A 220,601-nucleotide genomic window follows, 5' to 3' on the forward strand; every position below is an offset into this window, starting at 1 on the left:
AGGGCTAAAGCCCTGCGGACCGGCACGGCCCCGCATCGAAGCCTTTAGGTCCGTCTCGGGGCTGGTTCACCGTATGAAATTCCAAGGGCGCTCGGAGAAGAAGCGAACCGGGGGACGACGACGACCCATCCGCAAGAAGCGCAAACACCAGCTCGGTCGGCAGGCGACCGAGACGCGCGTCGGCGAACCGAAGCTGAAGGCCGTCGAGTCGTGGGGCGGCAACACGAAGACCCGCGCCATCCAGACCGACTCCGCGAACGTCGCCACGGACGACGGCGTCGTGCAGGCGACCATCGAGACGGTCGCCGAGAACGGCGCGAACCCGAACTACGCACGCCGGAACATCATCACGCGCGGCGCGCTCATCGAGACGTCCGAGGGGACCGCCCGCGTCACCTCCCGCCCCGGTCAGGACGGGCAGGTCAACGCCGTCCTCGAAGAGTAACCACGCTGGCAGCTCGTTTCTCCCGTACTCGCAGCCGTGAGCGGCAGCGACGTCGCTCGGCGACTGGAGCGAACGTTGAGAACTGGTCGAGAACTGGTGAGGTGACCGGAGCAGTTACGGTTTCGGTGCGGCCTTCTGCAGCGCCGTCTCGGCGATGTTGCCGCCGTAGTCGGAGGCCCGTGAGAGTGAGTCGACGACCAGACCCAGTAGCTGGGCCTGCTGTGGGTCGAGTTCGCGGACGCGGTTGTCGACCTCGCGGGAGTAGTCGTCGATGTCGTCGACCTCCCGACGAGCGGCGTTCGCGTTGCGGTTGGCGACCTCGCTCTCCTCTTCGAGCAGCGCGTCCATCGACGTCTCGATGACCTCGTTGGCACGGGAGAGCAGCTCTTCGAGCCCGTTGGCGGCCTCCTCCGGAATCTCGTCGAGGTCGAGTGCGAGTTCGGCGATCTTCGTCGCGTGGTCGGCGACGCGCTCTAGCTGTCGCGCGCTGGTGTGGTAGTCGAAACAGACCTCGCGACCGAGACCGACCTCCGTGGCGGTCGAGGGGTCCCGGAGCACGCCACGGAACACCCGCGAGGTCATGTACCAGAGGCGGTCGACGTCGTCGTCTCGCTCGATGACGTCGCTTGCGAGGTCGTCGTCGTCCTCGACGAGCGCCGTGATGGAGTCGGTGAGCATCGACAGGGCGACCAGCCGCATCCGCGTGATGGCGTTGACGATGGAGAGCTCCGAGGAGTCGAGCAGGTCCTGCAGGATGACCGTCTCGCCCGTCTCGCCGATGACCTCCAGGCCGACGAGGCGCTGGGCGGCCTCGCGGATGGCCCGGCGCTGGCTGGCGGTGACACGCGACGTCTCCAGATTGATGATGTCGAAGCCGCTGACGTACATCGTCACGACGGCGCGCATCAGCTGCTCGCCTTCGAGTTCGGTGATGTCCAGCGTCCCTTCGGTGCGGTCCTCCTCGCCCTGCGGGGTCAGCAACAGCGCGTCCTCCTCCGGATAGAACTCGACGACGCTCCCGGCGCTGATACCGTTGTCCGTCGCCCACGTCTTCGGCAGCGATACGGTGTACGTCGACCCGCCGGTCACCTGCACCTTCCGGGTTTCCATACTGGTGGTTCTCCCGTCCTACCATATAAATCGAACTATCTCTATATACATCGCGTGAGCACCACGGTCCACGCTCGTCTTCTCCCGAAGCTACGTGACACCGGTGCAATTTTTGGAATCTTCCGACCGCCGTTCGAGGACTCCCGGTTCGGACTCCCTGGAGCCGGTGTGCGGCTGCTTGTTAGTTATATATAGCTATAGTGTGATAGAAATTCGCATAGTGTTGGCAGGGGACAGCTATTTTAGCATCGACCGTCAACGGGCGTCCATGAAGCAGTGCCACTCACAGCAGGTGACCGCCTGATGGCCCGGCAGACCTTCCAGGCGAGTCTCGACGACCTCGAAGAGAACGTGCTCTACATGAGCGAACTCGTCTCCGAACGCCTCCGGATGGGACTGAGTGCGCTCGAGCAGAAGGACCGCGACCTCGCGATGGACGTCATCGAGGGCGACGACGAGATCAACCAGCTGTACCTCGACCTCGAGGGCGACTGCATCGACCTGCTGGCGCTCCAGCAGCCCGTCGCGGGCGACCTTCGCTTCGTCGCCTCCTCGTTCAAGATCATCACCGACCTCGAACGCATCGGTGACCTCGCCACGAACCTCGGCACGTACACGCTCGACGCCGAGCGCGACGTCTTCCCGGACGTCGACGTCCAGTCCATCGGCGACATGACGCTCTCGATGGTCGAGGAGGCGATGAACGCCTACGAGCAGCGGGACGCCGACGCCTGTTTCGACATCGCCGAACGCGACAACGAACTCGACCACATGTGCGAACGCGCCTCCGAAATCGTCGTCCGCGACCTCATCGAGACGGAGATCGCCGAGGGCGAGGACATCGAGTCGCTGATGACCGACGTCTCGCGACTCCTGCTGACGATCCGCGACCTCGAACGCGTCGGCGACCACGCGGTCAACATCGCCGCACGGACGCTCTACATGACCGAGAACAGCGACGAACTGATCTACTGACTCCCCCTTCGCGAGACACCCACTGACCGCGCGTCCTGCATCGAAGCGTGGCCCGGCGACGCCGCGGTGAACGCGCTCCCGTCTCAGTCGTCGAGGCCGAGCATCGACTTCAGCTTCGACCCCTTCGAGAGGCCCTCGAGTTCGCGGAGCGCCGACTTCTCCTCCGAGAGGTTGTCCTCGAGCGGGTCGGTGACGTCGTCGTCGAGGTCGAGTTCCTTCGCCAGCACGAGCAACCCCTCGTAGCTGGTGATCTCGAAGCGTTCGGTCTTCATCCCGGCCTGCATGTCGAACAGGTCGTGGAGGTGCGGGTCCGACGACTCCTCGACGAACTCATCGTGTTCGGTGCGGAGTGCGTCGAGCACGTGGCTCTGGCTCTCCTCGGGTTCGTGACCGAGTGCCCGGAACGCGTCTTCGAGGCGCTGGACCTGCTCGTGGGTCTCGTCGCGGTGCTCGGCGAACCCGCGCTGGAGTTTGTCGTTGTCGGCCTCCCGGGACATCTCCTCGAGCGTGTCGACGAGTCGCTTCTCGGTGTAGTACATCTGTTCGAGCTGGTGGCGGAACATGTCCTCCACGTCGGTTATCGTCATGGTGTAATCCCGTCTGGAGGGTGGAGTGGTAGCTGAATAAGTAGCGGCTCGGCGTACGCAGGCGGGTCTGGAGTGGTCCTCGCCGAGCGAGGCCCGGTTCGTCGCTACCGCGAGACGAGCGTCTCGGCGAGTGGGACGCGAGAACGAAGTCCGAGCGGCCCCCGAGACCGCTCGCCGCTGTGTGGTCCGTCGAGCGTTACTGGAAGCCGATGCGGCCGGTCGAGGACTGCTCCGGGCCGCGCGTGCCGCCGCGGAACTGGTCGGCGATCTCCTCGTAGTACGCTCGGATGTCGTCGTTGATGGTCGGCCGGACCGACTCCATCGCGGTCCGGAAGTGACGCATCTCGACCTCCTCGGCGTCGTGGTCCTCGCGCAGGGCCTCGATGGCCGCCTCGCGGGCGATGGACTCGATGTCCGACCCGACGTAGCCCGCCGTCAGTTCGGCGAGCTCACGGAGGCTCACGTCCGGCGCGAGCGGCGAGTCGTCGGTGTGGATGCGGAGGATCTGCTCGCGGCCCTCGAGTTCGGGTTCGCCGATGAACACGAGGCGGTCGAACCGACCCGAGCGGATGAGCGCGGGGTCGATCATGTCCGGCCGGTTGGTCGCGCCGATGACCATCACGTTCTCCATCTCCTCCAGCCCGTCGAGTTCGGTCAGGAGCTGGTTGACGACGCGCTCGGAGACGTTCGACCCGATGTCGCCGCCACGGCCGGGCGCGAGCGAGTCGAGTTCGTCGAAGAAGATGACCGTCGGGGCCACCTGTCGGGCCTTCCGGAACGTCTGCCGGATGGCCTTCTCGGACTCACCGACCCACTTCGACAGCAGCTGCGGGCCGCGCACCGAGATGAAGTTCGCGTTCGTCTCGTTGGCGACGGCCTTCGCCATCAGCGTCTTCCCGGTGCCCGGCGGGCCGTAGAGCAGGACGCCCGACGGCGGGCTGACGCCCATCCGCTCGAAGCGCTCGGGGGAGTTCATCGGCCACTCGACGGACTCCTGGACCTGCTGTTTGGCGTCGTCGAGCCCGCCGACGTGGTCCCACGTTATCTTCGGGAGTTCGACGAGCACCTCGCGCATCGCCGACGGATCGACCTCCGAGAGCGCCCCGCGGAAGTCGTTCCGTTTGATGATCATCTTGTCGATGAGGCTCGGCGGGATGTCCTCCTGATCGAGGTCGATCTCGGGGAGGTACCGCCGGAGGGCCTTCATCGCGGCCTCCTTCGTCAGGGACTCGATGTCCGCGCCGACGAAGCCGTGGGTCTCGTCGGCGAGGTGGTCGAGGCTCACGTCGTCCGAGAGCGGCATGCCCCGCGTGTGGATCTGGAGGATCTCCTTGCGACCCACCTCGTCGGGGACGCCGATCTCGATCTCGCGGTCGAACCGACCTGGACGCCGGAGTGCCGGGTCGACGCTGTCGACGCGGTTGGTCGCCGCGATGACGATGACCTGGCCGCGCGATTCGAGGCCGTCCATCATCGTCAGCAACTGGGCGACGACGCGGCGTTCGACCTCGCCGGTGACGTCCTCGCGTTTCGGCGCGATGGAGTCGAGTTCGTCGATGAAGATGATGGAGGGCGACTCCTCGCTGGCGTCCTCGAATATCTCGCGTAACTGCTGTTCGGACTCGCCGTAGTACTTCGAGATGATCTCCGGGCCGGCGATGGAGAAGAAACTCGCAGACGTCTCGTTGGCGACGGCCTTCGCCAGCAGCGTCTTCCCGGTGCCGGGCGGACCGTGGAGAAGCACCCCCTGTGGCGGCTCGATGCCGAGTTTCTTGAATATCTGGGGGTGTTTCATCGGCAGTTCGACCATCTCGCGGACGCGCTGAATCTCGCCCTGGAGGCCGCCGATGTCCTCGTAGGTGATGCCGCCGCCGGTCTTCTCGAAGCCCGATATCGGCTCCTCGCGGAGTTCGACCTCGGTGTCCTCGGTGATGAGACAGACGCCCTCCGGGTCGGTCTCGACGGCGATGAGCGGAATCGCCTGACCGGGCGAGCGCATGAACGGGTGGTTCGTGGAGGACATCACCGGCACGATGTCGCGCTCGACGACGGGTCGCTTGAGAATCTGGCGTTTGACCATGCCCGCGGCGTCGGACCCGAACTGGACCGACGCCTCCTCGGGTGGCGCGAGGGTGAGCTTCTCGGCCTTCGTCGCGTCGGCCTTCCGAATCGTGACGCGTTCGCCGATGCCCACGTCGGCGTTCTGCCGCGTGAACCCGTCGATGCGGACGGTGTCGGTGTTCCAGTCCTGGCGGTCCGCGCGCCAGACCTTGGCGGCGGTGCGCTCGCCGCCCTCGATCTCGATGATGTCTCCTGGACTCAGCTTCAGGTGCAACAGCGTATCCGGGTCGAGGCGTGCGATGCCGCGGCCCGAGTCGTTCGGGTACGCCTTCGCCACCTCCAGTTGGACTTCGTTCATTACGGGGTTGTGTGGTGGGGTCCGGTTTCGCCGGACATATCCCTTTTGCTCATGTGTCACACACGTACTGCGTGCGACTGACGATACGTGGCAGAGGACCGTCTCCAGCCTTGTAATACGGTCGCTACTGCCAGGAACGTTTCGCGGGTGGTCGCCCGCGCTGACCACGCGCGCTCTCACGGACTCTCACGAGCGGCCTGTCAACACGGTTCGTGAGTGGTAATGACACGCTACCGGGCCGAAACGCTCGCGTTCGTCTCCCGGCCGACACTCGTTCCGCCGTGTGTCGCGTAGCTTTACCCCCTCCACTCCGGAGACCACACCATGCGCACGCTCGCCTTCGACGGTCGGATGGGTGCCAGCGGCGACATGCTCCTCGGCGCACTCCTCGCCGCGGGTGCCGACCGGAGCGTCCTCGACCCGGTCGAAGACGCCCTGCCGGTCCGCTACGATGTCGACGAGACCGAGAAGAACGGTATCGTCGCGACCCGCGTCGTCGTCCGCCTGACCGACCAGGCCGACGAGGACGGACCGACCGACGACTCCCCCCACGACGAGGGCGGGGGAGACGGCCACGACCATCACCACCACGACGACCACGAACACGGAGCGTCACAGCACCACGGGCGCGACCACGACGGTTCTCACAGCGATGGCAGCCACGACTCCCACCACGGCGACCCCTCGGACACCCACGACCACGAGGACCACCATCACGACCACGCAGAGGGAGCGGGGCGACTCCGGACGTACCCGGAGGTCGTCGAACTGGTCGAGGGGATGGGACTGCCCCCCGAGGTCGAACGGGACGCGCTTGCCGTCTTCGAACTGCTCGGCGAGGCCGAGGCGCGGGTCCACGGCACCGATCTCGACGAGACGCACTTCCACGAGGTCGGCGCGGACGACGCCGTCGCGGACGTCGTCGGGGTCTGTCTCCTCCTCTCGGACCTCGGCGTCGACCGCGTCGTGACGACGCCGCTCGCGACCGGTGGCGGCGAGGTGTCGATGAGCCACGGCACCTACCCCGTGCCGACGCCCGCGACGCTCAACCTCGCCCAGGACGCGTCGTGGTCGCTGCGCGGCGGTCCCGTCGAGATGGAACTGCTCACGCCGACCGGCGCGGCGTTGCTCGCACACCTCGCGGAGGGGGTCGAGCACCTCCCGCCCATCGACGTCGCGTCGTCGGGCTACGGCGCGGGCGGCTACGACGTGCCCGAGTACCCGAACGTCCTCCGGGCCGTCGTCGGCGAGACGCGCGACGGCCTCCGCCGCGAGTCGACTCGACTGCTGGAGACGAACGTCGACGACGTGGCTCCCGAGGTGCTCGGGAGCCTCCACGACACGCTCGCGGAGGTCGGCGCACGCGACGTGTCGGTACTCCCGACGACGATGAAGAAGTCCCGACCGGGCCACCTCGTCAAGGTCGTCGTGAGTGCCGAGGACGCCGCGCGGGTCGCCCGGCGACTCGCCGAGGAGACGGGGACGCTCGGCGTACGCGAGACGGGCGTCCGTCACCGGTTCGTCGCCGACCGGTCGTTCGAGACCGTGACGCTGCAGGTCGAGGGCGAGTCCTACGAGGTGTCCGTGAAGGTCGCCAGCGCGGGCGACGAGCGGTTCGACGTGAGCGCGGAGTTCGACGACGCGCGAGCGGTCGCCCGCGAGACGGGTCTCCCCGTCCGTGAAGTTCTCCGCCGTGCAGAGCAGGCGTTCGAGACGGAGTAGGTGAACCTACCCCTCGTCCGTCGTCGTGTCGCGCCCGTCCCCCCGGTGTTCGTCTAGCGCCTCCTCCATCGTCAGGTCGCCGCGAGCGACGCGCCGGGCGAGGCCCTCGGTGATGGTCCGGTCGCCCTCGCTCCGCTCGCGGGAGCGCCGTTTGATGACCTGTATCTCCCCCTTCGTCGGCGTGATGTCGCGGCCCTCGATGCGCTCGCCCGAACGTCGGGCGATGTTGACGGCGGCGAGGACGTCGCCCATACCGCGCGCACCCGTCCCGAGGTAGGGCGTCGTCCCCGTCTCGTCGACGAGTTCCAGCGGCACGTCGGCCAGGTCGTCGACGATGCGCGACCCGTTCAACCGCGCACCGTCGCCGATTCGCACGGTCGGGTCGACGGCGTCCTCCAGTTCGCGTTCGACTACCGTCCCGACCTCGGAGACGGGCACCTGGAACGCGGCGACGACGGTGTCGCCCACGAGGACGGCGACGCCCGGCCTGTCGCCGGGGTCGATGCCGACGACCATCCGTTCGTCGCCACCGCGGATGAGCGCGAGCGCCTCCTCGACGGCGCGTCGCGGGTCCTCCGGGTCCGCGCGGACCACGTCGACCGACACCTGCTCGGGGTAGACGTCGTCGTCGGGGCCGGTGACGAGCAGCGTCGTCGCCTCGGGCAGCTCCTCGTCCGGTTCCTGCGTGGTGAACTCGACGCTCCGCTCGCGCAACTCGTTGACGACGCCGTGGTACACCTCGAAGTCCGTCGTGGCGACGACTATCACGGGCGACGTTGCCACCGCGAGCTAAAAAGTCTCTCCTGTCCCCGGGTCGGTCGTGACGCGACGGTTCGTACCCGCTCAGGGCTCTTCTGCCCCGACGAGTCCGTCGTCGGTGATGCGGAACCGTGCGTTCCCGCCTGCCTGTTTCGAGCGGTGCTTCTCCAGCGTCGCACGGCGGTTCCCGCCGCGGAACCGTTCCAGTCGGAGGACCACCGCCGACCAGTGACTGAGCGTGTGCCCACCCAGCCCGCGCGACCGGTCGCTGTCGGGGTCGGTGAACACCTGGTTCGTGATGAGCACCGCGATGTCGTGGCGACGGGCGAGGCTCAGCAGGTGGGTGATCTGTCGGACGACCTGCCGGAGCACCGCACCCTCGTCGTCGTTGTCGCGTTCGAGGCGGTAGAACCCCGTCGCGCTGTCGAGGACGATGAGGTCGACCTGCGACGCGAAGTCCGCCGCGTCCTTGACGGCCTCCTCCTGTTCGGCGAAGTCCAGCGCCTCGCTGATGATGACCCGCGAGGCGAGGTCGTCGACCGACTCCTCGTCGCCCACCGCCCGCGCCAGTTGCTCGAATCGGTCCGGCGAGATTCCCTCCGTGTCGATGTAGAGCGCGCTCGACCCCGACGCCGCGACGCCGACGGCCGCCGAGAGGGCGATGTTCGTCTTCCCGGCCGCGGGTGCGCCGTACACCTGCGTCACCGCGCCGCGTTCGAGGCCGCCGCCCAGCAGGTCGTCGACGGGACCACAGCCGGTCGAGATGTAGTCGCTCACTGCCAGCGGGTTCGTAACCGGCCAGTAAAACCTCCCCGGTCCGGCGCGTCGAGCGCTGCTCAGCGAGCGCCCCGCCGCTCCGGACGCCACGGCTTTGGTGGTGCCGCGCCCCTCCTCGGCATGGACCCCCGACGAACGCTCGCCCAGCAGATGGCCGGCGAGGTGGTGATGAGCGACGACCCCGGCGGGACGCTCCGGAAGTGGCGCTCTGACTTCGGCGTCGCGCAGACCGACCTCGCCGACCGGCTCGACGTCTCGCCGTCGGTCGTCTCGGACTACGAGTCGGGTCGTCGACAGAACCCCGGTATCGGCGTCGTCCGACGACTCGTCGACGGCTTACTGGACATCGACGAGGCCCGCGGCGGCGGCCGCATCCGCCAGCACGCTCGCGTCCTCTCGGCCGGCTTCGACAGCGACGCGGTGCTCGACCTGCGCGAGTACCCCACCGCGGTCCAGCTCTCGCGGTTCTACGACGCCATCGACGCGACCGAACTCGTCGACGGTCGGTCGGCGACCATTGCCGGCCACACCGTCATCGACTCCATCGAGGCCATCACGCGGCTCTCCTCCGAGGAGTTCTACCGCCTGTACGGCCAGTCGACGAACCGCGCGCTCGTGTTCACGAACGTCACGCGAGGCGAGTCGCCGCTCGTCGCGCTGCGAGTCGTGACGCCGACGCCGACGGCGGTGGTCCTCCACGGTATCGACCCGGAAGACCTCTGGGAGCACGCGCCTGCGCTCGCACGCGCGGAGGGCTACTCGCTGGCGGTGACCGGACTGGAGAACGCCGAGATGCTGGACGCGTTGCGTGACGTCGCCTGATTCGTGCCCCCGGTAGCTCCGCTGACAGCTGAGAATTCCGAGACGACGACCGACAGGTCAGAGCGAGGGGGGCGTCGTCTCGTCCACTGCGAGTCGCAGGCCCTCCTCGGTGGCGCGGACGTACCCCTCGTGGACGAGTTTCGGGAGGTGAGCGTGGTGCAGCGCGATTGCGACCGGTTTCCGTTCCGACTCGTCGAGTGAATCCGGGGCACATCCGTTCTCGGCGGCCGCAACCGCGACGACTACCTCGTCGAACGAGACCGGTCCGTCGCTCTCCGCGAGGTAGGCGACGACCCGTCGACGCCGCTCGTCGGTGAACACGTCGAGGCGGCCACCCGACTGGAGGTCGTCGTGCGGTCGGTCGTCGAACGTCGCCGTGGACCGGGCCTGTTTCTCTGTCTCCGACATCACGAGCAATGATTACGAGCAGACCGACGTGAACTGAAGGGCTAGACAGTTAATCCTCGCCAGCCGACAGGTCGGGACGTTCGAGGAGTTGCTCCAGGATGCGCTGGTGTGCGCGCCTGAGGTGCTTGTGCGTCGTCGGCGAGGAGACGCCCAACGAGTCGGCGACGTCCTCGGCGGTCGAGTCCCGCGGCCACTCGAAGTACCCCGCGTAGTACGCGACCTCCAGCGCGGCCTGTTGCCGGTCGCTCAGGGTGTCTTCGAGGGAGATGCGCGCCCGGTCAGGGTGGTCCGACCGGGGTACGGTTCGCTGGGCGACGAGTTCGATGTCGCTGTTGCTGTCACCGAGCGCTTCGACGAGTCCCCGAACGTCCGCGTCGTCCGGCAGCTCCGCCACGATGCGGAACGCCCCGTCCTCGACGACGGCCGACCGGATTCGACCGCCCAGCGAGTAGAGCTGGGAGGTGAGGTCCAGGTGGGTCGCCCGCAGTTCGTACACCGCGGGGTCGGCGTCGCGGACGCGGCGGAACTCCCGGCACCACTCGTAGCCGTCGAGTAGCTCCTCGAACCGCTCGGTCGACACGTTCTCGACGCGCACGTACTGCAGGTGGTCGTTCGTCGTGGGAATCGTGCGCTCGAACGTCACGCGCCCCTCCTCGCCCACCTCCTCGATGAGGGTCGGGACGTGGTCGGTCGTTCGCAACTCCACTTCGAGGAGGCTGTCGCCCATCAGTGCTACCTTCCGTTCGAGCGCGTTCAGCGCGTGCCCGAGCGCACCGCCGAGGTCCGAGAGGACGGCGCACTCCCGCGCGTCGAACCCGGCCACCTCGTCGGAGTACACCGTGAGGACACCGAACCGACGCCCGTCGTGGACGATGGGTATCGCCGCACAGGAGCGGAACCCCTCCGCGAGGGCGTCCGTCCGCCAGTCGTCCTCGTCGGTCGCCGTCGCCTCCAGGTCCTCGACAACCTCGACCGACCGGGTCGTCAGCGCGCGCCGTATCGGGCAGTCCAGGTCCGCGTCGAGTTCGAGGACGGTGTCGCCGTCGACGAACCCGCCACCGTCTCCCGCGTGGGCGCGTGCGGGGAGGACCGACCGACCCGGCGCGAGTTCACCCATCCAGGCGAAGACGTACGGTTCGGCGTCGACGAGGCGCTCACAGACGGTCTGTTCGACCTCGTCGCGCGTCTCCGCGTCGACCAGCGCCTGGACGATCTCCCGGATGACCTTGTTGACGCGGTTGAGACGAGCCAGTTCGTCGCGGTGTGCGGCGAGTTCGCGCTGGCGACGGTTCCGCTCGCTGACGTCCCTGAAGATACCCTGGACGACGCTCCCGCTGGGGAGGTCCGTCACGCCCGCTCGTATCTCGACCGGGACTCGTGTGCCGTCGCGTCGAACGACCTCTCGAATCTGCTCTTCTTCGAGGACGCCACCGATCTCGGCGTGTTCGTCGAATATCTCCCGGTACCGGTCGGCCTCCTCTGGTGGGTGGAGGTCCGTCTGGGGGCGGCCGACGAGGTCCTCGTAGGGTCGGTCGAACAGGTCGACTGCCGCCTCGTTCACGTCCAGAATCTCGCCGGTCTCGGCGTCGGCGGCCACGATGGCGTCCGGCGCGGCGTCGACCAGTCGACGGTAGCGCTCCCGCGACGCCCGCAGTTCGGCGTCCTGGTCGTCCGTCGTCGTCTCCGTCCGCGTCTCGGTTTCGAGTTCCCCCGACCCGTCGTCCGGAGATCCGCTGCCGGTTCGACGGAGCGTCACCACCGTCAGACGATGCCCCGCCTGCTCGACGTCCCTCGCGACGACGCGGACCGCTGCTCCCTCCTCGACGCGTGCAGTCGCGTCACACTCCCGGTCGCCGTCACCAGCGGCTGTCGACGGCAGCACACCTCCCTCGACGAACGCCTCGTACGGTTCGCCTCGCACCGATTCGGGGGGCCGGTCGAACAGTTCACCGAACTGGTCGTTGGCGAAGACGACGGTTCGGTCGCAGTCGAGGACGGCCAGCGGGTCGCTCGTCGTCGCCGCGACCGCTCGGAACAGTGTCGCCTCGTCGAGCAACGGAGCGGTCGAGTCGCCGTCCGTGGTATCGTCGTACGCCGGCGGCTCACGGCTCACGCCCGCCAGTTGGACCGAGTGGAATTAAAGACGTTGGCCGGCCGATTTGCTATCGCAGCATATCGTTTACGAGGTATGGTCGGCAGCACAGCCGCTCGGCGGCCAGCGTCTCGGAAAACGCGTGTTCGGCGGCGTTTCAGTCGATCTGCTCCGCGTACGCGTCGGCGCCGAGCAGTGCGTCGAGTTCGTCCTCGTCGACGTCGGTCAGTTCGAGCATCCAGCCGTCGCCGTAGGGGTCCTCGTTGACGAGTTCTGGTTCGTCGAACAGGTTCTCGTTGACGGCGCTGACGGTCCCCGACAGCGGCGAGTAGAGGTCGGAGACGGCCTTGATGGACTCGACGACGCCGAACTCGGCGTCCTGTTCGACCGAGTCTCCCTCCTCCGGGAGTTCGACGAAGACGACGTCGCCCAGTTCGTCCTGTGCGAAGTCGGAGATGCCGATTCGAGCGGTGTGGTCGTCGTAACGTGCCCACTCGTGCGTTTCCAGGTATCGAAGGTCGTCGGGTGTCTCGAAGCTCATTGGAAGGGTGTGTCCGCGATGCGTGCCTGCTTGTGTTGCCCGCGAACCACGACCTGCACGCTCGTGTCGGGGTCCGCGTACTCGCTCGGGACGTACCCGAGGCCGATCGGTCGGTCGAGGGTGGGACTCATCGTCCCGCTGGTGAGGTGGCCGACGACCTCTCCGTCCTCGTTCGCGACCTCGTAGCCGTGCCGGGGGACGCCCCGGTCGAGCAGTTCGACGCCGACGAACCGGACCGCCGGGTCACGCGCGTCCGCGAGTGCGTCGCGACCGACGAACGACGGTTCGGCGTCGAGTTTCACGACGAACCCCACGCCCGCCTCGTAGGGCGTCCGGGGTTCGTCGTCGGGGTCGAAGTCCTGTCCCGAGAGGAGGAAGCCGTGTTCGATGCGGAGCGTGTCGCGCGCGCCGAGGCCGCAGGGCTGGCAGTCGAACTCGCGCCAGACCGTCTCGGCGTCGTCGCTGGGACAGAGCAGTTCGAAGCCGTCCTCGCCGGTGTAGCCGGTGCGGGCCGCCAGCACCGGTACGCCCGCGACCGACGTTTCTGCGATCTCGAACCGGCCGACCTCGCGGACCGCCTCTCCGGCGGCCTCGGCGACGAGGTCCTCGCTCCCCGGCCCCTGGACCGCGAACATGGCGTACGCGTCGGTCGCGTTCTCGACCTCGCAGTCGAGCCCCCACTCGTCGCGGTGGGTCGTCCACCGGTCGTACGTCTGCTCGTCGTGTCCCGCGTTCGGGACGAACAGGTAGCCCGACTCGTCGGGCAGGTCGTAGACGACGGTGTCGTCTAGCATGACCCCACGCTCGTCGACGATGGCCGAGTACTGGCCCTCGCCCGGCGAGAGTCGCGACACGTCGTTGGTCGTCAGCCGTTGCATCAGGTCGAACGCGTCGGGGCCGGTCACTCGAATCTCGCCCATGTGCGAGACGTCGAAGATGCCCGCGCCCTCCCGGACGGCGGTGTGTTCGGTCCGGATGGAGTCGAACTCCACCGGCATATCCCACCCGCCGAACTCCGTGAACGACGCGCCGCGCTCGGCGTGAACCTCGCGCAACGGCGGTGTTCGAAGGGCCATATCGCCCACCTCGGGGCGAGTGACGTAATGATTTGGTAATCGAGGTCGCGACAGTGATGAATCGTATGTTGCGATATAGAACAGTCGCCGTTTCGTCATGAGATATCGTGCGTGGAAGTCGCTGAACGCCCGTCGGGGTGGATATCCCGTCAGATTCGGTACTCGACTGGCTGTCCCCCACGTCCGGTCGCGACGGCGGACTCATGAACGTCCATGATAATCCTTATCCTCCGAGCCCTGCTTGGTGGGACTGATGGACGATGTCTTCGTCGGGAGCGTGATGTCCTCTCCCGTACACACGGTGCGCGCCGACACGGCGCTCGGGACCGCTGGTGAACTGATGCTCGAACACGGAATCGGGTCGGTCATCGTCGTCGACGAGGACGACAAACTGGAGGGAATCCTGACCGCGACCGACTTCGTTCGGGTCGTCGCGGAGGCCGAGACGGACTCGAGTGCCCCGGTCTCCACCGAGATGAGTACCGATATCACGACGACGACAGCCGACCAATCCATCCAGAGTGTCGCGAACGTGATGCTGGACCACGAGTTCCACCACGTGCCGGTCGTCGACGACGGGACCGTCATCGGTGTCGTGACGACGACCGACCTGACGGCGTACCTCTCCACCCGAGAAGCGCCGACGCCGGCCTGAGTACGAGCGAACCCGACCGTGTGGGTCGTTCTCTCGAATGCCCACGCGTCGCTATCCTGTGGTGTCTCCGACCGCTCGTCGTTCGGGTCAAGCCGCGCCGTCGCTCGGCGCTCAGCTCTGCGAAAAACTGGTGTAGTACCGGTCGCCACCGCGGCGCGGTGGCCGTCGGTGGTCTTACGTTCGGACGACGTTCGTCGCGCGCGGGCCCTTGGGGGCCTGTTCGATGTCGAACTCGATGTCCGTCCCCTCGGTGAGGTCCTCGCCGCCGACGTCCTCCATGTGGAAGAACACGTCGTCGTCAGCATCCTCGGTGGAAATGAAACCGTAGCCGCCCGTGTCGTTGAAGAAATCAACCGTACCGTTTGCCATTACGAACAACCGTCGACGCCACCCACGGATAGCGCTTGCGAGGGTCGCGCTACCACGACTGCCGGCGCCCGGCAGTCCGAGCCTCGCTCCATCGGGTCATCACTGCTCGGCCGCTGTTCAGCTCTCGAACGGTTCGTCGTCGCGGTGGTTGTCGACGTTCTCCTGTTCGGCGGCCTCCTCCTCGCGGACCTCCGACTTGCGCTCGACCTCCTCCTCTATCTCCTCGTTGCGCTGTTCGCGGGCGGCCTCCTTGGCCTCCGCTTCGGCCTCGTCGACGTCCTCGGCGTCCTCCTCCTCTTTCTCCTTGGCCATCGTCCGGTCTCGTTCGTGCTCGTCGGACATAGCTCGCGGTTCGAAGGGCGACGGCATATGTCTGGGGGCGGCCACGGCAAGTCCGTCCGGTACTCCCTCCGGTCGCCCGCCTGATCGTCGGTTCGAGCGGTCACCGGGGGTCGGTACTCAGTCGCCGAGGCGCGTCTCGCCCTCCGGTTCCACGTCGAGACCGAACTCGTGGGCTCGGGTACGCCAGAACTCGGCGAACCCCTCTTCACCGGTCTCGACGGTCGACTCGCCGCTGTGGACCTGATCGAGTTTCAGGTCGACCTCGTCCATCAGGCGGTCGCCCACGTCGTCGGTGATGACCCCCGACCGGACGGCGTCGAGGACGGCGCTCTTCTCCTGCTGGAGGACCTGTCGCTCCCCGACCAGCAGTCGCTCGCGGCGGAGTTCGGGGTTCTTCGACAGCAGCGACGCGATGGTCTCCTGAAGCTCCTGCTGTTCGCGTTCGTACTCGTTGGTGAAGTCCTGATACACCTCTCGGGGCAGGTCGCCGTTCCGCTTGAGGCGCTCGGCGGCGTCGAGCGCCGCGTTCACCGCCCGTCGCCGCCCGACGAGGAGTTCGTAGAGCTCCTCCGCGTCCGAGCGGGTGATGACGCCGAGTCCGTCGAGCAGGCGCTCCATCGAGAGCCCCTGGACGACCAGCGAGAACGCGGCGACGCCGAACACCATCGCCCGGAGTTCCTCGCGGAAGGGGAACGGCCCACCGGACTCGACGGTGGCCGGCAACCCGAGGACGAGCGCGATGGGAATCGAGCCGTGGAGGCCGCCCCACAGCATCACGTGCTGGTACGAGCGCGAGATGGTCGGTTCCTGGACGCGGTTCGCGATGGCGGTGATGGGGTAGACGACCGCCGCACGCGCGAGGAGGACGAGCGGGATGGCGACGAGGATGAGCCATCCGTGTTGAACCACCTGATTGATGGGCGTCGTGAGGCCGATCATCAGGAAGATGAAGGTGTTGACGAGGAAGGCGAGCGTCTCCAGCGAGTTGAACACGGATATCTTCGTCCGGGGGCTCATCGCGTACTCCGCGCCGCGGTTCCCGATGAACAGGCCCGCGACGACGGTGGCGATGACGCCCGAGACGTGGAGGTAGTGCTCGGCGACGAGGAACGACCCGTACGCGAGGATGAGCGTCAGGACGATCTCGGTCATGTGGTCGTCGAGATTGTACATCACGCTGTACACCGCGTAGCCGAGCACCAGCCCGACGACGAGCCCGCCGATGCTCACGAGGACGACGTCGACGAGCAGCCCTCCCATGCCACTCGGGGTGAACAGGTCCTCGGCAGAGGAGTCACTCGCGACGAGCGCGAGGAGCGCCGAGAACAGCACGACGCCGACGCCGTCGTTGACGAGGCTCTCCCCCTCGACGAGGACGGCGAGCCGGTCGGGCGCGCCGAGTTCCTTGAACAGCGCCAGCACGCTCACGGGATCGGTGGGGAGGATCATCGCCGCGAACAGCAGCGAGACGAGCAACGGGAACCCGAAGGCGTACACGCCGGCGGCTCCCAGCAGCGCGACCGAGACGAGGAGGCCGACGACCGCCAGTGCGAGTACCGGGCCGAGGTTCCGCCGGAGGCGTTCGAAGTCGGTCGTCGCCGCCCCCTCGAACAGGAGCGGTGGCAGGAGGACGAGCAGGATGAGGTCGTGTGAGAGGCCGAACGGGACGTGGAACGCGTCGGTCGCGTACCGGACGATAGAGAGTCCGATACCGGCCATCAGGAGGGCGACGGTGTAGGGGAAGCGGCCGACCTTGGCGACGAACACACCGACTGCCGCGGCGATGAGCGCTATCGGCAGCAGGTCGATGAGGATCTCCTCGATGGTCGGTGCCTGCTCCCCCGCCTGGAGGAGCAGCGGAGCGACCACCGATGCGAATCCGAGTTCCATATCCGTCTCCACTCGGGCATCGTTCATAAGCGACGGGCTGTCGTGCTGGGAAATGCGCCGACAGCTGTCGGTCGGGTGGCACGAATCCGGCGCGAAAAAGCGCCTCGGGAACCGACTGCGCGACTACTGGAACTCGGTGATGGTCACCGTGTACGAGCCGCCGCCGCTGTAGGAGTCGACCAGGACGGTGAGGTCCGTCGACGTGTCCGGGTCGTCGATGGTGATACTCTCCTGGCTGTTCGCGGTCCACGACCGGTAGTCGTAGCTCGACGTGGTCGGGCAGCTCCCCGACCCCTCGCTGGCGTAGAGGTCGAAGTCCGCGCTCGACGGCCCGGACAGTTCGAGGACGACCTGGCTCGGCGAGGAGTACTCGAACCCGTAGCTGTAACACTGGCTGTCGTAGGAACTCGACAGCGACCCGCTGGCGCTGGAGGAGGTGGAGTCGCCGCTCCCACCGTCGTCACCGCCGTCGTCCCCGCCGCCGCCACTGCCCGGCGTCGTGGTGACGGCGTTCCCGGCGTCGACGCGACCGCTCCCCTGTTCGTCCGAGGAGAGGCCCACGTCGACGGCCGTCGCCTTCAGGTGACTGCGCAGTTCCGCGTTCGTCAGGTCGTGGGCGGCGAGCGTGAGGCCCGCGACGCCCGCCACCACGGGCGTCGCCATCGAGGTGCCCGATATCTTCTCGTAGCCGTCGTCGGTCCACGTCGAGAGGACGTTCGTCCCCGGCGCGGCGAGCTCTATCTCGGAGCCGACGTTCGAGTAGTTCGCGAGGCTCTCGTCGGGGTCGAGCGCGGAGACGGCGAGACACTCGGAGTACGCGGCCGGGTACGACACCGGCTGTCCGTAGTCGTTGCCGGCCGCGGCGACGACGAGCGACCCCTGGTTGGTCGCGTAGCTGACGGCGTTCTGCATCGTGGACGTCGAGCCGCCACCGCCCAGCGAGAGGTTGATGACGTCCGCGCCCTGGTCGGCCGCCCACTGGATGGCGTCGGCGATGTCGGCCGTGGACCCGGACCCGGTCTCCGAGAGCGCCCGCCCGGAGATGATGGTCGAGTTGCCGATGCCGGAGACGCCCTCGCCGTTGTCCACCTCGGCGGCCGCGATGCCCGCCACGTGGGTGCCGTGGATCTCGGCCTCGCCGTCGCCGTTCTGGTCGGTCAGTTCGTCGGGGTACGGGTCGGAGTCGCCGTCGACGAAGTCGTAGCCGGGGTTCGACGCCATATTACCGTCGAGGTCCGGGTGGTCGTACTTCACGCCCTGGTCGACGACGGCGATGGTGACGCCCGAGTCGCCGAACGTCGTGTCCCACGCCTCTGGGGCGTTGACCTGCTGGTCGGCGTACTGGTCGCCGAACCGCGGGTCGTTGGGGACCTGCAGCGACTGGTAGGTCGCGTTCCGTTCGACGTACTTCACCTTGTCCTGCTTCTCCAGTCGCTTCTTCAGCTTCCGCCGGTTCTTCTCGGAGGCCTCGCTGGTGTCGAACGCGACGTACCGGAGTTCCTCGTTGTGGTGGCGCAGGTCCACCTCGATGTTCGTCTTCTTCTCTATCTTGCGCTTGATCTTCTGGGCGCGCTTCTCGACGTGTTTCCCGTCGGCGGAGATGCCGACGAGCAGTTCGTCCTCCTTCGGTCCCGGCGACCGACCGGGGGTCGCGCTCGCTACACCTGTCAGACCCACAGCCCCTGCCAGCCCGGAGAGACGCAGGAACGTGCGACGGTCGAACATGTTATCTTCTCCCATGCGAGAGGACCCAGTACGAGATACTATTTCAAACTTATCATCTCGGAATTAATCCAAAATATTATACTAGTATCTATATGATTCAAGGTGTTAGACAGTGGGTTCTAGACTCCGAATCAGTACGCTTTCGAACGTGGCCGTCCACCAGCGGGCATGAGCGGGCTTCGAGACTGGTTTTCGTCGGGCACGCGTGGCGGTGGACGGTCGGTCGGCCTGTTCGTCGACGGCCCGAACGTGTTCCGCGAGGAGTTCGACGTCGACCTGACGGACCTCAGGGGCGTCGCAGAGGAGCGTGGCCGGGTCGCCGTCGCCCGACTGTACGTCAACGAGCAGGCCCCCGCCGGACTCATCCAGGCCGCCGAGGCCCACGGCTACGAGGTGGTGACGACGAGCGGCGACGTGGACGTGAAGCTGGCCGTCGACGCCGTCGAGGGAACCGTCTCGGGCCAGTTCGACGTGCTCGCCGTCGCCTCCCGCGACATGGACTTCAAACCCGCCCTCGAAACCGCCGCCCGCCACGGCGTCACGACGCTCGCAATCGCCCCCGGTACGCACGGTCGGTCGGACGCACTCCAGCGAACTGCGCACGAGGCGGTCACGCTCGGGGACTGACGGCGCGACCGTCGGGAGGTCGTCCTCGCGTCGTGCGGTATCACCCTCCACGGTTCCTCAAGACACTTGTTCCAGGGCACGAACCGTCCGGCCATGCCCGGTCCCGTCTTCCTCGAAGGGGACGCCGTCGCGCTCCGTCCGCCCGAACGCGAGGACGTCGAGTTCCTCCAGCGCTGCATGAACGACCCTCGCGTCTGGCGGCCCGCCCTCGACGTGAACCCGATGAACCGTGAACTGGGGACGGAGTTCTTCGAGGACGTCCTCTCGTCGGAGGAGGGCGTCCACTGTCTCGCGTGTGCGGACGCGGAACCGCTCGGCATCGTCTCGCTCACCGGGTCGCAGTACGGCCCGAGCGAGACATCGCGCGCCCGTTCGATGGAACTCGCCTACTGGTTCGCCCCCGAGCACCACGGGCAGGGCTACGGCTCGGACGCCGCCGCACGGCTGGTCCAGTACGCCTTCGAGGACCGGAACCTGCGGCGGGTGAGCGCGCGCGTCGGCGGGTTCAACGACGCCTCGGTGGGCCTGCTCGAATCGCTCGGCTTCGAACACGAGGGGACCCAGCGCGAGGCGGCGTGGTTCCGCGGCGAGTACCACGACATGCTGTGGTACGGTCTGCTCCGTAGGGAGTGGGAGCCGAGCCCGGAGTGACGACGGTCGGTCGATACCGACGGCGAACCGCCCTCGTTTTGGCCCGCGCGCTCGCAGTCGGTCCCATGAGCGACACCGACCCCGTCCTCGACGACCACCTCCACCTCGACCCGGTGAACGGCCGTGGCGTCGAGGCGGCCGAGGAGTTCGCCGACAACGGCGGGACGCACCTGCTCGTGCTCAACAAGCCCTCGTGGCACTACGACGTGCAGGTGAGCGACGCCGAGGACTTCCGGGTCGCCTACGACCACACGCTCGACGTGGTCGGGGACTCGAACGACGTGTTGCCTGGGAGCGCGTGGCCCGTCCTCGGCGTCCACCCGGCGCTCGTCTCGCAACTGGTGGACCGCGGGTTCGCGCCCGAGGAGGCGCGCGACCTGATGCAGACCGGCCTCGACGTGGCGGCGGAGTACGTCGCGTCGGGAGACGCGCTCGCCATCAAGTCCGGGCGACCGCACTACGACGTCGACGAGGCGGTGTGGGACGCCTCGAACGAGGTGATGCGCCACGCGTTCGCGCTCGGCGCGCGCGAGGACTGCGCCGTCCAGTTGCACACGGAGGGCGGCGAGGACTTCGAGGACGTGGCGCAGTGGGCCGAGGCGGAGGGGATGGACCGCGAACACGTCGTGAAACACTACTCGACGGGCGGCGTCGAGGGACCGACGCCGAGCGTCCTCGCGGACAAGGACGAACTGGTGCGTGCCATCGACCGGGACGTCCCGTTCATGATGGAGACGGACTTCATCGACGACTCCGACCGGCCGGGGGCGGTCCTGGGGCCGAAGACGGTCCCGCGCCGAACGCGGTGGCTCCGCGAGGAGGGGTACGACGCGGCGCTGGAGCGTGCGCACGTCGAGACGCCGCGTCTGGTGTACGATATCGACACACGGGAGACGCTCGACTGAGCCGTCCCGTGGCGACCCCATTCGAGCAACGAAAAGGCCTATCACCAGTCGCTCGTACGGGAGAGGTATGAGCACCCCCGAGGGCGAGTTCTACACCGACGAACGGTGGCAGAACTGGCTCGACAGACTCGACGAGGAGGGCGTTGACCTCGAAGACGAGGACTCCGCACGCCTGCGACTGAACATGCAGGACGACGTCGTCATCGCCGTCGCCAAGATCGTCTCCGCGTACGACGAGGGCGACCTCCCCCAGGAGGAGGCGATGGGCGAACTGGAGGACGTGAGCGCCATCGTCCTCACCGAGGTCGACCGATTCGACGACGAGGACACGCTGATGCTCGTCGACGCCGTCCAGACCGCGATGGTCTGCGTGTTCCACGCCGCCCAGGAGTTCGTCGCCGCCGGCCCCGCCGACGAGGGTGGCATCGAGGGACACGTCGACGCGGCCCGCGCGGCCGAGGCCGAGGAGGACCTGGACACCGCCCACGTCCACTGCGTGAAGGCGGGCACGCTCATTCTGGACGGCGAGGAGTTCGACATGGACAACCTCGAAGAGATGGACTACGGCCTCGTCGCGGAGTGGGTCAACGGCCTCGACAGCCTCTACGAGGCGATGCGCGACCCCGAGGTCATCGAGGAAGAAGACGAGTAGCGCGGTTCGCCGTGGGCGAGACAAACGAGAACGACGGATTCCGAACGGCCACCGAGAGCCGTTCGGTGCCGAACTCTCGGGAGTCGCCCGAAACCGCTGGAAGTCACCGACGAGACGCAGCGCATCCTCCGAGCGCCGATGAAGACCGAGGGCGGACGATTTTCTTCGGTCGCTGAACGACGGACCGCCGACGGGCACGACCGACCCGTGGATTTCGACAGTTGACGAACTCGTCGTCGTCAAACACTTATACCAGAGAGTCAACCCGTCAGTAATGACAGCCGTCGGCATCGACGCAATCGAGATTCACGCGGGCAAGCTCAAACTCGACCTGGCCGAGACGTTCGCACCGGCCAAGAACGAGTCGCCGGAGAAGTACACGAAGGGACTGGGCCTCGCGGCCTCCTCGTTCCCGGACACCTACGAGGACATCGTCACGATGGGCGCGAACGCCGCCCACCGACTGATGGAACGACGGGGCCTGACCCCGCAGGACATCGGCCGCATCGACGTGGCGACGGAGTCGTCGTTCGACAACTCCAAACCCGTCTCGACGTACATCGCGGGCTGCCTCGAACAGGTGTACGACGGCGACTTCCACCACGCCAACAAGGGCGAGCGGAAGTTCGCGTGCATCTCGGGCACCCAGAGCCTCGACGACGCGTACAACTGGATTCGGGCGGGTCGCAACCGCGGGCGCTCGGCGCTCGTAGTCGCCACGGACACGGCGCTGTACGCCCGCGGCGACGCTGGTGAAGCGACGCAGGGCGCTGGCGCGGTCGCCATGCTCATCAGCGAGAACCCGCGCCTGCTCGAACTCTCGACGGAGCAGGGTTACGGGAGCGCCGACGAGACGGACTTCCTCAAGCCCAACCAGCAGTTCCCGAGCGTCGACGGCAAGCGCTCGGTGCAGGTCTACCTCGCACGCATGCGCGAGGCGCTGGAGGACTTCGAGTCCGTCGCGGGCGACACCCACCCCGACGACTTCGTCCTCGGTCCGTTCCACACGCCGTTCCCCGGCATGGTCCGGAAGGCGGCGCTGCTCGCCTACCGGCACATGATCCGTGACACGGAGATCGAGGAGCGACTCGCCGACGAGGTGGGTCGCCAGCCCCGCCCCGAGGCGTTCGACAGCGACGAGGAGTACGTCGAGGCGATGGGCGACTACACCGACCTCCTGAAGGAGACCAGCGACTACCAGAACTGGTACGACGCCACCATCGCGCCGACGCTGGAGATCTCGCGCGAGGTCGGCAACTGGTACACCGGGTCGGTCCACATCGCCCGAGCCAGCGGCCTGAAACACGCGCTCGAAGAGGGCATGGACCTCACCGGCGAGCGACTCCTCGTCGGGTCGTACGGGTCGGGCGCGCAGGCCGAGATTCACGCCGAGACCCTCCAGGACGAGTGGGAGGAGGAGATAGCCGCGCTCACCATCGACGAGCAGATCGCGTCCCGACGCGACATCACCTACGAGGAGTACGAGCACGTCCACGACGTCCACAACCACGACAAGCAGGCGGACGACGTCGAGGAGTTCACCACCCCCGACGCCGAGTTCGTCTTCGAGGGCTGGGGCCGGATGGGCGAGCGGAAGTACCGCTACGTCGAGTAAAACCGTCAGCGACCACCGATTCTGCAGCGAGATGCCCACGTTCGTGCATCGTTTCGTCGCCCTCGGGCGGTAATCGAGGGTATGATATGCATCCCTTCGGTAGCGTGACGTAGCCGATGTCTCGTCGACGGACCCCCACTTCTCCCCACCATGAGCAGTAACGACAGCCGGGGCAGCCCGTACGCCCCACACACCACAGCCGAGACGGCCGCGATGCTCGACGCAGTGGGCGTCGACAGCGAGGAGGACCTGTTCGACATCCCGGACGCCGTCAGGTTCGACGGTGCGTTCGGAATCCCCGAACGGAGCGAGCGCGAGACGCGCCGCCACCTCGAGGCGATGCTCTCGCGCAACGAGAGCGTCGTCGAGTTCCTCGGTCGCGGCCACTACGACCACTACGTCCCGTCGCTGGTCGACGCGCTCTCGCTGCGCTCGGAGTTCCTCACCAGCTACACGCAGTACCAGCCCGAAGTCGCACAGGGCTTCCTCCAGGCGCTGTTCGAGTACCAGTCGATGCTCGTCGAGTTGACGGGACTCGACGTCGCCAACTGCTCGATGTACGACGCCGCGACGGCGCTGGGCGAGGCGGCGACGCTCGCCGCCCGCGTCCGGAGCGTCTCCGGGTCGGTCGTGCTCGTCCCCGAACTCCTCCACGAGCGACGCCGGAGCACGCTGGAGAACTACGTCGCCGGGACCGACCTCACCGTCGAGTCGTACCCGATGGCCGACGCGAACGCCGACATCGACGCCCTGAGCGACCGGATGGCCGACGACGTCGTGATGGTGTACGCCGAGAACCCGACCGTCCGCGGGACCGTCGAGGAGCGCCTCGCCGATATCGGTGCCCTCGCGGACGACCACGACGCGCTGTTCTGTCTCGGGACGGACGTCGTCCCGCTCGCCCTCCTGCAGGAACCCGCGAGCGTCGGCGCGGACGTGGTCGTCGGCGAGGCCGCCTCGCTCGGGATGGGCTACGCCGACGGGATGGGGATGGGGCTGTTCGCCTGCGACGAGTCGTTCCTCCGGCAGGTGCCCGGTCGCCTCGTCGGCGCGAGCGAGGACTCCGCGGGCAAGCGCGCCTACACGCTGACGCTCCAGACCCGCGAACAGCACATCCGCCGCGAGCGAGCCACGTCGAACATCTGTACGAACCAGGCGTGGGTCGCGCTCCGGACCGCCATCCACGCCGCCTCGCTCGGCCCCGACGGCCTCGTCGACCTCGCGAACGACTGCGTGACCGGTGCGCGTGACCTCGCCGACCGCGTCGACTCGATACAGGGCATCCGCGCGCCGGTCCACGACCGTCACCACGTCCGGGAGTTCGTCGCCCACACCGACCAGCCAGCGCAGGCGGTCGCGTCGGACCTCGCCGGCGAGGGGTTCGCGGTCCACGTCGTCGGCGAGCACGAGATTCAGCTCTGCACGACGGAACGGAACGAGACGAGACGAGACGCGCTGGTGGAGGCGCTGGAGGGAGTCGCATGAGCCGCGCGGGACCAGCGGTCCCGCTGGAAACCGGCGACCGTGTCGCCGGTGACGAGTATCACGAGCGAGTGAGATCACGCGAGCGACCGCAGGGAGCGAGTGTGAAACCGGAGGGTTCGGCATGAAGTACGAACAAGCGCGCTGGACCGACGACTCCGAGGAGCTGTACGAACCGCTGCTCTCGGAGAAGAACAGCCGGGAGGTCGAGGTGGAGTCGGACCTGCCCGACGACCTGACCCGCGACTCGCTCGAACTCCCCGACCTCTCGGAACCGGAACTCGCGCGCCACTACACGCGCCTGTCGCAGATGAACTACGGCGTCGAGTCGGGGCCGTTCCCGCTCGGGTCGTGCACGATGAAGTACAACCCGAAGTTCACCGACGACGTGGCCGCCCACCCGAAGGCGGCGACCCACCCCGACCGCCCCACCGCGGCGCGGCAGGGGACGCTCGAACTCAGGTATCAGTTACAGGACGTGCTCGGGCGCATCGGCGGGATGGACGCGGTGACGCTCCAGCCCCCCGCGGGTGCGGCCGGCGAGTTCACGGGTATCCTCGTCGCGAAGGCGTACCACGAGTCCCGCGGCGACGAGCGCTCTGAGGTGATCGTCCCGGACTCCGCGCACGGGACGAACTTCGCTACCGCGGCGATGGCGGGCTACGACGTGGTCGAACTGCCCGCCGACGAGGACGGCCGCGTCGACGTCGAGGCGCTGGAGGCGGCCGTGAGCGAGGAGACGGCCGCGTTGATGCTGACCAACCCCAACACGCTCGGCCTGTTCGAGCGCGACATCGAGCACATCGCCGACCTCGTCCACGACGCGGGCGGGTTGCTCTACTACGACGGTGCCAACCTGAACGCGCTGCTCGGACGCGCGCGTCCCGGCGACATGGGGTTCGACGTGATGCACTACAACGTCCACAAGACGTTCGCGACGCCCCACGGCGGCGGCGGCCCCGGCGCGGGGCCGGTCGGCGTCACCGAGGACCTCGCCGAGTTCCTCCCGGACCCGCACGTCCGCAAGACGAACGGCGGGTTCGAGGAGTACACCCCGGAGCGGTCCATCGGGACCGTCCACGGCTTCGGCGGGAACTGGCAGGTGCTCGTCCGCGCGTACGCGTACATCGCGCGACTGGGCGACGCGGGCCTCGCCGACGCCTCGGCGAAGGCCGTGCTCAACGCGAACTACCTCGCCTCGCAGATCGACTACGACATCCCGTTCGGGCCGTTCCACCACGAGTTCGTCGCGAGCGCCGACGAGGACGCCGCCGACGTGGCGAAGCGGATGCTCGACTACGGCGTCCACCCGCCGACGACGAAGTGGCCCGAGGCGGTCCCGGAGGCGCTGATGACCGAACCGACCGAGGTGGAGAACCGACGGTCGCTCGACCAGCTCGCGACCGCGTTCGACGCCGTCGCGGGCGAGGACGTCGACACCATCGAGCGCGCCCCCGAGAACACCGCCGCACGCCGCATCGACCAGGTGTCGGCCGCACGCTCGCCACGACTGTCGTGGCAGGCGCTGGACGCTGATAGCGAGTAGCGAGCGACCGCCCGTGCGCCTCTGCGGCAGCTCCCGAACGGTCGGCTGAATCCGATGCAACCGACGAAACGGTCGGAACCCGAGCGCGACGGTGTTCACTCGTTATCTCGGTCTGACCTGTACGGGGAGGTGACCATGGGGATACTCAGTCGCGTCATGGGTGGTGCGGAATCGGCACCGAAGTACCAGTGCTCGGCCTGTCGCGAGGTGTTCGAGGCGGACACCGAGGCGAACAGCGTACTCACCTGCCCGGTGTGTGGCGACCGGAACGTCAACCCGCTCTGAATCTGCTCTCCAGCCCCGTCCTCTCCAGGGTACTGCGGTGTAGCGTCGCTCCGACGGTCGTGCGTGGACGCCCACTGGCCGCAGTCAGCGCGCGCTCCGCACGTACACCTATCGGCCTCGCGTTCGTGGAGGGACCATGTTCGACGCCGACCTGGGTGCGGTCACCTTCGACTCGTACAGCACGCTCGTCGACGTCGATTCGGTCGAGCGGGCGCTCGCCGACCGTGTCGACGACCCGGAACCCGTCTCCCGACTCTGGCGGTCGCGCTCCCTGGAGTACACGATGGTCGCCAACCACACCGACAGCTACCAGCCGTTCTACGAGATGAACCGCGACGCGTTGACGTACGCGCTCGCTGTCCACGACGCCGACGTGAGCGACGAAGAGCGAGACGAGATTCTCGCCACCTACCACGAACTCGACGTGTTCGACGACGTGCGCCGGAGCATCGAACGCCTCGGCGACGCGGGCTACCCGTGCTACGTCGTCTCGAACGGCGACCCCGAGATGCTCGACTCGATGGTCGACCACGCCGACATCGGCGACCTGCTCGACGGCGTGGTGAGCGCCGACGAGGTCGAGCAGTTCAAACCCGACGCCGAACTGTACCACCACGCCGCGGAGCGAATCGGCGAACCGCCCGAGGACCTCGCCCACGTGAGCGCACTGTGGCTGGACGTGCAGGGTGCCCAGCACGCCGGACTCCAGGGCGTGTGGTTGAACCGAGACGACGACCCCTGGGAACCGTTCGGAGCGGAACCGGACCTCGAAGTAGCCTCTATCGACGGGTTCGTCGACGAACTCCTCGACTGACGTACCGGTCGCTACGCAGCCTGTGTGGGTCGAGGGGTCGATGGCCCACCTCAGGGTGTCAGTGGACCAGTCCGACGTCCCGGACGTGCCTGTCGCGGGCGGCCTCGCTCTCGAACGTTCGCTCGCACGCGACACAGACGAACTCGGCGTTCTCCGTGTGGTCGTCGCTATCTCCGGTGTGCTCCCCACCCATATTTGTGTCTACGCATCCGACGGATATAACGGCTGTCCCGTCAGTCACGTTGCCCTGAAAAAGGTTCTTGTCGGCCCGCACCTCGCACCCCTAGTGAGGACAGAATGGGAGCTACCAGCGAACGTGAGCGGCGCATCGAACTGTACGTTCGGTCGCTCGCCCCCGGCGGGACGCATCGCCAGCAAGACACCGTCGTCCGGCGTCTCGACGACCTCCTCCGAGAGAGCGCCATCGACGACTACGACGTTCGCGTCTGGGGCGACCGCATCTGTCACGCCTCGGCGAGCGCCCGGACGGCCGACGGGCGGCACGTCCAGGACCGACTCGCGCGCATCGAGCGCTGGGCCGACGAGGAAGGGCGGTCGCTCGACGGCGTCTACCGCGAGGTCCACTGCGACTCCGCCATCACCGAGGAGTCGTGGACCGAGGTCCGGTTCCCGGAGATAGCGCTCGCGGAGTTCGTCGACGACCAACTGGTCCACCTCGCTCCTTCCCACGACGAGGACGCCGACGAACTCGTCCGCGTCACCGACCGCCTCGCGGACCTCGCCGACGAGACGCCGGTCGATGTCTCAGGGACGACGGCGCGCGAGGACGAAGCGAGCGACGGCGGCGGGGACTCCCCCGACGACCAGGAGCGAAGGCGTATCGAGGCCGGGCACGTCGACCACTGACGACAGACGACAGACCGACGACACGCCGACCGCTCCGTCCGGCAGTCACTCGTCGCTGGCGTCGAGTTCTTCCTTCGCCGCCCGGAACAGGCCGTCGAGGATCTCGGGCGTCGTCGGGTGGTAGGCCCGGTCGGGGATCGCCCGAACGTCCATCCCACCTTCCACGACCACCTGCATCGTCTTCGCCATCGTGTCCGCCTGGTAGTGGAGTCCCTGATAGCCGAGGACGGTGCCGTCGGTGCCGACGACCAGTCGGGCCAGCCCCCTCGCGGCGTCCTTCGTCGCGAAGACACCGTCCTGATCGGCCTCGCGCGTGACGCTGACGTAGTCGAGACCCGCCTCCTCGGCGGCCGCTTCGGAGTGGCCGACGCGGGCGTACGGGTAGACCCCGAGTCCGGAGAAGACGACGTGGTGGTGCGTGTTGTGGTACTCGGCGAGCGACTCGCCGTCGCGGTGGCGCAGGACGTTCTCAGCGGCGACCTGCGCCTGCTCCTTGGCGACGTGGAGGATGGGTTCGCGTCCGTTGGCGTCGCCGACGACGAACACTCGCTCGTCGTCGCGGGCCTGCATCGACGGGCCGACCCACTCGTCGTCGGTGTCGATACCGCGCGCGTCCAGACCGAGGCCGTCGAGCGCCGGGCGTCGCCCGGTGAACAGGAAGAGGTCGTCGGCCTCGACCTGTCGGTCTTCGCCGTCCTGCTCGTACGTGAGTCGGACGCCGTCGTGTTCGCCGTCGGCCCCGACCGGTGCGACCGACTGCTCGTGGGCGTTCGTCAGCACCTCCACGTCGAACTCCTCGCGGTACATGTCGAGTATCTCGTCGCCGAACGGGGTGTCGGCCTCGTCGAGCGGCCGGTCGTCGTGTTCGACGACGGTGACGTCCATCCCGCCAGCCTCAGAGAGGTACGGGACCATCTCCAGGCCGATGTAGCCGAAGCCCATGACGACGGCCGAGTCGCCGAAGGAGGTGGCGTCGAGCACGTCCGCGCTGGTCAGGTACTCCACCGAGTCGAGTCCCGGCACGTCGGGGAGGTTCGCGGTGGACCCCGTCGCGACGACGACGTAGTCCGCGTCGACTCGCTCGTCGCCGACCTGGACCGAGCCGTCGTCTTCGAGCGTCGCCGTCTCGTGGTGGAAGGTGACGTTCTCCCGCTCGGCGAGCTCCTCGACCGCCGCGCGGCGGTGGGCCGCGAAGTTCGAGACGTGCTCGTCCTTCGTGGCGACGACGCGTTCGAGGTCCAGGTCGGGGACCTCGCCGGGCAGTCGGTCGTCGACGCGTGTCTGGTAGTGGTGAGCGGCGGCGGAGTAGACGTCCTTCGATGGCATACAGCCCCGGAGGATACAGAGACCGCCACCCGGGTCGCCGTTGTCCGCGAGGACGAGTTCGACGTCCGGTTCGTCGGCGAGGGCGTCAGCGACGGCGACGCCCGCGCTCCCGTAGGCTCCGATGACGACGACGCGTAGCATACGACAGTACCCGTCGGGCACCCGCTTAGCGCTTCGGCTCTCTGTAGCGGTTCCGCACACCGGAGTGCTTCGACGCTCCCCCCACGACGCCGTGAGTCCGAGCAGGGGTGAGCGGGGTGACCGAGCGGTCGCTCGTCGTCACGTGGGGGCCGTCGAAAATTCTGGAGGAAGTGGGGCGGGAACCGTCAGGCGTCCTGCTGGCTCTCGCGTTCGATGGGATAGGCGACGTCGGACTGGATCCACGCCCCGTTCCCCTCGGGGTCGTAGAGGATGACCTGTCCGTCCTCCAGTTCGAGGGCGACGCAGTCCGGTTCCGTCGTCGATTCCGTCTCCGACTCGTCGTACGTCCGTGTGCTCATTGTTGGGTTCGTTCTCCGTGGTCGTACCGTTCGACAATCGATGGCATGACATGGAGTAGCATAAGTCTTCTACACGCTTGCGAACGGCGTACACACGACCGAAATAGCTTCACACGCCGAGCTACAGGCCGGAGACAGTTCTACCGGGCCAGAGGAGTTCGGTCACGCCACGGCGACCTCTCTCGGAGAGCGTGGTCAGGAGAGCAGGTGCGTCGGTCGGTCAGTTCTCGGCTGCTGAGGTGCTGCAGTCGGCCGTTCAGGCCTGTACGTCCGCGTCGCTCTCGATACCGTCGATGCGGACGAAGCCGTAGTCGCACTCGCTACACTGCCACTTCGTCTTCTCGCCCAGGTGGACGAGCGTGCTCGCCGTCCGCCAGAACGTCTGCTCGCCACCGCAGTCGGGACAGTAGTGCTGGGTCTCGAGGCTCATAGCTCCGACTCTACCCGCCGTCCACTTCACGCTTCGCTTTCGGGGGAGCGTTGCACCGCCGTCACCAACACGCGACCGGCTATAAGTCGCTGGCCGCCGGACGGCCCGGTGTGAAGATCTACACCGGTCGTGGCGACGAGGGGATGACCGACCTGCGGAACATGGACCGCGTCTCCAAGACGGACGCCCGTATCGAGGCCTACGGGACCGTGGACGAGGCGAACGCGCTCGTCGGCGTCATCCGACCGTCGGGACACGACGACATCGACGACCACCTGCGGGCCGTCCAGAACCACCTCCACGTCGTCCAGGCGGACTTCGCCGACCCGGAGGACGACAGCGACGTTCCCCGCATCGACGAGTCCGACGTCGAGCAGCTGGAGTCGTGGATGGACGCCTACGACGAGGAACTCGACCCGCTGCAGTCGTTCATCCTCCCCAGCGGGAGCGAACCGGGGGCTAAACTCCACCACGCCCGCGCGGTGGTCCGCCGGGCCGAGCGGCGGGCGGTGGACCTGGCGAACGAGGAACCGGTCAACGCCGAGGCTATCGCGTACCTGAACCGCCTCTCGGACGCGCTGTTCGTGTTCGGTCGCGTCGTCAACAAGCGCGAAGGCGTCCCCGAGGAGTCACCGACGTACTGAGTGTCGAACGGGTCACCCGACAAGGGAATCGTTAAGTCCCGCGACCGATTTTCTGGAGGTGCGGGTTGGTGATCTAGGCCGGTTATGATACCTCCTTCACACGGAGGAAGTCGGCGGTTCAAATCCGCCCCAACCCACTTCTGATTCCTCGCACCGACGAGAGGTCACGAGGAGTCCGTGAAATCGAAATGGAATCGGAAGGATTTGAACCAGGGAGCGAGCGTAGCGAGCGACCGCGATTCACAGTCCGCTACAGCCCACTTCTGCTGGCGCACTGCGACGAACTCGTGGAAACGGACGACAGCTACGACGCGGTCGACACGGTCGTCTCGCTCGGACCTGCAGCGAGCGACTGAGTCGGGATTCCACTGAATCCTCTCGCGCTGCCGCCTCCGTCAGCCGGTCTCGTGGCTCGGCGTCCCACCACGATATCGAGGACACTCTGGTTTGATATAGCGACAGTCACTACATCGACACACTGTCCGCTGGTCGATTTCCCCTCGCCCTTGCTCCTTTCCGCCGTTTGAAACCGGGTCTCCCCGTTGATTCTGTAGATGGTCGCGTTCTCGGGTCGGCTCCGGTCCATCTGGCGGCAGACGTTCGACCTGGGCTGGCCCATCGCCGTTCAGCAGACGCTCACGACGCTGATGCGGACGGTGGACATCGTCGTCACCGGGCTGTTCTCACCAGCCGCGGTGGCCGCCATCGGGCTCGCCGACCTCTACGCCCAGTTCCCGCTCCGCATCGGACTCGGGTTCGGTGCCGGTGCCATCGCGCTCTCCAGTCAGGATACGGGCCGTGGGGCGGCGGCGACGCGTGACCGGGCGGTGACGCAGGCACTGGTCCTGGGGGCGCTCTGTGGCGTCCCGCTCGTCGCGGTCGGACTCCTGTTCAGCGAGACGCTGATTCGACTGCTGGGCGCGGACCCGGGGGTGGTTCGACTCGGGGGTGCGTACCTGCTCCTCGTGTTCGCCGCAGCGCCGTTCCGTATCGTCGGACTGGTCGGCGCCCGCTCGTTGCAGGGTGCGGGAGACACACGTACGCCGATGCTCGTCAACGGCGGTACGAACCTCCTCAACGTCGGGTTGACGGTGGCGCTGGGGCTGGGTGTCGGCGTCGCGCCACGACTCGGCATCGTCGGCGTTGGAATCGCCACGGCGGTCAGCCGACTGGTCGAGTCCGGAGCGATACTGAGCGCGATGGTGAGCGACCGGACGTCAGTCTCGCTCGCTCGGCCCCGTGACCTCGCGATAACCCGGCAACTGGTGGCCGTGAGCGTGCCGACGTTCGCCGAGGGGATGAGCAACTCGCTGGCGAACTTCCCGTTCAACGCGTTGCTCGTGACGTTCGGTACCGAGGTCGCCGCGGCGTACCACATCGGACGCCGAATCTACCAGCAGCTCAGCGGGCCACTGTACCGCTCATTCAGTACCGTCACGAGCATCGTCGTCGGGCAGCGGTTGGGCGACGGCGACCCCGAGGAGGCCCGGTTCGCCGCGACGGCGATCCTCGGACTCAGCGTCGTCGCCCTGACCACCGCCGGTGGCGTCCTGGTCTTCGGTGCCGGGCCGCTGGCATCGGTGTTCACCGACGACGCAGCCACGCTCGCGTACGCGGTGGAGTTCACTCGGGTGTTCGGCGTCTCGATGGTCTTCTTCGGCGTCTTCTTCCCGCTCTCCGGTGCACTGCGCGGGGCGGGAGAGACGCGAATCCCGTTCTACGCTCGGCTGCTCGGGTCGTTCGCGTTCATGGTCGGCCTCTCGTACCTCCTCGGCGTGACGCTGGGGTACGGCCTCCAGGGAATCTACGTCGGACTGGCGCTCTCGTACGCCTGCTGGGCGGTCGTCGTCAGCGTCGGCTTCGTCTGGGGCGACTGGGCGGAGACGGCCGCGTCCATGATGGCCGAGCGAGCGGAGCGGGAGTCGGCGGTTCAGCAGTGAGCGCGTGGCCGAAGCCATCGACTGTCGTGAAGAGGCCATAAACACCGTTTTCAGCACCCCTACCGAGTTATCCGCCGTTTCGTGTCTGATGCCGATGTAGCGTCCGACGCTATACAGAACCCGAACGCACTGTCCCGCAGCGACGTGGCCCGAAGCGACCGACCGCTCGTCGGTGACGGCGTTCGAGAGGACAGACCGCGAGGTGAGGGGCCAGGGCTGGTGTCTGCGTGATCGTGCGGTCCCCCGCTCAGAGGTTCGACCGCGACGCCCCACCGTCCACCATCACCGCCTCGCCGGTGATGAACGAGGCCCGGTCAGAACAGAGGAAGGCGACGACGTTACCGAACTCGCCGGGATCGCCGAGTTCGCCGGTCGGGATGTCATCGGCCCAGGCCGCTTTCCCGGCCTCGTAGGAGTCGTACTCGCCGCGCTCGACGCCCTGTTCGACGAGGTCGACCATCCGGTCGGTCTCGTGGGACCCCGGCATGACGGCGTTGACGCGAACGTCCGGTGCGAGTTCGCGCGAGAGGGTCTTCTCCAGTCCGACGACGCTCATGCGAACCGAGTTCGAGAGCACGAGGCCGTCGATGGCCTCCTTGACGCTCTTGGACGTCGAGGTGACGATGCTGCCGCCGCCGTCGCGGAGGTGTGGAATCGCCTCCCGGACGAGGCGGACCGTGCTCATCACGAGCAGGTCGTACGCCTCGTACCACTCCTCGTCGGTCGTCTCCTCGAACGACTTGCTCGGAGGACCGCCCGCGTTCGTCACGAGGTGGTCGAGGTCGCCGAACTCCTCGACCGCCCGCTGGACCAGGCCCTCTGCCTCCGCCTTCTCCGTGAGGTCCGCGGCGTGGCCGACGACCTCACCGTCCGCCACCTCGCGGATGTCCGCGACGGCGGCGTCGAGTCGGTCCTCGTCCCTCCCGTTGACGACGACGTCCGCGCCCTCGCGTGCCAGCGCCGTCGCGGCCGCCTTTCCGAGGCCACTACTCGATGCCGCCACGACCGCCGCGTCGCCCGAGAGTCCGAGATTCATATGTTGGCCTCTCGGCAGTCCACATTAAATCGTTCCCACCGGCACCGTCGATCGACGGCTCGACCAGCACCTGACCGCCTCGAATCGCTGACGCAGACGGAGTGGTCGCGTCGAATCGCTACGCCCTGCCCGCGCTACTACCGAACGTCTCGATGTCGTCGAAAAGAGTCTCGAAGCGGTCGACGCTGTGAGCGCGTGATTACCGTCTGAACCGGGCGAACAGGGTCGCTGCGACGAGAGCGACCAGGGCAGCGACGACGCCGAATCCGGGGCCACTGCCGCCGGAGTCGTCGGTAGTGCTGCCGCCACTGACGACGGCATCGCTACCGTTCGTCGAGTTGTTCACCGGGGCTGCGGGTCCAGCGGCCACCTCGGTGCCACCGTCGGTGGTCTCGACGACGGTGACCTCCTCGGTCGTCGTCTCACCGGCGGAGTCGGTGGTGGTCGCGCCGTCGGTCGACGGTGCTGGCGTGTCGGTCGGAGCGGTCGTGGTGGTGTCCGAGGACTCGTCGATACCGCCGTCGTCGGCGGTGTCGTCCGAGCTATCGTCGTCTCCAGTGCTCGCGCCGTCGGAGTCACTCGACGTGTCGGAGTCGGTGTCGTCCGAGTCGCTCGACGTGTCGGAGCCATCCGAACCGTCGTCCGTCGCGTCGTCGCCGCTCGAATCGGAGTCGTCGGTCGAGTCCGAGGTGTCGTCGGAGTCGCCCTGGTCGGAGCTACTCTGGTCCGAGTCCGGGGAGCCGATGGTCTCGTCCGGGGTCTCTGTCGAGTCGTCGGACTCGTCGGTCGTGTCGTCGGTCCCGCTATCGTCCGTCGAATCGGACGTGTCGTCCGAGGACCCGGAATCGTCGGAGTCGCCCTGGTCGGAGTCCGGTGCTTCCGTCGTGTCGTCGGGCGAATCGGTCTCGTCGGGCGTCTCGGTGCTTTCGTCCGGGGTCTCGGTGTCGTCGGGTGCTTCGGTCGTGTCGTCAGGGGTTTCGGTGCTTTCGTCCGGGGACTCCGTCGTCTCGGTGTCGTCGGGCGTCTCGGTGTCCTGTGTCGGTGCCTCCGAGTCGACTGAGAGCGAGTAGTCGCTGTACCCGGTGATGCCGCCGGTCACCAGGACGTAGTACTCACCGTCCTCGGGTGCGGTCACCGAGAGGTCCTCGGGGTCACAGAACGTGCCGGGGGTACAGCGTGCGCTGGATTCGGCGAGGACGTTCCCGCCGTCGTCGAGCACCTGCAGGGTGAACGCGTTCGTGATGACGCTCGGTTTGTCGATGCTCGCGGCGATGGTCGACCCTTCGGCGGCGGAGACGACGTAGTAGTCGTCGTCGCCCTCACCGAGGACGGCGTCGGCCGACCCGGACGAGAGCGACGTCGCCGCTCCGGGGTCGTCGTTCGACTCGTACTGGTCGGGGGAGGCGACGTTGACCGTGAAGTCGTAGTCTTCGGGGTCGTCGCTGGGTCGGTCACCGCTGTAGGTGAACTCGACGCGGTACTCTCCGCTCTCGGGGGCCTGTCCCCCGACGAGCACCGTCTCCACGTAGCCGTCGGCGGAGTCGATGGCGTCACCCGAGGGGCCGTAGAGCGTCGCCTCGACGGTGTCCGGACTCCCGACCTGGAAGTCCGTACGGATGTAGTCGCCCTGCTCGGCGTCGAAGGTGAACGCGTCCGTCGAGTCACTCGTGTCGAGTGTCTCGGTGTACTCCGTACCGGTCTCGACGGGGCGCGGGTCGCCGTCGCCGTCCTGCCCCGACTGCTGGGAGGGCGACTGGAAGTCCGTCGTCAGCGAGTAGTCGTTGAACCCGGTGATGCCACCGGTCACGTGGACGTAGTACTCGCCGTCCTCGGGCGCAGTCGCCGAGAGGTCGGCGGGACCGCAAGTCGTGCCGGGGGTACAGCGCGCGCTGGACTCCGCGAGGACGTTCCCGTCGCCGTCGAGTATCTCGAGCGCGAATCCGTTGGTGATGACGTTCGGTTTGTCGATGCTCGCGGCGATGGTCGCGCCCTCGGCGGCCGAGATGGCGTAGTAGTCGTCGTCGCTACCGCCGAGCGTGGCGTCGACCGTACCGGGCTCCGAGAGGCCCGCGGCACTGTCGATCCCGTCGTTGGATTCGTAGCTATCCGGGGCCGAGCGCTGGACGGAGAAGGTGTACTCCAGCGGGTCGCTACTCGGCCGCGTCCCGCTGTAGGTGAACTCGACGCTGTACTGACCGTCCTCGGGGGCCTGGCCCCCGAGCAACACCGTATCCGGACCGCCCGCTGCCGAGTCGAGTTCGGCTCCGGACGGACCGTAGAGTGTCGCGCCGGTCACGTCGGGGGTCCCTGCGAGGAAGTCGACGCGGACGTAGTCACCCTGTTCGACGTCGAACGTGAACACGTCTATCGAGTCGTCGACGTCGAGCGTGTCGGTGACCTCGGACCCGAGTTCGACGCTCTGTGGGTCCTCGTCGCCGGACTCCTGGAGGGTGGGACTCGCGGCGACGCTGGCAGCACCGACCGCACTCCCGGTGACCACGACGAGAGCGAAGACGAGGGCAGCGATGCGGGGAAGGGCAGTACGTACGCGGGGACTGTCCGGCCTGTCGGCCGGTCTCCTTGAACGCATAGTCGCGGGTTCATTACCAAACCGTATATATGTTGACAAAAAATCATATTATAAAGAGTTTCACGAGTGTATGTATGTGTCCCACTCGAACCAGAGCGTGGCCGTTCCGTCGGACGGTTAGCGAGGTTCGTTCCACTCCCGATTCTACGTCGGAGAACTGACCCGGTGACGTTTCAGATTTCACTCACGTTACGACGATGCGGGCAGTGAGGGAGGAGGATTCGTCGGGTGCGACGAGGTTCGCTACGACTCGTCGTGACTCCGACCGCCCCACACGGCCTTCTCGGGGGTGCGGACGCGCGCGTCCCGGGTCACCGTCAGCTGGCACGAGAGACGGGGGTAGCCGAAACGGGCGGCGAGGCGGTCGTGCCAATGTTCGGGCGCACGGGGTGTCAGCAGTCGCACGCCACAGGTCGCACACAGCCCGCGCCCGCCGCAGTTCGCCCGTTCGGTGAGTGCGGTGTACGGCGAGATACCGGCGTTGAGCAACGCTTTTCGGAGATTCGTGCCGGGGGGAACCGACAGCACGGACGTCCCCTCGCCGTGTTCGACGGTGAGTTCCACCCGCTCCGGGTCGTCGTCCTCGGCTCCCTCCTCCCCCACGCCGGACTCGTCGGTCGCCATCGGTCACGGTACGTGCCGCGGACGGGTATCCGTTCGCCGAGTGGAGCGGTTCGGCAGTGCCGACCGGACGGCATTTCCTCGGACGGGTCGAACCACCAGGTGATGACCGACGAGCGTGACGACGGCCGGGTCGTGGTCGCGACGACCGACGCACAGCGAGCGGACGCACTCGCCGTCCGCCGGGCCGTCTTCGTCGAGGAGCAGGACGTCCCCGAGTCCCTCGAACTGGACGACCACGACGAGGACCCGACGACCGACCACCTGGTCGCGTACGACGGCGACGACGCAGTCGGGGCGGCGCGACTTCGCCCCTACGACGAGGGGTCGTCGTCGGAGTCGGTCGGGAAGGTACAGCGGGTCGCCGTGGTGGCCGACCGCCGGGGCGAGGATTGGGGACGGCGGCTGATGACCAGCGTCGAGGAACTCGCCCGCGAGCGCGGATACGAACGGCTCGTCCTCGACGTGCAGACCCACGCTCGGGGGTTCTACGAAGCCCTTGGCTACGTCGTGGTGGACGAGACGGAGTTCCTCGACGCCGGGATACCCCACGTCGGGATGGAGAAACGACTGCAGTCGTGAGTACGGGCGCGGTGGCCCGCGCCGACTCAGCGCTCGGTGCGGATGCGGTACTCGTCGCGGGCCGACTGGAGCGCGGCCGCGAAGATGGCGAGGTAGTCGACGAGGTCGAGGTCGTCGAACCGCCCGCCGACGCCGCTCCCGCTCGACGTCTTCACCTCGAGGCTCTTGTCGCTCGACGACTCGTCGTCATCGTCGTCCGAGTCCTTCGTCGACACGGTGTCGATGCCTCGCTCGTCGTCCTCGTCGACGCGCTCGACGGAACTCGACGACTCCCCGTCGGACGACCCGCCTCGGCCGCGCAGTTTGAGCACGACGAAGAGGACGGCGAGTACGCCCAGCGCCGCGGCGACGCGCTTGATCTTCCCGCCGCCGGCTTCGACCTCCTCGATGTCGACTTCTTCGGCGATGTCTGAATCGGACATTGTCGAGTGGGAATTTCGCCAGCCGCGTATTTAGTCACTGAACTGCCGGAGATATTGACCTCATGTGGTCGCCGTTCGACCGGTTCAGGTGCGTTCGTGGAGGACGACCTCGACGGGGTCGCGGGGGTGCATCGTCAGCGACGGCCGGAGGTCGAGGTCGGCGTCCGACGCGAGTTCCGGCGAGAAGCGACGGAGCGCGATGCTCAGGATGATCTTCGCCTCGACGAGCGAGAACTGGCGGCCGATACACGAGCGCGGTCCCGCGCCGAACGGGAAGTACGCGTAGGGGTGGCGCTGCCGGACGCGCTCTGGCGTCCAACGGTCGGGGTCGAATCGCTCCGGCTCCTCCCAGTAGTCGGGGTGGCGGTGGAGCACCCACTGGGGGACCATCAGCAGCGAGTCCGCGGGGACGCGGTAGCCGCTCAGTCGCACGTCCACGTTCGGCTGGCGGAACATCGTGTACACGGGCGGCAGCACCCGCATCGTCTCCTTCAGCACGCGTTCGGTGTACTCCAGTTCCCGGAGGTCGGTCATCCCCGGCCGCTCGCCGGGGTCGAGGACGGCGTCGACCTCCTCGTGGAGGCGCTCCAGCACTTCGGGGTGCTGTCCGATCTGGTGGAACGCGTAGGTGAGCGTCAGCGCCGTCGTGTCGTGGCCCGCCAGCAGCATCGTCATCATCTCGTTGCGGACCTGCTCGCTCGTCTGGTCGCCGGCGGCCTCCGCGCGGAGCAGGCGCGAGAGGAAGTCCTCCGCGTCCGTGTCCACGCCGCGGCGTCTGTCCACGAGGTCCGCGACGATGCCCTCCAGCGTCTCCAGCGCCTCGCTGTACTTCTGGTTCCCGCGAGTGGGCACCCACTGGGGCGTCAGGAAGCGGATGGGGTCGGGTTCGAACCGCTCGCCCAGCGGTTCGAGGTTGTCCTGTACCTCGTACACCGTCTCCTCGTCGGGGTCGACGCCGAACATCGCGTTGACGATGACGTCCACGGTCAGCCTCGCCAGCGGTAGCTGGACGTCGAACGGCTCACCGACCGGGAACTGGTCGAGGGCGCGTTCGGTCTTCTCTCCCATCGTGTCGACCAGTCCGGCGATGCGACCCATGTTGAACGCAGGCTGGGCGATGGCGCGCTGCTGTTCCCAGTAGTCGCCCGTGCTCAGGAGCAGGCCGTCGCCGAGCAGTCCGGTGAGGGCGTCGTCCTGGAAGTCGGCCTTCCGGAACTCGGCCTCGTCGTTCATCAGCACCGTCTCCACGTCGTCGGGGTTCATCACGACGTACGTGTCCAGCGGCCCGAGCTGGAATTTCGCGATGTCGCGGTACGCCCGCCGGACGGCGTCCATGAACCGGAACGGGTCGCGGGCGTAGTCGAACGTGCTGCCGACGACCGGCGGTTCGGGCGGTCCGGGGGGCTGCTGGCGCATGAAATAGGTAGGGGCTGGCGTTCGATAAGGGTTGGTTCTATCGGCGTTCGGTCGTGTGGTTTCGGGAACGACGGTGATTCCGCCTTCGTCACTCGTCGTCGGTCGGTCGTCACTTTCGAGATGGGTCTCGTCGACGTGGACGAAGCGTTCCGGCGAGTACAGGGGTCAGCGATGTCGAGAGGATGGTAACGCTCGACCGACGGCCTCGGCTCGGGAGAAGAACTGCGGGGTGGCTCGGGTTCTTACAGCAGGTCTTCGACGTTGTCGGCGACCTCCTCGGGGGTGTCGCCGACGGGGACGCCCGCGTCCTGCAGTGCCGAAATCTTCGACTCCGCGGTACCGGTCCCGCTGCCGGAGACGATAGCGCCCGCGTGGCCCATGCGCTTTCCGGGCGGCGCGGTGCGGCCCGCGATGAAGCCCGCGACGGGCGTGTCCATGTGCTCGCCGATGAACGCGGCGGCCTCCTCCTCGTCCTCGCCGCCGATCTCGCCGCACATCACGACCGCGTCGGTGTCGGGGTCGGACTCGAACAGGTCCAGCGCGCCGACGAAGTCCGTCCCGATGATGGGGTCGCCGCCGATGCCGACCGCGGTGGTCTGGCCGATGCCACGCTGGGTGAGGCTGTCGACGACCTGGTAGGTGAGGGTGCCCGACCGGGAGACGAGACCGACGTTCCCCGACGAGAAGATGTTGCCCGGCAGGATGCCGAGTTTCGCCTCGCCCGGCGTGATGAGGCCGGGACAGTTGGGACCGACGAGGTGCGTGTCGGTCTCCGAGAGGCGCTTGTAGACGCGCGCCATGTCCTGCTGGGGGACGCCCTCGGTGATGGCCACGACGAGGTCGAGGTCCGTGTCGAGCGCCTCGAACATCGCGTCGCCCGCGAACGCGGGCGGGACGAACACGACGCTCGCGTCGGCGTCCTCCTCCTCGACGGCCTGCGAGACGGTGTCGTAGACGGGGATGCCCTCGACCTCGTCACCGCCCTTGCCGGGGACCGCACCCGCGACCACGTTCGTGCCGTAGTCGACCATCTGCTGGGTGTGGAACTTCCCCTCGCCACCCGTGATGCCCTGTACCACTACGCGCGTGTCGTCGTCGACTAGTATGCTCATTGGCTCGCCTCCGTGTCCGCGTACTCGACGGCACGCTGGACGGCGTCCTCCAGCGTCCCCTCGACCGTCACGAGGTCGGTGTTCAGAATCTCCATCCCCTCCTCGGCGTTCGTCCCCGCGAGGCGGACGACGACCGGTTTGGGAATCTCGTCGAACGATTCGAGCGCCTCGTTGATACCCTTCGCCACCTCGTCACCGCGGGTGATGCCGCCGAAGATGTTGAACACGACGCTGTCGACGTTCTCGTCGGAGAACACCATGTCCAGCGCGTTCGAGACGCGTTCCGCCTTCGCGCCCCCGCCGATGTCGAGGAAGTTGGCGGGCGACCCGCCGTAGTGGTCGACGAGGTCCAGCGTCGTCATGACGAGGCCCGCGCCGTTGCCGATGATGCCGACGTTGCCCGAGAGGCGGACGTAGTCGAAGCCGTACTCGTCGGCCTTCGCCTCCAGGTCGTCCCCCGCGACGCCGCCCTCCTCCTCCATCTCCTGGAGGTCCGAGTGGCGGAACAGCGCGTCGTCGTCGATGTTCATCACGGCGTCCGCGCAGACGACCTCGCGGTCGCTCGTGATCATGACCGGGTTGACCTCGATGTCGGTCGAGTCCTTCTCGTCCCAGAGGTCGTACAGCGTCGTCAGGACGTTCGCGACGTCCATCGCCACGTCACGCTCGACGCCCGCGTCGTAGACCGCCTTGCGGGCCTGGAACGGGTGCATCCCGAACGACGGGTCGACGTGGACCCGCGAGATGGCCTCCGGCGTCTCCTCGGCGACCGACTCGATGTCGACACCACCCTTCGTGGAGACCATCGCGACGGGCTTGCCCTCCCCGCGGTCCATCGTGACGCCGACGTACAGTTCGTTGACGAAGTCGACGGCCGCCTCGACGAGCACCCGGTCGACGTGCAGTCCCTTCAGGTCCATCCCGAGGATGTTGTCGGCCGCCTCGCGGGCCTCCTCCTCGTCCTCGACGAGTTCGATGCCGCCCGCCTTGCCACGCCCCCCGACCTGTACCTGGGCCTTGATGGCGACCGGGTAGCCGACCCGCTCGGCGGCCTCGACGACCTCGTCGACGCTCGCGGCGAGTTCCGAATCGGGTACCGGAAGCCCCGCGTCGGCGAAGACCTGCTTCGCCTGATACTCGTGGAGTTTCATCGCCTGTAGCCGCGTCCGGGCCGCGCTTAAATCCCGCCGGTTCCGGTATCGTTCGCCCCCTCGGCCGGCGACGGGAATCGTCCGTGTCGGCGTGTGGCTCACCGACTCGCTACGCGGTCGGTCATCCGGTCGGCGAGCTGGTCGGAGACGCCCGCGAGTCGCGACGCACCGAACGTCGCCACGACGAGACCGCCCAACGTGTTGTAGAACAGGTCGAAGACGGTGTCGTCCAGGCCGTACTGGGTGAGCACGTCGCCGGTGCCGAGGAGCTGTGCGGAGACTCCGATGTAGAACTCGACGAGTTCCCAGACGACGCCGAACGCCATCACGAACAGCAGGATGGTGACGAACATGAACCGGGGCGGGAGTCTGACGGCCGCGGAGTACTGCTGGAGCGCCAGCAGCGTCGCGAACGCGGCCCCCGCGACCAGCGACGAGGACATCGCGTGGGTCAGGTGGTCCCACCACCACGTGCCGGAGTAGAGCGAGACGTCGAGGCCGGGTATCGGGAGGGTCCCGAGCGCGTGGAGGAACATCGCCGTCGTTATCCAGAGGACGAGGCCGACGTTCAGCGTCACCGCGAACCGTCGGGAGAGCAGGTTCGGCAGGAACGTGACGAGCAGTCCGACGCCCGCGTTGACCGCGACCCCGCCGTTGCCCGCGAGGATGCCAGCGGCGAACACGACGCCGATGGCGACCTGGAGGGCGCGAACCAGCGCGCGCTCTCGGCCCGGCGTCAGCCGCCGGTTCGAGGCGACTGACTCCTGGGACTGTGTGTCCTGGACGCGGGTTCGTTCGCCAGCGCTCATGCCGTGACCCCCTCCACTCCGGTCGCCTCGCGTGCCGCGCGAAGCTTCCGCCGGAAGTACCAGCGGAAGACGCCACCGGCGAGGACTCCGCCGAGGAGTGCCGCGGTGAACACGACCATCAACTGGTCGTTGGTCTCGAGGAACGACGTTCCGAGGTACCGTGCGGAGGCGGCCGACCCGAGCGCCCAGAACCCCGCCGTGGCGAGCGTCGTGAGCACCACGAACACGACGGCGACGTCGGGCGTCATCCGGAGGTCGGTCGTCAGCTGCAACGCGGCGACGGCGAGCAACGCGAGCGTGGCGATGCCGACGCCGTTCGCGACGTCGTCGAGGAACGACGGTCCGTACGCGCCCGCCCCGACGGGAATCGCGGCGACGAACAGCAACAGCCACGGGACCGTCCGTCTCCACGACCGGTAGACGACCGGCGGCACGAGCGAAACGGCCGCCGCGGCGACCGCGAGCGCCGTGTCGACGAGCAACCCCTCGAGGAGGTAGCCGACCGCGCCGAGGACGAGCATCAGTGTGAAGAACCACGCGACGACGGCGTTCACTCGACGGTCCCTGACGAACCACGCTTCCGGTAACTGCTGTTGACTCATGACTGCCTCTCCGGAGCGCGACCTCCCGCGAGTTCCGACCGCAGCGCTCTGCGCGCTCCGAACGGTGAAGATTCGGTACCGACCGTCAATAACCTGTCGTCAGAGTGACTCGAACCCCGACTGGTCGGGGTTCGGGGTCGTCAGTCGTCGACGTCCGCGTACAGCAGCACCCTGGCGCACTCCGGACAGACGTACGGCCGAATCAGGTGTTTCTCCTTCATGCCGAGACTGCCGAGCAGGCCCTCGCGGTTCTCGTCGGAGATGGCGCGGACCTTGTGTCCGCCGTCGGTCTGGAGTGCCATCGCTTCGAGCGTCACGCCACAGTCGGGGCAGCGTCGGTTGCTCGGTTCGGTGTCCATGGCAGCCCGTATCGAGCGAGTCGCCTTCAGCGTGCTGGATACGTCACTTCGTCGCGGGCGGCCGTCGCCACCTACGCTTTTGGCGTCGGCCGACCACCCACGGGTATGCGAGCCGTACGCTATCACGAGACGGGTGGGCCGGACGTGCTGCAGGTAGACGACGTCGAACCGCCGGAGCCCGGTCACGGCGAGGTGGTCGTCGACGTCCACGCCGCTGGCGTCAACCCGGTCGACACGTACTTCAGGACCGGCGAGTACCCGGTTCCCGAGTTCCCGTGGGTTCCGGGGTCGGACCTCGCGGGCGTCGTCGGCGCGGTCGGTCCCGACGTCGACGAGTTCGCGGTCGGCGACCGGGTGTTCGGGACGGGTCTCGGTCGGACCGTGTCGGGCACCCACGCCGAGCAGGTCACCGCGCCGGTCGACCTGCTCGCGCGACTCCCCGACGACGCGTCGTTCCTCGAAGGCGCGGCCGTCGCCCTCGTCGGCGTGACGGCGTGGCAGGCGCTGGTGGGCTACGCGGACCTCGAACCCGCCGAGACCTGCCTCGTCCACGGCGGCAGCGGCGGCGTCGGCCACGTCGCGGTGCAGCTCGCCGAGGCGACCGGTGCGACGGTGGTGACCACCGCGAGCGAGCAGTACCACGACCACCTGCGCGACCTCGGGGCGGACGTGGTGCTCGACTACCGCCGCGACGACCTGGAGACCGCCATCGTCGACGCGGGACGGCCGGACGTCGTCCTCGACACGTTCATGAACGAGTACTTCCCGCTCGACGCTCGCGTCGCCGCTCCCGGCGGGCGCATCGTCGGCATCGGGAACACGGCCGACGAGGCGCGCGTGCCGCTCGGCCCGGCGAAGTCGAAGGACCTGCGCTATCAGGTGATGTCGATGTTCAACGTCGAGGAGTACGGGCCGGTTCTCGACCGCCTGGGCCGACTCGTCGTCAAGGGCGAGGTGGTGCCCGAGGTCGCGCGGACCTTCCCGCTGGAGGAGACGGCCGACGCTCACCGGACGGTGCTGGAGGAGTCGTTCCTCGGCAAGGTCGTCGTCGAGCCCTGACCGAGTCCGACTGGACGTTCAGTCGCAAATTGACGGACAGTTTACTCCACTGGCCGTCGTAATCCTGTTCGTACCCCGATAGTTGTGTGATTCCGAGGCGACAACTATCAGTGTGTTTATTGTCGGGGGGAGAGTCGGCTCAGCGCACACATGGTAGAACGTGAGACGTGGGCGACGCGTGTGGGGTTCATCCTCGCGGCCATCGGGAGCGCCGTCGGACTGGGGAACATCTGGCGGTTCCCGTTCCAGACGGCGACCAACGGTGGGTCGGCGTTTCTGGTGGTGTACCTCGTCGCGGTGCTGGTCATCGGCATCCCGGCGCTGCTCGGCGAGTTCGTCATCGGTCGGCGCGCGAACATCAACGCCATCGAGGCGTTCAACAAGCTCGGTCGTCCGCAGTGGGCGTTCATCGGCGCTATCGGCGTCATCGGGAGCTTCTGGACGCTCTCGTACTACAGCGTCGTCGGCGGCTGGGTCATCCGCTTCGTCTACGGGTTCGGGTCGGGCGTCGTCCTGGAGCAGCCACAGACGTACTTCACCGAGGTCGCCGCGACGGGGCCGGACGCGGTCGCACTCCACGCCGTGTTCATGCTCATCACGGTCGGAATCGTCGCGCTCGGAATCGAGGACGGCATCGAACTGGCGACGAAGTTCATGGTCCCCAGCATCGTCGTGCTCCTGGTCGCCCTCGCGGTGTACGCGGCCACCCTCTCCGGGGCGGGCGCGGGCTACGAGTTCTACCTCACGCCCGACTTCGGGACCGTCGCCGACAACGCGGCGAGCGTCGTCCCGGCCGCGGCAGGACAGGCGCTGTTCAGCCTCTCCGTCGGGTTCAGCGTGATGATAACGTACGCCTCCTACCTCGGGAAGGACGACAGCCTCGCCGCCGACGGCCTCACAATCGCCGTGTCGAACACGTTCGTCGGCGTGCTGGCCGGTCTCGTCGTCATCCCGCTGCTGTTCGCCGCGAACATCGAGATCGGCGGTGAACTCGTCGGGAGCGAAGGCGGGGCTGGGGCGGTGTTCGTCGGTGTGACGTCGGCGCTCACGAACCTCCCCGGCGGTGCTGCGCGGGTCGTCGGCGTCATCTTCTTCGGCACCGTCCTCATCGCGGCGCTCTCCTCCTCGATCAGCCTGCTGGAGGCGGTCGTCTCCTACCTCGTGGACAACTACTCGCTGTCGCGCGCGCCGACCGCGGCCGGTCTCGGGTCGGTCGTCTTCCTGCTCGGCGTCCCGTCGGCGTTGAGTCTGGAGTGGCTCGACTGGTTCGACGGCATCGGCGTCACCCTGTTCCTCCCGCTGGCCGTGCTGTTCGTCGTCCTGTTCGTCGGCTGGGTGCTCGGACAGGAAGCCGTCGACGAACTCAGGCAGGGCACCAGCGGCGGGGCGACGCTCTCGATGGTCTGGCTCTGGAGCCTCCGGACCGTCGTCCTGCTGGCCATCCTCGTCGTCGTCGGCCTGAACTTCTACGACCTGTTCCTGACGCCCGACTCCGGCTACTACATCGTCCCGCCGGGGTTCTGACCACCAGCAACCGGTCACCCTGTCCCCGTTCCTCGCGGTCTGTCGTCGTTCGTCACGACCGGCCCTGCCGGGGCCGAGCGACCTAAATTCACGACCGACCTAACCCGGCCGAGATGAATCCCGCTAGCTCCCGGTATCGCGCGTCAGGAGACGACCCGCCGCCGACACGGCCGACGTCGTACCGCCCCGGCGTCTGCAACATCGGACGGACCGAGCAGCGCAGACGGTACCGGTACGCGAGCGTCGGTCTGGTCGCTACCGCCGTCTACCTCGCGGCGGTGGTGACTGCCAGCGCTCCCACGGCGCTCGTCCTCGGGGCGTTCCCGCCGCTGGCACTCGCCGTCGAGTTCTTCGTGCAGGCGCGGACGCGGTTCTGCGTGAAGTTCGCCCTCCTCGGCCGGTACGACTTCTCCGCCTCGGGTGGCGAAGCCGGACCGGTCACCGACGCGGCCTCGAGGCGGGCCGACGCCACCTTCGCGCTCCGAATCACCGTCGTCTCCCTCGTCACCGCGGCCGTCACGACGGGACTGCTGTACGCCGTCGTCCGCTTCGTCTGACCCCGGCCTCCGCTCGTCGCGATGCACGTCGAGCAGGGCGACGGGACACTTCGAAACGGTCGACAGTCAGCGTTCGTCTAGCGTCGTTTCGGCCTGGTATGCCAAGATAAAAAGTCAAGACCAGCTAGCCACCAGTTGACGGTGGACACGCTCGCCCCGTTCTCGCGACACGGGGACTGGAACCGAAGGTGGAAGCGTTCCGACATGCTCCGGGCGAGCGGGTCCGGCCACGCGACGACGCACCTGGCCTCTGACAGCCTCGAAACCCGTCGCGTGGCCCTCCTCTCTATCAGACGGCTCGTGACGCACTGCGTGGCTTCGAGTCCCGTGACTCGCCCGCACAGCACGTTCCGTACGACACGTCTGGTGCAGCACGACCTGCGTAGAAGCCCTTGTGCGCTGCGCTTCAGTGAGGGTACACGGACACGCTCCGTTCTCGGGGGCCGTCGCACTCGACGAGCAACACCGACTGCCACGTCCCGAGGTCCGTCGTCCCCTCGCGGACGGGAACCGTCACGTCGCGCCCGAGGAGCATCGAGCGCAGGTGTGCGTCGGCGTTCCCGTCGAGTTCGTCGTGCGCCCAGTCCTTCTCGGGAGCGAGCGCCTCCACGAACCGCTCGACGTCGCGGACGAGTCGCGGTTCGAACTCGTTGAGCGTCACGCCCGCCGTCGTGTGGCGGACGAACACCGTCGCGAGGCCGTCGTAGCCCGTCGGGAGTGCCTCGTCGACGCGGTCGGTCACGTCCCGTACGTCGATGCGGTCGCCGGTCTGGACGGTGAACTCGGTGTGGGCGGGGCTCATAGGGGCACGTTCGCACGCGCGGGAGAAATCGTCGTCGCCGGCGGGGCGTCGTTCCCCGCCCGCTCGGTGTCGCTCGCGTCTCCGACCTACCGGACGCGGTAGGTCTCCCCGCCGGGGAGGAACCGACCCAGGTCGACCTCGCGGCGGAAGTCCGTCGACTGGAGCGCCCGGAGCGCCTGCACGAGTCGCTGGTGGTCGCTCTCCTCCCACTCGCTCGGGTCGCGGATGGGGTAGACGAGGAAGCCGCTGCCGCGTAGCTCCGTCCCGTGGAGCGCGGCCATGTCGTACTCCACCTTCTCGGCCCGTGCGGTGTACTCCGCGACGACGTGGCGGGTCGCTCGCTCGCCGACCGGCAGGAGGACGTGGGCGGCGATGGCGCGCAGTTCGGCGTCGAAGTAGCGCTCCATCTCGTCGTACTCGCGGTCGGTCGGCGTCCCGTCGACGACGCACATGTGCAGGTACGAGAGGAACGTCCGGGGGACCTGCGGGCGCAGTCCCGGGTCGTCCAGCAGACCGCCCTCGGCCAGCGCACGCTGGAGTCGGAGTCCCGACTCGTTCGTGAACGGCACCCCGACGCCGTCGAGGTCGGTCGCGTCCGCGTCGACCCCGTGCTCCGCGGCGACGCCGCCGTCCGCGGTCGGTGCCCCGCCGTGGACGCCCGGGTGGTCGCCGACGACGTGGAACACGGCGTTGGCGTCACCGTACCCGGGGACGTACTGGTCGCAGGGCGGGCGCATGCCGAACGGGTTGTTCGTCCGGTCGGTGACGTTCTCCACGGAGGACCGAGGTCGCCACGGGCAAAAGGCGATACGGTTCGAACGGGACGCGTTCGGCGTGGTCGGGCACAGGCGTTCGAGGCGGTCGGTCGAGGGTGGTCGCGGGTCGGCTCTGGTCGCCCCGATTCCTCGACCGACACCGTCGCCTCTGCAGTCGTTACACCGTCCGGTCCCGGGCGACGATGAAAGCCGAGACTCTTTGCCATCGCTGTACGACAGTCCAGTATGGCTGTAGTCGTGGTCGGGCGCGTCCCCGTCGAGGAGTTCGCACTCGAGCAGACGCTCTCGACGGTCCCGAACGTGGATTTCAGCGGTGGACGTATCGTTCAGTCCTCCGAGGACGAGGTGGTACCCATCATCTGGGCGCGGGGCAACGAGCGTGACACCATCCACGAGGCGCTCACCGACGACCCGACGACCGAAGAGGCGACCATCCTCGCGGACCTCGACGACGAGTGGCTCTACCGGATGCGCTGGATCGACCGGGTCACCCTCGTCGTCCAGATGCTCCTCGACTCGCAGGCGACGCTCCTCGACGCCGAGGCGGCCGCGGAGAAGTCGACGTGGTCGCTGCGCGTCCTCTACCCCACCCGAGACGCCCTCTCGAAGACGTACGACTTCTGCGACGAGAACGACGTGACGTTCGACATCAGGAAGGTCCACGAACTGGACACCGAACCGGCCGGCCAGTACGGCATCACGGAGAACCAGTACGCCGCGCTCCGCGCGGCCTGCGAGGGCGGCTACTTCAAGATTCCACGCGAGACGAACCTCGACGTGGTCGGCGAGGAACTGGGTCTCTCCCACCAGGCCGTCTCCGAGCGCATCCGTCGCGGGACGGACCAGCTCATCAGCGAGACGCTCCTCATCGGGAACTCGCGGGACCGCTGAGCGGTCCCCGGCCGCGTCCGTTCTCTCCTCCCCTCACGACACGCCGTACCGACGCGTCAGGACCCGCCGGCGTTCTCGCGAGTGGAGCGGTCGCCGTCCTCGTTCCGCCCGCGGCCCCTGTCGTCGTCTGTCGCGGCCGCCTCGCGCCGGTCGCGTTCGAGCGTGTCCGGCTCGGGCTCGTCGCCAGCGACCGTTCGTGGGTCGTCGGCGTCGACGGCGCTCACGGCGTAGTAGGCGGCGTCGTCCGGGACGAAGACGGTGAGCGACACGTCGCGCTTCTCGCCCGCGTCGAGGTCGTAGGCGCGGCTCTCTACCGTCCGCGAGACGGTGCCGTCGTCGTCGTGGAACGCCGTCAGCACCGTCGCGGCGCGCGACTCGCCCTGGTTGACGAGGACGCCCTCCACGTCGACCGTCTCGCCTCGCTGCCGTTCGAGGTCGACGGCCGTCCCGTTGCGGGCGAGTCGAGGGTCGGCGATGTCGACCGTGTCGCTCGCGCTCTGCCGGGAGGTGCGGTACTGGCGGATGCGGTTCTCGACCGCTTCGGCGTACATGTCGGCGTCGCCGGAGAGGCGTTCGCGTAGCGCGAGGACGTCGTCCTCGACGTCGCTCACGACGGAGTCGCTCGCCTCGTCGTGCTCCGCGAGCCGGTCGAGGTCCGCGCGGATGGCGTCGACGTCGTCGCTCACGTCGGCGTCCGCCTCGCGTTCGATGTCGTCGAGCGCGTCGCGCACGTCGAGAAGCGGTGGCAACTGCCCCTCGTCCTCGCTGGCGTTGGACATGGACCACGCTACTCGCGTGCGTCGGTTAGGCGTTTACCTTACCTCCCGTCGTGTACCGACCGTACCCCTTGATGTGGTACGGTACCGCACCTCTCGGTCGTGGTGCCGGCCGACCGGGTGAACTCCTCGTGCGCTCCCGGTACCCTTTTGCTCCGAGTGAGAGAACCCCCGACAATCAATGACGATGGAGGAGCGCATCGAGGAGTTGCGCGAGCGGAAACAGCGTGCCGAACTCGGCGGCGGCGAAGACCGCATCGAGTCCCAGCACGACAAGGGCAAGATGACCGCTCGCGAGCGTATCGACTACTTCCTCGACGACGGTACCTTCGAGGAGATGGACCAACTGCGGACCCACCGCGCGAAGAAGTTCGGGCTGGAGGACCGCCAGATACCGGGTGACGGCATCGTCACGGGGTACGGCGAGGTGGACGGCCGGACCGTCTTCGTGTTCGCTCACGACTTCACCGTCTTCGGCGGGTCGCTCGGCGAGGTGTTCGCCGAGAAGCAGTGCAAGGTGATGGACAAGGCGATGGAGGTGGGCGCACCCCTCGTCGGGCTGAACGACTCGGCGGGCGCGCGCATCCAGGAGGGCGTCGCCGCCCTCGGCGGCTACGCCGACGTCTTCCACCGCAACCAGCAGGCCAGCGGCGTCGTCCCGCAGATATCGTCGGTCATGGGTCCCTGCGCGGGCGGGTCGGTGTACTCCCCCGCCATCACGGACTTCATCTTCATGGTGCAGGACACCAGCCACATGTTCATCACCGGTCCGGACGTCATCGAGACGGTCACCGGTGAGGAGGTCGGCTTCGACGAACTCGGCGGCGCGCAGACCCACACCGCGAAGTCCGGCGTGGCACACTTCTCGGAGGCGAACGAGGAGGAGGCGCTCGACGACATCCGCCACCTCCTGTCGTACCTGCCGTCGAACAACGTCGAGGACCCGCCGCGCGTCGACCCGTGGGACGACCCCGACCGGGCCGACGAGCACCTGAACGAGATCGTCCCCGACAGCCCGCAGAAACCGTACGACATGCACGAGGTCATCGACGGCGTCCTCGACGAGGGCTCCTTCTTCGGGGTCCAGGAGGAGTACGCCCGGAACATGGTCGTCGGCTTCGCCCGACTCGACGGGCACTCCGTCGGCGTCGTCGGCAACCAGCCACGGGCGAACGCCGGGACGCTGGACATCGACGCGTCGCTGAAGGGCGCGCGGTTCGTCCGGTTCTGCGACGCGTTCAATATCCCCATCGTGACGTTCGTCGACGTGCCCGGCTTCATGCCCGGCACCGACCAGGAACACGGCGGCATCATCAAACACGGCGCGAAACTACTGTACGCCTTCTCGGAGGCGACCGTCCCGCTCATGACCGTCATCACCCGGAAAGCCTACGGCGGCGCCTACTGCGTGATGGCCTCGAAGCACATCGGCGCGGACGTCAACTACGCCTGGCCCACCGCCGAAATCGCCGTCGTCGGACCGCAGGGCGCGGTGAACATCCTCTACCGCGGCGAGTTGAACGAGGCAGACGACCCCGACGAGCGCCGACAGGAACTCATCGACGAGTACCGCGAGGAGTTCGCCAACCCCTACACCGCCGCCGACCGCGGCTACGTGGACGACGTCGTCGAACCGCCGAAGACGCGCCAGCGCCTCATCCGGGACCTGGAGATGCTGCGGAGCAAGCGCGTCGACGCCCCCTCGCGCAAACACGGCAACATCCCGCTGTGAGGTACCGATGACAGACCACCTCACCGGACTCGACGACGCCGCGGACGACGAGGCGGCCGCCATCGTCGCCGCCGTGCGCGCACATCTCCGAGCGCAGGCCGCCGCCCGCGCCGCCGACGAGGAGACAGAGGAGACGTGGGACGGCGAGCGATGGGCGTTCGCCGGCCGACTCGACGGAACGGGGATGCGCGGCGTGCGCCGTCGCGTCCCGCTCGACGCGCCTCGCGACGCGTGGGCCGCGTCGGGTCGCTCGGACCGCTTCTGACCGCTCCGCGTCGTCGTCCGACGCGACCGCGGTCGTCCGCGGTTCGTTGCTTACCGGCCCGTCGACCGAATCAGAGCGGCGTCACCGGGTCGCCGCGGCCGACCGCTCCCGACTCGACGACGCGCGCCCGGATGCCGCCGCGGTGGACCAGCGCCTCGCGGACGCCCCGTTTCTCCAACAACCCCTCCAGGTACGAGCACGGTTCGCAGCGTTCGACGCCCTCGAAAACGGCGCTCCCGACGCGGAACCGGTCGCCGACGAGGTGGTCGAGCGCGACCCCTTCGACGGTGAGGTTCCGACGGTGCTCGCCCGGTTCGAGGACGACGCCGTACTCCTCCGCGACGGCGTCGAGACTCTCCCGTTCGACGAGCGTGACGTCTCGTGGCGTCTCGCTCGCCGACGCGGAGAACGTTCCCTCGTCGGCGAAGTACCGGTCACCTCTGAGCCCCCGACCTGCCACAGCCTCGACCCGGTCGCGCGACTCGACGGGCGCGCCCGACTCGGGTGCGACGTGGATGGCGACGACGGTCCGCGTCTCGGCGACGCCCGCCTCGGGCGCGTCCCCGTCGTCCGCGTTCACTCCGTCCATTACGTAGCCTTCGAGGAGCAGGAGATAATCCTTCGGAAGCCGACACGCCCACCGGCCGTCCCAGGCGACCTCAGACGACCGCCCAGTCGTCGACGATGAGGCCGTCGACCCCTGCCTGCCGGAGTCGCCGGGCGGTTCGCGCGCGCTTGACCGTCCAGACGTTGACCGCGAACCCCTCCTCCTGCGCGTCGAGGATGCGCTCCGGTTCGTCGGTCGCGAGGCCGACCGACGGGTGGAGCGCCGCGCAGTCGTACCGACGGCCGATGGCGAGGCCGTGTCGCCAGTCGCGCCCGAGCCGTCGCAGTTCCTGGTGGAACAGGTACGCCAGCGGGAGGTCGGAGACGTCGTACAGTTCCCGGAGCACGTCGGCCTCGAACGACGAGACCAGCACGTCGTTCGGCACGTCGTCGAGGACGGCGAGGAGGTCCGTCGCCATCCCGGCGTGTTTCAGTTCGACGTTGACCGCCACGTCGTCGGGGACGTCCGCGAGGAGGGCGGCGAGGAGCGGGACGGGTTCGCCGCTGTCGAGGACGCGGAGTGCCCGGAGCGTGCGGTAGGGGGTCTCCGAGACCCGGCCGCCAGACCCCGTGAGTCGCCGCAGGCGGTCGTCGTGGACGACGACGAGTTCGCCCGACCCGCAGCGTCGCACGTCGACCTCGACGGCGTCGACGTGCGGGGCGGCGCGCCGGACCGCGAGGCGGGTGTTCTCGGGGCCTCGGTCGGCACATCCCCGGTGCCCGATGACCTGCATGGGCCGTTCGACGCGGGGGGCGGACAAATAGCTCCGTCTACCGTGGGTTCCGACAGGTGACCTGCACGCTCATCGAAGGGCACGATAGACCGATAGAAACAGGTAGCCGTTGGGAATAGTGGGCGCCAAGAATGTTCGACAAGGTACTCGTCGCGAACCGAGGGGAGATCGCGGTGCGCGTGATGCGCGCCTGCGAGGAACTCGACGTCGGGACGGTCGCTATCTACTCCAAGGCGGACAAGAACGCCGGGCACGTTCGCTACGCGGACGAAGCGTACAACGTCGGTCCTGCGCGCGCGGCCGACTCCTACCTGGACCAGGAGGCCATCGTCGAAGCGGCACAGCAGGCTGGCGCGGACGCCATCCACCCCGGCTACGGTTTCCTCGCGGAGAACGCCGACTTCGCCGCGCGCGTCGAAGAAGCGGAGGGCATCACGTGGGTCGGGCCGACGAGCGACTCGATGGAGCAGATGGGCGAGAAGACCAACGCCCGGAAGGTCATGCAGGCCGCGGACGTCCCCATCGTCCCCGGGACGACCGACCCCGCCGAGTCCGCGCAGGAGGTCAAGGACTTCGGGAACGAGCACGGTTACCCGGTCGCGATCAAGGCGGAGGGCGGTGGCGGTGGCCGCGGGATGAAGGTCGTCTGGGACGAGAGCGAGGCCGAGGAGCAGTTCGAGACGGCCAAGCGCGAGGGCGAGGCGTACTTCGACAACGACTCGGTCTACCTCGAACGCTACCTCGACCACCCGCGGCACATCGAGGTGCAGGTCATCGCCGACCACCACGGCAACGCCCGGCACCTCGGCGAACGCGACTGCTCGCTCCAGCGCCGCCACCAGAAGGTAATCGAGGAGGGGCCATCGCCCGCCCTCGACGAGGACCTGGCCGAGGAGATCCGCGAGTCCGCCCGCCGCGGCGTCGCGGAGGCGGACTACCGCAACGCCGGGACCGTCGAGTTCCTCGTCAGCGACGGCGAGTTCTACTTCCTGGAGGTCAACACCCGCATCCAGGTCGAGCACACCGTCACCGAGGAGATTACGGGCATCGACATCGTGAAGTGGCAACTGCGCGTCGCCGCCGGCGAGGAACTCGGCTTCTCGCAGGACGAGGTGGAGATAGAGGGCCACGCGATGGAGTTCCGCATCAACGCCGAGAACGCGGCGAACGACTTCGCGCCCGCGACCGGGAAGCTCTCGACGTACGACCCGCCCGGCGGCATCGGCGTCCGCATGGACGACGCGCTCCGGACCGGCGACACCATCGGCGGGGACTACGACTCGATGATAGCGAAGCTCGTCGTCTACGCGAGCGACCGCGAGGAGTGCATCGCGCGCTCGAAGCGCGCGCTCGCCGAGTACGACATCGAGGGCGTCACGACCATCATCCCGTTCCACCGGCTGATGCTCACCGACGAGAAGTTCGTCGGCGGGACGCACACCACCGACTACCTCGACGAGGAACTGGACACCTCGCGCATCGACGAGGCCCAGGAGAAGTGGGGGAAGGAGACGGACGCGAGCGAAGAGGACGAGCAGGTCGTCGAGCGCGAGTTCACCGTCGAGGTCAACGGCAAGCGCTTCGAGGTGTCGCTCGAAGAGCGCGGCGAACTCGCCGTCGCTGCCGGCGGCGACTCCGGCGGCGGGAGCCGTCCGCAGAAGCGCTCGGGTGGCTCCGGTGGCGGTGGTGGTGGCTCCTCGGGCGACTCCGACGCCACCAGCGCCGCCGGCGACACGGTCACCGCAGAGATGCAGGGCACCATCCTCTCGGTCGGCGTCGCGGAGGGCGACGAGGTCGAGGCGGGCGACGTGCTCTGCGTCCTCGAAGCGATGAAGATGGAGAACGACATCGTCGCCGAGCGCGGCGGCACCGTCACCGAGGTCGCCATCGGCGAGGGCGAGTCGGTGAACATGGGCGACGTGCTGGTCGTCATCGACTGAACGCAGTCTCCCGCTCGTTCGTTCGCTACACGCTCTCGCTCGCGGTACAGTACGACGATTCGCTCACCGCTCAGCATCGCTCGCAGCGCAGCGCCGAACGACCCCACCGACTGCGGGGCTCCCCGACCGTGGACGCTAAACCGCTTCGGCTCCTGTCACGAAACAATGAGCACCGACGGCCAGACGGTCGACGAGAACGACCTGCGCGAACGAATCTCGACGTTCCTGATGCGCAACTTCCCGCAGATCAAGGGTCACGGCGGGAGCCACGAGATCCTCGACCTCGACGCCGAGGAGGGGTCGGTCACCATCGCGCTCGGCGGAGCGTGTGAGGGCTGTGGCGTCTCGCCGATGACCATCCAGGCGCTGGAGACGCGACTCCCCCGCGAGATACCGGAGATTCGAACGGTGCGCGCGGAGACGGGCGACTCGTTCGCGGAGGGCGGCCGCGGCTTCGACCCCGACGACGTGCCCTTCTGACCGTCGAATCGACGGAACGCTTTTCTCTCGGCTTTCCCGACTGTTCGGTATGCGAACATGGGCCGCACTGCTCGTCGTCGCGCTGGTCGTCCTGGCCGGCTGTGGGAGCAGTTCGGCGGTGGACTCGGGCGACGGCGTCGCCGACATCACGCCGGCGTCGGTACCCACCGACCACCCGATGGACGACCGACCGCCGGGCGTCGGGCGGAGCGGGCTCAGCGACCCCATCGCGCTGGCCGACGCCCACGCCGAGTCGCTCGTCAAGCGGAACTTCACGGTACGGACCCGCTCGGTGATTCGGGACTCGAACGGGACGGCCCTGCGGGAGGTGACCCGCGTCGCTCGGTACGACCCGCCGGTCACCACCGAGACGTGGTCGTACGGGGAGACGACGTCGTCGCTCGGCCCCTCCTCCGGAAAAACGGTCGAACGGTGGGCGAACGGTTCGACGGGCGTCGTTCGACTCGTCGGGGAGCAGTCGGTCCGATACAGCGCGTCTTCGACAGTCGGGGCACCGACGCTCCGGGACGAACTGTACGGAACCCTGCCGGCGCTGCGAGACGGGCAGACGACGCTGGACGGGTCGGCGTATCGCGTCGAGACGACCGAGCCGCCGATGCTGTACGGTCCGTACACCGGCGTCCTCTCCGCCGTCGAGTCGTGGAACCAGACACTCGTCGTGGAGCCGGACGGCCGGATTCGGTGGCTCCACATCGAGTTCGCCGGCGAGGCGTCGACGCCGTCGGGGACGGTCCCCGTCACCGGGAGCTACGACGTGCAGTTCAGTGGCATCGGGAGCACGTCGGTCGAACGCCCGGACTGGGTGTCGGTCGCCCTGGAAGCGACCGACCAGTAGCGGACGAACAGCCTCATACTCCCTCCAGCGCAAGCGAGCGCATGAACGAGACGCGCCTGCGGGTGCTCTCCGCGCTCGCCGACGGCCCGGTGTCGGGGCCGGCGCTCGCCGACGAACTCGACGTCTCACGCGCCGCCGTGTGGAAGCACGTCGAGGCGCTCCGTGAGGCCGGCTTCGAGGTGGTGAGCGACGACGGCGGCTACGCGCTCGGTGCGATGCCACCCCTCCACGAACTCGCCATCGCCCTCCACCTGGATGCGCCGTTCGCCGTCGAGTCCCACGACAGCATCGACTCGACGAACCGCCGCGGCCGCGAACTCGCCGAGTCCGGCGCGTCGGACGTGGCCGTCGTCGCGGACGAACAGACCGGCGGTCGCGGCCGACTCGACCGCGCCTGGTCGTCGCCCTCGGGCGGGGTCTACCTGAGCCTCGTCGTCCGGCCGGACGTGCCGATGCGCGACGCGCCCCTGTTCACCCTCGCGGCCGCGGTAGCGGCGGCCCGTGCCGCCCGCGAGCAGGGTGTCGACGCACGCATCAAGTGGCCGAACGACGTGGTGGTTCCCCGCGACGGGACCAGCTACGACAAGCTCTCGGGCATCCTCACGGAGATGCAGGGCGAGGCCGACCGCATCGGGTGGCTCGTCGTCGGCGTCGGGACGAACGCCGAGGCGACCGCGGACGAGTTACCCGAGGGGGCGACCAGCGTCCGCGCAGAGACTGGCGGGGTGGACCGACGTGCGTTCGCCCAGCGCCTCCTGGCCGAGTTCGACGCGCTCCGGTCGGACCTCGATTCGGTCGTCCCCGCGTGGCGAGACCTGGCGCTCACGCTCGGCCAGCGGGTGCGCGTGGAGACGACCGACGGCGACGTCGTCGGCGAGGCCGTCGACGTGGACCGACCGGGGACGCTCGTCGTCCGGCGCGACGACGGCGAGGCGGTCCGGGTGAGCGCGGGCGACTGCGAACACCTCCGACCGGTCGAGTGAGCGGCCGAGTCCCGTCTACGGCAGTACGACCTGCTCGACGTCGCTCGTCCCCGCTCGCCTGACGACCGCTCGGACCACGTCCTGCGCTCCCGCGAGGTTGTCGGAGTCGCCGTCGAGGACCAGCAGTCGGGCCTCTCGTCCCGGTTCGACGACGCCGCAGTTCAGGCCCGCCGCGTCCGCTCCGGCGTGAGTCGCCATCCCCAGCACCTCGCTCGCGGAGCAGTCGTACAGTTTCGCCGCGAACTCCATCTCGCGGAACATCGAGGGGGCGTTGAGGAACACGTTGTCCGTCCCGAGCGCGACGGTGGTGTGCTCGCGCAGTTCTTCGACTGGCGGCAGACCGACGTCCGTGACGAGGTTCGAACGCGGGCAGACCGCGACCGGTATCCCCTCGTCCTCGACGCGTCGCAGGTGCTCGTCGTCGGCGTGGACCATGTGGACGAGCAGGTCCGGGTCGAGTTCGAGTGCGGGGTCGATGTCGCTCGCGTCCACCTCGCCCGCGTGGATGGCGAACGGCTTGCCGGCGTCCCGTGCTGCGGCCCGCTCCTCGGTGAAGTCGGTGTCGTTCGCACCGCTCGCGCCGTAGCCGTCGGCGACGTCGAGGACGCTCGCGTCACCCCGACCGTACACCGTCGGGTCGATGGCGAGGCCGTCGAGCGCTCGACGGAGCTGGTCGACGCCCTCAACGCCGCCCTCGCGGAACTCGAGGAACGCGCCCGTCCCCGAGCGCTCCATGTACCGGAGCGACCGGACCATCCCGGCGACGAGTTCGGGGTCGTCTGCCGCCCGGAGCAGGCGGTGCTTCAGGCCGTCGGGCGGCGCGACGAGTTCCTCCAGCGAGAGGCCGCCGCCGGCCTCCTTGGCGATGGAGTCGCCGATGTGGGTGTGGGCGTTGACGAACGCCGGGAGGACGACGGCGTCGGAGTCGACGCGCTCCTCCTCGACGGCGACGACGTCGCCGTCTTCGACGACGACCCGTCCCTCGACGGGGTCGAACTCCCGGCCCCGGAGTATCGTCCCCGCTATCGTCGTCTCGCCGTCGGTCGTCTCGCGGTCGGTCCTCACCGCGTCGGGGTCGCCGGTCGGTGTCGTCCCGTCCGAAGCCCGGTCGTCCTCACTCATCGCGCGCCTCCTCGAACTCGTCGAGCGTGGCGGTCCGCGAGCCACGGATGTCGCTGACCAGTGCGTCCAGGTCGAGGCCGAGGACGGACTCGGCGGCGTGGCCGACCTGTTCGGTCACGTCCCGGGGAGCGTAGACGCCCAGTCGCCACTGGTCCTTCTGGACGCGCATGACCGCCTTGACGAGCGTCGACTGGTCGCGCAGGCGGCGTACCTGCCCGTTGACGACGACGCGACTGGTCGACTCGGGGATGTCGGGGCGCGACGGGACGTCGAGGACGACCTGTTCGGCGTCGACGCCGGCCTCCGCGGCCACCTCCCGTTCGTACTCGCGGATGGTGTCGTGGTCGGCGTCGATGAGTTCGTCGTCCACGACGTCGTACTCGGCCCAGACCGCCCGTTTGTAGAGGTCGCGGGTGTCGAGACGGCGGGCGTACTCGGCGGTCTCACCGCACTGTCGCAACGCGACCCTGAGGTCGTCGTCGTCCATCCGCCGGAGCTCCCAGGCGTCGGTCGCGTCGGCTCGCAGGAGGCCCTCTGCGGCCCGCCGGAGCATCGCCTTCGAGATGCGGGCGACGTGGTGGCTGTAGACGGTCGGGTTCATCAGCGCCCGCGCGAGCAGGAGCGACTCGCCGGTCTGGACGTTCCCCTCGCCCAGCACGAGTTCACCCTCCGTGAAGTCGAGTTCGCGGACGAGACGACCGGTGTCGATGGTGCCGTAGGGGACGCCGGTGTGGTGGGCGTCGCGCACGAGGTAGTCCATCCGGTCGACGTCCAGTTCCCCCGAGACGAGCTGGCCGTACTTCCCGTCGCCGCGGACGAGGTCCGCGACGGCCGAGGGCGAGAGGCCATGGTCCCGGAGCACGTCGGCCACCTCGCCCTCCGTGAGCAGGTCGTCTATCTCGTCGTGGTAGCGACCGGTCTGCCGGTAGACGAGGTCCTCCAGATTGTGGGAGTACGGACCGTGGCCGGTGTCGTGGAGGAGCGCCGCGGCGCGGATGCGGGCGGCGTTCGTCCCCTCGATACCGAGGTTCGACAGCGCCCGGTCGGCGAGGTGGTAGACGCCGAGGGAGTGCTCGAAGCGCGTGTGGTTCGCCGACGGGTAGACGTACGAGACGGTCCCCAGCTGGCGGATGCGCCTGAGGCGCTGGACGATGGGGGTGTCGAGGAGCGCCTCGGCCACACCGTCGACCTCGATGTGGTCGTGGACGCTGTCCTTGATGGAAATCATGGCGGCGCTTGGGTCGCGTTCGCTTAAAAACCGTCGCCCGCTACCGCCCGTGTTCGGGTGTGAGCGGGGGTTCTCTCCGACTGGTCAGGGCGGCGTGGCCGTACCGTGTTGCTGGTCGAACGTCTCACCGAGTTTCGAGAGGGTCCCGAGCGCCTGCTGTTCCTCCCGAAGGGTCTCCTCGAGGAGGTCGGCGACGTCGTCCATCCCGAGGTCGGACGCGAGGGGGACGAGGTTGCCGTACACCGCTATCTCGTAGTGTTCGGCCTTCTGGGCGGTGGTGACGTTGTAGCGGTCGAGCGCCATCTGGTCGGGCGACGAGGCCAGGAACGCCTCGTGGTCCGCCAGCAGCCCGCTGACGGCGCGGTCCTCTCGCTCCTCGACGGAGATGCCGAGCGTGTTGAACAGCTCCTCGAGACGGAGTATGTGGACCCTCGTCTCCTCGCGGTGCGCCGAGAACGTCTCGGCGAGCCGCTCGTCGCTGGAAGAATCCGCGAGTCGTTCGAGCGCGTCGTAGAACTGGTGTTCCGCGTAGAAGGTCTCGCGGATGGCGTCGGCGAACATGTCTTCGGTCGTGGTTGGGCACATCGTCGTTCTCCGCCGGTACGAGCGCTACCGACTGGCGTAAGCTCGCTCCTTGTAAGGGACGGGCGGGTCGCCGGGACTGTCCGCCCGATGCGACGGTCCGCTCGACGCTCGGTGGTGGGAGCGGTCGAGAGCGGCGTCTCAGTTCGACGCGTCGTCGATTCCCAGCACCGACCGCGCCGCGCGCGAGACGTCGTCGACGTGTTCGTCGGGCGTGTAGACGCCGAGTCGCCAGCGAGCGCGTTCGCCCGCGCGAAGTGCGCCGACCAGTTCCGAGGCGTGTTCCAGTCGCTGGACGCTGCCACCGACGACGACGCGGGCGTTCGCCTCGCGCATCGAAGGCAGGGAGGGGACGTCGAGCAACACCTCGTCGTCGGGGACGCCCGCCCGGGCGGCGATGTCCGTCTCGGCCTCCCGGATGGCCTCGCGTGGGAACTGCGCGACGGCCGCGGGAATCGTCTCCTGGCCGACCCACAGCGCACGCTTGAACAGGTCGCGCTCCTCGATGCGCCGACCGAGGTCCGGAGCGTGGCTCCGGAGTCCGACCAGCAGGTCGTGGTCGGCGAACCGGCGGAAGTGCTCGATGGAGACGCCGCCGTCGACGATGCGTTCGGCCCCCCGTTCGAGCATCGTCCCCGCGATGCGCGAGACGTGGTGTCGGTAGACGATGCCGTTCATGAGCGAGCGAGCGAGCAGCATCGACTCGGCGGTCTGGACGTTCCCCGCCGCCAGCACCAGTTCGCCGTCGCGGACCCGCAACTGTCGGACGAGGCGGCCGGTGTCGATGGTGCCGTAGGGGACGCCGGTGTGGTGGGCGTCGCGCACGAGGTAGTCCATCCGGTCGACGTCCAGTTCCCCCGAGACGAGCTGGCCGAGTTCCCCGTGGCCCGCGACGAGGTCCGCCACCCGCTCCGGCGAGCAGTCGTGGTCGCGCAGGACTTCGGCGGCTTCGGTCCCGCCGAGCAGGTCGTGAATCTCGTCGTGGTGTTCTCCCGCGTGGCGCATGATGACGCCCTCGGTCTGGTGGCCGTACGGACCGTGGCCGATGTCGTGGAGGAGCGCCGCGGCGCGGACGTGGGCTGCCCGCTCGCCGGTGACGCCCAGCGAGTCGAGGGCCTGCCGGGCGAGGTGGTAGACGCCGAGGGAGTGTTCGAAGCGCGTGTGGTTCGCCGACGGGTAGACGAGTCTGACCGTCGAGAGCTGTTTGATGTGTCGGAGTCGCTGGACGATGGGTGTGTCGACCAGCGCCTCGGCGACCGGGTCGAGCGCGATGTGGTCGTGGACGGCGTCCTTGACCGTGTTCATGTCCCCTCGCTGGTGATGGGGGGAGAAAGGTGCCTCGCTACGGCTCCGAGCGCGTGTCGAGCGTCGCACCGTCGAGCGAGAACAGGCCACCGTCGTCACCGTCGTCGCTCCCGCCGTCACTGCTCGTGCTGGTGTCGTCGCCGTCGTCGCCGGTGAGGTTGCCGACCGCGTCACCCGTCTCATCGACGACCGTCTCGACGGTGTCGCCCGTCTCCTCGACCGGCCCCGAGGTCTCGGTGCTCGTCTCCGTCGTCTCGGTCTCGGATGTCTCGGTCTCGGTCGGTTCGGCCGTCTCGGTCTCGGTCGGCGCACTCGTGGTCGACGACGCCGTACTCTCGGTCGTCTCCGTCTCGGTGGCCGTCGCGGTCACCGTCTCGGTCGACGTCTCCTCGTCGTCGCCGAGGAGGCCGTCGGTGGTGTTCGTCACCCCGTCGGTCACCTCGTCTGTGGTGTCGTCGACGGCTCCCGTCGCGGTGTTCACCGTGTCGTTCGTCTCGTCGACGACGGTGTCCGCGGTGTCCTCGACGGTCTCGCCCGTCTCGTCGGTGACGTTCTCGGTCGTGTCGACGGTGTCGTCGACCGCGTCCGTGGTGTCGTCGACCGTGTCGCCAGCCTCGGTGTCGTCGGTCGCGTCGTCGACGGCTCCGGTCACCCCGTCGGTGGTGTTCTCGACCGCGTCCGTCGTGTCGTCGACGGTCCCGCTCGTCTCGTTGGTCAGGTCGTCCGTGGCGTCCTCCGCCGTGTCACTCGTTTCGTCGACCGCGTCGGTGGAGTCGTCGACCGTGTCGTCGACGGTCTCACCCGTGTCGTTGACGAGGTCCTGGGTCTCCTCGTCGGCATCCTCGGGGTTCGAGAGCGTGTCGTTGACGGCGTCGGTGGAGTCGTCGACGGTGTCGCCGACGTTCCCGGTGGTGTCGTTGACGAGGTCACCCGTCGTCTCGCCGGTCTCCTCGACGGTGTCGCCGACGGTTCCGGTCGTGTTGTTCACCGTGTCACCGGCCGTTCCGGTCGTCTCCTCGACGGTGTCGCCGGCGGTGTCGGCGGTGTCGTTGACCGCGTCGCCGACGGGTCCGGTGGCGTTGGTGTCGACCGCGTCACCCACGCCGTCGGTGGTGTTGTCGACCGTCTCTCCGACGGTGCCCGTGGTGTCGTCGACGGTGTCGCCGACGTTCCCGGTCGTGTCGTTGACGGCACCGCCGACGCGGCTGGACGTGTTGTCCGCGATATCACCGACGGTCCCGGTCGTGTCGTTCACCGTGTCACCGACGGTCCCCGTGGTGTTGCCGACCACGTCGGTCGTGTTGTCGACGACATCGGTCGTATTGTTCACCACGTCGCCGACGGTGTCCGTCGTGTTGTTCACCACGTCGCCGACCGCGTCCGTGGTGTTGTCGACCGGCCCGGACGAGTTGCTGCCGGGCACCGGCAGTTGCGGCAGCAGGTGCCGGAGCGTCGAGGCGGACACCCACAGTTCCAGTCGGTCGGCGTGGGCCTTCTGGAACGCGAGGTCCAGTTTGCCCCCGCGGATGGAGCCGTCGGTGATGTCCACGTCGTCCATCACGAGCCGGAACCCGCGGTGTTCGTCGACCGGCGAGCGGATGCAGAGCTTGCCGACGTCGATGCGCGACGCTTGGATGGTGAACGGCCCCGTGTGACTGTCCTCTCTCGTGCCGGCGGCCAGTTTGAGAATCTCGAGCCGCGTGGTCTCCTGCCGGTAGGCGTCGATAGCGGTGTCCTTCAGGGTGAGCGGGAGGGGGAGACAGCCGATGTCGCTCAACTCCTCGTCGGTGTACTCGGCCGATTCGTTCCCTTCGCTCTCGGTCTCGGTGCCTGCGGCGTCCTCGTCGTCCTCGCTCTCGCTCGGTGTCGACGTGTTCACCGTCGACCCGTTCTCTTGGACCGCGGCGAACGCTCCACCGTCCGCCGCCGCTCCGCCCGAGCCCGCAGCGCCGTCCGCGTCGACGCCCAGCGCCGCGCCGACCGGGGCTGCGGTCCCGACCACGAGACAGCAGACGACTGCGACCGCGACTGTCTGACGGACGGTAGTGATACTCACGCTTGTGCATCGTGACGATATCAGACGACATGTGGATTGACCGGGGTATGGCCGGTCGTTTAAACCGGAACTTCCACACCTTACTACTTAGCCGGAACAACCTTACAGGACGGTAAGTATCTTGACTGGTAATGCGTTACGTGACCATCGCCATCCACCCCCCGAACGGGAGCATCCACCCGGTGGGCGCGTCGATCGCGGAGACGCCCGGCGTCGAGCGCGAGGCGCTGCTCTACGTCGACGCGCTGTTCGATGGGAACGGGTTGCTGTTCTACCGCCTCCACGGCGACATCTCGCCGCTGGGGGGGCGCCTCGACGCGCAGGAGGAGGTCATCGACTACGAGGTGCTCGACGTCACCGGCGACACGTCGTACATCTACGTCTACGTCGAGTCGGGCCAGCCCGCGGGGCTGCTGATGTACCTCGCCCAGAAGTACGCGCTCGTCGTCGAGACGCCCATCGAGTTCGGTCCCGACGGCGCGGTGGTCATCACCGTCGCGGGGACACAGGAGAACCTCCAGGAGGCGTTCCACGAGTTCCCGGCGGACATCGCCGTCCACGTCGAGAGCGCGGGGGAGTACACGCCCGGTCACGGCCAACTACTGACCTCGCTGACCGACCGCCAGCGCGAGGTGCTGGAGACGGCGTTCAAACTGGGGTACTACGACGTCCCGCGCGACGCCACCCACGAGTGTATCGCCGCGGAACTCGACGTCGCCACCTCCACCATCGACGAACACCTGCGGAAGGCCGAGTCGCGACTGTTCGGGTCGCTGCTCGGGTGAGCGGGCGGCCACGCGGCGTTACTGATTCTCCAGGCACTCGCGTCGGACGTATCGTCGCGAAAAGGAACGGCGAGTAGTCAGGCGGCGAGCGAGGGACCGCTCAGTCGGTCGTCTCCGCCGCCGTGGTGTCCGCGGACTGCTCCGTCGTCTCGCTCGCCTGCTCGTCCGGGCCGACCCAGGCGATGCAGAGCGACCCGCCCAGGATGCCAAGCACGGTTCCGACCACGAACCCACCGAGCGCCCCGAATATCGAGATGATGCTGATGAGCATCCCCGCCGCGCCGAAGAACTCGGCGAGCGGTGGCTTCGCCAGGGCGAACAGGCCACACAGCACCACGAAGATGGCGAAGATGAGGCCCACGAACGCGAACTCGGTCGGGATGAGCGCGAACTTCATCGCCAGGTCCATCGGGATGATACCGATGACGAGACCCGACAGCGTCAGCAGGAGGCCCCCCCAGAACGGCCGTGCGCGCTTCCACGTCTGGAAGCGCGACCGGTATCCGGCGGCCGTCCGGACGGGTCTGGACTGCTTGACCGACGAGATTGCGCTCATGAGCCGTTAGGTGCGGCGCAGGCGGTCTTGGGCGTGTCGGCCGTCTCGTTCGGGTTGATGGTCGTGTGGACCTGCGTCCCCGGCAGCGTGATGGAGTTGACGAACTGCGCCTGGGACTTGATGGTCGCGTCCTCGATGACCACTGCGGGTGCCGACAGGCCGATCTGGTTCTGCACGTCGGACGACGGCGCACCGGCCTTGATGGTCTGGCCCTCGTCGAACGTCAGGTCGGCGTTGAGGTACGTCGCCTTCTGGGTCAGACCGCTGAACTCCGCCGTCTGGTCCGACTTGATGGACATCCGCATGGTGTCGTCGGTCATCGGCACCTCGATGTCCTTGTACAGGTTGAGACCCTCGATGGTCCCGCTATCTATCTGCGCGACGAACGACGGGTACGCCGCGCACTCGGAGTTGTTCTCGACACTCGCGTACTGCTGGAACCCCTGTCCCTGCAGTTCGTCGAACTCGACGGTGAACCCTCCGACCCCTGCCGTCGGAACTGCCACTGCGACGCCACCCATCACGATGGAGGCGCCGACGCCCAGCAGCAGGATGTTCCCGACAGCGAACACGACCGCGAATCGCCGTTTGTCAATCGCCATGGTCTATCACGACACACTACACGTCCCACCCTAACCCTTGTATGGGTTATTCCCGGTCGTTTAAGTCGCCCCCAGGAAAACGAAAAGAAAGGGAGACAGTCACGAAATGATGTAAACTATTCTGCCGGCGTGAGCTTCCAGTCGCTATCCGCGACGCGCTCGGTCAACAGGCGCTCGTCGGTGTCGCCGAGGACGCGGACTTCGAACGCGCCGTCCTGTCGCTGGACGTCGAGGGAGACGGTCCGCACGTCGGCGGTGGTCTCGCGTTCGATGGCGTCGGGGCGGTCCTCGCCGTCGACGGTCTCCAGACCGAGGTCGCCGTACGGGAGGCGGTCCGAGGCGGCGAGCAGGTCGTCCTCATCGTAGAGGTCGATGGTCACGCCGTCCGTCGCGTTCGTCTCGTCGATGACGAGCCGGTAGGTCTGGAGCGTCATGGTCCACGGCACTCGTGGAGGGTCCGTATGTGTGGTGGCCGGGAGACGCAAGCAGGGCCGCGTGACAGTCAGATACAAGCCCGCAACCGCACAACACCGCCCCATGACGACGTTTCTCGCGGGCGGGACGGGGACGCCCAAGCTGCTGTCGGGAGCCGACGCCGTGTTCCCGCCGTCGGAGACGACGGCCGTCGGGAACACCGGGGACGACGTGGAGATCGCGGGCCACCTCGTCTCGCCGGACCTCGACACGATGCTCTTCCTCGACGGCGACGTCCTCGACCGGGACACCTGGTGGGGTATCGCGGACGACGCCGGGACGACCCACGAGTGCCTGCACGACCTCGCGGAGCGCGCCGACCTCGACACGGAACCGCGCTACCTCCCGACGGAGGCACAGACCGCTGGCCGAGCCATCGCCCGCTGGCGACGCTTCTCGGGCGTGGCGGAGTTCATGTACATCGGCGACTACGACCGGGCCGTCCACCTCACGCGGACGGGCCTCCTCGACGAGGGCCACACCCTCACCGAGGCGACCCGCATCCTCTGCGACGCCTTCGACGTCGACCGCACGCTCCTGCCGATGAGCGACGACCCGGTCGCCACCATCGTCCACACGCCCGACGGACCGATGCACTTCCAGGAGTGGTGGGTCGCGCGCGGCGGCGACCCGACCGTCGAGGACGTGGAGTTCCGGGGGGCCGAGGGGGCGAGCGTCACGCCCGCCGTCCGGGAGGCGCTGGACGCGCCGGTCGTCGTCGGTCCCTCCAACCCCGTCACGAGCATCGGCCCGATGCTCGCACTCGACGAGTTCCGGGCGGCGCTCGACTCGACGCCGGTCGTCGCCGTCTCGCCGTTCGTCGGCGAACGGGTGTTCTCGGGACCCGCGGCGGACCTGATGGCCGCGACGGGTCGGGAGCCATCGACCGGGGGCGTCGCCGATGCCTACCCGTTCGCCGACGCGTTCGTGCTGGACGACGACGACCCGACCGACCTCGACCGGCCTGTCGTCCACACCGACACGACGCTCGACTCGCCCGCCGACAGCGAGCGCGTCGCCCGCGCGGTCCGGGAGGCGCTCGACGAGGTGGCCTGATGGCTGGAGGTGAGCAGTCCTCGAACGCCTCGCTATCCGCACCGGTCGACCCCTTCGAGCCGCGCGTCGCGCTCGCCAGCCTCTCCGGGGCAGCGGACGCGGAGTGGGCGCGAGCGGCGAGCGAGTTCGCGGGATGTGCGTTCCTCGGCGGTATCGCACTCGACGAGGCGACCCGCGACGCCGCCCGCGACCTCGTCGCCCGCGACCGCGAGGAGTTCCTGCCCGACGACCCGGTCGCGTTCGTCGACGCGCAGTTGACCGCCCTCGCCGACACACCGATTCGTGCCGCGATGAACGTCAGGAGCGCGACGCTCGACCCGATTCGGGAGGTCGCCGGGGTCTGTGCCGACCACGACGCGCTCCTCGAACTGAACGCCCACTGCCGGCAGGCCGAGATGTGCGCCGCGGGCGCGGGCGAAACGCTACTGCGCGACCCGGAACGCCTCCGCGAACAGGTTCGGGTCGCGACGGAGGCGGGCGCGACGGTGAGCGTCAAGGTCCGTACGGAGGTCGACGACGTGGACCTCCCGACGCTCGCGCCGCGAGTGGTCGACGCGGGCGCGAGCGTCCTCCACGTGGACGCGATGGACTCCGAGTCCGTGGTCGGCGATGTCGTCGACTCCTGCGACGCGTTCGTGGTGGCGAACAACGGCGTCCGGGACCGGGAGACGGTCGAGGAGTACCTCGACCTCGGCGCGGACGCGGTGAGCGTCGGGCGACCGAGCGACGACCCCCGCGTCCTGCGTCGGGTCCGGCGAGCGACCGACGACTGGTTCGCCCGGCGAGCGTCGAACGACGCCGACCGCTCGACCCGACCGGACGCACGGGCGACGGAGGGGCGATGAGCGACCGCAGTTCGACCGACGAGGCCACCGTCCCGCGGCGCGACGCGGCCCGGAACGCGGAACTCGCCCTGCTCCTCGAAGTCGCGGGGACGCCGAAGCCGGGGAACGTCGACCGACTGCGCGACCACCCGGACCTCCACTTCGACCACTTCCTCGCGGGGGCCGTCGGCGCGGCTCCCGGCCTCCGTCTCGCGGCCGGGTCGGGACCGCTGGGCGAGGCGTTCGAGCGGGCGGTCGCGGGGATGACCGAACAGCGGGGCGGCAACACCCAGTTCGGCGCGCTGCTGGCGCTCTGCCCGCTCGTCCGGGCGGCGAGTCGCGACGACCTCTCGTCCGAGGGCGTTCGACGGGTCGTCGCCGAGACGACCGTCGAGGACGCCTGCTCGTTCTACCGGGCGTTCGACCACGTCGGCGTCGCCGTCGACGACCCGCCCGAGGGGATGGCCGACCTCGACGTCCGCCGGGGGAGCGACGCGATTCCGATGGTCCGGGAGCGTGACCTGACGCTCGCCGACCTCATGGAGCGAAGCGGCGACGGTGACGGCGTCGCCCGCGAGTGGACCGACGGGTTCCCCCGGACGTTCGAGGCCGCAGAACGCGTCGTCGCCGACGACGGACCGGTCTCCGAACGCGGTGCGCGAGCGTTCCTCCACCTGCTCGCCGACGAGGTGGACACGTTCGTCGCGACGACCAGCGACGAGGCCGCCGCGCGCGAGGCGACCGAGCGCGCACAGGCGGTGCTGGCGGGCGAGGAGGACGCTGCATCGCTCGCCGAGGAGTTCGTCGAGCGCGGTATCAACCCCGGCACGACGGCCGACCTCGTCGCGGCCGCGCTGTTCGTCGCGCTGGAACGAGGGGTCGAGGTGTGACCGACTCGGACGGTGGCGAGAGTGAGGGAGACGCCACCGCGGGCGTGCCCGCCGACTGGCCGGTCAGGTGGGACGGCGTGCGGGAGTCCGTCGTCACGACGCGCGGGCCGAACGAGCGCTGGAACGTCGCGGCGCTGGGACTGTTCGCCCCCGAAGACGAGGACGAGGGCGTGGTCGACGCGCCGGTGACCGCACGAACGTGGGGCCGGACGCGGACCTGGCGGAACTTCCGGGAGCGCGGCGAGGGGTACGTCCAGTTCACGCGCCACCCCGTCGACTTCGTGGAGGCGGCGTGTACGGTCCGCGAGGAGGCCGACCCCGTTCTGGAGAGCGCCGACGCGTGGGTGCGCGTCGAGGTGGAGGAGCGAGCGGACGGCGAGCGCGATGGGACCCAGTGGGTCGAGTGGACGCTGACCCCTATCGAGAGTGTGGTCGAACGCCGCGTCGTCCCGACGACGAACCGGGCGCACGCGGCCGTCGTCGAGGCGACCGTCGCAGCCTCGCGACTGGGCGTCCCCGGGTACGACGACGAGACGCTCCGCGAGCGCATCCGCTACTTCGCGTCCGTCGTCGAGTCGTGCGGCGGTCGCCGCGAGAGAGAAGCGTGGGAACGGTTCGAGACGACGCTCGACACGTCTCCGGACTGAGACCGACTACAGTTCGGATTCGCCGGTGTCGCCGCGGTGGAGTCGCTGGATGCGGCGGTACGCCTCGAACTGGCCGCTCTCGTCGAGGTCTATCTCGTACCGGCCGAGGATGTCCTGCGTGTCGGGAATCGACTTGCGCTCGACGACCTCGACGACGGCGATCCACCCCTCTGGGTCGCCGTCCTCGTCGCGCCGTCGACCGACCTCGATGAGCGCGTCGAACGGGTGGCCGATGAGTTGACCCGCGTTCGACCGGACGGTGTTGCGGACGTCGATTAGGCCGACGTCGCCGTCACCGTTCGTGCCACCGTCGGTGGCGTCGTCGCCACTCTCGGTGTCGCTCATGCCGCCCCCCGTCGAGTCCTGCTGTTCGTCGTCGCTCGCTTCGTCCGTCGTGTCGTCGTGTTCCTCGTCATCGATGGTCGGGTCGTCGTCGTCGTGCTGGTGACAGAAACCGTCGTCCTGTGCTTGACGGGTGCACCGCTCCCCCGCACCGGTGAGCGCCCGACACTGTTCGGACTCGGCCTCGGCCATCGGTCAGGGCGCTACTGTTCCTCGACCTCGATAGCGCGGGGCTCGATTGCGCCCACGCCGGTCTCGAGGTCCTGCATGTCTTCCAGTTCGCCGGACTGGCTCGCCTGTTCTATCATCGATATCTGTTGTGCGTAGTGGATGAACGTGTCCACGGAGGCGACCACGACGCGCGCTTCGACGGTCAGGATCTCGATACCGACTACCGAGACGCGTGCCCACACGTCGATGACCATCCCCTTGTCCAGGATTCGGTCGAGGACTTCGGCGAGACTCGACGCATTCGGTGATTGAGTTGCCATCGCTTATCGAGAGTCGAACTGGTCGGTAGTCCCTGTTGCCTGCACAGGCCGGTACCGGTTTCCATTCGAAGGTGGTGAGCCGGGCCTTTCACTCGCAGGCACCGTCTTTTGGTTCGGCTCCGTCGAAGCCGCGCACGATAGCGGATGAGCGACAATCTTTACGCGTACGGCGTCACTCCCGACGACGGCGACATCGAACTGGACGTGACCGGTGTCGAGGGTGCCGACCACGTCTACACCGTCTCGCACGGGCCACTCGCAGCCGTCGTCTCGGACATCGGCGATATGGAGCCCGAGCGGACCGACGAGAACGTCCGCGCTCACGACGACGTCCTCCGTGCGGTGATGGTCGACGCCGAACGTACCGTCGTCCCGATGCAGTTCGGGATGGTGTTCAAGGGGAAGCGCCCCCTCAAGAACATCCTCAGGACGGGCCGACCGACGTTCTCCCGGTCGCTGAGCGACATCGAGGGGACGATGGAACTCGGCGTCAAGTTCGTCGCCGACGAGGACGCCCACTACGACCGCGAGGAGATGGGCCAGGTGGTCGACGACCGACTCGAACCGGTGAGCGTCGGCACCATCGTCAACGACCTGTTCTCGGACCGACTCGTGGTGAACCGGTCGTACCTCGTCGAGCGCGAGGAGCGGGAGGCGTTCGACGAGGCCGTGACCGAACTCGACGAGGAGTACGACGACCTGACGCTCCAGTACACGGGGCCGTGGGCACCGTACAACTTCGTCGACATCGCAATCGAGGCACAATGACGTTCATCGTCGACGACCTGCTCGTCCGACCGTTCTTCGGCCTCCTCAACGTCATCCACGCGATGGCCATCGAGGGGATGTACGACACCGAAGCGCTCCAGGACGAACTGAAGGAGAACCGCCTGCTGTTCGAACTCGGGGAGCTCTCCGAAGCGGAGTACGAGGAACGACGCGCGGACATCGAGCAGCGACTCGACGTCGCCGAACAGGCCCGCGAACAGCTGAGCGGCCGCATCGAGGTGCGCCAATGACACCCGATGACACCCCCGCCGACGACACTCCTGCCGACGACGGCGACAGTAGCGCTGACGACGATATCGACCTCGCCGACCGGGCGCGCGAGGACCTGCTGCAGATCGTCACGTCGCTGGCGTCCGGGTCGGCCGAGGACGCGCTGGCGGCGCTGGACGACCTCGAAGCCGTGGCGACGGAGGCCGACGAACTCGCCTCGACCGTCGACGGCGACGACCTGCCCGACGCCGTCGACCTGCGCGAACTGCCCGACGCTATCGACGTCGAGTCCATCGCGAGGGCCATCGTCTCGGGCGACGCGGGCGACGCCGTCGACAAGTCGGAGCTGCTCGACGTCCTCGAACTCGGCGACCTGTGGGACGCCGTCGACGTCCGGGAGTTCTGGCGCAACGCCGAGGAACTGGAGGCGGCCATCGAGGACGCCCTCGGGGAAGAGGCCCTCGCGGAGTGGAAGGGGTACGTCGGCGAGCAGATGGACGACGCGGACGACGGCGACGACGACCTGGAGGTGGAGTGGGACGACTTCGCGGACGCCGCGGAGTCGGACTCGATGCAGACGGTCATCCAGATGCAGATGCGCGACGCCGTCGACGAGTTCCGGGAGGGCGTCCTCGACGCCCGGAAACAGCTGGTGAAACGCCGCGAGGAACTCGGCCAGAAGACGTCGAGCGTCGGACAGCCGGACTCGCGCAACCCGACGGCGTTCTCGACGATGGCCGCCTCCCGGTCGGACATCGGGGAGGCCGCGAAGCACTCGACGGTTCCGATGGAGACGCGCTACTCGTCGGCTCCGAACCGCAAACGCATCTACGGGAGCCGCTTCGAGGACCCGGCGGAGGACACGGAGGGTGACGATGCCTGAGGACGACGACACGACCCGACCGAACCGCAAGACCCGCACGCCCGGCCCGACCCGCGAGGGCGACAGCCTCGCGGACGTCGTCGAACTGCTACTCGACAAGGGCGTCGTCATCAACGCCGACATCGCGGTGTCGGTCGGCGAGACGGAACTGCTCGGCATCCACATCCGGGCGGCGCTCGCCTCCTTCGAGACGGCCGCGAAGTACGGTCTGCAGTTCCCCGACGGCACCGACGCCAAGCGCATCGAGGAGGCGTCGGGCCGGAAACCCATCGAGGAGGGCGAGGAGGTCGACGGCGACGGCGCACCCATCTCGGTCCGCAGTCCGAGTCGAGGGGGCGTGAGCGGACGACCGCGAGCGGACGAGGACGAGGAGGACCCCGACTCGGCCGCCGAAGCGGTCGAGGAGGTGGCGGAGACGGTCGCCGACGAGACGGCCGGGGACGGCGACGAATCCTCGGACGAGACCGACGCCGCCGAGAGCGAGACGACAGAGAACGAGTCGGCGGAGGGCGCCCCCGCCGAGAACGACGCCGACAGCGAGGACGAATCGGGCGACGAAGCGGAGACCGAATCGCCGGAGGCGGATGACGCAGATTGACATCGACGGCGAGGCGGCGGGTGACGGCATCGTCGCCCTCGTCGTTACGGTGGTCGAACTGGTAGTGGAGGCCATGGAACGCGAGGCCATCCGGCGCATGGAGTCGGGGTCGCTCTCAGACGAGGAGATAGAGCGGGTCGGCCAGCAGCTCGCGGCGCTGGAAGACGAGGTGGAACGCCTGAAGGAGCTCCACGACATCGAGGACTCGGTCGACGAGTTGCGCGGCGACCTCGACGGCCTCGTCCGGGACGCGATGCTGCAGGTGGACCGATGACCGACGCCACCGACGCGACGGACGATGCTGGCGAGGACGCCGACGAGGCGGACGCGGCGGCCACCGCCGAGACGGACGCGGCGGCCTCCACCGAGAGCGACGAGGCGCGATACTGCTACTGCGCCGTCGCGGTCGAGGAGGGGAGCGACGACCGCTCGCTGGACCTGCTCGGCGTCGACGACGAACCGGTCCGACTGCTCGCCGAGGGTGACGTCGGCCTCCTCGTCCACGACTGCGCCGGCCTCTACGACTCCGAGGACCCGACCGAGGTGCAGGGGTGGCTGCTCTCACACCAGGCTATCGTCGACGCGGCCACCGAGGAGTTCGGGACGCCCGTCCCGTTCCGTTTCGACACCATCGTGCAGGGCGACGACGGGACGGTCCGGTCGTGGCTGACCGAGCGAGGTGACCGACTCGCGGACATCCTCGGCGACCTGGCGGGCTGTGCGGAGTACCGTATCGAGGTGCTCGTCGACGAGGAGACGCTCGACGAGCACCTCGCGGAGACGGACGACCGCCTGCAGGAACTCGCCGACCAGCGCGACGACTCGGAGGAGGGGACGGCGTTCCTCGTCGACAAGCAGTACGACCAGCGCCTGACGGAACTCCGACGCGAGCGCCGGGCGGCCCGGACCGAGTCGCTGGCCGAGGACGTCGCCGCCCACGCACGCGAGGTGCAGGAACTCGACGACCCGACGACGACGCTCGGCGACACGCCCGACCGCGAGGGGACCGTACAGGCTCGGTTGACGCTGCTCGCGGACGACGAGGGCGTCGACGCCGTCGGGGCCATCCTCGACGACGTGGCGGCCGAGGAGGGCGTCTCGGTGCGCTTCACCGGTCCGTGGCCGCCGTACTCGTTCGTCCCGGAGGTCGACGATGAAACCGCGTAGGGGCGACGACGCCGTCGTCGACCTGCTGGACGTCATCCTGCGCGACGGCGTCGTCCTGCAGGCGGACGTCATCATCAGCGTCGCGGAGATACCGCTGGTGGGACTGCAACTCAGGGCGGCGCTCGCCGGGATGGACACGATGACGGAGTACGGTCTGCTGACCGACTGGGACGAGGAGACGCGAACGCGAGCGGTCGAGCGGGAGTCGGGCCAGCCGACCAGAATCGAGTGACCGACGGTCGCGCCCGGACGACAGGCTCCCCGTCCCACTCTCCGGTGTGTGGCCCCGTCACGGGCCCACGGCGAAGACGAACTCTTTTAGCCGCGCCGACGAGACGGACGGGTATGGCCATCAAACCCGCCTACGTGAAGAAGACGGCGACGACGCTGCTTGAGAAGTACGACGAAGCGTTCGGGAACGACTTCGAACACAACAAGGACGCCGTCACCGACCTCACGAACATCGACTCGAAGGAGGTTCGCAACCGGGTCGCGGGCTACATCACCCGCAAGAAGGGCGGCTCCGTCGAGTAACTCCGTTCTCTCGCCTGCACCGACCGTAGTTACGCCGTCGAGCGACGCGTCTCTTCGTCGCAGGGTACACGTCGAGGGCTGCCGACGCACCTACAGCGGCGGGTCCGCCGCCGGAGTCGAAACGTATTACCGGCGGGCTGACTAACCGTTCAGTCAGCAACCGATGTACGTGCAACCGTCGCTCCGACAGCGGGTGGTGCGGTGAGTCTGCGAGAACGGCTCTCGCGAGCCTTCGGCGGACAGGAGGAGGTGAATCTGACCGAGGGTGGTATCGGGTGGCCGCTGTTCTTCCTCTCGCTGCCCATCGTCGTGACGAACCTGCTCCAGACGGCGTACAACCTCGCGGACACGTTCTGGCTCGGGCAGTTCTCGACGACGGCGCTCGCGGCCATCACGTTCGCGTTCCCGATGGTGTTCCTGCTCATCTCGCTGGGGATGGGCGTCTCCGTCGCGGGGAGCATCCTCGTGGCGCAGAACACGGGGAAGGGCGACACGCGCGCAGCGGAGTACGCCGCCTCGCAGACGGTGACGTTCTCGCTGGCCGTGAGCACCGTCGCCGGCGTGGCCGGCTTCTTCTTCGTAGAGGACTTCCTCAGGCTGCTCGGCGCGTCCGCGGAGACGCTCCCCGCGGCGACGAGCTACATGCAGGTCATCGCGCTGGGGCTGCCGTTCATGTTCGGCTTCTTCATCTTCATCTCGCTGATGCGCGGCGCGGGCGACACCGTCACGCCCATGCTCGTCATGCTCGGGACGGTCGTGCTCAACATCCTCATCGACCCGGTGCTCATCTTCGGGTTCGACGGCAACCCGCTGTTCAGTATCCTGGGGCTGGAGGGCCTGGAGTCGTCGCTGCTCGCGTCGACCGACTTCACCGGGTGGGGTATCGCCGGTGCAGCCGTCGCCACCATCGTCTCGCGCGCGCTGGCTATGGTCGTCGGTCTGTCCATCATGTTCCGCGGGACGCGCGGGATCAAGATCCACCTCACCGACATGGCCCCCGACCTGGAGTACGCCCGGCGTATCGTCGCGCTCGGCGTCCCGGCGTCCATCGAGGGAACCGGTCGCGCGCTCTCGGTGAACCTGTTTCTGGTCATCGTGAGCCTGTTCCCCCAGTACGTCGTCGCCGCGTTCGGCATCGGCGTCCGGGTGTTCTCGGTCATCTTCCTCCCGGCCATCGCGGTCGGTCGCGGCGTCGAGACGATGGCCGGGCAGAACATCGGCGCGGGGAAACCGGACCGCGCCGAGCGGTCGGCCGCGCTCGCGTCGGGCGCGATGTTCGTCGCGCTCTCGACGATGGGCGTCGTCGTCTTCCTGTTCCCCGAACCCATCGTCAACGCGTTCACCGACGACGCGCAGGTCGTCGAGGTCGGGGCGGAGTTCCTGCGCTGGGTCGCCCCGTCGTTCGGCTTCATCGGCGTCCTCCGTGCCTACACCGGCGCGTTCCGCGGGGCGGGCAAGACGCTCGTCGCGGCGGTCATCTCCATCGCGACGCTGGCGGTCATCCGCCTGCCGTTCGCGTGGGTCGCCTCGCAGTACGTCCCCGGCGTGTTCGAACTTCCGCGCCAGGGTGTCTGGGCGGCGTTCCTCGTCTCGAACGCGCTGGGCGCGCTCATCGCGTTCTCGTGGTACCGGACGGGGTCGTGGCGCGACGCGGACGCGACGACCGGGGCACGCGGCGCGCCGACCGACGACGACTGACCCGTCGGTCGCGGCCGCGCGGGTCTGACAACTGACGAACCCTTGCACCGTCCGTTTTCGCCCGCATCACAACCGTTTTCAGTCGCTCGGCCCGAGCCACGGCAATGTCTCACACTGCTGGAATCCTCGGCGCGACCGGGGCCGTCGGCCAGCGACTCGTACAGCTCCTCGACCCGCACTCCGAGTTCGACATCGTCGCACTCACCGCGAGCGAGGACAGCGCGGGCCGGACCTACCGCGACGCCGCGAAGTGGCGACTCGACGTCCCCATCCCGGACGAGGTCGCCGAGCAGACCGTGGTCGCCACCGACCCCGACGCCATCCCGGACGACGTCGACCTCCTGTTCTCCTCGCTCCCGTCCTCGGTCGGCGAACGGGTCGAACCCGACCTCTGCGAGGCGGGCTACGTCGTCTCCTCGAACTCCTCGAACGACCGGAACGCCGACGACGTGCCGCTCGTCATCCCCGAGGTCAACGCCGACCACCTCGACCTCCTCGAAGTACAGCGCGACGAGCGCGGCTGGGACGGCGCACTCGTGAAGAACCCGAACTGCTCGACCATTACGATGGTGCCGACCCTCGCCGCGCTCGACCGCGCGTTCGGCATCGACGCGGTCCGGGTCTCGACGCTCCAGGCCGTCTCCGGTGCGGGCTACGACGGCGTCACCTCGATGGAGATCATCGACAACGCCATCCCGCACATCGGCGGCGAGGAGCAGAAGATGGAGTCCGAGGCACGCAAACTGCTCGGCTCGTTCGACGGGGCGACGGTGTCGTGGCACGACGCCGACGTCGCCGCCTCCTGTAACCGCATCCCGACGCTCGACGGCCACCTGGAGAACGTCTGGGCCGACCTGAGCGAGGACGCGAGCGACGACGAGGCCGCCGACGCGATGCGCGAGTTCCCGAGTCTCGACCTGCCCTCTTCGCCCGACCCCCTCATCCACGTCTTCGAGGAGCCCGAACGTCCACAGCCCCGCCTCGACCGGATGCACGGCGACGGGATGGCCGTCACCGCGGGCGGGTTCCGCGAGACGTCCGGCGGCGTCCAGTACAACTGCCTCGCCCACAACACCATCCGCGGCGCGGCGGGCGCGAGCGTCCTCAACGGCGAACTGCTCGCGGACAGCGGCTACATCTAGGGCACCGTTTTCTTCGTCGGGTGTCCTCGCTCGCTCCACTCGCTCCGGCCACCACTCCTCGAAAACCCTGCACGAAAAATTCGACTGCTCACTCGCGTTCGCTCGCACGGACGCTGACATCTCTGACCAGTCTACACCGGGGTGGAGCCACCGGGACACGTCGCCCTGACCTTTCGTTTTATCGTCTCTCCGTGTGCGGAATGCGCATGGACGCGATACACGTCAGACTGTTCGTCACCGACGCGGACGCGAGCGCCGACTGGTACGTCGAGCAGTTCGGGTTCGAGGAGTCCTGGGAGTTCGAGGCGGGGGACCAGCGTCACGTTTACGTCGCGGACGGGAACGGCTTCGAACTGCAGTTGACCGAGACAGACGGCGAGGAGGCCATCGCAGACGCGGACACGTTCGACCACCTCGCGCTGGGCGTCGAGGACGTCGACGCGGCGTTCGAGGACATCGAGAACCACGGCGTCGTGAAGGAGCCGGGCGACCAGCCAGAGGCGGGCGCGCGCACCGCGTTCGTCGAGGACCCGGACGGCAACGTCGTGGAACTCGTTCAGCCCCTCGACTGAGACGAGGCGGCAGAAGCGACCTTCTCAGCGGCCGACTCGCCCGACCAGCCCCGCGACCGCACCCGCGAGCGACCGCTCACTGTCGCGTCCCGCTTCGACCCCCGACGAGGTACCGGAGTCCGTCAGCGCCTCGGCGACGAGTTCGACGGGGTGTGGCGGCATCGTCTCGCCCGGCCGGTCGCCGAGTTGCGAGCGACACGACGCGCCGGGCGCGCAGACGCGGTCGCCGGGCGACGCCTCGACCTGCTCGAACAGGCGGGCGCCGATGGCCTTCGAGAGGCCGTAGTGTTCGGCCTCGTAGCCGAAACTCCCGGCCATGCCACAGCACGTCGTGTCGAGGCGGTCGACGTCGTAGCCCGCCGCGAGCAGGACGTTCATCGCGTAGTGGTCGGTGTTCGTCGCCTTCTGGTTGCAGTGGCCGTGGTATGAGACCGCGCCCGAGTCGTCGGGGAACGCCAGTTCGTCTGCGAGGCCCGTCTCGTCGAGGTACGTACAGACGCCGTACGTCGACTCGGCGAGCGTCTCGACGTCCTCGCCGGCCAGCAGGTCGCGGTACTCGTCCTGGAACATCACGGCGTCGGAGGGTTCGACGAACAGCACGTCCCAGCCCTCGCGAGCGCGGGGAGCGAGCGCGTCGACGTTCGCCGCTGCCCGGTCGCGCGCCAGGTCGAGGAAGCCCTTGGAGTACGCGGCGCGGCCGGTCGGTCCCGCGTGCTCGGGCAGGGCGACGTGACAGCCTGCGGCTTCGAGCACCCGAACCGCCGCCTTCCCCGGTTCGGGGTAGGAGTAGTTCGTGTACGTGTCGGGCACCAGCAGGACGCGGTGGTCGGCCTCGTGGTACGGAACCCGCGACCCGCCGCGCTCGTCGAACCAGTCTACGAACGTGTGGCGGGTGAACGTCGGCAGTTCGCGGTCGGCGGCGATTCCCAGGGTGCGCTCCATCGCGGCGCGTGCGCCCGGCACCTGTGGCGCGACGTTCGAGAGCGGCGCGAGAGCGCTCCCGACCCGCGACAGGGTGTCGATGTTGGCGAACACCTGCTCGCGGAGCCCCGAGCCCTCCTCCTCGTGGTACTGGTGTTTGACCTCGGCCTTGAGTTTCGCGAGGTCCACGCCCGTCGGGCAGTCGCTCGAACAGCCCTTGCAGCCGACACAGAGGTCCAGCACCTCCTGCTGGAACCGGTCGGAGTACAGCTCTTCTTCGGGCAGGTCACCCGAGATGGCCGCCCGGAGCATGTTCGCCCGGCCGCGAGTCGTCTGGACCTCCTCCTTGGAGGCGCGGTAGGTGGGGCACATCACCTCCGAGTCGGTCTGTCGGCAGGTGCCACAGCCGTTACACAGTTCGACGAGGTGGGAGAAGCCGCCCTCCTCGGAGAAGTCGAGCGTCGTCTGCGGTTCGAGCGACTGGTAGCTCGCGCCGTACCGGAGGTGTTCGCGGTTGTCGGCTCCGACCCCACGCTCCGAATCCGGACCCACGTCGTCGGGGCCGTCGCGGTAGACGACGTTGCCGGGGTGGAACTGCCAGTCGGGGTCGAACGCCGTCTTCAGCTCCTTGAACGCGCTCCAGAGCTCCGGCCCGTACATCTTCGGGCTGAACTCGGTGCGGGCCATGCCGTCGCCGTGTTCGCCCGAGAACGCGCCGTGGTACTCCAGCACGAGGTCGGTGACGTCGTCGGTGATGGAGTGCATCTTCTCTATGCCCTCCTCCTGCTTGAGGTTGAGGATGGGCCGGATGTGGAGCGTCCCGCTCCCGGCGTGAGCGAAGTACGCCGCCGAAGTGTCGTGGTTCTGGAGTACCTCCTTGAACTCCTGAACGTACGCCGCGAGGTTGTCCGGCGGCACGGTGGCGTCCTCGATGAACGGGTACGGTTTCGGGTCGCCCTCCAGGCTCATCAGGAGCGGAATCGCGGCCTTCCGGAGCTTCCACATGTCGGCCTGGGCCTCCTCCGTGTACGCCTCGACGACGTCGAACGCGTCGCCATCGCCGGACTGCGTCCGGCTGCCGGAGACACTCCGTGTCTCCCAGTCCTCGACGAAGTGCGCGTTCGTCTCGCCGATGGCTGCCTCGAACGCGACGCGCTGGGCGTCGACGGCGTCGTCTCCCGTCTCCCCGTCGACCGTCTCTTCGTCTGCCGTCTCGCCCTCACCGTCGGTAGTGTCGGTGGCCTCCTCGGCCGGGACGAGTTCGGAGTCGAACTCCAGCATCAGGGCCGCCTCGGTGCCCTCCGGTATCTGCTCGACGTACTGCGAGTAGCCCTCGGACTCGGCGGCCAGCCGGAACACCTCGTCGTCCATCAGTTCGACGGCGCTCACGTCGTACCGCAGGGCCTCCGGGACCGCCTCCATCGCGGCGACCAGGTCGTCGAAGCAGTACAGCGCCAGCGCCGTCTCCTCGGGCACCGAGACGAGCGAGACGGTCGCCTCCGCGACGACGCCGAGCGTCCCCTCCGCGCCCACGAACAGTTTCGAGAGGTTGACGACCCGTTCGCCGTCGTCGGTCTCCCGGATGACCTTGTGGAGGTTGTAGCCCGAGACGGAGCGCTTGAGAGTGGGGTAGCGCGAGGCGATCTCCTCGTCGTGCTCGTCGACCAGTGCGCGGACCGTCTCGTAGATGTGCGCTTCGAGCGTGTCCCGTGAGACGATGTCCTCGTACTCCTCGGAGTCGAGCACCACGTCCCGCGTTCTGACGAGCGACCCGTCGGAGAGCACGACCTTCAACTCCTCCGTGTAGGCGTCGGTGATACCGTAGCGCACCGAGTGTGCGCCCGTCGAGTTGTTGCCGATACCGCCGCCGACGGTCGCCCGGTTCGAGGAGGCGGGGTCGGGGGCGAACTTCAGCCCGTGCGGTTCGAGCGCTGCGTCGAGGTGGTCCTGCACGACCCCCGGCTGGATCGTCGCGCGCTGGGCGTCGGGGTCGATGTCGACGACGTCGTCCATGTACCGCGTCATGTCGAGGACGACGCAGCCCGGACCGACGGCCTGCCCCGCGAGCGACGACCCGGCCCCACGCGGGACGACCGGGACGTCGTAGTCGGCGGCCACGCGGACCGCGGCCTGCACGTCCGCGGTGTCGCGCGGGCAGACGACGCCCGCGGGTCGGGCCTTGTAGATACTCCCGTCCGTCGCGTACAGCACCTGTGCGTACTCGTCGAACGCTACCTCGCCCTTCACGACGCGCCGCAGCGCGTTCGCGAGTTGTCGATACTCTTCCACGTCACTGCGGTCGAGGTCCAGCGTCCGCGACGACGCGGCTGGCACCCCGCCCTGCAGCGGTTCGTCCTCGGCGGCCATACTCGTCGCTCGCCCCACGGGCTGTTAAACCTGTGGCGAGTGTTGACATCCGTCGGCAGGTCAGTGCACGAAAGTGACATATCCCCCCCGTGCGGAGGGCTGGCCATGACTGCGCGCGAGCAGGTCGCGTTCCTCGTCGGGTCCGAACACCGCGTCGCTACGATGGAGGCGCTCCGGGACGGGTCGGCCCGACCGTGCGAACTGGAAGAGAGTCTGTCGGCGTCGCGGGCGACCGTCCAGCGAGCACTGAGCGGCCTCGACGAGCGGGACTGGGTCGACAAACACGACGGGAAGTATCGCCTCACGGGAGCCGGGACGTTCGTCCTCCGGGCCTACCACGACCTCGCGGACGTGGTCGAGACGGCCGACGAGGTGGGAGAGCCACTGTCGTTGCTCGACACGGCGACCGACGACCTCCCCATCGCCGCCCTCCGGTCGGCGACAGCCACCACGGCGACTGCCACGACCCCGCACGCACCTATCGAGCGGTACGCGTCGCTCCTGGAGCGAACCGATATCGACGAGCTTCGAGGCATCTGTCCCGTGTTGAGCCCGGTGTTCAACGAGGTCCATCGACCCCTGTTCGAGGCGGGCGTGCCCATCGAACTCGTCATCGACGAGGAGACGCTGGCCGCCGCGGAGGAACTGACGCCGGAGAACCACACCGTGGCGCTGGAGTCCGACTCGTTCACGCTCTACGTCGCCGACGAGGCACTCGACTTCGGCGCGTCGCTGTTCGGCGACTCCGCGATGGTCGCCGCGTACGACGACCAGGGGCGGTTCAGAGCATCGCTCGACTCGACTGACGACGCGCTGGTGGACTGGACGGCGGACCTCTTCGAGGGGTATCGCGACCGGGCGCACGTCCTCGAAACCGCCTGACTGCGCGGGCGGTGTCTCACACCCTGCGACAGTCGACAGACAGTGCATATAACTAGTCTCGCTCCCGAGCGTCGTCTGCGTCCACACACCGGTCCCCTCTGGCGTTTCGGTCCCCCGTTCGCGGCTCACGGCCGCGTGAGCCACCCTCCCCCTCTCGATTCTCTCACCTTCGCTCCTCTCATCCTCCTCTCTTCCCCCGCTCTGTCCCCGCTGTCTCCCTTCGCTCTACCCCCGCTCCGCTCGCTCCCGTTCGTAGACGAGACACGCCAGCAGCGTCACCAGCACTCCGTACAGGTGGACGCTCGCGAGCGTGAGCGGCCCGTCGAGCAGCGTCAGTAGCACCTGCGCCCCGTCCCCGAGCAGGCCGGGCCCGTACTCGCGGAGGTGGCTCAGTTCGAGCGGGACGTTCGTCACCGCGACGCCGACGAGGAACAGCGTCCTCGCCCGACCGGTCAGCAGGTAACAGAGCGCGACCTGCGGGAAGAACGTGTAGACGTAGTAGATGGGGTAGGCGGGGACGACGAGCAGCATCCCGACGAACGTGACGTAGACGGCGACGAGTCGGTCCAGACGCGTCTCCAGTCGTCGGTAGGTGACGGCGACGACGGGCGCGACGAGGAGGAGGGCGAGGACGCTCATCAGCGCCGGGTCGAGCGACGGGACGAGCACGGAGACGGGGCGCAGGAGCGTCGTGTACGCCGCGTCGGGGCCGATACCGCCGACGAACGCGGCGCTCCGGGTCTGGCCGAGCAGCACCTCGTCGACGTACTCGCGGGTCGTGTCGGCGCCGAACGCGAGCAGTCCGAGTCCGAACCCGGCGAGCGCCGTCGCGACGGCGGCGACGACGCCACGCCACGCCCGGCGACGGAGCAGCCAGACGCCGACCAGCGCCGGGAACACCTTCAGGAAGGCGGCGAGCGCGAACGCGGTGCCGCTCGCCCACCCCCGGTCGTGTTCCAGCCAGACGACGCCGAGCGCCAGCGCGGCCGTGATGTGGACGTTGACCTGTCCGTAGAGCAGCGACGGCATCGCGTGGACCGAACAGAGGACGTACCCGGCGACGAGGGCGCCGTCGAGCGCGGTCGGTCGGGCGGCGTCGGTAGCTGGCGTCGACCCACCGTCCGAGTCCTCGCCTCCCTGCCTCGGACTCCCGTCGACGTACCGCACGACGAGCCACGCGAGGGCGACGCCGACGGCGACTGTCCCGGCGGTGTGGAGCAGGTACCCCCCGAGTTCGCCGAGCGAGGAGAGGGCGGCGAACCCGACGACGGTTATCGGCGGGTAGAGGTAGTGGAACGAGTCGACGGCGGAGTAGCCGACGCCGTACATCGGCTGACCGTCGAGGACGGCACGCGCGGTGTAGTGGTAGACGCGGTAGTTGTAGCCGAAGCGCCACGGTTCGAGGAAGAGGGCGCGAGCGAACGGAACCAGACCGACGAGGATGCCCAGCGCCAGCACGAGTCGAGGGGCGGTCCGGCGGTCCATGCACCGACTGGCGGCGCGGGGGTCTTGGTTCGTCCGTCTTCTCCGTGGCCTTCCTCGCGCCCTCTCACCGCCACCCGACCACCGCTCACGCGACCTGGTTGCGGAGGTCCTCGTAGCGGCCCGTCTCCTCGACGCGCTGGAGGTTCTCCGCGACGATATCCGCGAGTCTATTGAAGTAGTTCGGCGTGTGGCCCGAGTTGTGCGGCGTGACGAGGACGTTCGAGAGCCCCCACAGCGGGTGGTCGGCGGGGAGCGGTTCGGGGTCGGTCACGTCCAGTGCCGCGCCGCGAATCTCGTTGGAGCGCAGCGCCGAGACGAGGGCGTCGGTGTCCACGACGGCCCCGCGCGCGACGTTGACGAGGACGGCCTCGGGCGGCAGCGTCCCGAACGCCTCGCTGTCGACGAGACCGCGCGTCTCGTCGGTGAGCGGGCACGCCAGCACGAGGTAGTCGGTGCGGGCCAGCGCGTCGTGGAGCGCGTCGGGGCCGACCACCTCGTCGGTCGGCCCGCCGTCGTCGGGGTGGCGACGGACACCGATGGTCGTCACGTCGAACCCCTTCAGGCGCTGGACGACGCCCTGCCCGATGGCACCCAGGCCGACGACGGTGACCGTGGACCCGGCGAGTTCGTGGCCCTGGAAGTGTCGCCACTCGTGGTCGCGCTGGCGGTCGAACGCCGTCGGGAACTCCCGGACGAACGCGAGGACGGATGCGACGGCGTGCTCGGCGACGTTCGGCCCGTGGACGCCCGAGGCGGTCGTGACCGCGACGTCCCGCTCCCGAAGGGTGTCCATCGGGAGGTGACCGTAGCCGGCGTACATCCCGGCGAACAGGCGGAGGTCCTCGGCGCGGTCCAGCAGCGACTCGTCGATGTCCGTGCCGGTCACCGCCGTCGCGTCGACGATACCCTCCCGCTCCTCCTCGGGGGTCCGAGCCAGTCGAACATCGTGCTCCGGGAGTCGGTCGCGCAGTTCCTCGACGTACGACTCCACGGGCATCCCGTGGACGCTGTGGCGGCGGACGAGCAGGTCGGTCATACCGACCGTTCGACCGGCGGGGGTATGTCGGTACCGACCACCGTCCCGCCCGGTGGAAAGCCACGCCGCTTAAGTCCTCACGCCCGCCGACAGGTGGTATGCAACAGGTGGACGTAGCCATCGTCGGCGGTGGCCCCGCTGGCACGGCGGCGGCGCACGCCGCGGCCACAGAGGGGGCCGAGGCGGTGGTGTTCGAGAAGGGCGTCCCCCGCGCGGACCGTCAGGAACTCGGTCCCGACTCGACGGACGCGGCGGGTATCCTCGACTACTGGGTCGACATGATGGACCTCGGCGAACCGATTCCGGACTGGGTGAAGGCCCGCGAACTCGACGCCGCGGAGTTCATCGGCCCGAACGAGACGGTGACGCTGCGCTCGACCGGCGTGTCGTCGTCGTACCCCAACTTCGGGTTCACGATGCACCGTTCGAAGTTCGACGACTGGATGCGCGAGCGCTGTGAGGACGCCGGCGCGGAGTACCGCGTCGGCACGAGCGTCCGCGAGGTCGAGACCGACTTCGGCGACCCCTCCCACACCGTCGTCCTCCGGGACGGCACCGAGGTCAAGGCCGACCACCTCGTCCTCGCCGACGGCCCCCAGCGCACGGTGACGAACCGGGTGCTCGACCCGCTCCTGCCCGACGGGAGCGTGGACAAACTCGCCTCGACGAAGGCCAACCACATCGCCTACCAGGAGTTCCGGGAGTTCCCCGAGGAGGCGTTCGAGGAGGACCGCATCAAGTTCTGGTGGGGCCTCATGCCCGGCCACACGGCGTACCCGTGGGTGTTCCCGAACGACGGCACGGTCGCTCGCGTCGGCCTGACGATGCCCATCGGGATGGACCTCTCGACGGTCCCGAACCGCGACCAGTACAGACTGCTCCGGGCGGAGGACACCCGCATCCCGCAGGGGAAGGTGTACCTCGAACGCCTGCTGGAACTGGCCTACCCCGAGTACGACCTGGAGGACTTCCCGCTGGTCACCGACCGAGGGAAACAGAACGGGACGGAGACGTACCCCATCTCCTCGACCCAGCCCATCGAGTCCCCGACCGCGGTGAACATCGCGGTCGTCGGCGGCGCGATGGGGGCGACGAGCGCGTTCCACGAAGGTGGCGACCACGTCGCGGTCCGCACGGGCGCGATAGCGGGTCGGATGGCCGCCAACGACACGATGCGGGCGTACAACAGCGAGTGGCAGCACGCCATCGGCGACGAGGTGGTCCGGAGCCTCTCGTTCGCGGAACTCGCGCGCGGCCTCGGCCCGGACGACTGGGACCGCGAGTTCGCGGCGGCGCGGCGCATCGTCGAGCACGGCCAGGAGTTCAACCTCGGGAACTCGATACGCGCGGGCGTCTCCGGCGCGAGCCTGTTCGCCCGCTACTGGCGACACCGCCGCCGGTTCCGCAAGGGGTACGTCCAGATACGCGAGGACGACTACGCGGTCTGACCCGTGGACTAGACAGGCTTTTCCCCGCGACTCGTCAACTCGGTGTGCGTGCCTCTAGTCCTCGCCCCGAGACCCCCGTCGGGGGACCGTGACGGCGCGACGAACCCGGGCACGCGACACGGGTCGCGACCGACCGCGCGGCTGGCCGGCGTTACCGGCTCGAATCGAGAGTCCGATGGACTCTCGCGACTGGCAGCACGTCACGCGCCACAACTGATTCGAGGTTTCTTCGAAACCTCGCGCCTCGCCGGTTCACACCGGCTCGGCAATTGGTCTCGCATTGCGAGACCCGCCCGGCACGAGGGTTTTCCGACCGACGCGGCACGCCGCCACGGGATGAGGTCGGACGTTAGTGTTCCGGGCGACACCCACGACACGCGGAGCGACTGCGACGGCTCGATACGGACGTAGCGTCGGTTCGCACCGACGCGGGCGTCGGTCACCCGCTCGATACCGCCACCCACAGCCCTAATCCGGTCGTGACCGAACGGTCCGGCATGCGCGCCGCAGCCTTCACCGACCTCGTCGGCCCCGACGGCGTCTCGGTTATCGAACAGCCCGACCCCGAACCAGCGCCCGGAGAGGCGGTCGTCTCGGTCGAAGCCTGCTCCATCAACCGCCACGACCTCTGGATCCTGGAGGGCGACTCCGCGATGGTGGACGCGGACGACCTGCCGTTCGTCAGCGGCCTCGACGTCGCCGGAACCGTCGAGCGAATCGGCGAGGACGTCACCGGCGTCGCACCGGGGGACCGCGTCGTGCTCTGTCCCAACCGGACCTGTGGCACCTGCCAGTTCTGTCGGGAGGGTCCCGAGAACCTCTGCGAGACCTTCTCGCTCTACCACGGGGGGCTCGCCGAGGAAGCCCGCGTGCGGGCGGACCGCCTCGTACCGCTCCCGGACGACGTCGGTGCGGTCGAGGCGGCGGCCCTTCCGACGGCCTACGTGACCGCGTACCACATGCTCCGCCGTATCGAGGCCGGTCCGAGCGACCTCGTCTTCGTCCCCGGAGCGACCGGGGGCGTCGGCGTCGCCGGGGTGCAACTCGCGGCCACGCTCGGGGCGCGGAGCGTGGGGACCTCCTCCTCGCGTGCGAAACTCGACCGCCTCGAATCGCTCGGCCTCGACCACGCCGTCGAGAGCACCGACCCGGACGAGATTCGGGACGCGGTGACCGACGTCGGCACGGTCGACGGCGTCCTGAACCACCTCGGCGGGGCGTACACCCAGCTCGGGCTGGACGTCGTCCGGCGCGGCGGCCGGATGGCGGTCTGCGGCCGGACGGCCGGCGGCACCTCCGAGATAGACATCACCGACCTCTTCCTCGGGCACAAACGGGTCATCGGGAGTACGATGGGGACGCAGGGCGACCTGGAGACGCTCGTCGGCCTCGTCGCCGAGGGGGCGCTGACTCCCGAGATAGACGGGACGTACGCGCTCGACGAGACGGGCGCGGCGTTCGAGGCGATGCAGGAGCGCGAGAGCGTCGGAAAGATCGTCGTGACGCCGTAGGACGACGCACGCAGTCGACGACGGACTGCCCTTACCGGCCCGCGACGCCGTGAACCCACTCCGCGAGGTCCGCGGCCACGACCGGTGCGACGTTCCCGCCGAAGTAGAGGCCGAGCGGGGACCACGGGGCATACCCGGACTGGAAGAAGTGGTCGAGGCCCTCGTAGAACTCGACTCGGCTGCCGTTCGGCAGGGGTGCGTCCCGCCATTTCCCGACCTCGCGTCGGAACCACGCGGCGAGTTCCGGTTGCAGGTCCTCGTCCGCGCGACCGGTCTTGGCGACGAAGGACGGGCAGTCGAGACCGCTCGCGGTAGCGGCGGGGTCGTAGTCGAGGACGCTGCGATGCCAGGTGCCCGGTCTGCCCCAGAGGGTCTCGTCGTCCTCGAACTCCCCCTCGCGGATGCGTCGGGCCGTCTCGCGGTCCTCGTCGAGTTGGGCTTCCTGCTCTTCGCTGAGGTCGCCGTCCGGTTCGAACTCGTACCGCATGAACGCCAGGTCGTCCGGGTCGAGCGTGGACTCGGCGCGACCGTCGAGGACGACGACTCCGGCGATATCACCGTGTCGGGCGGCGATTCGCGGGGCGCACATCCCGCCCTGGCTGTGGCCCGCGACGACGACGCTCCCGTCGGCCACCTCGTCGGTGGCCACCAGTTCCTCCACCGCCGCGACGGCGTCGTCCGTGACGACCCGGTCGAGCGTGCGGTCCTCGTCGTCGACGTCGTGGTCGGCGAGCCGGTTCTCGTACAGGAGCGTTGCGATGCCTTCGCTGGCGAGGCCCCACGCGACGTCCTTCAGAATCTTCGACGCGCCGGCGGTCCCGTCCGGGTCGTGGATACCCGCGCCGTGGACGAGCAGGACGGCCGGGAACGGTCCGGCCCCGTCGGGAACAGCGAGGAGCGCGTCGAGCGAGACGTCGCCAGCGTCGACGGTTACGGTCCGCTCGGTGAACGCGCTCTCGTCGACGTAGTCCGGAACGTCGTACTCCGGTGTGAACGAGAGTGTCGTAACCCCGCCGTCGGTGACACCGAGGGCGACGTGCGCGGACCCGTCGCCGAACCGGAGTTCGACGGTCGCCTCGTCCCCGTCGACGCTCACCCCGCCGACGGCCTCGAACTCGCCGTACTGGGAATGCAGCCCACGCCGATACTGCAGGAGCGCCTCCTCGGCGTCCATCGGGCCGTCCGCGAACTCGTCCGGGAACGAGTCGACGACCGACGCGACACCGTCCTCGGTGAGGAGGGCCACCGCGTCGTCGACTGTCTCGTCTCCGACGAACCGCGTCGCGAACGCCCGGCCCGTCGCTTCGGTGTCGCTGGTGGGGGGCATCGTTCGTGTCGTGATAGCTGTCCGGCACGTTGATAGCTTCCCTGGTGTGACCGTACCGTCCGAAGACGTCCGAGTCGATACGGCCGCCTCGACGGAGGCTCGCCGTGCGACGGTCACGGGCGAATTCGACAGGATTAGGCTGGCCGAAAAATCGCAACGACTTTGTTTCTTTAGGTTGGCCTAAATCATATGGCAGGAGACGGGAGCGGCCACGACGGCCCCACACGACGCGACCTCGTCAAGTACGGCAGTGCGGTCGTCGCGGGGGGGTTCCTCGCCGGTTGTACTGGGGGGAGCGACGGCGATTCGACCAGTACCGAGACGGAGAACGGTGCGGTGCCGTCAGATTCGACGCCCTCCGACTCGTCGACGACGATGTCAGAGGCGACGAGCACCGACGGCGAGGGGACGACCACGGAGGGGTCGTACTCGGTCACGATGGAACCGGTCGGGACGGTCGAGTTCGACGCCGTCCCGGAGACGTGGGTCCCGTTCACGGGTGACTACGCCGACATGGGTGTCGCGCTCGGTCAGGCCGACGGACTCGCCGCTATCGGTGTCAAAGCGCGGTTCGGGTCGCACCTGTACGAGGAGCTGCCCGGTGTCTCGGTGGACGAGGGTCGTCTCACGGCGCTCTACGAGGGCGGGACCGGGAAGGAGGTGTTCTACGAACTCGACGCCGACGTCCACGTCGTCGACCCGAACTTCATGGTCGAACGGCTCCAGTGGAGTCAGAGCGACGTCGACGAGATACGCGAGAACGTCGCGCCGTTCGTCGGGAACACCACCTTCACCCGCGTCTACGACTGGCACGACTACGACTACTACACGATGTACGAGGCGTTCGAGAAGCTGGCCCAGCTGTTCCAGCAACGGGAGCGCTACGAGGCGTTCTCGCGGCTTCACGACGAGGTACTCTCCGACGTCCGGTCGCGTCTGCCCGAGGAGACGCCCGATATCGCCATCCTCTACCCCGCCGACGTCCCGCCGAACGCGTTCTACCCGTACCTCGTCGGCGAGGGGACCGCCTCGAAGCACTGGCGGGACCTGCGGGTCGGCGACGCGCTGGCGGCGAACGGTATCACGGACGCTCAGGCGGGCGGGTCCACGGTCGACTACGAGACCCTGCTGGAGGTCGACCCGGACGCCATCGCCGTCCGCCTCCAGGGGGAGGTGACGCAGGAGTACGTCGACGAGAACGTCGTCTCGTACATGGAGGACCACGACGTCGCCAGCGACCTCCGGGCCGTCCAGGACGACCGCGTCGTCTACGGCGGTCTGACCTATCAGGGACCCATCGTCCACCTGTTCCAGCTCGAGATGGCCGCACAGGGGCTCTACACCGACGAGTTCGGCGACGAGGAGCTGTTCGACCGACAGCGCGTCGCGGACATCGTCACCGGCGCGACCCTGGGATGAGTGGTATCGCTCCCTCGACTGGCGTCGATAGCGGGACCAGAACCGAGCCATGAGCAGACGACCCCAGTGCAGACGCGCGACGCTCTCGGTCTGGGTGTACCGGCAGGTGTTCGGCAGCGAGGCGGCGTCCGCCGAGGGCGGCGACGACGAGGGCGGAGAGGACGAGTCGAACGGTCGGGAGTGAGAACGCTCGGCAGTCGCGTCGTCGGTCACCGTACCACCGACTCGCCCCGAAACGCACTGCTGATTACTCGGGGCGCCGTGGAGCACACGTGCGCCACCAGACCTACGGCAAACTCGCCGCGCTCGCGTTCGGCCTGATACTGGTGAGCTTCGTCGTCCTCGGGACGACCCGCGGGTTCGTCGGATTCCGGACGGCGCGACTGCTCGCCGCGCCGACGACGTTCCTCGCGGCGGCGCTCGTCGTCTTCCTGTTCGTCCGCGGACTGCTCGCGTGGACGGGGCTCGCGGAACTCGATTAAAGACGGTCTTAACTGGCGAGCCACTGCCGGCGAAAGCATCAAAACCCGGTTTGAGCCTTGGGAAGGAGTTTAGTTACATCAACAGTAGGTGCGAGCAATGAGTCTACTGCCGCTTCGCGGCGAGTCCAGCGCCGACCCGGACGAGCCGCGGGTGGTCGGTCTCGCGGGCGAGGAGGCCGACGAGACGTTCGAGGTGCTCTCGTCGGGGACGACGCGTGAGGTGCTGGCCGCACTGTACGAGGAGGCGTCGACACCGTCGGAGATTCGCGACCACATCGGCACGTCACTCCAGAACGTCCACTACCACCTCGGCAAGCTGGAGGACGCCGACCTCATCGAACCGGCGGGAGTCGGCTACTCCGAGAAGGGCACCGAGATGACCGTCTACGCGCCGACGAGCGAGGCGGTGGTCCTGTTCGCCGGTCGGCGCGACGACCGCTCGCGACTCCGCTCGATGCTCTCGCGCGTGTTCGGCGTCGTCGTCGCGCTCGGTGCCGGGACCGCCGCCCTCCGGTGGTTCCTCCAGGAGCAGACGAATCGGGCACTCGGCGGTGACGACTCCGCCTCGCAGAGCGCCGAGTACGGTGACGGCGGTACGGGCGGCGGCGCAGCGAGCGGCGGGAGTGGCGCGGACGCGAGCGGTGCTGGCGACGCAGCGACGACCAGAGTGGCCGAGAGCACCCAACAGGCGACCAGTGGCGGTGGCGGCGGTGGCGTCTCCATCGCGTCGAACGACGGCGCGGCGACCACGGGCGCTCCGGAGGCCACCGGCGGGACCGCCGACGGTGGCGCAGCGACGACGAGTCCCGATACCGTCACCGAGACGCTCCAGCGGACGACGGAGGTCGCCGCCGGCCAGGACGCGACGACGGTCCCCCAGCAGGTCGCCCACACCCTCGCATCAGAGCCGGCGCTCGCGTTCCTCCTCGGCGGCGTGTTCGTGCTCTGTCTCGTCGGCGCGGTCTGGTACACGACGCGGTGAGTGTGGCACCGACGGCGTGTCCCGACGGACGGTCGTCGTTCGTCCGGGGCCGCGACACGCCGCGCCGCGGTGTGGAAACGCTCTTTCGTCTCTCTACCGAACCGGGAGCATGGACGTACGCGACATCGCGACGCTCGGTCCCGACGAGCGACGCGCGCTGTTCGAACGGGACTCGGGAGTCGGCGACGCCGGCGAGGTCGCACGGGAGGTCGTCGAACGGGTGAGGACGGAGGGTGACGTCGCCCTCCGGGAGTACGCCCGCGAGTTCGACGACGTCGAGGTCGGCAACCTGGACGTGACCGACGAGACCGAGCGCGCCTACGAGGAACTCGACGAGGACCTGCGCGACCGTATCGAGACGGCCGCCGCCAACGTCCGCGAGTTCCACGAGGCACAGCTCCCCGAGGACTGGCGCACGGAGTTCTCTCCCGGACGCGAACTCGGCCGCCGGTTCCGGCCCATCGAGCGCGTCGGGGCGTACGTCCCCGGTGGCGGGGCCGCCTACCCCTCCAGTGCGCTGATGACCGTCCTCCCGGCGAAGGTGGCGGGCGTGCCACACGTCGCGGTCTGTACGCCGCCGGCAGCGGACCTGAACCAGGCCACGCTCGCGGCCCTCCACGTCGCCGGAGCCGACGCCGTCTACCAGTCCGGCGGTGCGCAGGCCGTCGCGGCGCTCGCCTACGGCACGGAGACGGTGTCGGCCGTCGAGAAGGTCGTCGGCCCCGGTAACCGGTTCGTCACCGCGGCGAAGGCCGCGGTCCGCGGTGACGTCGCTATCGACTTCCTCGCCGGCCCGTCCGAGGTGGCCGTCGTCGCGGATTCGAGCGCCGACCCGGCGCTCGTGGCCGCCGAGATGGTCGCGCAGGCCGAACACGACCCGAACGCCGCCGTCGTCGCCGCCACCGACGACCCGGACCTCGCCGAAGCCATCTGCGAGGCGTGTGACGCGCAGGCAGCCGAGCGAGAGCGGGCGGACACCGTCCGCGAGGCGCTCTCGAACGAGGCCAGCGGCGTCTTCTGCGGGCGGTCGATGCCCGAGGCCGTGCTGTTCGTCGAGGAGTACGCCGCCGAACACCTCGCCATTCACGCCGAGGACGACGAGGCGTTGCTGGAGCGCATCACGAACGCCGGGAGCGTGTTCCTCGGCCCCGACACGCCCGTCGCGGCCGGCGACTACGCCAGCGGCACGAACCACGTCCTCCCGACGGGCGGCGGCGCTCGGGTGACCGGCGGCCTCTCCGTGGAGACGTTCCTCCGCTCGACGACCGTCCAGCGGCTCTCGCACGACGCGCTCGCCGACCTGCGCGATACTGTGACGGGACTCGCCCGTGCGGAGGGGCTGGAGGCGCACGCCGAGAGCGTCGAGAAGCGGTTCGACGACGAGGAGTAGCGCGACCCGCCTCCCACAGCGGACGAGTTCACAGCCGGCGTTCGTAGACGCTCCCCCACTCCTCGTACCCCTGGTCCTCGTAGAAGAGGCGGGCGATGTCCCGGTCGACACCGGTCGCCAGCGCTACTGCCTCGCAGTCTCGCTCGCGGCCCCAGCGTTCGACGTGGTCGAGCAGCGTCTTGCCGTGGCCCTCGCCCCGGCGTTCCTCGGTGACGACGAGGTCGTGGACCCAGACGTGGCGCTCGTGGTGCATCACGCGCTGGACGGAGACGCCGGCGAGGGCGACGGGCGCGTCGTCCTCGTGGAGGGCGAACAGGTGGTAGTCGTCGTCCTCGAAGAACCCGCGGAACCGGTCGGCGTCGAGCGTGGGAAACAGCTCCCGCATCACCGAGAGTGCACGGTCGCGTTCGTCGTCCTCGGTCAGTTCGACGAGTCGGGGCATACGCGGTACACTCACCGGGAGTGTATCGTTCTCTCGGTGGCGCGTGCGTGGTGTTCGGGGAGCCGGCTACCGTCCGACTGGCTCCGCCGTCTTCGGCGTCAGGCTTACCACCGTCGCGCCGATACTATCGTGTATGAGTAGTACGTCCGTCGACGGCGGAACCGTGGTGGTGACCGAGTCGGCCGCCGACAAGGCCATCGACCTCCTCTCGGGCGAGGGGCTCGACACCGACGTCGCGGGGCTGCGACTGTTCGTCCAGCAGGGTGGCTGCGCGGGGCTCTCCTACGGGATGCGCTTCGACGACGAACCGGAGGACGGCGACAACGTCACCGAACACCACGGTCTGCGCGTGTTCGTCGACGAGGCGAGCGAACGCTACGTCGAGGGGTCGACACTCGACTTCGAGGACGGCCTCCAGGGGGCCGGGTTCCACGTCGAGAACCCCAACGCGGAGAGCGAGTGTGGCTGTGGCGAGTCGTTCCGCACCTGACGAGTCGACGACGTTTTTTGCCGATGCGGTCCTGACCTGCTCGTATGTTCGAGGAGATACTGCTCGCGCTCGACGGCAGCGACTGCGCGGAGACGGCTGCCGCTGCCGCCCTCACGCTCGCAGAACGGTCCGGTGGACGAATCCACGCGGTCGGCGTCGTCGAGGTGTACGAACTCTCGACGACCCGGGAACGAGACGCCCGCGAACAGGAGGCCAAGGAGCGACTCTCGGCGTTCGCCGACCGGGCCGCCGAGGCGGGCGTCGACTGCGAGACCGACCTCCGGAGTGGCTTCGCGGACGAGGAACTGCTCGGAGCTATCGACGACCACGGCGCGGACCTCGTCGTGCTGGGGACACACGGGAGAACCGGTGCTAGGAGGTTCCTCGTCGGGAGCGTCGCCGCTCGGGTCGCGCGCCGGTCGCCGGTCCCCGTGCTCACGACGCCAGCGACCGACGACGCGTGGTCGGTCGAGACGGTGCTCCTCCCGACCGACGGGAGTGAACACGCGGCCGCCGCCACGCACGTCGGTATCGAGGCGGCCGCCGACCTCGGTGGAAGTGTCCACGTGCTGAGCGCCGTCGAGGACGACGCGCTGGGTCTGGACGTCCGTTCGTCGAAGGTGCTCGAAGCGCAGACGCGGGTCGCGGAGTCGGCCGTGGACGAGGCCGTCGCCAGCGCCGAGTCGAGCGGCGTCGAGGCGACGAGCGAGGTCGTCTCGGGTCGCCCGCATCGCACGATTCTCGACGCCGTCGAGGCCCACGACGCGGACCTGGTGGTCATGGGGACGCACGGTCGCTCGGGCGTCAGCCGCATCCTCCTCGGGAGCGTCGCCGAGAAGGTCGTCCGGGGCGCGTCGGTCCCCGTGTTGACGGTTCCTGTCGGCGAGTGAAGGACGTCGCGGCCGCCCGCTCGGTGTAGAACGGTGGTTCGACGAGTCGGTACTACTGGTCGAGCTGGAACGCGACCTCGACCTCGACCTGGTACTCCCGGTCGTCCACGGAGGCGAGTTCGACCCCCATCTCCTCGACCTCTACCCAGTGGACGTTGCTGAGCGTCTCCTCGGCCCGGTCGACGGCGTCGTCGACGGCCGCGTCGAAGCTCTCTCCGCTCGACCCGATGAGTGTAATCTTCTTGTAGACCATCGCGGCCTGGGGTACTCGCGGCCGCGAGTTAAAGCTACGCGCCGCGGCACGCCGTCGGCGGGGGCCGCTGTCTGCATCTCGCCGCTCTTACTCCGCCGCTACTGTCTGCCGCCCCGACCGCCTCCCGTCACCCGCCGACGCCGAACCGCTGGCCGAGCGCCTCCGCCACGTCGTTGAGGTGGGCGGTCCCCCAGACGCCGACCACGACGCCGCCCACGGTGTCGAACACCAGGTCGAGCATCGTGTCCGAGAGGCCGTACTGGGTGAGGACCGTCCCCACTCCGAAGACCACCGCAGCCTCGCCGATCGCGAACTCGATGACCTCCCAGAGGACGCCGAAGGCGATGACGAACAGCAGGATGTAGACGAACATGAACCGCGGTGGGAAGTGGACGCCGCTGGCGTACTCGTCGAGCGCGCGGGCGGTTGCGTAGCCGACGCCCGCGACGACCGACGCCGAGAACCCGTGAGTGAGGTGGTCCCACCAGCCGTCCGAGGAGTAGAGCGTGCTGTAGGCCGCGTCCTCGGGGGCGCTGCCGACGACCTCGACGAGACTCGCCGGGAGCGGTATCGTCCCGAGCGCGTGGAGGAAGACGGCGGTCGTGATCCAGAGCGTGAGCCCGAGGTCCATCGGGATGCCGTAGTCGCGCTGGAGAATCGGGGGGAGCTGAGCGACGAGCAGGGCGATGCCGCAGTTGACGATGATACCCGTGTGCCCGAGGTAGAGCCCGACGAGGAACATCCCGGCGAGGCCGACCTCCATCAGCCAGACGAGCGCGTGCTGGACGCGCTCGGAGAGGCCGACGCGTTCGCGGAGCTTCATCCGCCGCCTGCCCCCGGAGGCGTCCGGGTCGGACCTTGGGCGACGCTCCTCACAGGTCGGCCTCCAGTCGCTCGCGGCCGCGGGCGAACCGGCGGAAGTACAGTTCGAAGACGACGCCGGCACCGACGCCCGCGACGGTGGACGCGACGAACTCCAGCATCAGCGCCCGTTCGTCGACGACGAACCCGGTGCCGAGGTAGATGTCGGCGACCCAGCGGACGACGGCCCAGATGCCCGCGGCGGCCATCGTCGTCACGACGACGAAGAAGACGGCGAAGCTGTAGCTCATCTCGACGGCCGTGAACACGTCGAGTTCGACGGCGACGAGCAGCGCGAGCGCGGCGACGGCGATGTAGGTGGTCACGTCGCTGACGGTTCCGTCTCCGACCGACCGCACGACGAGCGGGAGGGCGGCCAGCCCCAGCACCTCCCACGGCGGCATCGCCCGGAGCGAGCGCCGTGCGAGCGCCGGGAACGCGCCCACCGTCGCGACGCCGAGCGCGAACAGCGCCCACAGTCGCTCGCCGACGGCGACGTTCCCGACGGCGACGGCGGCCGCTCCGGCGACGAGCAGCCACGCCAGGAGGGCGTTCGTGCCCGCGTCGCGGAGCATCCGACTGACCTCCGACTGGTCCATACGTGCTGTAGTCGGCAGGCGATACAAAAACCTACTCAGCGGCGGCGGGGTCGTGGCCGTTCTGGCCGGGGCGCTCTCGTGACGACAGGTGTCTCCTCGACGTGTCTCTCGTGTGGATTCAGACGGCGAGATACGCGGCGAGATAGACGAGAACGGCGACGGTGACGGTCGCGAGCGCCGTCAGGGCCATCGCCAGCGTCCGGTGTCGGTCGCGCGAGCGGAGGTGGTCGATGCCGCCGACCCCGACGCCACACGCGACGCCGAGTCCCAGCACGGTGAACACGAACGGGTAGGACAGCGAGAGCGTCGGCGCGGGAACCGCCAGGGCAGCCCCGCCGGACGGCAGCCCCAGCGCCGCCGTCGGGTCGAGGTAGTCGGCGAGCCGCTGGTCGGTGAGGTGGAGGTAGACGACCGCCGCCAGCCAGAACGTCCCGAGTTCGACGAGCATCGCGCCGACGAGGTGGAGCGTCGGGTCGGGACTGAGCGCGATACGTTCGGTCAGCAGCGTCGCCTCGAACGGGTAGAGCAGTCGCGGGGGCGTACCGGTGAACAGGTCGCCGAACGGGTGGGTCGTCAGGCCGACGAGCGCCGTGAGGAGGACGCTCCTCGGCGACACGTCGAACCGACCCGCGAGCGTCGCGACGCCCGCCCCACCGACCGCGAACGCCCCGACCACCAGCGCCCCGAGGACGCCGCTGGCGAGTCCCGACCAGGCGACCAGCGCCCCGAGGGTACACCCGCCGACGACGCGGGGCCACCCCGCCCGCGACACGGCGGCGAACGCGGGCGCGGCGACCACGGCGACGACGAGCGAGTGGGTCGCGGCGCGGTGGACGACGCTGCTCGCGCCCCAGAACCCCTTGGCGAGCGCCAGGGGGCCGCCGTCGGCCCAGAGGAGGCCGACCGGAGCGTAGAGCATGTCGACGTCGGGGAGGGTCGCGAACGCGCCCGCGAGGAGGCCGAGGGCGAGCGCTCGGTCGCGGCCCGTGTACCGGGCCGCGACGGCGGCGACGAGGGCGAACGCCAGCAGTCCGTGACCGACGAACACGCTCTCGCTAGCGCGTCAGCGCGCAAAAACAGTGCGGTGGGTCGTGCTACCCCAGTACTCGGTAGGTCGTCGGCGACGACCCCTACGAGGGGAGTCCCTCGCTCGCCGTCGGGTGGAGCACCTCGTAGTCGCCGTCGCCGTCGACGCGCATCACCGCCCAGTCGTAGTCCGGTTCGAGTCCCAGCAGTTCCTCGCGGAGCTCCGACGCCCGGTCGGGGTCGGCGACGAAACAGCGCAGGTCCGCCTCGTCGCGTACCTCAGTCGGCGTCTGCTCCGAGATATAGACGATACGCCACTTGCGTTCCGCTCTGAGTTCGTCTCCGACGGACTCCACCTCGTAGCCGAGGTCCGTGAAGATCGTGCGCGCTTCGTCGATCAAGGGTGTGCTAAGGACCCCCATTCGTACGGAGGTTGTGTGTCTCTGCACATAACCTTTGGCACGTACTGACATGACACATCGACTCGGCGACCCTTCCGAGAAATCGGGACACTGCGGGGCCGTCCGGGAGTCCGCCGCACTCACTCGTGTGCGGCGTCCCACTCCTCGGCCTTGTGGAGGTTCGAACAGCCGTTGCACTGGATGCGACCCATCGAGTCGACGGCGGTGTCGAGCGTCTCACAGTTCGAACAGAAGTACCCCCAGCGCCGACTCCTGTCCTCGGTGACGTAGACGACGAAGAAGGGGGCTTTCGAACCGCGCTCCGCCTCGTCGCGGGCGACGTACAGCGTTCCGTCTCCGTGGTCGCGGGCCTCGAGGCTCATACGCGCTACTGGTCGTTCGTCGGTAAATGCTCCGCGGTCGATGCGTTGATACGAGCGTGGGCCGTCGGCGCGAGTATGTCCCCTCGTCTCCTCCACTACTCCGACCTCGAAGGGGTGTACGACGACCCCGACCGCCTCGCGCGTCTCGCGAGCAGCATCGACCACCTCCGCGACGACGAGACGCTCGTGGTCGGGAGCGGCGACAACACCGCTCCGGGCGTTCTCTCGCTCGTCTCCGAGGGCCGGCAGGCCCTCCCGTTCTTCGACCGCGTCGGGCCCGACGCCGAGACGCTGGGGAACCACGACTTCGACTACGGTCTCGACGCGACACGCCACCTCGTCCGCGAGTCGCCCCAGCAGTGGGTGAGCGCCAACGTCCGCACCGACGACGGCGACGTGTTCGGCGAGGAGTGTGGCGTCGCCCCCTCGACGGTTCTCGAAGTGGACGGCGCACGGGTCGGTCTCGTGGGCGTCACCGACCCGGCGACGAAGGAGATGAGTCCGCGCGCGAACGGCCTGCGCTTCACCGACCCCGTCGAGGCCGTCGGCCGCGAGATCGGCCGACTCAGGAACGAGGGCGTCGACCACCTCGTCGTCCTCTCGCACCTCGGCGCTGCCGACGACGACCTCGCGCGGACGTACGACCTCGACGCCGTCCTCGGGGGCCACGTGCACGAACCGCGCGCCGAGGTCGTCGCGAACACGGTCTGTACGCGAACCGGACCCAACGGGCACCGCCTCGTCGAGGTCGACCTCGCGGACGGGTCGGTGTCGCTCCACGACGTGACCGACGCCGCCCCCGACGAGGCGCTCTACGCCGAGTTCAGCGACCTCCGCGCGGAGACGGGGCTGACCGACGTGGTCGGCCACGTCGAGCGCCCCGTCGAGCGCCGCCGCGACCTCCGGACCGCGGGGGAGTGTCGCATCGGCAACTTCGTCGCGGACGCCTACCGATGGGCGGCCGACGCGGACCTCGCGCTCCACAACTCCGGCGGCCTGCGCGACGGACCGGCGCTGGAGGAGGCGGTGACCGCGGCCGACCTCGTCGGCGTCGTCCCGTTCGACGAGCCGGTCTCGGTCGCCGAGGTCGACGGTGAGGACCTCTACGACCTGTTCGCCGACGCCTACCGCGCGCCCCACGGCGAGTGGCGCTGGGACGCCCACATCAGCGGGGCGACCGTCGCCTTCGACACCGAGGCGAACGAGGTCCGGGAGCTACACGTCGGCGGGGACCCCGTCGACCCCGACCGGACCTACGAACTCGCGACGAACGACTACCTGCTCTCGACGGCCCACGAGTTCCCGACGCTGACGGCGGCCCACCGCGACCGGACGTTGACGGTCCAGTACGAGGTGCTCGTCGCCTACGCGAGGGAACACGGGATACAACCCGAACTGGAAGACCGTATCGACCTCGGACGAAAAGCTTCAGAACCCTCGGCGCGGAACCACAACCGATGACGCAGGTGGTCGTCCCGGTCAGATACCCGCTCTCGGACCACTCCCGAGCGACGCTCGAGGAGGGTGCGCGCATCGCGGACGAACGAGACGCGGCCCTCGTCGTCCTCCACGTCAACCTCTACCAGAACGGCCACCCCATCTCCCGGCGCGACCTGAAGCGGGCCGCCGAGGAGGTCACCGGTCCGCGCAAGCGAACCCGCTACGTCGTCCGGTCGGGCTTTCTCGTCGAGGAGACCATCCTCGACGAGGTGGCCTCGGAGAACGCCGACGTGGTGGTCATCGGCAGAAAGCAGGTGAGTCGCTGGCGGCGGATGGTCCGCCGCCTCACCGACGACCCCGACGTCGAGCGGTTCCTCCGCGAGAAGATCGACGCGGAGGTCGTCACCGTCGGCTGAACGGCGTTCTGCCGTCGGTCTCTCGACGACACTGCGACGGAGCGCGTCGCTACTCGTCGTCCGGGCCGGACGTATCCGCGCCGCCTTCGTCGTGACCGTCCTCGTCGCTCTCACCCGCGTCCACGTCGTCCCGTTCCTCGCCGTCGCCGTCCGTCCTCGGAGTGTTCTGCGCGCGACTCTCACCCTCGTAACCTCGCTCCGGTGCGCCCGGCCCCCGGTCTCGCATCGACACTGGCAGTTCGCCCGTCGTCTCGTCGAACACGACGTGCGAGTGGGGGTACGCGATCTCGACGTCCGCGTCGTCGAGACGCTCCCAGATACGCTCCTGAACGCGCGAGCGGACCGTCAGCAGTTTGTACGGCTCGCGGACCCAGTAGCGGAGTCGGAGGTTGACGCCGTGGTCGGCGTAGTTCTCGATGTAGCACGTCGGGGCGGCGGGGTACCGCGCGCTCCCGATGCGGATGTCGGGGCCGCCTTCGATGACCCGGTCGACGCCGCGAGCGGAGTCCTCGATGAGTTCTCGCGCCTCCTTCAGGTCGCCCTCGTAGGTGACCAGCACGTCGAGCGTGAGTCGCGACCGGGGGTCCTCCGCGGAGTAGTTGACGACGTCGCGCTCGCGCATCGTCCCGTTGGGAACGACGAGGAACGTGTTGTCGAACGTGAATATCTTCGTGTACCGGAGCGTGACGTCCTCGATGAATCCGCGCTGGGGCGGGTCCCTGCCGACGAGTTCGACCATGTCACCCACCTCGTAGGGCTGGTCGGCGAGGACGAACAGCCCCTGGACGTAGCTCCCGACGATGGGTGCGAGCACGATACCGATGACGGCCGAGAACACCGTCAGCGAGATGGTGATGTCGCCGAGTTTGACGTTGTAGATGCCGAGGATGGTGAGGAACCCGAACACGTAGACGACCCCGCGCATGAGTCGGAGGACGGTCCGAGTGACGCTCGGTCGGCGGAACCGTCGGGCGATGCGCCGGCCGAACGTCTTCGTCAGGAACTGTGCTGCGTACCACGAGAGCGCGATTACGAGGAGGGTGAGGATGAGGCGTGCCCACTCGTCGGGGATGTGGAACAGATTCACCAGTTCGCTAATTGCCCGTTCACTGACATCCGACTGGTTCCCCGCCGACTGGTTTCCCGAGACGTTGCTACCGGTTCCGTTTCCCGTCCCGTTTCCGCCCGTCCTGTTCGTCGACTGGTTCTGCGTCCCCTGCTGCAGACTGGTCGGGGACGACTGGCCGCGCATACCCGTCGCTCTCCCGACGAGGGAAAAAGGGTTGCGACCCGTGGCTCGGGAAGTTTGAAGCGTCTGCCCGCCGCGTCTCTACGTATGTTCGGGTTACGCGAGCGCCCCGCGTTCGACGTCACGCACACGGAGTCGCCGGGCGAGGCGCTGGTCTGTGGGTTCTCCGAGTACGGACTGGCGGGGCTGACCGCCGCGAACTACCTCGTTGAGCACCTGAACCTGACGGAGGTCGGTCACGTCACGACGGCGGAACTGCCGACCATCACGCCCTTCGAAGACGGCCGTCCCCGCCATCACACCCGCCTGTTCTCCCGCGAGGACTTCCCGGTGACCGTCCTCGTCGGGGAACTGTTCGTCCCGCCCGCGGCCGCCACCCCGTTCGCAGAGGCGGTCGGCGAGTGGGCCGCCGACGAGGTCGACGAACTCGTCGTCCTCTCGGGTGTCCCCATCGCTCACGGCCCCGACGACCACCGCGCGTTCTACGTCGCCACGGACGGCTACCGGGAGCGACGCCTCGCCGACCAGGACGTTCAGGCGATGGCCGGCGGGTTCCTCGACGGCGTCAACGCCGCCATCACCCGACTGGGTCTCGACACCGACCTGGAGACGTGCGTGTTCGCCACGCCCGCCCACGCGCAGGCCCCCGACGTGGACGCCGCACTGCGACTGCTCGACGCCGTCACGCGGGTCTACGACCTCGACGTCGACACGGAACCGCTCGAAGCGTACGCCCAGCGCGTCCAGCGCTACTACGCCGAACTCGCCGACCGGATGGAGAGCCGCGAGGAGCAGGGGAGCGACGACCGGATGTACATGTGAGCCATGGAGCAGGTGCGTGAGTACGCCGACCTACGTCGCTCTCGGTGACTCGGCCAGCACGAAATCAAGCCTCCGAGGTGGGCTCGAGAAACGCGTTCGTCGTGAAGGTGACGATCGCACGACGGAGCCGTTCGGTGACTGCCTGGTCGGACACCTCCATCTGTGTCGCGAGTTCGGCGAGTTTGATCTCTCGAGGGACGGCGTAGTACCCCTCTTCCACCGCCTTGGTTAGCGTCTCGCGCTGAACGGGAGTCAGGCCGAAATCCGCGACGATGTCGGAATCCGCCGACCCACTGATGACGTCGAGGTACTCTGCCTGTTCGTACTTCTCCAGGAGGGTGAACTGGAGGTCGTACTCCGCGCACACGTCTCGGAACCGTGTCAAGCCGTCGTAGTTGGGGAACGCGACCTGGTACTCCCACCCCTCGTGAGTGCCGACCATCCGCTGGAGGACCCCGCCGGCGTCGACGAGCGTCGGATATACGCTCCGCCGCTGTCCCTCGCCGACTTGCTTGACCCGATACAGTTGCTGGTCGCTGAAGGTCGTGAGACACCGGATGTCCGTCACCGTCGGGTCGGTCTTCATCGCCGCCTCGAACGCATCACAGTCGTCCGATTCGACCCAGAAGGTGCCGACCCGCTTCTCGTAGTCGACGGTCTCTAGCTGTTCGAAAATGACACGTGTGGACGGTACGCCTCGGAGCGCCTGGAGTAGCGTCGGTTGTGATACCAACGCGTTGACGATTAGTCGCACGGGGTCCCCCGACATAGTAAGGGTGTGAGAATGCCATACATAACCATGACGGTGCGCGCTTCTTCCGTGGCCGAGGACAGTACGGACGCGCGGACGCAACGGAACGGGAGGGAGTCGGTTGCGCTATCTCACCGACGGGTGAGGTCGAGGAGAATCGATACTTCGCAGCACGGGTGTCTCGGCTGGTCCGGCGCCAATCTGGGTGAGACGACGACACACTGGTATCGCCTACTGCGTGCCGAGGGCCGGATTGCGCCCCCGATTGGCAGCGCCGAGTTCCTCCATGCTGGAAACCATCGTGAACCGACCGCTGTATCGCTTTCGCCGTCGCCACGCTTCCAGCACTCTATCGAATCGGGGTCGCTCTCACCACGATTCACCGACCCGTGATATCGAGTCTCAGGCCGTGAAGAGACGGTTAACGATGTTTATTGCCAATACACGTATCAGTGGCGAGTCGCTAGGGTGAGGTGATGAGTAAAGCAGACCTCCAGCGGCCCGCCCGGGAGCGCACGACGCGCCGGAAGGCGGTGCTGTTCTGCCCGACCTGCGGCCACGAGAGCCACGCGCGTCGTGGTGACTGGCTGGTAGAGCACCGACCGACCGACGAGGGGGACGTCGTCGCCGTCTCCTGTCCGACCTGCGAGACGACGCTCACGGTCGAACCGGCGTTCTGTGGGTAACGGCGAAACCGACAGTCCTCCTTCCGACGCGAACGCGTCCTCCGCTCAGTCCGTGACGACGTCGTCGACGAGACGCATCGGGGTCGCGTCGTAAGCAGGGTTCTCGACGGCGAACCCCTCCGCCGGTTCGAGCATCACCTCGCTCGGCGAGCGGAACTCGTTCTGGAACACGAACCCGTCCTCGATGACCTTCGCACCCGACCCGATGACGGTGACCGGCACGTCTAGCTGGTGTGCGGTCGCGGCGATGGGGAACGTGCCGACGCGGTTGTAGAGCGTGTCGCCGACGATGCAGTCCATCCCGAAGACGACCTCGTCGCACTGCGAGAGGAGGTAGCCGACCGCGCTGTCGACGAGCAGGTGTGGCTCGATGCGGTCGATTTCGGCCAGCGACCGGACGGTCTTGCGGCCCAGGTAACGCGGCCGCGCCTCGGTGGCGTAGATGGTGAGATGCTTCCCGTCGCGGGCGGCGAGTTCGACCGCCTCCAGCACGGTCGAGGAGTAGTCGTGTGTCAGGAGCGTGTCCCCGTCGTCGAGACGCTCGGCGGTGTTCTCGGCGGCGAGATGCTTCGCCGTCTCGACGCGGTCGACGACCCGTTCGGCGGCCTCCTCGGTGAGCCGCTTGGCCTCCTCGATACTGTCGGGGTCCGCGTCGGTCACCGTCGTCACGATGTCCCGCTGTGTCGTGTGGAGACTCGCGTGCGACGGGTTGGCTCGACGGAGCGCGCTCGCGTTCCGCTCCAGGTCCCGGATGTACTCCTCGACCGTCGCCACCTCCCGGTCGGTGAGCGACGCGATAGCCCGTGCGGCCTTGACCGCGACGACCGACGAGCTGTGCGTCTGCATCTCGCGGATCTCCTCTACGGTCTCGTCTATCATTGGTCCCACCTCGCTCGAATCGGGCAAAGTGTTTCTGGATAGCTGGGCGACGGCCGACACCACTAGGTCCATGACCGTGCCCCGCGTGGGAGTACCATGGGGTTCCCCGTTCGCTACACCTGCCCGCGCTGTGACGCGGTCGTGACGCTCGACCGCGAGGGGTATCTCGCCGACAAGTGCGTCACCGAAGAGCCGCTGTCGGGGTGGGCGTACGCTCCGGCCTACGACTCGTTCGAGGAGAGCGACGGCGTCGAACTCGTCTGCGGTGCGAGCGAGACGGAGGGCGAGGGCTGTGGCCGTCCGTTCTACCTGAGCTTCGTCCGCTACGAGGAGGGGCGCGAAGTGGACGGCGACGTACCACCGGATCCGGACGACGGGCCGAAGTTCGACTTCCTTCGCTGAGTGCCGACGGGGGTACCTCGTCGTTCTCTCCAGTCACCGCACGGACTCTCCGAGGCCGTCGCCCCCGCTCATACCACCCTACTCTTCCCGATGGCCGTCGACCTCCTCGAACCCGTTGTCTGGGTCGACGCGTCGCGCAGTCGTGTCGAGCCCCATCGCCTGCAGTCGGTCGGGCGAGACGGACTGCTGGCCGTTGTCCGACACCGTGACGCCGCTGGTGACGATGGAGCGGACGCCCTCCTCGACGGTCATGTCCACGTCGACGACCCGGTCACGGCTGACGTGGAGGACGAACCCGCCCATGACCGGGTTCGGTGCCATCGGCATGAACAGCGTCACCATGTCGTCGTTGCCGGTCGCCACCTCGACGTTCTGTGGCGTGTCGGCCGTGACGAACGCGAGCGTGTACGACCCCTCCGACGGGTACTCGACGAGTTTCACGTCCTGGAAACTGTCGACGTCGCTGTCGACGACGACCTCGCTCATCTGTCGGAACCCGGTGTAGATAGAGCCGAATCCGGGGATACGTTCGAGTCCGTTGTGGAACACCCGCGTCGCGCGCCCGTTCGTCGGTGACCGGTTCGCTAGCATCCCGAGGACGAGGGTCCCCAGAACGAGCACGACGACGGTGACCGCCTTGACGTACGCCTTGCTGAGCGTGGAGTCGGCCTGGATGAATCCGAAGTGCCGCGCCAGGACGGTGACGACCGGATCGAGGTTCGTCGAGACGAATTCCACCAGTACGCTGATGATGAGCAGGGAGACGAGGAGGGGGAGGATGAGTGCCGCTCCGAGGGCCAACCACTCCCGGAGCATCTCTTTGACCCCCTCCACCGGTCGAGCGTCTGCAGTCGCCATACGAGACTGTTCCACGTCTTTGACTAAAGACATGGGGCCTGCCAAGCCGGGGTATCTGTAAGTGAACGGTCCACGATGCCGGTGGAAATATATGCGTTCACGCACCTAACCACGGTAGTGAGCGTCAACGTAGAGTCCTACGTGGTCGACCCCGGTGACGACGAGTACGTCGACCAGGCGTGGGACCTCAAAGAACGCATCAACCACGAGGAGGGCGTCCTCAAGCAGCGACGGGGGTTCTTCACCGACGCCTACCGTCGCTCGACGGTCTACTGCTACCTGGAGGACGACGACCTCCTCGCGTTCGCCTCGGCGCGCCGCGACGGCTACATCCTCTTCCTCGCCGTCACGCCCGAGTTCCGCGGCCACGGCTTCGGGAAACGGCTCGTCGCCACCGTCGCCGACCGCCACTCCTCGGTCACCTGCCACTACGACCAACCAGAACGCCATCGAGTTCTACCAGCACCTCGGCTTCGAGATTCAGCGCCGCGTCTCGGGGTACTACGAGGACGGTGGCGACGCCTACTACCTCCGTCTCGGCGAGGACGGCCTCCGCGAGCGTATCAGCCGGTTCATGGGCTTCTGAGCGACCTTTTATGCCCGCGCCGGGGTCGCTGCGCGACCCCGACAGTGCAAAAGCTCGACCAAAAGGATTCCCTCACCGCCTCGGTCGCTTCGCTCCCTCGACGGTTCAGTCACCCCGCTCGCTCCCTGCGGTCGCTCGCGGTACAGTAGAACGACTGCTCGGTTCGACTGCGATCGCTCACGGCGCGCGTACGACTCGCTCCTTACTCGTAGCGACCCGTCTCTGCACCGCACTCGGCACAGTAGAACACTTCTGCGCCGTCCTCGGCCTTCAGCACGGCGTCCGTTCGGTCGCCACACTCCGGGCAGTGACGGCGGAGGTCTATCGGTCCCTCGTCCTGGGGTGCGCCGATTGCGAGGACGACCAGTCGCTCGTCGTGGGCGTTCCGCCCCTGCTGCCAGTCGCCCGGCGCGAACCGGATTAGCTCCCCCGTCTCGACCGTCACGTCGCCGCCCTCGGTCTCGAACGTCGCCGTCCCGGCGACGACGTAGAACAGTTCCTCCTGCTCGTGATGTCGGTGGTAGCAGTCGCCGATTGTCTCGCCCTGCGCGACCTCGTAGTAGTTGACGGCGAGGCCCTCGACGCCGAGCGCTCCGGTGAGGCTCTTGAACAGTTTGCTGCCGTCCTCGTACTGGTATCCCTCGACGTCCTCGACGGCGACGTGGTTCATCGGCGCAGGATGTACGTTCGGCGGGATAACTCCACGGTACGGAGTGGTAGTGAACGACGGCTCCTATCGTTGAGTGTCCTCCCGAAACCGCCCCTATCCCGAACACTTCTTACCCACGCGGGCGTGAACATCGAAGGGATGAACGAGCGGACCCGCGAGTACCTCCGCGGCCGGTTCGGCGACCACTACCGACGGGTGTCGGTCGAGTCGCCGCCCGCGGCCGACCGGCGCGAGTGGGGGTACATCCCCTTCACGTCGGGCGAGGGGACGACGATGGTCCGCCACAAGTCGGCGTTCGACGTGGGCGACCTCGGGACGTTCCTAACCCGCGAGCGTCCGCGGCACGTCTACTTCTCGGCGGGTCGGTACGACGACCCCGGCGCGCGCTCGATGAACGAGAAGGGCTGGCGGGAGTCAGACCTGGTGTTCGACCTCGACGCCGACCACCTGCCGGGCGTCGACGAGGAGGCGGACAGCTACGCCTCGATGCTGGCGACCTGCAAGGACGCGCTCGGTCGCCTGCTGGCGTTCCTCGACGACGACTTCGGTTTCGAGGAGATGACCGTCGTCTTCTCGGGCGGCCGGGGCTACCACGTCCACGTCCGCGACGAGTCGGTCCGCTCGCTCGACCGGCAACAGCGCCGCGAGGTGGTCGACTTCGTCCGCGGCATCGGCCTCGACGACGTGACCCAGTTGACCTCCGTCGAGACGGTCGCCGGGATGGGTCTGAAGAACCCCGTCGAGAAGCGGACGCTGCGAACCGACGGCGGGTGGGGTCGGCGCGTCCAGACGCGACTCCTCGCGCTGGTCGAGGAGGTCCGTGAGATGGACGAGGAGGCGGGCGTCGCCCGTCTCCGCGAGTTCGACGGTATCGGCGAGAAGGGAGCGACGACGCTGTACAACGCGATGACGAACAACGACGACCAGCTACGGGCGGGCAACCTCGAAGCGGCGGGCCAGTACACCCGGAAACTCGCGCAGTTGCTCCTCGACCGTGCGGTCGCCGAGGACGGTGCGCCCATCGACGAACCCGTCACGACGGACATCAACCGGCTCATCCGCTTACCGGGGAGCCTCCACGGCGGGTCGGGCCTCGCCGTCACGCGCCTCGACCGTGACGACCTTGCCGGATTCGACCCGCTCGTGGACGCCGTCCCCGAGACGTTCCGGGACCACGAGATTCGGGTGGACCTCCCCGAGGACCTGACGGTCGAACTCGACGGGGAAACGTATAATATCCCAGAGGGGACTAGCACAGTGAGAGAGTGTGTCGGCGTCCACCTGATGGCGCGCGGTGACGCGGAGAAAGCCCCAGAATGAACCTCGACGAACTACAGACGGCCCAGAGCCGTGAACGACAGACCGACAGCCTCCAACAGCTACGGGAGTCGTTCTACGAGGACGCGGGCCAGTTCATCTCGCAGTTGCGCGAGGAGCGAAAGCGCGCCTCCGAACGGGCGGACGACCCGTTCGACGCGCCCGAGGTGCGACGCCTCACCGACGACATCAAGACCGCCGAGCGGACGGTCGAGGCCATCTACGAGCGCCGTATCGGGAAACTCGTCAAGCAGGCGAGCCTCGAAGCGGCGGGGATGGCCGCCGACGCGTCCGGACTGACGCGCGAGGAGCAGGACGTCTTCGAGACGCTGGTCACGACCATCGAGAACAACCGGGTGCACGTCCTCGACGAGGTCATCGCAGGCGAACGGCAGTCCACGCCGACCTCCTCTACCCCGTCGACCGAAATCGCCGACGAGGCGACGAGTAGTGGGGAGGAGACGACCGTCGCCGACGATGGGTCGGCACCGCCGACCGCCGACGCGTCGGCCAGCGAGTCGTCGGGCGTCGACGCCGCCGACCTGATGGGCAGTGGCGGTGACGCGGCGGCCGCCCACGAGGAAGAGTCGTCGGTTCAGGAGGTCCCGCCGGACGCGACGGGACGCGCCGACGACTCCGGCCCGGCCATTCCTCCGGATACGCCACTGGAGACCGAGGAAGCCGACGTGGAAGCGCCGGAGGACGACCCGACGTACGGTGCGGACCCGGACCCGGGAGGAACGGCGGCGGCGTCCGCCGGTGACGCCACGGCCTCGGAGGAGTCACGACCCGTCGACCGCACCACCGTGCGAATCACGCGCGACGTCGGCGAGATTCTGGGCGTCGACCAGCGCGCCTACGACCTCAAGAGCGAGGACGTGGTGACGCTGCCGACGCCGAACGCCGAACCGCTCGTCGACCGCGACGCCGCGGAACGACTCGACTGAGGCTCGCACTGCGTCTCACCGAGAACCGACGACCCGACGAGTCGCACCCACTGGTGCGCTCGTCGTCTCTGCTCCTCCTGTCGTCTATCCGGTGCAGCGGCGACCCCCAGGTCGGCGTGCTCGGCAGGGGGCCGTCGCACCGCTGACGCTCCGGCCGAACGAGCGGTCTTCAAAACTGTTCTCCGTGCGAACGAGCGTAACGTTGTCGCGGGGGTCGCGGAGCGACCCCCACTTGCACGAGGTCTACTGGAACGTGCGACTGACCTGTTCGCTGTCCTTGGGGCGCTCGCCCGAGTTGAACCGCTCTTCTATCTCGTCGTACTGCTGGCGCGTCTCCTCGGTGACCGAGGCGCGCACCTCGTCCATCGCGTCCTCGAAGTGGTCCATCGTGATGCGGACGTTGCCGATGGAGCCCTCGATGTTCTCGCGGCTCTCGTCGTCCATCGAGGTGATGAACTCGCGGCTGGCGACGAGGGCGGCCTCGCGGCAGACTGCTTCGATGTCCGCGCCGACGTAGCCCTCCGTCTGGCGCGCCAGTTTGTCGAGGTCGACGTCGTCGGCCAGCGGCTTGCGTTCGGTGTGGACGTTGAATATCTCGCGGCGGGCCTCCTCGTCGGGGACGGGCACGTGGACGTGTCGGTCCAGCCGACCGGGGCGCAGGAGCGCCGAGTCGATGAGGTCGGGCCGGTTCGTCGCGGCGACGACCACCACGTCCTCCAGCTCTTCGAGCCCGTCGAGCTCCGTCAGGAGCTGGGAGACGACGCGCTCGCCGACGCCCGAGTCGCTCATGTTGCGACCGCGCTGGCCCGCGATGGAGTCGATCTCGTCGAAGAACACCACCGTCGGTGCGTTCGACCGGGCCTTCTCGAACACGTCGCGGACGCCCTTCTCGGACTCCCCGACGAACTTGTTGAGCAGTTCGGGCCCCTTGATGGAGATGAAGTTCGAGTTGGCCTCGTTGGCGACGGCCTTCGCGAGCAGCGTCTTCCCGGTGCCCGGCGGGCCGTAGAGCAGGACGCCCTTCGCGGCGTCCATGTCCATCGCCTCGAACACCTCGGGGTAGTCCAGCGGCCACTGGATGGTCTCGCGGAGGCGCTCCTTGGTGCCCTCCAGACCGCCGACGCGGTCCCAGGTCACGTCGGGCACCTCGACGAACACCTCGCGGAGTGCGCTCGGAGTGATGCCCTTCAGGGCCTCGCGGAAGTCGGTCTCCGTCACCGTGAGCGACTCCAGTACGTCCGCGTCGATCTCGTCCTGTTCGAGGTCGAGTTCGGGGCGGATGCGCCGGAGGGCGTTCATCGCGGCCTCCTTCGTCAGCGTCTCGAGGTCCGCGCCGACGAACCCGTGGGTGTTCTCGGCGTACGTCTCGAGGTCCACGTCGTCGGTCAGCGGCATGCCGCGGGTGTGGACCTGCATGATCTCCAGGCGGCCGTCCGTGTCGGGGACGCCGATCTCGATCTCGCGGTCGAACCGGCCGCCGCGGCGGAGAGCGGGGTCGAGCGCGTCGACGCGGTTCGTCGCGCCGATGACGGTCACCTGGCCGCGCTCTTCGAGGCCGTCCATGAGGCTGAGGAGCTGTGCGACGACGCGGCGTTCCACGTCACCGCTCGTCTCCCCGCGCTTGGGGGCGATGGAGTCGAGTTCGTCGATGAAGACGATGGCCGGCTGGTTCTCTTCTGCCTCCTCGAACACCTCGCGCAGTTGCTCCTCGCTCTCGCCGTAGTACTTCGACATGATCTCCGGGCCGGAGATGTCCGTGAAGTACGCGTCTATCTCGTTGGCGACGGCCTTCGCCATCAGCGTCTTCCCGGTCCCGGGCGGGCCGTGGAGCAGGACGCCCTTCGGCGGGTCGATGCCGAGCTGGCGGAACAGTTCGGGGTGGCGCATCGGCAGTTCGACCATCTCCCGCACCTGTTCGAGTTCGCCGTCGAGACCGCCGATGTCCTCGTAGGTGACCGATGGGGTCCCCTCGGTCGTCGACCCGCTCGCACCCGAGGCGATCTGTTCGGCGGGCTTCTCGCTGACGTGGACCTCCGTCGAGTCCGTGACGACGACGGTCCCGTCGGGGTCGGTCTCCGCTATCTTCAGCGGGATGCGCTGGCCGCTCATCGAGGAGAGCGGCCCGAGGCCGAGGCTGAACGGGACGGTCTGTCCCTTCGTGACGGCCTGGCCGCTCAACTTGTCGCGGATGTGGCTCCCGATGTTCCCGCGGATGCGGAGGTTCTGCGGGAGCGCGACCGTCACCTGTTTGGCGGGGTTGACGTCCGCCTTCTCGACGTCGACCTTGTCGTCGATGCCGACGCCCGCCTCCTGACGGAGGCGGCCGTCGATGCGGATGACGCCGTCGTCCTCGTCCTCGGGGTAGCCCGGCCAGACGCGCGCGACGGCGCGCCCGTCGGCCCCACTGATGAGGATGTAGTCCCCGTTCTCCAGGTCGAGGTCGTCCATCGCCGCGCGGTCGATGGCTGCGAGTCCTCGACCCGCGTCCTTCTGCTTCAGCGGCTTGACGGTGAGTTTCATAGGCTCACTTCGACGGTGACGACGCCGTTTTTGATAAACGCTTGCGAGCGTCCCGCCGGGACGTCGAACTCGTACTGCTGGTCGCCCTGGACGACCATCACGGTGCCGTCGACGACGTCGACGTCCGCCTCGACGCCAGCACCGAGGTCCGCGGCGAACACGGTCCGGTCGCTGTAGTCGTACCGGCGGAGCGGTCCGTCACCGTCTGCGAAACGTAGCTGGTTGGTCATGTACTAACTCCAGGTTAGTGCTTCTAGTATTTAAACTTTGCCTCGATGAACCACCGGACAGTAGGCGAACGGCGGACAACAGTGGTGTCGCGGTTCACAGTACGACCGGGGACGCAATTACGCTGACGGTCGGGGCGATTCCCCCCACCGTCGGACGTCGCGCAGCGGTGGAGTCTGGATGGGTCGAGAACCCGCCCGCAGAACGACCGGGGCTTTTGGGTGATGGTGGCGTGGGGGCCGTATGGAGCAGGTCGACCACGACGGGCGGACGACGGCGTACCGGCAGACCTCGTTCGGCGGGGGCGTTCCGACGCTCTACGTCCACGGGAGCGGCGCGGGCCACTCGGTGTGGGTCCACCAGTACGGGCAACGGGGCTTCGACGGCCCCTCCGTGGCGCTCGACCTGAGCGGGCACGGCGAGAGCGACGACGTCGACACGGCGGCCGGGCCGGAGACGATGGCCGCCTACGCGGCGGACGTGGTCGCCGTCGCCCGCGAGACGGGCGCGCGGGTGCTCGTCGGCAACTCGCTAGGGGGTGCGGTCGCACTGACGGTCGCCCTCGACACCGACCTGGAACTCGACGGTCTCGTCCTGACGGGCACCGGCGCGAAACTCGGGGTCCACGAGGAGCTACAGACGATGCTCGCCGAGGAGTTCGACGCGGCCGTCGAGACGCTCCACGGTCCCGACATGCTGTTCCACGACGCGGACGACGAGACCCGGTCGGCGTCGATGGCGTCGATGGAGACGACAGGCCGAGCGGTGACCGAGCGCGACTTCCTGACCTGCGACGCGTTCGACGTCCGCGACCGACTCGACGAGGTCACCGTCCCGACGCTCGCACTGACGGGCGAACACGACCGCCTCACCCCGGTCTCGTTCCACGAGTATCTGGCGGAAGAGCTTCCGGACTGCACGCTCGAAACCGTCGAAGACGCCGCTCACCTCTCGATGCTGGAGCGACCGGACGCCTGGAACGACGCCGTCGGACCGTTCCTCGGCGAGCGCTGAGGGACGTCGTGTTGGAGCCCTCCGATACGGTCCAGACTCCGCGACTCAGACCGTCGGCGCTTCGTTCTGCCGCTGTGCCCACGTCATGAGGTAGTGTGCCCAGTAGCCCGCGTTCTCCCCGTAGCGCTCGGCGAGTCGGTCGAGGTGGTCGTCGGTCGCCTCGGGGAGTCCGTACAGTTCCTCGACGGCCGAGCGCAGGCGTGGTTCGTACAGCGGTGGTCGGTCCATCCGACCGAACCCGTGGACGGCGACGAACTCGGCGGCCCAGGCGTCGAACCCCCAGATGGAGCCGAGGCGGTCGAGCAGTTCCTGCGTGTCGAGCGTCGAGAGCGGCTCCGTCGCGAACGTCTCCGCCGCCGCGAGGATGGTCCGGGCCTTCCACTCGGGGAAGAGTCGTCCGACGGCGGGTGCTCCGGTCAGGACGAGCCGCGGTGTCGGGAACAGCAGGAGGGCGTTCGCCGTGAGCGTCGCCCCGGCGGTGGCGTCGTCCCGCCGACTTCCAGCCGCTGACGGTGGGCGTTCGACGACGCGTCCGACCGAGGTGACCAGTTCCCGCTTCTGTTCGCGCGCGACGTGTGTCGGCGTCGCCTGGGCGAGCGCCGCCCAGCAGGCGGCCTCGAAGGGTGCCGGAAAGCGGACCTGGTGGTAGCCGTCGAGCGAGTCGAGGATGTGCCGGAACGGTGGGTCGTCGGCCGCCGCCTCGTAGAGCGGTTCGACGTCGTCCGAGAGCGAGAAGAACGCGCCGAGCCAGTCGGCGACCACACGGTCGTCGCCCTGCTCGTCGACCCACTCCACGTCCGCGTCGAGCGTCGTCGACTCCTCGCCCGGCGACACCGTCGCGACGAACGGTCGTTCCTCGGCGTACCCCCCGACCGCGACGCTGTCGTCACTGCACACTCGTTCGTCGGCCCACGGCTCGTTCCCGTCGAACGCCTGGACCGTCTGCCCGAAGTCGTACGGTTCGGTCGCGTGCAGTTCCATACAGGACTCGACACGAACCAGCCTGATAAGTGTCGCCCCCTACCGGACAGAATACGGCAACCGACGGGGGCTGCCGACGGATACTTGTGCGAGTCTACAACTCGAGATGGTGGGACGGTCCCCCGAGAAACAGCGGCGGACTCCGGCCCAGGTGGGAGGCGTGGACGGGCGTCGACGGCGTCCTGTCGGTCAGTAGACGTCGTCGAGTTCCGGTTCGACGTGGCTGTGTTCCTCGGCCGGGAACTCACCGGACTCGACGGCGTGCTTGTACTCCTCGACGGCGCGTTCCATCTCGCCGCGAACGTCGCCGAACGCTTTCGAGAAGGGCGCTGCACCCTCGGAGAGGCCGATGACCTCGTCGACGACGAGTACCTGGCCGTCGCAGTCCGCGCCCGCGCCGATGCCGATGGTCGGGATGTCGAGTCGCTCGGTGATGACGCGACCGAGGTTCGCCGGTATGTGTTCGAGCACCAGCGAGAACGCGCCCGCCTCCTCGTGGCGCTCCGCGAGGTCCACGATGTGTCGAGCGGCCTCGGCGTCGGTCCCCTGCCGGAACAGGCCCGTCACGTTCTCGCCCTGTGGCGTCAGGCCGAGGTGCGCCTGGACGGGGATGCCGAGTTGCGTCAGGCGTCGGGTGAGGTCGACGGTGTGTTCGCCACATTCGAGTTTGACGGCGTCGGCGTCGGCCTCCTTCAGCATCCGGCCGCAGTTCTCGATGGACTGTGCCTCGTCGACGCCGAAGGTGAGGAACGGCATGTCGGCGACGACGAGCGCATCGTCGACGACGCGGCTGACGGCCGCGGTCCTGCTCAGCGTCTCCTCCAGCGTGACCGGGAGGGTGGAGTCGTGGCCGAGGCGCGTGTTGCCCACCGAGTCGCCGACGAGGACCATGTCGATACCCGCTTCGTCGACGACCGACGCCGAGGGCGCGTCGTACGCCGTCAGCATCGTGATGGGGTCGACGCCAGCCTTCTCGCGGATGTCCTTTGCCCGCATACCTCGCGGTCGGTCGGCGTCGGGTAAAAATGCCGCTGGTACGGGCTACTGGAGGACGGTCGAACGTGCATCGCAGACGCCACGATACTCTCACCTGCGGATAGATTCGGTCACCGACCGGCTCCGGTCGACAACGAACGGTTGATACCTCCCCACGGAAACACACCACTGTGCCACACGTCGAGCGAACCGACCCCGACGGCGTCGACTACGGGTGGGTGATGCAGACGACGTTCGTCGTCGCCATCGCCGTCGGGGCCCCGCTCGTCGCCGTCGCCTCGCTGTTCGTCCCCTCGCTGAACACGTGGCCCGCTCGCGCCGAGTTCGCCATCCGCGTCGGGGCGGTCCTCTGGGTCGTCATCGCGGTGAGCGTGTTCCTCTACGCTCGCTCGCGCGTGGAGTGACGGCAGAACGCTTCGAGCGCTTCCCGACCGACGGCTCCTCTCCTGACCGCTCTCCGACCGGCTAGTCGACGACCCACTCGAACGCCGTCCCCGCCCGGCGCGCCGTCTCCTCGTCGCGCGCGGAGTCGCCGACGAACAGCGTCCGTTCGGGCCTCGCGTCGAGCGCTCGGACGGTCGCCAACAGCGGTTCCGGGTCCGGTTTCTGCGTCGCGACGGTGTCACGACCGACGACCGCGCCGACGTGGTCGTCCAGGCGGTGGGTGTCGAGCGCGATGCGACAGGCGGCCGCGCAGTTGAGCGAGCAGACGCCCACCGGGACGTCCAGCGGGAGGTCGTCTGCGTGTGGCAGTCGCTCGGAGTCGCGTGCGCCCTCGCGTTCGTGGCGCGAGATGACCTCCTCGACGGCGTCGTGGTGTGGCGTGCCCTGCGACTGGACGAGCATCTCCCAGAGGCCGTCGGGCGGGGTCGCCCCACGGTCGCGGAGGACGTGCGCCACCTCGCTCGCGACGCGGTCCCACTCCACCAGGAGCCGGACGAGCGTCCCGTCGAGGTCGTAGACGACGGCCTCGTAGTCGTCGGTCACGAGCGGACGAACCCCTCGACTGCTTCGACGACCGCGGTCACCGACGAATCAGGGGCGAGCAGGAGGAACAGCCCCTCGTCGTCGCCGAGGACGCGGAGGGCGACCAGATTCTCCATGTGGGTCGTCAGTGCGCGCGTCTCGCCCGAGTCGACGAACAGGTCCTCCGAGAGCGCGCGCCGCTCGGCATCGTGGAAGGCGTGGGAGTGGACCCTCTCGAAGTGCTCGTACATCGCCTGGTCGTCCTCGTAGCGGTCGGCCACCACGTCCGCGCAGTACAGGAGTTTGTACGCCTCCCCGTCGTACTCGACGACCAGCAGCAGGTCGCTCCCGGTGACTTCGAGAGCGGACGCCACGGCACGCTCGGCGTCGAAGTCGACGACGGACGAGTCGTTCACCACCGGCATGGGTACTCGTTCGAGTACCCGAGGATAAACGTTCTCGTCCGCCAAACTGACCGACTCGTGACCGAGAGCGACCGACCGGTGTGCGGCGTCGTTCTCGGGTCCCGCCCGAGCGTCAGTCGAGCAGGTCGCGCGCGATGACGGTCTTCTGAATCTGGCTCGTCCCCTCGTAGATGGTGAGTATCTTGGCGTCGCGGTAGAGGCGCTCCACGTCGAACTCGCGGGTGTAGCCGTAGCCACCGTGTGTCTGGACGGCCTCGTTGGTCACGTCCATCGCGCCCTCGCTGGCGACGTACTTCGCCATGCTCGCCGCGGTGGGGAAGTCGTCGGTCCGCTGGCCCTTCTTCCGGGCGGCGTCGCGGGTCAGCAGCCGACCGGACTGGACGGTCGTGTGCATCTCGGCGAGTTTGTGGCGGATGGACTGGATGTCGGCGATGGGACCGTCGAACTGCTCGCGCTCCTGGGCGTAGTCGACCGCCCGGTCCAGCGCGTCCTGCGCGAGGCCGACCGACTGGGCGGCGATGCCGATACGGCCGCCCGTGAGGATGGAGAGCGCGGCCGACAGCCCCTTCCCCTCCGGAGTGAGGCGGTTCTCGGCCGGAATCCGAACCTCGTCGAACGTGAGACTCGTCGTGTCGCTGGCGCGCAGGCCGAGTTTCTCCTCCGGTTCGCCGACGCTGAGGCCGTCGACGTCGCCGGGGACGACGAACTGGGTGACGCCCTCGTCGGTCTTCGCGAAGACGATGTAGACGCCAGCGCGACGGCCGTTCGTGATCCACTGCTTGTCGCCGCTGACGACGTAGGCGTCGCCGTCTCGCTCCGCGGTGGTGGTCATCTGGGCGGGGTTCGACCCCGCGCCGGGTTCGGAGAGGCAGAACGCGCCGACCGGGCGGCCCGCGACCATCTCCGGCAGCCAGCGCTCTCGCTGCTCCTCGTCGCCGAACTCCGCGATGCAGGAGGTGGCGAGGCAGTGGACCGACAGCGCCGTGGCGACGGCGAGCGTCCCGTACGCCACCTCCTCGTTGACGACGGCGTACGTGACGGGGTCGGCGTCGAACCCGCCGTACTCCTCGGGGACGGTCATGCCCGTCAGGTCGAGTTCGGCGAGGCCGTCCCACACCTCCTCGGGGAACGTCTCGGTCGCGTCGCACTCCTCGGCGACGGGTTGTATCTCCTCGACCGCGAACTCGTGGACCACGTCCCGGATGGCCTCCTGCTCGGCCGTCAGTTGCATACGCCACCGTCCGCAGTCGCCCCGCAAAAATCGCCCGTTCCGACACGGTGCTGCCCGGGCGGTGATGGTCGCCACCCGCGTCGAACGCGACGACGGTCGACTTCGTGCCGTCGTGGTCCGCTCCCGAGCCGCTCTCGGTACGTTCGCACGCGAACAGGAGCGCAGTCCAGTACCGCGGGCGAACGGTGGGAGAAAGTACATCACGGCGGCCTCCACCGTCTGTCCCATGGCCGACACGCCCGACCCCATCGACGCGTTCGAGGCCCTCAGCGACGAGACCAGACTCGCCATCGTCCGGACGCTCGCCGACCGGCGCCGTGACCGACCCGACGCCCCCGCGCTCTCGTTCTCTGCACTCCGCGGACGCGTCGGCGTCCGTGACTCGGGGACGTTCAACTACCACCTGAACCGCCTCCGACGGACGTTCGTGCGGAAGACCGCCGAGGGCTACGAACTCGACGCCGATGGGATGCGACTCATCGACGTCGCCGAGGACCGGGTCGAGCCGACACGGGGAGACGCTAGACGTGACAGCGAGTGCCCCGTCTGTGGAGACGCGAAGTGCGAGCGGGTCCACGTCCACCTCCGTTCGCGCTGACCGACGCTGCGAGTTCGCCTACTCGCCGCGCAGGAACGCGACGACGGCCTCGGGGTCCGCCGAGAGCCCGCCGCCCTGCGCGACGGTCGGCGACCCGCCACCGCCGCCGCCGAACTGCTCGGTCACCTCGCTCACGACGGCGCTGGCGTCGTGGTCGCCGGACGTCGCCACCGCCAGCGAGGAGTCGGCGACCAGTGCGACCACCTCCGCCCCGTCGCCCGCGATGTCCTGCGCCCGGTCGGCCAGCGCGTTCGCGTCGAGGCCCGCGACGGTGCCGACCACCCAGGTCGAACCGTCTCGCTCGACGGCCCCCTCGCGGAGGTCCGCGAGTCGCGCACCGACCACCTCCTCGCGGAGGGCGTCGCGCTCGGCGGCGGCCTCGTTCCGGTCGGTTCGCAGGCGCTCGATACCCTGCGGGACCTCGTCGAGGGGCGTGCCGAGGTCGCGGGCCGCGGCGAGGAGCGCGCGCTTCTCGGTCGCCCGTCGGTCGATGGCGTCCGGGCCGACGGCGAACTCGACGCGGGTCAGTCCCTCGCCGGGGTTCGACCGCCCGAGGACCGTCACGGGGCCGAGTTCACGGGTGTTCGAGACGTGCGTGCCGCCGCAGGCCGCGACGTCCCAGTCGCCCGGTGCGTCGGCGGCCCCCTGTGGGGACGCTTCGGCGTCCTCGGACTCCCTCGAACCGACGGTGACCACCCGGACGGTGTCGGCGTCGAGACCCTCCTCGGTCTTCGTGTTGAACGCGATGTCCGACCGAGAGAGCGCTTCTTCCCTCGGGACCTCCGCCCAGGAGACCGGCCGTGACTCCCAGACGACGCGATTGACGAGCCGTTCGAGTCCGACGAGCGCCGCGTCGTCGACGTCCGTCGGCGTCGAGAAGTCGACCCGCACCTTCTCCGCGGTGATACCGAACCCGCCGTAGCCGAGGTCGTCGAACAGGCGCCGTCCCGCGCCGTACAGGACGTGGCTGGCGGTGTGCGCGCGCATGCAGTACGTCCGGAACTCCTCGTCGACGGTGCAGGACACCTCGGCACCGGGGGCTATCGCGTCGGCATCCCCGTCGCCGTCGAGGTGGTGGACGACCGTCCCGTCCCGGCGCTCGACGTGGACGACGGGAACGCCTTCGATGCGCCCACGGTCGGCCGGTTGCCCGCCACCTTCGGGGTAGAAGTACGTCTCGGAGAGGACGACCTCGTCGCCGTCCCGGCGTTCGACCTCGGCGTCGAACCCGAGCGTCGACGGGTCCGCCGCGGCGAGTGATGGCATACCGTGCGAACGAACGCCCGACGCAAAGGCCGTTGTGGTCGCGGTGTCGTCGCGGCGGTTCGGGTCCGAGGCGTCCGATGTGACTGGACGGTAGACCACCTCGGGAGAAGAGCGGAATCGAAGGGTCGGCCCGTCCTTCGGTCAGTCCTCGGCGAGTTCGACGCCGAGTCGTTCTTCGAGCGCCTCGATGAGCGACCCGCCGATGCCTTCACTGGTCGCCCGGCCCCGTTCGACGGCGACGACGTCCGCCTCGCGGACGCCGAGTTCGCCCGCGAGGTCCGCCGAGGAGAGCTCTTCTGCCTCGCGCGCCTCGACGACCGTCTCGCCGTAGCCCTTCACGAGGTACGGGAGCGGGTCGTCCTCGTAGTCCGCGCCCTCGACCCAGCGCTCGGAGTCGCCCTTCCGGGCGTCGTCCAGGCGGGCCTGCGCCCGGACGGCCTTGAGTTTGCGGTCACGCTCCTCGTCGCCGGAGGACTGGTCGCTCCGCTGGCCGCCGCCGCCACCGCCGCCACCCTGGGACCCGTCGCTCCCGTGGCGGCGGCAGTCCGGACAGACCTGGAGGACCGCCCCCTCGACGTTCACGGCTTCGAGCGAGCGCTCTTCGGCACCGCAGAGTTCACAGGAGTCCGACTCCCGTGACCCGACGCCGCCAGTCGAGTATTTCGCCATACCCGTCGTTGTGTACCGGCGGTATTTGAAACGTGCGCCCAGTGACGGGTCCGGGTCACGACCGCCGCCCGTGTGGTGGTCGGCGAGTCTGGGGTGGTTGACCGTCCCAGCCCCCGGTCCAAACGGAAGGGCTTTTAATACCGGACCGGATACGAGTAAACGCACGACGAAGCGTGCGTGGGTAGCCAAGCCAGGCCAACGGCGCAGCGTTGAGGGCGCTGTCCTGTAGAGGTCCGCCGGTTCAAATCCGGTCCCACGCACTGATGGGGCTCACCGCCCCGAAAGTGCACGGTGCTCGTCACAGTGACAGCACCCACGCATCATCCTTACCGACGCAACGCCCGAGAGCGACAGCCCCGTCGAGAGATATCCGCCGGTGAGCAGTCGGCCTGCCGACCGACCACGGAAGCGATACGCCGATACCGCGGCCGTCCGTAGCGACGGTATGGAGTTCCGCGCGAAAGACCGGGTCCCCCTGCTGACCGGCGTCCTCACGGTGGTCTCGCTCGCTCTCGTCTTCGCCGCCGTCGGGCAGGTCATCCCGAACGACGCCATCCCGCGGTCGGAGTCGCTCGTCGAACTGGTCCCCCACCTGAACGCCGTCATCAGTCTCGCGGCTATCGGCACTATCACGGCCGGCTGGCGCTGGATTCGGGAGAACGAGGTGGCGAGACACCGGGTCGCCATGCTGACGAGTTTCGTCCTGTTCGCCGCCTTCCTCGTGCTCTACCTCTACCGGGTGAGTCTCGAAGGCCCGAGCGAGTTCCCCGGCCCGGAGGCCGTCTACCTGTACGTCTACCTCCCGGTGCTCGCCGTCCACATCCTGCTGGCCATCGTCTGCGTGCCGCTCGTCTACTACGCGCTGTTGCTCGCGGCGACGCACACGCCGTCGGAACTCCGGCAGACGGCCCACCGGCGGGTGGGTCGCGTCGCGGCGTCGCTGTGGCTGGTCTCGTTCACGCTCGGGGTCGTCGTCTACGCGCTGTTGTACGTCGTCTACTGAGCCAGTCCGCATCCGGGGACTCCGACCCCGACCGACCGGCCTCCCGAGCGCGCGCTAAGGGAACGCTTTTGCCGCACTTGCCCGACTGTCCCGACATGGCTGACACGCAGTGGCCCCACGACCCCGACTCCGACGAGGGGAGCGAGGGGATGCGCAAGTACGGGCACGCCATCCTCGCGAAGAAGATCGACGAGGAAGCGGACTTCCCGCTATCGCGCGACGAGTACGTCGAGAACTACGGCGACGAACCGGTGCGTATCGACCACGAGACCGTCGTCTCCGTCCGCGACGTCTTCGAGCACGTCGACCAGGAGGAGTTCTCCGACTTCCCCGACTTCCACAGGGCCGTCGGCCGCGCGATGCGCGGCGCTGGCTACTGGTACTTCGACATCGACGACTACTGACGCGACTGCGTCGTCTCCTCTCGATGGAGCTGCGCTCTCCACCGCTCGGTAGTGCCCCGGCTCGGCGTTCGAGTCCGGACAGAGGCAAGCGACGGGGTCTGGGCGACCCCCGCCGGTCTGGTTCGTCGCCCCCGACGGGTGACTGGGAATCGGGAGGTGTCGACGGCGACGCACGATACCGTTCGTTCCGCACGGAGACCCGACCCGACTAGCTCGGATCGGACACCGCGTCGTCGACCTCGAACGTGACGGCCCGCACTCGCGGATTGTACTCCTCGTGGTCGTCGATGAACGTCTGCAGGTCGTCGAGCGTCAGCGTCGAGGATCTGCTCTCCGTCAAGGTCGGGTCGAGTGTGAATCGTCGACTGTACTGTTTTGCTGCCATCGAGTACACGAACGTACTGAGAAATACTTAACCGTTGCCTGAATGGGACTCGCATCGCCTGGTAGTGTTAATACACCTTTCATCCGTCTGGCTCACGACTCGGTTCGCCCAGTGCGGGTCGCGTCGTGGTGCCGCGAGGTCGGTCGGCGCTCGGGGGTCACGACGAACCAACACAGGCATAGTTGGGCGTTCTGTAGCGACTACCGTGACGAACACGCAGGTCACCCTCGTCCAGATCGACAACTACGGGCCGTGGACGGTGACGCCCGAACCACGCCGGGAGGTCGACCTCCAGACGCTCCAGTCCCGACTGTACGCCGACCTCTCGCAGCTGTTCGGCAACCGCGACGGCTACGTCTTCTTCACCAGATTCGACAACATGATCGCGGTGACGAACGGCCTCGACCGGGACGCCCACGCCCTCATCCAGGAGTCCGTCGGGAACCGCTACCCGGTGACCGTGAGTCTCGGGTTCGGCGTCGACCCGTCGCCGGTGACGGCGCTCGGCGACGCGACCGCCCCGCTCCAGGACGCCGGGAGCGCACAGGACGCCACCCGACAGGAGATCCTCTCGGGGGACATCCTCGGCGACGAGGAACGGACCGGCGACGACGTGCAGATCGCGCACTTCGACGTCGTCGACGCGACCGGCAAGTACACCGACGAACTGAACGCGTTCGACTCGTTCATCCACATCGAGCAGGGGTACGCCGAACTGATGCGCTACATGCGCACCGCACACGACTCCCTCTCCTTCTTCGTCGGCGGCGACAACGTCATCGCCGTCTGTCCCGCGCTCTCGACGGCGGAGTACGAGGACGCCATCGAGACGGTCCACGACCGGGTCGACGTCGAACTGCAGGTCGGCGTCGGTCGGGCTCGAACCGCCCAGTCCGCGGGGATGAACGCGAAGCACGCGCTGGAGACCTGCCGCGACCACGGGACGGCCGTCGAGTTCTACTGACGCGCGCTTCCGGGTAGCTCCTAATTCGCAGCTGATTGGTAGAGAAATTTTCCCGAGATACGGCCCGAACAACGGTCAGTCAGCTATTTTCTATGAAATCCGGTTCGCAACTACGGCTACCTTTAAGAGGGTTGGTTAGGATATTGTGACAGTATGGCACGGAAATTCGACAGGCGGGACTTCCTCGTCGGTGCGGGGGTAACCGGTTCGATGTTCGTCGCAGGCTGCCTCGGCGGCGGCGACGGAGAGGATACAGAGACGACCGGCGACGGTGGCGGCAACGGTGGCGATGGCACGACCAGTGGCGGTGGCGGCAACGGCAGCACCACGCAGGACGGTGGCGGCGGTGGCGGGTCGGCGGACCGTGACTCCCCGATTCGCGTCGGCGTCCTCCTTCCGTTGACGGGCGACCTCGGGGAACTCGGCGTCCCCATCAAGGACGGCGCTATCCTCCCGTTCGCCCAGCTGGATGGGCAGACCGACTTCACGCTCGAACAGCAGGTCGAGGACACGCAGACCGACCCGAACGCGGCACAGAGCGCGGCCCAGGCGCTCGTCAACGCCGGGTTCCCGGCGGTGACGGGGGCGGCGTCCTCCGGTGTCAGCCTCCAGGTGTACCGGAACGTGTTCATCCCGAACGGCATCGCCGCGTGTTCGCCAGCGAGCACGTCGCCGGAGATCACCGACCTGAACGACAACAACCTCATCTACCGCACTCCGCCCACCGACGCGCTGCAGGGGCAGGTGCTCGCGCAGGTCGCGACCGAACAGGAGGACGCCTCGACGGCGTCGACCCTGTACGTGAACAACTCCTACGGGCAGCTGCTCTCCGACAGCTTCGCGGGGGCGTTCGAGGAGCGCGACGGCACCGTCCAGAACCAGGTGTCGTTCCAGAGCGAGCAGTCCTCGTACGTGCCGCGGCTGGAGAGCGCGCTGTCCGGTGACCCGGACGCGCTCGTCATCATCGGCTACCCGGCCAGCGGGGTCCAGATGTTCCGCGACTTCTACGCGAACTTCAACCAGCCCGACCTCCCCATCTTCGTGACCGACGGACTCCGGGAGCCGTCGCTCCCCGCGAACGTCGACAACGCGATGGAGAACGTGAAGGGCACCGCGCCGCTGGCCTCCGGGCCGGGGACGGAGTTCTTCAACCAGCTCTACCGCGACGAGTACGGACGCGAGCCGGGAGTGTTCACCGCCCAGGCGTACGACGCGACGGCGTGTCTCATGCTCGCCAACGCCGCCGCCGGGGAGAACAACGGTGCGGCCGTCGCCGAGCAGATGCGAACCGTCGCCAACGGACCGGGCACCGAGTACACGCCCGAACAGCTCGGCGAGGCGCTCACCGCAGCGGCCTCGGGCGAGGACATCAACTACCAGGGTGCGTCGAGCGCCGTGGAGTTCAACGAGCAGGGCGACCTGGAGGCGGCGACGTACGAGCTGTTCAGCTGGCAGGAGTCCGACTCCACCGACAGCGGCTGGGCGATCGAGTCGCTCCAGGAGATCGAGTTCCAGGCCTGAGCGCGGGCGTCGAACGCGCGACGCGTCCGACTCACGACCATCACTTCTTTCGACGCCGACCGAGAGAGCGACGCGGCCGACCACTCGGTCCGGTAAAAGGAGGGTTGCGAATCGCAGGGGACCGGTGGCTATCCGCCGAGGAACTCCTGGCGGACCTCCTCGTCGCCGAGGAGGACGTCGCCGTCGTCCATGAACCGGTTGCCCCCGTTGACGAGGACGTAGCCTCGGTCACAGCGTCGAAGCGCCTCCTTCGCGTTCTGCTCGACCATCAGAACCGCGGTGCCCGACTCGTTGATGGCGTCGATGCGGTCGAACATCTCGTCGACGAGGTCCGGCGCGAGGCCGGCGCTCGGTTCGTCGAGCATCAGCAACTGCGGGTCGAGCATCAGCGCCCGTCCCATCGCGAGCATCTGTCGCTGGCCCCCCGAGAGGTTGCCCGCCTTCTGCTCACTGCGCTCCCGGAGGATGGGAAACCGGTCGAACACCTCGTCCAGCCGGTCCTCGGGCAGTTCGTCGAGGATGTACGCGCCCATCTCCAGGTTCTCGCGGACCGAGAGCCCCGCGAACACGTTCTCGTTCTGAGGGACGTAGCCGATGCCGTAGTGGATGATCTCCTCTGGTTGCTCGTCGGCGATGTCGCGGTCGTCGAACCTGACGCTCCCGCCCATGTACGTCGTCAGGCCGAAGACGGACTTCATCACCGTCGACTTCCCCGCGCCGTTGGGACCGACGATGGTGACGTACTCGCCGGGGCGAACGTCGAGGTCGACCGAGTCGAGGACCTGCAGGTCGCCGTAGCCCGCGTCGAGGTCGCGGACCGCGAGCAGGCTCTGCGCATCGTCGTCGAGCGTCGACGCCGTGCTCGCGCCCGTTCCGGTTCCGGTCGTCTCGACGTCGTTCGAGTCGGTGCTCACAGCGTCTCACCCAGGTAGGCGTCGATGACGCGGTCGTCGTTCCGGATCGTGTCGGCGTCGCCTTCGGCGAGGACCTGTCCCTGGTGCATGACGATGATGTGTTCGCAGTTCTGCATGATGATGTCCATGTCGTGTTCCACGAGGAGGAACGTCAGTCCCTCCTCGCGCAGCGCGTGAATCCGTTCGAGCAGTTTGTGTTCGAGCGTCGGGTTGACCCCGGCCAGCGGTTCGTCGAGCAGCACCATCTCCGGGTCGGCCATCAGCACGCGGGCCATCTCCAGCAGCTTGCGCTGGCCACCGGAGAGGTTGCCCGCGTACTCGCTGGCGAGGTGGTCTATCTCGAACAGTTCGAGCGTCTCCCACGCCTTCTCCCGGAGGTCCTCCTCCTGCGTGACGACCTGGCCGCGCAACCCCGGGAACACCGAGTAGGTGAGCGACTCGCCCCGCTGTCCCCGCGGCGCGAGCATCATGTTCTCCAGGACGGTCATCTCCTCCAGTTCGCGGGCGATCTGGAACGTCCGCATCAGTCCGCGGTTGGCGACCTGGTGTGGCCTGTACCCGGTGATGTCCTGGCCCTGGAAGTAGACGTGGCCGGACGTCGGCTGGTGGACGCCAGCGATGCAGTTGAACGTCGTCGACTTCCCGGCCCCGTTCGGCCCGATGAGGCCCGTCAGCGACCCCTTCTCGACCGAGAACGAGGCCCCGTCGACGGCCGTGATACCGCCGAACTCCTTGCGGAGGTCCTGGACGCGGAGCGGGAGGCCACGCGGCGTCCGCTTCGCGTCCTCCTCGACGTCGGAGTCGGCGCTCTCCGCCTCCTCGATGTCCGGGGTCTCCACGTCGTCGGGGATGTTCGCCTCGACCGGTCCCCCGCTACGCGGGTTCTCCGTGGAGTCGTCCGCGTCACTCATCGTCGGCACCTCCGTCGTCCGCGGTCCGACCACCGTCGGCGGCCGGTGACCCCTTGGGCGGGTCCCGGTCCCGGCGCATCAGGTCGACGCTGGACGCCGGTTCGACGCGGTGTCCGAGCAGTCCCTCCGGCCGGTTCTGCATCAGCCAGACGAGCAGCGCGCCGATGAGGACGAACCGCATCTGGTCGAGACTGCCGAGGAAGTAGCCGAACAGCGGCAGGACGTCCAGCGATGCGAGCGGGGCGACGGCGTCGACGAAGTTGTTCGGCGAGGGGATGTTCGGGAGGAACTGCTCCGCGACCCGATTCGCGTACTGTGGAGCGAGGAAGAGGATGCCCGAGAACAGGGCGCCGCCGAGGATGCTCCCGGTGTTCGACCCCGCGCCGCCGATGATGAGCGCGATGAACAGGTAGAACGTCAGCGGCGGTTTGAAGTTGTCCGCCGGGTTGACGCTCCCGATGCCGTACGCGTACCACAGGATACCGCCGAGGCCCATCAGCGCGCAACCGAGCATGAACGTCTTTATCTTGAACCATCGGGTGTCCTTCCCCAGCGACTGGGCGACGAGTTCGTCCTCGCGGATGGCCTTGAGCACGCGGCCGAACGGCGAGTTGGCGATACGCCGGAGCAGCACGTAGACGACCGCGACGACGACGACCAGCAGCAACACGTACGTCACCCGCAGGCCGACCACGGGGTTCTGGACGCCGACGGACTCGAAGAGGCCGAACACGACCTCCCCGACCGGCGTCGGGTCCGAGATGGCGCTGGTGGGGTCGCTCAGCAGCAGCATGTTGGCCGGGTTCGCGGGGAAGTTGCTGAACCCCGCGCCGCCGCCGGTCACGTCCTCGAAGGCGCGCGACCCGAGCGCGATGCGGATTATCTCGGCGAACGCGATGGTGACGATGGCCAGGTAGTCCGCCTTCAGTCGCAGCGCGGGGAGGGCGGTGATGAGTCCGAACAGCGCCGCCAGCAACATCCCGCCGAGGACGCCGACGGGGAACGGTAGGCCGAGACCGGTCGGCGTCCCCGTCGTCGAGCCGCTGATGAGTCCGAACCCGTAGACGCCGACCGCGAGGTAGCCCGCGATACCGATGTTGAACAGTCCGGCGTACCCCCACTGGAGGTTCAGTCCGAGGACCACGATGGCGTACACCGCGACGTAGAACGTCACCTCGCGGACGAGGTTGATGATGCCCGAGAGCTGGTAGTTGAGGACGACGCCGATGGCGGTGAAGAGGACGTACAGGCCGAGCATCGCCCCCAGGATGTACACCGCGTCGAGGGCCGCACCGCTGAGGCCGAAGCGGGACTGCCGCCGTGCGTCTGCCTCGGCGTCACTCATGCGGTCGTCACCCCACCGAAGATGCCCGACGGCCGGAACAGCAAGACGAGGATCATGAGTCCGAACGCGATTGGCTGTGAGAAGTCGGTCCACGGTCCGTTGAGCCAGACGAGCGAGAGGTTCTCCGCGAGGCCGATGAGGACGCCGCCGGCCATCGCGCCGTACACCGACCCGATACCGCCGAGGATGACGGCGGCGAAGATGAGGAGGAGCAACACCCACCCGAAGTTGTAGGAGATGGTACCGCTCTCCAGGACGACGAGGTAGCCCGCCGCCCCGGCCAGCGCCCCGCCGATGATCCACGTCCAGCGGATGACGCGTTCGGTCGGGATGCCCGTGACCCGTGCGAGGTCCTCGTTGTCGGCCATCGCCCGCATCGCGGTGCCGAGTTTCGTCTGCTGGAGGACGACGTGGACGCCGGCCATCAACAGCAGCGAGGTGACGACGAGCGTTATCTCGTGGCTGGAGACGACGACGCCGAGAATCTCGAACGTCTCGGGGCTCGCGGTGACGCCGCGGGAGTTGACGTCGAAGACGAACGCGATGAGGTACCGGAGCGCGAAGGCGACGCCGACGCTGGCGATGAGCAGCGCGATGCCCTCCTGATTGCGCATCGGCTTGTAGACGGCCCGGTCGAGGACGAGTGCCAGCAGGACGGTGAACGCCATCGCGGCGAGCAGGCCGACGAGGATGACGAGCGGGGCCGACGAGATGTTCGCACCGATACGGCCGGGCGTCGCCTGCACGAGGAGTCGGCTGCCGAGGTCGGCGACACCGACACCGGCGATGACGTAGCCGACCGACCACCCGGCGAAGGCGCCGCCCGTGAGGTAGTCGCCGTGAGCGAAGTTGGCGAAGCCGAGGATGCTGTACGTCAGCGACAGCCCGATACCCGCCAGCCCGTAGACGAGACCGATGACGAGACCGCTCCAGAGGTAGTTACCGAGCGCCGACGGGGCGATCGCTCCGACGGCCAACCTGCGAACGAGGTCGAGTAACAGCAAGACAGCCACGACAGCTACGAGGAGTCCCGCCGGGTTCTCCCCGAACAGCTTTCGCCCCCTCGAGTAGGTGTCACTTACTCCCATGTGTATCAATCACGCGTCTCTCTGGTGGGTACGCATAAATAACCCCACCGCTCTCCCGTCGTCGCGCCCGTCAGCGACGTTCGTGACCGATGACCTGTTCGGCGATGCGCTCGGCGCGACGCTCCGGCGACTCCCGCCGACGCAGCACCCCGACGAGGTACGTCACCGTCGCGACGGTGGCGACGACGAGAGCGCCGAGCGAGAGCGTGCCAACCGCTCGGAGGACGACCCCGGCCCGAACGGGGTCGGTCGGCGTCCCGAGCAGGAACGCGCTCCCGAACAGTATGGACCCCGTAACCGCCGCGACGAGGCCGAAGCCGAACCCTACCCGTTCGCGGTCGGCGACCGGTCGTGCGAGCAGTCGTGGGGCCGTGCCACCGGAGGCGCCCGCAGCGACCACGAGCGCCCAGCGGTCGAGGGCCTGTGCGTCGCTCGCCAGCGCCGTCGCGGCACAGAACGAGCACGCCGCGACGAGGAGGGCGAGGGCGGTCAGGTCGACCGGAAACCGGTCGGCTGCGGGGTCGAACACACGCGAGGTTCGCGAACTCACACGGATAAGCGCTGGGATTAGGAGGGGAACAACTTAGTCCGCAGATGGAGGAGGGAGTCGCATGGTCCGGACGCTCGACGACCTCGACGCCGCAGGGGCGGCGGTCGGGGTACGCGTCGACATCAACAGTCCCATCGACGACGACGGAGCGCTCGCCGACGACACTCGCTTGCAGGCCCACGTCGACACCCTCGACGAACTCGCCGCCCGCGACGCTCGCGTCGTCGTCCTCGCCCACCAGGGCCGTCCCGGCAGCGACGACTTCACCACGCTGGCCGCACACGCCGACCGTCTCGACGACCTGCTCGACGCCCCCGTCTCCTACCACGACACCACGTTCGGCCAGGACGCACGGGACGCCATCACCGACCTCGCACACGGCCACGTCCTCGTGCTGGAGAACACCCGCTTCTACAGCGAGGAGGTGATGTCGTTCGACCCCGAGGTGGCCGCCGAGACGCACCTCGTGACGGGACTCGTGCCCGCGCTCGACGCCTACGTCAACGACGCCTTTGCCGCCGCCCACCGCTCACAGCCGTCGCTCGTCGGCTTCCCCGCCGCTCTCCCTGGGTACGCGGGTCGCGTCATGGAGCGCGAACTCGACGCGCTGGGCGACATCGGGTCGACGCCGACACCTCGGGTCTACGTCCTCGGCGGGGCGAAGGTCGACGACTCCATCGACGTGGCGGCGAGCGTCCTCGACTCGGGCCTCGCCGACAGGGTGCTCACGACCGGTGTCGTGGGGAACACGTTCCTCCACGCGTCGGGCGTCGACCTCGGTCCGGCGTCGACGGAGGTGGTCAAAGACCGGGCCGGCGAGGCGCTCACCCGCGCAGAGGAGTTGCTCGACACCTACGGCGACCGCATCGCACTGCCCGTCGACGTGGCGGTCGAACGCGACGACGAACGCATCGAGGTGGCCGTCGAGGACCTCCCCTCGGACGACCCGGCGATGGACATCGGAAGCGAGACGGTGGCTGCATACGGCGACGTACTCGACGACGCCGGGACGGCCATCCTCAACGGTCCCGCGGGCGTCTTCGAGATGGACGCGTTCTCGGTGGGCACGCGCGACCTGTTCGAGGCGGCACGGGCCGCGGAGTACACCGTCGTCGGCGGCGGTGACACCGCGGCGGCGCTCCGCCGGCTGGGACTCTCCGGGTTCGACCACGTCAGTACGGGCGGCGGGGCGGCGCTGACGTTGCTCACCGGCGAGTCCCTGCCCGCCGTCGAGGCGCTCTCGTGAGGGTGGAACCCCCCGGCATCGACGAGGCGGACGCCATCGCGGACGCGTGGGTGGCGCTCGCGGCGGACCAGCAGTCCTACGACTCCTACCTCCTCTCCGAGGAGAACCGGGCGACCGCCCGCGAGTCCGTCTGCCGCTCTATCGTCACTGGGGGGATGCTCGTCGCGCGAACCGAGGCGGACGACATCGCCGGATTCGTCCAGTTCAGCGTCGAGTCGGGTGCCTACGAGACGTCCGTCCGCAAGGGACTCGTCGAGAACCTCTTCGTCGCACCGGACCAGCGGGACCGCGGCGTCGGGTCGGAGCTCTTGGAGGCCGCCGAGTCGGCACTCGTCGCGGACGGCGCGGAGACCGTCGTGCTGGACGTCATGGCCGACAACGAGGCGGCCCGCCGGTTCTACCGACGCCACGGCTACGACCAGCACCGAATCACGATGCTCAAGGACGTCGAAACCGATATCCCGCCCGGGGAGAACGACTGACCACGCGCCAAGGGAGCTTGGGCGGTTCAAGCACTCGATTTGTAATCGAGAATTCGTGGGTTCGAATCCCACCCTTGGCTCTCGACGGTACGTCTACAATTGGATGAACCAGCGGTACGCTGGTCTCGTCCCGGCTATCTCCTCTACTGAGGGGGTAGACTCTATCTCCGGAATCGCTAGACAGAGAACGTGAGCGTTGTATTCCAGTTGGACTCGGCTAGTGCTTCGTTCCATCCCTGGCCGTCCGCACGTGCAACTGCTCTTGCGAGTCGGCTAGTTGGTCGGGCTCTATCCGTGACAGTCGCATTGCGTTCCCTGTCACGCCGAGGCTCATCCCCATGTCACCGACGACCACTGCGAGTGCGACACTGACGAACCCCAGCGGAACGCCGAGGGCTAACACGGCTTTCACGCCGAGACTCGACCAGATGTTCTGTCGAATCACACTGTTCGCCTCCTGTGAGAGTGCGTACAGGTACGGGAGTTTTCCGACATCGTCGCCCATCAGCGCGATATCAGCGGTCTCAAGTGCTGTGTCGGTACCCGCCGCACCCATCGCGATACCGACGTCGGCGGTGGCCAACGCGGGGGCGTCGTTGATACCGTCGCCGACCATCGCGACCGACCCGTACTCGCGCTGGAGCGATTCTATCGCATCGACTTTCTCCTCGGGAAGGAGCTCTGCCCGGTACTCGTCGACGCCGACGTCCTCGGCGATGGCACGCGCCGTGCCCGTATTGTCACCGGTCAGCATCACGACGTGTTCGACGCCCAGTTGGTGGAGCCGCTCGACGGCCCGACGAGAGGCCGGTCGGACCTCGTCAGCAATCGCAACGAGACCGACCAGTTCCGACTCGGTCCCGACGAAGACCACCGTCTTCCCCGCCCGTTCCAACTCGGCGAGCGCATCGCGTGCGGTCTCGGCTGGTTGCTCTGTCACGGCCCCACCGTCGGTGGCTCGGCGTGACTGGGAGAGGTCGAACCCCAGTTCCTCGAACAGTGCCGGTTTGCCCGCGTAGTACGTCTCATCGTCGAGGTCAGCGCGAATCCCCTTCCCGGTCAAGCTCTCGAACCCGGACGGGGTCGGACGGGCGTCGAGACCCACATCGTCTGCCCGAGCGAGAATCGCCTCCGCGATTGGGTGCTCACTTCGCTGTTCGAGACTCGCGGCGTATCGGAGGACATCTGCCTCCTCGAACTCCCCCAGTGAGACCACATCGGTGACGGCCAGTTCGCCCTTCGTGAGCGTTCCCGTCTTGTCGAGGGCGACCGCGTCGACCTCGCCCATCGCTTCGAGGTGGTTACCACCCTTGATGAGCACACCATTTTTCGCGGCGCTCGTGATACCCGAGACGACGGAGACGGGCGTCGAGATGACGAACGCACAGGGGCAGGCGATGACGAGGAGCGTCAGTCCACGGATGAACCACGCCTGCCAGCCCCCGGGAAGGACCACCGAAGCTCCCGCAACGTCGAGGGTGAGACCGTCACCAATGAGCAACGGCGGCACCGCAGCGGTGAGTATGGCCAGCACGACGACGGCAGGGGTGTAGTAGCCCGCAAACCGGTCGACGAACTGCTCTTTGTCGGTCTTCTTCTCCTGTGCGCCCTGCACCAGTTCGATGATTCGAGAGAGTGTCGACTCCCCCGCTCTCGAGGTCACCTCGACTTCGAGGTATCCACCTTCGTTTATCGACCCCGCGTACACGTCGTCACCGGCCGACTTGTCGATAGGAACAGACTCTCCCGTAATCGGCGATTCGTCGACTGCGCTCTCCCCGTCGACGACTGTCCCATCCAGCGGTATCTTGTCACCGGGACGAACGATGACGGTCTCACTGATAGCCACGTCCTCCGCTGGAACGGTCACCTCCTCGCCCGCCCGTCGGACCGTTGCTTCATCGGGCGAGAGTTCCATCAGTTCGCGCAGCGAGTCGCGTGCACGGTCCATCGAGTAGTCTTCGAGCAGTTCGGCGATGCTGAACAGGACTGCCAGTGTCGCCGCTTCGACGAAGTATCCGATACCTGTCGCGGCGATGATGGCCGTCCCCATCAGCAGGTCGATGTCGAGGCTCAGATTCCGGGCCGAGTAGTAACCACTCCGGACGACCGGATACCCACTACTTACAATCGCCACGAGGAACAGGCCGTCGGCGAGTGTGAGCGGGTAGTCGACGATGGTCGCTATCGTGGGGTCGACGCCAGTGAGGACGAACTCTACGAGCAGGCCGAGTGCGACGAACACCGCTCCGACCCACGTCTTGAGCGCCCGCGGACTCGTCCAGATATCCGATGGTGGTGCGATGTTCATCCCACCGGTCGATTCGTCGTCGGACCCACTACTGACGACCTCGTACCCCGCCCCCTCGATTGCCGCGACAACGTCGCTCTCGCTGACTCGCTCCGAATCGTATGTCACGGTGGCTGTCCCAGTGGTCGGTTGCAGCATGGCCTCGGTGATGCCATCGACACGCTGGAGGCTCTTGTCGACTTTCTGGGCGCAGGAGGGGCAGTCCATCTCGGGGACTGTGAGTCGGACGGACAATTCACGGCGATGCCCGTCCTCCTGCGTGTGGTCGACACCGGCTACGTCATCTGTCATTACGTGAATGGAGGGCAGTCACGGCGATAGGTCTTCGTTGGAATATTCCAACTAAACCACGACCAACCTCAAGATGTGGTCGATGGGGAGTCCCGCATCGATTCCCTGTCGACATACCGCGCTGCCAGCTGTGCTTCGGCTCGACGAAGTCGGTAGGTGAGCGTCGACCGTGGGACAGCGAGATGCTCGGCCAGTTCCCCGACATCGACCGCCCGTGGCGTTTCGTAGTAGCCGTGTTCGACGGCTGCTTCGAGTGCAGCCGCCTGTTCGGGCGGGAGTTCGTCTCGGTTGCTGTGGCCATACCTCCTCGTTACTTCGGTGTCTGTCGTCCGGAGCATCTCCATCTCCGCACAGGTGCCGACTGCCGTCTCAAGGTCGTCGAAGAAGGCCCCTACGTTACCCTGTCCCGAGTGGATAATCCGCCATGTGTAGTGACGCCCCTCATGGCGTGTGTCGAATAGGACCCCGTCTCCGAGGTGTGCTCGCGCGATGTGGGGGACCGACGAGCACTCTGGCGTGCGCTCCCAGTACGAGTAGAGCACGAGTGTGTCGTCGGTGTGGTCGAGGACCTGTGTCGACTGGGTCGCACCGCAGTCGTCGGTCGCTAGACAGTCCGCGTAGTAATCGGCGGTCAAGAACGCGTCTTCGATATCGTCGAGAGCGGCTGGCGTCCCGGTCGCGTGGTCGACACGCCAGAGACGTTTTGCGGTCGCATGGAGTGAGAGTGAGCGAATCAGCGCGTCAGGATGCGCCGCGAGCGTGTCTGCTACGCGGTTACAGCCGGGGTCGTATTCGAGGGCAAAGACGAGACTCCGCATACGCTCTAGTGAGGGGCAGACGGAATAACGAGTCGGGTCGTTGGTCGTCAACTGGGGGCGTTAGGGGCTCGCCGGCCCGACCCAACCGCGTGCTCGATTACTCGCTCGGCGAACTTTCGCGCATCGATGATGTTTCGGGCGAGCGGTCCAGCAGTCAGTTCGGCGAACTGGCCGGTCACGAAAGTCTTCGACACTGTCCCATCGGAACGGCACCAAGCGAGTGTCGCGCTCGAACTCCTCTGAGAACACACCCCGAGTTCTACAACGACTGGGTCGTGCCCGAGAGCTACTACGACCAGTACGACCGCGAAGTGCCGGTAGGCGTCGGGGGGGTCGGCCACGCCGAACGTCGTCGGCGTGTCGGGCGTGGGGAGGACTATACGTCGCCGTTCGTCGAACCGATTCCGACCGACTGAGTCAGCGGTCGGCTCGAGTTGCTAGTCACGCCACGCGGATGGGCGTGGCTCACTCTCACCCGTCGACTTGTGTCTTGGACGGAGGTGTAGCCGCCCCAGAGAGCAGTTCGACCAGTTCGGTCTCCGTCACCGGTCGACGCGACCCGTCGACATCGAGCGACTTCGCGAGTCGAACTGTCGTGGGTGCGTGGAGGTTGGCTCGCTCCAGCAAACCCTCGTCGTAGAACACCTCCTGTGGCGTCCCCTCGCCGACGAGGTTCCCGTCAGCCATCACACAGACTCGGTCCGCGACGCTCGCCGCGAAATCGATGTCGTGCGTCGAGAGGACGACGCTGATCCCCTCCCGGCTGATTGCTTCGATACGGTCGGCGACGAGTCGGGAGCGTTCGGGGTCGAGGCCCGCTAGAGGCTCGTCGAGGACGACGACACTCGGTTCGAGGACGAGGACGCCAGCGAGTCCGACAAGTCGTTTTTCCCCGCCGCTGAGGTAGTGGGGGACGCGCTCTTCGAGGTGAGCGGCGTCGACGGTCGCCAGCGCTTCGCGGGCACGTTCCCGGGCGTCGTCCGCCGGAACGCCGTAGTTGCGAAGCCCGAACATCACGTCGTCGAGGACCGTGGGCGCGACGAGTTGCGTGTCCGGGTCCTGGAAGACGAACCCGACCTCCTTGCGGGCGTGGGAACGCGTCTCCGCGGTAACCTTCCGGCCGGTGACGCGGAGTTCGCCCGCGTCGGGCGTGAGCGTCCCGTTGAGGTGTTCGAGCAGCGTCGACTTCCCCGCGCCGTTTCCACCGAGTAGCGCGACGACCTCGTTCGGCCGAACCTCGAAGTCGACGTCGTGCATCCCGACCGTCCCGTCGGGGTACGTGTGGGCTTCACAGTGCAGGTCGACCAGTGGGTCGCTGCCGCTCACAGCCCCACCCCTCTGAGGCCGACGGGAAGCGCGACGACATCGTAGGGACCGACGAGCGCGTAGACGATGATGCCGACCGACAGGACGGTGAGGACGGTGAGGTCACGCGCCGGCGGTCGGGTGACGTCGCCGTACAGCGTGATGTCTCCGTCGTAGCCGCGAGCTTCCATCGACTTCACCAGTCGTTCGGAACGCTCGATGGCCGCCAGCATCGTCATCCCGAGGATGCGTGCGTACAGTCGCTTGTTCGCCCAGAACTCACCGAGGTTCGCTCCCCGCGACCGGGCGGCTTTCACGAGGTCTTCGAGCAGTTCGAGCATGACGAACGTGAACCGATAGGTCAGGAGTGCGATCTGGTCGAGCGGCCGTGGCAACAGTCGGCCGAGTAGATACGCGACGTCGTTGTACGCAGTCGTCATCGACAGCGTCAGCGAGAACGTGACGACGACGAGCGACCGGGTCGTGAGTTCTGCGACCAGCAGGGCCCCCGCCCACGTTACCGACAACTCGCCCAGTGGCGTGGCGACGGCCCCGCCGATAGGTGTGCCTGGTTCGAGGAACGCTATCGGTACACCGACGCTCACGATGAACAGGAACGGGAGCGAGTACCAGGCGAACAGTCGTCGAAGCGGAAGGGTCGCGAGCGCGTACGTCGCCAGCGTCACGCCGTAGACGCCGAGGAGGACGGCGAGCGAGTCGGCCACCGTCACGAGGAGGACGAGCAACGCGAGGACGCCGAGTTTCGTCCACGGGTTGAGACGGTGGACGGGGCTGTCCCGTCGCTCGGCGAACGCGGTGATGAGCCGTGGGTCCGGAACGTGATTCGAGAGCGTACTCATCGCGAGTCAGGCGGTCTCGCCGTCGAAGCCGCGGTACCGACTGGCGTAGACGTACAGGCCGACGCCGAGGAGCGCCAACACGAGGACGACGAGGCCGAACTCCATCACGAGTCCCCCCTTCCGAATCGGTCCCGCGATGGCGATTCCGCGACCGAAGTCGACGAGCGGGCCGCTCCCTTCGCTGGCTCCTTGCTGGAGTGCTTTCGTGAACCGCTTGGCGTACGGGAGCGCCCCACCCGTGTTCGTGAAGCTGACCAGCCCTGCCACGAGACAGACTGCCGCCAGCCCCCCGAGAACGCCGTACTGCTTCCAGCGCTGCATCAGGCGGTCACCCCGTTGGATTCTTCCGGCTCGGTGCGGTCGCCCACGCCCACGAGGTCGGGACGGACCGACGCGAGGAACTGGACGATGAACCCGGTGAGGATGCCTTCGATGATGGCGACGCCGAGGTTGATGCCGACCATCCCACCGACGGCGATGGCGAGGTCACTCCGGGGGAGTGCGCTCCCGTTGACACCGCTGACGACGATGATGACGCCCATCAGGATCGCGCCGACGGAGAGGCCGATGGTCGCGGCGGTCGAACTGGCCGGGAAGACGTCCCAGTCGAGACGGAGCAGCGACCGGAACGCGTAGTACGCGACGATGGCCTCGCTCGCGTTGACCAGTGTGTTCGCCCCGAGCAGGCCGACCGCGCCGTGACCCAGTGCTGCCGAGAGGATATTGACGACGAGCGCGATGAGTGCGCCCAGGGCCGGGCCAGCGAGAATGCCGACCAACCCGGTCAGATTCATGTGAACGCCGCCCCAGACGGGGATGTTCAACTGGAAGATGGCAAAACTCGCGGCCGCACCGACGCCCGCGAGGGCGATCTGCTGTGTCTTGATACCGCTCTGGCGGACCCGCCAGAGTACAGTACCGATGAGGCCCGCCCCAACGACCGTCCAGAGGACGAGCGCCCAGAGCGGGAACGACCCTTCCCCGAGGTGGATATGCGCCATAGTTGCTGTTGTTAACGCCACTCTCTATAATGTTAAAGCTGACTCTTTCAACCCGGCGTGTTATCAGGGTATGGTTCTATCTGTCGGGGTGTTAGCAACGTACTCTCCAGCCGGGGCGGCAGTTAGGCGGGCGGGCTACGCGGTGTCTCGTCCGTCTAGGTCAGGGAGACACCAGCGCCCCGGTGTTCGCTCGTGGTGGACTCCTCCATCATCCACGAGGTAGACGAGGCCGTTCGACTCGCCGACCGCATCCTCGTCATGGGTGCGACTCCGGGGCACGTGGGTCGCGTGGTGGACGTCCCGCTCGAACGGCCCCGTGGACGAACCGACGACGAGTTCGTGAGACTCGTCGACCGACTGGACCTCGACACGGACGAGTCCGGGTTCGTCGATGTCGCACGGGCAGAGTCACCGATGGGTGGTGCCGGTCGAACGTCCGTCGAGGGAGTGTTCGACGCTGGGGATGCGCCGAACGGGTCGAGCCCCTCTATTGTGACCGCTGCAGCGGAGGGGTACGAGGTCGGGGCAACCGTCAACGCAGAACCGAGCGACGAACTGATTTAGCCGATTCACAGACCCGTTCTTCCACGCGGTTGCTAGTCGGTCGAGAGGAGTGCTGCGCTGTCGTCGACGGGGATCACGGAGTAGTCGATGTTGAGCGTGTCCTTCGTCGCGCGAATCTTCCCGACGAACGTCGATATCTCTTCGAGGGAGCCCTCCAGAACGAACAGTTCCATACAGCGGTGCGTCCCGACGTGGCTGTGGAAGTTCGAGGCGACGATACCCTCGTGCTCGTGTCGGAGTTGCATCATCCGCTCTTCGACGGTCGTCGTGTCGTAGTCGAACAGCACCGTCACGATACCCATCAGTTCGCGGTCGTCGAGGCGCTTGTCCTCGAACTCGCCGAGGAGCTTCCGGGAGGCCTCCCGAACCACCTCACTACGGCCGGTGTAGCCGTGTTCGTCGGCGAACTCGTCGAGTCGGTTCAGGAGCGCATCGGGCATCGAGACACTGACCACTGCCATATGATAACTCAACCGCGCTCAGCTATCAATCCTTGTGATTCCGAGCGATGGTGGACACAGCACACGCGGGGACGTCGGTCGATTCCGGGTGTACCGACATCAGGTGTCGGACCGACCGAATAACGAGCGATTTTCACGCGTCGTTGTAGTCCACTTCCCCACCAGGGATGTAAGAGCCGTGAACGATTCTGGCGGACAGTACTCCGGAGACTGAAGCGCTCTGTCGTGCGTCCTCGCAGTACACGGCTCTCTGTGAACCCCTGTCACTGAGACCGAAGTGACACCTCTTTATACGACTTCTTCCCCAAGCGTCGAGTGCCTCTCGGCGTCCAACTCGGACCCACGTTCATCGACTGGCTTCACTTGGCCATGTCGACGGGCTTCACCCGTCGTCGCTGGGCCGAGGTCGCCGGGAGGGTTTTCCAGAACACGGGGAGCGCCGGTGCCGTCACTCGGCTCGTCTAACGCGCCTCCGAGTGGTGCATCTCTATGGTACTCCGGAGTGTGCGTCCGGTAACGAACAATGGAGGCGGTGTTGTGGTACGTGTTGACCGGAACCCGAGGTGGGCCCAACCGCGCACGTATCCTCAGAACTCTTCACAACCGCCCACGGAACGCGAACAGACTCGCGAACGACCTCGATCTCGACTACAAGACGATTCGGCACCACCTCGACGTCCTCGTGGACAACGACATCGTCACCACCAGCGGCGACGACTATGGTGCCATTTATATGCCGTCAGACCGCGCTCGACAGCAGTGGGAGACGGTCGAGACGGTCCTGGACGCAGTCGAGGAGACGAACGACGGCACGAACCAGGACGCCGATCCAGATACGGAGTGACCATCGACGAATGAGTACCGACATGGGCCAGAATTGGGAAAGCGACTATCGCAGTTCCGCGACTGAGGGAGATACATGAGCGGTATGGTCGACCTGTTCCGCGCCCTCTTCGGAGTGAACCTCCTGTTGCTCGCGGTCCTCACGGGCATCTGGCTCCGCAACTACCTGCGGTTCCGGTCGAAGCACACGCTGGGACTGGCGCTGTTCTCGGTGTTCCTGCTCGCCGAGAACGCGCTGGGCCTGTACATGTTCTTCCTGAACCCGACGCTGACGGCGTGGATCCTGAACTCCACGGCGGTCCCCGCTCCTGCTCAGAACGCGATGCTCGCACTCCGTGCGCTCGAGACGGTCGCACTCGCGTTCCTCCTCTGGGTCACGCTCGACTGACCCGTTCTCGGCGTCTCCCCGCCCATCGTTCGCCGCTAGCTGAGACTCCACGTAGCGACCGCGTTTTCATTCCATCGACGAACAGTCTCTAGAAGAAGAGTACGTCTGTACAGTTCCCGGTCGAAATTGGGTCGCATTTCGGCAAATGCTATTCAAACGAACTGTCGTAGTCGTCGATGCGCACAGCGCACCCACCAATGACTGACGACAACACTCCAGTTGACCGCGTCATCGACGGCGCGAACGAACTGCTCACCGACCGGCGCTCGTTCATGGCCGGAGCGGCGAAACTCGGCGTCGGCGGCGCACTGCTCTCGCAGTTCGCCAGCGGCTCGGCGACCGCCCAGGAGGGCGACGAGATGTCGGAGGTGTCGGACCTCGACATCCTGAACTACGCACTGACGCTCGAACACCTCGAGTACTCCTTCTACGAGGAGGGGCTGTCGAACTTCGAGGAACTCCGTGACTTCGAACGCGCCGGGACGCCCGGCGGCGAGATATTCGATGACCCGTCGCTCCAGTACGGGACCTACAACTACCTCGAGAGCGTCCGTGACCACGAGGAGGCTCACGTTCACACGCTCACCGAGACCATCGAGAAGCTCGGTGGCGACCCGGTCGGGGCTGCGGAGTACCAGTTCCCGTACGAGACGCCCGAGGAGTTCGTCGCGTTGGCACTCACCCTCGAGAACGTCGGCGTCTCCGCGTACGCCGGAGCCGGTCCGCTCATCCAGAACGAGGCCGTCGTGGAGGCCGCACTCTCCATCCACAGCGTCGAAGCGCGTCACGCGGCGTTCCTCGGCACCCTCAACGAGCGACTGTTCCCGCACGGTGCGTTCGACCCCGCCCGCTCGATGGACGAGGTCGTCGCCATCGCCAGTCAGTTCATCGTCAGCGAGTAGCGTCGACGCTACTCCCTGTCGGGATCTCGAATCGTTCACAGCCGCGTGCGACGACCAGCAGGCCGAACGCGAGGAGCCAGAGCACCACCGTGGACTCGATGCTCCACACACCAACAGCGACGCCGACGAGCCCGACCAGTTCGAGCACCACCGCGGCGGCGACCAGCGTGCTGACGAGGGTGTTCATCGACCGAGAAGACGTGGACCACCTCGTTAGTTACCGCGTCGCAAACCGGTCGGTAGCCGCTCGGCTACCGGAGTTATCGTCGGAGTAACGCTCTCGACGGACGCGTGGGGCGCGGTGGGGACGCGCCCTCGTCCGTTCACAGGTGGGTTCCCGGCGGGTGCCGGGTGGCTCCCGACACGTCCCGTTCTCGCGGAAGCCATGCTCTCCTTCATCACCCACCCGTTTAGCTGTACCGTCCGTCGGTTTCTGTGAGTTCTCCGAAAACGGTATCGTGCGGTGAGCGTGGCAGACCGGCACACGAAAGCCAGTCACGAGTCGAAGCCCGCTCGCTCCCCGTCTACCACGACGCGACGAGCGCTCGCATCACCTTCGTCTGGGCCTTCCGCAGGTGTTCGGCGGCCGTCGCTGCCGAGCAGTCCAGGTCGGCCGCGACGTCCGCCACCGAGGCCGTGCGCGGCGTGGCGAAGTAGCCGACCTGGACCGCTCTCGCGACGGCCTCGGTCTGTCGCTCCGTCAGTCCGGGGTCGAACCGGCCGGGGTGACCGGCGTACTCCCCGATTCGTTCGACGGCCACGTCGACGACCGCCGGCACCTCATCGACGACGCGCTGCAACGACGCCGACTCGCCGACGACGGTCAGCGCCGCGGTGCCGTCCTCGGCGAACACGACGGGCGGGACGACGAGGACGCCCGACGACGAGACGGCGGCCAGCAGGTCGTCGTCGACCGCACGACTCTCCTGGCGGACGTAGACGTACTGCCGACCGTCGCCCGACGCCGTCAACTCGTACTCGACGACGGAGGGCGTCTCGGCAAGCGCCGCCTCGTAGACCTCCGTCTCCCCCTCGACGGAGTAGAGGAACACGTCCGCGTCGTCGGCCCGCGACCACTGCCAGAGCAGGTCGCGGGAGGGAGCGTCGTCGCTCGCCAGCGCCGCGTGGACCGGGTGGATGGCGTCCTCGGCGAACGTGAGGCGACATCGGAGGTACCGCATCGGGAGGTCGTTGCGTGTGCGTACTTAAATACGCTAGTCGATGCGGCAGAACGCTCCTCGCGGTCGCCGGCCGATATCGACGTAGAGTATGCAGCGTAAACGCCCGCAGGCTGTCGAGCGAGCGAGCGACGCCCCCTCCACGCCGTCGCCCGTCGACGCCCTCGCCGACGTCGCCATCGGTCACGAACGGCACCTGAACGCCCCCGCTGTCGTGATTCGACCCGACGACGTGCAGACGGCCCTCCGTCGGCTCCGGGACGAACTCGGCTTCGACCACCTCTCGTGTGTCACGGCCCAGGAGTACGAGGACCGCTTCGAGACCATCTACCACCTGAAGCAGTACGCGGACCCGACCCAGGAGGTCAGCGTCGTCGTCCCGACGAGTCGCGACGACCCCCGCAGTCAGTCGGGAGCGGCGGTCTTCGACACCGCCGACTGGCACGAGCGGGAGGCGTACGACCTGTTCGGGATTCGGTACGACGAGCACCCGGACCTCCGGCGTATCCTGCTCCCGGAGACGTGGCAGGGACACCCACTCAGACGAGACTACGACCAGGAGCAGTCACAGGTCGTCACCTTCCGCGAACACGCCAACCCGCTGGCGGACGACGAACGCGAGAACGACACGATGCTGCTCAACGTCGGACCGCACCACCCGTCGACCCACGGCGTGCTCCATCTGAAGACGACGCTCGACGGCGAGACGGTCGCGGACGTCGAACCGGACATCGGCTACATCCACCGGTGTGAGGAGCAGATGTGCCAGCAGGGCACCTACCGCCACCAGATAATGCCGTACCCCGACCGCTGGGACTGGGGCGGAGCGGGCATCCTCAACGAGTGGGCGTACGCGCGCGCCGCGGAGGACCTCGCGGACCTCGACGTACCGGAGTACGCGCAGGTCGTCCGGACGATGAGCGCCGAGCTGAGTCGGATGAACTCCCACTTCCTCGCCGTGGGAGCGTTCGCGCTGGACGTCATCGGCGAGTTCACGGCGACGTTCATGTACGCCATTCAGGAGCGCGAACGCATCCAGAACTTGCTGGAGGACCTCACGGGTCAGCGCCTGATGTTCAACTACTTCCGCCTCGGCGGCGTCGCCTGGGACCTCCCGGACCCCCGCGAGGAGTTCTTCGAGAAGACCCGGACCTTCGTCGACGGGCTCCCCGCCCGCCTCTCGGAGTACCACGACCTGCTGACGGCCAACGAGATAATGCAGATACGGACGCTCGACACGGGCCACCTCGACCCTGAGGTCGCCAAGCGCTACGGCGTCACTGGCCCGGTCGCCCGTGGGTCGGGTATCGACTACGACCTGCGTCGCGACGACCCGTACGGCTACTACCCCGAGCTCGACTGGGACGTCGTCACCGAGGACGGCTGTGACAACTACTCGCGACTGCTCGTCCGCATGCGCGAACTCGAAGAGTCGGCGAAGATCGTCGAACAGTGCGTCGACCTGCTCGAACAGTGGCCCGAGGAGGACCGCGAGATTCAGTCGAACGTCCCGCGGACGCTCAAGCCCGACAACGACACCGAGGTCTACCGCGCCGTCGAGGCCGCGAAGGGCGAACTCGGCATCTACATCCGCTCGGACGGCACCGACACGCCCGCCCGGTTCAAGATCCGCGGGCCGTCGTTCTCCAACCTGCAGGCGCTCCCGGAGATGGCCAACGGCGAGTACGTGCCCGACCTCATCGCGACGCTGGGGAGCCTCGACACCATCATGGGGGAGGTGGACCGCTGACGCTCTGGCGGCGACCTATCGGTCCCGAGAGCGCGTCGCACTCGGCCTTCAGCGGTCCCGGTCGACCGACTCGCCGGGCGTGGTGAACGACCCTGCCGAGAGGACGAGGCCCGGTGCGAGCGAGGAGTTGACGCCCGTCTTGGCCCCGTCGCCCGCGACGACGCCGTACTTCCGGCGGCCGGTCGAGACGCGTTTGCCCTTCACCGTCTGCTTCACGCTCTCGCCGTCGTGGCGGAGGTTCGCCACCTGCGTCCCCGCGCCGAGGTTGACGTTCGGGCCGAGCAGGCTGTCGCCGACGTACGAGAGGTGCGGGACGTTCGTGTCGTGCATCAGCACGCTGTTCTTCAGTTCGACGCCGTGACCGACGTGGCAGTTCGCGCCGACGAGCGTCGCGCCACGGAGGTACGCGTTCGGCCCCACGTCCGCACCGGAGCGAATCAGCGCCGGTCCCTCGACGGTGACGCCGGGTTCGACGACTGCACCCTCCTCGACGACGACGTTCCCGCGCAGGTCGGCGTCGCCGCGCACTTCGCCCGCGACGCGACGCTCGAGTTCGCCGAGTTTCCACTCGTTGGCGGCGAGCAGTTCCCAGGGGCGACCGACGCCCAGCCAGCGGCCCACCTCGACCGCGCTCACGTTGTGGCGCTCGACGACCTTCGCCAGCACGTCCGTTATCTCGTGTTCGCCGCGTTCGGACTGTGGGACGTCCAGCCAGTCCCGCGCCTCCGCGGGGAAGTGGTACGCGCCCGCGTTGACGAGGTCGCTATCGGGCTGTTCGGGTTTCTCGACGATGTCGACGACGTTCCCCGACCCGTCGAGCGTGAGGACGCCGTAGTTCGACGGTTCCTCCGCCCGGTAGGCGGCGACGGCCGGACCACGCTCGAACAGGTCGACGATGGCCGACCGGTCGTAGAGGTCGTCGCCGTTGAGGACCACGAAGTCGCCGTCGAGGTGCTCGCGCGCCTGGAGGACGGCGTGGGCGGTGCCGAGTTGCTCGTCCTGGGTCGCGTAGGAGACGGGGACGCCCGCGTACTCGTCGCCGAAGAACTCCCGGACGGCATCGCCCTCGTAGCCGACGACGAAGACGAGTTCGTCCGCCCCCGCCGCCGCCGCGTCGTCCGCGGTGTGGGCGACCAGCGGCCGGTCCGCCACGGGGAGCATCGGTTTCGGCGTCGAGTGCGTCAACGGTCGCATCCGGGTGCCCTCGCCGGCGGCGAGGATGACGGCTTGCATACAACGCCCTCCCACGGCAATCCCGATATGCCTACCGCCTCCCGACGGTCCCGTCGGTCGACCTTTCGAGGACCCGAGGGCCCGTACCGATGCGGCGATACTGGACCGCCCTGCGACCCGGTCTTGCCCTCACACGCCAAGCGTGCGGTGTCTCGACTCCTCGCGTTGGAGATGGCAGAAGGGGCGGGAATGAAACCACATGAAGCCCTGAGAGGCGTCAGCCGGTGACGGCCGACGGCCGAGTTCTACCGCGTTCCCCTTCCTGAGAACCCGATACTCCGGGGGGTATCAAATATCCGACGGTATGGGTGGAACGTGCCGGAGACGTGAGTGTAGGTGTCGCTGAAAGGAGGACGTGTGCTCGAAGCGACGGTGCGGCTCGAAAGGGATAGAATCCGCGAGTCCAGCGTCCGGAGGCTCAGTAGCTCCGGATCTTCGGCTCGTACTCCTTGTTCTCGCCTTCGAGGATGACGTCCGTGAAGTACAGTTCGGGACGGCCCTCGTTCCACGCGACCATCGTGTGTTTAAGCCACTCCTCGTCGCGGCGCTCCTGGAACTCCGCACGCCAGTGGGCACCGCGGAACTCCTCGCGTGCGAGTGCGCCGAGCGTCAGCGCCTCCGCGAGGTCGATGAGGTTGCGCGTCTCGATGGTGTGGATGAGGTCCGTGTTGAACGTCCGCGACGGGTCGCTGACGGCCACGTCGAGGTAGCGCTCGCGGCAGTCCCGGATGTCACGGAGCGCCTGCTTGAGACCTTCCTCCTCGCGGAACACGTTGACGTTCGCCGTCATCGTCTTCTGGAGGTCCGAGCGGATTTCGGCGTGGTTCGTCCCGTCTCGTTCCATCAGGCGCTCGACGCGGGCACGCTCGCGCTCGACGGCCCGGTTCACGACCTCGTTCGCCGGCGCGTCGAGCAGCGCGCCGCCGTCGGAGGCCGTCTTCGACCCCCCATCCGCGGCGACGTTGCCGTCGGACCGGACCTCGCCGGGCGTGACCGGCGTGTCGACGACGCCGTCTTCTGTCTTCGCCGACGGGCCGGTCTTGATCTGGGACTCGCCCTTCTCGCGGTGCGCGGCGTGACGACCCGCTCGCGCGCCGAACACGATGAGTTCGGGCAGGGCGTTCCCGCCGAGGCGGTTCCCGCCGTGGACGCTGACGCAGGCGCACTCGCCCGCCGCGTAGAGTCCAGAGATGCACGTCTCGCCGTTCTCGTCGGTCTCGATGCCACCCATTGCGTAGTGCTGGCCGGGCTTGACCGGCATCGGCTCTTCGAGCGGGTTGACGCCCTCGAAGTCCTCCGAGAGGTGGATGATGTTCTCCAGCCGGTCGGTGATGCGCTCCTCGCCGAGGTGACGCATGTCGAGCAGGACGTAGTCGTCCTCGAACCCGCGTCCCGCGTTTATCTCGTCCAGTTCGGCGCGCGCGACGACGTCGCGGCTGGCGAGTTCGCCGACGTTGTTCGCGTACCCGTGTTCGAACATGAACCGCTCGCCCTCCTTGTTGTAGAGGATGCCGCCCTCCCCGCGGACACCCTCGGTGATGAGGACGCCCGTCGAGGGGAGCGTCGTCGGGTGGAACTGGATGAACTCCATGTCCTCCAGCGGGACGCCCGCCCGGTAGGCCATCGCCGGGCCGTCGCCGGTGTTGGCGACGGCGTTCGTGGTGTGGTCGTACATCTGTCCGGGGCCGCCCGTCGCGAGGATGACGCCGTTGTTCGCGACGAACCCGTTGACCTCGCCGGTCTTGATGTCGTAGGCGACGGCGCCGCGACAGCGCCGGTCCTCGGGGTCCTCGTGGTCGGTGACGGCCAGTTGCATCACGTAGTGTTCGTCGTAGACGCGGATGCCCCGTTTGACGACCTGCTCGTACATCGTGTGGAGCAGGTGGTGACCCGTCTCCGCGCCCGCGTACGTGGTACGGGGGAACGAGAGTCCGCCGAACGGTCGCTGGCTCACCCGGCCGTCGTCGTCCCGTGAGAACGCCATCCCCCAGTGTTCGAGCTGGATGGTCTCCTCGGGGGAGTCCTGACAGAGCGTCTCGATTGCCGGGGCGTCGCCGAGGTAGTCCGACCCCTTCATCGTGTCGTACGCGTGGTCCTCCCACGAGTCGCCGTCGCGGAGGGCCGCGTTGATGCCACCCTCGGCCGCGCCCGTGTGACTGCGGACCGGGTGGAGTTTCGAGACGAGCGCGACGTCCGCGCCCTCCTCCTGTGCTGCGATCGCCGCTCGGAGGCCGGCACCGCCCGCGCCGACCACGATGACGTCGTGTTCGTGAATCGCCATGATGTAGTGTGTGTCGAGGTTGTGTCGCCGGAAGGCGACGAGTCGTTCGCTAGTAGTTCGCTGGGGTTACCAGAACTTGAGGTTGTTCTTCACCGCTTCGCGCTTCAGTTCCTGGATGTGCTCGGTCAGCGGGATGTCCTTCGGACAGACGTTGGTACAGGAGAACTGAGTCTGGCACCGCCAGACGCCGTTCTCTTGCTCCAGGATGTTCAGCCGTTCCTGCTTGAGGGCTTCGCCCTCGCGTTCGTCCATCGCGAACCGGTAGGCCTTGTTGATGGCCGCCGGACCGAGATACTCGTTGTCGCCCGCCGCGATGTTGCACGAGGACATGCACGCGCCACACCAGATGCAGCGCGTCGACATCTTCACCTTCTCGCGGTTCTCACGGCTCTGGCGCTGCTCTTCGAGGCCGTCGGGGACGTCCTCCTCCTTGAAGAACGGTTCGACGGCGTCCATCTGGTCGTAGAAGTGCTGCATGTCCACGACGAGGTCCTTGACGACCTCCTGGTGGGGCAGCGGTTCGACGCGGACCGGGTTCGAGAGCTCCGAGAGCTGCGTCTTGCAGCCGAGTCGCTGCGACCCGTTGATGAACAGCGCGTCCGACCCGCAGATGGCCTGCCGACACGAGTGTCGGAAGGTGAGCGAGGAGTCGTAGGTGTCCCGCGCCCACATCAGGGCGTCGAGGACCGTCATCCCCTTGCGGTACGGGACGACGAACTCGTCGAATCGGGGGTCCTTCTTCCCCTCGACCTCGGGGTCGTAGCGGAACACCTTCAGCGTCCGCGTCTCCTGACCGTCGAGCGACGACTCGACGGCTTCGCGCTGGCGGTCGTCCTCGGCCGCCTGCTCGCGCTTCTGCTCCATTCGGCGTTGCTGCTGGGCCGGGACTGCCTCACCCGGTTGCTCGTCGGCCTGTTCCTCGGTCTCTTGCTCCTGAATTTGCGTGCTCATTGTCAGAGGATGGTGGTCCCGGTCATCGCCATCGCCACACGGATTCCCTGGGCGACGAGCAGGACACCGGCAATCGCGAGTCCGTACTTGACGACTACGCGCTGCGTCCCCTCAAGCCCTTGGTTCACCAGCGCGTTGTAGACGCCGTTGATGCCGTGGAACGCCGCCGTGACGAGGAAGGCGACCATCGTCAGGAGGTAGCCCGGCTCCTGCATCCGCGCCTGCGTCCCCATGAAGGTGATCTCGTAGGCGTGGTTGACGAAGTGCAGCAGCATGAAGTGGAACGCCAGCACGCCGATGAGGAACACCGCCGTCAGTCGCTGGAGCAGCCACCCCGTGCTGTGACGGGAGAACGAGGAGTAGTGGTCCGCCATCAGAACGCCCCCGTGAGGAACGTCGGCACCGACGCGACGACGATAGCGCCCGTCAGCACCAGCGACGCGTAGAAGCTCTTGTCCTGTGCGGTCAGCCCCACGCCGAGGTCCACGAACAGTAGCCGGACACCGTTGAGGATGTGGAAGACGGCGACGGCGAGCAGGCCGACTTCGAGAATCCGCACGATGACGAGCTCTTCGAGTCCCTGTAGCGTCGTCGTGTAAATGCCGCCGGTCCCGCCCGCGGCGGGGATGGCAGTGCTGAGCACCGCGATGTGTGTGAACAGGTAGCCGATGAGGACCCACCCGGTGAACTTGTGGAACACCCACGCCCACATGCCGGCGGAGAAGTCGCGCCACCGACCGAAGTCCTCGACGAGCCCCCTGTCGTACGACTGGCTCATATAACTGGAGCCTCGCAGGCGGCGAGTATAGTAGTTACTAACTTCGGGTTATCTGCGACGCGTCTGCGGCGGCGTGCGTCGGTTGTAAACGACTACCGCACTGACCCCAGCTAGTGTAAACCTTCGGCGGCGTAAATCCGTCCCTGACTCAGGAGCGCTGCTGGGTCACCCGTCCCTGCTCCCGTTCGAGGGCGGCCAGCGTCTTCTCGCCGAGTTTGACGAGGTGACAGAGCGGGTTTCCGGGGTAGACCAGCGGGTTCTCCAGCACCCCGACGAGCAGCCCGGTGAACGGCGCTTCGACGAAGACGCTCTCGGCGCGGAACGGGTCGGCGATGGAACAGATGGTGTCGCCCTCGTAGACGAGCGCCCCTCGCTCGTAGTGCATGTCGACGAGGCCGCCGACGTCGGAGCGGAGCCAGGTCTTCTCGTCGGAGTCCTCGATGACGGTCCGCCAGCCCGGCCAGCGGACCGCCTCCCCCTCGCGCATCCCGAACTCGGCGAGGACGCTCTTCACGCCGTCGAGCGCCCGGTCGATGAGGCCGCGCTGGAACCGGTGGGCCTCCCCCATCTCGATGGTGATGGTCGGCGTCTCTGCCTCGGTCGCCTCCCGCCTGAGCGTCCCGTCCGGCCCCTCTCCGGCGAGGATGACGTTCGAGGCGAACGCGTTGGCGAGCCGCTCGACGTTCGGGTCGTCGAGGTTCGCCCGAACGTGGAGCATGTTCGTCCGGCCGCGCGTCGAGGTGTGGAAGTCCAGGCCGAGGTCACACGGTTCGATGAAGTTCCGGAAGATGCGGTGGGCCATACGCTTCGCACCGGTCGACGTCTCGCGGCCGGGGAACGAGCGGTTCAGGTCGCGGTCGTAGATGGGGAGGTAGCGCTGCTGGGCGATGAACGCGGGGACGTTCAGGACGGGCAGGCAGACGAGCGTCCCCCGGAGGTTCGTGTGGTCCCACGAGTGGGCCACCTCCCGGACCACCTCGATGCCGTTGAGTTCGTCGCCGTGGGCCGCGGCGCTGAGGAACACCGTCGGACCGGGCCGCTCGCCGTTGACGACGGTGACCGGGATGCGGACCGGGTCACCGAGGTACGTCTCGCTGACGCTGTATCGGAGGTTCTGGATCTCGCCGGGGGCGACCGTCCCACCGTTGTAGGTGAACGGTTCGGCCTCTGTCATACGATTTCACGGCCCCGACCCACCATAAGCGCGCCGTCACAGTATTGAGCGGGTCGGGGAGCGACGGTCCGGCCGTCGACCGGGCGACCCGTCCAGTCGCGAACGCACGCTATCGGCACGGTTTTTACCGACCGACCGGTTCGTCCCGGTATGTCCACCGACGACGATCGAGTACGTGTCGGCGTTCTCTCACTACACAACAGCAAGGAGACGAAGGCCATCCTCAACGCGGTCGAGGACCTCGGCCACAAGGGTGAGTGGCTCCGACAGGAGAACACGGCGGTCAACATCGAGGAGGGGGAGGTCATCATCGAACCGGACGTGGACATCATCGCGAACCGCCTCCTGCTCTCGAACACCGAGGAACCCGCCGAGGGGCTGGGACTGGCGACGACGTTCAACCGCCTGCGCCCGATGCTCAACCAGCCCGGTGCGGTGCTGACGGCCATCCACAAGTTCGCGACGGCGGTCACGCTCGCCGACTGGAACATCAACGTGCCCGACGCACTGCTCGCCCTCTCGAACGACCGCCTCAACGCCGGTCGAGAGCGCTTCGGCGACGAGGGCGTCTACAAGACCGCCATCGGTACCCACGGCGGCGGGACGTGGAAGGTGGACCTGACCGAACCCGTCAACCCGAAGGTGGGCAACCGACAGGCGTTCCTGCAGGACTTCATCGAGCGCGACTCCGAACTCCACCGCGACCTGCGGGTCTACACCGTCGGCGAGCAGGTCATCGGCGCGATGCACCGCTTCGCCCCCGAGGGCGACTGGCGGACGAACGTCGCCCTCGGCGGCGCTGTCGAGGACATGACCGACGAGATGCCCGAGGTGGCGAAGGAGACGGCGCTGTACGCCGCCGAGGTCATCGGCCTCGACTACGCGGGCGTCGACCTCATCGAGGGCGAGGACGGCTGGTACGTCCTCGAGGTGAATCCGACGGCCGGGTTCAAGGGCCTCTACCAGGCGACGGGTCGCTCGCCTGCTCCCTACATCGCCCAGATGGCTATCGAGCGTGCCGGCGGCGAGGTCGACGAGGACCGCGTGGACGACCTCGCGGCGACGCTCGACGACTCGACGCCGTCGTGCAAGCCCCGGATGCCCGCGACCCACCGCGAGGACACGCCGCTCATCGGCTACATCGAGGAGGTGGTCGCCTCGGGGACCAGCGGGTCGGTCACCGCGCTGGCGAAGTCCGACACGGGCGCGACCCGGACGAGCATCGACACCTCGCTGGCAGCCGAGATCGGCGCCGGCCCCATCAAGAGCATGACGCGCGTGAAGTCGGGGAGCGTGAAGGGGGGGAAGGCTCGCCCCGTCGTCGACCTCGTCATCGGTATCGGGGGGCGACAGCACACCGTCACCGCGAGCGTCGAGGACCGGTCGCACATGGACTACCCGCTGTTGCTGGGCCGCGACATCCTCCAGCACTACCAGGTCGACGTCCGAAAGCGCGCCGACAGCGACTCCGGCGCGTCGGACGACGACGAAGAGATGCTGGAGGAGTAGCGCGGTTCGGAGAGAGCGGGTTCAGGACTCGTACTCTGCCCAGAGGAGTCGTGTCGCGTAGGACCGGTAGGGTCTCCAGTTCTCCGCGATCCGGTGCATCTCCTCTCTGCTCTCCGCCCCGTACAGGTTCTCTATCGCGCGTCGAACGGCGAGGTCCCCGATAGGAAACACGTCCTCACGCCCGAGCGGGAACAGGAGGAACATGCGAGCGGTCCACTCACCGATCCCCTTGATCTCGGTGAGGCGTTCGACGACCTCCTCGTCGGTGTAGTCCGCCAACCCCTCGCGGGTGAGGTCGTGCTCCTGGAACGCTCTGGCAGCGTTCTGGATGTAGTCGATCTTCCGCCGCGAGAGGCCCGCGTCGTGGAGTTCGTCTTCGTCTGCTGCGAGCACGGTCTCCGGCGTGACGTCGTGGTCGAGGACGTCGTAGAACCGCTCTCGCACTGCGGCGGCACTGGCGGTCGATAGCTGCTGGTTGTTTATCGATATCACCAGTCTCTCGAACTCGTCCCAGTCGGTTTCGCTGTACGGGTCGTGCTTCTCGACGAGCTTCGCCATCACCGGGTCCTCCCGGAGTACCTCCTCGAGCGTGCGTTCCGCGACCGTTTCTGCTCCCTGCCCGGCCCCCGTCTCCGACTGGTCGGTCATCAGTCCTCGTTCGGGTTCGAACACCGTGGATGCTGTGATAGCGGCGGTTCCGCCGACTCGCCGATGGGTCGAGCCGGGTTCCCGGCGACGGTCGTCCCGGGGGCGACGTCGTCGACGACGACCGCTCCCGCCCCGACGGTCGCCCCCTCGCCGACCGTAATGTCGCCGACGAGCGTCGCGTTCGCGCCGACCGTCACGCCGTCTTCGAGCGTCGGGTGGCGCTTGACGGGTTCGGGCGAGTTCCCCCCGAGCGTGACGCCGTGGAACAACTGCACGTCGTCGCCGAGTTCGGCCGTCTCGCCGACGACGACGCCCATCCCGTGGTCGATGAACACGCGCCGACCCAGCGTCGCGCCGGGGTGTATCTCGACGCCCGTCAGCACACGTGTCAGGTGCGAGAGAACACGCGCGGCCAGGGGGTGGCCGCCGTTGAGTAGCCGACTGGCGACCCGGTACAACCAGACGGCGTGGACGCCGGGGTAGGTGAGCACCACTTCGCGGGCGCTCTTCGCGGCGGGGTCGTTCGTGAGTGCGGTGCGGACGTCTTCGCGGAGTCTGTCGAACATCGTGTGTGGAGACTGGTGGTGGTTGGCCGGCGGACCGACGACGGGCGAGAAGGAACTCAACAGCGACAGCACGGACGCACGAACGAACGGTGAGCGAGCGACCGACTGCGACTGATGCTGTCGCGCATACCGGAGTATTCGAGTGTGCAGGCAAAAGCGTGGCGAGGTTGTGAGAAAGTGGTGGGCAGTGGGCATGAAGGTGTCTCCCTGTCTGCAAATTGCCCCTCACTGTCGTCGATTTCGACAGACTCGTGCCGCGAGTCTAACAGTCTCAGTTGACGGATGACAGTATCGAATAGCCTTCCAACCACAGGTTTACGAACACCGTTCGTGTAGGCCCACGCCATACGGCGCAATCTCCGTTTCCACAGAGATGAAGTCGTACCCACCACAGTTCTTCATGAAATAGTCCGTGATGTGTGAGTTCTCGTCGTAGACGACGATGAGAAACAGAGAGTCAACAGGCCGGTTGCGGACTTCTCGTTCGACGACCTCGCCGGGCCCAATGGTTAGATTGGCAACAAAGCGCGCTGGTTCGGGGTCGACACTCGTATAGTGATACCCATCGGTGGGTTCGGCGGAGAGTGAATATCCATCGACTTTCCTACTATGACTTTTCCCATCGTTACGACGAATATCGAGTGTGGTTGAGGTGTTGACGAGGAATATCTCGACGGTGTACGTGGTGTTCACTGAACTGTTCCCGATGAGTTCGATAGGTGCCTCCTGCGTTCGCGGCGCGTCGGAGAGCACGCCACTGCATCCCGCCAACGGCACCAGTAGTAGCAGGAAGGTGACCACGAGACGAACCGACGAGCGACCAGTGAACATCAGAGAGTGTATTTCAGTAGATACTGTCGCCTGACTAATAGCTGCGGGACACGCGGTCGAATGAGAGACTCACGCTCTGAGTGTATCAAACGGGGTTAGCGCCAGACGCGTGCCGCGAGGGGGTCATTCTCCGCAGAAGATATTTACCACTCGTTGATTGATGCACCGTATGAAACGTCGTGCCCTCCTCGCCGTGATTGGGGCAGCCGCTACTGGTGGTTGTTCAAGTGTGTCTGGAGTGTTCGGGGGTGACGTGGAGGAGGGGATGACGGTGAGTTCCGAATACACTTGCATCGAATTGCAGGACCCCCCGTGCATCGCGTCGGTGACGGTCGACGAGATGGGCAACGCTACTCAACTCGTGGCAAAGGTACCCAATTCGTCTGGTACGACAGAACAACACGTCATCCCCACTGAAGGCGGCCAGTTGGAGATAGAAGGATTACGCCCCGAGCAGGAAGTGGAGTTGTATGCGAAGCGGGATGACAAGACGATTCTGTTTCAGAAGGTCCCAACACCCGAACAGCGCAAGCGTGAGCTTCCCCTGAGCAACTCTTCGGACAGTCCCCACTCAACTACTCAGTCCCGATAGACTCACACTCTCGGTGTATCAGCTGAATCGGCGAATATGATTCCGAAGTAAATACCCTTCTCAGATGGGTATTCGCGCGAGTGGAACGAGCGCGATTCACCGTGAGGCGCGCGAGCGCGCCGACCGGTTTTTCAGTCCAAGATGCTCCGAGAATCGGGTCCCTTCGCGACCCCGACGAAGAGGACCGTGATTCAGAAGCCCTTGCCGAGCAGTTCGCGCGCGATGATGTTCTTCTGGATCTCCGAGGTACCCTCGTAGATCTGCGTGATCTTCGCGTCGCGGTAGAGGCGTTCGGCGTCGAAGTCGTTGACGTAGCCGGCCCCGCCGTGAATCTGGACGCACTCGTTGGCCGCGTCGACGGCGACGCGGGAGGCGTACTCCTTGGCCATCGAGGCGAGCGTCGTCAGCTGGTCGTCGGAGTTGTCGACCGACCACGCGCTCTTGTAGGTGAGCTGACGGGCGGCCTCGGTGCGGGTGTGGATGTCGGCGAGCTTGTGCTGGATGGCCTGGAAGTCGCCGATGGGGCGGCCGAACTGCTCGCGCTCCTTGGCGTAGTCCAGCGCGCGGTCACACGCGCCCTTGGCGATGCCGACGCCCTGCGCGGCGACCATCGTCCGGGTCACGTCGAAGAAGTTCATGAGCTGGAGGAACCCCATCCCGCGCGTGCCCACGAGGTTCTCCTCGGGGACGCGCAGGTCGTCGAAGATGAGCTCCGCCGTGTCGCTGGCGCGGATGCCGAGTTTGCCCGTAATCTTCTCGCTCTTGAAGCCGTCCCGGTCGGACTCGACGACGATCTGCGAGAAGCCGTTGTAGCGACCCTCGGCCTCGGGGTCGGTCTTGCACATGACGACGAAGAAGTCGCCGACCGAGCCGTTGGTGATCCACATCTTGTTGCCGTTGAGGACCCACTCGTCGCCGTCCTTCTCGGCGGTCGTGGAGACCGACGACACGTCCGAACCGGTGTCGGGTTCGGAGATGGCCGCGCCCATGATGGCCTCGCCGCTGGCGACCGGTTCGAGGTACTGCTCCTTCTGCTCCTCCGTCCCGTACTCCATGATGGCGTCGGAGCCGAACGTCGTCGCCGTGATGGACAGCGCGATGCCGGGGTCGACGGCGAACATCTCCTCGACGATGAGCGCGGTTTCGAGCGCGTTGTAGCCCGCACCACCGTACTCCATGGGGATGTTCGCGCCGGTCAGCCCCATCTCGGCGGCCGTCTCCAGCACCTCGTGGGGGAACTTCTCGTCGACGTCGTACTCCTGGGCGACGGGGGCGATCTCGTTCTCCGCGAAGCGGCGGACCTCCTCTTTGATCTGTTTCTGCTCGTCGCTGAGCTGATAATCCATGACAGTCGCTCTCTCCCGGCGACACATAACCGTTTCCCGACGGTTTTCAACGGGCTAGGAGTTTCTGTCGGGTGGATGGGAAACGTTGAACACGGCCCGCCAAGTGGGGCCAGTTGTCTATGAACGCCGACGACATCCAGACCATCGCCGTCCTCGGTGCTGGCAACATGGGCCACGGTATCGCCGAGGTGGCGGCCATGGCCGGCTACGACGTCAACCTCCGCGACATCAACGAGGAGTTCGTCCAGAACGGCTACGACCAGATCGAGTGGTCGCTCGGCAAACTCGCCGACAACGACCAGTTGAGCGAGGAGGAGGCCGACGCCGCGCTCGACCGCATCACCCCGCTCGTCGAGATGAGCGAGGCCGTCTCGGACGTCGACGTCGTCATCGAGGCGGTGCCCGAGAAGATGGACATCAAACAGGACGTGTACGGCGACGTGGAGGAGTACGCGCCCGACCGCGCTATCCTCGCGTCCAACACGTCGTCGCTGTCCATCACTGACCTGTCGGAGGTCACCGAGCGTCCCGAGCAGTTCTGCGGGATGCACTTCTTCAACCCGCCCGTGCGGATGCAGCTCGTCGAGGTAATCTCCGGGGCACACACGGCCGACGAGACGCTGGAGGCCATCGAGGACCTGTCTGAGTCGTTCGGCAAGACGCCCGTCCGCGTCCGCAAGGACGAACCGGGGTTCATCGTCAACCGCGTCCTCGTTCCGCTGATGAACGAGGCGTGCTGGATCGTCTCGGAGGACGACGCCACGATGGCCGAGGTCGACTCGACCGTCAAGTACGACATCGGCCTCCCGATGGGCGCGTTCGAACTCGGCGACCAGGTGGGCAACGACGTCACCTACCACGTGCTGGAGTACATGTACGAGACGCTCGGCGAGGCGTACGAACCGGCGCCGCTCCTCGAAGAGGTCGTCGAGGAGGAGCGCTACGGCAAGAAGTCCGGCGAGGGGTTCTACGACTACGAGAACGGCGACGGCGCGGACGTCCCGACCGACGAGGGCCGCGAGGACGTCAAGCACCGACTGCTCGCGACGATGGCCAACGAGGTCGGGAACCTCGTCGGGCAGGACGTCGCCCCGCCCCGCGACATCGACCAGGCCGTGATGCTCGGCGCTGGCTACCCCGACGGCCCCGCGAAGATGGCCGACGAGGCGGGTCTCGACACGCTCGTCGAGACGCTGGAGGACCTCCACGACGAGACGGGCGCGGCGCGCTACGAGGTCTCCGACGGCCTCCGCGAGGCGGCCGAGGAGGGCGGCTTCCACGGTGCCGACGACGAGGACACCGTCGAGTTCACCACCGTCTCGCTGGAGTACCCCGGCGACCAGGTCGGACAGATCGTCCTCGACCGCGAGGCCCGGATGAACACCATCAGCACGGACATGCTCGACGAACTGGCCGACGCCGTCGACGTGCTGGAAGACGACGACGACGTGCGCGCCATCCTCATCACCGGGAAGGGCGACCGCGCGTTCTCCGCGGGCGCGGACGTAAGCGCCTTCGCCTCCTCGGCGGAACCGCTCACGGGCATCGAACTCTCCCGGAAGGGCCAGCGCACGTTCGGCAAACTGGAGGAGTCGCCGCTGCCGGTCGTCGCGGGTATCGACGGCTTCGCGCTGGGTGGCGGCCTCGAACTCGCCGCCTGTGCCGACCTCCGCATCGCGTCGGACCGTTCGGAACTCGGCCTGCCGGAGCACTCCCTCGGCCTGATTCCGGGCTGGGGCGGCACGCAGCGTCTCCAGCGCATCGTCGGCTTCGGCCGTGCGAAGGAGATCGTGTTCACCTCCGACCGGTACGACGCGGAGACGATGTACGACTACGACTTCGTCAACGAGGTCGTCCCGTTCGGCGAGTTCGAGGAGAAGGCCCACGACCTCGCGGCGAAGATGGCACGCGGGCCGCCCGTCTCCCAGAAGCTCACGAAGCGGACGATGCTCCGTGGCTGGGAGGACCCCGACGCCGGACTCGAACTCGAAGCGCAGTCGTTCGGCCACCTGCTGGGCACCGACGACCTGATGGAGGGCATCACGGCGTTCATGGGCGACCGAGACCCGGAGTTCGAGGGGAAGTGACCCGAACTCGGCCTGTGACCGCCTGACAGCCACGCGCCGAAAGACAGCCTTTATCAACGGGAGGGCCGCAGTTTGATTCGTAGCTCGGTCGTCCCACGGAGCGAAGCGACGTGGGCACAGCGCTGAGCGAAGTGACGCTCGGTTGGTGTAGTCCGGCCAATCATTTCGGCCTTTCGAGCCGATGACACGGGTTCAAATCCCGTACCGAGCATTCTGCGAGGAGTATCCCGACGAGCAGATGCGCGACGAGTGGTTTGAACCCTGCGAGACGCAGCACGAACGGAGTGAGTGACCGTCTCGCTTCGGTTCAAATCCCGTACCGAGCACTTTTCGAGTGAACGTAGTGAGCGCGAAGAGCGCACAGCGTCGGGAGTTGTATCGGGAGAGAGCGAAGCGAGCGAGTGCGGTTCGCGTCCCGCCCTGAGCAGTCTTCGAGGGACCGTCTGAGGAGCGGACGGTGACTGGCGCACCACGGTACGCCGCCGAACGACGTGACCGACGTTCGATGACCGGCCGACGCGCCGACCTGTCCGACGCCGTGTGAGCTGTCCCGAGGCTCCTCTCCGCCGTACGCTCGCGAACGAACGGTCCGTCGGCATCGAACACCTATCGTTCATCTATTTGTCTTACGTAAGAAACTTCTTGTCTGACAAACATTCATTATCTCATGGTTACTCTCTGTGGAAGAGGACGCTCAGATGAGTACTATCGAATCCCCGGATGGACGTGTCGAGCTGTCGAGTCGGAACGAGTGCGACCACCGAGTCACCCACGAGGTCGGTGGTCCCGCGTCACTCAGCGTCACCGTCGTCAGCGCGGTCAGCGAAGCACTGGACGCGGACGTGACGGCAGTCGACCCGCTCTACGAGAGCGTCGACCCAGACGCCCTCGACTCGCTGTTCGCGTCCGCGACTGCCGGGAACCGTTCTACGACACGTATCTGCTTCGCTCACGACGGCTGTTCGGTCACTATCTACGGCGACGGTGAGGTTCTCGTCACGGTTCTCGACGACTAGCTATTACTGCGGGAGCGTGGCTCAGGCGCGTGATATCAGCAGTCTCGCAACGGTTAATATCTGAGATGCCGTCGGTACGGCTCGAACGATTATGAGTATCCGACGAAGTTCCTTCGACGACATGGACCGAATGTTCGACCAGATGCGCCGCTCGATGGTCTCCCCCTGGTCGGGCCGCGTGGCCGACTGGGACCTGCCCGAGATGTCCCGCCTCACCGGCCGCACTGACAGCAACCTGAGCATCGAACGCGACGACGAGGGCTACGTCGTCCTCGCCGACCTCCCCGGCTTCGAGAAGGAGGAACTCGACCTCGAGTTCGACGACGGCGTCCTCTCGGTCAGCGGTCGCCACGAGGTCAGCGAGGAGTCCGACTCGGGCACCTCGATGCGCGCTCGCTCGGTGTTCGAACAGGTCCACATCCCCGGCGACGTCGACGTCGATGCAATCTCCGCGACGTACCGCAACGGCGTCCTCGAGATTCGCCTCCCGTCGATGAGCGACCGGGGCGACGACTCCCACCGCATCGACATCGACTGAGCACGCTCGCTCGGACGCCCTCAGCCCTCCGATCCCTCCGACGCGTTACTGCACTCCTCCGCATCGTTTCTCGGGTATTTCCGACCACGACGGCCCCGTTTACCACGGTTGGATTGGTAATGTACAACAACATTCATTACTGCGACTTACAATCTACCACTAACGATGGCAACACAGCGACCCTCCGGGACCGAACCGTCGTGGCTCGAACACGAACGAGAGTACACCGACGAGGTCATCGGCGAGGATACCCTGGCCGTGATGTTCGAGCGGAGCGCCGAGCGAAACCAGACCCGCTCGGCCCAGCGCTACAAGGGCGGCGTCTACGACCGCTCGCTCGTCGCCGAGGGTGTTGTCAACGCGGCTCCGAACGGGGGGTACGCGACGCTCTCGTACGGCGACATGCGGGACATCGTCCACAACCTCGCCGCCGGGTTCCGGGACCTGGGACTGAGCGCCGGGGACCGCGTGGGGATCTTCGGTAACACGCGGATGGAGTGGGCGCAGAGCGACTTCGCCCTCCTGCAGGCTGGTGGCGTCGTCACCACCGTCTACGCCGAGTCCTCGCCACGGCAGGTAGAGTACCTGCTCGACAACCCCGGCGCGACGGGCGTCGTCGTCGAGAACCAGGAACTCCTCGAACGGGTGCTCGAAGTCGAGGACGAACTCGACCTCTCGTTCGTCGTCGTCATGGACGAGATATCGGGGTACGACGGCCGTGAGGACGTGCTGACCCTCGGCGAACTCCACGACCGCGGTGCCGAGGTGTTCGACGCCGACGAGCACGCCTCGTGGCTCGACGAGCGCTCCCCCGAGGACCTCGCCAGCCTCATCTACACCTCCGGAACCACCGGGCGGCCGAAGGGCGTCGAACTGACGAACGCGAACCTCCGGGCGAACGTCAACCAGTGCCGCAAGCGGATGGGGCCGCGCCCGGACAAACCCGCCGACATGCCCGCCATCACCGCCGGGAGCGAGGCGCTGTCGTTCCTGCCGCTGGCGCACGTGTTCGAGCGGACGGCGGGACACTTCCTCCTGTTCGCCTCTGGCGCGACGGTCGGGTACGCGGAGTCGTCCGACACCGTCGCCGACGACATCCAGACGCTGTCGCCGTCGACGGTCACCTCCGTCCCGCGCATCTACGAGCGCATCTACGACTCGATGCGCGACCAGGCGGCCGGTTCCGCCCCGAAGGAGCGCATCTTCAAGTGGGCGGTCGGTGTCGCCCGCCAGTACGCTCGCGCCGACTCGCCCGGCGCGGCCCTGCGGGCCAAACACGCCGTCGCGGACCGTCTCGTCTACTCGAACGTCAAGGAGAAGATGGGCGGCAACATCGAGTTCTTCGTCTCCGGTGGGGGGAGCCTCTCGAAGGACCTCGCGCAACTGTTCATGGGGATGGGACTCACCATCATGGAGGGGTACGGCCTCACCGAGACGTCGCCAGTCGTCACCGTCAACCCGATGGAGGACATCCGCCCGGGAACGCTCGGCGTCCCCCTGGTGGACATCGAGACGCGCGTCGACGACGCGGAACTCGACGAGGACCAGAAACGCCGGGCCAGCGGCGACATCGGCGAACTGCAGGTGAAGGGGCCGAACGTCACCCGTGGGTACTGGGAGCGTCCCGAAGCCACCGAGCGTGCGTTCACGAGCGACGGGTTCCTCAAGACCGGCGACATCGTCGAAGTGACCGACGACGGCTATCTCGTGTTCCACGAGCGTCTCAAGCAGATCCTCGTCCTCTCGACCGGGAAGAACGTCGCGCCCGGTCCCATCGAGGACGCGTTCGCCACCACCGACCGGGTCGACCAGGTGATGGTCATCGGCGACAGTCGGAAGTTCGTCAGTGCGCTCATCGTCCCCAACTTCGAGGCCATCGACAACTGGTCTGACCGCTACGACGTCGACCTGCCGGACGACCGCGCCGCCATCTGCGACGACGACCAGGTCAGGGCGTACGTCCAGACGGTCGTCGACAAGGTGAACGAGAAACTGGAGAAAGAAGAGCAGATCAAGCGGTTCGAACTCGTCCCCGAGGAGTGGACCGCCGAGAACGACCTGATGACTCCCTCGCTGAAGAAGAAACGCCGGAACATCCTCGAACGCTACCAGGGCGAGGTCGACCAGATATACGCCGACGCCGAAGCCGAGAAGGAGGCCGCACGCGCACAGAGCGACGACTGAGACCAGAACCCAGTCGATAGCCTTCTTCTCCTATCCCGGAACTCTACGTCGCCCGCCAGAGTGCGTCGGTGTGAGCGACAGCCGGCGACTCGCATAGGTGTCGCTGGACGGTCTCCACACGATAGTCGAAAGGTATCGGGGTTCAGACGGGGCCGTCGTCCTCGTCGCGCGGGTTCTCCATGAACGGGAGCCGCCCGTGCATCGACGTGGTCTGGACGACGGCGGAGATGGCGAGGAGGACGAAGAAGCCCACCGCCCAGACGGCGGGCGAGAGTTGTGAGACGATAGGGGCGGAGATGTCCGCCGCGACGACGGCCCCGGAACCGAGCGCAGCGAGCGAGACGTAGTACGCGGCCCAGTTGAGGTCCCGGCTCGGGACCCCCATGTACGCCTCGATGTCGCGGATGCGGTCCTCCAGGTGGACGACCTTGTTCTCGCCGTCGTAGCTGACGATGCCGAGTTCGTCGAGTTTCGGCAGATGTGTCTGATGAAGTGACACGTACGCGCTTTGACGCTTCTGTCGGGGCGGCGGTCGTTCGCCGGTCTCCAGACCGGCGACCTGCTCGGACAGTTCGCCGACGTCCAGCGACCCCTCTGCGCCGCGGAGACAGTGTAGCGCCAGTCGTCGCCGGTCGTTCCGCAGGACGTCGTATATCTCGCCTTCTTCGAGTGGTTGGTGTGCTCCTATCGCCATTCTCCCACCGGACCTGACAGGTCGTTACTGATGAGTGTCTCCGAGTGGTCAAAAAGGCTGCGGGAATACGGCCGGCCGGACGGCGGTCAGGGTCAGGCGGAACGGGGCGAACTCACCCGAATCACGCCAGCCAGTCGTCGGGTTTCGTGTCGTAGTCGATGTCCGTCGCGGCGAGGTGTTCGACGTCGTCCCACGCCAGCTCCTCCGTGGTGACGCGGTCGCCGTCGTAGCGGACGAGGACGCCGACCTCCTCCGGGACGGGTTCGCGGTCCCGACGCCGGGCGACCTCGACGTCGTGGTCGTCGAGTCGCTTGGTGATGGTCTTGAGGTTCACCGGGCGTCCCCACAGTTCGAAGACGCGTTCGAGCACCTGCTTGGCCTGCTTCAGGTCGAGCATGACGCCGTTGTACTGGTGGGCGAGCAGCAGTTCGTTGCGGTTGTTGTAGTTGGCGTCCTCGACGGCGACGGTCGGCTTGCCGAAGTTCGTGAACTGCAACATCAGCTTCTTCTTCACGTCCTCGACGTCGGTGCTGGTCGCGCGGTAGTCGCGCGTCGAGTGCGTGAACTCGTACGTGAAGTAGTGGTTCTGGTCGACGAACTCCTGGCTGAGGAACTCGTCGAGGAACGTCACGTCGTTGTGGCTCTCGCGGATCTCGCGCATGCGGTCCCAGCCCGCACAGCGGTCGACGTCGGCGAGCGCCTCCTCGACGTCGGCGTAGCGCGCGTCGTCGAACATGTACCGCGCGATGCGTTCGAGGTCCGACTGCGCGAGGCGCTTGAGGAACCCGCGGTGCTGGCGCTTCACGAGCGAGTAGTGGCGCTCGCAGAGGCCCTCGTAGGTGAGCACCTTCCACGGGTAGCGGTCGACGTCCACCTCGCCCGCCCGTGCCCGCTCCAGTTCGTCGGCGTCGACGCGCGAGTCGTCGGGGTCCAGGGCGTCGAGCGAATCGGCAGAGATGCTGTCGAGCGCGGCGTCGGGTTCGAGCGCCGCCTGTACCTCGTCCAGGTCGATGCGGTCGTGGAAGTTGCGCCACGTGACGCCCTCCACGCGGAGGAGTCGCTCGGCGACCTCCCGGCGGTTGGTGGCGTTCTCGATGTACTCCCAGAGCTCCTTCCCGAGCTTGTACGGGTTGAACCCCGGCGAGTTGAGCACCTGCGCCTGGTGGTCGGCGTAGTCGAGGAACTCGTCGGCCTCGGCGAACCCTTCCTCGCCCATCATCATCGACTCCCAGTAGGCCGCCCACCCCTCGTTCATCACCTTCGTCATCTTCTGGGGGGCGAAGTAGTACGACTCGCGGCGCAGGAGTTCGAGCGTCTCGCGCTGCCAGTCGTCGTACTCGACGGCTCGTTCGGACTCCTCGTCGTAGGCCATCCCGTGGGTCCGGAGGAAGGCGAGCACGTCGAGTTCGGGTTCCTCGGGGAACTTCCCGCCGCCCTCGTCGGGTCGCTGCGCCTCCAGCCACTCCTCGTCGAACACCTGCTGGCGGACCTCCTCGCTCAGCCCGAGGCTGTCGAGCTGGTCGGCGATGTCGTCCAGTTCGGCGTGGTCGCCGTCGCCCTCGATGGTCGTGAACGGTCGGTGCTGGTCGATGCAGTCCTCCAGACAGAGCACGTTGTCTATCCACGCCTCGACGGCCTCGCGGTCGACCTCCGGGTCGTCCATGTACGACTCGATGGTGTCGGCGTGGCCCTCCAGCATCGCCGCCGCGTTCGGGTCGTCGGCGAACAGGCCGAACCACTGGTTGTTCTTGAAGAAGTCGGCGTGGGCCTCGACGTGCGTGATGACCGCCTTTTGGTCGGCCATCGCGTTCGACTCCTGCAGGAACGCGTGGCTCGGATTGTCGTTGTTGACGATCTCGAACGCCTTCCCGCCGAGGAACTGGGTCTGCTTCTGCTGGCGGTCGTACTGCATCCCCCACCGCCAGTGGGGGTAGCGTTCCTGGAACCCGCCGTAGGCGATGAGTTCGTTCATCTCGTCGTAGTCGACGATCCAGTACTTGACGGGGAACGGGTCGAGGCCGAGTCGTCGCGCGAGGGCGTTCGCCTCGCGGACCGGTTCCTCTAGCTCCCCGGCGATGCGCTGCTTCTGTAGTCGTTCGGTGTCCGAGTCACTACTCATCGTTGCTCTCCGTGCTGAGGATGGTGTAGATGGCGCCGACCACGTCCTCCGGCCCGGTGACGTAGGCGACGGCCACGTCGCCGCTGTCGCCGAAGTGCCGTTCGACCTCCTCGGCGTGGGTCGCGTTGATGGCGTTGCCGCTCGGCTGGGTCTCCACGTACGCGTGGAGGTTGGCCGGAATCTGCTCCATCAGCGGCACGACGCGCTCTTCGGTGTCGTTCGACGAGTTCTCCGAGTCGCCCGCCGCGAACACGTAGCGGTTCCACTCGCTCCACGGGTACTCCTCCAGCAACTCGGCGGCGAGTTCGTACGCGCTGGAGATTCGCGTCCCGCCACCGGAACGGATGCCGAAGAACTCCTCGCGGTCGACCTCCCATGCGTCGGCGTCGTGGGCGATGTAGACGAACTCCGCGTTGTCGTACTTGCCCGTCAGGTACCAGTCGAGCGGCGTGAACGTCCGCTCGACCAGCTCCCGCTTCTTCTCGCGCATGCTGCCCGAGACGTCGCGAATGTTGACGACGACGACGTTCTTCTCCTTCTCCTCGACGATCTCGGGGTAGCGGTAGCGCTCGTCCTCGCGGCGGAACGGGACCTGCTTGAGTCCCTTCCGGCGGATGCGCTGGGCGGTCGACTCGCGGTCGATGATGGCGGTCATCTGGTCGATGCTCGCCCACCGGTCGCGCTCGTCCTCGGGGATGTCCGTGTACGCGTCGACGATCCAGGCGTGGGAGACGGGGATGTTCTGCTCGCGCGCCCACGCGTACACCTCGTCGGGACCCCAGCCCTCGACGCGCAGTGCCTCGCGGATGTAGTTCTCGTCGAACTCCATCGCGAGTTTGCGCTTCAGCCCCTGCTTGAACAGGCGCTCGAAGTCGAGCGTGCTCGCGGGACCCGTTCGGGTGATGTCCGTGTAGTCGCCCTCCGTCTCCTCGACGACCTTCTTCCCCTTCGGGTCGAGGTCGAGGCCGAGTTCCTCGTCGAGCTCCTGGGCGAACTCCTCGGGGTCCATCTCGTAGTACTCGTGTTCGCCGCCCTCCTCGCCGGGGTCGCCGTCCTCGTCACCGTCGCCGGGTTGTGGCTGTGGCTGGCCGACGGGGTCGCCCGGTTGCGGCGTCCCGCCGTCGCCCTGACCCACGCCGCCCTTGTCCAGCTGGTCGTACTCGAAGGCGGGCAGGTCGACGATCTTGATGGGTATCTTCACCTCGTCCGGGAGGCTCTGTCCGAGGTCACCGTACTGGATGAACTCGGAGAGGTCCTGGCGGCGCTGCTCGCCGACCTCCCGGTAGCGTTCGAGGTCGTCTCTCAGTCCCATCGGTAGCTCACCTGGCTCATGACGTGTCTGCTGGTCAGTTCCGCGGAGGCCTCGCTGTAGTCGAACAGCTCCTGGAGGTTCCGGACCGTCCGCTCCTTGACGCTCGCCGTCTCCGTCCCGCTCGGTGGGTCGTCCCACTGGCGGGGGTCGAAGTCCTCGTAGGTGCGGCGGACGTCGTCCCAGTCGTGGCTGCCGAGGATGGTCGAGATGACGGGAATCTCCTTGAGGTTCACGTCGCCGACGCGGAACTCCTCGTCGCGGTTGCGCCACGCGTGGCGGTTGAGCGCGGTGATGACCTTCTCCGTCCGGAAGTCGGTCACGGCGGGTCCGGCCTCGGTGCCCTGGAAGTGGGTCTCGTCGAACCGCCCGAGGTGCTCTATCTCGAACACCTTCATCAGCAGCGGGTCGGGTTCGACGAGTTCGCCCCGCTCGTTCTCTATCTGCTCGTTCTCGACCCAGGCGTAGACGTGCTCGACGTACTCCTCGACGGTCTCCTCGTCGACGCGCTTCTCGCGCATGATGCCCGCGAGCACGTCCTCCTCCTGACGCGAGAAGATGCGGTTCTTCACCTGGACGACCCGGTTCTCGAACTCGGTACGTTCGGAGTCCGAGAAGACGGGGGCGTCGATGAACCCGCGTGCCATCCGGTTCAGTACGTCGCGAGGCATGATGACGTGCTCGACGGGGAGCTCCGGGTGGTGACGGTCGGACTCCTCGTTGAGCAGGTCGGCGACGATGTCCCGCGTGAACGTCACGGGGATGCCGTGTTCGCCGTCCTCAGCGTCGTGGCCGAAGTCGAAGTCGTCCTTGTCGCGGCGCTCGTCGCCGTCGCGGATGAACCCCGCGTCGAACAGGAGCGCCTTGTCCACCAGGTCGAGGCCCGTCGGCAGGTCCTCGGTGTCCAGTCGGCTCACCACGTCGTAGAGCGCCGCCGCCTCGATGGCGTGTGGGGCGAGTTCCTTCGTGTTCACCCGGCGTTCGCTGTCCCGGACGTCGATGTGGACCGGCTGGCGTATCTGCTCCTCGAGCTGGTCGTAGTTCTCGGCCGTCCACACCGTCGTCTCGTTGGTGAGTTCCCGACGGAGGAGCTCCGCTTCGAGCGAGAGGTTCGTCAGGTAGTGGAACTCGTGTTTGTCCAGCCGTCGCTTGAGCGCCTTCAGCGGGTCCTGTCCGGCGCGTTCGGCGTGCTGGTTGAGCTGTGCTTCGAGGTCCGGGTTCGAGATGATGATGAGCTGGGTGTCGATGTCCATCCCGATGCCCTTGTCCAGCTTCACGTGCGCCTCGTCGGGCACGTTCAGCAGTTTCTGGAGCAGGTCGGCGTGCTGGGCGGCGTCCTCGACGAGCGTCAACAGCCCGTTGCCCTGCGAGAGGACGCCGTCGTAGCTGAACGCCTGCGGGTTCTTCCGCCCCCGCGAGTTCAGCGCCTGCAACATCCCGTGCATCCACGACCCGACCAGTCGCTCCTTGGGCGACCCGTCGTCCTCGGAGTGGAGGACGCCGATGCCCTGGCCGACGTCCATCACGACGTTCTTCACCCGGAGGTGTTTCGGGTCGGTGACCGCCGAGAACAGGTCCTCGCGACCTTTCCGGCGGTACTGCTCTTCGAGGAAGTCGTACGCCTCCCGGCAGAACGGGTCGAGATCCGTCTCGACCGTGATGGGGATGTGGTCGTCGAGCGACCCGTTCAGTTCGCTCAAAAGTTCCTGGCGCACCTCGCGCGGGAAGACGCTCAGCGGGTGGGCCTGGACGGGGCTCTCGTACCACGCGTCGTCGTCGGTCGGCGAGGCGTCGTCGTAGGTGAGGCCGCCGCCCGCGTCGGACCCGGAGATGTTCCACTCGACGGTGTAGCGTCGTCCCTCGTCGGTCTTGGAGAACTCGCGGAGCCCGTTGATGAGACAGCGCTTCAGTTCGGACTTGCCGGTCGCCGTCGGGCCTTCGAGCCAGACTATCTTCTCCTCTTTGCCTCGGCGAGCGGCGATGGAGCGCAGGTCGTCGACGAACTCGTTGAGCACCTCGGTGTTGCCGAGGATGGCGTGCTCGCCGTCGTTGTGCGGGTCGTCGAAGAAGCGGTAGCGCTCGTTCTCCTCGCCCTCCTCGACGACGGTCCGGGTCCCGGAGGCTTCGATGGCTTCGAGGAGGTACTTCGAGGCGTGGGCGGCGAGGTGCGGGCGTTCGAACAGGCGGTCGACGTACTCCCCGAGGCTCATCGGCTCCTCGTAGGTGTCGGTGAGCGCGCGGTCCGCGTCGGCGATGAAGTCGTGCGTCATGGTGGTCTCGTGGCGGTCATGGCGGAATCACGGGTGTCAGTCCTCCATCTCCGTCTTGGCGACCTCCGCGCCGGCGAACTCCAGCACCTCGCGGGCACCTTCGGGGGAGTAGCCCTGGTCGACGAGCGCGCTGATCCACGCGTTGCGCTCGTCGTCCTCCATCTCCCCGGACGACACCAGCGCCGAGAAGTTGATGTTGTGCTTCTTGTCCTCCCAGAGCTTGCGCTCCAGGGCGCGACGGAGGCGGTCGTTGTCCTGCGGGTTGAACGACGTCCCCTCGCGGGCGCGTCGGCTGACCCAGTTCGACACCTCCTGGCGGAAGTCGTTCTTCCGGTCCTCGGGGATGTTGAGTCGCTCCTCGACCGACCGGAGGAACTGCTCGTCCGGTTCGGTCTCGCGACCCGTTATCTCGTCTTCGATGGTGTCGTCGTCGATGAACGCCATGACGTGGTCCATGTACTTCTCGCCCTGGCGCTGTATCTCGTCGACGTCGTACGCCAGCGCGTGGCGGACGTCCTCGATGGCGCGCTCCTTGTACTCCTCGCGGACCATCTCCAGGTAGCGGTAGTAGCGCTCGAAGCGGTCCTCCGGAATCGAGCCGTGGTTCTCCAGATTGCCTTCGAGGTGGTTGAACGTCGTCAGGGGTGAGAGGAAGCCGCGACCGCGGTGCATCGAGTCCATGATTGCCTCGGCTATCTCGTCGCCGATGAACCGCGGGCTGACGCCCTCCATCCCCTCGCCGATCTCGGCGAGTTCGCCCGCCTCGTCGCGGAGCTTCTTCACGTCCACGTCCTCGGCGTCGTCTATCTCGCCGTTGTAGGCCTTCGCCTTCTGGACGATGTCGACGGTGCCACCCGAGGGCTCCTCGATGCGGGTGAGGACGCCGAACAGCCCCGCCATCTCCAGCGTGTGGGGTTCGACGTTTATCTCCGGCACGTCGGCGTTGTTGAGCATCTTCTGGTAGATGCGCGACTCCTCCTCGTACTGGAGGACGTAGGGGAAGTCGATGCGCTTGGTCCGGTCGTTGAACGCCTCCATCTTCTCGTCGCCCTTCTTGTCCTTGTACTCGGGCATGTTGGTGCGTCCGACGATGACCTGGTCGATGTCGATTCTGGGGTTGTTCTTCGGCTTGATGGTCTGTTCCTGGGTCGCGTGCAGGAAGTCGTAGAGGAACTCCCGCTGAAGCTTCAGCAGCTCCTCGCCGGAGAACAGCCCACGGTTCGCGTTACAGAACGCGCCCGAGTAGTCGAAGGCGCGGGGGTCGCTCTCGCCGTAGACGGCAATCTTGGAGTAGTTGACGTCGCCCGTCAACTCCGTCTCGTCCTGGTTCTTCTTGTCCTTCGGCTCGAACGTCTCGACGCACTGGCGCTTGTTCTCGTCGGCGACCAGTCGGATGACCTCGACGTGGTTCTCCAGCACCTGCTGGAGGTCGTCGTCGTAGTGTTCGAGCAGTCGGTCCATGTAGAACTCGCTGGCGGGGTCGAGCGCCTGCTCGTTCCGGATGGTGTACGGCGCGTCGAGTCGCTCGTTCAGCTCCTCGACCAGGCCGTCGCGCTGGGAGAGCGGAATCAGGACGATGGGGTCCTGGTTCATCGGACTGCGCACCACGTCGTCCGCGGGGTCCTGGTCTCTGATGACGTCACAGAGGTTGGTCCACCGGAACGTGTACATCCGCCCGTCGTCGCGGGCGGTGTAGTCCTCGAAGTAGGTCCGGACCTGTCGGTCGAAGTCGGACTTCCCGGAGCCGACCGGCCCGAGGAGGAGCTTGATGCGCTTCTCTGGACCCAGGCCACGAGCGCCAGACTTCACCTTGTTGACGAACTCGTGGATGGACTCGTGGATGTTGCGACCGTAGAAGGTGTTCTCGCCGTCGTTGAGGGGGTCCTCACTGGCGAGTCGGTACTCGACGACGCCGAGGTCCTCGTCGTACTCGGTGCCGTAGTAATCAAACATGTCCGCGACGCGCTGGTGTGCGTTCCGCGCGATGTGCGGGTCCTCGAAGACCTCTTCGAGATACCAGTCGAACGTGTGCGTCTGACGGAGGTCCGACGGTATCGAGTCACGGTACTCCTGACTGAGGTCTGCGAGCGTTTCCATGTCGCCTTTCATGGTATCACGGAGACGGATGTCTCGTTTCCCCCGGTGGGGACCGGGCAGCCACGCTGCACGGTAGCGTCGACGACCCACCCGTCGCGGCCGACATCGACCGCGAGGCCACCTCTCGCCCTGCGACACCCACTACCCGTTGTCGGGCTGGGGGCGAGCAGAGAGAAAGAGGTGAATGGGCGGGGCCACCGATACTGTGAATAGTGTGTTATGGCTTGCCATAGATAAACCTTGTCACAATACACCGTAATCCGATACGTTTCCACTGAGTTTTCCCCCGAGAAATCGCTACGCGTGGGCAGTTCGGACGGATCGTGCCGACTTCCGACGAGTTCGTGGGTTTAAGTCAGCACTGTCGAAACCCGACCACACGACACTTGCCCGCGCCGCGCGAACGACGGGTATGGACCACGATTCGTCGACCGATATGACTGGCGGGGGGGAGGCTGACGAGAGTGGGGGAGAGACGGTCGTCGACCCCGACACACTGGCCGAGGGATGGCGCGTCTGGAGCGACGCCGACAACCGACTCGTCCTCGCCTACCGACCGGACGTGTTCGACGGGAGCGAGTACCCCGCCCCGTGCCTCCCGACCATCTACGTCACCCACGGCCGCCGGAGCAAGCGCCCTGGGACGCCCCGCAACCCCGCGCCGGGCGACCCGTGGGTCGTCACGCTGTTCCTCGAACCGGAGGTGTCGCGCGACCCGGCGCACTTCGACGAGCGAGGGGCGGCTATCGAGGCGGCACTCGACGTGGCCGAGCAGTTCACGAGCGGCGAGATCGACTACCGTGACCTCTACCAGGTCCCCCGCGAGGAGTACTTCGACGCGCTCGACGAGTTGACGGGACGGGAGGCTTAACACCGCCGACCGACGACAGGCGAGCATGGCCAAAGTCACCCTCATCGGTCCTCGCCTCGCGGAGACGGGTACGGAGTTCGTCTTCGAGGGCGAGTCGACGCTGTGCGAGGGCTGTCCGTACCGCGGGCAGTGTCTCAACCTGACGGAGGGCGTCCGCTACCGCGTGACGGGCGTCCGCGACTCGGGACTGCTCGACTGCGCAGTCCACGACCAGGGCGTCACCGCGGTGGAGGTCGAACCCGCCACCGTCCGCGCGAACGTCGCCTCGACCGGCGCGTACGCCGGGTCCAGCGCGACGCTCGAAGGTCCCTGTCCGTACACCGAGTGCCCGAGCCACGAGTTCTGCGAACCCCTCGGCGTCGACTTCGACGAGTCCCGGAAAATTCGCGAGGTGGAGGGCGACCCGCCCCACGACTACTGCGCGCTCGACCGGGACCTGACGCTCGTGGAGTTCGAACCGAGCGAGACCTGACCGGACAGCGTGGTCCCTCCACCACTCTCCGACCCCGTCCGGTTCGACGGTCGCTCGCTCGTGAGTGACGACGCCGACTCCCCCGACGCGCTCGTCGCGCTGGTCCGGGCGCTCGGGCCCCACTGCGACGCCGCGTACGCCCTCCTCGAACGGCCGCCGACGGCCGTCGACGAACCGGGTGTCCCGAACCCGCAGGCGGTGTGGTCCGACGTGGAGTCCGCGTTCGTCCCGACGTGGACCGGGTGGACGAACGAGAACTCCCAGCGCCGCTGGCACCGCACCGAACTCCCCGACCACCTCGACGACCTCGCCGCGCTCGCCGACCTCACTCGGACCGGCGTCGGGCAGTGGTTCCTCCACACGCTGGCGCTCGCTCGCGACGACGAGTGGGTTCTGGTCGCCGTCCCGCACTCGCGGTTCGTGGCGCTGTCGAACGCCTCACGAGTCCGGGCGGCAGCGAGCGATGCACTCGCTCCGTACTACGCTGCGCTCGTCGACGGCGAGGAGACACTCTCGTGGACGGACGGCGACCGAACGTTGACCATCCGGAACGGGAGCATCTGCGTCGACGGTGACGGGAGCGGTCACTGCTGGCCGCTCTCGCGTGTCGAGGCCGTCGAGCGCGTCGGCGAGCGGACGGTCCGCCTCGGCTGGGCCGACCGCTCGCACGGCCCCGTTCGCCGAGCAGTCGGGCGACTGCTCCGGACGCCCAACCCGCCCGAGCGAGTCGTAGTCCCCGACGAGGAGACCCGCGACACCGTCGCGGACGCTATCGAGTCGTTCCGTGCTTCGTACGAGCCGTCGTAGTGGGCCTGCGTCGGGTTATCCGGAGTACGACCGGGTCGCGCCGTCGCGCTGGACCGGGTCGCCCCCGAGCTGGCCGGTGAGTTCGCCCGCGTAGCCGAACTCCTCCTCGTAGCCGTACGGCGACATCAGGACGGGGTAGAACGGTTCGTCGGCGACGAGTTTCTCGCCGTCGACGGCCGCGAACGTCTCGCCAGCCGAGACGCGCTGGAAGTTCGCGGCGAAGACGGCGTACTCCTCGGCGGTGCGCTTCGGGACGAGTTTCCGGAGACGGAACACCGGCACCTCCCTCGCCGACCCGCGCTCGCTCGGGAGCGCACCGACGGCGGCGAGGAACTCGTAGATGAGCGTGACGGCGTTCTCGGCGGCCTTCGCTGTGCCCTGCAGGCCGCACTCTACCTCGACGATGTCCGCGTACTGGACGAGGCGACCGTCTGTGAACCCGCCCGCCTCGACGACGGCGTCGACCGAGAGGTACGGACAGATGGCGTCGGCGAGCGGTCCCGCCTCGTCGACGACCGCGAACGGGTCGTCGTACGACTGCGTGGAGTGCATCGAGAACGTGGTCAGTCCCCGGAGTTCGTCGGTCAGTTCGGCTGCAAGGCGCTCTTCGTACGTGTCGGCGTCGGGGCTACCGGGGAAGACTCGGTTGAGGTCCGACTCGGTGTAGCGGACCCCGCGGGCCAGCGCCCGCTCGTTGGCGACGATGAGTTTGACCGGTCGCTCGACGTCGGGGGCGTCGGCGAGGAGGCGCTCGACGGCGTAGACGCCGCACGGTTCGTCGCCGTGAATCGCCGCGAGAATCGCGATTTCCGGTTCACCGTCACCCAACTGCTCGATTCGCATTCGCTCGAACTACAGGAGGGGGACTAATCAGTGGCGCGGTCTCTCTCGTCAGTCGACCGATGTAATCGCGACGGTCGCGACGCGGAGACGGGTCGGTCGGTGAGCGGTACCGGTGGGCCGTCAGTGCTCTAACGACTCGACGTAGCGGAAGTCCTCCTCGCGAGCGGTCGGCGTCCCGTCGTCGAGGCGAATCTGCCAGCCGTGCAGGACCTCGGGGTCGTTCAGCGCGTTCGTGAGGACGGTGCGGACATCGAGCAGGTCCACGCCGTAGAAGTCGTTCGGGACGCCGTGGAAGTACTGGAGCGCGGTGTCGAACAGCGAGCGCATCCCGTCGTTGTCCTCGAAGTCGAAGTGCTTGTACGCGCCTGCGGCGACCTGCACCATCCCGTGCATGAACTTCGACTCGGTGTTGCCTCGGCCGTAGTTGTACCACTCGTCCTCGAAACAGTCGTGTGACTCGTGGAACTCCCCCGCGTTGTAGAGGCGGACGCCGTGGACGGTCGCCCGTCTGAGGGTCGCGTGCTCCCACACGTCCCGGTCCGGGTGCCACCCGGTCGGCGTTCCCGACGTGGGCGGACCGACCGACGGGTCGCGGGTGTGGTCGTCCATCGACGCAAAGTTCGGGCGGTGGCCGGTTGAATCTGTCCACACGGACGGCGACCGGTCGTCGACCGCGTCACTCCAGTTCGAGCAGTTCGATGCGGTTGCCGAACGGGTCACGGAACGTGCACCGTTCGCGGCCGGGGATGGGTGTCTCGTCCAGTGTCTCGACGCCGTAGGCTTCGAGATACGTGCGAGTCGTATCGAGGTCACCGACCTCGAACGCGGGGTGACGTGTCGAGGTCCCGGCGTCCGCCTCGTCGATACCGAGGTGCAGTTCGATGTCGCCCGCACGGAACCAGATGCTCCCGCTGTCCGCGAGCGAGTCGGGTTTCTCCACCTCGTCGAACCCGAGCACGTCGCCGTAGAACTCGCGGGCCAGCGCCTCGCTCCCCGGCGTGATACAGAGTTGGACGTGGTCGATTCGTCGCCAGTCGGGTGTCATAGGTCCCGCGCGATGTCGTTCAGCGACCCGACCTTCTCCGAGCGACCGCGCAACTCGTCGGGGTCGAGGTGGCGCGAGAGGCCCGTCTTCCGGACGTGTTCGCGGAGCGTGTCGAGCGCCCGGTCCTCGACGGCGAGTCGCCTGAGGTACTCCGCCAGCGCCTCCAGGTCGTCGTCGGTCGCGTCCCGCCCGCCGTCTGCTCCCTTGATCTCCCACGTCGTCGTCCGGGCGTCGTTGCCCTCCGGGAGGTGCGCGCCGCCGACGATGACGAGCGCCTTCGCCAGCGTCCACGGGACGAGGTCGGCCGTCCCGTAGCCGCGGTCGCGCAGCAGGTTCTCCGCGCCGTCGGTGAGTCGGAATCGACGTCGCCGGTGGCCGACGCCGAGGTCGAGTTTCAGTTCGTCGCCGTCCTCGACGAGATGTGGAGAAGTGGCCATACGTGGGGCCAGGAACGGCGTGAACAAGTGTTCGGCGGTGCGCGGCGCTCCGACGGCGCGGGCTGCCGGGACGGGACGACGGAGGCGACTCCCCAGGAGTCCGCGCGGCGAGCATGTCCTCGACACTCGTCTCCTCGTAGTTGAACAGGACGGTGACGACGCCCATCAGGCGACGGTCCTCCAGTTGCTTCTCCTCGAACTCTCCCAGCAGGTTGCGCGCGGCCTCACGGACCACCCCGCTCCGGTCGGTGTCGCCGTGCTCCTCGGAGAACTCGTCGCGACGCTCCAGCAGCGAGTCGGGCATCGAGACACTGACGACAGCCACGTATTAACTACCGCCCGCTGAATTGATGATGATTGATACTCGACTGCCGTCTCCCCCCGAAACCAGCGCGTTTAACAGGGACAGGGTCCTCCGCTCGACTGCGTGCGAGGGTAGCCAAGTCTGGAAACGGCGGCGGATTCAAGCTCCGCTCCTGTAGAGGTCCGTGGGTTCAAATCCTACCCCTCGCATGAGTGTGCGTCCGACGGGACGCACTCGAATGCACACACGGTAGATTTGAAGCAGGGAGGTCGCGCGAAGCGCGTCCGACCGTGGTTCAAATCCTACCCCTCGCATGGCGTACCCCACCGGGTACGACACATGCGGAAGACCGCAGGGCGGTCTTCCCTCGCAAACTCACTCTCGATGCACCACAACGATAGTAGCACCGCGGCCGTTCTTCAGTCACATGAGCGACGCCGCCACGCCCGAACTCCGTCGGCTGACGACGTATCCGGTGAAGTCACTCGACCCGCAGGATCACGACTCGGTCGCCGTCGAGCACGGCACGCTCGCGGGCGACCGGGAGTACGCGATGGTCGCCAAACCCCCGGACGCGGACCACGACCCGACCACGGCGTCGGTCGGTGGGCAGGGAGAGTACGTCAACGGCAAGCGGACGGCCGCGGTCCACCGCTTGCGCTCGTCGCTCGACCGCGAGGCGGGCGTCCTGACGCTCCGCGAGGAGGGAGGCGACGAGACACGGACGTTCTCCCTCGACGACCCGGACGCGCTGAACGACTATCTCAGCGACTACTTCGACGAACCGGTGAGCGTCCGCCACGAGCCGCGCGGCGGCTACCCCGACGACCGGGAGTTCGACGGACCGACGCTCGTCTCGACGGCGACGCTCCGCGAGGTGGCGTCGTGGTTCGACATGACGCTGGACAGCGCTCGACGGCGGTTCCGCGCGAACCTCGAGGTCGGCGGCGTCCCGGCGTTCTGGGAGGACCGCCTCTTCGCCGACCACGGCGAGGCCGTCGCGTTCCGGATCGGCGACGTGGAACTGCTCGGCTGTAACCCCTGTCGGCGCTGCGTCGTCCCGTCGCGCGACCCCGACACCGGCGAGGAGACGCCGGGGTTCCGCGAGACGTTCCTCCGCGAACGCGAGCGGACGCTCCCCGAGTGGGTCGACAGCGACCGCTTCGAGGGGAACTTTCGGCTGATGGTCAACACACGAATCTCCGAGAGCGAGTGGGGCCAGCGACTCTCGGTCGGCGACGGGGTGGAACTGCTCGGAACGCGTCAGCTCTGATTCCCGCCGGTCCCGTATCGACTCCCGAGCGGTCGCGAGAGTCGGTCGAAGCGAGACCGTGCTCTACTGCCTCGATACCGCGTCGCGACGGCGTCGTACGTCAGCGAGGTGACGGCCCCGTGGGCGAGCGAGAGCCGGAACACCGCGTCGACGTGACGCCCCTCTCGGGGGAGTCGTTCGCGAGCGAGGACGACCGTCTCGTCGCCGTCGGTGGCGAGCACCGCCCGGTCGCCCTCGAACCGGTCGACGACGGCCGTCGAGCGGGGCTGACCGAGCGGTGAGACGAGCGTACAGACGAGGAGGACGCAGAGCGCGTGGCGGATAGAGAGCACGCGCGGCTCTGGACGCGTTCTTGGATTTGAATGTTCGGCCGCTACCGGCTGGCGTCGTCCTCGCGGTGCTCGTCGTCACCGTCGCCCAGCCGTCGCGAGAGGCGGTCGAACCGCGACTGCACGCGGTCGGCACGCGCCTCCGTCTCGTCCTCGTCGTAGCGGGCGTCGACGAGGTCCCCGTCCTCGACGGTCACGTGGAGCACCGCGTCGGTGTGGTGTGCAGCCTCCGGCAGACGCTCGACCGATATCGAGACGTCACCCACGGTCTCCTCGTCGGCTTCGAGCAGCAACACCGCCAGATCACCCTCGAACCGGTCGAGGACGGCGACATAGTCGCCGTCGGCGGGGCCGTCCGACCCGCGTGACTCGTCACTCATACGACTCCGAGAGGACCCGCACCCCGTTGGCCGTTTCGACCGTGACGGTGTCGCCGTCGTTGTTCCAGAGCGGGCCGTCGCTGCCCCAGTAGAGGTCGCTCTCGGTGTCGCTCCCGCTCCCGGTGTGGAGCGTGACGCGTTCGCCGGGTTCGAGCGTCACGTCGCCGAAGGTGTACTCGTGGCCCGCCTCGTCGCGCACCGTCCATCCCGAGAGGTCGAGCGCCCCCTCGCCCGCGTTCTCGAAGACGACGTACTCGTCGTCGAGGTTGTCGCCGTCGTGGCCCTCGGCGTCCGCGTGGACCTCGACGAGGCGGAGGTCGCCTGCACTACTGGCCGGTCCCTCCTGGGTCCCGCCGTCGGCCGCGACTGTCGTCCCGCTGCTGGTGACCGCTCCCGTCCCGGACCCGCCGACGGTCAGTCGCGATTCGACGTCTCCCGACGCGTCGGGGTCGGTCGCGTCGCCCGACCGCAGGTCGTCGGCGTCCGTGGGGGCGGCCTGTTGCGTGGCGACGGTGACTCGCTGGCCGTCGCTCCTGACGACGACGTCGCCGTGCGTGCCGGTCCAGAACGTCGGTATCGAGCGGTCGGCGAGTCGACCGAGCACCTCCTCGTGGGGGTGGCCGTACTCCGAGTCGTAGGCGCTGGACACCACCGCGACGGACGGCGAGACGGCCGCGAGGAACGCTGCGCTCGTCGACGAGGCACTGCCGTGGTGGCCGACCTTCAGCACCGTCGCGTCGAGTCGGTCGCCGTAGCGGTCGACCAGCCACCCCTCGGCCGTCGACCCCGCGTCGCCGGTCAGCAGGAACGCGGTGTCGCCGTGACCGACCCGCAGGACGACGCTGTTCTCGTTGCGGTCGCCGTCGGCGAGGTAGCCCTCGGGCGGGCCGAGGACGGCCGCGGCGACGCCCGAGAACGGGAGGTCGTCGCCCGCCCGGACCTCGTACAGCGGCACGTCGTAGCGCTCGACTGCGTCCAGGTACTCCTCGTAGGTCCGCGTGCTGGCGGCGATACCGGGGTCGTACACCGCGCCGACGCCCTCGCCCTCCGTCTCCAGGTACTCGATGACGGCGGGATGGCCCCCGACGTGGTCGGCGTCGGCGTGGGTCGTCACGAGGTGGTCGACGCGGTCGATGCCGTTGCTCCGCAGGTAGTCGACGACGTGTTCTCCGTCGTCCTGGTAGTCACCCGTGTCGACGAGCATCGTCTCGCCGCTGGGCGAGACGAGGAGGGTCGCGTCGCCCTGCCCGACGTTCAGGAAGTGGACCGTGAGCGTCCCGTTCGAGTCGCCGTCGACGGGTGCGAGCGTCGTAGTGTCTCCACCGCCAGCAGTCCCGCTACCGTCCGCGCTTCCGGGCGTCTCGGTGGGGGCGACCCCGACGCCTGCACACCCGGCGAGGACGACGGCCAGACAGCAGAGCGCGACGCGGAGGACCGAACTCATCGGAGGGGGTCGGGGCCGTGTCAGCAAGAGCGTGTGGGCTGGTCGTAGGGTGGACGGTGGGGTGTCGGTGGTCGGCGAGGAGTCGGTAGACAGTAGGCAGTCGCAGTCACGCCTCGGTGACGCGCTCTATCTCACCGAGCACCTCCCACCCGCCCTCGGTCTCGCGGGCGACGAGCAGCGGGTCGTCCTCGCCGTCGGTCACGAGTCGGTAGGTCGTCCCGTCGGCGACGCCCTCGGCCTGGAACGACTCCTGGAAGAACTCCGCCGACCGCATCTCCAGGGTGAGCGACTCCCCTTCGACGAGGGTGAGACGGACGTCCTTCGGTGCGACGTTGTAGACGCGCTTCGCGAGCGTGTTCATACCTCGGGCGTACGCCTCGGCGCTCTTAATCGGTGGCACTTTGACCGCGCCGGACGGTCCGAGGGCATGGACGACACCTCCCTCCGTCTCGCCGTCGCCGAGCGTGCGGCCCACGCGGGCGCGGCCGTCGCGGCCGACGGCTTCCGGGACGACATCGACGTGGAGACGAAAGACGGGAAGACGGACGTGGTCACCGAGGCCGACCGCCAGGCGCAGCGACGGGTCGTCGAGGTGATTCGCGAGTCGTTCCCCGACGACGCCGTCGTCGGCGAGGAGGAGGACGAACTGAAGGAGGTCCCCGATGACGGCCCCGCGTGGGTCGTCGACCCCATCGACGGCACGAACAACTTCGTCAGGGACCTGCGCGTCTGGGCGACGAGCGTCGCGGCCGTCGTCGACGGCGAGGCCGTCGCCGCCGTCAACGTCCTCCCGGCGCTCGGCGACACGTACGTCGCGAGCCAGAACGGCGTCACGTGGAACGGCCACTCCGTCTCCGTCCGCGAGGTGTCGGACCCCGAGCAGTGTGCCGTCGCGCCCACCATCTGGTGGGACTTCGACGCCCGCGACGAGTACGCCGCGGCCTGCGAGGCCGTCGTCAGCCGGTTCGGCGACATGCGGCGGTTCGGCTGTGCGCAGGCGACCCTCTCGATGGTCGCCGACGGCAGTCTCGACGGCACGCTGACGAACCTGGACCCGAACCCGTGGGACAGCGTCGCCGGCGCGTTCATGATAGCGCAGGCGGGTGGGACCGTCACCGGACTCGACGGCGACCCGTGGCGACACGACTCGCCCGGCCTCGTCGCCTCCTCCGGCGCGTGTCACGACGCGGTGCTGGCCGCGGCCCGCGACGTCGACGACCGCGAGTGGTGAGACGGGTCGGCTCGACTCGGGTGCGACCGAAATAGCACGTCGCGGTCCGTTCGTACGACGCGGCCCGATAGCACGTCGCGCCGCGATACCACGACGCGGTCCGTGCAGCCTCCGCGCACGCGACCGGAACCCTGAACACCTCAGCGCGAACCGTTGAGGGTATGAGTCTCCAAGACCGCGCGTCGACGCTCAGCCCGGCGCGCGCGTGGCTGGCGGCGTTCGCCGCGGCGCTGGCCGTCCTCGTCGGTGGGTCGCTGGTCCTCCGAGACCTCGTCTACGACCGGTTCGTCTGGCAGTACTTCTGGGGTCCCGTCTACGCGGACGCCCACAACGCCGCCTGCGCGGTGAAACAGGGCGGCACGACGCAGTTGCTCGGTAGCGACTCCTGCGCCTCGCTCCCGGCCGACGCCGTCGTCGCGCGCCCCGGCTACACCGTCGTCTCCGAGATCGGCTACGCCGTCACGCTCGTCTTCATGCTGGCCGGCGTGCTGTTCTTGCTCCGGGAACTCGAACTCGGGACGGAGAAGGAGTTCTTCTTCGCACTGATCCCGTTCATGTTCTTCGGGGGTGCGCTCCGCGTCGTCGAGGACGCCAACAACGTCGCCGCGACCACGGCGGGCGTCGAGCAGGCCATCACCTACCCGCTGAACGCGCTCATCATCAGCCCGATCATCTACTTCGTCGTCTTCGCCATCACGCTCGCGACGCTCGTCGCCGCGGTCCTCCTCGACCGACGCGGGGTCGTTAACGACTACGTCCCGGTCGTGTTCGGCGCGGGCGCGGTCTACCTGCTGGTCACGGTGGCGTACATCTACTTCGTGGTCACCACCCGACTCGCCGGACAGCCCGGTACCGACGCCGGGTTCTACCCGCAGGTGACCGTCGCGGTTATGGTGCTCTCCACGCTCATCTCCCTCGCCGTGTTCGGTGCGCTCCGATGGACCAGCCCCGCCGTCGTCGCCGGAACGGGCCTCATCGGCCTCGTCGTCCTGTTCGGCCACACGCTCGACGGCGTCGCGAACGTCCTCGCCGCCGACTGGTGGCAGGTGCTCGGTCTCCCGTTCCAGTACTACCCGAAACACCCTGTCAACGCGTTCATCATCAACTTCACCGAGGCGAACCTCTCGGGGAACGTCAGCGAGACGCTCGGGACTGCGTGGCCGTTCCTGCTCGTGAAGATCGTCGCGGCCATCGCCGTCATCTGGCTGTTCGACGAGCAGATATTCGAGGAGAGTCCCCGTTACGCCATCCTCCTGCTCGTCGCCATCCTCGCGGTCGGACTCGGCCCCGGCACCCGCGACATGCTGCGCGCGACGTTCGCCATCTAGTACGCACCGCTCGCTTCGTCGCCGGTCAGCGCACCGACGACCAGGCCGACGCCGTCACGGGAACGGGTGATGTTCGCGGTCGAGTCGCGGCTCGAAGCCCAGCGACGCGGGCACCGACTCCGCCCGGTCGCCGAAGTACGGGTCGTCGATGAACAGCGGCTGTGCTTCTGGGACCAGCACCCGGACCGCCTCGAAGCCCAGCACGTCCAGGTCGCGGGTCGTCAGGCGGGCGGCGTAGGTGTCGAGGTCCACCTTTCCCAGCGCCTCCAGCAACGCGTCGAGTTCCGCCTCGGCGTCGGGTACGTCGCTCGCGACGCTCGTCGCCGGGATGGTCGTCTCGGGGTCGGTGAACGACCGCGCGGCGTCCGGCAGCGACGCGAAGTAGCCGATACGTCCCCCCGCCTTCGTCGCCTGCGCTCGTCCCATCCGGCGCAGTTCGGTCCAGTTCTGGAGGGCCTCGGCGCAGGCGCTCTCGGCCGCTGCGACCGGGTCGAGGTCGGCCGCGGTACCGAGGGCGAACTGCGGCCACCCCGTCTCCCGGTGGACCGCACAGGCGACGACGGGGACGTCGACGTTCTGCGTCAGTAGCGTCGTCGTCACCGACAGCCCTTCGGAGCGGGCGCGACGACGCATCGTCCCGAACCCCGCGTCGTCGCTTCCGTCGGTATCGTCGCTCCCCTCGTCGACGGAGAGGCCGAGCGGGTCGAACGTCGAGTACCACGAGAGCATCGCGGCGTCCCGCTCGATGACCTCCGTCAGACCGGCGACCAGCGCCTCGACACCCGAGTTGCCGAGTCCCAGACCGGTCGTGATGGTGGGGCCAGCGCCACCGAGCGGGAACTGGACGCGCGGTGCGGGGAGGTCGACCGACTCCTCGGCGCGCAGGTCCTCGCCGGGGACCCAGGCGATGGGGTCCTCCGTGGCGGCCCCCTCCGGGAGCACGAACGACGAGAGCGGGACCGGGTTCTCGACGTCGCTCGCTCGCCCGCGGACGAACTCGGCCTCCCTGAACACGCCCGCGGCGTACCGCTCGAACGCCTCGCCGACGGCCTTCATGTAGGCGGCGTTCCAGTCCGGCGAGACGCCCGCTGCCTGCTGACCCGCCTGCACGTCGCTGAACCCCTCGGTTTCGCAGAGCATCGAGAGGTAGTACGGCAAGGGGAACGACTCGACCTCGCCGACCTCGTGGACGATACCCACGCGCGGGTCGACGGCCATCTCTGCACGCCCCAGCGACGCCTCCAGCGGCCGGTCCACGTGGTCCCGGCGGACGCGGCGGTCCGGGGAGTCGGCGCAGTCACAGTGCGGGAGCGGGAGCACCCGCCGGTCGGCGTACGGTATCTCGACGAGGCCGCCGAAGACGTTCGAGGTGCCGTCGAGGACGCGCACCGCCTCGCGCCCGGCGAGCGCACCGGCGAAGCGTGCGGTCGAGGGGTCGACCGTGCCGTCGTCCGTCTCGTCGAGGTTAGCCGCGACGCGCCCGCGGAGACAGTCGTAGCAGGCCGTTCCGGGTGAGAACCCGGCGACGCACGCCTCCACGTCAGCGACGGCGTGCCCACCGACGCCGCCGAGTTCGACCGCCAGCCACCGCGTCCCGGACCGCCTCGCGTCGGCGAACGCCTCGGCACCCACCTCGCCGACGACGACGCCCAGTTCGCAGTCCCCGACCCGTTCACGTCGTTCTACCGTCGTTTCGACGTCCTCCAGCGCGGCGGCGACCGCGTCGGCGGCCGGTCCCGCCCCGACGAGTGCGACAGTCATGGCTGGGCGGACGGACGAGGAGATAAAAACGGCGATGGTTACGGGACGCGTTCTACGCTACGCTCGCGGCTGGCTGGCGTCGGCGGCTGGCCGGCGGACAGTCTCCGAACGCGATACAGTTCTGCGCACTCGTCGAACCCTTCCGACTCGCACCCGTCGAGACCACCGTCACGGAATCTTCCGACTGGTGTTTCGAAGCGGACCCTGACTCCGCCCCCACTACGTACTTCCGTCTGGCAGTGCTCCGATGACTCGATGTCCTACCAGACGGTCAACTACGAGGAGACGGAGTCGAAGGAAGGGATGCACTTCCTGCGGGACGAACTCGGGTGTGAGGACCACGGCGTGACCGTCCTCGACGCCGACCCCGGCTGGGAGGGGCCCGAACACGACCACGCCGACGAGGGCCACGAGGAGGTGTACTTCCTCGTCGAGGGTGAGGCGACGGTGACGATAGACGACGAGGAGGTGTCGCTGACCGACGGCGACGCCGTCCGGGTCCCCCCGGAGGCGACCCGACAGATAACGAACGGGGACACCGAGAGCCAGTTCGTGCTGACCGGCGCGCCCGAGTAACGACGGCGACGTCTCGCCCCCGCAACTACGGGTTCAGCATCACTTTGACGCAGCCGTCGTTCTTGTCGCGGAACGTCTCGTACATCTCCGGGGCCTTCTCCAGGGACTCCTGGTGGGTGACGACGAACGACGGGTCGATGTCGCCGTCCTCGATCCGTTCGAGCAAGGGGTCGAGGTAGCGCTGGACGTGCGTCTGTCCGGTGTTGACGGTCAGGCCCTTGTTCATCAGCGACCCGGTCGGGAAGCCGTTCATCTCGCCCGTGTAGACACCGGGGACCGAGAGCGTCCCGCCCTTCCGACAGCACCGGACGGCCTCCTGCAAGACGTACGGCCGGTCGCCCTGCATCTCCTCTCCGTCCTGCCCGGAGTCAGCGACGCTCGACGGCCCGGCACCGTGGGCCTCCGCACCCACGGCGTCGATACAGCCGTCCGGCCCGTGGCCGTCGGTGACGTCCATCAACCGGTCATAGACGTCCTCAGACTCGAAGTCGATGACCTCGGCGTCGCTGTGTTCCCTCGCCATGTCGAGGCGTTCTCGCTCCCGGTCGATGGCGACGACCCGCTCTGCGCCGAGCATCTCCGCGCTCTGGATGGCGAACTGCCCGACCGGCCCACAGCCCCAGACGGCGACGGTGTCGCCGTTCTCGATGTCCGCGTTCTCCGCCGCCATGTACCCCGTCGGGAAGATGTCCGAGAGGAACAGTACCTTCTCGTCGGGGAGACCGGAGTCGACCTTTATGGGGCCGACGTCGGCGTACGGCACCCGCAGGTACTCCGCCTGGCCGCCGTCGTATCCGCCGAGCATGTGCGAGAAGCCGAACAGTCCCGCCGGGGAGTGGCCCATCGACTCGCTGGCCATCTCGGCGTTGGGGTTCGACTCGTCGCACAGCGAGTAGAGCTGCTGGTCGCAGTACCAGCAGGCACCACAGCTGATGGTGAACGGAACGACGACCCGGTCGCCCTCGCTGAGGGTCTCGACGGCGCTCCCGACCTCGACGACCTCGCCCATCGGCTCGTGGCCGATGATGTCGCCCTCCTCCATCCCCGGCATGAAGCCGTCGTAGAGGTGGAGGTCGGACCCGCAGATCGCGGTGGCCGTTATCTCGATGACCGCGTCGGTCGGTTCCTGAATCTCGGGCTTGGGGACGTCGTCGACGCGGACGTCCCCCTCATCGTGCCAGCGGAGCGCTCTCATCGACTTCCCTCCTCGTGGACGGTGCCGTCGTCGGTACGCCGTCGCGTGATCGCGGGGTCGCTTACGGGATAGTTCAACGCTCGACTCGACGGGCATCAGTTCGGTAAGGCTGGAGCCTGCGCCTGCTACCTGGCCCTCCCCGTTCCGACGTCTCACGGAGCGTCGATGGACCCCGTCCGCTGGGGAGCGCGGCTAGCGGGCTGGACTCCGACGTAGGGACCGGCGTCGGGACGCTGTCCGACGCAAGCCGGTTACGAACGATCGGGTCTACGCGAGCGCAGCGCGGACGACGACGCCGAGGCCCGTCGCCGTTCGGCACCGACCGGGAGGACCAGCCTCCGTGAGTGACACAGGGGGTTCGACGCCGGCGAGCTCGATGCGTCCCGCTCGTCGGCGTTTCGAGCGGTGCGAAATCGGGGTGAAAGGCCCGTCGGTCGCGGGAGACGGGTGGGTTCGAAGGAGAGTGCTGCCGGCTTACGACGCCATCAGCGACTGCGCGACGTTGGCGAGTTCGCCGTTGTCGGCACCGCGCAGGCGGTCGTCGCCGAGGACGAGACGGAGGCGCGGGCGACCGACGTCGATGGGCACCTTCTCGGTGTCGATGAGGCCCAGCTCCTCGAGACGGGTCTTGGTGCGGGAGAACGTCGCCTTCGACGCGATGCCGACGTCCTCGCCCCACTTCGAGATGTCGTAGAGCAGTTCCTCGTTCTTCGCGGCGACGAGCAGCGAGATGGTGACCTCGTCGAGGCCCTCGCCGTCGCCGCGGGCCGTCTCCATCGAGGCGAGGACGGTGTCGAAGTCCTCGGCCACGTCGGAGCCGATGTCGTCCGAGAGCGACTGGCGCACGCGGGAGATGGCCGGGGTACGGAGGTTGAACTGCTCGGCGTCCTCCCACGCCGCGGCGTACTGCTCGTTCGCGCTGTCGACGAAGTCGGTGTCGTCGGTCGCGAGACCGGCGACCTCGCTCCCGGTGTCGACGATGGCCATCACGCATTCGCTCGTGACGAGAAGCGTGTTCGACGGTTCGTCGAGGGCGCGCAGTTCCAGGCGACCCGCGTCCATCAGGTCCGCGGCCGTGCTCCCGACGATGAAGTCGTCGAGGACGTCCTTCAGCATCCGTTCGTCACCGAACAGTCGGACCGACACGTCGTCGGACTCGTCCAGTCCGTCGACGAGCGCTTCGAAGGTCTCGGCGTCCGGGTTCACGAGGTAGACGGTCCCGTCCACGCCCTCGAGGGCGGATACTAGCAGCGACTCCACGTTCGACTCCAGTACGTTCGAACTCATTGGTAAATCTATAGGGGAAACTGCTATTTAATTTCACCGTTCGTCCAAATCGCAAAACGTGTCTGTCGTTTATGCAGAGCAGTCTCGCTCCGGATTACGATTTTGCCGATTTCAGGCCATATACCCTCCGAATCGAGAACGTCCGCTGGTCCGAATGGTAACTACTGTCAATCCTCGAACTGCCTGTTATCAGTACACACGGGCCTCGTCCGTCGGGGTGGCCTGCTGGGTCGCGGGTCACTCTCACTGGATGCCCGACAGGTCGGTCGCGAGGTCGGTCGACCATCGGAGGTCGCCGTCGAAGATGACGGGGCGCTGGCGGTCGGCGAGCAGCGAGCGGGTCGCCGCCGAGTCGAGTGTCGCCTCGGCCGTGGTCCCCCGAAGTCGCCGACAGGTCTCGAACGGCGCGCTGAACACGCCGCCCTCGCGGCCGTCCGCGGGGACCGTGTAGCGGACGGTGAACCCGTCGCCGTGTGGTTCGAGGTGGAGCAACGCCGGACGCTCGTCGGGAGTGAGCGCGAACGTCCCGTCGCCGACGACGGCGTAGTCGGTGCTCATCAGCACCTGTCGACGGGCCAGTTGCATCGCGCGCTCGATGCCGAACCCGCGGACGAGTAGCCGGGCGAATGCCGTGCCGACGGCGGCCGCCTGCTCGTCGAGCACCGTCCGGATGGTGACCGCGCCCGCGACGCTCCCGCCCGCGACCAGTTTCTGCCCCTGGTGGTACGACCCGCAGGCGTTGAGGAAGAACGTCCGTGCGCCCGACGACGAGAGGCTGTCGCAGTCGAGGCCCCCGTCGGGACAGCGCAGTCCCGACACCTCGCAGTGGCCGATGAAGTGGACGAAGTCGTGGTCCGCCTCGAACAGGCGAGCGAGTTCCCCGGTCGTGAGCGACTCCCGGACGTCGACGGTCGCGGGGAACGCGTCGGAGTTCTCCCGGTAGGTGCGGGCGACGGCGTCGTGTTCGGCTGCCATCGCGTCGTCGTTCAGGACGACGGCGACGTCCAGTGGCTCGCTCGGGGCCGCACTGCGTCGGTGTTCGTACGCCGCCTGCGAGGGGGTGAACGCCGACACCGGGACGCCCTCGGCCAGCCACGCGTGGAGGTCGCCGTGGTGGAGTTCCGGTTCGAGAACGTCGACGCTGGCGACGTCCCCTTCGGGTCGTCCCGCGCGGTAGAAATCGTCCAGCGAGTGTTTGAGGAGCCCCTGCGCGTCGATGGTCGAGGACTCGGGGAGGTAGACGAGGCTCATCGCGTCGAGCAGGTAGGGGAGGCAGCGCGCCTCGTCGTCGCCCTGGTCGGCGTAGGTGGCGAGGTGCCAGTCGGGTCGTTCCGCCGCGACCCGCTCGCGGTCGCAGTCGAGGTAGGCCTCGACGCGCGCGCCCGGCGTCCCCGACTGGAGGGCGTAGGGACAGGCTCCGGCCTCGACGACGAGTTCGTCGCGGCAGTCCCGGCGCTCGCCGGGCAGTTCCCGGACGATGCCGTCGAGGAAGAACACGTCGCAAAGCAGGTCCGCGACCTCGTGCTGGAACGACGGGAGCGGGGAGAACTCGTACTCGCGCTCCGGGAGCGAGAGCGTCGGTCGCGTCCCCTCTCGAATCTCGACTCGTGCACCGAGGTAGTACGCGAGCGGCGCGGCGACGAACAGCGTCGCCCGGTCGTCGGGGAGGTGGAACGTCGCGTCCGTCTCGGGACGCGCCTCGACGACAGCGTCGGGAATCGACCGCTCGCCGAACTCGACGAGCGGCGGGTGAGGGCGGCGGTCGGGGTGTGAGCGGCCCGGTCCGGTATCGGTGATGCCCGCTCCAGAAAACGTCAACGAAGTGGCGAGTCCGCGAGTGGTGGCCGGGACGGTGAGCGTCGGCGGGGCGTCCCAACCTGTCAGATGCGCGTCACCACCTCGCTCACTCATTCAACGGGCATTCGACGGGAGTCGTAAAGACCTATCGCCACCCAGCCAGGTCCGGAGGAGTACGTGTACCACGGGAGAGGTAGATTATTGGCGCGGGCCACCGCACGGGCGACCATGGACTTCGAACACGTCCGAGCGACCGACTCGGCCGTGGCCGACGCGCTGCTCGCGGAGCGCGAACGCCAGCGGAACTCCCTCGCGATGATCGCCAGCGAGAACCACGTCAGTAAGGCCGTCCTCGAAGCGCAGGGCTCGGCGCTGACGAACAAGTACGCCGAGGGTTACCCCGGCGAGCGCTACTACGCCGGCTGCGAACACGCCGACGAGGTCGAGGAACTCGCCATCGAGCGCGCGAAGGAGCTGTGGGGCGCGGAGCACGTCAACGTCCAGCCACACTCCGGCACGCAGGCGAACATGGGCGTCTACCTCGCCATGCTCGACCCCGGCGACAAGATCCTCTCGCTCGACCTGACCCACGGCGGCCACCTCAGCCACGGTCACCCCGCGAACTTCACGGGCAAGACCTACGAGGTCGAGCAGTACGAGGTCGACCCCGACACGGGCTACGTCGACTACGACGCGCTCCACGACCACGCCGAGGAGTTCGACCCGGACATCATCGTCTCGGGCTACTCCGCCTACCCGCGCGAAGTGGACTTCGAACGCGTACAGGAGGCCGCCGAGGCCGTCGACGCCTACCACCTCGCGGACATCGCTCACATCACCGGTCTCGTCGCGGCGGGCGTCCACGCCTCCCCGGTCGGCATCGCCGACTTCGTGACGGGCAGCACACACAAGACCATCCGCGCCGGTCGCGGCGGCATCATCATGACCGCCGAGGAGCACGCCGACGCCGTCGACGCGGCCGTCTTCCCCGGCGCGCAGGGCGGCCCGCTCATGCACAACATCGCCGGCAAGGCGGTCGGCTTCGAAGAGGCGCTCCAGCCCGAGTTCGGAGAGTACGCCCAGCAGGTCGTCGACAACGCGCGAGCGCTCGGCGCGCGACTGCAGGAGCACGGCTTCTCGCTCGTCTCGGGCGGCACCGACACGCACCTCGTCCTCGTCGACCTGCGCGACTCCCACCCCGACACCACGGGCGGCGAGGCGGAGGACGCCCTGGAGGAGGTCGGCATCGTCCTCAACAAGAACACCGTCCCCGGCGAGACGCGCTCGCCGTTCAACCCCTCGGGCATCCGCGCGGGCACACCTGCCCTGACGACCCGAGGGTTCGACGAAGCCGCCTGCGAGCAGGTGGCGGACATCATCTACCGCGTCGTCGACGACCACGACGACGAGGACGTGAAGGCAGAGGCGAGCGAGCAGGTCGACGCGCTCTGCGCCGACTTCCCGCTGTACGAGTAACGCGGACCGCACGCAGTTCTCCGCCTCCAGTTCTTCGTTCTACCGTCGTCGCCGATAGCGCATGTCCCGCTGGACGCCGCCCCAGATCTCGACGACCACGACCAGTATCGTCCCGCCGACGAGGAACACCGGCCACAGCCACGGGTCGACGAGCGCCAGCACGTCGAGGACGCCGTAGCCCTCCCGTTCGGACACCGCCAGCAGCGCCTCCTGCTCGACGACGAGCAGGTACGCCCCGACCAGCATCACCAGGCCCGTCACGACCTTCAGCCCCGTCCGAACCGGGCGGCCGAGTACCCGTCTCGTGTGGTAGGCAAGCGACCGCACGAACGGGACCCTGCGCATCGCCCCCCAGCCCCGACCCCTCGGCATACCCCGTGACATGGTACCGTAAGGCGCGCCGTCACGATAGTCGTACCTGTCGGCGAGAGTTCGTCGTTCACGGGACCAGTTCGGCCGTGACACCACCACGTTCGTGGATACAAACCACGGGTCGTGGGCCGATGTGTACACGTACCCGAGCGTTGAAGGTTCCACGCGTTCGCCGTTCGGGTAATGACGGACATCATCGACGGCAACGCGGTCGCAACAGATGTCAGGGAGGGCCTCGGCGACGCCATCGAGACGCTCTCCGAGGCGGGTCACACGCCCGGTCTCGCGACCGTCCTGATGAGCGACGACCCGGCCAGCGAGACGTACGTCTCGATGAAACAGCGCGACTGCGAGGAGGTCGGCATCGAGAGCCACCACGTCGAACTCGACCCCGACGCACCGGCCGACGAACTGTACGACACCGTCGAGGACCTGAACGCCGACGACGCGATTCACGGCATCCTCGTCCAGATGCCGGTCCCGGACCACGTCGACACGCGCCGCGTCCTCCGCTCGGTGCGTCCCGAGAAGGACGTGGACGGGTTCCACCCCGAGAACGTCGGTCGACTGGTCGCCGGGAACGAGCGCTTCAAGCCGTGTACCCCCCACGGCATCCAGAAGCTCTTCGACGCCTACGACGTGGAGACGGAGGGCGCGGAGGCCGTCGTCGTCGGCCGTTCGGACATCGTCGGCAAGCCGATGGCCAACCTGTTCATCCAGAAGGCCCCGTTCGGGAACGCGACGACGACGGTCTGTCACTCCCGAACGAAGGACCTCGCGGCGCACACACGCGAGGCCGACATCGTCGTCGCCGCCGCGGGCGTCCCCGGGTTCGTCACCGGCGACATGCTCGAGGAGGGCGCGACGGTCGTCGACGTCGGCATCAACCGGGTGGATGCGGACACCGAGAAGGGGTACGAACTGGTCGGCGACGTCGAGTACGAGAGCGCGGAAGAGGTGGCCGGCGCTATCACGCCGGTTCCCGGCGGCGTCGGCCCGATGACCCGCGCGATGCTGCTCTGGAACACGGTCAAGGCCGCCAGCGAGCAGACCGGCGTCGACGTTACGCTGCCGTGAGCGACGGCGCGCAGCGGGACGCGACGGTCGACGTGGACGAATCGATAGACGACCGGATCCTCTCGCCCGACGCACTCGCCGCCCGGTACGGCGACGTGGTTCGGCGGTCGAACCGCATCGAACTCCCGGCCGAGCAGTGGGACGGACTCGCCACCGACGAGGGCCGGTGGGGCGTCGGTGCGCTGGTGGCCCGCGACGGGCACGCGCTGCTCGTCCGCGAGGGGTCGAAGGCGAGCGACTGGGTGCTGCCGGGCGGGAAACTCGAACCCGACGAGCGTCACGCCGAGGGGGCGGCCCGCGAGGTCGAGGAGGAGACTGGTATCGCCGTCACCGTCGACACGCTACTGGCCGTCTCCGAACAGACGTTCGTCGAGGCGGGTGGCGAGCGAGAGTTCGAGTTCTCGTTCGCGACGTTCGGGGCGACGCCCGTCGCCGAGGGTCGTCCCACACCTGCCGAGGAACCGGGGCTCGCCGACGAGGACATCGTCGAGGTGCGGTGGCACGAGACGCCTCCGGACGACGCGTTCGACAGGGCGCTACTCGTCGACCTCATGGACTGGTGAGGCGCGCGGAAGGACCGTAGCGCTGCTCTACTGGCTCGACGAGCGCTGGGGGAGCTTCGGGATGAGCCACGAGAGGAAGGCGTCGGTCGAGCGCGTCTGGAGCCACACCCGTCCCTCGCCGGTGAACTCGGCGACCAGTCCCTCGCCGCTCGTGAGCGTCGACTTCAGCCCGCCGACGCGCCGCACGGTGAAGTCGACGCCCTCCTCGAACGCGACGATGTGGCCCGTGTCGACGACGAACGGCTCCGACGAGCGGACGTCGACGGGTCGAATCGCGCCGTAGCTCGACATGAACAGCGGGCCGACGCCCGCGCATCGCAGGAGGAACAGCCCCTCGCTCCCGAAGAACGTCCGGGCGCCGCCGAACTCGGTGTCGACGTCGATGTCCGGCGTCGCGGCGATGTACGACCCCGACTGGACGTAGACGGTGCCGTCGACGGGGTGGTGCTCGATGTCGCCCGCCAGCGGCGGCGCGAACGACACCTCGCCGGCCTCGCGCGCCGTGAACGTGTTCTGGAAGAAGCTCTCGCCCCCCATCACGCTCCGGCGGAGCGAACTGAGGAAGCCGCCGGTCGCGTTCGTCTCCATCTCGATGCCCGCCGTGTGACTCACCATCGCGCCAGACTCGGCGCGAATCTGCTCGCCCGCGTCGAGCGAGACGGTCAACAGCGAGTCGGAGGGGCGGTGGTCGATCTCGTACTCCATGGCAGGGTGAGCGAGCGAGACGAGATAACGGCTCCTGCTGGTGAGCGGGACTGTACCGATTCAGCGACATCGCCGGTCGGGCGTCGAAATTCGTTCGGTCGCAGTGGGTGTCGCGCGTCAGTCGATGTCGGCCAGTCGCCCCTTCGCCGTCGCCAGCGCGCCCTCGTCGCCCTCCCGGAGGTAGTCGCCGATGTCCTGCGTGGCGCGGACGAGGCGCTCGCTGTCGGCGGGCGACACCTCGCCGTCGAGGGCCTCGAACCGCCGGACGTGCTCGGCGATGCTCTGGAGGACGCCGTTCGCCGCGTCGTCCGGGTGGTCGTCGAGCCACGTCCTGAGGTCGCTGCGGTAGTCGGAGACGGCCTTGGCGTACGCGAGCGCACGGGGCGAGCGCAGCGAGTCGGGGACGTCGCTCGGTCCCGGGCGGTCGTCCAGATCGGCCCCGCGGAGGAGCGAGAGGAGGTACAGCTCCTCGGCGTCGCTCACCCGCATCGACCGGTCGAGCGAGCGACTGACGGCGGCCAGTTCGGCCGCGGCGAGGTAGGTGTCGGAGAGCGGTCGCAGTTCGCCAGCGTGGATGAACCCCGACTGCCGGACGAACTCGCGGCAGGCCTCGGCGGCGTCGCTCGCCGCGTCGAGCAGGTCGTCGTCGACGCGGTTGCGCGCGTCCGTCAGGTCGAGGCGCACGGCAGAGTCCGTGTGTTCGGTGCGGTCGTCGACGCCGGTGCTCCGGAGACTGCCACAGTCGGGGCAGGCCACCTCGCCCGTCTCGTAGTACGACCACCGGTGGCCACAGTCCGCGCACTCGCGGCGACCACGAATCTTCATACCGGTGTTCGGACCCGCGACGGCAAAACCGTGGGTGTTCGTCGAGGCGTTCGCTCGGGTGGCCGCCCTCGGTGGGCTCCGGTTCGACAGGTCCGCCTGCCCGACCGGCGGGGTTTATGGTGGTGGCTACCAACGGACGAACCGTAATGGCACAAGTAGGCCTCCCCGAGGCAGCCGAGGATAGAGGAAGTCGCCGCAAGGCGGCTGGTCGAGAAATTCTCCGACTCCGATAGTCCTCTCCCCCCGTACACGGTAACCAGTCGAACCGAGGCTTCTGCGACGACAGACCAGACAGCGAATAGCGACGCGACCACGTCTCCGGACGACGATACGGGGACTGCTCGCGACGACCCGGTCGGCGTCGGCGTCGACGGCGTCGACGTGACGCTCGCGGTCGGCGAGGACCGCCACGCACTCTCGCACGCCGAGGCCCGTCGGTTGCGGGCCGCACTCGACGACGCGCTCTATCAGGTCCACGAGTTCACCCACACGACGGGCGAACACCGACCGGACGGGAGCTACGTCGTCGCGCGTCGTCGCGCGTCGTCGTCGGGTCACCGGAAGGTGTTCGCCGACGTGAGCGACGTCGAGGCGTGCTACGAGGCGCTCCCCGAGGAGTTCACCGCCGACGACGTGACCTGCGCGTCCGGCGGGCGTCGCCACATGCTCGTCTGGCACTTCGCCGAGCATCCGGGGTACGACTGCGAGGTCGTGTCGCGACAACCGCTGACGGCGAGGAAGGGGGTAGACCAGACCGCGGAGTGAGAGCGTGGACCGAGCGGATTGCGGAGTGACAGGCAGACGAAGGAGTGACCGAGCGGACTGCCGCCACCGCCGCCACTTTCTCGGAGGCGTCCGTCCCGAGACCATGCAGCCACGGCCGAGTACGTTCTCCATCGTCGCACGGGACCCCGAGACGGACGCCGTCGGCGTCGCCGTCCAGTCGAAGTTCGTCGGCGTCGGCGCAGTCGTCCCGTTCGTCGCCGCCGACGCGGGCGGCATCGCCACACAGAGCTTCGCGAACGTCGCGTACGGACCGGACGGCCTCGACCTCCTGCGCGAGGGCCACGACGCCGAGACGGTCCTCGACCGCCTCACGAGCGACGACGAGGACGCTCCCTCGCGACAGGTCGGCGTCGTCGGGACCGACGGCTCCGTCGCGGCGTTCACGGGCGAGGAGTGCTTCGACTACGCGAGCGACCGGCAGGGCGACCACTACACGGTCCAGGGGAACATCCTGGAGAACGAGGAGACGCTCGACGCGATGGCCGAGACGTTCGAGTCGACCGAGGGCGGCCTCCCGGAGCGGCTCATCGCGGCGCTCCACGCGGGCAACGACGCGGGCGGCGACAAGCGTGGCGAGCAGTCGGCCGCGCTCTACATCGCCAAGCCGGAGGGCGGCTACGACGGGAACAACGACCGCTGGGTCGACGTGCGCGTCGACGACCACGCCCACCCCATCGACGAACTCGAACGCGTGTTCAAGATCTACGACGTGACGCTGCTCGCTCGGGAGGAACCCGACGACACGCGCGAACTGTCGGGGGAGACGGCTCGCGAGGTGCTGGAGACGCTCGCCGCGATGGACCTCTACGACGAGGAGCCTGGCGACTCGTTCGGCGAGTCCGAGCGCGACGCCCTGGAGGCGTTCCGCGGCCTGAACAACTTCGAGAACCACTCCGTCGCCGTGCTGGAGGACGCGCTCGCCCGTGGCTGGGACGACGCCGAGGGCGACGGCGAGGACCGGCTGGTCGACGCCATCTGGCACGGGCTCTCGCGACTCGACCGCGTCTGAGTGGTCGAGCGTCGGACGGCTCTTGGGAAGTCGTCGCTCGACGCTCGGACCACCTGCCTGCCACGGACCTTTGGTGACGGCGCTCCTACGGTGGCCCATGCGTGACGAAGAGGAGGTCCGAGAACAGTACGAGTTCCTCAAAGAGCATCTGGAGAGCGAGGACATGCGCCACGAGGGCGTCAGGGAGATGTTCACCTACTACAAGCGGGCCATCGGCTGGGTGCTGGAGGAGGAGCACATCTGAGGGTGGTCGGTAGGTTTATACCTCTGTAGGGGTTTGTAACAGTTGACGCTTCGCTTGGAGGGCCGAAGCGTCAGCGGGGACCAATTTCAGGGCGGCGGGCCCGGCCGTGTTTTCGGCTCGGCCCGCTTTCCTTTCCTACTCATCGCATACGTAGCGCGTCGCTTCTGACCGTACACGCGACAGTCACCGTCGAGCGACCGGTTCGTCAGACGCTATCCGAGGCTCCTCTGTGTGACCGGTGAAAAGACGGACCGACTGGAGGGTCGTTACTCGACGCTGAACTCGCCGCTCTCCTCGCCACCCTCCTGGCCCTCGTCCCACTCCAGTTCGAACTCGATGCTGAGTTCGGGTGCGCCGGACCCGGTCTCTCGCTCGGCCTTCACCTCGAACGTCGGCCGGGCGGGCACGTCGAGCGTCACCGACTCGCTCCCAGCCGAGAGGCTGACCGGCTCGCCGGACTCGAGTTTGTCCGCCACCGCGCGGAGGTGGTCTGCGATCGCTGCACGGTCGAGGCGCGTCTCCGATTTGAACAGCACTTCTTCCATACCCTCTGTACACATCGGGGAGGAGATAAGTCGGTCGCTCGTCCGCCGCTTCGCTGCGAGGTGATTAGAAACTGGTATAAGGTACGGCCCGGAACGTCGACCGTACCGGCCAGTTTCGGCCGTTCTCGAACTCCTGCTACCCGGAGGCCGACATGTTTATACATCCCTCCATGATAGTTTTTAGAAGACACATGTACGACCTGACCGGATTCCAACGTGACCTGCTGTACGTCATCTCAGGACACGAGAAGCCCCACGGCCTCGCCATCAAGGAGGAACTCGAGGAGTACTACGAGAAGGAGATTCACCACGGTCGACTCTACCCCAACCTCGACACGCTCGTCGAGAAGGCCCTCATCGAGAAGGGCGAACAGGACCGTCGGACGAACTTCTACACGATGACCGCCCGCGGCCGCCGGGAACTTGAAGCACGCCGCGAGTGGGAAGCGCAGTACGTCGACGTCGATATCGACGCCTAGTCGGTTCCGTCGGGGGACCGCCCCCGTGACGACTCCTCGACCGGCGGTTCGTCGACGACCTCTTCTACCGGAGTCGGCGGTTCGGACGACGCCTCGACGGTCATCGAGCCGGGGTCGATGGTGTACGGTATTATCTCCCGGCCCTGGAGCAGTTCGGGGAGGACGATGCTCGCGAAGTTGTACGCGAGGACGAGGATGACGGGGCCGAGGAAGATGCCGTACCACCCCCACAGCAGCGGGCCGAAAATGTAGGCGAACATCACCATCCCGATGTGGAGGTTGCGGCCGCTGACGTACGGGCGGAGCAGGAAGTCGGGGATGGAGTCGACGATGACGAACGAGACGGCGAAGAAGACGGCGACGAACCAGACGTTGTCGAGCGCCGGCAGACCGAGGAAGGCGAGGTAGCCGGTGACGGGGAAGTAGACGAGTTTCATCCCGACGACGGGGACGAGGCTGGCGACGCCAGTGAGCAGGCCGAGGAGCGTCGGGTACGGAATCGGCGTCCCCGGCGCGATCTCGTTGAGCAACGTGTACGCGACGGCCCCGATGGCACCGGTCATGATGGCGTTGAGGATGTTGCCGAAGAAGACGGAGGCGAAGTCGCCGTCGACGGCGCGTGCGTAGTCGTCGAAGACCCCTCTGTCGTCTGCGAACTGGCCGCGGACCCACCGCGACATCCGGGGGCCGTCACGCAGCAGGTAGAACGCCAGCGCCAGCATGATGAACAGGTGGAACAGGCCGTTACCGATGAAGCCGACGTACGCGAGCGCCTGGTTGACGCCCTCTTCGAGGATGCTCTGGAAGTTCGGGTCGTCGAGGAGCTGCTGCGGGTCCTCGACGATGTCCGAGACGTCGAGGTACGGAGCGAGGTACGGGTAGAGCGGTCCGAGGTTCGCGTTCATCGCGTCGATGAGGGTGTCGACCTCCTGGAGGGCGATGGCGACGATGTAGGCGAGCAGCAGCAGCGCCGGCAGCGCCAGCACGAAGATGGACACCGCGGCGGCGAGACTCGGCGGGTAGACGTGACGTTTCAACCGGTCGTAGACGGGTCGGGTCGCGTAGTAGATGAACAGGCCGAACACGAACGTCCCGATGAACGAGTAGAGGACCAGCAGGAGGGAGCAGACGAGGACGACGCCGAGCAGCGCCCAGAGGAGGCGTCCCCAGTCGATAGCGGGCCATTCCATACCCCTCGGTGGCGATGGACTGTCAAAAATCCCATCGCAAGGGACGAGTTTATGAGGTATTGAGCAGTATATAGTGCTACGTATGTCACAACAGTTCGCCGTCATGCTCGACGGCGCGCTCCTCCGTCTCGTGCTCGCGGGGGCGCTCGGCCTGTTCATGGGTCTGGAGCGCGAGTGGTCACACCGGTCTGCGGGCGTGCGGACGTTCTCGCTCATCTCGCTGCTCGGTGCGATGTTCACGGTCCTCGGACGCGACGGTCTGCTGACGGTCGGTGCGCTGCTGGTCGTCGTGATGGGCGTCGCGCTCATCGCGCGCGGCCTGCTCGTCGAGGACGAGGGGCTATCGCTGACGACGGCGACGTCGATGCTCGTCGCCTACGGCGTCGGCGTCCTCGTCGGTGCGGGGTACACCACGGCGGGAGTCACCGTCGCCATCCTCTCGTCGCTGTTGCTCGTCCTGAAGCGGGAGCTCCACTCGTTCGCGTGGGGGCTGACCCGCGACGAACTGCGGTCGGCGATGGAGTTCGGCGTCCTCGCGTTCGTCGTCTACCCGCTGCTCCCCCCCGGCGAGATGGACGTCCCCATCGCCGACCTGACGGTCGCCGTCGAACCGCGGACCGTCTGGCTGCTGGTGGTGAGCGTCGCCGCCATCGGTATCGTCAACTACGCCATCGTGAAGTCCTACGGGAGTCGCGGCATCGCCGTCACGGGGTTCTTCGGCGGGCTCGCCTCCTCGACCGCCGTCGTCGGGACGATGCTCGACCACGTGCGTCAACGGCCGGACGCCGTCTCCTACGCCGTCGCGGCCGTCCTGCTCGCCGACGCCGCGATGGCCGTCCGCAACCTCGTCATCGTGCTGGCGTTCACGTTCGGGAACGGGACGCTCTGGGGACTGGTCATCCCGCTCGGAGTCGTCATCCTCGGGAGCCTCGCCATCGCGGCGTTCACCGCCGACTGGTCGGAGTCGGTCGACATCGACCTCGACAGCCCGTTCTCGATGCAGAACGCGCTCGCGTTCGGTGCGCTGTTCGCCGTCGTCCTCGTCGGGAGCGCGCTGGCCCAGGCACAGTTCGGCCAGCAGGGGTTCCTGCTGGCGGCCGCGCTCTCGGGACTCGTCTCCAGTGCGGGCGCGACGACGTCCGCCGTCGTCCTCTACACCGGTGGCGCGCTCTCGGCGGAGACGGCCATCCTCGGCGTGATGGTCGCCACCGTCTCGAGCATCGTCGTGAAGGCGGCGCTGACCCTCGTCGGCCCGACCCGGTCGTTCGGCTACCGGGTCTCCATCTGGAGCGGCGGCCTGACGCTCGCCGCCGCCGCAGTGAGCCTCGTCGTGCTCGTCTGACCCGGCCACCCGGCCGCCGGTGGCACGTCACCCGAGCTACACGTAACTCCCCTGCGTTCGCAAGTTTCGTCCCTATCCCGAAGCCTTATTTAGTGAATTGCCACCAAGCCACGGCATGAACCGCGAGACGGCGGAGCCGAACGTCCGCTCCATGCCGGGCGAGAACGCCCGACGGTGGGCCGAAGCGCACCGCGAGCACGCCGCGACGAGCACCTACGTCTACGACTTCGTCTGGGACCTCGCCGGGGAGGCGACGGGTCCGTTCTGTACCGACGTCGACGGCAACGTCCTCATGGACTTCACGAGCCACGTCGGGGCCGCGCCGCTCGGCTACAACAACCCGAAGATACTCGACCCGCTCTCGGAGTTCGACCTCGTCGACCCGCTGAAGATAGCCGGGCAGGACTTCTACGTCTCCGGCGAGGGCGTCGGCGACGGCATTCCGGGCCCGTCGGGGCTGATGGAACGGCTCGTCGACATCACGAGCCACTACGACATGGACACCGTCTTCCTCTCGAACTCCGGCGCGGAGGCCGTCGAGAACGGCATCAAGATCTGCTACGACGCCAGCGAGGGACAGTACGGCGTCGTCTTCCAGGGCGGGTTCCACGGCCGGACCCTCGGTGCGCTCTCGCTCAACCGCTCGAAGTCGGTCCACCGCAAGGGGTACCCCGAGATTGCGGGCGTCCACGACGTCCCGTACTGCGACGACGCCGGCTGTGACGCGGCGTCGTGTGGCTGTGGCTTCTTCACCGACGACGGCTCGCAACTGCGCTCGATGCTCGACCCCGCCACGGGGTACGTCGACCCCGACTCGGTCGCCTACGTCGTCCTCGAACCCGTCCAGGGCGAGGGCGGCTACCGCATCCCGAGCGAGGCGTTCATGCAGGAGGTCGCCGCCGTGGTCGAGGAACTCGACGTCTACCTCGTCGCCGACGAGATTCAGTCCGGGATGGGCCGGACGGGGGAGCTGTGGGGTGCCGACCACTACCCCATCGAACCGGACGTCATCACCAGCGCGAAGGGCCTGCGCGTCGGCGCGACCATCTCGCGCTCGGACGTGTTCCCCGACGAGGGTGCGCGCATCTCCTCGACGTGGGGCGCGGGCGACGTCATCGCCAGCGCGCAAGGGGCGCTCACCATCGACGCCATCGAGGAGTACGACCTGCTCGACAACGCCACCGAGCGGGGCCGCCAGATGGTCGAGCGACTGGAGGACGCGGCTCCGGACGGCGTCGTCGACGTTCGCGGCCTCGGACTGATGCTCGCCGTCGAGTTCGACACCAGGGAACTCCGTGACGACGTCATCGAGGCCGCGCTCTCGCGGGGCTTCCTCACGCTCGGCTGTGGCTACAAGACCCTCCGCCTGCTCCCGCCGCTGGACGTGAGCGAACGCGAGATCGACCTCGGCGCGGACCTGCTGCTGTCCTCCATCGCCGACGTGAACTGAATCGGGAGCGCACGGGGGTTTCCGTACCCGGAGCCGACGGCCATCGCCCTCCTCGCCAGCCACACCGCTATCCCCTCGCTCGTTCTGACTGAGCTATGGTCACGCTCACTACCGTCACGGACACCGGCAGGCGAGTGGTAACGGAGTTCTCACAGAAGAACGTCACCCTCATGGCCGCCGGCATCGCGTACAACGCGTTCGTCTCGCTCGTGCCGATGCTGCTACTGTTGCTGCTGGTGGTCAGCGTCGTCGGTGGCGGTCTGGAGGACAGACTCGTCGACGCCGCCGACGGGTCGCTCCCCGGTCCCATCGCGGACACCATCACACAGATCTTCCAGGGTGGGTCGACAGCGGCAGGGGCGTCGGTGGTCGGCCTCGTCGTCCTGATATGGGGGTCGCTGAAGATATTCCGCAGCCTCGACACCGCCTTCTCGGAGATCTACGAGACCGAGGCGGAGAACGGCTTCCTCGACCAGGTGAGAGACGGTCTCGTCGTCCTCGGCGGTCTCGTCGCCGCCATCGTCGCGACCGTCCTCATCAGCGTTGCGTTCGCCGCATTCGCCGACACGGTCCCGTACGTCGGCGTCCTCGCACCACTCGTCCTCGTCGTCGGACTGGTGCTGGCGTTCTTCCCGATGTACTACCTCTTCCCGGACCGCGACCTCACCTGGCGACAGGTCGCTCCGGGCGTCGTCTTCGCGGCCGTCGGCTGGGCGCTCCTCCAGTCGCTGTTCCAGGTGTACCTCGTCTTCAAGGGCGACGGGTCGACTGGCTTCCTCAGCGGCGTCGTCGTCATCGTCACCTGGCTGTACTTCTCCGGACTGGTGTTGCTGCTCGGGGCGGTCATCAACGCCGTCGTCGGCGGACACGCGAGCGGCGAGGCGGGCGGCGTCGGCCGGGGTGCCGCCGCCAGGACGCCCGACCGGACGCGGACGATGAACCGCGCCGACCTCGCGACCTACCTGGGGAGCTTCCGAGACCGGCTCACCGACGACGGTCGGCGCACGTCGTCGCCGAACGGTATGAGCGACAGTGTCACCGCGCCAACTCACGACACGACCGTCGAGGTCGAGGAGTACTCGACCGCCGAGGACGGCGAGACGGAGTGGGCGGTCGTCGTCCGGTGGCGAACGCCGAACGACGAACGGGAGGACTCCCCGCGATAGAGCGGAGCAGACGACCGACCGTCGTGAGTGGAACCCCCACTCGTAGGTGAACGGTGAGTTAGAACTGGTACCGTCGTCCGTCGTTCTCGGGCGGTTGTGGCGCGCCGGTCATCTCCTCGAACGTCATCCCGGAGAGGTACTCGTCGTAGGTGACGCCGTACTCGCGGCGGAGGTGGGCGTCGAGGCGGCCCGTCTCGACGGTGGACTGGAACAGGAGGTGGACGGCGCGCTTGAACAGGTCGTCGGCGTCCTCGGGGCCGAGTCCGGCCTGGAGGAGTGCGAGTTCGGTCTTCGTCTCGCGGTCGAGCGAGACGGGGTAGTCGTCGCCCAGGTCGGCGTACGCCGCGTCGACGGCGTCCGAGAGGTCGTCGAGGCTCATGGCACGGGATGGGTCGGGCCGGAGGAAACGCGTTTCGCTCCGGTAGTGTGGCTACGTGCGGGGAGGCCACGACGACGCGAAACACCACCGCTAAACCGCACCCGAGCGAGGGTCTGGTATGACCGAGACGGCCCTCGCGGACGTGGACCGCGACGGCGTACGTCGCGCGCTCGTCGAGTGGTACGAGGCAGACCACCGCTCGTTCCCGTGGCGCGAGACGACCGACCCGTACCGCATCCTCGTCTGCGAGGTGATGAGCCAGCAGACCCAGCTCGGACGCGTCGAGGAGGCGTACCGCGAGTTCCTCGCCGAGTGGCCGACCGTGGGGGACCTCGCGGCGGCCGACCGCGCCGACGTGGTCGGGTTCTGGACCGACCACTCGCTCGGGTACAACAACCGCGCGAAGTACCTCCACACCGCCGCGAACCAGGTCGTCGACGACTTCGACGGGACGTTCCCCGAGACCCCCGACGACCTGCAGGACCTCCACGGTGTGGGTCCGTACACCGCCAACGCCGTCGCGTCGTTCGCGTTCAACAGCGGCGACGCCGTGGTGGACACGAACGTCAAGCGCGTGCTCTACCGCGCGTTCTCGGTGCCGGACGACGACGACGCGTTCGAGGAGGCGGCCAACGACCTCATGCCCGACGGTGAGTCGCGCGTCTGGAACAACGCCGTCATGGAACTCGGCGGCGTCGCGTGCGGGCAGACGCCCCGCTGTGACGAGGCCGACTGCCCCTGGCGCGAGTGGTGTGACGCGTACGCATCGGGCGACTTCACCGCGCCGGACGTACCGACGCAACCGACGTTCGAGGGGTCGCGGCGGATGTTCCGCGGGCGGGTCGTCCGGGCGTTGCGCGACCGGGACGAACTCGCCCTCGACACGCTCGGCCACCGGGTCCGCGTGGACTACGCCCCCGATGGTGAGTTCGGTCGCGAGTGGCTGGAGGGACTGCTCTCGGACCTCGAAGCCGACGGTATCGTGGAGGTGACGGCGGGGACCGCCCGCCTCCAGCGATGACGCTCGGGTTCCACCGCGAGAACCTCGGCCGCGCGGTCGTCGGCTTCCTCGCGGCGATGACGGGCGCCCTGGTGGTCGGCACGCTGGTCGGGATGGACGTTCGAGACGTGCTCGTCTTCGGCGTCGCCCTCGGAGTCGGGTTCGCGCTGGGAGCGCTGCTGTTCGACGCCAGCTAGCGGACCCGGTAGCCCAGTTCGCGGATGGCGTCCACTGCCCGGTCGACCGCCGAGGCGTCACCGACGACGTCGACCCACCCGCTGGTGAGGTCTATCTCCAGTTCCCGGACGCCCTCGATCTCGAAGACGTCTCGTCTGATGGCGTTCTCGCTGACGACGCCCGTCGTCCCCTCCACCCGCAGGAGGCGTCGCGTCTGTTCACCGGGCATGGTCGGCGATTCGACTGGTCGGTAATGACGCTTCTGGCAGAACTGGACTCGATGGGTCGAACCGTGAAGGGTTCGGGCGGTGGTCGGGCGACGGTCGGCGTTCCCGAACGGTGTCTTCTACCCCTGACGGTACGGTCGGATGTCGGTCGCCGCGGTCACTCCGTCTCGGCGACGGCGGCGCGGCGCGATTCGACCGCTGCCTCCGTCTCGAAGCGTTCGTCGCCGCTCCCCGTGCTCCGTCCTTCCGTCTCTCCCGTCTGTCGCTGGTCTGTCTCGCTCGGCTCCCTCGACGTCCCCCCGGTCGGCGGCCGACCGAGACATCCCGCCAGCGTCGCCGTCCGGCCGAGGAGCCCGACCGCGAGTAACTGTCGCCGCGAGATGTCTGTCACGTTATAATGATACTACAGAAAGCTTATATATCTTTGCACTTCGTCGGACGTTCAGTTCGGAACCCTCATGCGGTGACCGCGTCTCCGTTCCGGCGTGACGCAGTGGGTCGAGACCCCGGAGGGCGGCCGCGACCGGGGACCGTTCGAGGTGGTCCGTGCGTGGGTCGAGGTGCTGCTCCGGCCGCGTCGGTTCTTCGAGAACGGTATCGCGCCGGGCGACCAGGCTCCGGGGCTCGTGTTCGCGGTGGCCGTCGCGCTCTGTCACGTCGGCGTCCGACTCGCGCTCGAACCCGACCCGCTTCCGGGCGTCGAGGGGCGTCCGACCGGCCTGCTCGTGTTCGCGTTCCTCGTCGCGGCGCTCATCCTCGCGCCGCTCGCGCTCCACCTCGCCGCGGCGCTCCAGACGCTCGTCTTCCTCGGTCTCGGTGCGCTGGGGCTGGCGAAGGACCGCGGGGGGGTGAGCCAGACGGTACAGGTCGTCGCGTACGCGACGGCTCCGTGTGCGCTGTCGGGAGCACCGATACCCGCACTCCGAGTGGCTGCGGCGGCCTACGGCTTCGTCCTCCTCGTCGTCGGCCTCGCCGTGGTCCACGACCTCTCGCCGGTCGTCGCGCTGGTGGCGGCGCTCGTCCCCGGCGCGTTCGTCTTCGCCTACGCCTTCGGAGGCGTGTTCGCGCTCGAATCGCTGCTCGGGACGAACCTCGTCGGTCCGGTGGCGAACGCGACGAACGCGTCGAGCCCGTCTATCTCGAACGCTGTGACGGAGACGAACGCCTGGGCGGGAGTCTCGGCCGTGTTCTCTGTACCGGATACGTAGCACAATCTGGCGCTCTCGTCCGCTCCGAAGACGCTAGATGGCGGCTTCAGTGACGCTACCGCCGGGGTTCGCGGGAACCGGCCGTCTGCGCACCGCGTAAGCCAATTCGACAACCGTTTCAAGCCGGGCAGGAACAGTCCAGTAATGGGTAGCTGTATCATCTGCGGTACGTCGACCGACGGCCGTATCTGTTCGAGCCACGAGGAGGACGTCGTTTTCGAGTTCAGAGGTAACAACCCGAACCAGTTGACCGCCGGCCGGTTCTACAAGGGAACCGTCGACGGGTACGCCGACTTCGGCGTGTTCGTCAACATCGGCGACCACGTCACCGGCCTGCTCCACCGGAGCGAACTGGACCGCCGACTGGAGAGTCTCACCTGGGAGGTGGGCGACCCCGTCTACGTCCAGGTGAAGGGCGTCCGCGACAACGGGAACATCGACCTCGGCTGGTCCATCCGGCAGGCCGACCGCGAGTTCCGCGGTGCGCTCGTCGACGACCCGAGCAGCGACGAGGGGACGTACCTCCTCGACGCGGAGGAGGAGGACGAGGAGGACACCACGCCGACCGTCACTACCTCCTCGCCCGACCCCGAGTCGTCTGGCGCCACGAGCGACTCCACCGACGCCTCGACGGACTCCACGAACGACGCCGAACCGAACGCCGACGAACCGAGCGACGCCGACACGAACGACGCCGAACCGGACCGTCGCGAGGGTGCGACGGCGGAGTCGTCCTCCGACGGCGGTGCGGTCGTCACGCAGGAGCCACCACAGGAGACGGCGGCGACGGCCGACGCCGAGTCCACTGCAACCGACGACTCCGACACTACCGACGACGCCGACGACGCCGAAGCGGTACCCGACGCCGACGCGGACGTCGACCGCGCGAGCATCGACACGCTGAGCGACCGGGTCGGCGACGTCGTCCGTCTGGAAGGACGCATCGTCGGCGTGCGACAGACCTCCGGACCGACCGTGTTCGAACTCCGCGACGAGGCGGGAATCGTCGACTGCGCGGCGTTCGTCGAGGCGGGCGTCCGCGCGTACCCCGACGTCGAGATGGGCGACCACGTCCGTCTCGACGGCGAGGTCCGCGAACGCCGGGGCGAACTGCAGGTCGAGACCGAGGCGCTCGTCGTCCTCGACGAGGACGAGGCCGAGACGGTCAGCGGCCGCATGGACGACGCGCTGGACGAGCGCGCTCGACCGCCCGAGACCGACCCGCTCGCCGACGACGCAGCGGTCGAGGCGGTCCTCGACGACACGCGCGAGGCGGCCACCGCCATCCGGCGAGCCATCATCGAGTCCCGGCCCATCGTCGTCCGGCACGACGCGACGGTCGACGGCTACCTCGCCGGTGCGGCCATCGAACGCGCCGTCCTCCCGCTGGTCCGCGAGGAACACGCCTCCGGCGACGCGGTGTACCACTACTTCGACCGCCGCCCGCTGGAGACGGTGTACGACATGGACGACGCGACGAAGGACGTGGCGTCGATGCTGTCGAACCGCGACCGCCACGACGAGAAGATCCCCCTGATGGTGTTCGCCGGCGTCGGCGCGACCCGAGACTCGCTCGACGCGTTCGGCCTGCTCGACGTCTACGGCGCCGAACGCGTCGTCGTCGACGCGGGTTCGGTCGACGAGGGTGCCGAGGAGGCGACCGACGTCCTCGTCGCGCCGAAGGCGACGACCGAGGAGACGACCAGCGCGACCGCACTCGCCACCGCCGTCGCACTCCACGTCGACGACGTCGTGCGCGAGGACCTGCGCCACCTTCCCGCCGCCTCGTTCTGGGAGGACGCCCCGAGCGAGTACGTCGACCTCGCGGCGGACGCGGGCTACCAGACGAGCGACGTCGAGCACCTCCAGGAAGCCATCGCGCTCGAAGCGTACTACCAGTCCTACGAGGACAAGCGCGAACTGGTCGAGGACCTGCTGTTCGACGACAGCGGCTCGCTGGTCGACAGCGTCAGCGAGCAGTTCCGCGAGAAACTCGCGACCGAGGTGGAGACGGCCGAAGCGAACCTCGACGAGCGTGCGGCGGGCGGCGTCGCGTTCGCCGTCCTCGACACGGACGCGTTCACCCACCGCTTCGACTTCCCGTCGACCGACATCCTCCTCGACGAGGTCCACCGCCGCAACCGCGACGGCGCGTTCGTGACGCTCGGTATCGCCACGGACGAACTGCGCATCCGGTCGACGTTCGACCTCGACACCCGCGCGGTCGCGGAGCAGGCCCGAGACCACGTCGACAACGCTGGCGTCGAGGCCCGCGGCGGCCGCGACCGCATCGAGTTCGTCGCCGGCGAACGTGACGCCGTCGTCGACGCGGTGGTCGACGCCATCGCCGACCTCGCCTGAACGGACCGTCCAGCCAGGCAGCGCTCAGTCGGCCTCGACACCGGTTATCGCGCCGATAACCGGGTCGAACCGCCGATTATATCGGTTCGATTCTCACCGACGCGGGTTATCGAGTCTGTAGCAATACCCACGGGAGTCTGACGACCAGTCGATGACGCGGGGAAAGATCGGGTCTGCGATGGCCGACCACGACGTGGGGACCGAGGAACCGGCGACGAACGACGGCGCAGTCGGAACGAGCACCCCGGCGGCCGAACGGTCGGCGGCCGGTGCGTCCGACGCGGGGGCGAACCGACGCTGGACGCCCAGGGACCTGCTGTGGCTCCTCGACGGGGCGTGGACGGCGACGACCGTGGTCAACCGTCTCGTCGCGACCCGCGAGGCGGCCGAGGTCATCGTCTTCGAGAACGAGGGCGGGGTGAGGGTCACGACCAGGGTCGACGGCGACGTCGTCGGCGTCCACGAGGCGTCGGCCCTCACCGACGCGCTCGACGGCGTCCGGGCGGACCTGCGCGAGGCGGGCGTCTGAGTCGGCGCGTCACGCGACGGAGCGACCGAGCCGACGGGCCGAAACCACAGCCTCTTGTCTCGCCACGCCCTCGCTCCGGCAACGAATGAGCAGCGAGGCGACCGAGACCGACGCCTTCGAGCAGGCCTGCGAGGCGCTCGTCCAGCGCATCCTCGACGGCGAGGTGGAACGCGACGACGTCGAGAGCGAGAAGCTGGCGGTCTGTTCGGAGTTCTCCGCTCCGAAGGTGCCCAAGAACTCCGAGATTCTCGACCACGCCGGCCCGGACCTGCGCGAGGAACTCGAACCCGTCCTCCGGCGGAAGCCCGTCCGCACCGCCTCTGGGGTCTCGCCCATCGCGGTGATGACCTCGCCGCACATGTGTCCCCACGGGAAGTGTCTCTACTGTCCGGGGGGTCCGGCCAGCGAGTTCGACTCCTCGCAGAGCTACACCGGCCACGAACCCGCGGCTGCCCGCGGCGTCCAGAACGACTACGACCCGTACGGGCAGGTGACGCTCCGTCTCGAACAGCTCCGGGAGATCGGCCACCCCGTCGACAAGGCCGAACTCATCGTGATGGGCGGGACGATGACCGCCCGCAGCCACGACTACCAGGAGTACTTCGTCAAGCGCTGCCTGGAGGCGATGAACGACTTCGACGTGGAGAAGGAGCCGGAACCGGCGCAGGACGAGAGCTTCGCGCAGGACCCCGCGGACTACGAGTTCCGCTACCTGGAGGACGTCGTCGCCGAGAACGAGACGGCGGACGTGCGGAACATCGGGACCACCTTCGAGACGAAGCCCGACTGGTGTGACCCCGAGCAGATAGACCGGATGCTCGCGCTCGGCGGGACGAAGGTCGAGGTGGGCGTCCAGACGACCTACGAGCGCGTCAACCGCGACATGCACCGCGGCCACGGCATCCAGGCGAGCGTCGACGCCAACCGCCGCCTGCGCGACGCCGGGTTCAAGGTCGGCTTCCACATGATGCCCGGCCAGCCGGGGATGACCCCCGAGATGTGCCTGCAGGACTTCCGCGAACTGTTCGAGAGCACCGACTGGCGGCCCGACTACCTCAAGATATACCCCACGCTCGTCGTCCGCGGCACCCGCACCTACGACATGTGGCGGCGCGACGAGTACGAGCCGCTCGGCAACGAGGAGGCAGCCGACCTCGTCGCCGAGATCAAGTCGATGATTCCGAAGTACACGCGCCTCCAGCGGGTCCAGCGGGACATCCCCGCGGACTTCATCGACGCGGGCGTCTGGAAGTCGAACCTCCGCCAGCTCGCCCGAAAGCGGATGGACGAGCACGGCTGGACCTGCGACTGCATCCGCTGTCGGGAGGTCGGGATGAACGACGAGTCTCCAGAGACAGTGGAACTCGACACGCTCACCTACGAGGTCTGTGGCGGCACGGAGCGGTTCGTCTCCTTCGAGGACCCCGACAACGACCTGCTGGTCGGGTTCTGTCGCCTGCGGTTCGCGAACGACCCGGTCCGCCGCGAACTGGAGAACGCCGCCATCGTCCGCGAACTCCACGTCTACGGGAACGAGGTGGGTGTGGGCCACGGGTCCGAGGACGACGACTTCCAGCACAAGGGGTTCGGCAAGCGTCTGCTGGGTGAGGCCGAACGCCGCGCCCGCGACGCCGGGTTCGACAAACTCGCCGTCATCTCGGGCATCGGCGTCCGCCAGTACTACCGCGAGAAGCTGGGCTACTACCAGGACGGGCCGTACGTCTCGACGTCGCTGTGACCGAGTGACCGTCCACCTCGTGAGTCGAACGCTTTTGTATTCGCGCTCGCTCCGACGGTTATGAGCAGGTCCTCCGCGTTCGGCGTCGTCCTCGTCGTCGGGGCGCTGTTCGTCACCGCCGTGCTCGGGACGTACTTCCTCACCTGGCTGGCGTTCAGTACGCCGGTCGCCGTCGCCCTCTCGTTCGGTCTGGCGCTCGTCGTCGGTGCCAGCCTCGCACTCGGGGCACGGCTGACCGACGACACCGCCGAGAGGGACCGCGAGGCTCTCGACGCCAGTTCCGGTGGGACCGCCCCGGCCATCGACGACGCACTCGCGGAACTCCGGCGGCGCTACGCGTCGGGCGAACTCAGCGAGGCGCAGTTCGAGGGCCGCGTCGAGCGCCTGCTAGCGGACGACGACGGGACGACCGCCCCCGACGACGCTCGTGCCGTCCTCGAACTGCGGTACGCACGCGGGGAGTTGAGCGACGAGGAGTTCGACCGCAAACTCGCGCGACTCGACGGGACCCGCACCGTCGAGCGTGCGGAGGGGACGGCCGCGTCAGCGGGTGACGGCGGTGGACGCGAGGCGGACAGAGGGTCGTGAACCGGCCGCTCGTCGGTACCGGCCGCACCGCCGACGTGTTCGCGCTGGACGACGAGCGAGTGCTGAAACTGTTCGTCGACGGCGTCGTCCCCGACAAGGCGGAACGGGAGATGGAGAACACCCGCGTGGCGCACGGAGCAGGGGCACCCGCGCCGGCCGTCCACGAAACCCGGACCGTCGACGGACGCGTGGGTATCGTCCTGGACCGTCTCGACGGGCCGACGCTGCTCGATTCGCTCGCGGAGCGGTCCTGGCGGGTGGCCCGGGTCGGGCGGCGGCTCGCCGAGGTGCAGGCCGGTGTCCACGACTGTGACGGTGCGGGCCTCCCCGGCCAGCGCGAGCGCCTCCGCCGCGACGTCGCCGGTGGGCCGCTCCCCGGAGACACACGCGACGAGGTGCTGTCAGTCCTCGACGACCTGCCGCGTGGACACGCCGCCTGCCACGGCGACTGCCACCCCGGGAACGTGCTCCAGACACCGCGTCCGGTCGTCGTCGACTGGCTGGACGCCACCTGCGGGCACCCGCTGGCCGACGTCGCCCGGACGACGCTCCTCCTGCGCGTCGCGGGCGTGCCGTCCGGCGTGCGGGGCGTCCCCCAGCGCTCGGTGCGACGGGCACTCCTCGCCAGCTACCGTCGACGGTACGCAGAGGTGACGGGACGGTCGCTCGACGACGAGCGGTGGCTGCTCGTCGCCGCGGCCGCCCGCCTCGCGGAGGACGTTCCGGGCGAGCGCTCCCGGCTGCTGTCGCTCGTGAGGGAACTGCTCGACGGCCGGTAGTGTGCCGTGTCGACGCCGCTTTCCCTCCGCCGACGCTTCTCTCGGTATGGAACGGGTCCGCGACGACACCCACCGGTTGCAACTCGGCTGGACCGAACCGTTCGTCGTCAACGCGTACGTGTTCGAGGGGGGCGACGGCGTGACGCTGGTGGACACGGGGATGCCGGCGAACCGGCATTCGCTGCGGTCGGAACTCGCCGCGGCCGGGTACCGGCCGGGGGACGTCGACCGGGTCCTGCTGACGCACTACGACCTCGACCACGTCGGGGGGCTGACGCCGCTCGCGCGCTGGCTGGGCGGTCCCGCGTTCGACGCCGCCGTCTACCTGGGTGCGACGGACGTGGCGCTGGTCCGGGGCCACCACGACCCGCCGTGGATTCACCACAAGGGGTCGTTCCACCGCTTCGCACGGGCGGTGTTCGACCTCGACGACGTACCGCTCCGGCGCGTCGACGACGGCGACCGCGTCGGCGGGTTCACGGCCTACCACACGCCGGGGCACAACCCCGGCCACACGGCCTACGTCCACGACGACGGCGTGGCGTTCGTCGGCGACCTCATGTGGGAGACGGACGGCGAACTGACGCCGCCGTTCTGGGGCGACAGCTACTCGATGCGCGAACTCCGGGACAGCGTCCGGGCGTTCAGCGACCGCGCTGGCGAGTTCGAGGCGGTCTGCCCCGGCCACGGCACGCCGTTCGTCCGCCGCGGCAGCGAGCGGGTGCGCGCGCTGGCGGCGCGGCTGCGGTGATGCCCGGACAGCGCTCGTGAGGCGGGCGGACCCTCGCCCGTTTTCGTGAGCGTTTAAGCCGCCCCACTTCGAACCTGTTCGCGATGAGCGAGGACACGTCGCGGAGTCGCCTCCACGAGAACGCGACCGAGATCGCCTCCACCATCGTCACGGGTATCTGGCTCGCGGCGCTGTTGACCGGGCAGAGCTGGTGGCTCGGCGCGTTGATCCTCGGGTACGTCGTCGTCGTCCCCATCGTCGCCGTCCTGTTCGGCGACGACGAGGACCGCGAGGAGTGGTGGGAGGACGACGCCTGGTGGGGGTCATCCGAGGACTGGTGGGGCGGATGGGGGACGTCGACGACCGACGAGACGTCGACCAGCGACGAGCCCGCCGACCCGACCGCCGACGAGACGCCCCTGGAGACGCTCCGGCGACGTTACGCGGCCGGCGAACTCACCGACGCGCAGTTCGAACGGAAACTGGAACGCCTGCTGGAGACCGACACGCTGGAGAACGTCGAGGAGCGCGCGGCCCGGACGGAACGCGACCGACTCCGCGACCGCGAGGCCGAACGGGAGTAACGAGGGAGTGGCCGAGGTGGGACACCGGGCGGGCGCAAGCGACGACCAGATGACCGCTGTCCACGGCTTTTTGCACGGGACGCGCCTTCCCACGTGGTATGAACGTCGCCATCGTCGGGGCCGGCGCGTCGGGCGCGGCCGTCGCCTACGCGCTCCGCGACGCGGACGCCGACGTGACCGTGTTCGAGAAGTCCCGCGGCGTCTGCGGCCGGGCCGCGACCCGTCGAAGGGAGGACTGTCAGTACGACCACGGCGCGAACTACGTGAAAGACGAGGACGAGCGCGTGAACCGCCTGCTCACGGAGGAACTCGACAGCGAGGGACTCGTCGACGTCGAAGCGCCGGTCTGGACGTTCGACGCGAGCGGCGAGATAACCGAGGGCCGGGCCGACGACGAGCGCAAGTGGACCTACGAGGACGGCATCACGCAGGTGGCGAAACGGCTGCTCGCCCGCACCGACGCGACGGTCCACCGCGAGACGCGCGTCGAGGGCATCGCCCGAGAGGACGGACGCTGGTCGCTCGCGGACAGCGAGGACGCGGCCCTCGGCTCGTTCGACAGGCTCGTCCTGACGCCGCCCGCACCCCAGACCGCGGACCTGCTGGCGACGATGGCGTGGGACGACGAACGCAGAATCGACGTCCACGACGCCGTCGCGGCCGTCGACTACGCGTCGGTGTTCACCGCCGTCTGCCACTACCCGTTCGAACTCGACCGACCGTGGTACGCGCTCGTGAACACGGACCGCGAGCACCCCGTCGGCTGGCTCTCCCGCGAGGAGCTGAAACCGGGCCACGTCCCGGACGGCGAGAGCCTGCTCGTCGTTCAGATGGGCCACGACTGGTCGGGCGAGCGCATCGACGACGACCCCGACCAGGTGCTCCGGGAGTCGGTCGGCCACGCCACCGAACTGCTGGCCGACGACGCGTTCGCCGACCCGGACTGGACCGACCATCAGGGCTGGCGATACGCGCTCCCGGACGGGGGCGTGACGGGCGACACTCACCGCGACTGTGAGGATGCTGGGCTCTACTTCGCGGGCGACTGGGTCGTCGGGGAGTCGCGCGTCCACGCCGCCCTCGCGAACGGCCTGGAGGTCGGCGAGCGCGTCGCGTCGTCGGAGTGAACGGACTCCTTCTTGTCTCTCTGTGCGACGAGTAGCGTCGCGACCCGCCCGCGTGCGAGGTTTTTTCTCTCCACTCGCAGACTGGTAGACGACATCATGCAACAGGGAGGGTCTCCGTGCTGACCGAACGCGAGGGCGGCGACGTCGGGTTGCTCGACGCCGTCGCCATCGAGGTCGGTCTGGTCGTCGGCGGTGCGCTGTTCAGCCTGACTGGCGTCGCCACCGGTATCGCCGGGACAGGGGTGTTCGTCTCGTTCGCGCTCGCGTTCGGCGTCGTCGTTCTGGGGCTGGTGCCGACGGCGATGCTCGGCGCGGCGTTCCCGACCACGGGCGGGAACTACCGGTACCCCCGCGAGTTCGTCTCGCCGTTCGTCGCCTTCCTCGCCGCCTGGGGTCTCGGCGTGAGCATGTTCGGCGGCGGCCTGCCGCTGTACGCGCTCACGTTCGGCGGCTACGTCGAGTCGCTCGTGGCGGTCGACCCGGTGCTCGTCGGTCTCGTCGTCCTCACCGCGTTCTTCCTGCTCAACCTCGCGGGTATCCGTACCGCCGCCCGCGCCCAGGTCCTGCTGTTCGTCGCTCTCGTCGCCGCGCTGGGCGTGTTCGTGGTCGTCGGCGCACCCGCCGTCGACGCGGCGAACCTGACGCCACCGTTCTCGACGGGCGCGACCGGTCTCGTCGCCGGGGCGGCCATCCTCTACTTCGTCTGTCTCGGCGCGAACTTCGTCGTCGACATCGGCGGCGACGTCCGTGAGGCGACGGTGACGCTCCCGCAGTCGCTCGCCATCAGCGTCCCGCTCGTCCTCTGCCTGTACGTGGCGACGGCCGTCGTCGCCGTCGGTTCGGTGGGCGTCGACGCGCTCGCGAACGAGGAACTGACCGTCCCCGCGGAGGCCTTCCTCTCGCCCGGCCTGCGAACGTTCTTCGTGGTCGGTGGCGCGCTGTTCGCCATCACGACGAGCATCAACGCGGTGTACATCATCGTCCCGAAGTACCTCGACGCGCTGGCGGCCGACGGACTCGTCCCGGCGGTGCTGGCGGAGACGAACGAGCGCTTCGGCACCGCCCACTGGGGGCTGACGCTGGTGTACCTCCTCTCGGTCGCCGCGCTGGTCAGTCCGCTCCCGGTCGCCGACCTCGGGACGCTGCTCGGGTTCGGCGGCATCTTCCTCATCGTCCCGGTGATGCTCGCGGCGGTCCGGGCCGTCCGGCGGCGACCAGACGCGTTCGAGCGGGTTCCGTCGTTCGTCGGGCGACGCGCGACCACCGTACTCGCCGTGAGCGCCGTCGCCTGCAACGCCCTGCTGTTCGTCGTGCTCGCCACGCAGTCACCCGTCGTCTGTGCGGCGTGGGTCGGCCTCGTCGTCGTCGGCGCGGGCTACTACCTCGCCAGGACCCGATTCGGCAGGCGTGAACGAGAGGCCGAACCGCTCGTGGAGGGGTCGGCGTGAGGACCGGCGTCGTCGGCGCGGGCGTGATGGGACGGGACATCGCGGGGCTCCTCGCCAACGGCGGCCACGACGTGACGCTCGTCGACGTGGACCCGGACGCGCTCGACGCTGCCCGCGCGTACCACCGCGACGAACTCCCCGACGCCCTCGCGGCGGCCGACCTCGGCCCGAACGGACCGCCCGCCGAGCGCATCGGCTACGACACCGACCTCGGCTCGCTCGCCGACGCGCGGTTCGTCGTCGAGGCGGTCCCCGAGCGACTCGACCTCAAGCGGTCGCTGCTCGCGGACCTCGACGACGTCCTCTCGCCGGACGCCGTCGTCGGGACGAACACCTCCTCGCTCACGCCGTCGGACGTCGCCGCCGACTCCGAGTACCCCGAGCGGGTCGTCCTGTTCCACTTCGCCAACCCGGCGATTCCCCGTGATATCGTCGAACTGTCGGGCGACGACGCCAGCGAGGCGACTCACGACCGCGCGCGTTCGATGGCCGAGGACATCGGGAAACAGCCGATTCGGCTCCAGCGAGAGTACCGCGCGAACGGCCTCTCCCGCCTCTCTGCGTCCATCAAGTGCGCGGCGACGTGGGAACTGCTCGACGCCTCCGCGGCCGCCATCGACCGCGCCGCGCGGGCCGTCGGCTTCGACCGCGGCCCACTGGAGTTCGTCGACCTCATCGGCGTCGACGTCCACCTCGCTACCGTCGACAACCTCGCCGGTGCCTACGGCGACCGGTACGCCCCGCCACCCGAGTCCCGCGAGCGCATGGAGCGGATGCGCGAGGACGGCCGACTCGGGATGAAGACGGGCGAGGGGTTCTTCGAGTGGGACGGTGAGGAGTGTCGTCTCCCCGACACCGACGAGGCGTACGACGTGACGCCCGTCGTCGCCGCTCTCGTCAACGAGGCCCACCGCCTCGTCGCCGACGGCGTGGCCGACGAGGAGACGGTGAACGACATTCTGAAACGCGGGTCGGGCGGCGACGTCGGCCCCTTCGACGTGGAGGCGATGCTCGGCCGCGAGTTCCTCCGCGAGACGCTCATCCGCCGCCACGAGGAGACCGGCGCGGGTGTCTACGACCCCGTGTTCTGAGCGTTCGTGCTTCCTCGTTCTCCCTCGGGAAGACCACCGCCGGTCTGGTACCGGGATATTTAGGCTACCAGAGCGGACGCTCCGGAACAGTACATGGACCGCGACAAGCTCAACCGGATGAACAAAGCGAGCGTCCACTGGGAGCGGTTGCTGGACGGGATGGACGCGATCGCCGCCGACTACCGGGACGAGGGATGGGAGACGCTGGTCCTCCACCCGGGTGACGTCTCGGTGTTCGTCGACGACGAACCGGGGTCGAAGACCGGGTTCAGACTGGTCGTCCCCCAGTCCGAACTCGACGCCGTCGCGGAACTGGTCGGTGATGCGGCTACCCGCTACGACGAATTCGAGGTGTACCGTGGCGACACGGAGGGGCTGGTCCTCTGTACGGTCGCAGTGAAGTCGGCCGACGACGCATCGACGATTCTCTACCCCGTCTACTACGATTCGGGCACCGACCAACGGTTCGTCGAATCCATGGCGGATGGCGGTATGGTGTACTCCGAGATAACGAACCTCGGAAAAAGTAGTATATTCTCGTTCGTTCATCGTAATATCGACCCATTCCTACCGTAAATAGAACACTATATCGACAGATGTGTTCGCTCACGATTCCGAGCCTGATTTTTAATCTCAGTACTCGGTAGTTAATTCGTAACTTCAAGCACCCGAATAAAGTCTCGGTTCCGGAACACTTATCCCAATTGGTGAGACACACATGTCCATGGCAACGGATGACGCGGACAGACGGACGTTCCTCAAACTCGCTGGTGCTGGCGCGGCGGGGGTCGCGCTCTCGGGTTGTTCATCGAGCGGCGGTGGGAGTGGAGGGACGGACGACGGTAATCCGGGGGGAAACGAATCGTCGACCGACTCGAACGGCGGTGGCGGCGGGAGCGGTAGCGGGTCGAACGACTTCCACTTCATCGCCGGTCAGGTGTTCGGGACGCTCGACCCGGCAGAACAGGTCGACTACACGCAGGGGCTCGCCGCACAGAACCTCTACGACGAACTCATCACGGTCGACGCGGAGTCCCTGCAGCCGACCGAACACCTCGCGGAGAGCTGGGACACGGAGAACGAGGGGAAGACGTGGGTGTTCACGCTCCGCGACGACGTGACGTTCTCGAACGGGGACAGCCTCACCGCCGACGACGTCGTCTACTCGATGAAGCGGATGCTGAGCCTCGAAGCCGGCTACTCCTCGTTCTGGCTCAGCTACCTCGACCCGGAGGACGTCTCGGCCCGCGACGAGCGGACGGTCGAGTTCACCTTCAGTCAGGCGTACGGCCCCGCGCTGGCGACGTTCGTCCAGTTCTACATCGTCAACAGCGCGGTGGTCGAGGAGAACGCCAGCGGCGACGACTGGGGACGCGGCTACCTGCAGAGCAACTCCGCGGGCTCCGGCGCGTACGTCCTCGACAACTGGGAGCAGGGCAACTCCATCGAGGCGTCCGCCTACGAGGACTACTGGAAGGGCTGGAACGAGAACAGTTTCGACACGTTCCGCTCGACGGTCATCACCGAGCAGTCCACCATCGTGAACACGATGCAGCAGGGGGACGGTGACATGACCGACCAGTACATGGGCGTGCAGGCGTACGAGCAGATGGACTCGTTCTCGAACGTCCGCGTCCCCGAGGTTCCCCAGCTCCAGCTGTTCCACTTCCCGATGAACACCCAGAAGGCCCCGACTGACGACATCAACGTCCGGAAGGCCATCGCCTACGCGTTCGACTATGACAGCGCTGTCAACGATATCATCGGTGGCGGGGCCCAGGCGACCGGTCCGGTTCCCCAGGAGATGGCCGGGCACAACGACGACCTCACGCCGGTGTCTCAGGACCTCGAGAAGGCCCAGCAGTTCCTGGACCAGGCGGAGTACAGCGTCGACGAGATCAACGAGATCGGCCTCGAACACGTCGTCGTCGCCGGGACCGAACTCCAGCGCCAGATGGGGCTGCTCAACCAGTCGTGTCTGAACGAACTCGGCATCGAGCTGACGATCAACCCCCAGCAGTGGGCCAGCATCACCGACAAGGCGACCAGCGCGGAGTCGACGTCCCATCTGACGAACATCTTCCACACCGCGAAGATGCCCTCGCCGGACAGCCACACGTACCTCATGTACCACCCCTCCTCGTTCGGGTCGTACATCTCCCAGTCGTGGTACTCGACGGACGAACTCACGTCGGTGCTGGAGGAGGCACGCACGACGACCGACCTCGAAGGTCGTCTCGACAAGTACCGCGAGGCGCAGTCGCTCATCGTCGAGGGGATGCCGAGCGTCTTCATCGGGAACCCACCGTACCGCATCGGTATCAACCAGAACGTGGAGGGCTGGAAGTACCGCGGTGTCATGTCCTTCGACTGGGACGTCCACTCGATGACTCGCAAGGGCGACGGCCGCGCCTGACCATGGTCGACGACACACCGAAGCCCACCAACCCCTACCGATGTCGTACGTAGACTACCTCGTCAGGCGGGCGCTCCAGGCGGTCCCAGTCGTCTTCGGACTGTCCATCCTGATCTTCCTGATATCGCGGGTCGTTCCCGGCGACCCGGTCAGACTGGCCCTCGGGCCACAGGCGACCCAGGAGCAGGTCACCCGACTCCGGCGAGAGATGGGTCTGAACCAGCCGCTCCCCGAGCAGTATCTCGACTGGCTGGTCGGCGTCCTGCAGGGTGACTGGGGGATGTCGCTGCGGACGAACAACAACGTGTTCAGCGACATCGTCGGCCGCCTGCCGGCGACGCTCGAACTCACCCTCGTCACGCTGTTCTTCGCGGTCCTGCTGGCCATCCCGTTCGGCGTCGTCGCCGGGACGAACAAGGACCGCTGGCAGGACCACCTCTCGCGCATCGTCGCCCTGTTCGGCGTCTCGATGCCGCGGTTCTGGGTCGCTATCGTCCTGCAGATGATATTCGTCGTCACGCTCGGTCTGCTCCCGCTGTCCGGTCGGCTGAGCGACGGTGTGGCACCGCCACCGGCGGTCACCCACCTGTATCTCGTCGACAGTCTGCTCGCCGGTCAGTTCGGGACGTTCGTCGACGCGGCGAAACACCTCGTCCTCCCGGCGTTCGCGCTCGGCCTCGCGACGCTCGCGCAGGTCATGCGTCTCATCCGTTCGGACATGATCGACGAGACGAAGAAGGACTACGTGCTCGCCGCGCAGGCGTACGGCCTCCCGAGTAACCTCATCGAGTACAAGTACATGCTGCGGAACGCCTTCACGAGTTCCCTGACGGTCATCGGGCTCGCGCTGGGGTTCCTGCTCGGTAACGCGTTTCTGGTCGAGATCGTCTTCGCGTGGCCGGGGATGGCACGCTACGGCGTTCAGGCCATCCTCTATCAGGACTTCAACGCCATCGTCGGCGTCACCATCGTCATCGGTATCGTGTTCGTGACCACCAACTTCGCCGTGGATCTGCTGTACGGCTACCTCGATCCACGGGTGCGACTTGAGGACTGACATGTCTACGAAAGCACTCTCACGACTCGTCGACTCGGACGACGCCGCACGGCAGGAGCGGCTCCGGCAGCTCCGCCGCGGTGCTCGAAGCTTCGCTCAGAACAGGCTCTCGCTGGTCGGCCTCGCGATGGTCCTCGTGCTGGTGTTCGCGGCGCTGCTCGCGCCGTACATCGCGCCGTACCCGGCCGACGCCGGTGCCGGGGTCCACTTCGACCGGGCGAGCCAGCCACCGAGCGTCGACCACCCGATGGGCACCGACACCACCGGCCGCGATATCTTCAGTCGGGTGCTGTTCGGCGCTCGACTCTCGCTGATGATGGGGGCCGTCGTCCTCTCCATCGCCATCTCCGTCGGGGTCACGCTGGGCCTCGTCGCGGGCTACCTCGGCGGGACGGCCAACGCCGTCATCATGCGGACGACGGACATCTTCCTCGCGGTACCGCCGACGCTCCTGGCGATGGCGGTGGTCGCCGCGACCGGAGCGTCGCTGCTGAACGTGATGATAGCCATCGCGTTCTCCTGGTGGTCGTGGTACGCTCGCCTCGTCCAGGGGGAGGTGCTGTCCATCAAGGAAGCCGAGTTCGTCGAGTCCAGTCGCGCTCTGGGGTCGAACTGGACCCGGACGGCGTTCCGCGAGATACTGCCGAACGTCCTGAGTCCCATCACCGTGAAGGCGACCCTCGACATGGGGTTCGTCATCCTCGTCGGGGCGGGGTTGTCGTTCCTCGGTCTGGGGGCGCAACCGCCGACGCCGACGTGGGGGGCGATGATCGCGCAGGGGCGCAACTACGTCACGACGTTCTGGTGGATCGCGGTGTTCCCCGGGCTGGCGATCTCGTTCGCCGTGCTCGGGTTCAACTTCATCGGCGACGGCCTGCGGGACGTCCTCGACGTGGAGGTGAACTGAGATGGGTGACCCGCTGCTGGAGGTGCGGAACCTCCATGTCCACTTCGACACCCACGACGGCGTCGCGGAGGTCATCAACGGCATCGACTTCACGCTCAACCGGGGTGAGACGGCGGCGCTCGTCGGCGAGACGGGCTGCGGGAAGAGCGTGACCGTGAAGGCGATCCTCGGGTTGCTCCCCTCGGCCCGGATTCCGGCCGGAGAGATCGTCTACAAGGGCGAGAACGTCCTCGACCTCTCGGACGCCCAGCGACACGCCCGCCGCGGGACCGACATGAGTATGATCATGCAGGACCCGATGACGAGTCTCAACCCCGTCCTGACGGTGGGCGAGCAGATGCTCGACGTCCTGAAGTGGCAGGGCCGCTCGCGGCTCTCGTTCACGAGCTGGATGCGCGACAAGCTCGACCGGGGCACGAACGACGCCCACCGCGAACGTGCCATCGAGATGCTCGGGGACGTCGAGATATCCGCACCCGAGCGCGTCTTCGAGAGCTATCCGGTCGAGCTATCCGGCGGGATGCGACAGCGCGTCCTCATCGCCATCGCACTGCTCTCGGAGCCCGACCTGCTCGTCGCCGACGAACCGGGGACGGCACTCGACGTGACGACCGAAGCGAAGGTCCTCGACCTGCTCGACGACCTGGTCGAGGAGCGCGACACCAGCGTCCTGTACATCACCCACGACCTCGGTATCGCCCGCGAGGTGAGCGACTACATCAACGTCATGTACGCCGGGGAGGTGGTCGAACAGGCCCCGACCGGCGAGCTGTTCGCGAACCCACAGCACCCGTACACGCGGGGGCTGCTCAGCAGCATCCCGTCGCTGTCGACGGGTATCGGCAGCGGTATCGAGGGCCACCTCCCGGACTACACCGACCCGCCGACCGCCTGCCGGTTCGCGGACCGCTGCCCGCATGCGGAACCGGAGTGCCGCGAGTTCTACCCCTACCCCCGGACGACGGGGACGGACCACACGGTGGCGTGCCACCTGTTCGACGGTCCGCCAGCGCACGCCCGTCACGCCGAGGGTGACGCGGTGGACGTCGACATCGGCGAACCACCGTGGTACGACCGAGCCGACGGACGACACCAGTCGAACGCGGTCCTCGGAGGAGAGTCCCAGTCATGAGTCTCACAGACGACGCCGAACCACAGGTACAGACCGCCAGACGCCCCGTCGAGGACCCGATG

235 protein-coding genes, 5 tRNA genes and 2 pseudogenes (1 of these 242 cut by a window edge) are annotated in these 220,601 nt (G+C 67.8%); 124 read left to right on the plus strand and 118 right to left on the minus strand.

The window, feature by feature from the left end; all coding sequences use genetic code 11:
* Nucleotides 1-73 precede the first annotated feature (73 nt).
* The gene (locus MX571_RS10770) at nt 74-445 is read left to right on the plus strand and encodes a 30S ribosomal protein S8e (protein ID WP_247416486.1); all 372 of its coding nucleotides are present in this window, start codon (nt 74-76) and stop codon (nt 443-445) included.
* 114 nt (nt 446-559) lie between these two features.
* Here MX571_RS10770 and MX571_RS10775 read toward each other — a convergent pair whose 3' ends face one another.
* The gene (locus MX571_RS10775) at nt 560-1,555 is read right to left on the minus strand and encodes a phosphate signaling complex PhoU family protein (protein ID WP_247416488.1); all 996 of its coding nucleotides are present in this window, start codon (nt 1,553-1,555) and stop codon (nt 560-562) included.
* Between the two features lie 303 nt (nt 1,556-1,858).
* Here MX571_RS10775 and phoU point away from each other — a divergent pair, with 303 nt between their 5' ends.
* On the plus strand, nt 1,859-2,530 hold the full coding sequence (gene phoU, locus MX571_RS10780; protein WP_247416490.1) for a phosphate signaling complex protein PhoU: 672 nt from the start codon (nt 1,859-1,861) through the stop codon (nt 2,528-2,530).
* 83 nt (nt 2,531-2,613) lie between these two features.
* On the opposite strand, the gene MX571_RS10785 is transcribed toward phoU, so the two are convergent.
* Together MX571_RS10785 and MX571_RS10790 are read right to left on the minus strand one after the other, a co-directional pair.
* Entirely contained in the window at nt 2,614-3,117 is a 504-nt protein-coding gene (locus MX571_RS10785) for a YciE/YciF ferroxidase family protein (protein ID WP_247416492.1), read from the minus strand.
* 196 nt (nt 3,118-3,313) lie between these two features.
* The gene (locus tag MX571_RS10790) at nt 3,314-5,536 is read right to left on the minus strand and encodes a CDC48 family AAA ATPase (protein ID WP_247416495.1); all 2,223 of its coding nucleotides are present in this window, start codon (nt 5,534-5,536) and stop codon (nt 3,314-3,316) included.
* A 324-nt stretch (nt 5,537-5,860) separates the two neighbouring features.
* On the opposite strand from MX571_RS10790, the gene larC reads away from it, so the two are divergent.
* Nucleotides 5,861-7,258: a nickel pincer cofactor biosynthesis protein LarC gene (gene larC, locus MX571_RS10795; RefSeq protein ID WP_247416497.1), complete on the plus strand. Its 1,398-nt coding sequence runs from the start codon at nt 5,861-5,863 to the stop codon at nt 7,256-7,258.
* Nucleotides 7,259-7,264: 6 nt separating this feature from the next.
* Here larC and MX571_RS10800 read toward each other — a convergent pair whose 3' ends face one another.
* The gene (locus MX571_RS10800; protein ID WP_247416500.1) at nt 7,265-8,026 is read right to left on the minus strand and encodes a hypothetical protein; all 762 of its coding nucleotides are present in this window, start codon (nt 8,024-8,026) and stop codon (nt 7,265-7,267) included.
* 75 nt (nt 8,027-8,101) lie between these two features.
* Nucleotides 8,102-8,794: a DNA repair and recombination protein RadB gene (radB, locus tag MX571_RS10805; RefSeq protein WP_247416503.1), complete on the minus strand. Its 693-nt coding sequence runs from the start codon at nt 8,792-8,794 to the stop codon at nt 8,102-8,104.
* Nucleotides 8,795-8,914: 120 nt separating this feature from the next.
* On the opposite strand from radB, the gene MX571_RS10810 reads away from it, so the two are divergent.
* Nucleotides 8,915-9,616: a helix-turn-helix domain-containing protein gene (locus tag MX571_RS10810; protein WP_247416506.1), complete on the plus strand. Its 702-nt coding sequence runs from the start codon at nt 8,915-8,917 to the stop codon at nt 9,614-9,616.
* A 57-nt stretch (nt 9,617-9,673) separates the two neighbouring features.
* Here MX571_RS10810 and MX571_RS10815 read toward each other — a convergent pair whose 3' ends face one another.
* From MX571_RS10815 to gcvT, 4 genes are all read right to left on the minus strand, one after another.
* The gene (locus MX571_RS10815) at nt 9,674-10,024 is read right to left on the minus strand and encodes a DUF7344 domain-containing protein (RefSeq protein WP_247416508.1); all 351 of its coding nucleotides are present in this window, start codon (nt 10,022-10,024) and stop codon (nt 9,674-9,676) included.
* Between the two features lie 49 nt (nt 10,025-10,073).
* On the minus strand, nt 10,074-12,137 hold the full coding sequence (locus MX571_RS10820) for a bacterio-opsin activator domain-containing protein (protein ID WP_247416511.1): 2,064 nt from the start codon (nt 12,135-12,137) through the stop codon (nt 10,074-10,076).
* A 136-nt stretch (nt 12,138-12,273) separates the two neighbouring features.
* Nucleotides 12,274-12,657 carry a glycine cleavage system protein GcvH gene (gene gcvH / locus MX571_RS10825; RefSeq protein ID WP_247416514.1) on the minus strand — a complete coding sequence of 128 codons (384 nt, stop codon included), beginning with the start codon at nt 12,655-12,657 and terminating at the stop codon, nt 12,274-12,276.
* Nucleotides 12,654-13,733 carry a glycine cleavage system aminomethyltransferase GcvT gene (gene gcvT / locus MX571_RS10830; protein WP_247416517.1) on the minus strand — a complete coding sequence of 360 codons (1,080 nt, stop codon included), beginning with the start codon at nt 13,731-13,733 and terminating at the stop codon, nt 12,654-12,656. Before gcvT ends, gcvH begins: the two co-directional genes overlap by 4 nt.
* A gap of 253 nt (nt 13,734-13,986) precedes the next feature.
* Here gcvT and MX571_RS10835 point away from each other — a divergent pair, with 253 nt between their 5' ends.
* Nucleotides 13,987-14,388 carry a CBS domain-containing protein gene (locus MX571_RS10835; protein ID WP_247416519.1) on the plus strand — a complete coding sequence of 134 codons (402 nt, stop codon included), beginning with the start codon at nt 13,987-13,989 and terminating at the stop codon, nt 14,386-14,388.
* Between the two features lie 174 nt (nt 14,389-14,562).
* Here the strand turns inward: MX571_RS10835 and MX571_RS10840 are convergent, their stop codons facing one another.
* From MX571_RS10840 to MX571_RS10855, 4 genes are all read right to left on the minus strand, one after another.
* Nucleotides 14,563-14,757, minus strand: coding sequence for a cold-shock protein (locus MX571_RS10840; RefSeq protein WP_247416521.1), 195 nt, complete (start codon nt 14,755-14,757; stop codon nt 14,563-14,565).
* A gap of 117 nt (nt 14,758-14,874) precedes the next feature.
* Nucleotides 14,875-15,099 carry a hypothetical protein gene (locus MX571_RS10845; protein WP_247416522.1) on the minus strand — a complete coding sequence of 75 codons (225 nt, stop codon included), beginning with the start codon at nt 15,097-15,099 and terminating at the stop codon, nt 14,875-14,877.
* Between the two features lie 117 nt (nt 15,100-15,216).
* Nucleotides 15,217-16,989 (minus strand): Na+/H+ antiporter, encoded by a 1,773-nt coding sequence (locus tag MX571_RS10850; RefSeq protein ID WP_247416524.1) that lies wholly within the window; start codon nt 16,987-16,989, stop codon nt 15,217-15,219.
* A gap of 123 nt (nt 16,990-17,112) precedes the next feature.
* Nucleotides 17,113-18,714, minus strand: a complete 1,602-nt coding sequence (locus MX571_RS10855; RefSeq protein ID WP_282594482.1) for a S8 family serine peptidase — start codon at nt 18,712-18,714, stop codon at nt 17,113-17,115.
* 168 nt (nt 18,715-18,882) lie between these two features.
* Here MX571_RS10855 and MX571_RS10860 point away from each other — a divergent pair, with 168 nt between their 5' ends.
* The 9 genes from MX571_RS10860 (at nt 18,883) to MX571_RS10900 (ending at nt 27,291) form a co-directional block, all read left to right on the plus strand.
* Complete coding sequence (locus MX571_RS10860; RefSeq protein ID WP_247416529.1) at nt 18,883-19,341, plus strand: NYN domain-containing protein; 459 nt, start codon at nt 18,883-18,885, stop codon at nt 19,339-19,341.
* 93 nt (nt 19,342-19,434) lie between these two features.
* Nucleotides 19,435-19,992, plus strand: coding sequence for a GNAT family N-acetyltransferase (locus MX571_RS10865; protein ID WP_247416530.1), 558 nt, complete (start codon nt 19,435-19,437; stop codon nt 19,990-19,992).
* 65 nt (nt 19,993-20,057) lie between these two features.
* Nucleotides 20,058-20,897: a TatD family hydrolase gene (locus MX571_RS10870; protein WP_247416532.1), complete on the plus strand. Its 840-nt coding sequence runs from the start codon at nt 20,058-20,060 to the stop codon at nt 20,895-20,897.
* 67 nt (nt 20,898-20,964) lie between these two features.
* Nucleotides 20,965-21,549, plus strand: a complete 585-nt coding sequence (locus MX571_RS10875) for a DUF2150 family protein (RefSeq protein WP_247416534.1) — start codon at nt 20,965-20,967, stop codon at nt 21,547-21,549.
* 274 nt (nt 21,550-21,823) lie between these two features.
* Nucleotides 21,824-23,164, plus strand: a complete 1,341-nt coding sequence (hmgB, locus tag MX571_RS10880; protein ID WP_247416536.1) for a hydroxymethylglutaryl-CoA synthase — start codon at nt 21,824-21,826, stop codon at nt 23,162-23,164.
* 150 nt (nt 23,165-23,314) lie between these two features.
* Entirely contained in the window at nt 23,315-24,649 is a 1,335-nt protein-coding gene (gene gcvPA / locus MX571_RS10885; protein WP_247416539.1) for an aminomethyl-transferring glycine dehydrogenase subunit GcvPA, read from the plus strand.
* A 121-nt stretch (nt 24,650-24,770) separates the two neighbouring features.
* Entirely contained in the window at nt 24,771-26,192 is a 1,422-nt protein-coding gene (gene gcvPB / locus MX571_RS10890) for an aminomethyl-transferring glycine dehydrogenase subunit GcvPB (protein WP_247416542.1), read from the plus strand.
* 135 nt (nt 26,193-26,327) lie between these two features.
* Entirely contained in the window at nt 26,328-26,477 is a 150-nt protein-coding gene (locus MX571_RS10895) for a hypothetical protein (protein ID WP_247416546.1), read from the plus strand.
* 136 nt (nt 26,478-26,613) lie between these two features.
* Nucleotides 26,614-27,291 (plus strand): haloacid dehalogenase type II, encoded by a 678-nt coding sequence (locus tag MX571_RS10900; RefSeq protein WP_247416548.1) that lies wholly within the window; start codon nt 26,614-26,616, stop codon nt 27,289-27,291.
* Nucleotides 27,292-27,349: 58 nt separating this feature from the next.
* Here the strand turns inward: MX571_RS10900 and MX571_RS10905 are convergent, their stop codons facing one another.
* Entirely contained in the window at nt 27,350-27,484 is a 135-nt protein-coding gene (locus tag MX571_RS10905) for a C2H2-type zinc finger protein (RefSeq protein ID WP_247416550.1), read from the minus strand.
* A gap of 104 nt (nt 27,485-27,588) precedes the next feature.
* On the opposite strand from MX571_RS10905, the gene MX571_RS10910 reads away from it, so the two are divergent.
* A complete protein-coding gene (locus MX571_RS10910; RefSeq protein WP_247416554.1) occupies nt 27,589-28,158 on the plus strand; it encodes an HTH domain-containing protein in 570 nt (189 codons plus the stop codon).
* A 45-nt stretch (nt 28,159-28,203) separates the two neighbouring features.
* On the opposite strand, the gene MX571_RS10915 is transcribed toward MX571_RS10910, so the two are convergent.
* The 3 genes from MX571_RS10915 to MX571_RS10925 form a co-directional block, all read right to left on the minus strand.
* On the minus strand, nt 28,204-29,625 hold the full coding sequence (locus tag MX571_RS10915) for a dihydrolipoyl dehydrogenase family protein (protein ID WP_247416556.1): 1,422 nt from the start codon (nt 29,623-29,625) through the stop codon (nt 28,204-28,206).
* 185 nt (nt 29,626-29,810) lie between these two features.
* Complete coding sequence (locus tag MX571_RS10920; protein WP_247416559.1) at nt 29,811-29,984, minus strand: DUF7331 family protein; 174 nt, start codon at nt 29,982-29,984, stop codon at nt 29,811-29,813.
* A 256-nt stretch (nt 29,985-30,240) separates the two neighbouring features.
* Nucleotides 30,241-30,414, minus strand: coding sequence for a DUF7838 family putative zinc beta-ribbon protein (locus tag MX571_RS10925; RefSeq protein WP_247416561.1), 174 nt, complete (start codon nt 30,412-30,414; stop codon nt 30,241-30,243).
* Nucleotides 30,415-30,524: 110 nt separating this feature from the next.
* Between MX571_RS10925 and MX571_RS10930 the strand changes: the two genes are divergently transcribed.
* From MX571_RS10930 to MX571_RS10940, 3 genes are all read left to right on the plus strand, one after another.
* On the plus strand, nt 30,525-31,058 hold the full coding sequence (locus tag MX571_RS10930; RefSeq protein WP_247416563.1) for a cob(I)yrinic acid a,c-diamide adenosyltransferase: 534 nt from the start codon (nt 30,525-30,527) through the stop codon (nt 31,056-31,058).
* A gap of 62 nt (nt 31,059-31,120) precedes the next feature.
* A tRNA-Val gene (locus MX571_RS10935) sits at nt 31,121-31,195 on the plus strand.
* A gap of 417 nt (nt 31,196-31,612) precedes the next feature.
* Nucleotides 31,613-32,998: an MATE family efflux transporter gene (locus MX571_RS10940; RefSeq protein WP_247416565.1), complete on the plus strand. Its 1,386-nt coding sequence runs from the start codon at nt 31,613-31,615 to the stop codon at nt 32,996-32,998.
* Between the two features lie 247 nt (nt 32,999-33,245).
* Here the strand turns inward: MX571_RS10940 and MX571_RS10945 are convergent, their stop codons facing one another.
* From MX571_RS10945 to MX571_RS10955, 3 genes are all read right to left on the minus strand, one after another.
* The gene (locus MX571_RS10945; protein ID WP_247416567.1) at nt 33,246-34,034 is read right to left on the minus strand and encodes an SDR family oxidoreductase; all 789 of its coding nucleotides are present in this window, start codon (nt 34,032-34,034) and stop codon (nt 33,246-33,248) included.
* A gap of 199 nt (nt 34,035-34,233) precedes the next feature.
* Nucleotides 34,234-36,624, minus strand: coding sequence for a PPC domain-containing protein (locus MX571_RS10950; protein ID WP_247416569.1), 2,391 nt, complete (start codon nt 36,622-36,624; stop codon nt 34,234-34,236).
* Nucleotides 36,625-36,867: 243 nt separating this feature from the next.
* Nucleotides 36,868-37,248, minus strand: a complete 381-nt coding sequence (locus MX571_RS10955; protein ID WP_247416570.1) for a 2Fe-2S iron-sulfur cluster-binding protein — start codon at nt 37,246-37,248, stop codon at nt 36,868-36,870.
* 102 nt (nt 37,249-37,350) lie between these two features.
* Here MX571_RS10955 and MX571_RS10960 point away from each other — a divergent pair, with 102 nt between their 5' ends.
* Nucleotides 37,351-37,827, plus strand: a complete 477-nt coding sequence (locus tag MX571_RS10960) for a GNAT family N-acetyltransferase (RefSeq protein ID WP_247416572.1) — start codon at nt 37,351-37,353, stop codon at nt 37,825-37,827.
* 26 nt (nt 37,828-37,853) lie between these two features.
* Here MX571_RS10960 and MX571_RS10965 read toward each other — a convergent pair whose 3' ends face one another.
* The 7 genes from MX571_RS10965 to MX571_RS10995 all read right to left on the minus strand — a co-directional run bounded on the left by MX571_RS10965 (nt 37,854) and on the right by MX571_RS10995 (nt 43,698).
* Nucleotides 37,854-38,249 carry a hypothetical protein gene (locus tag MX571_RS10965; protein WP_247416574.1) on the minus strand — a complete coding sequence of 132 codons (396 nt, stop codon included), beginning with the start codon at nt 38,247-38,249 and terminating at the stop codon, nt 37,854-37,856.
* An 84-nt stretch (nt 38,250-38,333) separates the two neighbouring features.
* Nucleotides 38,334-39,665: a cytochrome P450 gene (locus tag MX571_RS10970; RefSeq protein WP_247416576.1), complete on the minus strand. Its 1,332-nt coding sequence runs from the start codon at nt 39,663-39,665 to the stop codon at nt 38,334-38,336.
* A gap of 242 nt (nt 39,666-39,907) precedes the next feature.
* The gene (gene sucD, locus MX571_RS10975) at nt 39,908-40,777 is read right to left on the minus strand and encodes a succinate--CoA ligase subunit alpha (protein ID WP_247416578.1); all 870 of its coding nucleotides are present in this window, start codon (nt 40,775-40,777) and stop codon (nt 39,908-39,910) included.
* Complete coding sequence (gene sucC, locus MX571_RS10980; protein WP_247416580.1) at nt 40,774-41,928, minus strand: ADP-forming succinate--CoA ligase subunit beta; 1,155 nt, start codon at nt 41,926-41,928, stop codon at nt 40,774-40,776. Before sucC ends, sucD begins: the two co-directional genes overlap by 4 nt.
* Nucleotides 41,929-42,026: 98 nt before the next feature.
* The gene (locus MX571_RS10985; RefSeq protein ID WP_247416583.1) at nt 42,027-42,737 is read right to left on the minus strand and encodes a DUF2238 domain-containing protein; all 711 of its coding nucleotides are present in this window, start codon (nt 42,735-42,737) and stop codon (nt 42,027-42,029) included.
* Entirely contained in the window at nt 42,734-43,339 is a 606-nt protein-coding gene (locus MX571_RS10990; protein ID WP_247416585.1) for a hypothetical protein, read from the minus strand. Before MX571_RS10990 ends, MX571_RS10985 begins: the two co-directional genes overlap by 4 nt.
* 140 nt (nt 43,340-43,479) lie before the next feature.
* Nucleotides 43,480-43,698 (minus strand): hypothetical protein, encoded by a 219-nt coding sequence (locus tag MX571_RS10995; RefSeq protein WP_247416587.1) that lies wholly within the window; start codon nt 43,696-43,698, stop codon nt 43,480-43,482.
* A gap of 105 nt (nt 43,699-43,803) precedes the next feature.
* Between MX571_RS10995 and MX571_RS11000 the strand changes: the two genes are divergently transcribed.
* From MX571_RS11000 to MX571_RS11010, 3 genes are all read left to right on the plus strand, one after another.
* Nucleotides 43,804-44,757 (plus strand): NADPH:quinone reductase, encoded by a 954-nt coding sequence (locus MX571_RS11000; RefSeq protein WP_247416590.1) that lies wholly within the window; start codon nt 43,804-43,806, stop codon nt 44,755-44,757.
* Between the two features lie 150 nt (nt 44,758-44,907).
* Nucleotides 44,908-46,281, plus strand: coding sequence for a sodium-dependent transporter (locus MX571_RS11005; RefSeq protein ID WP_247416592.1), 1,374 nt, complete (start codon nt 44,908-44,910; stop codon nt 46,279-46,281).
* Between the two features lie 113 nt (nt 46,282-46,394).
* Complete coding sequence (locus MX571_RS11010) at nt 46,395-46,838, plus strand: hypothetical protein (RefSeq protein ID WP_247416594.1); 444 nt, start codon at nt 46,395-46,397, stop codon at nt 46,836-46,838.
* Nucleotides 46,839-47,244: 406 nt separating this feature from the next.
* Here the strand turns inward: MX571_RS11010 and MX571_RS11015 are convergent, their stop codons facing one another.
* Together MX571_RS11015 and MX571_RS11020 are read right to left on the minus strand one after the other, a co-directional pair.
* A complete protein-coding gene (locus MX571_RS11015; RefSeq protein WP_247416596.1) occupies nt 47,245-47,640 on the minus strand; it encodes a secondary thiamine-phosphate synthase enzyme YjbQ in 396 nt (131 codons plus the stop codon).
* Nucleotides 47,641-47,726: 86 nt separating this feature from the next.
* Entirely contained in the window at nt 47,727-48,416 is a 690-nt protein-coding gene (locus MX571_RS11020) for a uracil-DNA glycosylase family protein (RefSeq protein WP_247416599.1), read from the minus strand.
* A gap of 225 nt (nt 48,417-48,641) precedes the next feature.
* Between MX571_RS11020 and MX571_RS11025 the strand changes: the two genes are divergently transcribed.
* Nucleotides 48,642-49,307 carry a helix-turn-helix domain-containing protein gene (locus MX571_RS11025; RefSeq protein WP_247416601.1) on the plus strand — a complete coding sequence of 222 codons (666 nt, stop codon included), beginning with the start codon at nt 48,642-48,644 and terminating at the stop codon, nt 49,305-49,307.
* A gap of 56 nt (nt 49,308-49,363) precedes the next feature.
* Here the strand turns inward: MX571_RS11025 and MX571_RS11030 are convergent, their stop codons facing one another.
* Nucleotides 49,364-50,086: a hypothetical protein gene (locus MX571_RS11030; RefSeq protein WP_247416603.1), complete on the minus strand. Its 723-nt coding sequence runs from the start codon at nt 50,084-50,086 to the stop codon at nt 49,364-49,366.
* Between the two features lie 184 nt (nt 50,087-50,270).
* On the opposite strand from MX571_RS11030, the gene MX571_RS11035 reads away from it, so the two are divergent.
* Both MX571_RS11035 and MX571_RS11040 read left to right on the plus strand, forming a co-directional pair.
* Complete coding sequence (locus MX571_RS11035; protein ID WP_368409047.1) at nt 50,271-51,815, plus strand: acyl-CoA carboxylase subunit beta; 1,545 nt, start codon at nt 50,271-50,273, stop codon at nt 51,813-51,815.
* A gap of 7 nt (nt 51,816-51,822) precedes the next feature.
* Complete coding sequence (locus tag MX571_RS11040) at nt 51,823-52,080, plus strand: DUF8022 family protein (protein WP_247416607.1); 258 nt, start codon at nt 51,823-51,825, stop codon at nt 52,078-52,080.
* Nucleotides 52,081-52,150: 70 nt separating this feature from the next.
* Here MX571_RS11040 and MX571_RS11045 read toward each other — a convergent pair whose 3' ends face one another.
* Nucleotides 52,151-52,669, minus strand: coding sequence for an MOSC domain-containing protein (locus MX571_RS11045; RefSeq protein ID WP_247416609.1), 519 nt, complete (start codon nt 52,667-52,669; stop codon nt 52,151-52,153).
* A gap of 70 nt (nt 52,670-52,739) precedes the next feature.
* A complete protein-coding gene (locus MX571_RS11050; protein WP_247416612.1) occupies nt 52,740-53,420 on the minus strand; it encodes a glycerophosphodiester phosphodiesterase in 681 nt (226 codons plus the stop codon).
* A gap of 131 nt (nt 53,421-53,551) precedes the next feature.
* Here MX571_RS11050 and MX571_RS11055 point away from each other — a divergent pair, with 131 nt between their 5' ends.
* The 4 genes from MX571_RS11055 to MX571_RS11070 all read left to right on the plus strand — a co-directional run bounded on the left by MX571_RS11055 (nt 53,552) and on the right by MX571_RS11070 (nt 57,679).
* On the plus strand, nt 53,552-55,360 hold the full coding sequence (locus MX571_RS11055) for an acetyl-CoA carboxylase biotin carboxylase subunit (protein ID WP_247416613.1): 1,809 nt from the start codon (nt 53,552-53,554) through the stop codon (nt 55,358-55,360).
* A 165-nt stretch (nt 55,361-55,525) separates the two neighbouring features.
* On the plus strand, nt 55,526-55,840 hold the full coding sequence (locus MX571_RS11060) for a NifU family protein (protein WP_247416615.1): 315 nt from the start codon (nt 55,526-55,528) through the stop codon (nt 55,838-55,840).
* A 49-nt stretch (nt 55,841-55,889) separates the two neighbouring features.
* Nucleotides 55,890-56,696 carry a DUF7537 family lipoprotein gene (locus MX571_RS11065; protein ID WP_247416617.1) on the plus strand — a complete coding sequence of 269 codons (807 nt, stop codon included), beginning with the start codon at nt 55,890-55,892 and terminating at the stop codon, nt 56,694-56,696.
* Between the two features lie 41 nt (nt 56,697-56,737).
* On the plus strand, nt 56,738-57,679 hold the full coding sequence (locus MX571_RS11070) for a biotin--[acetyl-CoA-carboxylase] ligase (protein ID WP_247416619.1): 942 nt from the start codon (nt 56,738-56,740) through the stop codon (nt 57,677-57,679).
* Nucleotides 57,680-57,694: 15 nt separating this feature from the next.
* Here MX571_RS11070 and MX571_RS11075 read toward each other — a convergent pair whose 3' ends face one another.
* The 5 genes from MX571_RS11075 to MX571_RS11095 form a co-directional block, all read right to left on the minus strand.
* The gene (locus MX571_RS11075) at nt 57,695-58,801 is read right to left on the minus strand and encodes an amidohydrolase family protein (protein ID WP_247416622.1); all 1,107 of its coding nucleotides are present in this window, start codon (nt 58,799-58,801) and stop codon (nt 57,695-57,697) included.
* Nucleotides 58,794-60,029, minus strand: coding sequence for an HD domain-containing protein (locus MX571_RS11080; RefSeq protein ID WP_247416626.1), 1,236 nt, complete (start codon nt 60,027-60,029; stop codon nt 58,794-58,796). The genes MX571_RS11075 and MX571_RS11080 overlap by 8 nt, the downstream gene beginning before the upstream one ends.
* Nucleotides 60,030-60,113: 84 nt before the next feature.
* Complete coding sequence (locus MX571_RS11085; RefSeq protein WP_247416628.1) at nt 60,114-60,614, minus strand: DUF892 family protein; 501 nt, start codon at nt 60,612-60,614, stop codon at nt 60,114-60,116.
* A gap of 138 nt (nt 60,615-60,752) precedes the next feature.
* Nucleotides 60,753-61,916, minus strand: coding sequence for an HD domain-containing protein (locus MX571_RS11090; RefSeq protein WP_247416631.1), 1,164 nt, complete (start codon nt 61,914-61,916; stop codon nt 60,753-60,755).
* 37 nt (nt 61,917-61,953) lie between these two features.
* The gene (locus MX571_RS11095; protein WP_247416633.1) at nt 61,954-63,972 is read right to left on the minus strand and encodes an autotransporter outer membrane beta-barrel domain-containing protein; all 2,019 of its coding nucleotides are present in this window, start codon (nt 63,970-63,972) and stop codon (nt 61,954-61,956) included.
* A 131-nt stretch (nt 63,973-64,103) separates the two neighbouring features.
* Between MX571_RS11095 and MX571_RS11100 the strand changes: the two genes are divergently transcribed.
* Entirely contained in the window at nt 64,104-64,757 is a 654-nt protein-coding gene (locus MX571_RS11100) for a helix-turn-helix domain-containing protein (protein ID WP_247416636.1), read from the plus strand.
* Between the two features lie 100 nt (nt 64,758-64,857).
* Here the strand turns inward: MX571_RS11100 and MX571_RS11105 are convergent, their stop codons facing one another.
* The 3 genes from MX571_RS11105 to MX571_RS11115 form a co-directional block, all read right to left on the minus strand.
* Nucleotides 64,858-65,313 carry a DUF6114 domain-containing protein gene (locus MX571_RS11105; RefSeq protein ID WP_247416640.1) on the minus strand — a complete coding sequence of 152 codons (456 nt, stop codon included), beginning with the start codon at nt 65,311-65,313 and terminating at the stop codon, nt 64,858-64,860.
* Complete coding sequence (locus MX571_RS11110) at nt 65,310-65,915, minus strand: DUF6230 family protein (RefSeq protein ID WP_247416642.1); 606 nt, start codon at nt 65,913-65,915, stop codon at nt 65,310-65,312. The genes MX571_RS11105 and MX571_RS11110 overlap by 4 nt, the downstream gene beginning before the upstream one ends.
* Nucleotides 65,916-66,031: 116 nt before the next feature.
* A complete protein-coding gene (locus MX571_RS11115) occupies nt 66,032-66,349 on the minus strand; it encodes a hypothetical protein (protein WP_247416644.1) in 318 nt (105 codons plus the stop codon).
* 103 nt (nt 66,350-66,452) lie between these two features.
* Between MX571_RS11115 and cofD the strand changes: the two genes are divergently transcribed.
* From cofD to MX571_RS11135, 4 genes are read left to right on the plus strand one after another with little or no spacing between them, the layout of a single operon-like run.
* Complete coding sequence (gene cofD, locus MX571_RS11120) at nt 66,453-67,445, plus strand: 2-phospho-L-lactate transferase (RefSeq protein ID WP_247416646.1); 993 nt, start codon at nt 66,453-66,455, stop codon at nt 67,443-67,445.
* Complete coding sequence (locus MX571_RS11125; RefSeq protein WP_247416648.1) at nt 67,445-68,290, plus strand: tRNA-dihydrouridine synthase; 846 nt, start codon at nt 67,445-67,447, stop codon at nt 68,288-68,290. Before cofD ends, MX571_RS11125 begins: the two co-directional genes overlap by 1 nt.
* Nucleotides 68,287-69,159: a triphosphoribosyl-dephospho-CoA synthase gene (locus MX571_RS11130; RefSeq protein WP_247416649.1), complete on the plus strand. Its 873-nt coding sequence runs from the start codon at nt 68,287-68,289 to the stop codon at nt 69,157-69,159. The genes MX571_RS11125 and MX571_RS11130 overlap by 4 nt, the downstream gene beginning before the upstream one ends.
* Entirely contained in the window at nt 69,156-69,806 is a 651-nt protein-coding gene (locus tag MX571_RS11135; RefSeq protein ID WP_379751703.1) for a DUF447 domain-containing protein, read from the plus strand. Before MX571_RS11130 ends, MX571_RS11135 begins: the two co-directional genes overlap by 4 nt.
* Nucleotides 69,807-69,812: 6 nt before the next feature.
* On the opposite strand, the gene gvpO is transcribed toward MX571_RS11135, so the two are convergent.
* Together gvpO and gvpA are read right to left on the minus strand one after the other, a co-directional pair.
* A complete protein-coding gene (gvpO, locus tag MX571_RS22415; RefSeq protein WP_282594483.1) occupies nt 69,813-70,340 on the minus strand; it encodes a gas vesicle protein GvpO, halophile-type in 528 nt (175 codons plus the stop codon).
* A gap of 11 nt (nt 70,341-70,351) precedes the next feature.
* Nucleotides 70,352-70,639, minus strand: a complete 288-nt coding sequence (gvpA, locus tag MX571_RS11150) for a gas vesicle protein GvpA (RefSeq protein ID WP_247416651.1) — start codon at nt 70,637-70,639, stop codon at nt 70,352-70,354.
* Nucleotides 70,640-70,783: 144 nt separating this feature from the next.
* Between gvpA and MX571_RS11155 the strand changes: the two genes are divergently transcribed.
* The 11 genes from MX571_RS11155 (at nt 70,784) to MX571_RS11205 (ending at nt 78,232) form a co-directional block, all read left to right on the plus strand.
* Complete coding sequence (locus MX571_RS11155; protein WP_247416653.1) at nt 70,784-71,407, plus strand: GvpL/GvpF family gas vesicle protein; 624 nt, start codon at nt 70,784-70,786, stop codon at nt 71,405-71,407.
* The gene (gene gvpG, locus MX571_RS11160) at nt 71,404-71,658 is read left to right on the plus strand and encodes a gas vesicle protein GvpG (RefSeq protein WP_247416655.1); all 255 of its coding nucleotides are present in this window, start codon (nt 71,404-71,406) and stop codon (nt 71,656-71,658) included. The genes MX571_RS11155 and gvpG overlap by 4 nt, the downstream gene beginning before the upstream one ends.
* Complete coding sequence (locus MX571_RS11165) at nt 71,655-72,521, plus strand: hypothetical protein (protein WP_247416657.1); 867 nt, start codon at nt 71,655-71,657, stop codon at nt 72,519-72,521. Before gvpG ends, MX571_RS11165 begins: the two co-directional genes overlap by 4 nt.
* Nucleotides 72,514-73,119: a gas vesicle protein GvpJ gene (gene gvpJ / locus MX571_RS22420; RefSeq protein WP_282594484.1), complete on the plus strand. Its 606-nt coding sequence runs from the start codon at nt 72,514-72,516 to the stop codon at nt 73,117-73,119. Before MX571_RS11165 ends, gvpJ begins: the two co-directional genes overlap by 8 nt.
* The gene (gvpK, locus tag MX571_RS11175) at nt 73,106-73,393 is read left to right on the plus strand and encodes a gas vesicle protein GvpK (protein ID WP_247416659.1); all 288 of its coding nucleotides are present in this window, start codon (nt 73,106-73,108) and stop codon (nt 73,391-73,393) included. Before gvpJ ends, gvpK begins: the two co-directional genes overlap by 14 nt.
* Complete coding sequence (gene gvpL, locus MX571_RS11180) at nt 73,390-74,286, plus strand: gas vesicle protein GvpL (protein ID WP_247416661.1); 897 nt, start codon at nt 73,390-73,392, stop codon at nt 74,284-74,286. Before gvpK ends, gvpL begins: the two co-directional genes overlap by 4 nt.
* Complete coding sequence (gene gvpM, locus MX571_RS11185) at nt 74,273-74,518, plus strand: gas vesicle protein GvpM (RefSeq protein ID WP_247416663.1); 246 nt, start codon at nt 74,273-74,275, stop codon at nt 74,516-74,518. The genes gvpL and gvpM overlap by 14 nt, the downstream gene beginning before the upstream one ends.
* Nucleotides 74,519-74,631: 113 nt before the next feature.
* Nucleotides 74,632-74,820, plus strand: a complete 189-nt coding sequence (locus MX571_RS11190; protein ID WP_247416665.1) for a 30S ribosomal protein S17e — start codon at nt 74,632-74,634, stop codon at nt 74,818-74,820.
* A gap of 201 nt (nt 74,821-75,021) precedes the next feature.
* On the plus strand, nt 75,022-76,518 hold the full coding sequence (locus tag MX571_RS11195; RefSeq protein WP_247416668.1) for an MATE family efflux transporter: 1,497 nt from the start codon (nt 75,022-75,024) through the stop codon (nt 76,516-76,518).
* Between the two features lie 104 nt (nt 76,519-76,622).
* Entirely contained in the window at nt 76,623-77,660 is a 1,038-nt protein-coding gene (gene asd, locus MX571_RS11200; RefSeq protein ID WP_247416671.1) for an aspartate-semialdehyde dehydrogenase, read from the plus strand.
* A gap of 206 nt (nt 77,661-77,866) precedes the next feature.
* Entirely contained in the window at nt 77,867-78,232 is a 366-nt protein-coding gene (locus MX571_RS11205; RefSeq protein WP_247416674.1) for a VOC family protein, read from the plus strand.
* A 24-nt stretch (nt 78,233-78,256) separates the two neighbouring features.
* Here the strand turns inward: MX571_RS11205 and MX571_RS11210 are convergent, their stop codons facing one another.
* Nucleotides 78,257-81,520, minus strand: a complete 3,264-nt coding sequence (locus MX571_RS11210) for an FAD-binding and (Fe-S)-binding domain-containing protein (RefSeq protein ID WP_247416676.1) — start codon at nt 81,518-81,520, stop codon at nt 78,257-78,259.
* Between the two features lie 105 nt (nt 81,521-81,625).
* On the opposite strand from MX571_RS11210, the gene MX571_RS11215 reads away from it, so the two are divergent.
* Complete coding sequence (locus MX571_RS11215; protein WP_247416679.1) at nt 81,626-82,402, plus strand: helix-turn-helix transcriptional regulator; 777 nt, start codon at nt 81,626-81,628, stop codon at nt 82,400-82,402.
* Between the two features lie 225 nt (nt 82,403-82,627).
* Here MX571_RS11215 and MX571_RS11220 read toward each other — a convergent pair whose 3' ends face one another.
* A complete protein-coding gene (locus MX571_RS11220) occupies nt 82,628-83,887 on the minus strand; it encodes a glycosyltransferase family 87 protein (protein WP_247416683.1) in 1,260 nt (419 codons plus the stop codon).
* A gap of 85 nt (nt 83,888-83,972) precedes the next feature.
* Nucleotides 83,973-84,923 (minus strand): D-2-hydroxyacid dehydrogenase, encoded by a 951-nt coding sequence (locus MX571_RS11225; RefSeq protein ID WP_247416685.1) that lies wholly within the window; start codon nt 84,921-84,923, stop codon nt 83,973-83,975.
* Between the two features lie 98 nt (nt 84,924-85,021).
* On the opposite strand from MX571_RS11225, the gene MX571_RS11230 reads away from it, so the two are divergent.
* Nucleotides 85,022-86,371: an NAD(P)/FAD-dependent oxidoreductase gene (locus tag MX571_RS11230; RefSeq protein ID WP_247416688.1), complete on the plus strand. Its 1,350-nt coding sequence runs from the start codon at nt 85,022-85,024 to the stop codon at nt 86,369-86,371.
* Between the two features lie 497 nt (nt 86,372-86,868).
* Nucleotides 86,869-87,882 (plus strand): alcohol dehydrogenase catalytic domain-containing protein, encoded by a 1,014-nt coding sequence (locus MX571_RS11235; RefSeq protein ID WP_247416690.1) that lies wholly within the window; start codon nt 86,869-86,871, stop codon nt 87,880-87,882.
* Between the two features lie 31 nt (nt 87,883-87,913).
* On the opposite strand, the gene MX571_RS11240 is transcribed toward MX571_RS11235, so the two are convergent.
* A complete protein-coding gene (locus MX571_RS11240; RefSeq protein WP_247416691.1) occupies nt 87,914-89,209 on the minus strand; it encodes a dienelactone hydrolase family protein in 1,296 nt (431 codons plus the stop codon).
* A 189-nt stretch (nt 89,210-89,398) separates the two neighbouring features.
* Between MX571_RS11240 and MX571_RS11245 the strand changes: the two genes are divergently transcribed.
* From MX571_RS11245 to hisD, 5 genes are all read left to right on the plus strand, one after another.
* The gene (locus MX571_RS11245; RefSeq protein ID WP_247416693.1) at nt 89,399-90,628 is read left to right on the plus strand and encodes an ABC transporter substrate-binding protein; all 1,230 of its coding nucleotides are present in this window, start codon (nt 89,399-89,401) and stop codon (nt 90,626-90,628) included.
* A 49-nt stretch (nt 90,629-90,677) separates the two neighbouring features.
* Nucleotides 90,678-90,812 (plus strand): hypothetical protein, encoded by a 135-nt coding sequence (locus tag MX571_RS22425; protein WP_282594485.1) that lies wholly within the window; start codon nt 90,678-90,680, stop codon nt 90,810-90,812.
* An 88-nt stretch (nt 90,813-90,900) separates the two neighbouring features.
* Complete coding sequence (locus MX571_RS11250; RefSeq protein WP_247416696.1) at nt 90,901-91,110, plus strand: hypothetical protein; 210 nt, start codon at nt 90,901-90,903, stop codon at nt 91,108-91,110.
* A 97-nt stretch (nt 91,111-91,207) separates the two neighbouring features.
* Nucleotides 91,208-92,092, plus strand: coding sequence for an ArsR/SmtB family transcription factor (locus tag MX571_RS11255; protein WP_247416699.1), 885 nt, complete (start codon nt 91,208-91,210; stop codon nt 92,090-92,092).
* A gap of 109 nt (nt 92,093-92,201) precedes the next feature.
* Entirely contained in the window at nt 92,202-93,482 is a 1,281-nt protein-coding gene (gene hisD / locus MX571_RS11260; RefSeq protein ID WP_247416701.1) for a histidinol dehydrogenase, read from the plus strand.
* 28 nt (nt 93,483-93,510) lie between these two features.
* On the opposite strand, the gene MX571_RS11265 is transcribed toward hisD, so the two are convergent.
* The gene (locus tag MX571_RS11265) at nt 93,511-93,924 is read right to left on the minus strand and encodes a GNAT family N-acetyltransferase (protein WP_247416705.1); all 414 of its coding nucleotides are present in this window, start codon (nt 93,922-93,924) and stop codon (nt 93,511-93,513) included.
* Between the two features lie 133 nt (nt 93,925-94,057).
* Here MX571_RS11265 and MX571_RS11270 point away from each other — a divergent pair, with 133 nt between their 5' ends.
* Both MX571_RS11270 and MX571_RS11275 read left to right on the plus strand, forming a co-directional pair.
* The gene (locus MX571_RS11270; RefSeq protein ID WP_247416706.1) at nt 94,058-94,414 is read left to right on the plus strand and encodes a HesB/IscA family protein; all 357 of its coding nucleotides are present in this window, start codon (nt 94,058-94,060) and stop codon (nt 94,412-94,414) included.
* 44 nt (nt 94,415-94,458) lie between these two features.
* On the plus strand, nt 94,459-95,304 hold the full coding sequence (locus MX571_RS11275; protein WP_247416710.1) for a universal stress protein: 846 nt from the start codon (nt 94,459-94,461) through the stop codon (nt 95,302-95,304).
* Between the two features lie 52 nt (nt 95,305-95,356).
* Here the strand turns inward: MX571_RS11275 and MX571_RS11280 are convergent, their stop codons facing one another.
* From MX571_RS11280 to MX571_RS11305, 6 genes are all read right to left on the minus strand, one after another.
* On the minus strand, nt 95,357-95,557 hold the full coding sequence (locus tag MX571_RS11280) for a dodecin (protein ID WP_247416712.1): 201 nt from the start codon (nt 95,555-95,557) through the stop codon (nt 95,357-95,359).
* Between the two features lie 127 nt (nt 95,558-95,684).
* The gene (locus tag MX571_RS11285; protein ID WP_247416714.1) at nt 95,685-96,380 is read right to left on the minus strand and encodes a DUF2238 domain-containing protein; all 696 of its coding nucleotides are present in this window, start codon (nt 96,378-96,380) and stop codon (nt 95,685-95,687) included.
* A gap of 49 nt (nt 96,381-96,429) precedes the next feature.
* The gene (locus tag MX571_RS11290; protein ID WP_247416716.1) at nt 96,430-97,017 is read right to left on the minus strand and encodes a hypothetical protein; all 588 of its coding nucleotides are present in this window, start codon (nt 97,015-97,017) and stop codon (nt 96,430-96,432) included.
* A gap of 118 nt (nt 97,018-97,135) precedes the next feature.
* Nucleotides 97,136-98,065, minus strand: a complete 930-nt coding sequence (locus MX571_RS11295) for a metal-dependent hydrolase (RefSeq protein WP_247416718.1) — start codon at nt 98,063-98,065, stop codon at nt 97,136-97,138.
* Nucleotides 98,066-98,147: 82 nt separating this feature from the next.
* Nucleotides 98,148-98,465, minus strand: coding sequence for a DUF7116 family protein (locus tag MX571_RS11300; RefSeq protein WP_247416719.1), 318 nt, complete (start codon nt 98,463-98,465; stop codon nt 98,148-98,150).
* 119 nt (nt 98,466-98,584) lie between these two features.
* Nucleotides 98,585-98,827, minus strand: a complete 243-nt coding sequence (locus MX571_RS11305) for a DUF5816 domain-containing protein (RefSeq protein WP_247416721.1) — start codon at nt 98,825-98,827, stop codon at nt 98,585-98,587.
* 75 nt (nt 98,828-98,902) lie between these two features.
* On the opposite strand from MX571_RS11305, the gene MX571_RS11310 reads away from it, so the two are divergent.
* Nucleotides 98,903-100,288, plus strand: a complete 1,386-nt coding sequence (locus tag MX571_RS11310) for a bifunctional metallophosphatase/5'-nucleotidase (protein ID WP_247416723.1) — start codon at nt 98,903-98,905, stop codon at nt 100,286-100,288.
* A complete protein-coding gene (locus MX571_RS11315; RefSeq protein WP_247416724.1) occupies nt 100,285-100,683 on the plus strand; it encodes a universal stress protein in 399 nt (132 codons plus the stop codon). Before MX571_RS11310 ends, MX571_RS11315 begins: the two co-directional genes overlap by 4 nt.
* Nucleotides 100,684-100,732: 49 nt before the next feature.
* On the opposite strand, the gene MX571_RS11320 is transcribed toward MX571_RS11315, so the two are convergent.
* Nucleotides 100,733-101,935: a mechanosensitive ion channel family protein gene (locus MX571_RS11320; protein WP_247416726.1), complete on the minus strand. Its 1,203-nt coding sequence runs from the start codon at nt 101,933-101,935 to the stop codon at nt 100,733-100,735.
* 84 nt (nt 101,936-102,019) lie between these two features.
* Between MX571_RS11320 and MX571_RS11325 the strand changes: the two genes are divergently transcribed.
* Complete coding sequence (locus MX571_RS11325) at nt 102,020-102,754, plus strand: proteasome assembly chaperone family protein (RefSeq protein ID WP_247416729.1); 735 nt, start codon at nt 102,020-102,022, stop codon at nt 102,752-102,754.
* Between the two features lie 64 nt (nt 102,755-102,818).
* On the opposite strand, the gene MX571_RS11330 is transcribed toward MX571_RS11325, so the two are convergent.
* Entirely contained in the window at nt 102,819-103,523 is a 705-nt protein-coding gene (locus tag MX571_RS11330; RefSeq protein ID WP_247416732.1) for a helix-turn-helix domain-containing protein, read from the minus strand.
* A 458-nt stretch (nt 103,524-103,981) separates the two neighbouring features.
* On the opposite strand from MX571_RS11330, the gene MX571_RS11335 reads away from it, so the two are divergent.
* Nucleotides 103,982-104,191 carry a DUF8106 domain-containing protein gene (locus MX571_RS11335; protein ID WP_247416735.1) on the plus strand — a complete coding sequence of 70 codons (210 nt, stop codon included), beginning with the start codon at nt 103,982-103,984 and terminating at the stop codon, nt 104,189-104,191.
* A 45-nt stretch (nt 104,192-104,236) separates the two neighbouring features.
* Here the strand turns inward: MX571_RS11335 and MX571_RS11340 are convergent, their stop codons facing one another.
* Entirely contained in the window at nt 104,237-105,070 is an 834-nt protein-coding gene (locus tag MX571_RS11340; protein ID WP_247416740.1) for an eIF2B alpha/beta/delta subunit family protein, read from the minus strand.
* Nucleotides 105,071-105,166: 96 nt separating this feature from the next.
* Here MX571_RS11340 and MX571_RS11345 point away from each other — a divergent pair, with 96 nt between their 5' ends.
* Nucleotides 105,167-105,472: a DUF7969 family protein gene (locus tag MX571_RS11345; RefSeq protein WP_247416742.1), complete on the plus strand. Its 306-nt coding sequence runs from the start codon at nt 105,167-105,169 to the stop codon at nt 105,470-105,472.
* Nucleotides 105,473-105,550: 78 nt separating this feature from the next.
* Here MX571_RS11345 and MX571_RS11350 read toward each other — a convergent pair whose 3' ends face one another.
* Complete coding sequence (locus MX571_RS11350) at nt 105,551-106,330, minus strand: DUF502 domain-containing protein (protein WP_247416745.1); 780 nt, start codon at nt 106,328-106,330, stop codon at nt 105,551-105,553.
* Nucleotides 106,331-106,447: 117 nt separating this feature from the next.
* Between MX571_RS11350 and MX571_RS11355 the strand changes: the two are divergent.
* Nucleotides 106,448-106,916 (plus strand): annotated as a pseudogene (locus MX571_RS11355) (GNAT family N-acetyltransferase).
* 202 nt (nt 106,917-107,118) lie between these two features.
* Here the strand turns inward: MX571_RS11355 and MX571_RS11360 are convergent.
* Complete coding sequence (locus tag MX571_RS11360; RefSeq protein ID WP_247416749.1) at nt 107,119-107,586, minus strand: cupin domain-containing protein; 468 nt, start codon at nt 107,584-107,586, stop codon at nt 107,119-107,121.
* A 138-nt stretch (nt 107,587-107,724) separates the two neighbouring features.
* On the opposite strand from MX571_RS11360, the gene priS reads away from it, so the two are divergent.
* Nucleotides 107,725-108,906, plus strand: a complete 1,182-nt coding sequence (priS, locus tag MX571_RS11365; protein WP_247418471.1) for a DNA primase small subunit PriS — start codon at nt 107,725-107,727, stop codon at nt 108,904-108,906.
* Nucleotides 108,903-109,850, plus strand: coding sequence for a DNA replication complex subunit Gins51 (locus tag MX571_RS11370; protein WP_247416752.1), 948 nt, complete (start codon nt 108,903-108,905; stop codon nt 109,848-109,850). The genes priS and MX571_RS11370 overlap by 4 nt, the downstream gene beginning before the upstream one ends.
* Nucleotides 109,851-110,093: 243 nt before the next feature.
* Here MX571_RS11370 and MX571_RS11375 read toward each other — a convergent pair whose 3' ends face one another.
* Complete coding sequence (locus MX571_RS11375) at nt 110,094-112,370, minus strand: CDC48 family AAA ATPase (protein WP_247416755.1); 2,277 nt, start codon at nt 112,368-112,370, stop codon at nt 110,094-110,096.
* On the minus strand, nt 112,367-112,600 hold the full coding sequence (locus MX571_RS11380) for a DUF7127 family protein (RefSeq protein ID WP_247416758.1): 234 nt from the start codon (nt 112,598-112,600) through the stop codon (nt 112,367-112,369). The genes MX571_RS11375 and MX571_RS11380 overlap by 4 nt, the downstream gene beginning before the upstream one ends.
* Nucleotides 112,601-112,841: 241 nt before the next feature.
* Here MX571_RS11380 and MX571_RS11385 point away from each other — a divergent pair, with 241 nt between their 5' ends.
* Nucleotides 112,842-113,612: an alpha/beta fold hydrolase gene (locus MX571_RS11385; protein ID WP_247416760.1), complete on the plus strand. Its 771-nt coding sequence runs from the start codon at nt 112,842-112,844 to the stop codon at nt 113,610-113,612.
* A gap of 45 nt (nt 113,613-113,657) precedes the next feature.
* Here MX571_RS11385 and MX571_RS11390 read toward each other — a convergent pair whose 3' ends face one another.
* Both MX571_RS11390 and panB read right to left on the minus strand, forming a co-directional pair.
* Complete coding sequence (locus MX571_RS11390; protein ID WP_247416762.1) at nt 113,658-114,593, minus strand: DNA glycosylase family protein; 936 nt, start codon at nt 114,591-114,593, stop codon at nt 113,658-113,660.
* Nucleotides 114,594-114,782: 189 nt separating this feature from the next.
* Nucleotides 114,783-115,589 carry a 3-methyl-2-oxobutanoate hydroxymethyltransferase gene (gene panB, locus MX571_RS11395; protein ID WP_247416764.1) on the minus strand — a complete coding sequence of 269 codons (807 nt, stop codon included), beginning with the start codon at nt 115,587-115,589 and terminating at the stop codon, nt 114,783-114,785.
* Between the two features lie 170 nt (nt 115,590-115,759).
* On the opposite strand from panB, the gene MX571_RS11400 reads away from it, so the two are divergent.
* Nucleotides 115,760-115,993, plus strand: coding sequence for a DUF5822 domain-containing protein (locus MX571_RS11400; protein WP_247416767.1), 234 nt, complete (start codon nt 115,760-115,762; stop codon nt 115,991-115,993).
* 61 nt (nt 115,994-116,054) lie between these two features.
* Here MX571_RS11400 and MX571_RS11405 read toward each other — a convergent pair whose 3' ends face one another.
* The 3 genes from MX571_RS11405 to MX571_RS11415 all read right to left on the minus strand — a co-directional run bounded on the left by MX571_RS11405 (nt 116,055) and on the right by MX571_RS11415 (nt 118,211).
* Nucleotides 116,055-116,576 (minus strand): HAD family hydrolase, encoded by a 522-nt coding sequence (locus tag MX571_RS11405; RefSeq protein WP_247416769.1) that lies wholly within the window; start codon nt 116,574-116,576, stop codon nt 116,055-116,057.
* Entirely contained in the window at nt 116,573-116,980 is a 408-nt protein-coding gene (locus MX571_RS11410; protein WP_247416772.1) for a DUF7522 family protein, read from the minus strand. The genes MX571_RS11405 and MX571_RS11410 overlap by 4 nt, the downstream gene beginning before the upstream one ends.
* Before the next feature lie 112 nt (nt 116,981-117,092).
* Nucleotides 117,093-118,211, minus strand: a complete 1,119-nt coding sequence (locus tag MX571_RS11415; RefSeq protein ID WP_247416774.1) for an acyl-CoA dehydrogenase family protein — start codon at nt 118,209-118,211, stop codon at nt 117,093-117,095.
* 226 nt (nt 118,212-118,437) lie between these two features.
* Here MX571_RS11415 and MX571_RS11420 point away from each other — a divergent pair, with 226 nt between their 5' ends.
* Nucleotides 118,438-118,809 (plus strand): ArsR/SmtB family transcription factor, encoded by a 372-nt coding sequence (locus MX571_RS11420; protein WP_247416777.1) that lies wholly within the window; start codon nt 118,438-118,440, stop codon nt 118,807-118,809.
* Nucleotides 118,810-118,827: 18 nt separating this feature from the next.
* Here the strand turns inward: MX571_RS11420 and MX571_RS11425 are convergent, their stop codons facing one another.
* Together MX571_RS11425 and MX571_RS11430 are read right to left on the minus strand one after the other, a co-directional pair.
* Complete coding sequence (locus MX571_RS11425) at nt 118,828-120,075, minus strand: alanyl-tRNA editing protein (protein ID WP_247416779.1); 1,248 nt, start codon at nt 120,073-120,075, stop codon at nt 118,828-118,830.
* Between the two features lie 141 nt (nt 120,076-120,216).
* Nucleotides 120,217-120,744: a helix-turn-helix domain-containing protein gene (locus MX571_RS11430; RefSeq protein ID WP_247416782.1), complete on the minus strand. Its 528-nt coding sequence runs from the start codon at nt 120,742-120,744 to the stop codon at nt 120,217-120,219.
* Nucleotides 120,745-120,919: 175 nt separating this feature from the next.
* Between MX571_RS11430 and MX571_RS11435 the strand changes: the two genes are divergently transcribed.
* The 3 genes from MX571_RS11435 (at nt 120,920) to MX571_RS11445 (ending at nt 122,151) form a co-directional block, all read left to right on the plus strand.
* Nucleotides 120,920-121,004 (plus strand) — tRNA-Leu (locus MX571_RS11435).
* 185 nt (nt 121,005-121,189) lie between these two features.
* The gene (locus tag MX571_RS11440; RefSeq protein ID WP_247416784.1) at nt 121,190-121,747 is read left to right on the plus strand and encodes a DUF420 domain-containing protein; all 558 of its coding nucleotides are present in this window, start codon (nt 121,190-121,192) and stop codon (nt 121,745-121,747) included.
* Nucleotides 121,748-121,842: 95 nt separating this feature from the next.
* Nucleotides 121,843-122,151, plus strand: coding sequence for a DUF5785 family protein (locus MX571_RS11445; RefSeq protein WP_247416786.1), 309 nt, complete (start codon nt 121,843-121,845; stop codon nt 122,149-122,151).
* Between the two features lie 208 nt (nt 122,152-122,359).
* Here the strand turns inward: MX571_RS11445 and MX571_RS11450 are convergent, their stop codons facing one another.
* Nucleotides 122,360-122,536, minus strand: coding sequence for a hypothetical protein (locus MX571_RS11450; RefSeq protein ID WP_247416787.1), 177 nt, complete (start codon nt 122,534-122,536; stop codon nt 122,360-122,362).
* Between the two features lie 205 nt (nt 122,537-122,741).
* On the opposite strand from MX571_RS11450, the gene MX571_RS11455 reads away from it, so the two are divergent.
* Complete coding sequence (locus tag MX571_RS11455; protein ID WP_247416789.1) at nt 122,742-123,500, plus strand: GTP cyclohydrolase III; 759 nt, start codon at nt 122,742-122,744, stop codon at nt 123,498-123,500.
* A 153-nt stretch (nt 123,501-123,653) separates the two neighbouring features.
* Nucleotides 123,654-125,021 carry an ABC transporter substrate-binding protein gene (locus MX571_RS11460; protein ID WP_247416791.1) on the plus strand — a complete coding sequence of 456 codons (1,368 nt, stop codon included), beginning with the start codon at nt 123,654-123,656 and terminating at the stop codon, nt 125,019-125,021.
* Nucleotides 125,022-125,149: 128 nt separating this feature from the next.
* Here the strand turns inward: MX571_RS11460 and MX571_RS11465 are convergent, their stop codons facing one another.
* From MX571_RS11465 to MX571_RS11485, 5 genes are all read right to left on the minus strand, one after another.
* Nucleotides 125,150-125,935, minus strand: a complete 786-nt coding sequence (locus MX571_RS11465; protein WP_379751740.1) for an ABC transporter ATP-binding protein — start codon at nt 125,933-125,935, stop codon at nt 125,150-125,152.
* Nucleotides 125,932-126,846, minus strand: coding sequence for an ABC transporter ATP-binding protein (locus MX571_RS11470; protein ID WP_247416792.1), 915 nt, complete (start codon nt 126,844-126,846; stop codon nt 125,932-125,934). Before MX571_RS11470 ends, MX571_RS11465 begins: the two co-directional genes overlap by 4 nt.
* Nucleotides 126,839-128,191 (minus strand): branched-chain amino acid ABC transporter permease, encoded by a 1,353-nt coding sequence (locus MX571_RS11475; protein ID WP_247416794.1) that lies wholly within the window; start codon nt 128,189-128,191, stop codon nt 126,839-126,841. The genes MX571_RS11470 and MX571_RS11475 overlap by 8 nt, the downstream gene beginning before the upstream one ends.
* On the minus strand, nt 128,188-129,279 hold the full coding sequence (locus MX571_RS11480; protein ID WP_247416796.1) for a branched-chain amino acid ABC transporter permease: 1,092 nt from the start codon (nt 129,277-129,279) through the stop codon (nt 128,188-128,190). Before MX571_RS11480 ends, MX571_RS11475 begins: the two co-directional genes overlap by 4 nt.
* 70 nt (nt 129,280-129,349) lie before the next feature.
* Complete coding sequence (locus tag MX571_RS11485) at nt 129,350-129,808, minus strand: hypothetical protein (protein ID WP_247416798.1); 459 nt, start codon at nt 129,806-129,808, stop codon at nt 129,350-129,352.
* 82 nt (nt 129,809-129,890) lie between these two features.
* Here MX571_RS11485 and MX571_RS11490 point away from each other — a divergent pair, with 82 nt between their 5' ends.
* From MX571_RS11490 to MX571_RS11500, 3 genes are all read left to right on the plus strand, one after another.
* Complete coding sequence (locus tag MX571_RS11490) at nt 129,891-131,075, plus strand: phosphoglycerate kinase (protein ID WP_247416802.1); 1,185 nt, start codon at nt 129,891-129,893, stop codon at nt 131,073-131,075.
* Nucleotides 131,072-131,557, plus strand: a complete 486-nt coding sequence (locus MX571_RS11495; RefSeq protein ID WP_247416804.1) for a GNAT family N-acetyltransferase — start codon at nt 131,072-131,074, stop codon at nt 131,555-131,557. Before MX571_RS11490 ends, MX571_RS11495 begins: the two co-directional genes overlap by 4 nt.
* 6 nt (nt 131,558-131,563) lie before the next feature.
* Nucleotides 131,564-131,637, plus strand: a tRNA-Thr gene (locus MX571_RS11500).
* 137 nt (nt 131,638-131,774) lie between these two features.
* Here the strand turns inward: MX571_RS11500 and MX571_RS11505 are convergent.
* Both MX571_RS11505 and MX571_RS11510 read right to left on the minus strand, forming a co-directional pair.
* Nucleotides 131,775-134,159, minus strand: a complete 2,385-nt coding sequence (locus MX571_RS11505) for a heavy metal translocating P-type ATPase (RefSeq protein WP_247416807.1) — start codon at nt 134,157-134,159, stop codon at nt 131,775-131,777.
* Between the two features lie 68 nt (nt 134,160-134,227).
* A complete protein-coding gene (locus MX571_RS11510; protein WP_247416809.1) occupies nt 134,228-134,977 on the minus strand; it encodes a helix-turn-helix domain-containing protein in 750 nt (249 codons plus the stop codon).
* An 89-nt stretch (nt 134,978-135,066) separates the two neighbouring features.
* Here MX571_RS11510 and MX571_RS11515 point away from each other — a divergent pair, with 89 nt between their 5' ends.
* Complete coding sequence (locus tag MX571_RS11515; RefSeq protein ID WP_247416811.1) at nt 135,067-135,393, plus strand: hypothetical protein; 327 nt, start codon at nt 135,067-135,069, stop codon at nt 135,391-135,393.
* 55 nt (nt 135,394-135,448) lie between these two features.
* Here MX571_RS11515 and MX571_RS11520 read toward each other — a convergent pair whose 3' ends face one another.
* The 4 genes from MX571_RS11520 to MX571_RS11535 all read right to left on the minus strand — a co-directional run bounded on the left by MX571_RS11520 (nt 135,449) and on the right by MX571_RS11535 (nt 138,143).
* On the minus strand, nt 135,449-136,234 hold the full coding sequence (locus tag MX571_RS11520; protein ID WP_368409048.1) for an energy-coupling factor ABC transporter ATP-binding protein: 786 nt from the start codon (nt 136,232-136,234) through the stop codon (nt 135,449-135,451).
* A gap of 65 nt (nt 136,235-136,299) precedes the next feature.
* Nucleotides 136,300-137,142: a cobalt ECF transporter T component CbiQ gene (gene cbiQ / locus MX571_RS11525; protein WP_247416814.1), complete on the minus strand. Its 843-nt coding sequence runs from the start codon at nt 137,140-137,142 to the stop codon at nt 136,300-136,302.
* 6 nt (nt 137,143-137,148) lie between these two features.
* On the minus strand, nt 137,149-137,463 hold the full coding sequence (locus MX571_RS11530) for a cobalamin transport operon protein (RefSeq protein WP_247416816.1): 315 nt from the start codon (nt 137,461-137,463) through the stop codon (nt 137,149-137,151).
* Nucleotides 137,463-138,143, minus strand: coding sequence for an energy-coupling factor ABC transporter permease (locus tag MX571_RS11535; protein WP_247416818.1), 681 nt, complete (start codon nt 138,141-138,143; stop codon nt 137,463-137,465). The genes MX571_RS11530 and MX571_RS11535 overlap by 1 nt, the downstream gene beginning before the upstream one ends.
* 192 nt (nt 138,144-138,335) lie before the next feature.
* Here MX571_RS11535 and MX571_RS11540 point away from each other — a divergent pair, with 192 nt between their 5' ends.
* The gene (locus MX571_RS11540; protein WP_247416819.1) at nt 138,336-138,707 is read left to right on the plus strand and encodes a hypothetical protein; all 372 of its coding nucleotides are present in this window, start codon (nt 138,336-138,338) and stop codon (nt 138,705-138,707) included.
* Between the two features lie 32 nt (nt 138,708-138,739).
* On the opposite strand, the gene MX571_RS11545 is transcribed toward MX571_RS11540, so the two are convergent.
* Nucleotides 138,740-139,168: a CopG family ribbon-helix-helix protein gene (locus tag MX571_RS11545; protein ID WP_247416821.1), complete on the minus strand. Its 429-nt coding sequence runs from the start codon at nt 139,166-139,168 to the stop codon at nt 138,740-138,742.
* 523 nt (nt 139,169-139,691) lie between these two features.
* Here MX571_RS11545 and MX571_RS11550 point away from each other — a divergent pair.
* From MX571_RS11550 to MX571_RS11560, 3 genes are all read left to right on the plus strand, one after another.
* Entirely contained in the window at nt 139,692-140,012 is a 321-nt protein-coding gene (locus MX571_RS11550; RefSeq protein WP_247416822.1) for a winged helix-turn-helix domain-containing protein, read from the plus strand.
* Nucleotides 140,013-140,087: 75 nt separating this feature from the next.
* Nucleotides 140,088-140,399, plus strand: a complete 312-nt coding sequence (locus tag MX571_RS11555; RefSeq protein WP_247416823.1) for a DUF8036 family membrane protein — start codon at nt 140,088-140,090, stop codon at nt 140,397-140,399.
* 197 nt (nt 140,400-140,596) lie between these two features.
* Nucleotides 140,597-141,301: a ferritin-like domain-containing protein gene (locus tag MX571_RS11560; RefSeq protein WP_247416825.1), complete on the plus strand. Its 705-nt coding sequence runs from the start codon at nt 140,597-140,599 to the stop codon at nt 141,299-141,301.
* Here the strand turns inward: MX571_RS11560 and MX571_RS11565 are convergent.
* Complete coding sequence (locus MX571_RS11565; protein ID WP_247416826.1) at nt 141,291-141,488, minus strand: hypothetical protein; 198 nt, start codon at nt 141,486-141,488, stop codon at nt 141,291-141,293. The two genes, MX571_RS11560 and MX571_RS11565, sit on opposite strands and share 11 nt — an antisense overlap.
* Nucleotides 141,489-141,825: 337 nt before the next feature.
* Nucleotides 141,826-142,482 (minus strand): helix-turn-helix domain-containing protein, encoded by a 657-nt coding sequence (locus MX571_RS11570; RefSeq protein ID WP_247416827.1) that lies wholly within the window; start codon nt 142,480-142,482, stop codon nt 141,826-141,828.
* An 88-nt stretch (nt 142,483-142,570) separates the two neighbouring features.
* Between MX571_RS11570 and MX571_RS11575 the strand changes: the two genes are divergently transcribed.
* Nucleotides 142,571-144,229 carry an NADH-quinone oxidoreductase subunit D gene (locus MX571_RS11575; protein WP_247416828.1) on the plus strand — a complete coding sequence of 553 codons (1,659 nt, stop codon included), beginning with the start codon at nt 142,571-142,573 and terminating at the stop codon, nt 144,227-144,229.
* A gap of 48 nt (nt 144,230-144,277) precedes the next feature.
* Here the strand turns inward: MX571_RS11575 and glmU are convergent, their stop codons facing one another.
* The 6 genes from glmU to MX571_RS11605 form a co-directional block, all read right to left on the minus strand.
* Nucleotides 144,278-145,462, minus strand: a complete 1,185-nt coding sequence (gene glmU, locus MX571_RS11580) for a bifunctional sugar-1-phosphate nucleotidylyltransferase/acetyltransferase (protein WP_247416830.1) — start codon at nt 145,460-145,462, stop codon at nt 144,278-144,280.
* A 418-nt stretch (nt 145,463-145,880) separates the two neighbouring features.
* Nucleotides 145,881-147,737 (minus strand): FAD-binding protein, encoded by a 1,857-nt coding sequence (locus MX571_RS11585; protein ID WP_247418473.1) that lies wholly within the window; start codon nt 147,735-147,737, stop codon nt 145,881-145,883.
* Between the two features lie 72 nt (nt 147,738-147,809).
* The gene (locus MX571_RS11590; RefSeq protein ID WP_247416831.1) at nt 147,810-148,694 is read right to left on the minus strand and encodes a succinate dehydrogenase/fumarate reductase iron-sulfur subunit; all 885 of its coding nucleotides are present in this window, start codon (nt 148,692-148,694) and stop codon (nt 147,810-147,812) included.
* A 2-nt stretch (nt 148,695-148,696) separates the two neighbouring features.
* Complete coding sequence (locus MX571_RS11595) at nt 148,697-149,068, minus strand: succinate dehydrogenase hydrophobic membrane anchor subunit (protein ID WP_247416833.1); 372 nt, start codon at nt 149,066-149,068, stop codon at nt 148,697-148,699.
* Nucleotides 149,068-149,472, minus strand: coding sequence for a succinate dehydrogenase, cytochrome b556 subunit (sdhC, locus tag MX571_RS11600; protein ID WP_247416834.1), 405 nt, complete (start codon nt 149,470-149,472; stop codon nt 149,068-149,070). Before sdhC ends, MX571_RS11595 begins: the two co-directional genes overlap by 1 nt.
* 148 nt (nt 149,473-149,620) lie before the next feature.
* Nucleotides 149,621-150,646: a succinylglutamate desuccinylase/aspartoacylase family protein gene (locus MX571_RS11605; protein WP_247416836.1), complete on the minus strand. Its 1,026-nt coding sequence runs from the start codon at nt 150,644-150,646 to the stop codon at nt 149,621-149,623.
* Between the two features lie 150 nt (nt 150,647-150,796).
* Here MX571_RS11605 and MX571_RS11610 point away from each other — a divergent pair, with 150 nt between their 5' ends.
* The gene (locus MX571_RS11610) at nt 150,797-152,155 is read left to right on the plus strand and encodes a putative ATP-dependent zinc protease (RefSeq protein ID WP_247416838.1); all 1,359 of its coding nucleotides are present in this window, start codon (nt 150,797-150,799) and stop codon (nt 152,153-152,155) included.
* 21 nt (nt 152,156-152,176) lie between these two features.
* Here the strand turns inward: MX571_RS11610 and MX571_RS11615 are convergent, their stop codons facing one another.
* The 3 genes from MX571_RS11615 to MX571_RS11625 all read right to left on the minus strand — a co-directional run bounded on the left by MX571_RS11615 (nt 152,177) and on the right by MX571_RS11625 (nt 154,170).
* Nucleotides 152,177-152,713: a DNA-3-methyladenine glycosylase family protein gene (locus tag MX571_RS11615; protein WP_247418474.1), complete on the minus strand. Its 537-nt coding sequence runs from the start codon at nt 152,711-152,713 to the stop codon at nt 152,177-152,179.
* A gap of 89 nt (nt 152,714-152,802) precedes the next feature.
* Complete coding sequence (cysE, locus tag MX571_RS11620) at nt 152,803-153,369, minus strand: serine O-acetyltransferase (protein WP_247416841.1); 567 nt, start codon at nt 153,367-153,369, stop codon at nt 152,803-152,805.
* A 315-nt stretch (nt 153,370-153,684) separates the two neighbouring features.
* Entirely contained in the window at nt 153,685-154,170 is a 486-nt protein-coding gene (locus MX571_RS11625) for a hypothetical protein (protein WP_247416842.1), read from the minus strand.
* A gap of 199 nt (nt 154,171-154,369) precedes the next feature.
* Between MX571_RS11625 and MX571_RS11630 the strand changes: the two genes are divergently transcribed.
* On the plus strand, nt 154,370-154,792 hold the full coding sequence (locus tag MX571_RS11630) for a hypothetical protein (RefSeq protein ID WP_247416845.1): 423 nt from the start codon (nt 154,370-154,372) through the stop codon (nt 154,790-154,792).
* 191 nt (nt 154,793-154,983) lie between these two features.
* Here MX571_RS11630 and MX571_RS11635 read toward each other — a convergent pair whose 3' ends face one another.
* Complete coding sequence (locus MX571_RS11635) at nt 154,984-156,138, minus strand: acyl-CoA dehydrogenase family protein (RefSeq protein WP_247416848.1); 1,155 nt, start codon at nt 156,136-156,138, stop codon at nt 154,984-154,986.
* Between the two features lie 119 nt (nt 156,139-156,257).
* Between MX571_RS11635 and MX571_RS11640 the strand changes: the two genes are divergently transcribed.
* The 5 genes from MX571_RS11640 to MX571_RS11660 all read left to right on the plus strand — a co-directional run bounded on the left by MX571_RS11640 (nt 156,258) and on the right by MX571_RS11660 (nt 161,963).
* Complete coding sequence (locus tag MX571_RS11640) at nt 156,258-158,225, plus strand: 3-hydroxyacyl-CoA dehydrogenase/enoyl-CoA hydratase family protein (RefSeq protein WP_247416849.1); 1,968 nt, start codon at nt 156,258-156,260, stop codon at nt 158,223-158,225.
* A gap of 136 nt (nt 158,226-158,361) precedes the next feature.
* Nucleotides 158,362-158,436: transfer RNA gene (locus MX571_RS11645), tRNA-Glu, on the plus strand.
* A gap of 487 nt (nt 158,437-158,923) precedes the next feature.
* Nucleotides 158,924-159,241 (plus strand): HalOD1 output domain-containing protein, encoded by a 318-nt coding sequence (locus tag MX571_RS11650; protein WP_247416851.1) that lies wholly within the window; start codon nt 158,924-158,926, stop codon nt 159,239-159,241.
* A 121-nt stretch (nt 159,242-159,362) separates the two neighbouring features.
* Complete coding sequence (locus MX571_RS11655) at nt 159,363-159,779, plus strand: Hsp20/alpha crystallin family protein (RefSeq protein ID WP_247416852.1); 417 nt, start codon at nt 159,363-159,365, stop codon at nt 159,777-159,779.
* A 165-nt stretch (nt 159,780-159,944) separates the two neighbouring features.
* A complete protein-coding gene (locus MX571_RS11660; protein ID WP_247416854.1) occupies nt 159,945-161,963 on the plus strand; it encodes an AMP-dependent synthetase/ligase in 2,019 nt (672 codons plus the stop codon).
* A 142-nt stretch (nt 161,964-162,105) separates the two neighbouring features.
* Here the strand turns inward: MX571_RS11660 and MX571_RS11665 are convergent, their stop codons facing one another.
* The 5 genes from MX571_RS11665 to MX571_RS11685 all read right to left on the minus strand — a co-directional run bounded on the left by MX571_RS11665 (nt 162,106) and on the right by MX571_RS11685 (nt 170,464).
* On the minus strand, nt 162,106-162,657 hold the full coding sequence (locus MX571_RS11665; RefSeq protein WP_247416856.1) for a DUF7344 domain-containing protein: 552 nt from the start codon (nt 162,655-162,657) through the stop codon (nt 162,106-162,108).
* Nucleotides 162,658-162,778: 121 nt separating this feature from the next.
* Nucleotides 162,779-164,776, minus strand: coding sequence for a SpoVR family protein (locus MX571_RS11670; protein ID WP_247416857.1), 1,998 nt, complete (start codon nt 164,774-164,776; stop codon nt 162,779-162,781).
* The gene (locus MX571_RS11675; RefSeq protein ID WP_247416859.1) at nt 164,769-166,088 is read right to left on the minus strand and encodes a YeaH/YhbH family protein; all 1,320 of its coding nucleotides are present in this window, start codon (nt 166,086-166,088) and stop codon (nt 164,769-164,771) included. The genes MX571_RS11670 and MX571_RS11675 overlap by 8 nt, the downstream gene beginning before the upstream one ends.
* On the minus strand, nt 166,079-168,355 hold the full coding sequence (locus MX571_RS11680) for a PrkA family serine protein kinase (protein ID WP_247416860.1): 2,277 nt from the start codon (nt 168,353-168,355) through the stop codon (nt 166,079-166,081). The genes MX571_RS11675 and MX571_RS11680 overlap by 10 nt, the downstream gene beginning before the upstream one ends.
* 36 nt (nt 168,356-168,391) lie before the next feature.
* Nucleotides 168,392-170,464 (minus strand): PrkA family serine protein kinase, encoded by a 2,073-nt coding sequence (locus tag MX571_RS11685; RefSeq protein WP_247416862.1) that lies wholly within the window; start codon nt 170,462-170,464, stop codon nt 168,392-168,394.
* A 424-nt stretch (nt 170,465-170,888) separates the two neighbouring features.
* Between MX571_RS11685 and MX571_RS11690 the strand changes: the two genes are divergently transcribed.
* Genes MX571_RS11690 through MX571_RS11700 form a run of 3 tightly spaced genes read left to right on the plus strand, consistent with a single transcriptional unit; the run spans nt 170,889 to nt 172,602 of the window.
* Complete coding sequence (locus tag MX571_RS11690; protein WP_247418475.1) at nt 170,889-171,323, plus strand: DUF5820 family protein; 435 nt, start codon at nt 170,889-170,891, stop codon at nt 171,321-171,323.
* Between the two features lie 25 nt (nt 171,324-171,348).
* On the plus strand, nt 171,349-171,795 hold the full coding sequence (locus MX571_RS11695) for a UPF0179 family protein (RefSeq protein WP_247416864.1): 447 nt from the start codon (nt 171,349-171,351) through the stop codon (nt 171,793-171,795).
* Between the two features lie 60 nt (nt 171,796-171,855).
* Nucleotides 171,856-172,602, plus strand: a complete 747-nt coding sequence (locus tag MX571_RS11700; RefSeq protein ID WP_247416866.1) for a hypothetical protein — start codon at nt 171,856-171,858, stop codon at nt 172,600-172,602.
* Between the two features lie 15 nt (nt 172,603-172,617).
* On the opposite strand, the gene MX571_RS11705 is transcribed toward MX571_RS11700, so the two are convergent.
* The 5 genes and pseudogenes from MX571_RS11705 to MX571_RS11725 all read right to left on the minus strand — a co-directional run.
* A complete protein-coding gene (locus tag MX571_RS11705; RefSeq protein ID WP_247416868.1) occupies nt 172,618-173,445 on the minus strand; it encodes a M14 family metallopeptidase in 828 nt (275 codons plus the stop codon).
* A gap of 120 nt (nt 173,446-173,565) precedes the next feature.
* The gene (locus MX571_RS11710; RefSeq protein WP_247416869.1) at nt 173,566-174,054 is read right to left on the minus strand and encodes a DUF309 domain-containing protein; all 489 of its coding nucleotides are present in this window, start codon (nt 174,052-174,054) and stop codon (nt 173,566-173,568) included.
* Between the two features lie 67 nt (nt 174,055-174,121).
* Nucleotides 174,122-174,490: a VOC family protein gene (locus tag MX571_RS11715; protein ID WP_247418477.1), complete on the minus strand. Its 369-nt coding sequence runs from the start codon at nt 174,488-174,490 to the stop codon at nt 174,122-174,124.
* Complete coding sequence (locus MX571_RS11720; RefSeq protein ID WP_247418514.1) at nt 174,487-174,927, minus strand: hypothetical protein; 441 nt, start codon at nt 174,925-174,927, stop codon at nt 174,487-174,489. Before MX571_RS11720 ends, MX571_RS11715 begins: the two co-directional genes overlap by 4 nt.
* A 109-nt stretch (nt 174,928-175,036) precedes the next feature.
* Nucleotides 175,037-175,252, minus strand: a pseudogene (locus tag MX571_RS11725) (CopG family ribbon-helix-helix protein); the annotation flags it as partial.
* 104 nt (nt 175,253-175,356) lie between these two features.
* Between MX571_RS11725 and MX571_RS11730 the strand changes: the two are divergent.
* Together MX571_RS11730 and MX571_RS11735 are read left to right on the plus strand one after the other, a co-directional pair.
* Nucleotides 175,357-175,440, plus strand: a tRNA-Leu gene (locus MX571_RS11730).
* Nucleotides 175,441-175,658: 218 nt separating this feature from the next.
* Nucleotides 175,659-176,504, plus strand: a complete 846-nt coding sequence (locus tag MX571_RS11735) for an MOSC domain-containing protein (RefSeq protein WP_247416871.1) — start codon at nt 175,659-175,661, stop codon at nt 176,502-176,504.
* Here MX571_RS11735 and MX571_RS11740 read toward each other — a convergent pair.
* The 4 genes from MX571_RS11740 to MX571_RS11755 all read right to left on the minus strand — a co-directional run bounded on the left by MX571_RS11740 (nt 176,495) and on the right by MX571_RS11755 (nt 179,018).
* Entirely contained in the window at nt 176,495-176,836 is a 342-nt protein-coding gene (locus MX571_RS11740; protein WP_247416874.1) for a DUF3006 domain-containing protein, read from the minus strand. The genes MX571_RS11735 and MX571_RS11740 overlap by 10 nt on opposite strands.
* Nucleotides 176,837-176,877: 41 nt before the next feature.
* The gene (locus tag MX571_RS11745; protein WP_247416877.1) at nt 176,878-177,213 is read right to left on the minus strand and encodes a DUF3006 domain-containing protein; all 336 of its coding nucleotides are present in this window, start codon (nt 177,211-177,213) and stop codon (nt 176,878-176,880) included.
* Nucleotides 177,206-178,657, minus strand: coding sequence for a lamin tail domain-containing protein (locus MX571_RS11750; RefSeq protein WP_247416880.1), 1,452 nt, complete (start codon nt 178,655-178,657; stop codon nt 177,206-177,208). The genes MX571_RS11745 and MX571_RS11750 overlap by 8 nt, the downstream gene beginning before the upstream one ends.
* A gap of 106 nt (nt 178,658-178,763) precedes the next feature.
* Nucleotides 178,764-179,018, minus strand: coding sequence for a DUF8072 family protein (locus MX571_RS11755; protein ID WP_247416882.1), 255 nt, complete (start codon nt 179,016-179,018; stop codon nt 178,764-178,766).
* 66 nt (nt 179,019-179,084) lie between these two features.
* On the opposite strand from MX571_RS11755, the gene MX571_RS11760 reads away from it, so the two are divergent.
* Nucleotides 179,085-179,888, plus strand: a complete 804-nt coding sequence (locus MX571_RS11760) for an inositol monophosphatase family protein (protein ID WP_247416883.1) — start codon at nt 179,085-179,087, stop codon at nt 179,886-179,888.
* A 161-nt stretch (nt 179,889-180,049) separates the two neighbouring features.
* A complete protein-coding gene (locus MX571_RS11765; RefSeq protein WP_247416885.1) occupies nt 180,050-181,216 on the plus strand; it encodes a DUF63 family protein in 1,167 nt (388 codons plus the stop codon).
* 54 nt (nt 181,217-181,270) lie between these two features.
* Here the strand turns inward: MX571_RS11765 and MX571_RS11770 are convergent, their stop codons facing one another.
* The gene (locus tag MX571_RS11770; protein ID WP_247416886.1) at nt 181,271-182,977 is read right to left on the minus strand and encodes a YcaO-like family protein; all 1,707 of its coding nucleotides are present in this window, start codon (nt 182,975-182,977) and stop codon (nt 181,271-181,273) included.
* A gap of 255 nt (nt 182,978-183,232) precedes the next feature.
* On the opposite strand from MX571_RS11770, the gene MX571_RS11775 reads away from it, so the two are divergent.
* Nucleotides 183,233-183,553 carry a cupin domain-containing protein gene (locus MX571_RS11775; RefSeq protein ID WP_247416888.1) on the plus strand — a complete coding sequence of 107 codons (321 nt, stop codon included), beginning with the start codon at nt 183,233-183,235 and terminating at the stop codon, nt 183,551-183,553.
* Nucleotides 183,554-183,578: 25 nt separating this feature from the next.
* Here MX571_RS11775 and MX571_RS11780 read toward each other — a convergent pair whose 3' ends face one another.
* From MX571_RS11780 to MX571_RS11790, 3 genes are all read right to left on the minus strand, one after another.
* Nucleotides 183,579-184,748 (minus strand): zinc-dependent alcohol dehydrogenase, encoded by a 1,170-nt coding sequence (locus tag MX571_RS11780; protein WP_247416889.1) that lies wholly within the window; start codon nt 184,746-184,748, stop codon nt 183,579-183,581.
* 474 nt (nt 184,749-185,222) lie between these two features.
* Entirely contained in the window at nt 185,223-186,035 is an 813-nt protein-coding gene (gene tbsP / locus MX571_RS11785; protein WP_247416891.1) for a transcriptional regulator TbsP, read from the minus strand.
* 243 nt (nt 186,036-186,278) lie between these two features.
* Nucleotides 186,279-187,946, minus strand: coding sequence for a hypothetical protein (locus MX571_RS11790; protein ID WP_247416892.1), 1,668 nt, complete (start codon nt 187,944-187,946; stop codon nt 186,279-186,281).
* A 114-nt stretch (nt 187,947-188,060) separates the two neighbouring features.
* Between MX571_RS11790 and glyA the strand changes: the two genes are divergently transcribed.
* The gene (gene glyA, locus MX571_RS11795) at nt 188,061-189,308 is read left to right on the plus strand and encodes a serine hydroxymethyltransferase (RefSeq protein WP_247416894.1); all 1,248 of its coding nucleotides are present in this window, start codon (nt 188,061-188,063) and stop codon (nt 189,306-189,308) included.
* 39 nt (nt 189,309-189,347) lie between these two features.
* Here the strand turns inward: glyA and MX571_RS11800 are convergent, their stop codons facing one another.
* The gene (locus MX571_RS11800; RefSeq protein ID WP_247416896.1) at nt 189,348-189,653 is read right to left on the minus strand and encodes a hypothetical protein; all 306 of its coding nucleotides are present in this window, start codon (nt 189,651-189,653) and stop codon (nt 189,348-189,350) included.
* Between the two features lie 210 nt (nt 189,654-189,863).
* On the opposite strand from MX571_RS11800, the gene MX571_RS11805 reads away from it, so the two are divergent.
* A complete protein-coding gene (locus MX571_RS11805; RefSeq protein ID WP_247416899.1) occupies nt 189,864-190,757 on the plus strand; it encodes a bifunctional methylenetetrahydrofolate dehydrogenase/methenyltetrahydrofolate cyclohydrolase in 894 nt (297 codons plus the stop codon).
* On the plus strand, nt 190,754-191,320 hold the full coding sequence (locus MX571_RS11810) for an NUDIX domain-containing protein (RefSeq protein ID WP_247416901.1): 567 nt from the start codon (nt 190,754-190,756) through the stop codon (nt 191,318-191,320). Before MX571_RS11805 ends, MX571_RS11810 begins: the two co-directional genes overlap by 4 nt.
* A 27-nt stretch (nt 191,321-191,347) precedes the next feature.
* On the opposite strand, the gene MX571_RS11815 is transcribed toward MX571_RS11810, so the two are convergent.
* On the minus strand, nt 191,348-192,025 hold the full coding sequence (locus MX571_RS11815; RefSeq protein WP_247416903.1) for a TIGR00266 family protein: 678 nt from the start codon (nt 192,023-192,025) through the stop codon (nt 191,348-191,350).
* Between the two features lie 117 nt (nt 192,026-192,142).
* Nucleotides 192,143-192,850, minus strand: coding sequence for a DUF7117 family protein (locus MX571_RS11820; protein ID WP_247416905.1), 708 nt, complete (start codon nt 192,848-192,850; stop codon nt 192,143-192,145).
* 381 nt (nt 192,851-193,231) lie between these two features.
* Between MX571_RS11820 and MX571_RS11825 the strand changes: the two genes are divergently transcribed.
* The 3 genes from MX571_RS11825 (at nt 193,232) to MX571_RS11835 (ending at nt 194,889) form a co-directional block, all read left to right on the plus strand.
* Nucleotides 193,232-193,615, plus strand: coding sequence for a DUF7528 family protein (locus MX571_RS11825; protein WP_247416908.1), 384 nt, complete (start codon nt 193,232-193,234; stop codon nt 193,613-193,615).
* Nucleotides 193,616-193,718: 103 nt separating this feature from the next.
* On the plus strand, nt 193,719-194,645 hold the full coding sequence (locus MX571_RS11830; protein ID WP_247416910.1) for a DUF1028 domain-containing protein: 927 nt from the start codon (nt 193,719-193,721) through the stop codon (nt 194,643-194,645).
* A gap of 97 nt (nt 194,646-194,742) precedes the next feature.
* Nucleotides 194,743-194,889, plus strand: a complete 147-nt coding sequence (locus MX571_RS11835) for a DUF8555 family protein (protein WP_247416913.1) — start codon at nt 194,743-194,745, stop codon at nt 194,887-194,889.
* A 266-nt stretch (nt 194,890-195,155) separates the two neighbouring features.
* Here MX571_RS11835 and MX571_RS11840 read toward each other — a convergent pair whose 3' ends face one another.
* The gene (locus tag MX571_RS11840) at nt 195,156-195,434 is read right to left on the minus strand and encodes an amphi-Trp domain-containing protein (protein ID WP_247416915.1); all 279 of its coding nucleotides are present in this window, start codon (nt 195,432-195,434) and stop codon (nt 195,156-195,158) included.
* Nucleotides 195,435-195,625: 191 nt separating this feature from the next.
* On the opposite strand from MX571_RS11840, the gene MX571_RS11845 reads away from it, so the two are divergent.
* Entirely contained in the window at nt 195,626-195,913 is a 288-nt protein-coding gene (locus MX571_RS11845) for a PadR family transcriptional regulator (RefSeq protein WP_247416916.1), read from the plus strand.
* Here MX571_RS11845 and MX571_RS11850 read toward each other — a convergent pair.
* Nucleotides 195,910-197,103 carry an AI-2E family transporter gene (locus MX571_RS11850; RefSeq protein ID WP_247416918.1) on the minus strand — a complete coding sequence of 398 codons (1,194 nt, stop codon included), beginning with the start codon at nt 197,101-197,103 and terminating at the stop codon, nt 195,910-195,912. The genes MX571_RS11845 and MX571_RS11850 overlap by 4 nt on opposite strands.
* Before the next feature lie 82 nt (nt 197,104-197,185).
* Here MX571_RS11850 and MX571_RS11855 point away from each other — a divergent pair, with 82 nt between their 5' ends.
* From MX571_RS11855 to MX571_RS11865, 3 genes are all read left to right on the plus strand, one after another.
* Nucleotides 197,186-198,445 (plus strand): MgtC/SapB family protein, encoded by a 1,260-nt coding sequence (locus MX571_RS11855; RefSeq protein WP_247416920.1) that lies wholly within the window; start codon nt 197,186-197,188, stop codon nt 198,443-198,445.
* A 115-nt stretch (nt 198,446-198,560) separates the two neighbouring features.
* Nucleotides 198,561-199,895, plus strand: coding sequence for a class-III pyridoxal-phosphate-dependent aminotransferase (locus MX571_RS11860; protein ID WP_247416922.1), 1,335 nt, complete (start codon nt 198,561-198,563; stop codon nt 199,893-199,895).
* 95 nt (nt 199,896-199,990) lie between these two features.
* Entirely contained in the window at nt 199,991-201,061 is a 1,071-nt protein-coding gene (locus MX571_RS11865) for a YhjD/YihY/BrkB family envelope integrity protein (protein ID WP_247416924.1), read from the plus strand.
* Between the two features lie 58 nt (nt 201,062-201,119).
* Here MX571_RS11865 and MX571_RS11870 read toward each other — a convergent pair whose 3' ends face one another.
* Nucleotides 201,120-201,440: a ribbon-helix-helix protein gene (locus tag MX571_RS11870; RefSeq protein WP_247416925.1), complete on the minus strand. Its 321-nt coding sequence runs from the start codon at nt 201,438-201,440 to the stop codon at nt 201,120-201,122.
* A gap of 118 nt (nt 201,441-201,558) precedes the next feature.
* On the opposite strand from MX571_RS11870, the gene MX571_RS11875 reads away from it, so the two are divergent.
* Together MX571_RS11875 and MX571_RS11880 are read left to right on the plus strand one after the other, a co-directional pair.
* Nucleotides 201,559-202,461, plus strand: a complete 903-nt coding sequence (locus tag MX571_RS11875; protein ID WP_247416927.1) for an HhH-GPD family protein — start codon at nt 201,559-201,561, stop codon at nt 202,459-202,461.
* Complete coding sequence (locus tag MX571_RS11880) at nt 202,458-202,637, plus strand: hypothetical protein (RefSeq protein ID WP_247416930.1); 180 nt, start codon at nt 202,458-202,460, stop codon at nt 202,635-202,637. Before MX571_RS11875 ends, MX571_RS11880 begins: the two co-directional genes overlap by 4 nt.
* Here the strand turns inward: MX571_RS11880 and MX571_RS11885 are convergent.
* A complete protein-coding gene (locus tag MX571_RS11885; RefSeq protein WP_247416932.1) occupies nt 202,634-202,846 on the minus strand; it encodes a heavy-metal-associated domain-containing protein in 213 nt (70 codons plus the stop codon). The genes MX571_RS11880 and MX571_RS11885 overlap by 4 nt on opposite strands.
* Before the next feature lie 155 nt (nt 202,847-203,001).
* A complete protein-coding gene (locus MX571_RS11890; RefSeq protein ID WP_247416933.1) occupies nt 203,002-203,235 on the minus strand; it encodes a hypothetical protein in 234 nt (77 codons plus the stop codon).
* Nucleotides 203,236-203,329: 94 nt separating this feature from the next.
* Here MX571_RS11890 and MX571_RS11895 point away from each other — a divergent pair, with 94 nt between their 5' ends.
* The 17 genes from MX571_RS11895 to MX571_RS11975 all read left to right on the plus strand — a co-directional run.
* On the plus strand, nt 203,330-204,052 hold the full coding sequence (locus MX571_RS11895; protein WP_368409015.1) for a YIP1 family protein: 723 nt from the start codon (nt 203,330-203,332) through the stop codon (nt 204,050-204,052).
* A 144-nt stretch (nt 204,053-204,196) separates the two neighbouring features.
* Complete coding sequence (locus tag MX571_RS11900) at nt 204,197-206,413, plus strand: OB-fold nucleic acid binding domain-containing protein (RefSeq protein WP_247416936.1); 2,217 nt, start codon at nt 204,197-204,199, stop codon at nt 206,411-206,413.
* 151 nt (nt 206,414-206,564) lie between these two features.
* Entirely contained in the window at nt 206,565-206,942 is a 378-nt protein-coding gene (locus tag MX571_RS11905) for a hypothetical protein (RefSeq protein WP_247416937.1), read from the plus strand.
* 85 nt (nt 206,943-207,027) lie between these two features.
* The gene (locus MX571_RS11910; protein ID WP_247416940.1) at nt 207,028-208,680 is read left to right on the plus strand and encodes a tRNA uridine(34) 5-carboxymethylaminomethyl modification radical SAM/GNAT enzyme Elp3; all 1,653 of its coding nucleotides are present in this window, start codon (nt 207,028-207,030) and stop codon (nt 208,678-208,680) included.
* A gap of 60 nt (nt 208,681-208,740) precedes the next feature.
* Complete coding sequence (locus tag MX571_RS11915) at nt 208,741-209,268, plus strand: SHOCT domain-containing protein (protein ID WP_247416942.1); 528 nt, start codon at nt 208,741-208,743, stop codon at nt 209,266-209,268.
* Nucleotides 209,265-210,047, plus strand: a complete 783-nt coding sequence (locus tag MX571_RS11920; protein WP_247416944.1) for a phosphotransferase family protein — start codon at nt 209,265-209,267, stop codon at nt 210,045-210,047. The genes MX571_RS11915 and MX571_RS11920 overlap by 4 nt, the downstream gene beginning before the upstream one ends.
* Nucleotides 210,048-210,093: 46 nt before the next feature.
* Nucleotides 210,094-210,798, plus strand: coding sequence for an MBL fold metallo-hydrolase (locus tag MX571_RS11925; protein WP_247416946.1), 705 nt, complete (start codon nt 210,094-210,096; stop codon nt 210,796-210,798).
* Between the two features lie 83 nt (nt 210,799-210,881).
* Nucleotides 210,882-211,361, plus strand: coding sequence for an SHOCT domain-containing protein (locus MX571_RS11930; RefSeq protein WP_247416948.1), 480 nt, complete (start codon nt 210,882-210,884; stop codon nt 211,359-211,361).
* A 98-nt stretch (nt 211,362-211,459) separates the two neighbouring features.
* Entirely contained in the window at nt 211,460-212,488 is a 1,029-nt protein-coding gene (locus MX571_RS11935) for an NAD(P)/FAD-dependent oxidoreductase (RefSeq protein WP_247416949.1), read from the plus strand.
* Nucleotides 212,489-212,604: 116 nt separating this feature from the next.
* Nucleotides 212,605-213,936, plus strand: a complete 1,332-nt coding sequence (locus MX571_RS11940; protein WP_247416950.1) for an APC family permease — start codon at nt 212,605-212,607, stop codon at nt 213,934-213,936.
* Nucleotides 213,933-215,027, plus strand: a complete 1,095-nt coding sequence (locus MX571_RS22705) for a 3-hydroxyacyl-CoA dehydrogenase (RefSeq protein WP_247416952.1) — start codon at nt 213,933-213,935, stop codon at nt 215,025-215,027. The genes MX571_RS11940 and MX571_RS22705 overlap by 4 nt, the downstream gene beginning before the upstream one ends.
* A gap of 93 nt (nt 215,028-215,120) precedes the next feature.
* Nucleotides 215,121-215,603 carry a DUF7529 family protein gene (locus MX571_RS11950; RefSeq protein WP_247416954.1) on the plus strand — a complete coding sequence of 161 codons (483 nt, stop codon included), beginning with the start codon at nt 215,121-215,123 and terminating at the stop codon, nt 215,601-215,603.
* 148 nt (nt 215,604-215,751) lie between these two features.
* A complete protein-coding gene (locus MX571_RS11955; RefSeq protein ID WP_247416956.1) occupies nt 215,752-217,443 on the plus strand; it encodes an ABC transporter substrate-binding protein in 1,692 nt (563 codons plus the stop codon).
* A gap of 40 nt (nt 217,444-217,483) precedes the next feature.
* Nucleotides 217,484-218,500 carry an ABC transporter permease gene (locus MX571_RS11960; protein WP_247416959.1) on the plus strand — a complete coding sequence of 339 codons (1,017 nt, stop codon included), beginning with the start codon at nt 217,484-217,486 and terminating at the stop codon, nt 218,498-218,500.
* A 1-nt stretch (nt 218,501) separates the two neighbouring features.
* Entirely contained in the window at nt 218,502-219,407 is a 906-nt protein-coding gene (locus MX571_RS11965; protein ID WP_247416961.1) for an ABC transporter permease, read from the plus strand.
* Between the two features lies 1 nt (nt 219,408).
* Nucleotides 219,409-220,539, plus strand: coding sequence for an ABC transporter ATP-binding protein (locus tag MX571_RS11970; protein WP_247416963.1), 1,131 nt, complete (start codon nt 219,409-219,411; stop codon nt 220,537-220,539).
* Nucleotides 220,536-220,601 carry the 5' portion of an ABC transporter ATP-binding protein gene (locus MX571_RS11975; RefSeq protein ID WP_247416966.1) on the plus strand. Its footprint extends 990 nt past the window's final position, so only the first 66 of its 1,056 coding nucleotides appear in the window; its start codon is at nt 220,536-220,538; its stop codon lies off the right edge, out of view. The genes MX571_RS11970 and MX571_RS11975 overlap by 4 nt, the downstream gene beginning before the upstream one ends.

Origin of the sequence: Halomarina salina, assembly GCF_023074835.1 — an archaeon.
Classification (GTDB): Archaea; Halobacteriota; Halobacteria; order Halobacteriales; family Haloarculaceae; genus Halomarina; species Halomarina salina.

Coding starts and splice junctions, on each gene's coding strand:
- MX571_RS11225 (WP_247416685.1), bottom strand. CDS start 84,923: ATGACCGACCTGCTCGTCCGCCGCCACAGCGTCCACGGGATGCCCGTG.
- MX571_RS11430 (WP_247416782.1), bottom strand. CDS start 120,744: ATGGCGAAATACTCGACTGGCGGCGTCGGGTCACGGGAGTCGGACTCC.
- MX571_RS11565 (WP_247416826.1), bottom strand. CDS start 141,488: ATGAACACCCTCGTCAGCACGCTGGTCGCCGCCGCGGTGGTGCTCGAA.
- MX571_RS11710 (WP_247416869.1), bottom strand. CDS start 174,054: ATGGACGACCACACCCGCGACCCGTCGGTCGGTCCGCCCACGTCGGGA.
- MX571_RS11520 (WP_368409048.1), bottom strand. CDS start 136,234: ATGCACGACGTCGACTTCGAGGTTCGGCCGAACGAGGTCGTCGCGCTA.
- MX571_RS11510 (WP_247416809.1), bottom strand. CDS start 134,977: ATGCGGAGTCTCGTCTTTGCCCTCGAATACGACCCCGGCTGTAACCGC.
- MX571_RS11205 (WP_247416674.1), top strand. CDS start 77,867: ATGGACGCGATACACGTCAGACTGTTCGTCACCGACGCGGACGCGAGC.
- MX571_RS11130 (WP_247416649.1), top strand. CDS start 68,287: ATGAGCGACCGCAGTTCGACCGACGAGGCCACCGTCCCGCGGCGCGAC.
- MX571_RS11105 (WP_247416640.1), bottom strand. CDS start 65,313: ATGAGCGCAATCTCGTCGGTCAAGCAGTCCAGACCCGTCCGGACGGCC.
- gvpG (WP_247416655.1), top strand. CDS start 71,404: ATGACGTTCATCGTCGACGACCTGCTCGTCCGACCGTTCTTCGGCCTC.
- MX571_RS11340 (WP_247416740.1), bottom strand. CDS start 105,070: ATGATAGACGAGACCGTAGAGGAGATCCGCGAGATGCAGACGCACAGC.
- MX571_RS11350 (WP_247416745.1), bottom strand. CDS start 106,330: ATGGCGACTGCAGACGCTCGACCGGTGGAGGGGGTCAAAGAGATGCTC.
- MX571_RS11370 (WP_247416752.1), top strand. CDS start 108,903: ATGAACCTCGACGAACTACAGACGGCCCAGAGCCGTGAACGACAGACC.
- MX571_RS11875 (WP_247416927.1), top strand. CDS start 201,559: ATGACCGAGACGGCCCTCGCGGACGTGGACCGCGACGGCGTACGTCGC.
- MX571_RS11570 (WP_247416827.1), bottom strand. CDS start 142,482: ATGCGGTACCTCCGATGTCGCCTCACGTTCGCCGAGGACGCCATCCAC.
- panB (WP_247416764.1), bottom strand. CDS start 115,589: ATGCGGGCAAAGGACATCCGCGAGAAGGCTGGCGTCGACCCCATCACG.
- MX571_RS11375 (WP_247416755.1), bottom strand. CDS start 112,370: ATGAAACTCACCGTCAAGCCGCTGAAGCAGAAGGACGCGGGTCGAGGA.
- MX571_RS11705 (WP_247416868.1), bottom strand. CDS start 173,445: ATGCGAATCGAGCAGTTGGGTGACGGTGAACCGGAAATCGCGATTCTC.
- MX571_RS11320 (WP_247416726.1), bottom strand. CDS start 101,935: ATGCGCGGCCAGTCGTCCCCGACCAGTCTGCAGCAGGGGACGCAGAAC.
- glyA (WP_247416894.1), top strand. CDS start 188,061: ATGGACTTCGAACACGTCCGAGCGACCGACTCGGCCGTGGCCGACGCG.
- MX571_RS11870 (WP_247416925.1), bottom strand. CDS start 201,440: ATGAGCCTCGACGACCTCTCGGACGCCGTCGACGCGGCGTACGCCGAC.
- MX571_RS11005 (WP_247416592.1), top strand. CDS start 44,908: ATGGTAGAACGTGAGACGTGGGCGACGCGTGTGGGGTTCATCCTCGCG.
- MX571_RS11315 (WP_247416724.1), top strand. CDS start 100,285: ATGACGCAGGTGGTCGTCCCGGTCAGATACCCGCTCTCGGACCACTCC.
- MX571_RS11805 (WP_247416899.1), top strand. CDS start 189,864: ATGACGGACATCATCGACGGCAACGCGGTCGCAACAGATGTCAGGGAG.
- cysE (WP_247416841.1), bottom strand. CDS start 153,369: ATGTTCGACAGACTCCGCGAAGACGTCCGCACCGCACTCACGAACGAC.
- MX571_RS11110 (WP_247416642.1), bottom strand. CDS start 65,915: ATGGCGATTGACAAACGGCGATTCGCGGTCGTGTTCGCTGTCGGGAAC.
- MX571_RS11835 (WP_247416913.1), top strand. CDS start 194,743: ATGCGTGACGAAGAGGAGGTCCGAGAACAGTACGAGTTCCTCAAAGAG.
- MX571_RS11015 (WP_247416596.1), bottom strand. CDS start 47,640: ATGAGCCCCGCCCACACCGAGTTCACCGTCCAGACCGGCGACCGCATC.
- MX571_RS11230 (WP_247416688.1), top strand. CDS start 85,022: ATGCAACAGGTGGACGTAGCCATCGTCGGCGGTGGCCCCGCTGGCACG.
- MX571_RS11790 (WP_247416892.1), bottom strand. CDS start 187,946: ATGAGTGAGCGAGGTGGTGACGCGCATCTGACAGGTTGGGACGCCCCG.
- MX571_RS10785 (WP_247416492.1), bottom strand. CDS start 3,117: ATGACGATAACCGACGTGGAGGACATGTTCCGCCACCAGCTCGAACAG.
- gcvT (WP_247416517.1), bottom strand. CDS start 13,733: ATGGCCCTTCGAACACCGCCGTTGCGCGAGGTTCACGCCGAGCGCGGC.
- MX571_RS11270 (WP_247416706.1), top strand. CDS start 94,058: ATGAGTAGTACGTCCGTCGACGGCGGAACCGTGGTGGTGACCGAGTCG.
- MX571_RS11290 (WP_247416716.1), bottom strand. CDS start 97,017: ATGGACCAGTCGGAGGTCAGTCGGATGCTCCGCGACGCGGGCACGAAC.
- MX571_RS10910 (WP_247416554.1), top strand. CDS start 27,589: ATGGGAGCTACCAGCGAACGTGAGCGGCGCATCGAACTGTACGTTCGG.
- MX571_RS11415 (WP_247416774.1), bottom strand. CDS start 118,211: ATGCAACTGACGGCCGAGCAGGAGGCCATCCGGGACGTGGTCCACGAG.
- MX571_RS11255 (WP_247416699.1), top strand. CDS start 91,208: ATGAGTCTACTGCCGCTTCGCGGCGAGTCCAGCGCCGACCCGGACGAG.
- MX571_RS11965 (WP_247416961.1), top strand. CDS start 218,502: ATGTCTACGAAAGCACTCTCACGACTCGTCGACTCGGACGACGCCGCA.
- MX571_RS11760 (WP_247416883.1), top strand. CDS start 179,085: ATGGACGACACCTCCCTCCGTCTCGCCGTCGCCGAGCGTGCGGCCCAC.
- MX571_RS11380 (WP_247416758.1), bottom strand. CDS start 112,600: ATGACCAACCAGCTACGTTTCGCAGACGGTGACGGACCGCTCCGCCGG.
- MX571_RS11030 (WP_247416603.1), bottom strand. CDS start 50,086: ATGTCCAACGCCAGCGAGGACGAGGGGCAGTTGCCACCGCTTCTCGAC.
- MX571_RS11830 (WP_247416910.1), top strand. CDS start 193,719: ATGCAGCCACGGCCGAGTACGTTCTCCATCGTCGCACGGGACCCCGAG.
- MX571_RS11190 (WP_247416665.1), top strand. CDS start 74,632: ATGGCCATCAAACCCGCCTACGTGAAGAAGACGGCGACGACGCTGCTT.
- gcvPA (WP_247416539.1), top strand. CDS start 23,315: ATGAGCAGTAACGACAGCCGGGGCAGCCCGTACGCCCCACACACCACA.
- MX571_RS11330 (WP_247416732.1), bottom strand. CDS start 103,523: ATGTCGGGGGACCCCGTGCGACTAATCGTCAACGCGTTGGTATCACAA.
- MX571_RS10925 (WP_247416561.1), bottom strand. CDS start 30,414: ATGAGCCTCGAGACCCAGCACTACTGTCCCGACTGCGGTGGCGAGCAG.
- gvpK (WP_247416659.1), top strand. CDS start 73,106: ATGACGCAGATTGACATCGACGGCGAGGCGGCGGGTGACGGCATCGTC.
- MX571_RS10950 (WP_247416569.1), bottom strand. CDS start 36,624: ATGCGTTCAAGGAGACCGGCCGACAGGCCGGACAGTCCCCGCGTACGT.
- MX571_RS11325 (WP_247416729.1), top strand. CDS start 102,020: ATGTTCGGGTTACGCGAGCGCCCCGCGTTCGACGTCACGCACACGGAG.
- MX571_RS11420 (WP_247416777.1), top strand. CDS start 118,438: ATGGCCGACACGCCCGACCCCATCGACGCGTTCGAGGCCCTCAGCGAC.
- MX571_RS10960 (WP_247416572.1), top strand. CDS start 37,351: ATGACCGACGAGCGTGACGACGGCCGGGTCGTGGTCGCGACGACCGAC.
- MX571_RS11245 (WP_247416693.1), top strand. CDS start 89,399: ATGGCAGGAGACGGGAGCGGCCACGACGGCCCCACACGACGCGACCTC.
- MX571_RS11530 (WP_247416816.1), bottom strand. CDS start 137,463: ATGCAGCGCTGGAAGCAGTACGGCGTTCTCGGGGGGCTGGCGGCAGTC.
- MX571_RS11070 (WP_247416619.1), top strand. CDS start 56,738: ATGAACGAGACGCGCCTGCGGGTGCTCTCCGCGCTCGCCGACGGCCCG.
- MX571_RS11215 (WP_247416679.1), top strand. CDS start 81,626: ATGACTGCGCGCGAGCAGGTCGCGTTCCTCGTCGGGTCCGAACACCGC.
- MX571_RS11695 (WP_247416864.1), top strand. CDS start 171,349: ATGGCCAAAGTCACCCTCATCGGTCCTCGCCTCGCGGAGACGGGTACG.
- MX571_RS11115 (WP_247416644.1), bottom strand. CDS start 66,349: ATGACGCTCCAGACCTACCGGCTCGTCATCGACGAGACGAACGCGACG.
- MX571_RS11305 (WP_247416721.1), bottom strand. CDS start 98,827: ATGAGCCTCGAGGCCCGCGACCACGGAGACGGAACGCTGTACGTCGCC.
- MX571_RS10915 (WP_247416556.1), bottom strand. CDS start 29,625: ATGCTACGCGTCGTCGTCATCGGAGCCTACGGGAGCGCGGGCGTCGCC.
- gcvPB (WP_247416542.1), top strand. CDS start 24,771: ATGAAGTACGAACAAGCGCGCTGGACCGACGACTCCGAGGAGCTGTAC.
- MX571_RS11280 (WP_247416712.1), bottom strand. CDS start 95,557: ATGGTCTACAAGAAGATTACACTCATCGGGTCGAGCGGAGAGAGCTTC.
- MX571_RS11065 (WP_247416617.1), top strand. CDS start 55,890: ATGCGAACATGGGCCGCACTGCTCGTCGTCGCGCTGGTCGTCCTGGCC.
- MX571_RS11345 (WP_247416742.1), top strand. CDS start 105,167: ATGGGGTTCCCCGTTCGCTACACCTGCCCGCGCTGTGACGCGGTCGTG.
- MX571_RS10865 (WP_247416530.1), top strand. CDS start 19,435: ATGCCCGGTCCCGTCTTCCTCGAAGGGGACGCCGTCGCGCTCCGTCCG.
- MX571_RS10845 (WP_247416522.1), bottom strand. CDS start 15,099: ATGTCCGACGAGCACGAACGAGACCGGACGATGGCCAAGGAGAAAGAG.
- MX571_RS11910 (WP_247416940.1), top strand. CDS start 207,028: ATGAGCAGCGAGGCGACCGAGACCGACGCCTTCGAGCAGGCCTGCGAG.
- MX571_RS11460 (WP_247416791.1), top strand. CDS start 123,654: ATGGCACGGAAATTCGACAGGCGGGACTTCCTCGTCGGTGCGGGGGTA.
- MX571_RS11575 (WP_247416828.1), top strand. CDS start 142,571: ATGCAGCGTAAACGCCCGCAGGCTGTCGAGCGAGCGAGCGACGCCCCC.
- MX571_RS11675 (WP_247416859.1), bottom strand. CDS start 166,088: ATGGGACTGAGAGACGACCTCGAACGCTACCGGGAGGTCGGCGAGCAG.
- MX571_RS10810 (WP_247416506.1), top strand. CDS start 8,915: ATGGACCCCCGACGAACGCTCGCCCAGCAGATGGCCGGCGAGGTGGTG.
- MX571_RS10895 (WP_247416546.1), top strand. CDS start 26,328: ATGGGGATACTCAGTCGCGTCATGGGTGGTGCGGAATCGGCACCGAAG.
- MX571_RS11550 (WP_247416822.1), top strand. CDS start 139,692: ATGGAGGCGGTGTTGTGGTACGTGTTGACCGGAACCCGAGGTGGGCCC.
- gvpJ (WP_282594484.1), top strand. CDS start 72,514: ATGCCTGAGGACGACGACACGACCCGACCGAACCGCAAGACCCGCACG.
- MX571_RS11595 (WP_247416833.1), bottom strand. CDS start 149,068: ATGGCGGACCACTACTCCTCGTTCTCCCGTCACAGCACGGGGTGGCTG.
- MX571_RS10970 (WP_247416576.1), bottom strand. CDS start 39,665: ATGCGCCAGCAGCCCCCCGGACCGCCCGAACCGCCGGTCGTCGGCAGC.
- MX571_RS10835 (WP_247416519.1), top strand. CDS start 13,987: ATGGACGATGTCTTCGTCGGGAGCGTGATGTCCTCTCCCGTACACACG.
- MX571_RS11915 (WP_247416942.1), top strand. CDS start 208,741: ATGAGCAGGTCCTCCGCGTTCGGCGTCGTCCTCGTCGTCGGGGCGCTG.
- cbiQ (WP_247416814.1), bottom strand. CDS start 137,142: ATGAGTACGCTCTCGAATCACGTTCCGGACCCACGGCTCATCACCGCG.
- MX571_RS11450 (WP_247416787.1), bottom strand. CDS start 122,536: ATGGCAGCAAAACAGTACAGTCGACGATTCACACTCGACCCGACCTTG.
- MX571_RS11010 (WP_247416594.1), top strand. CDS start 46,395: ATGAATCCCGCTAGCTCCCGGTATCGCGCGTCAGGAGACGACCCGCCG.
- sucC (WP_247416580.1), bottom strand. CDS start 41,928: ATGAAACTCCACGAGTATCAGGCGAAGCAGGTCTTCGCCGACGCGGGG.
- MX571_RS10840 (WP_247416521.1), bottom strand. CDS start 14,757: ATGGCAAACGGTACGGTTGATTTCTTCAACGACACGGGCGGCTACGGT.
- MX571_RS10905 (WP_247416550.1), bottom strand. CDS start 27,484: ATGGGTGGGGAGCACACCGGAGATAGCGACGACCACACGGAGAACGCC.
- tbsP (WP_247416891.1), bottom strand. CDS start 186,035: ATGAGTTCGAACGTACTGGAGTCGAACGTGGAGTCGCTGCTAGTATCC.
- priS (WP_247418471.1), top strand. CDS start 107,725: ATGAACGAGCGGACCCGCGAGTACCTCCGCGGCCGGTTCGGCGACCAC.
- MX571_RS11650 (WP_247416851.1), top strand. CDS start 158,924: ATGAGTACTATCGAATCCCCGGATGGACGTGTCGAGCTGTCGAGTCGG.
- MX571_RS10955 (WP_247416570.1), bottom strand. CDS start 37,248: ATGGCGACCGACGAGTCCGGCGTGGGGGAGGAGGGAGCCGAGGACGAC.
- MX571_RS11930 (WP_247416948.1), top strand. CDS start 210,882: ATGAGCGAGGACACGTCGCGGAGTCGCCTCCACGAGAACGCGACCGAG.
- MX571_RS11715 (WP_247418477.1), bottom strand. CDS start 174,490: ATGACACCCGACTGGCGACGAATCGACCACGTCCAACTCTGTATCACG.
- MX571_RS11765 (WP_247416885.1), top strand. CDS start 180,050: ATGAGTCTCCAAGACCGCGCGTCGACGCTCAGCCCGGCGCGCGCGTGG.
- MX571_RS11635 (WP_247416848.1), bottom strand. CDS start 156,138: ATGGATTATCAGCTCAGCGACGAGCAGAAACAGATCAAAGAGGAGGTC.
- MX571_RS10850 (WP_247416524.1), bottom strand. CDS start 16,989: ATGGAACTCGGATTCGCATCGGTGGTCGCTCCGCTGCTCCTCCAGGCG.
- MX571_RS11385 (WP_247416760.1), top strand. CDS start 112,842: ATGGAGCAGGTCGACCACGACGGGCGGACGACGGCGTACCGGCAGACC.
- MX571_RS11545 (WP_247416821.1), bottom strand. CDS start 139,168: ATGGCAGTGGTCAGTGTCTCGATGCCCGATGCGCTCCTGAACCGACTC.
- MX571_RS10770 (WP_247416486.1), top strand. CDS start 74: ATGAAATTCCAAGGGCGCTCGGAGAAGAAGCGAACCGGGGGACGACGA.
- MX571_RS11925 (WP_247416946.1), top strand. CDS start 210,094: ATGGAACGGGTCCGCGACGACACCCACCGGTTGCAACTCGGCTGGACC.
- MX571_RS11090 (WP_247416631.1), bottom strand. CDS start 61,916: ATGAACACGGTCAAGGACGCCGTCCACGACCACATCGCGCTCGACCCG.
- MX571_RS11865 (WP_247416924.1), top strand. CDS start 199,991: ATGGTCACGCTCACTACCGTCACGGACACCGGCAGGCGAGTGGTAACG.
- larC (WP_247416497.1), top strand. CDS start 5,861: ATGCGCACGCTCGCCTTCGACGGTCGGATGGGTGCCAGCGGCGACATG.
- MX571_RS11590 (WP_247416831.1), bottom strand. CDS start 148,694: ATGAGCACGCAAATTCAGGAGCAAGAGACCGAGGAACAGGCCGACGAG.
- MX571_RS11885 (WP_247416932.1), bottom strand. CDS start 202,846: ATGCCCGGTGAACAGACGCGACGCCTCCTGCGGGTGGAGGGGACGACG.
- sucD (WP_247416578.1), bottom strand. CDS start 40,777: ATGAGCATACTAGTCGACGACGACACGCGCGTAGTGGTACAGGGCATC.
- MX571_RS11780 (WP_247416889.1), bottom strand. CDS start 184,748: ATGAGAGCGCTCCGCTGGCACGATGAGGGGGACGTCCGCGTCGACGAC.
- MX571_RS10965 (WP_247416574.1), bottom strand. CDS start 38,249: ATGTCCGATTCAGACATCGCCGAAGAAGTCGACATCGAGGAGGTCGAA.
- MX571_RS11770 (WP_247416886.1), bottom strand. CDS start 182,977: ATGACTGTCGCACTCGTCGGGGCGGGACCGGCCGCCGACGCGGTCGCC.
- MX571_RS11680 (WP_247416860.1), bottom strand. CDS start 168,355: ATGACGCACGACTTCATCGCCGACGCGGACCGCGCGCTCACCGACACC.
- MX571_RS10790 (WP_247416495.1), bottom strand. CDS start 5,536: ATGAACGAAGTCCAACTGGAGGTGGCGAAGGCGTACCCGAACGACTCG.
- MX571_RS11125 (WP_247416648.1), top strand. CDS start 67,445: ATGGCTGGAGGTGAGCAGTCCTCGAACGCCTCGCTATCCGCACCGGTC.
- hmgB (WP_247416536.1), top strand. CDS start 21,824: ATGACAGCCGTCGGCATCGACGCAATCGAGATTCACGCGGGCAAGCTC.
- MX571_RS11025 (WP_247416601.1), top strand. CDS start 48,642: ATGGCTGTAGTCGTGGTCGGGCGCGTCCCCGTCGAGGAGTTCGCACTC.
- cofD (WP_247416646.1), top strand. CDS start 66,453: ATGACGACGTTTCTCGCGGGCGGGACGGGGACGCCCAAGCTGCTGTCG.
- MX571_RS11210 (WP_247416676.1), bottom strand. CDS start 81,520: ATGGCCGCCGAGGACGAACCGCTGCAGGGCGGGGTGCCAGCCGCGTCG.
- MX571_RS11045 (WP_247416609.1), bottom strand. CDS start 52,669: ATGGACGGAGTGAACGCGGACGACGGGGACGCGCCCGAGGCGGGCGTC.
- MX571_RS10920 (WP_247416559.1), bottom strand. CDS start 29,984: ATGAGCACACGGACGTACGACGAGTCGGAGACGGAATCGACGACGGAA.
- MX571_RS11505 (WP_247416807.1), bottom strand. CDS start 134,159: ATGACAGATGACGTAGCCGGTGTCGACCACACGCAGGAGGACGGGCAT.
- MX571_RS10940 (WP_247416565.1), top strand. CDS start 31,613: ATGGTCGCGTTCTCGGGTCGGCTCCGGTCCATCTGGCGGCAGACGTTC.
- MX571_RS11220 (WP_247416683.1), bottom strand. CDS start 83,887: ATGGACCGCCGGACCGCCCCTCGACTCGTGCTGGCGCTGGGCATCCTC.
- MX571_RS11815 (WP_247416903.1), bottom strand. CDS start 192,025: ATGGAGTACGAGATCGACCACCGCCCCTCCGACTCGCTGTTGACCGTC.
- MX571_RS11800 (WP_247416896.1), bottom strand. CDS start 189,653: ATGCGCAGGGTCCCGTTCGTGCGGTCGCTTGCCTACCACACGAGACGG.
- MX571_RS11100 (WP_247416636.1), top strand. CDS start 64,104: ATGCGTTACGTGACCATCGCCATCCACCCCCCGAACGGGAGCATCCAC.
- MX571_RS11900 (WP_247416936.1), top strand. CDS start 204,197: ATGGGTAGCTGTATCATCTGCGGTACGTCGACCGACGGCCGTATCTGT.
- MX571_RS11425 (WP_247416779.1), bottom strand. CDS start 120,075: ATGCCATCACTCGCCGCGGCGGACCCGTCGACGCTCGGGTTCGACGCC.
- hisD (WP_247416701.1), top strand. CDS start 92,202: ATGGACGTACGCGACATCGCGACGCTCGGTCCCGACGAGCGACGCGCG.
- MX571_RS11445 (WP_247416786.1), top strand. CDS start 121,843: ATGGCTGACACGCAGTGGCCCCACGACCCCGACTCCGACGAGGGGAGC.
- MX571_RS11665 (WP_247416856.1), bottom strand. CDS start 162,657: ATGGCGATAGGAGCACACCAACCACTCGAAGAAGGCGAGATATACGAC.
- MX571_RS10875 (WP_247416534.1), top strand. CDS start 20,965: ATGAGCACCCCCGAGGGCGAGTTCTACACCGACGAACGGTGGCAGAAC.
- MX571_RS10995 (WP_247416587.1), bottom strand. CDS start 43,698: ATGGACACCGAACCGAGCAACCGACGCTGCCCCGACTGTGGCGTGACG.
- MX571_RS11630 (WP_247416845.1), top strand. CDS start 154,370: ATGAAACGTCGTGCCCTCCTCGCCGTGATTGGGGCAGCCGCTACTGGT.
- gvpA (WP_247416651.1), bottom strand. CDS start 70,639: ATGGCAACTCAATCACCGAATGCGTCGAGTCTCGCCGAAGTCCTCGAC.
- MX571_RS11000 (WP_247416590.1), top strand. CDS start 43,804: ATGCGAGCCGTACGCTATCACGAGACGGGTGGGCCGGACGTGCTGCAG.
- gvpM (WP_247416663.1), top strand. CDS start 74,273: ATGAAACCGCGTAGGGGCGACGACGCCGTCGTCGACCTGCTGGACGTC.
- MX571_RS11720 (WP_247418514.1), bottom strand. CDS start 174,927: ATGGCCACTTCTCCACATCTCGTCGAGGACGGCGACGAACTGAAACTC.
- asd (WP_247416671.1), top strand. CDS start 76,623: ATGTCTCACACTGCTGGAATCCTCGGCGCGACCGGGGCCGTCGGCCAG.
- MX571_RS10870 (WP_247416532.1), top strand. CDS start 20,058: ATGAGCGACACCGACCCCGTCCTCGACGACCACCTCCACCTCGACCCG.
- MX571_RS11535 (WP_247416818.1), bottom strand. CDS start 138,143: ATGGCGCATATCCACCTCGGGGAAGGGTCGTTCCCGCTCTGGGCGCTC.
- MX571_RS10860 (WP_247416529.1), top strand. CDS start 18,883: ATGAGCGGGCTTCGAGACTGGTTTTCGTCGGGCACGCGTGGCGGTGGA.
- MX571_RS11060 (WP_247416615.1), top strand. CDS start 55,526: ATGAGCACCGACGGCCAGACGGTCGACGAGAACGACCTGCGCGAACGA.
- MX571_RS11735 (WP_247416871.1), top strand. CDS start 175,659: ATGAGCGACGCCGCCACGCCCGAACTCCGTCGGCTGACGACGTATCCG.
- MX571_RS11750 (WP_247416880.1), bottom strand. CDS start 178,657: ATGAGTTCGGTCCTCCGCGTCGCGCTCTGCTGTCTGGCCGTCGTCCTC.
- MX571_RS11970 (WP_247416963.1), top strand. CDS start 219,409: ATGGGTGACCCGCTGCTGGAGGTGCGGAACCTCCATGTCCACTTCGAC.
- MX571_RS10990 (WP_247416585.1), bottom strand. CDS start 43,339: ATGAGTCAACAGCAGTTACCGGAAGCGTGGTTCGTCAGGGACCGTCGA.
- MX571_RS11960 (WP_247416959.1), top strand. CDS start 217,484: ATGTCGTACGTAGACTACCTCGTCAGGCGGGCGCTCCAGGCGGTCCCA.
- glmU (WP_247416830.1), bottom strand. CDS start 145,462: ATGCAAGCCGTCATCCTCGCCGCCGGCGAGGGCACCCGGATGCGACCG.
- MX571_RS11820 (WP_247416905.1), bottom strand. CDS start 192,850: ATGAAGATTCGTGGTCGCCGCGAGTGCGCGGACTGTGGCCACCGGTGG.
- MX571_RS11855 (WP_247416920.1), top strand. CDS start 197,186: ATGTCACAACAGTTCGCCGTCATGCTCGACGGCGCGCTCCTCCGTCTC.
- MX571_RS11050 (WP_247416612.1), bottom strand. CDS start 53,420: ATGCAGGTCATCGGGCACCGGGGATGTGCCGACCGAGGCCCCGAGAAC.
- MX571_RS11755 (WP_247416882.1), bottom strand. CDS start 179,018: ATGAACACGCTCGCGAAGCGCGTCTACAACGTCGCACCGAAGGACGTC.
- MX571_RS11335 (WP_247416735.1), top strand. CDS start 103,982: ATGAGTAAAGCAGACCTCCAGCGGCCCGCCCGGGAGCGCACGACGCGC.
- MX571_RS10900 (WP_247416548.1), top strand. CDS start 26,614: ATGTTCGACGCCGACCTGGGTGCGGTCACCTTCGACTCGTACAGCACG.
- MX571_RS11775 (WP_247416888.1), top strand. CDS start 183,233: ATGTCCTACCAGACGGTCAACTACGAGGAGACGGAGTCGAAGGAAGGG.
- MX571_RS11035 (WP_368409047.1), top strand. CDS start 50,271: ATGGAGGAGCGCATCGAGGAGTTGCGCGAGCGGAAACAGCGTGCCGAA.
- MX571_RS11475 (WP_247416794.1), bottom strand. CDS start 128,191: ATGAGTGACGCCGAGGCAGACGCACGGCGGCAGTCCCGCTTCGGCCTC.
- sdhC (WP_247416834.1), bottom strand. CDS start 149,472: ATGAGCCAGTCGTACGACAGGGGGCTCGTCGAGGACTTCGGTCGGTGG.
- MX571_RS11560 (WP_247416825.1), top strand. CDS start 140,597: ATGACTGACGACAACACTCCAGTTGACCGCGTCATCGACGGCGCGAAC.
- MX571_RS11310 (WP_247416723.1), top strand. CDS start 98,903: ATGTCCCCTCGTCTCCTCCACTACTCCGACCTCGAAGGGGTGTACGAC.
- gcvH (WP_247416514.1), bottom strand. CDS start 12,657: ATGAGCTTCGAGACACCCGACGACCTTCGATACCTGGAAACGCACGAG.
- MX571_RS11285 (WP_247416714.1), bottom strand. CDS start 96,380: ATGAAGCTCCGCGAACGCGTCGGCCTCTCCGAGCGCGTCCAGCACGCG.
- gvpL (WP_247416661.1), top strand. CDS start 73,390: ATGACCGACGCCACCGACGCGACGGACGATGCTGGCGAGGACGCCGAC.
- MX571_RS11605 (WP_247416836.1), bottom strand. CDS start 150,646: ATGACAGAGGCCGAACCGTTCACCTACAACGGTGGGACGGTCGCCCCC.
- MX571_RS11360 (WP_247416749.1), bottom strand. CDS start 107,586: ATGAACCACGTCGCCGTCGAGGACGTCGAGGGATACCAGTACGAGGAC.
- MX571_RS11935 (WP_247416949.1), top strand. CDS start 211,460: ATGAACGTCGCCATCGTCGGGGCCGGCGCGTCGGGCGCGGCCGTCGCC.
- MX571_RS11670 (WP_247416857.1), bottom strand. CDS start 164,776: ATGAGTAGTGACTCGGACACCGAACGACTACAGAAGCAGCGCATCGCC.
- MX571_RS11390 (WP_247416762.1), bottom strand. CDS start 114,593: ATGGAACTGCACGCGACCGAACCGTACGACTTCGGGCAGACGGTCCAG.
- phoU (WP_247416490.1), top strand. CDS start 1,859: ATGGCCCGGCAGACCTTCCAGGCGAGTCTCGACGACCTCGAAGAGAAC.
- MX571_RS11640 (WP_247416849.1), top strand. CDS start 156,258: ATGAACGCCGACGACATCCAGACCATCGCCGTCCTCGGTGCTGGCAAC.
- MX571_RS11840 (WP_247416915.1), bottom strand. CDS start 195,434: ATGGAAGAAGTGCTGTTCAAATCGGAGACGCGCCTCGACCGTGCAGCG.
- MX571_RS10985 (WP_247416583.1), bottom strand. CDS start 42,737: ATGAGCGCTGGCGAACGAACCCGCGTCCAGGACACACAGTCCCAGGAG.
- MX571_RS10815 (WP_247416508.1), bottom strand. CDS start 10,024: ATGTCGGAGACAGAGAAACAGGCCCGGTCCACGGCGACGTTCGACGAC.
- MX571_RS11480 (WP_247416796.1), bottom strand. CDS start 129,279: ATGGGAGTAAGTGACACCTACTCGAGGGGGCGAAAGCTGTTCGGGGAG.
- MX571_RS10945 (WP_247416567.1), bottom strand. CDS start 34,034: ATGAATCTCGGACTCTCGGGCGACGCGGCGGTCGTGGCGGCATCGAGT.
- MX571_RS11040 (WP_247416607.1), top strand. CDS start 51,823: ATGACAGACCACCTCACCGGACTCGACGACGCCGCGGACGACGAGGCG.
- MX571_RS11240 (WP_247416691.1), bottom strand. CDS start 89,209: ATGCCCCCCACCAGCGACACCGAAGCGACGGGCCGGGCGTTCGCGACG.
- MX571_RS11860 (WP_247416922.1), top strand. CDS start 198,561: ATGAACCGCGAGACGGCGGAGCCGAACGTCCGCTCCATGCCGGGCGAG.
- MX571_RS11490 (WP_247416802.1), top strand. CDS start 129,891: ATGGTCCGGACGCTCGACGACCTCGACGCCGCAGGGGCGGCGGTCGGG.
- MX571_RS11075 (WP_247416622.1), bottom strand. CDS start 58,801: ATGAGTGAGGACGACCGGGCTTCGGACGGGACGACACCGACCGGCGAC.
- MX571_RS11610 (WP_247416838.1), top strand. CDS start 150,797: ATGTCCACCGACGACGATCGAGTACGTGTCGGCGTTCTCTCACTACAC.
- MX571_RS11905 (WP_247416937.1), top strand. CDS start 206,565: ATGACGCGGGGAAAGATCGGGTCTGCGATGGCCGACCACGACGTGGGG.
- MX571_RS11235 (WP_247416690.1), top strand. CDS start 86,869: ATGCGCGCCGCAGCCTTCACCGACCTCGTCGGCCCCGACGGCGTCTCG.
- MX571_RS11470 (WP_247416792.1), bottom strand. CDS start 126,846: ATGAGTGACGCGGACGACTCCACGGAGAACCCGCGTAGCGGGGGACCG.
- MX571_RS11265 (WP_247416705.1), bottom strand. CDS start 93,924: ATGCCCCGACTCGTCGAACTGACCGAGGACGACGAACGCGACCGTGCA.
- MX571_RS11850 (WP_247416918.1), bottom strand. CDS start 197,103: ATGGAATGGCCCGCTATCGACTGGGGACGCCTCCTCTGGGCGCTGCTC.
- MX571_RS11410 (WP_247416772.1), bottom strand. CDS start 116,980: ATGCCGGTGGTGAACGACTCGTCCGTCGTCGACTTCGACGCCGAGCGT.
- MX571_RS11055 (WP_247416613.1), top strand. CDS start 53,552: ATGTTCGACAAGGTACTCGTCGCGAACCGAGGGGAGATCGCGGTGCGC.
- MX571_RS11440 (WP_247416784.1), top strand. CDS start 121,190: ATGGAGTTCCGCGCGAAAGACCGGGTCCCCCTGCTGACCGGCGTCCTC.
- MX571_RS11615 (WP_247418474.1), bottom strand. CDS start 152,713: ATGGCGAAGCTCGTCGAGAAGCACGACCCGTACAGCGAAACCGACTGG.
- MX571_RS11660 (WP_247416854.1), top strand. CDS start 159,945: ATGGCAACACAGCGACCCTCCGGGACCGAACCGTCGTGGCTCGAACAC.
- MX571_RS11085 (WP_247416628.1), bottom strand. CDS start 60,614: ATGTGCCCAACCACGACCGAAGACATGTTCGCCGACGCCATCCGCGAG.
- MX571_RS10775 (WP_247416488.1), bottom strand. CDS start 1,555: ATGGAAACCCGGAAGGTGCAGGTGACCGGCGGGTCGACGTACACCGTA.
- MX571_RS11080 (WP_247416626.1), bottom strand. CDS start 60,029: ATGATTTCCATCAAGGACAGCGTCCACGACCACATCGAGGTCGACGGT.
- MX571_RS11745 (WP_247416877.1), bottom strand. CDS start 177,213: ATGAGTGACGAGTCACGCGGGTCGGACGGCCCCGCCGACGGCGACTAT.
- MX571_RS11155 (WP_247416653.1), top strand. CDS start 70,784: ATGAGCGACAATCTTTACGCGTACGGCGTCACTCCCGACGACGGCGAC.
- gvpO (WP_282594483.1), bottom strand. CDS start 70,340: ATGGCCGAGGCCGAGTCCGAACAGTGTCGGGCGCTCACCGGTGCGGGG.
- MX571_RS11300 (WP_247416719.1), bottom strand. CDS start 98,465: ATGGGGGTCCTTAGCACACCCTTGATCGACGAAGCGCGCACGATCTTC.
- MX571_RS22425 (WP_282594485.1), top strand. CDS start 90,678: ATGAGCAGACGACCCCAGTGCAGACGCGCGACGCTCTCGGTCTGGGTG.
- MX571_RS11955 (WP_247416956.1), top strand. CDS start 215,752: ATGGCAACGGATGACGCGGACAGACGGACGTTCCTCAAACTCGCTGGT.
- MX571_RS11880 (WP_247416930.1), top strand. CDS start 202,458: ATGACGCTCGGGTTCCACCGCGAGAACCTCGGCCGCGCGGTCGTCGGC.
- MX571_RS11655 (WP_247416852.1), top strand. CDS start 159,363: ATGGACCGAATGTTCGACCAGATGCGCCGCTCGATGGTCTCCCCCTGG.
- MX571_RS11950 (WP_247416954.1), top strand. CDS start 215,121: ATGGACCGCGACAAGCTCAACCGGATGAACAAAGCGAGCGTCCACTGG.
- MX571_RS10855 (WP_282594482.1), bottom strand. CDS start 18,714: ATGTTCGACCGTCGCACGTTCCTGCGTCTCTCCGGGCTGGCAGGGGCT.
- MX571_RS11555 (WP_247416823.1), top strand. CDS start 140,088: ATGAGCGGTATGGTCGACCTGTTCCGCGCCCTCTTCGGAGTGAACCTC.
- MX571_RS11165 (WP_247416657.1), top strand. CDS start 71,655: ATGACACCCGATGACACCCCCGCCGACGACACTCCTGCCGACGACGGC.
- MX571_RS11845 (WP_247416916.1), top strand. CDS start 195,626: ATGTACGACCTGACCGGATTCCAACGTGACCTGCTGTACGTCATCTCA.
- MX571_RS11685 (WP_247416862.1), bottom strand. CDS start 170,464: ATGAAAGGCGACATGGAAACGCTCGCAGACCTCAGTCAGGAGTACCGT.
- MX571_RS11275 (WP_247416710.1), top strand. CDS start 94,459: ATGTTCGAGGAGATACTGCTCGCGCTCGACGGCAGCGACTGCGCGGAG.
- MX571_RS11690 (WP_247418475.1), top strand. CDS start 170,889: ATGACTGGCGGGGGGGAGGCTGACGAGAGTGGGGGAGAGACGGTCGTC.